The sequence below is a fragment of the Tateyamaria sp. LSS28 genome (genome assembly GCF_059611725.1).
In genome coordinates, this window is the sequence record NZ_JCAPFI010000007.1 from 1 (window position 1) to 230686 (window position 230686).

Sequence of the window (230686 nt, forward strand, 5' to 3'; positions counted from 1 at the left end):
GAAGGATTGGCGGCGTGTCGCAACGCGATACGACAGGTGCCCAAAGGTCTTCCTGTCAGCTATCGCCCTCGCAGCACTCGTGATTTACTGGCTATGAGTCCTGACCCTAGTGTCAAATCACTTGGCCATTCCCCAAAGAAATGGCTCACTGCCAAACCCAATGATCCAACAAGGCCAGCGCCAAACGCCGTACCGGCCGCCTTCAACGCACTTTGCGTAAATAGCCCATGAACTGTTTTCGCGCGGGCATCACGCAAATCCGCTTCCAACCGTGCAATCTTGGCGTTCAGCGCTTCGACATCCGCCGCCAATTTCGCTTCCTTGGCGTCCGCCCGCTCGGCGCTTTTCACCGTGGTCGCAATGCGACGAAACAACGACGGCACACCCTCCAGATGCGCCAGCGCATCCGGCAAACAGTTCGCAAGCGCCTCTTTTAGATATTGTGCAATCGCGCGCTCAAGTATGTCCGCAGCACCTTCTGCGGCCAAGGCTGTCATGTCGGGCGACTCGAGCAGGCGTCGAACATGGTCCAAGAGTTTTTTCTGTTTTAGTTCGGGTACACTGTCAGGGTGGCGAAAATACTCAGCCCGCCTTGCTTCGATTTCCCGGATCGCCGCCGCCACCTTGGCCACCGCGTCCTCTCCTTCCCAAACCTCATTCGGGATCAGTGCCACCTCAATCGCTAAGTCCCATTCACGAAACGTGCCGTCCCACATCCCGCGATACCAATTCGCCCAGAACAACCAATCCGGATGAACGTACAAGCTCTGCATAAAGATACCGTGTGCAAGGAAGATCGGTTCGGGGGTATTGGAGGCGCTCCACACGGGAACGTTCATTAGGTGATCGGGTTGAAAACCACTATCAATACTAGTGGCAATAGCCGTAGCATTGACCGCCGGATCAACGGCTAAATCGGCGGATAGGGTAGACTGAAGTAAAGAGTTTTGAGCATTCAGCACGGCGTGAGCAGCCGCGTCAGCAGCGAGGTGTAGCCCATCATCGACAGCGTCGGCCGCCGATATTGCGGCGTTTGCGCTAGCTTTGGCAGCAGCTTGCGCAGAGGAGATGGGTGTAAGGGTCGCTGCGGCGGAAGAGTCGGCCGCGAATGCTGCCGCGTTGGCTGCGCTAAACAGATTCTCGCGCATGTCGTTGGTATGGTTAAAACCGCATATTGCCGATGTGAGGTTTGCGCGAAATACGCACAATATAAGCCCTTGCTGCGCGTTGCGGTCATCTGAGCCGACATTCGCCATGACGCGCAAAGCGGCGCGGCTTGCCATTGCGCACCGCTTCTGTGGGCCTTGCATTTCAAACCACGTTTTAACGCTGCCTATGTCAGAAAAATCAACATCCACCATTGTCACTCTGCAACACCATTGACCAACCCCCAAAACCCTTACATATCCCAACCATGACACCGCTCTCACATATCCGCAATTTCTCCATCGTCGCGCATATCGACCACGGGAAATCGACCCTCGCCGACCGGCTCATCCAGTCCACCAACACTGTGGCCGACCGGGACATGAAGGAACAGCTGCTCGACAGCATGGATATCGAACGCGAGCGGGGCATCACGATCAAGGCCAACACCGTCCGCATCGACTACACCGCCAAGGATGGCGAGCAGTATGTGCTGAACCTCATCGACACCCCCGGCCACGTCGATTTCGCCTACGAAGTTTCCCGCTCCATGCGTGCGGTCGAAGGCTCGCTTCTGGTCGTGGACAGCACCCAGGGGGTCGAGGCGCAGACGCTTGCCAATGTCTACCAGGCCATTGATGCGGACCACGAAATTGTCCCTGTTTTCAACAAGATCGACCTGCCCGCGTCCGATGTCGACCGCGTCGCCGAACAGGTCGAGGATGTGATTGGCATCGACGCGTCTGGTGCCATCGCCGTGTCCGCCAAAACGGGCGAGGGGATCATGGAAACGCTCGAGGCCATCGTCACCGAACTGCCCGCCCCCAAGGGCAACCCGGATGCCGACCTCAAGGCCATGCTGGTCGACAGCTGGTACGACAGCTACCTCGGCGTCATCGTCCTGATCCGCGTCATCGACGGGCGGCTCAAGAAGGGCGAAAAGATCAAGTTTCTGTCCAACAAAACCGTCCACCACGTGGACCGCGTCGGCGTCTTCCGCCCGCAGATGGAGATGGTGGACAGCCTCGGCCCCGGTGAAATCGGCTTCCTCACGGCAAGCATCAAACAAGTGCGCGACACCCGCGTGGGCGACACGATCACGCATGAGCGCAAAGAGGTCGAACCGCTCCCCGGTTTCAAACCCGCCCAGCCGGTGGTCTTCTGCGGCCTCTTCCCCGTGGACTCGGCTGAATTCGAAGACCTGCGCGACGCCATCGACAAACTCGCCCTCAACGACGCCTCATTCAGCTTTGAGATGGAAACCTCCGCCGCCCTCGGCTTCGGCTTCCGCTGTGGTTTCCTCGGGCTCCTGCACCTCGAAGTGATCCGCGACCGGATCGAACGCGAATACGGCATCGAACTGATCACCACCGCGCCGTCCGTCATCTACCACGTCCACATGCGCGACGGCACGATGATGGAACTGCACAACCCCGCCGACATGCCCGACCTGTCGATCGTCGACCACATGGAGGAACCCCGGATCAAGGCAACGATCCTTGTACCCGACGACTACCTCGGCGACGTGCTGAAGCTGTGCCAGGACCGGCGCGGGATACAAGAAGACCTCACCTACGCCGGCTCCCGCGCCATGGTCGTCTATGACCTGCCGCTGAACGAGGTGGTATTCGACTTCTACGACCGACTGAAATCGGTGACCAAGGGCTACGCGTCCTTCGACTACCAACTGACGGGCTACCGCGAGGACAACCTGGTCAAGATGTCGATCCTGGTGAACGACGAACCGGTCGATGCGCTGTCGATCATGGTGCACCGCGACCGGGCCGAGATGCGCGGGCGGGCCATGGTGGAAAAGCTCAAGGACCTGATCCCGCGGCACATGTTCAAGATCCCGATCCAGGCGGCCATCGGCGGCAAGGTCATCGCGCGCGAAACGCTATCCGCGATGCGCAAGGACGTGACGGCGAAATGCTATGGCGGAGACGCGACGCGGAAGCGGAAGTTGCTGGACAAGCAGAAGGCCGGGAAGAAGAAGATGCGTCAGTTCGGGAAGGTGGATATACCGCAGGAAGCTTTCATCAGTGCGTTGAAGATGGATGGGTGAAGTAAAACGCACACTACTGGAACTCTCGAAATCCAGGCATTGAAATAACCTGAGGCTGCAGAAGTCAAAATTGTTTCGGATACTTTGAAGTCAAGGTCGACCTTTTTGCAACATATTGTTCTTTCGGTAGTTTCAGATTGAATTGTTATGTAGAATCAGCTCTGGTTTTCAAAACTGCCTAGAAAGCTTAAAATGATCTACAATAGACAAACGCCACGGGACGTCTTCACCCCGCGTGCACGTAAAGTGAACGGCGAAATGTACATCCACCGAATGGAACTAGAGCGTCAAGTACGCAATGCGTTGTCTGGGCACCGTCACTTCATTATTCATGGCGAGAGCGGAAACGGTAAAACTTGGTTGTACAAGAAGGTTTTTGAAGATACGAAGACATCGTACACAGTAGTCAACTTGGCTTTAGCCGCGCAGTACAAGAGCGTGGACAAAGCACTCCATGACAAACTTGCAATACTTCAACCTGAGCGCCAATCGGCGAAAGAAGTCGAGCGCGACTTGGGGTTCAAGCCAGGTGGAGTTGGTGCATCCGGAAAGAACAAGACGGTTTACGAAAATACTACTGCTAATCCATTTCTAGGGATCATTAAGTTCCTGCGTGGGCACCCTAAAAAAAATGCAATAGTAGTCTTTGATAACTTTGAGAGAATTTCCAACAAGCCTGAGTTAGTTGAGGAATTAGCCAATTATTTAATTTTGCTTGATGACGAAGACTATGGTGCGCACGATGTGCGGATTTGCATCGTTGGTGTCCCCGGTAATCTAAAAGAGTACTTCTCGAGACTTCCGTTCGCTGAAACAATAGCAACAAGGCTCACAGAGGTGAGAGAAGTCGAGCGAATGAAATATGACGAAGCCGTAGAATTGCTATCAAGAGGATTTGGAAAACTTAGGTTAAGACACAAAGCTGATGAGGCTGTGAGTGAGCATTTGGACAGGCTTTTATTTGTATGCGACCGTACAGCCGTAGAATTGCAAGACCTTGGCTTCAGAGTATCTGAAAAAGCTATCATCAATGAAGGAGTAATCGAAGGATTAGATATTGAGGATGTGATTTCAGATTGGATTACAGGAAAGCATTCTAAGACCTGTTCTGTCATTGAGGGGTTAATGAGTCCGGCTGGAATAAATTATGGCAGGAGGAATCAAATACTCTATTGCCTCGGTTTAATTGACACTGAGGAGTTCGATACCGACGAGCTGAAACGAAAGATACGGCAGAGGTTCCCAAAATATTGCTCTTGGGTTGATACTAGCTTCGCCGAGAAGTTCTCACCATTTTGCGAGGGCTTCGATCCGGTGATTCGGACAGGTATGCAAGGTAATACTTTTCGCATATCAAAAGCGGTGTACCGAATGGCTATAAGGAGCCTGCTGAAAAACGACGACAATGGTGGGGTATACAAAGTGAACAAAAAACTCTAGCGAATGCACATGTCAAAAGCATTGCTAACTTTTGTCCTTCTGCCGCGTGAAATCACGTCCAAGCCAACAAAATCGACCATCCACCCGAAACCGCGCATCCCAATGCACACTCGAATAGGCCCAATCCTCGGGCCGTTCGACAAACCCATGCTTCACCGGGTTCAACCAACAATACCGCACATGCGCGAGGTAATCGGCCTCATCCCGAATGCTGGGCTCCGCCCGTTCGACCCTCAAACCCTCCCCCGGACGGTTTGTCGCTGCGCGAACCGGGTCTCACTCCCAAAACCGCCTCTGCCAAACCCCTGCATCCTCCTTCGCGATCTTGCTTGCCGAACGCCGTAGGGTGGGGTTCCACCCCACCGCATGTCCCAACCGTTTGGCCTCGGTGGGTTGAAAACCCACCCTACCGTTGTCGCGAACGGTTCGCGTAAACCGCGCCTTGATCGCGCCCCATCGCGTTGAATAGTCCCGGTCTCCGACGGGCAACGTCCAAACGCAATGCAAATGGTCTGGCAACACCACCCACGCATCAATATGAAACGGACGTTCGGCCTTGGTGCTTCGCACGGCGTCGCGCAATGCATCAATCTCATCTACCAAAACCGTCCGACCACGCTGCGCCAAGGCGACGGTGAAGAAGATGGACGCTCCGGTGATCTTGGGTCGGCGGTAATTTGGCATGGGTAATCATGCGCGGGTCATGGTTAACGGTGTTTGAACTCCAACGGCGCCGGTGTGTCGAAACCCCGCCCTACGACACCCATCCTGACCCAATCTAATCCCTTACCACCCCTACACATTCCCGCCTTATCCCCAGCTTCTCCACAAGAAATCCACAAGCGATATCAACAGCTTATCCCCAAGAAATTTCGCCAAACCGTCATTTTTCCTTTGCACGACTCACCCATCTTGCCCCAACCTATCCCTACCGGCGCAGAGTTCTTCGAACAAAGCGGTGGACGCAAAGGCCCCGGAGGCAACGGGATGATCAGGACGGACCGCAAGGTCTAGCTTGGACATCAACGGGCAGCCGGATGCAGGTCGGATCGTGTGGTCCCCAAAGGGGCGTGGCGAAAGGGCGGTGTCAGCAGGGTTGATGCGAGAGGCGGTTTGACTTCGGTCAGGCAGTCTTGGCGAACGGCGGTAACGCCACGAGCAAGCTGGGCCAACATGTCGCCCTCTGGGGGGATGATGAGGTTCAACGAGGCGTCAGGGTGTGCCCTCGGGCACTGCACGGATTTCGGTTCGCGCACCTGGCGCCTTTTCGTTGTCTGAACAGTGTCCCACTCACTATCTCCACATTCGGGAAGGGCGTTCTTTGCCCTGTCGCCGCCACCATAAGCGTTCTCCGCGTACTGAACGTTGTGTTCCGTTCAAATCGCCCCGTCGTTTTGACCGACATCAATGCGCCTTCTGGCAAACCCGGGCACATTCTGCGCAGACAAGTAACGGAGGCCCCTTATGCAGCGGTTCATGCTGTTCTTTTTCCTGCACATTTTCATCGGCGCAACGATGGCCGGTTCCGGTGTTATCGCGGCGTTGTCGCTGGGTTATGGCACAGTCGGACCCATCTTGATTGCGGCCGCCGTTGGCTTCGTCGCGGCCTTCCCGGTCACATGGGTGGTACAGCGGCGGATTACAGGCATGGGCTGAGCCGGTTTAGAACGTAACGCCAGCCACCGACCCGACATTCGCATACGGAGTGCTTTCGCCCGTGCGGACAACCGCCACGGCGCTGGCACTCCGGTCCTTTTCATGCGTTCCAAAAAACAGGAAAGCGTCCGCATCACTGCGATGGTGCCACTGCGACTGCTGGGCACCAGACCGTCAATTGTAGCCGAAGGACTCGTCTTCCATCCATTTAGGTGTTCCGATTCCGGCGCGCATCAAAAGACATGCTGTGCCCTTGCGCTGGAAATAGAGCGCTTCCAATGCGTACCAGCCTGCTTCCGGTACAACAGCTTCAACCTGTTCGCTGGGGTCGCACCCATGTACGCCGTCAAAATAAACAACTTCCGCGCCGCCGATCTTCATCTGTAGTCCGTCATTGCTCATGAAGTCGATTTTGTACGTACCCGGCTCATCAAAGCGTACGTATCCCTCGATCACGGCAACAACCTTGTGCGCCTTGCCCGAGGTCAAGGTTTCGTCACCTTCAGCCGTGTCGCGATAGTCTAAACCAGCCAATGGTTTGCCGGGCTTTGCTTTGGAATAAGCGCGTTCGGCTTCGCTGAGTGTGCGCACGCTGTCAAAGTAATATTTCACCGCAAGCCCCTGGTTCAGACCAGATGGTTGCGGATCGGCTGGTGTCAGTTTGAGGGGGGCTGCAAGGGTGGCTGTCGCCAACACGATTGTTGTGGCGGCCAGAGCGGCCGTCTTGAACATCTTCATTTGATACTCCCGTTGGTCCCGACCGCTTTTGGCGCGGCCTTGAATCAGCACGACCTTAAAAGGCCTTGTCCGTGGCTGACAACAGGAGCGAGCGGAATCGTGATCAAATCGCCCTGGGACTACACGGCCCGGTAGAAAAGGTATCGATCCGGGGCAATTGTGTCTGGTCCGCAGACCTGTTCAAGGCCAACAAGCGGTTGTTGAGACAGGATCAGACCGCCAGGTTGCATGAGTGCTGCGATCAGGGGGCTCAGGCGCATCCCCTCTTCAACATCCTTTTCCTTGATGCCGTAGCCAAAATCGTAATGCGCGAGCGCCATCTTACGCCCTTTGCTGGCCAATCGGGTGAGCATGGCTTCTGCCTCGCCTTCCAGAAAATCCTCGGTCGGCGGAACGCAGCTTGGGTGGCATTTGAGCATCCGGTCGATCACCCAGATGCGGCGATCGGGCAGTTCCTGGCGCAAGTGGTCGTAGGTGCGGCCGTTGCCCAACCCCATTTCCAATACGTCGCCTTCCAGATTGGCGATCTTCCGTGCGGCCCAGTTGATACCATCGATCTGCGCGCTCAACCGCCGCCGCATCGATTCCAGTCTGCTCATGTCGTTGTCTCCATCGTCCACGGCGTTGCGCCGCCTGACAGCATTTCGTTTACAAAGCTCTCGGTGAAAGCCCAGATCGCAGGGGTGTGAACAAGGTGATGGGTCAAAAGGCCGAAAGGTTCCCGTGCGTCTTCAGTGCCTTGCCGCCGCGCGGTCAAATGCGCGACCGTCGTCGCCACCAGTGTTTTAGGCGCGATGAGGTCGCGCGTGCCCTTCCACCATATTGGGTCGATATGGGTATTGATCTGGATCAGCCCCGGCGCTGCATTGATGCTTTTGCGTGGTCCGAATGTGGATATGGCCTCGAACCCTTGATCATGCAGTTTGGGCAGCAGGGCGGGCTGAACCCGGTTCCACGGTGGCACGAACATGTGTCGCAACTGCGTGCCAAACAGGTCGCGCATGCGGGCCAGTCCAAGTGCGCTGTCGTCGGCCATGTCTGGCCGATCGGTCAGGAACTCGTTCTTCTTTTCATCAGGCCCGCTATGATCCTGATGCGCCCATCCATGAACGACTGGGATCAATTGCTTTCCATCCACGCATCCCGCCAGTTCAGCGGTCGCATGGGCCGGTATGATCGCCAAATGGACAGGTAATTCAGTGGCTTGGGTCAGCGCTGTCAGTTGATCCAACTCGGTTGTCGGGGCAATGGCATCATCGTCCCGCCACCAGAATGGGACGGGTAATCCGTCGCGACGGCATGCGGCCAGTTCCGTGCGCAGAGGTGTCCAGTCAATGTGCATGTGATGCCTCTGCCAATAGGCTACGCACGATGTCTACGCTTGCGCTGGCGCCGTCCATCCCGGTTGTTCGAGGGTTGCGTCGGTCCTGTTGCGCCAACGTGTTGATGGCATCTGCCAAGGTCGGTCCGGACAGGTCGGCCTGTCGCAACATGGACACCGCAGGCAAGGTGGTTAGAGCATCTGCGCGCAGCCCTTGTTCAACTTCACTGCCATCGTCAAACGGGACAAAGACAGCCGGAACGCCAGTCTGCAGGATATCGAGGGCTGTGTTGTACCCACACATCGACACCGACGCAGTCGCGCCTACAAGCAACTCGCGAAAGTCGGGGCGTGGACCTTCGACCGTCACGTTGGCTGGGGCGCGGTTTGCCCAATGCGCGCGGCGGGCATCATCGCCACCAACGAGGAAACGCCACAGGCGTGTGGTATCCAGTGTCGCGGCGTCGCATCCGGCTCCAAAAACCGTGTCGCCAACGGCACCACCGCCCGCGCTGACAAGGATTTCGTTGTGACGAGGCGGGTCTATGTCAGGTGCCTGGGGCGCAACAAAACCGGTGTAGCGCAGTTTGGTCCGCAGCATGTCCGATACGGGCCAGCTTGTGTCCAGTGGCACAACTTCGGGGTCAGAGTGAACCAGAACGGCGTCATAGAAGTGGTTCACAAGCTGGTCGGCAAAAGCGACTTTGGCTGGCTTGGACGGTGGCGCGAGGATGTCGCGAACGGATGACAGGATCAGGGGGCGCGACGGCAAGCCATCTGCAGTTTCAAGCAAAGCTTGGAACTCAGCCTTCAGTATGCGGCGGCCAAACGGGAACAGTTCGGTGATCAACACGTCGGGCTTCTGTTGCGCGACGTGATCAACAAGTGTCATCTGCCGGGCGACCAGATACGCCTCGCTGGCGATCTCACCTGTGTCGGTCAGAAGCGTCGAGAAATCAGTGCCGTTCGACTGCAACGGCGGCAATTGCACAAGGGTCAGGCCCGCGCTTTCGAAATGCGGAACGGGTTTACCTCCGCTGATAACCGTCACCGCATCACCCGCCGCGACAAAGGCGCGGCCAAGAGTCAGCGCACGCGCCAGATGCCCGGTTCCCAGCAAATGCGTGACAACAATCGTGACCTGCATCAGCGCGCCTCCAACCGTGGGACGTCGGGCATCAGGGTCAGTTTGCCCTTGTCGACTTGGAGAATAAACAAGCGGTTGCGCTTGATCCGAAACGGGGCGGGGCCGTCAAAATTCCAACCGGTTGCCATCGCCATCAACACACGCATCGTGCCGATATGGCAGACGGCCACGGTGTCCCGGGGCAGTGTGTTCAGCCATGGCTGCAAACGTGCCCGCAGACTGTCCGGGCTTTCGCCGCCCGGCGGGCAATAGTGCCATCCCCAATCTTCGATATGGCGAAATCCGCTGGTCGCATCGGCGGACAGCTCTGCGCCATAGCGCCCTTCCCAGTCGCCCCAGTTCATTTCGATCAAACAAGGTTCGACACGTGGCGCACGCCCTGCCACCAAAGCGGCGGTTTCCGTGGCGCGGGCCAGTGGGCTCGACACCAGATCGGCATCTTTGAAATCATCGGGCAGTCGGAACCCGGCCAGGTCGCGGCGTGCCGTTTCATCAAGGGGAATGTCGCTGCGCCCCTGCAAGCGGCCCTCACGGTTCCATGCGGTGTGTCCGTGACGCAATAAGGCAAGAGTGATCATATCATGCCCTCGATTGCTGTGCGCAGTGTTCCAGCGGCAGCGGGCAGCAGATGGTGTTGGGCAATTTGAGCGCGGGCCTGAGCGCCCAAGTCTTCGACCAGGGCGCGATTGGTCAGCATATCAGTCAAACGTGCGGCCATGGCATGCGGCCCGTCGGCCACGGCAGGCTGCGTCCCGGCGACAACGTCGTGCACCCCGGGGCGGTCCTGAGCCACAACGGGCAGACCAGCTGCCTGCGCCTCAAGATAGGCGTAGCCAAATGCCTCGTTCACACCCGGCCAGAACAACAGGCATGCTCTTTCATAACAGCCCTGCAGTTCATCCGAGGGCAATGCACCCAGCATGCGGACCCGCGCGCCGAACGGGGCCATCAAGGTCGTGACCTCTGCCTCTGCCGGGCCGCTGCCTGCGATATCCAATTGCCACTCCAGTGCGGGGTTGAGCAGCGCCAGCGTGTCAGCGATCAGCTTGTAGGACCCCAGCTTGTCCCCGGCCCGCATCATCCCGACACTTAGCATGGCACCGGAATAGTCCGACTGTCTGGGCAACTCCGCGCGATCAAGGAACGGACGCAGATGGGTCAGAACCTGACCAGCGGGCGCATCGCGGCGCAGCGTTTCGGCATCACGGGCTGTCACGTAGAAGATGGTGCGCGCCTGGTCACTGGCCGCCTCTGCGGCTTCGGCAAAGCGGGCCCATGGCCCGGACAGACGTTTGCGCGCGCGCGTGCTTTCGACCTGTACATAGGGAATGTTCAGGGCGCGGGCGACCGGTGGCCCGATCAAGTCCGGGGCCTTGTAGTAGTTGTGATAGGTCAGCCAGCATTGCCATGTTCCGGCCGCGGGCGCAGACAGAAGGCGCGCAACTTCTTTCTTTGCCTGCCCGATCAGTTCGTTCTGCAAAGCCGCGTCACCCGCGCGGTCATAAATGCGCAAGTCAGATGCGACAGTCATTGCCAATCCGGCATGGTCCAGTGCCTTTTTCAGCGCGCGGGCCATGGTCCGGTCACCGGATGGCACCGGATGATCCGGTGCCTTGAGCGGAGCGTAGAAAGCGACGGTCACGCAGCGTCCATGATGGCGCGCAACCGCCGTGCCAGATGCGCAATACCCGGTTGCATGGTGAAATCCGTATGCAGGCGGGTATGGGCGGCATCAGCCATAGTCGCGCCCAGTGCGGGGTTGCGTGCGACACGCATCATTGCGTCGGCCAGTGCCGGCGGATCGTCGTCACTCAGGATACCGTGCACACCATTGTCGATGAACTCGGGTATGGCCGAGACGGCCGTGCTCAGTATTGGCAGTTTCTGACTGGCGGCTTCCATCAGGACGTTGGGCAGACCATCGCGGTCACCGTCGGCGGCGACCCGGCTGGGCAATACAAACAAATCAGCGGCTTGCATTGCTGCAATGACCTCTGGTTGGTCGCATGCACCGCGCCAGGTGATGCGGTCAGAAAGGCCGGATTGCATGGCTTGGTCCTGCAATGCCTGTTTCAGGGCACCACCTCCGATATGGGTCCAATGCCAATCAACGTCTACTGGCAACAGCGCGACCGCGTCCAGCAGGCGGGTAAACCCTTTTTTCTCGACCAGGCGGCCCACAGACAGCATATGAAACGGATCGGAAAGCTGGCGCACCGCTCGGTCGGGAGCGGGCGGAAAACGTGACAGGTCCAGACCATGATAGACAAGATCAATCGGCGTATCTGTGGACAGGCCGTTCAAGTGCTCGGCTCCGAATGCAGTGCAGGTGGCCCCAAAAGCGGCACCCGCCGTTGCAGTATTCAGCTTGTCCCGCAGTTCCCATTCCGGTGAGGTCCAGATGTCCTTGGCATGGGCTGAAAAAGACCATGGCACACCCCTGAGCATCGCAGTGTAACGTGCGACTGAAGATGGTGTGTGCAGAAAATGGGCATAGAGGGCTGAAGTGCCAGCGGGTAATTCTCGCGCCATAACGCAAGCTTGTCCAAATCGACGTATGCGGTTTCTGGTTCTGTCGCGTGAAAAATCGCGCAGAAACTGACGCAAAGCTGGCCAAAACGTACGACGTCCCATGACTGAAAACAGACCGCGCAATACGCGGACGGGTTCATCGCCCAGGTATTCCGGCAGATAGTGAACCTCGGCTTTGAGCCGATCGTGCAACGGGTGGGTTTTCGTGTCCGTCGGATGGCGCAGTGACCAAATGGCGAAATCAATCCCGGCCTCCTCCAACGCCACCAGTTCCTGCGCGATAAAGGTCTCGGACAGGCGCGGCCAGCCTTTGACGGCTATGGCCAAGCGGGGCGATCTGGATGTCATTCTGCGGCGTCGGTCAACGAATGCTGCATAAGGGCCTGCGCGCGTGCATTGACCACGTCCAAACCATCCAGAAGGCCATCGGCCCCCGCCTCGGACGGGCGTTTCTGGTGAGGCAGGGCGCGGATGGCCGCAACCATCGCATCTGTGGTCAACCCTTCGCGGAAACGATCCAGGTTGCGGACCAGCCCCAATTCCTCGGCCCGATGGGCGCGGATCCACTGTTCAAGGCGTGGTTTCGTACGGGGTACGATGACGGCGCGTTGATCAAAGGACAGAAGTTCGCAGAATGTGTTGTAGCCGCCCATGCTAATCACGCCTTCGGCCCCTGCAAAGAGCGGTTCGATCTTGCTGTCGAACCCGGTTGAGGTGACGCGACCGCCAAGCGCTTCGACGCGCGTTTCGAACCGTTCGCGCACCTCGCCGGACAAGAATGGGCCATAGACCAGAACCGCGTGGGGATGCAGATCGGGGTCCTGTTCATATGCCGACAGGACAAGATCAACCATGGCCGCCCCATCGCCACCACCACCGGGTGTGATAAGGATATATGGCGTATCTGGCACCTCAGCGGCATCCACGATGCTGCGCCGCAAGTAGCCGGTCCAGACCGTCCTATTGCGGACATCGGGCGACAAAGGCAGACCTTGGGTCGGGTCATAGACCGAGCGCACGCCGTAGACCCATACTTCATCATAGAAAGACTCAGTGGCCTCGACTGCGCCCTTGCGGGCCCATTCGGCGGCCAGCACGTCGGGCTCGTCCAGTACGTCACGCAGACCCAAAACGATGCGGGTCTTGCTGCCTTCACGCAGACGCTTGAGGGTGTCGAGCAGTTCACCCCGAAAGCCGGTCGGCTCTTTGTCGACGATCAGCAGGTCAGGTTCGTATTGGTCAATGGTTGAATCGATCAATGCAGATCGCAGCGCCGTCGTCGCCTCGATATCCATGCCTTCGGTCTGGCTGATATAGTTGCCATCGGCCAGTTTCTTCACACCGGGCAGGCGGACGTGATCCACGGCAGGAGGGAATGTGAAACGTCCGGCAACAGGGCTGCCAGTGAGAATGATGGCGCTTTCGGCAACACCGGACTCGGTCAGCGCCGATGCAAGCGCGCGGCTGCGCCGCAGATGGCCCAAGCCAAACGTATCGTGACTGTACAGCACAACGCGACCCGGGCGGGCACCAACCGCAGTTGGCGAAACAGGAGTGGAATGGGTCATCGTCGTCTTCTTTTCCCCGTCTCCTCACGGACGTCACCATCCTTGACGCTCAGAGAATCCCTCTGGCGCGTATAGCACAGAGTTTGCGTTCCCCAAGATAGCAACAGCCGATCTGGATAACACCTCTGCCCGCGCTATCGCAAAAATGGAACGCTTTGTAAAATCAGCGCTTACCGGACAGATCGCGGAAGTTCACGTCCTGGTAGACGCAATTGTCATTGCACCTGCGGTCGCGTAGCGTCGTTGAAATCAGAAAGTTCTGCGACATCGCATATGACACACTCCCTTTTCCGCCTCTTGCTGCCCATCCTGATCGGCATGGCGCTCCTGTTTCCAGCTTTTTCGCATGCCCAAGGTTTGGGCAGTCTGTTGCCCGGCGCTGGCACTGCCGAAACGGCCCCGGGTGACATCACAGATATAATGGAAAGCGCCGCGCAGAATGGCGTCAACGTTATTGTCATCGACAGCGATGGCCGCGTGATCACCCAGACCGGAACCCCATCCACAGACAGCGATGCGCCCGGCAGCGGCACCACGCTTATGGCGATCCAAGACGACGCGGTTGCCTTCCGAACGGCTTTGGTGGACCGGCTTTTGAACCTGCCAGTGGCGTTCAACGAGGTCGCATACATCCTGCGCGCAACCAGCCCGGATGGCACGATTTTTGCCTATGTGCAGGCCCTTCTGATCAGCATGGCGCTGTTCGCCGTGGGCATGGTGTTCGAGGCGCAAGTGTTCGGGAAACGCATCGCGAAACGCTTTGTGGTGAACCGCATCCATGACGCGCCGGATGGCTATGTCGAAAAAATGCCATTCCTCGTCTTCCGTTTCTTCATGGGGGTGGTTGGCACGCTCGTCTCCATGGCTGTGGCCTATCTGCTTGGCGCCATCATCTTTGGCCCCCTGGAAGATCCGGCCATGCAGTTCACGGTGACCTTGATCAATATCGGGTACTTTCTTGCCCGTGTTGTGGCCGGGCTGTGGCGGATGATCCTGTCGCCATACCTGCCGCAATATCGCATCCCGCTGTTCAGCGACGGCGATGCGCGCAAACTGCATCTTTGGCTGTCCGGGGTCGCGGCCTTCGGCTTCTTTGCAATCCTCTTCGGAGTCTGGATCGAGGAGTTGGGGCTGAACAACGAGGTCTACGTTTTCCTCTTCTCTCTGCTCAGCCTGTTGGTGATGTTCCTGAACATTATGTTGGTGATTGCCAACGGTCGCGCGATCACCGGGGCGATCCTGAACGGCAAGGCACCGTCGGATTCGACATGGGTTCTGCGCACGCTCGCGCGGGCATGGGCGCCGCTGGCGGTGTTCTATTTCCTGTTTGCGTGGGGGGAACAGACCTATCACCTGGTCATTGGCGACCCGCTGGGCGTGCCGTTGCTTGCGGCGGCCTGGGGCATCCTGACGACAATCATCGTGGTCTACGGGGTCATCAATTTCTTTATCGAACGCAGCTTTGCCCGCGCACGCCTTGTCAGAGAGCACAACGTGACAGCAGAGACCGATCTGGACCCAGATCCGGCGCCCCCACCCGTTGTGACGGGTCCTCGGATCAGCACATTCGAAGATCTGGCGCAGAGGATTGCAGGTATCCTCGCTTTTGTCGCCGGCATCTATGCCTTCGTCACGATCTGGAGCCCCGAAGCGCCCATGATGGGCGACAGCTGGACCGATCGGCTGCTCGACATCATCGTGATCCTGTTCATTGGTTACATTGCTTACAACGCATTCCGCATCTGGATCGACAACAAGATCCGGGAAGAACAGGGCGATGTGCAAGAGGTCGAACTGGGGGACGAGGGCGGCGGCTCGTCCGCCTCGCGTTTGGCCACGCTCCTGCCGCTGTTCCGCAACTTCGTGCTGATCGTCATTGTCCTGACCGGTCTGCTGATCATGCTGATGGAGATGGGGGTGAATGTCGGCCCGCTCTTTGCCGGTGCCGGTATCGTGGGTGTGGCCGTTGGCTTTGGCTCGCAATCGCTGGTGCGCGACATTTTCTCTGGTGCGTTTTTCCTGTTCGATGATGCCTTCCGCAAGGGCGAATACATCGACGTGGGTGGGGTCAAGGGGACGGTGGAAAGCATCAGCGTCCGCAGCTTCCAACTGCGCCACCACCTGGGCGCACTGCACACCATCCCCTTCGGCGAAATTCAGGTGCTGACGAACTATTCCCGTGACTGGGTGATTATGAAGCTGCCTTTGCGCGTGACCTATGACACCGATGTGGAAAAGGTGCGCAAACTGATCAAGAACCTAGGGATCGCGCTACTGGATGATCCGGTCATCGGAGACAACTTCATCCAACCCCTGAAGTCTCAGGGTGTGATCGAGATGCAGGACAGCGCCATGATCATCCGCGTCAAGTTCATGACCAAACCGGGGGATCAGTGGCTTGTGCGCAAAAAGGTCTATGAAGACATCCGCGCGCTGTTTGAACGCGAGGGTATCAAATTCGCCCACCGCGAGGTGACGGTGCGCCTTGCGGAGGGGCAGAAGGCGGATGAGCTTGGCGAAGAAGACCGCAAGGCGATTACCGCTGCTGCGCAGGCGTCTCTGGAAGAAGAGTTGCTTGAGGATGCGGCTGACTTTGCCGACGACCGGTAATGTGTGACCGTGCTGCGATGCTGCGCACCGTGGTGCGGATCGCTCCAATTGGGCGTTCAAAGACCTGCGCAAACACCAGACCGGCGGCGACGGACCCAAAGAATAACAGCGCATCGCGCGACACTGTCTCGGCTGGGAATGCGGCGTCGATCAGGTGCAGCACGGGATAATGCACCACATAGATCGAAAAGCTTGCCCCGGCCCACCAGCGCAGATGCGGGTGCGCGCCCTGGTAGTCCTGTGCCAGACGCGCCATTCCAATGACGTGGAGTGCAGTCATCAAGCCGATCATGCCATTCCAGACGAACTCGTCCGAGAAGACCAGAATGTAGCGATAGTGCGCGGGTGCAAATGCCTCTGCCGTGGCTTGTGCCAGCATATCCGGGACGTTGAAGGCCTGACACAAGACATATGCCAAGGGGCCGCCCCACGCGAGACTGCGCGCGACACCCTCTGTCATCTGTGCCGCACGACCGGACTTCACGTAGTGCCAGACGACAACACCCATCAACCACGCGGGCATCAGCAGCAGGATGCGCGGGCCAAAGACAACGCCAAGCGCGGCCAGCAACACAAGCCGCCGCGCGCCTGTGCAAAACACCGCGACACCAAACAGCACGTAATACGCCGCCTCATAGCTCAGCGACCACAACGGGCCGTTCGTGCCCAGCCGGACCCGCTCGAACAGGCCCCATTCGTTCGACATAGTGAGACCGCGCACCAGCATCTCCCACAGGGGCAGGTGCTGGTAAAAGCTGTTGGGGTAGGCCGACACGTCTATGGGCCGGCCCATCCGGTCCAGCACAAAAGTCAAAAGGATGGCTGGCAGCAGCACGGACAGCAGCCGTGTCATTCGGTTGAACGCATAGGTGCCAAACGTCTTGTCCCGTTCGGCAGCAAAGGCAATCACCAGGCCAGAAATGACAAAGAAGACGATGACGGCATCACTGCCGACATTCAACTCGCGGACAAACTCGTAGTCCCCGCGCGTGAACCGCGCATAGGCCACATGGGAAAACACCACGATCAGGGTGGCGGCCACTCGCAGCGCATCTAACCAAAGGGACAGACCACGTGTCACTGCGCAGTCTCGCGGTTCTGGGGCGATGCAGGATCGTCGGTCGTGCCCTTGGTCAGTGTCTGCCATGCCTCGGCAAATGGGTGCAGCAAGGCGGCGCGCAGGGTCGGGTGTGGTTGTTCGATGGGAACGCCGTTTTCGTCCGACAGGCCAAAGCTCAGGATCTCATGCTCCTTGGGTACATAAAGCGAACCAAACATCAGATCCCAGAAGGCGAACACCTCGCCATAGTTCTTGTTGTAATGCTTTGGGTCGTTGGAATGGTGCACTTGGTGCTGTGCCGGTGAGATCAGGATATGCTCCATCACGCGCCCATAGCTCAGCCAGACATGGCTATGGCGCAAGTTGGCCCCGAAGGCGTTGAACAGGAAGTAGCCCGCATTCACGCTGCCAATGGTCAGCACGTCGATCTTGCCCATCAGCAGGAACAGCATCAGCGCCTGAACAGCCCCGATGACCAGGGCGTAAATCATCAAACGGATTACCACGAACACGGGGTGATTGCGGTTCGCGGTCAGGGGCGTCAGCACCTCGGCCGAATGGTGCAGGGCGTGGAATGGCCACAGCAGCGCATTTTCATGGTGCAGGCGGTGCGCCCAGTATTTGCAGAAATCCAGCGTGAGGATCATGATCAGCGTAGCGAGCGCCAGCTTGCCCCAGTCCCCCTCGCCCACGGCGGGGGCCAGGTCGCCACCAGTGGCGTCCAACATCATGGTCAACAGACCCGATGTGACAAGCGGTGTGAGGGTCACAGCGGCAAAGAAACCTGAGACCGTCAGCAGCTTGTTGAACAGGAAGATCTGGATATCAACAAGGTTCGATTTGTGCGTATAGACCGCGCGGGGCAGCAGGAAGGCTGTGAAAGATGTGGGCCGCCCGCGGACCCGCCAGATCACATAGACCAGCGCGACGGTCAGGCAGAGATAGAGCAATGCCAGACGCGAATTCCAGTCAAACAGGAACCCGGTAAACCCGTCCAGAAGTTCATAAAAAGCGTCCATTTCGCCCTCTCACGCCTTGTGTTGGGCACAGCGATAGGGGGCAAATTTGTTGAGAGTATGGCGACTTTAGGCGGAATTTTATTCGATTGTTTCGGGTAGCGAGGGCACTACTCCAAGAGGTGATGTGCGACCTTCCCCTCGTCCCAAGTGATGCCAAGGCCGGGCCCACGGGCCGTCACGCAGCCATCCTCGATCGCATAGGGTTCGGTCATCACCCCGCCCGCCACATCCAGCCATTCCAGCAGATGTGCATTGGGCGTAGCGGCCAATGCATGGGCCGACGCTTCGACAAACAGATGGCTTGAGACGGGAACGCCCGCGGCCTCGGCCATGGCAGCGGCGCGGAACCAGCCGCTCAGCCCCCCGATCTTGATCATGTCGGGCATTGCATAGTCCGTGGCCGCAATCATGCGTGCCGCATCCGCCGGCTGCCACCAGTTCTCTCCCGATTGAATGGCCGTGGACACAGCAGCACGGACGGATCGGTAGCCCGCCAGATCTTCGGCTGGCACGGGCTCCTCCACCCATGTCAGGTCCAACCCGGCCTCTTCAAGGGCGCGGATGCGGGCAATCGCTTCAGGCGCAGCGAAGGCCTGATTGTAGTCTAGCATCAACAGCCGTTCCGGCCCGATCATGTCGCGCACAACGCGCAACGCGGCCACATCCTCCGTCACTGTCGGAAAACCCAGCTTGACCTTGATGGCCGTGAACCCACGCGCCAGAGACGCCTCGATCAACCCTTCGTCCCGACCGGGTACAAACAGGCCCTGACTGTCGTAACACGGCAAGGGGCGCGGAGCGGCACCGAACAACGCGCATACAGGCTGGTCTACCGCCTTGCCCTGTGCATCCCACAACGCAAGGTCCAGACCGGCAAGCGCCATACCGACCATTCCCTGCTGCCCAAGAAGACGAAACTGTGCGGCGGTCTGCCGGGCGACATCCGCCGGCTGTGCCGACGACCCCGCCAGCGTCTCCGACAGGTCCGTCAGAAAAGTCACCAACGGCTTCAGCATCAGTGGGGTGTAGCCAAAAATGTAGGCGCTTCCGCTGACACCCTCATCCGTCTCTACATCGACCAGTACCAGGGGTGCCGCTGGGATCGACGCCTGCGCCGTCGTGATCGGCACGGCCAGCGGTGCCATCACCGCCCGCGCCTTGATCCGTTCAATCCGCATCAGCTGGTGTAGGGGTCCAGACTGTCGCGCAGCCCGTCGCCAAGGAAGTTGAAGGCCAGAACGACAATGATGATGGGCAGCATGGGGATTGCCGTCCACGGGTAGATCTCAATGCTCGCCAGGTTCTGCGCATCGTTCAACATCACGCCCCACGACACGGCAGGGGCCCGTAGACCAAGACCGAGGAAAGACAAAGCCGTTTCCCCCAGGATCATTGCCGGGATCGACAAGGTGGCGGATGCAATCAGGTGCGACATGAAGTTGGGCAACAAATGCCGCCGGATGACGCGCGAGGGTTTCGCCCCCATCATCTCTGCCGCCCGTACATATTCCTCCTCTCTCAGCGAGAGGAACTTACTTCGGACTGCCCTTGCCAACCCCGGCCAGTCGAGCAGGCCGAGGATGATACTGATTATGAAAAAGACGGATACCGGCCCCCAATTTGACGGCACGGCGGCGGACAAGGCCAGCCACAAGGGCAACTCCGGCAAGGACCGCAAAATCTCGATGGCGCGGTTCACAACCCAGTCGATCCAACCGCCGAAATAACCCGCGATGGCCCCGAACCCGATGCCCAGGATAAAGGACACGGTGATGCCAATCAGGCCCACGGTCAGCGACAGCTGCGCGCCATAGGAAATCCGGGAAAACACGTCACGTCCCAGCCGGTCCGAGCCAAAGATAAACACCGTCGCCCCCTCGGGTGCGCAGAACAGGTGGCGATCGGCAGGGATCAGGAAGAACAGCTTGTACTCGGTCCGCTCGCAAAAGAATTGCAACGGCATCGGGCGCGAGGTGTCCGTCTCGTACACCCACTGGAAGTTCTCAAGGTCGGCAGAACCGATGGTGGGATAGACAAAAGGCCCAACAAACTGCCCCTCATGCCAGAACTTGATGGCCTGCGGCGGGTGATACAGGTGATCCGCGCTGCGCTCGTTAGGCGTATAGGGCGAGATGAACCCGGCAAAGGGGATTGCCATGTAAGCCAGCAGCAGGAAGATGCCTGAAATCAGGCCCAGCCGGTGCTTGCGGAACTTGCGCCAGACCAGCACCCAGTTCGGGGCGTCCATGTCTGACCGTTCGGGCGCGGACAGGTCCACGTTCGGATCGTATGGGGCATCATCAATGAAACGGCCGTCGGGCAGGGTGCTCATGGTTTTATCCTTCCCGTGCGCCGTAGCGGATGCGTGGATCAAGCAGCACCAGCAGCAGGTCTGAAATCATCGTGCCGATGAGGGTGAGTAGCGCCACGAACATCAACACAAAAGCGGCCAGAAACTGGTCTTGCGACTTCAGCGCGGTCAGCAAGGCGGGGCCGATGGTCTGCAGTCCCAGCACCACGGACACCAGAACCGATCCCGACACCATGGCGGGCAGCAGGTTGCCAATGTCGGCCACAAACGGGTTGAAGGCCATGCGCAGCGGATACTTGGTTAGCAACTTGGCCGGGGCCAAACCCTTTGCCATCCCCGTTTCGACATAGGGTTTCGACAGCTCGTCCAGCATGTTGGCCCGCAGGCGTTGCATCATCGCAGCAGCACCTGATGTCCCAATGACAAAGGTCGGCACGATCAGATGCACAAGCACGCTTTGCACCTTGGCAAGCGACATCGGCTCGCCCTCAAACTCTGGCGCCATCAGGCCGCCGATGGGCAGGCCCAGATACTTGTGCCCGTAATAGAACAGGATCAGCGCCAGCAGGAAGTTTGGCGTGGCAAGGCCCAGATACCCAACAAAGGCGGTGGTGTAATCCACCCACGTGGCCGACCGGGCAGCAGCCAGCACGCCAAGGGGCAGGGCAACAAGATAGACAAACAAGACGGCGGCGAGGTTCACCAGAACGGTCAGCCAAAGCGCATCCCCGACAATGTCAGCCACGGGTGCATCGAATTCGAATGACCAGCCAAAATCGCCCTGTAACAGCCCCGAAAATCCCTGCGGGCCCGGCGCCACGCCCGCCCAGATCAGATATTGCTCCCACAAGGGACGGTCGAGCGCGTATTCGGTGCGCAGAAATTCGGCCTTGGCGACGCCTTCGGCCTGACCGGTGGCGCGCAGTTCTGCAATCTGGTTCGACAGGTAGTCGCCGGGGGGCAGGTTGATGATGATGAAGATCAGGATGGAAACGACGATCAACGTCAGCACCATCGTCAGCAGCCGGTAGGCCGCGTAACGGATGAACATCATTCGCTCACCTGCGCGATCTGCTCGGCATCAGAGAAAAAGAATTCATCAATCCGGTGCACGCCGAAATGCGCGCCCGGGTCCCAGGCCCATTTGCCTTGTTCAGGCACGTTCCGCAGGCGGTCAGAGACGATAACCGGTTGTGGGGCCTCGCTCAGGATACCGATGCCGAACTGGTTGTCAGCGTGGATTTTCAGCATCTCGCGCCAAATCGATCGGTGTTCCTCGGGGTCATCGGTGTTTTGCCACGCCTTGCTGAGCGCCATCAGGCGCTTGGCTGGCTCAAGGTCCACCGGCTCACCCGCCGCGCCATGGGTCTGGTAATATTGACCCCATTTAGGCCAGGCAAAGAATACCTGATCTGTTGGCGCAAGGTAGGAGGGCGGCGTGTTTGGCTGTGGCAACCCGTTGTCCCAGCCAAACCAGACCGACGCCATGGTCACACCGGAAAAGACGCGGTTGCGCAGGATGTCACGGTCCAGTGGGCGCATGATCAGCTTGATGCCAATGTCGCGCCATGTGTCAGTGATGATGGCCAGCGCGTTCTCGACCTCCTGCCGCTCTCCGGCGGTTTCGATCACGAACTCCATCGGGCGGCCGTCCGGCAGCAAGCGAATGCCTGCCGGAGTGCGCTGGTTCAGGCCCATCTGGTCCAGCATCACGTTGGCCGTGTCCGGGTCGTAGATGGCCCATTGGGTCAGCAGCGCCGGATCAAAAAGCGGGCTTTTGGCCAGCGCCGTCATGCCCCCTTCCTTGCCCAGCCCGAAATAGAGCGCGCGGTTGATCATCCGCCGGTCGATGCCCAGCGACAGGGCGCGTCGGAACCGCGCATCGCGCATAACCTCGCGCCATACTGGATCGGCAAAGTTCAGGTTGGGATAGATGGCAATCTGGCTCGCTGCACCATTGGACCACAGGTAAGTGCGATAGGGCGCGCCATCTGCCTCGCCCTTCTTCAAGATCGACACATCGCGGAAATCCAGCCCGCGGGCCTGTAAATCAGCCTCGCCCGCATTGGTCTTGGCCGCCACAAGGCCCGAGCCCACGATGTCCATCTCGACAACGTCGATATAGGGCAACTGTACGCCGCGCGCGTCGATGCGGTGGAAATAGGGGTTGCGCACAAACAGGTGCCGCATCGCCGCCCCGGTCGAGGCAGGCTTCCAAGGCTGCAAGGTCGGCAATTCGTGATTGTCGAACTTGTACATGTTGTCGAGCTTGTTGTGCAGCGGAGCCCAGCTGCGCACGCGCTTTTTGTCGATCATCTCCTCCATCGCTTCCTTGGTGTTGAAAGCGACGTGGAATTGCTTGAGGTAATGCGCGGGCCTGTAGATGAACGGCGGGCTGGCCTGCGCCAGCATCTGCAGGAAGTTCGGGTTCGCCTCGGGAAACTCGACCACCACCGTTGTTTCATCGGGGAAGGTCATCGTGGCGATATCTTCGCCCATGCGCATGATTTCGGGCGGACCGTTCGGGCTCAGTTCCGCGTTCTGGGCCACGTGTTTCCACCAGTACTCGAAATCAGCGGAGGTAAAAGGCGCGCCATCCGACCAGCGATGACCGGGCCGCAGATGCAGGGTGAAAATACGCCCCTCTTCCACCTCGACATCGCGCAGGATATCGGGCTTCAGCTGGTAATCGTGGTCATAGCCCACCAGCCGGGCATAGCCATAGACCACCATCTGACGCACGTCCTTGGTGCGGGTGACCATGGTGCGCAACGTGCCGCCCTGCGTCCCGAATTTCCGACCCTTGGCCTCAAGATCGACAACAAGGGGCACGTCCGGAATGCGGTTTACCGCCGGGTCCATCTGCCCCTTCTTCACCTCCGGCGCCCAGAACGTGCTCTCTTGCACGACGGGCTGGGCCAGGGCGGGCAGGGCCATCAGCCCAGCAAAAACGACACCGAGCAAGCGGCGCATTCGAAAAACTCTAGACATGGCAGCGCACCTTGTGTCCGGGTTCGATCTGGATGAGGTCGGGGGCCGCAAGCCCTTCGAAGCGGAACATGTCCGGCCAGCTTGCAGGCGATCCGGCGCCACGCGACACCTCGGCCAAGTCAATGGGACGTTGCACATCCGGCTCGGGCTGCGCGGCGATCAAGGCCTTGGTGTAGGGATGCCGCGGGTTGTAAAACAGCGTCTCCGGCGGGGCCTGCTCGACAACCACTCCCTGACGCATCACCGCCACCTCATCGGCAATTCGGGCCACAACGGCCAGATCGTGGCTGATGAACAGATAGCTCAAGCCCATTCCGTCCCGTATGCGCTCCAGCAATATCAAAATCTGCTCTTGCACCGACACATCAAGGGCCGAGGTCGGCTCGTCACAGACGAGCAGCACAGGATCAAGGGTCAGCGCCCGAGCAATCGACAACCGTTGGCGCTGTCCGCCTGAAAAGGCATGCGGGTAGCGCATGAGCATATCGGGGTTCAGTCCCACCCAGCGCAGCATCTCTGCAGCCTTGTCGCGGCGGGCCATCCTGTTGCCGATGCGATGGATCTCCATCGGTTCGGTCAGGGCCTCCTGCACGCGCATGCGCGGGGACAGAGATGAATAGGGATCTTGAAACACCATCTGTGCCTGCCGCTGAAAGGCCACCTTGTCGGAACGGCTCAGCGCGTTGATGCAGATGGGATCAGCATCCAGCTCGGGACGAAACAGCACTTCCGACCCTTCATCCGGCACCTCGGCGCCAAGCGCGATGCGGGCACAGGTCGTCTTGCCCGACCCACTTTCGCCAACGACAGCCAATGTCTTGCCTCGGGGCAGCTTCAGGTTCACGTCGATGCAGGCATGAACCTTCTTTTTCTCGCGCCAGCCCCCCGCACGCACCGTGTATGTCTTGCAGACATTGTTCAGCTCAAGGATCAGATCCTCTGCTGGCAAAGGCTCTGCCGGTTTGGGGTCCTTTGGGATCATTGGGGCTGCGGCAAACAGCTTTTGGGTATACCCATGGCCCGGGTCACCCAGAACAACCGGGGCCGGACCGCTTTCCATCACGTGGCCCTTGTTCATGACGACCACGCTGTCGGCCATGTTGGCGACGACGCCCAGATCATGGGTCACAAGGATCATCGCCATACCCGTGTCGCGCTGCAAATCCTTCATCAGACCCAGAACCTGCGCCTGCGTGGTCACGTCCAGGGCGGTGGTTGGTTCATCGGCGATCAGCACGTCCGGCTTGGCCACCATCGCCATGGCAATCATGGCGCGTTGCCGCATCCCGCCTGACATCTCGAACGGATAGGCCCGGAAGGCGCGCTCGGGGTCCACGAACCCGACGCGTTCGAATGTTGCCAACACATCCTGCTTGGCCTCTGCCGCCGACATGTTGCGGTGCAGGGTCAGAACCTCGGACACTTGGTCGCCGATGCGGTGCAGGGGCGACAGGGATCGCATGGGTTCCTGAAAGATCATCGAAATGCGGTCGCCGCGAATGCCCCGGATCTGGCGGGGCGGCAGGGTCAGCAGATCAGTACGCGCCTCACCCTCTCCGAACATCACCGAGCCCTGACGCAATTGCGCCGTTTTGGGCAGTATGCGGAGGACAGATCGACAGGTCAGAGTCTTGCCGGACCCACTCTCGCCAACCAGCGCCAGCGTTTCCCCGCATGCGACCGAAAAATTGACCCCCGCCACGACCGGAGGGGCCGAGCCAAAACCGATCGACAGATTTTTCACTTCCAGAAGCGGGGCCATTCATGGTCCTTTTTTCGCGCGCAGGTCTTGAAATCAGTGAACCCGATTCCATCCAACACGTCCATACACGGGAAAGTCGCGCAAATGTGCTACCGCTTGATCACTTTTTGCCCCATCTAGAGCGAAAGCAAAGGAAATGATCATGCAACAAAGCCGCCTTGACCTTTTTGTCGACCGTATGGTGTCCCAACGGGCCTGTCTGGATCACGCAGCGAAAGTCATCGCGGACATGGAGGGGCCGGTGTTCGAACTTGGTTTGGGCAATGGGCGCACCTACCATCACATGCGGCACATTATGCCGGACCGTGACATCTATGTATTCGAACGGGCGGTGGCCTCGCACCCTGACAGCACGCCGCCCGAAGACATGGTTCTGCTGGGCGACGTCTTTGAAACCTTGCCGCAGGCGCATGCCCGCTTTGGTGCGGCAGCGGTTTTGATCCACGCTGATCTGGGCGGCCACAATGCGCAAAAGAACGACCTCTTTGCACAGAAAGTCTCACCTGCCATCGCCCCGTTGCTGGCGGTTGGCGGTTTGATGGTGTCGTCCGACCGTATGTATTTTGACAATCTGGTCGAACAGCCGCTGCCGGATGGCGCGGTTCAGGGCCGCTGTTTCATCTACCGACGCGAGAGCTAGGGAACCGGCAACCTGGTCGATAGCGGCCCTTCGGGGAAAGTTTATCTGGCAAGATGAAGAGGCGGATCAGCGCCAAGTGACGTTGCGGCGTGTTTTGAATCGCTTGCCCTTTTTCTGTGCACGCCTAGGCTGAAACATGCGCAAGGTGGAGGATCCATGCGCGTGTTTCAGAACCAGCGGAGGACCCATGAGCGACAAGATTGCCTATTCCAGAGAAGGCGACATCGCCATCCTGACGGTCCAAAACCCGCCCGTGAACGCGCTCAGCCATGCCGTGCGCCAAGGCCTTTGGGACCGGATGGAGCAGGCCGAGGCAGATGATGGTGCGCGCGCCGTTCTTATCGTGGGCGAGGGACGTGCCTTCTTTGCCGGTGCCGACATCACCGAATTTGGCAAACCCCCGCTTGAGCCGCACCTGCCTGACCTGATCAACCGGATCGAAGCATCGCCGCTTCTCGTTGTGGCCTCCATGCATGGCGTCAGTCTGGGTGGCGGGCTCGAGGTGGCGCTGGGATGCCACTACCGCATCGCCGTCCCCTCGGCCAAGGTGGGTTTGCCCGAAGTGCATTTGGGTCTGATCCCCGGCGCGGGCGGGACACAGCGTTTGCCGCGCCTGACCGGTGTCGAGGCGGCACTGGACGTGATGACCACTGGTCGGCATATCGGAGCTGGCAAGGCCCATGAATTGGGCATCATCGATGTGATCGAAGATGGTGATCCGAAGGCCAACGGTATCGCTTATGCCCAGCAGCTGCTGGATGGAGGTGCCAACCGCCGTCCGGTGTCTGAAATGGACCCGCCCGCCGCAATCGATTGGGACAGGGCGTTCGAAACCATTCTTGCCAAGGGTCGGGGCCAAATTTCGCCAGCCTGGTGCGTGCGTGCCGTGCAGGCCGCAGTCGAAAAACCCTTTGCCGAAGGGCTGAAGGCCGAGCGCCAGATTTTCTATGATCTCATGCAAACGGATCAGCGGCAGGGCATGATCCACTCGTTCTTTTCAGAGCGTGCGGTGGGCAACTTGCCCGAGTTGAAAGCGGTCAAACCGAGGGCAATCCAGCACATTGGTGTGATCGGTGGCGGCACGATGGGGGCCGGCATTGCCACCGCAGCTCTCTTGTCCGGGTTGGAAGTGACGCTGCTGGAAATGAGCGCGGAGGCAGGCCAAGCCGCCCGCGACCGCATCGAACGCAACCTGTCCGGGGCCGTGAAGCGGGGCAAGATCACCCCCAACCAGCACGACCAGATCCTGACCCACACGCTTTTGGTTGTGACCAACTACGACAAGCTGCAGGATGTCGATCTGGTGATCGAGGCCGTGTTCGAGGACATGGAGGTCAAGAAAAAGGTCTTTGCCGAGCTGGACCGCGTTTGCAAACCCGGCGCCATCCTTGCCTCCAACACGTCCTACCTGAATATCGACGAAATCGCCGCCACCACTTCGCGTCCCGCGGACGTGCTGGGCCTGCACTTCTTCTCGCCGGCGCATGTGATGAAGCTGCTTGAGGTTGTTGTGGGCGACGCCACCGCGCCCGATGTCACCGCCACAGGCTTTGCGCTGGGCAAGATGCTGGGCAAGATCAGCGTCCGCGCGGGTGTCTGCGACGGGTTCATCGGCAACCGTATCCTTGCCACCTACCGCACCGCTGCCGACCAGATGATCCTGGACGGTGCCTCGCCCTACGAGATCGACACGGCCCTCGAGGACTTTGGCTTTGCCATGGGCCCCTTCGCTGTCGCTGACCTTGCGGGCCTCGACATCGGCTGGGCCGTGCGTAAACGCAAACGGGCTGAGGGACACGCCCCCAAGCGCGATGCCACCTATGCTGACACGCTCTGTGAGCAGGGCCATTTCGGTCAGAAGACGGGCAAGGGCTATTACGATTACGCCGCTGGCCCCAAGGCGCGTGTGCCCAACCCCGACGTGCTGCCGATGATCGAAGCTGACCGCGCACGGCTGGGCATCACGCCCCGGAACTTCACGCATGAGGAAATCGTGCGCCGCTACATGGCCGCCATGGTCAACGAAAGCGCCAAGGTCGTGGGCGAAGGCATCGCCCGCCGTCCCCTCGACGTCGATATGACATTGCTCTTTGGCTACGGCTTCCCGCGCTACCGGGGCGGGCCGCTTAAATGGGCGGACATCATGGGGCTCGGACCCCTGCTGAACGACATCAAATCCTATGCCACAGAAGATCCTGACTTCTGGGCACCGGCGCCGCTGCTGGAACAGCTGGTGGCCGAAAACAAAACCTTCGATGACCTGAACAAAAAGGGCTGAGATATGGACCTGAGCTATTCCTCCGAAGAACTGGCTTTCCAGGAAGAGATACGCATATTCCTGCAGAACGATCTTCCAAAAGACATCGCCGAAAAGGTCCGGCTTGATGGGGACCTGACCAAGGATGACATGGAACGCTGGCACGCGATCCTGAACGCGCGCGGCTGGCTGGCCCAGAACTGGCCCCGGGAATTTGGCGGTGCGGAATGGTCGGCGGTGCAACGGCACATCTATGACACCGAGGCCGCCGCTGCCCACGCCCCCCGCATCGTCCCCTTTGGCTTTTCGATGCTTGGCCCCGTCCTGCAGAAATTCGGGTCCAAGGAACAGCAAGACCACTGGCTGCCGCGCATGCTCGACGGCACCGACTGGTGGTGTCAGGGCTATTCCGAACCGGGTGCCGGGTCCGACCTCGCATCGCTGAAAACCAAGGCGGTGCGCGACGGCGACCACTACATCGTCAACGGCCAGAAAACGTGGACGACGCTGGGCCAGTTCGCCAACATGATCTTCTGCCTTGTCCGTACAGACTCGGATGCCAAACAGCAGGAAGGCATAAGCTTCCTGCTGATCGACATGGACACGCCCGGTGTCGAGGTGCGTCCCATCATTCTGCTGGACGGCTGTCACGAGGTGAACGAGGTCTGGTTCACGGACGTAAAAGTGCCCGCCGAAAACCTCGTAGGCGAGGAAAACAAGGGCTGGACCTACGCCAAGTACCTGCTCACGCACGAACGCACCGGCCTTGGTGGCGTCGGGTCAAGCGAGGCGGGGCTGAAGGCGGTGAAACGCATCGCCAAAGCGGCCAATCACAACGGTAAATCGCTTCTTGAAAACCCCCACTTCGCGGCTCGTGTCGCACAGGTAGAGATTGACCTGCGCGCTATGGCCACCACCAACCTGCGCATCATCTCGAAAGCCGCGGCCGGAGAGGCACCGGGGCTTGAGGCGTCGATGCTCAAGGTCAAAGGGTCGATCCTGCGCCAGGAGATCAACGACCTTGCGCGCCGCGCTGTCGGCCCCTACGCCATGCCGTTTGCGTCCGAAGCGGTCGAAGGCGCCAATAACCGGATCCCCGACCCGTTCGATACAGGCCCCGTCGCAGGCCAGTACTTCAACAATCGCAAGCTTTCGATCTTCGGCGGATCCAACGAAATTCAACGCGGCATCATCGCCAAAGTAACTATGAGCGGAGGCGCGTAATGGACTTCAACCTGACCGAAGAACGGCAGATGCTGCAGGACACTCTGCGGCGCTACCTGCGTGAACAGTACGGCACCGCACGTCGCAACGATATCCTCGCCTCTGAAACCGGGTTCTCCCCGGATATCTGGGCGGAACTTGCGGAACTCGGTGTGCTTTGCGCACTCTTCACCGAAGACCAGGGCGGCTTTGGCGGCGCAGGCTTCGACATCGCCGTGGTGTTCGAGGAACTGGGCCGCGCAGGCGTGGTCGAGCCTGTTCTGGACTCCGCCCTGATCGGAGGGCGGTTACTCGCCGCTGCAGGCAAGACGGATATGGTCGAACAGGTTATCGGCGGCGCGATCCATCTCGCCGTCGCGCATGGCGAACCCGACAGCCGCTATGATCTGGACCACGTCAACACGACGGCTACAGACAACAAACTGACGGGCCGCAAGGCCGTGGTGATGAATGCCGAGGCGGCAGATCACCTGATTATCTCAGCCAAGGATGGCGACACAATCGCGCTCTACCTCGTGGACAAGGGCGCACAGGGCCTCGACATCCAAGGATACCCGCTTCTTGCCGGAGGCCGCGCCGCCGAAGTCACCCTCGACAACACGCCCGGTGCGCCGCTTGGCCTGACGCTCACCGACTTGGAGGCCGCCAACCGCCTCGCAATCATCGCGCAATGCGCCGAAGCGCTCGGCGCCATGGAAACCGCCACCGCGCTCACCAAGGACTACCTGATGACGCGCAAGCAATTCGGGCGACCCATCGGCACGTTCCAGGCGCTGGCCCACCGCATGTCCGACCTGTTGATCGAGATGGAACAGGCACGCTCTGCCGTCATCAACGCCGCAGGCTACGCCGACGATAAGGACGCCGACCTGCATCTGTCGGCTTCCAAAAACCTGATCGGGCGCATTGGCCGTCTGGTGGCCGAGGAAGCGATCCAGATGCATGGCGGTATTGCCATGACGCAGGAATACGAGCTTGCCCACATCGCCAAGCGGATCGTGATGGCGGACCACCGCTTCGGCGACACGGACTACCATTTGGAGCGGTTCATTGCCCTCTCTGCCGCCTGACGGACCAGGCATCATCCGCGACGAGACGGGTGCGCAAACGCTGCTCGGCTACGTCGTGGACATCCGCGAGGCGGACGGCGTATCACGCTGCTGGCTCGACATCGGCGCGCAGCATGGCAACCGCCATGGCGGTCTGCACGGGGGCATTATGTCTGCCATGCTCGACAATGCGATGGGTTTTGCAGCAGCCCGCACAGGTGACGACAACGGCGACACCAAAGTGGCGACACTGACGATGACAACCAACTACCTCGCTCCTGCCCGGAAGGGGGTGGTGGTCGCGACGGGCGAAGTGTCGGGCGGTGGGCGCAGCACGATCTTTACCGAAGGCCGGTTGGAGGATGAAAGCGGCACTGTCCTTGCGACATCCACGGGCGTCTACAAACGGGTGCGGGGTGGATAGCGTCTATAGTCTTCTCGCTCATCAGGTTGCAACACGGCCTGATGCACTGGCTGTAGAGGATTCAACCGGCGCTCACCTGACCTACGCTCAGCTGAGCGCTGCCGCTGACGAGATTGCCGAGGTTCTCAAGACCAATGGCATCGCCTCCGGCGACCGCGTGATGATCGTCTCCGAAAACTGCGCTGCCAAGGTCGCCGCTCTCTTCGCCACTTGGCGCTTGGGCGCGACCGCCGTCCCGATCAACGCCCGCCAAACCCCGGCTGAACTGGCCCGTGTGGACGCCCATGCAGAACCAAAGGCAGTGTTCTTCACCACACAGGTATCCGCGGATGCAATCAACCACGACAAAAATGCACAAAACTCCGAAGCACATATAGAACCCGGCACAGTATCCGGGGTGTGGGGGCGGTTGTCGCTACACTGTCCCCGCGGGGACAGTTTTCCAGGGGACAAGGATGTCGCCGTCCTCCTCTATACCACCGGAACGACAGGCGATCCCAAGGGCGTCATGCTCACCCATTCCAACGTCCGCTTCGGTGGCAGGACCAGCGCCGAGCTGCGAGGTATGACGCATGACGATCTGATCTACGGCGTGCTGCCCACCACCCATGTCTTCGGCCTTTGCTCGGTTGTCGTCGCCGCCATCCATGCCGGTGCCCCGGTGCGGTTGGTGCCCCGTTTTGTTGTGGCCGACGTGTTCGACGCTTTGCGCGATGGCATCACTCTTTTCTCGGCCGTGCCGCAGATGCACGCCCTTCTGATGGCCCACGCCAAGTCACTTGGGGAAACGGCACTCGGGTCAGACACGCTCCGTTATGTCTCTTCGGGCGCGGCGCCGCTTGATCCCACGTGGAAGCGTGAGGCCGAGGCGTTCTATGGCGTGGCGATCCAGAATGGTTACGGCATGACGGAAAGCACTGCTGGGACGGCAGCCACCCGCAACATGATTGGCGACCCCGATACCTCCGTTGGTCCCGCTTTGCCGGGCATCGAAATCGCGATTGACGATACCGTGCCGGGCGGCGAAGTACTGACCCGCGGACCCCACGTGATGAAGGGCTACTTCCGCAATCCCGATGAGACGGCCAAGGTCTTGGATGACGATGGATGGTTGCGAACAGGAGACCTTGGGCAGATCGATGCAGAGGGCAAGTTGCACATTCTGGGCCGGGCCAAGGAGTTGATCATCCACGGCGGGTTCAATGTCTTTCCGCCCGAGGTCGAGGCGGCGTTGAACGATCATCCTGACGTCGTGCAAGCTGCTGTTGTCGGACGGATAAAAAGCGGCGACGAAGAAGTGCTGGCCTTTGTGCAGGTGCCGGTTGGCAGCGACCTTTCCGAAGAGGATCTGCGGACCTTCGTCAAGGATAGGCTGGCGGGATACAAACGACCGGCACGCTATATACTGGCGGCCGAGCTACCGGCCGCTCCAACGGGCAAGATTCTCAAGCACAAGCTGATCGAGGCCTTTGCGAACCAGCTGATCTGACGCGCCGAAAAGCGGCTACGTCCAGACTCCTTCCGCAGCCGCGCGGATGCTGCGGATGTTCTCTCCGTAGGGACCCGGATTGTCGACGGAACCACCCCGGAACACGGCAGAGCCTGCGACAAGCACGTCCGCCCCTGCCTTTGCCACCAGCGGAGCCGTGGTCGGATCGACACCGCCGTCGATTTCGATGTGCACGGGGCGATCGCCGATCATCGCACGTAAGGCTTGGATCTTGGCCGTCATGTCGATGAACTTTTGCCCACCAAATCCGGGGTTCACGGTCATTACGCAGATCAGGTCGACCATGCCGATCAACTCTTCGACCGTTGCGGCGGGGGTGCCGGGGTTGAGGGCGACACCGGCCTTCATGCCCGCCCCGCGGATGGCCTGCAGCGTCCGGTGGATGTGGGGGCCAGCTTCCACATGAGCGGTCAGAACATCGGCGCCTGCATCTGCAAAGGCCTGTATGTAGGGATCAACGGGCGCGATCATCAGGTGAACGTCCATCACACCCTTGATATGCGGGCGGATCGCCGCGCAGGTTGCGGGGCCGAAGGTGATGTTGGGCACAAAATGTCCGTCCATCACATCGACATGGATCCAATCTGCGCCCTGCGCTTCGACGGCTGCGCATTCCGCGCCGAAATTGGCGAAATCGGCGGCGAGGATAGAGGGGGCGATCTTGATCGAGCGGTCGAAGGTCATGCCAGGCTCCTTGCATGTTTGGGTGCGATATATCGGTCCGGCGGCCCGGTGGGAAGGGGCCCTTCGGGGAGGATTTTTTTGAAACAAGGAAGGTGGACCGGGTGGGGGTACGCCGCCTTGGGTGATTTGCGATTTGGGGGTGTATTTCCGTGTTAATTAGAAACTGAGGGGCGTACATCATAATTAGTTTGACAATCGAATTAAATGGCACGAATGTACGTTTAAGGGAGGACTTCGATGTATCTCGGACTTGATCTGGGCACGTCGGGCGTGAAGGCATTGTTGGTGGATGGCGATGGCCACGCCGTTGGCAGTGCTGATGCGACCTATGACGTGTCAAACCCGCATGCGGGGTGGAGCGAACAGGACCCGGCCGATTGGGTTGCGGGTATTGGCGCTGTTCTGGCGTCGTTGCGGCAAGAGCATCCGTCAGCGTATGGCGCCATCAGGGCGCTGTCCTTTTCCGGTCATATGCATGGCGCGGTCATGGTTGATGGCGCAGGCGCCGTGTTGCGCCCATGCATTCTGTGGAATGACACGCGCAGCCACGTCGAGGCGGCAGCCATGGATGCCGACCCGATAGCGCGCGCTATCAGTGGAAACATCGTATTCCCTGGCTTCACTGCACCCAAGCTGGCCTGGGTGGCGAAGAATGAACCCGACATATTTGCCCGGGTGGCGCGGGTCATGTTGCCCAAGGACTACCTGCTGTGGTGGCTGACGGGCCGCTATGCGACCGAGATGTCGGATGCGGCGGGTACGGCGTGGCTGGATGTGGGAGCGCGGGAGTGGTCGGATGGCCTGCTGGCGCTTGGGGGCATGTCGCGCGAGCAGATGCCGGACTTGCTGGAAGGCACGGATGTTGTCGGTGAGGTGCAGGCCGCGCGGGCTGATCTGGGTCTGCCTGCAGGATGCAAGGTTGTTGCGGGCGGAGCGGATAATGCGGTGGCCGCCTGTGGTGTTGGTGCATTAGGTGAGGGCGATGGCTTTGTGTCGCTGGGCACCTCGGGTGTCGTGTTGGCTGGTCGGGGCAGTTACGCGCCGGATGCGGGCAGTGCCGTGCATACATTCTGTCATGCGGTGCCGGAGCGTTGGTATCAGATGGGCGTGGTTCTGGCTGCAACTGACAGTCTGAACTGGCTGAGCCGTATCACCGGGCAGGGGGCAGGTGAGTTGTCATCCGCTTTGGGCAATACGCTCGCTTCACCAAGTGACGTGAAATTTTATCCCTACTTGTCCGGGGAACGCACACCGCACAATGACGCGCAGGTGCGCGGTGGGTTTACCGGCCTCGACATCGCCTCCGGCCCCGAGGACTTGACCCACGCTGTGATGAGCGGGGTCAGTTTTGCCCTGCGCGACAGCTTTGAGGCGCTGAAGGCAACGGGGGCGCAACTGCCCTCGGCCCTTGCCATCGGGGGCGGCAGCCGGTCCGACTATTGGACACGGATGCTGGCGACGACCCTGAACATTCCGCTGGAGCGGCCCGACGAGGGCGCGTTTGGTGCGGCCTTGGGGGCAGCGCGGATTGCCATGTGCGGTGATACCGGTGCCGATCCGGCCAGCGTGATGACCAAGCCGCCCGTCGCTGATGTGATACACCCACAGGCCGACCTGGTCGCTGCCTATGACGATGCTTACTCTGCCTTTTCAGGCGCTTACCCCAAACTGAAAGCCATGCCATGACCACTGGATTCTTTGACGCCGTCCCGCCCACCACATTCGAAGGCCCGGACAGCACCAACCCGATGGCCTTCCGCCACTACAACCCGGACGAAATGGTCATGGGCAAGCGGATGGAAGATCACCTGCGCTTTGCTGTTGCGTACTGGCATTCTTTTGCTTGGGAAGGCGGTGACCCCTTTGGCGGTCAGACCTTCATCCGTCCGTGGCATCCGCAGGACGATATGGGCCGCGCCAAGATGAAGGCCGATGTTGCGTTCGAGATGTTCGCGCGTCTCGGCGTACCCTATTTCTGCTGGCATGACGCGGATGTGCGGCCAGAAGGTGCGACCTTTGCCGAAAGCCTGGACCGGCTGAACGAGATCACGGATTACTTTGGCCCCAAGATGGAAGAGACGGGCGTGGGCCTGCTCTGGGGCACGGCCAACATGTTCAGTCACCGGCGTTGGATGTCAGGCGCATCGACCAACCCCGATCCGGATGTGTTTGCTTATGCTGCCGCCACGGTGAAATCCTGCATGGATGCGACGCTGAAGCTGGGTGGGCAGAACTACGTGCTGTGGGGCGGTCGTGAAGGCTACGAGACCCTGCTGAACACCGATATGGGGCAGGAACTGGACCATATGGGCCGCTTTCTGTCGATGGTCGTCGAATACAAGCACAAGATTGGGTTCAAGGGCCAGATCCTGGTCGAGCCGAAGCCGCAAGAGCCGTCGAAGCACCAGTATGATTTCGATGCGGCCACCTGCATCGGGTTCCTGCGCAAGTATGGACTTGAGGATGAGGTGAAGCTGAACCTTGAACAGGGGCATGCCATCCTGGCTGGTCATTCGTTCGAGCATGAGATTGCAGTTGCGGCGTCCGACGGGATGCTGGGGTCCATCGACATGAACCGCAACGACTACCAATCGGGCTGGGACACCGATCAGTTCCCCAACAATGTGCCCGAGGTGGCGCTGTGCTACTACCACATTCTGAAAGCCGGTGGTCTGGGCAAGGGCGGCACGAATTTCGACGCCAAGCTGCGTCGTCAGAGCCTCGATGCCGAGGATTTGATTGCTGCCCATGTCGGTGCCATGGACATTTGTGCCCGGGGTCTGAAATCTGCGGCTGCGATGATCGAGGACGGTGGTTTGGACGATGCGTTGAAGGCGCGTTATGCGGGGTGGGAGACAGCGGAGGCGCAAGCGATGCTTGGCAGCGATCTGGCGTCGATTTCCGACCGGGTGATTGCCGACGGGATCGAACCGCAGCCCCATTCGGGCCGGCAGGAGATATTGGAGAACTATGTCTCGCGTTTCGTATAAGGCGTTTGTTTTTGGCGTGATGGCGGCCCCGGTGTGGGCCGCCGATTTGCCGTTTGACGAGCCAGTGTTTCCGGAGGTTGACAGCGCGCAGGTCGAGTTGGGCCGTTTGCTGTTCTACGATCCGATCCTGTCTGGGTCGAAAACGGTCAGCTGCGCCACCTGCCACCATCCGAAATTTGCCACCGGCGATGGCGTTTCGCTTGGCCTTGGTGACGGGGCCAAGGGGCTTGGTCCTGACCGTGTGGCCGATCATGAGAACATGCCGGAGCAACGCATTCCGCGGAATGCGCCGCCCTTGTTCAATCTTGGGGCAGCCGAATTCACGGTGTTTTTCCATGATGGGCGGTTGGAGGAGGATCCACGTCGGCCCTCGGGTATCCGGACGCCGTTGGGGTCGGAGATGGAGATGGGCTTTGCCTCGGCCCTGTCCGCGCAATCCATGTTCCCGGTGCTGTCCGCGGATGAGATGGCGGGGCACTATAGTGAAAACGAGATCAGCCAGGCCGTGCGCCAGGGTCTGATCACGGGGCCAGGCGGAGCGTGGGATCTGCTGTCGCAGCGTGTCGAGAGCATCCCGGAATACCGTGCGCATTTTGATGATGTGATCGGTGACGCTCCGATCCACTTCACCGATATCTCGGACGCGGTGGCCGCGTTTCTCGATTTTGAATGGCGCGGAGTGGCGAGCCCGTTCGACTTGTACTTGCGCAACGGCACCGAAATGGAGCCTGCTGCCATGCGTGGCATGAACCTGTTCTACGGCAAGGCGCAGTGTTCAACATGTCATTCCGGCCGCTTTCAGACGGATCATGATTTCCACGCCATCGCCATGCCGCAGATCGGGCCCGGCAAGGCCGCCCGGTTTGAAAGCCACGCGCAGGATACAGGCCGGATGCGGGTGACGGGGGATGCCGAGGACGCGTATGCCTTCCGCACCCCACCTTTGCGCAATGTTGCGCAGACAGCTCCGTACGGACACAGCGGCGCCTATGCGACGCTCGAAGGTGTGGTGCGTCACCATCTTGACCCGGTGAGCAGCTTGCGCAGCTACGACATTACCCAATCGATCATGCCGGGATTTGACGCAGACGACATGCGCGTGTTGTCCGACCCGGCCGAGGTGGAGCGGATCGCAGCAGCCAATGATCTGGCGCCCATCGCGCTCAAGGATGACGAGGTGGATGACATCCTCGCCTTCCTGAACGCACTCACCGATCCGCAAAGCATCCGTGGTGCGCTTGGCGTGCCTGCGTCGGTGCCAAGTGGCCTACCGGTGGATCAGTAGCCGCGGTCCTGACTTCTTCTGACTGCAAATACCACTGGGTGAGGCCGCAGGCCGAGGGGCAGAACCCCTTAATTCACTGGGTGATCAAGATCGGCGCGTTGACCTGCACATCCCGCCAATCGTTCCAGCCCTGATGCGGCCATCGCACCCGTAGTCGCACCGCTTCAGCATCACCCAACCCGAAGTGCTGTGGCCCGGCCACACCGCCTGCATGGCCGCCACCAACGGTGATCTCGCGTGCTTGAACGGCGGTGCCATCATCGACCTCGATCCACGCGCCGACGGCTTGGGTGTTTGTTCCTTCCTGGATCACAGACACCGAGAGCCAGTTGCCAGTTGCTTCTGTCGTGTTCTGCCACACCTCTAGCGGTGCACGTCGGTTGACGACGGCAAGGTCCAGCAATCCGTCCCCGTTGAAGTCGACGAGGGCCGCGCCGCGCCCCCGGTGCATGGAGGCGACGCCGGCCGCATCTCCGGCTTCGACAAAGCTGCCATCCGCCTGACCGATCAGCAGGTTATTGGGGTCTTCCATCGCGCTGCCCGGCATCTGTTGCACATTGCCCTTGGCGATGAAGGCATCATCAAGACCGTCGTTGTTCACGTCCCCAAAAGCGATATGCCAGCCGGTCGACGGACGCCCATCACCACCCACATATGGGCGGTGCGCGGCGCTGCCCATGTCAAAGGGCACATCTTCGAAGCCAGGTCCGTCGCCGACCTGTTTCATCAACCGCTGATCGCCCATCGAGGAGAGGTACACCTCGTCCCGCCCATCGCGGTCCAGATCGCGCGCAGCTATGCCCATGCCCCACAGCATGTGGCGCACCCAACCGTCTTCGTCAGTGTAGAGCCGGGGTGTTTCCTCCATCGCCCAAAGCTGTTCTTCGCCGTCGCGAATGTAGTAGTGGCGGTCGTTCGACATGCGCAGGTCGGCGCGGCCGGTGCGGGACCAATCGGTGAAGAGGATGGACAGCGCACAAAACCCCGGGCTGAGGTCGGTCACTGCATAGGTTGCCCCGCCCGGACGCCACAGGTGGTTTACGTCGCAGGCTTCGAACGGCCCGTCGGGATCGCTGCGGTCCACATAGTGACCAAAGGCGAGTGTTGGGGCGGTTTGGCCTGCCTCCCATGTGGCGGAGAAGGCCGTGCTCCAATGATCATCGAAGCGAAAGGGCATGGGTTCAAAGCTGCAATTGCCGCGCCCACGCAAGATGGTATCGGGCCCCACGCGCAGCATCACCAGATCAAGATGACCGTCATTGTCGATGTCCAAAGGATAGGCTCCGGTCGTACCGGTCAGGTTGAGCGCCGGGTCCTCTATCGCTTCGAAGGAAATAGCGTCGTCGGACGTGTTTTTGAGCAACAAGGGCGGATTTGAGCCACCCGCTGCCACCAGATCGGGCCGCGTATCACCATTGCAGTCCAGAACGGCCAGTCCGCCACCGACAAAATGCTCCCATCCTCCATCGTAGACATGGTTTGGAACATCGATCGGGGCAAAGCGCACGTCGGCAGCAAGTGGCTGGACGGCGCAGAGAAAAAGGGCGGTGAGTGCCCCGCGCTGTGCGGTAGTGCGCCCTAGTCCGGTATCATGTTTGGTGAGACATCCAAGCCCGTTAGGCATCTTCCAACGCCCCCACCGCTGTATCCTGTACAAACTCAAGCGCGTAGGCTGCTGCCCCCTGCGCCCACATCAGATTGCCCCATTTATGGACAACAACCTCGGGCGCGGGTTTGTCGATTTCCACGATGCTCTTGCGCATTTCCTCGATCACCGTGTCTGCATACAGGTGGTCGAACTGCATTTGCTCGCCTGCAAGGATCACCAGTTCGGGATCAAAGATGTTCACCAGATTGGCAAGGCCCATCGCAAACATCTTGCCCGCCCGCTCCACAACTGTGCGTGCGGTTGCGTCACCGTCTTTGGCCGCTTTCAGCACGGTACTGACGGCTTGGCTGGTTGGCGTCGTCAGGCTCATTCCGCCAACGCTGGAGGCCTCGCGCACGAGCGCGTAGTCCGCCACATAAGCTTCTAGACAACCGCGCTGCCCACACCGGCAGAGCGCGCCGTCCAGATGCACCTTGGTATGTCCGAATTCGGCCCCGCAGCCGCGCGTGCCGCGATAGAGTTGGCCGCCCAGCACCATGCCCATGCCCACACCGCTTTCGATAGTGATCACGATGAAATCCGAGTGCGACTTGCCCAGTCCGAAGGTCAGTTCGGCCATGGCGACGAGGTTCGCGTCGTTGTCGAGGTAGACGGCCACCCCAAGCGTGTCGCGCAGCACTTCACCGAACGGGACGTTGCGTTGATCGAGCGACGGTGACCAGTAGACCAGCCCGTGATCCGCATCCACAACGCCCGCCAGCCCGACGCCTACGCCCGAGATATCGCTGAGATCATGGCCCGCCTTTTCAGCCAGCGCCCTTAGCCCATCGCGGATATGTGTGGCCAGGTCGATTGGCGTCAGACGTCCCGTCGGGATGGGGCATTCGTGGTCCGCGACATGGGTGCCGTCAAACCGCATCAGAACCAGTGAAATGGACCTGTCCGACACCTTGAGACCGGCAATCAGATGGGCGTCGCCGGCGATCTTCAGATCGACCCGGGGCCGTCCGCGTGCCGATTCGTCACTACGTGATTCGCGAGGCACTTCCTCGATCAATCTGCCGCGCAAAAGGTCGGCTGTGACGGACGTGACAGTGGCTCGGCTGATGCCGGTATGTTCCGCAAGATCGATACGCGGTACGGGTCCGCGTTGCGCAATCTCACGCAAAAGCAGCCGTCTGCTTTCGATCTTCTGATGACCGAATACCATGATTTTATTCTCTTTTTTCCTCCCGCCGCGAAGCAACGCCTGCGACCCTTGGTAACGATGATGCCGGTTTTTTTGAAAGCTGTCCAATTTAATTTGCTTTTCGAATTTAAGTTGCTAACAATGGGTCACCCGCCGCAAAATCGTAACGGACGGGCATGTCTTTGGGAGGACACTTATGAAACGACGCACGCTACTCGGCGCCTTGGCGGCTGCCACAATGCTTACTTCACCAGTTCTGGCTGATGGTCATGCAGTGACCGTAGGCGTGAGCTGGTCGAACTTCCAGGAAGAGCGCTGGAAAACTGACGAGGCCGCGATCAAGGCCGCGCTGGATGCCGCTGGTGCAAACTATATTTCCGCTGATGCGCAATCGTCGTCGGCCAAGCAGTTGGCAGATATCGAAAGCCTGATTGCACAGGGCGCAAACGCGCTGATCATTCTGGCGCAGGACGCATCTTCCATTGGCCCAGCCGTGCAAGCCGCTGCCGACGAAGATATCCCGGTCGTTGCCTATGACCGTCTGATCGAAGACGCCCGCGCCTTCTATCTGACCTTTGACAACGTCGAAGTTGGCCGCATGCAGGCCCGTGCCGTTCTGGCCGCGCAGCCCAAGGGCAACTACGTCATGATCAAGGGCTCGCCCACCGACCCGAACGCGGACTTCCTGCGTGGCGGTCAGCAAGAGGTGCTGCAGGCGGCCATCGACGCCGGTGACATCACCATCGTTGGCGAAGCCTACACCGATGGCTGGGTGCCTGCGAACGCGCAGCGCAACATGGAACAGATCCTGACCGCAGCTGACAACAAGGTTGACGCGGTTGTCGCGTCCAACGACGGCACCGCGGGTGGTGTTGTGGCGGCCCTGACCGCGCAAGGCATGGAAGGTATTCCAGTGTCCGGCCAGGACGGTGACCATGCCGCTCTGAACCGTGTCGCAACCGGCACGCAGACAGTGTCCGTGTGGAAAGACGCACGTGCGCTTGGAAAGGCAGCAGGCGAGATCGCCGTGTCCCTGGCCAAGGGTGAAGATGTTGCAGGCGCAGCTGACTGGACATCGCCCGGTGGCACCACAATGACCTCGATCTTCCTTGAGCCCGTTCCGGTGACAGCCGACAACCTGGACGTTGTTCTGGACGCAGGTTGGATCGAAAAAGACGCGCTGTGCGCGGGCTCCTCGCTGGCCGCCTGCGAATAAGAGCGCACCAAGTTACGTCCCGGCGCCTGTTGCGCGCCGGGGCGGCACATGACCACACTCACCACACATTTCGGCACATCGTGACGGCAGGCTTGCCTGTCGCCGGGGACATTGTGCCACCGCAACCGGGTAACAAAGGGCAGGGCGCATGGAAGACCAGGCCAAATCAATGATGGACAAGCTGGGCCTTGATGCCCGGCTTTTGGGGATGATCGGGGCGCTTGTCGTCATCTGGCTCGTGTTCGGTTTCTTTACCGACTGGCGCTTTCTGTCCCCGCGCAACTTTTTCAACGTGAGCGTTCAAACAGCATCCGTTGCCGTGATGGCAACGGGCATGGTGTTCGTGATCGTCACACGCAACATCGACCTGTCCGTAGGCTCGCTTTTGGGCTTTATCGGTATGACTGTGGCGGCGCTGCAGGTCCAGTGGCTGCCATCCATGCTGGGTCTGGGTCATCCTATGATCTGGGTCATCGCTGTGATTGCCGCAGTCTTGATGGGCGCGTTCTTGGGCGCGATACAAGGGTGGGTCATCGGCTATTTGACCGTGCCTGCCTTCATCGTGACGCTGGGCGGCTTCCTCGTCTATCGCGGTGCGATGTGGTGGGTCACCAAGGGCCAAACCCAAGCGCCGCTTGATCCTGTCTTCCGCCTACTGGGTGGCGGCGCCGAGGGCACGCTGGGTGAAACGCTGAGCTGGGTGTTCGGCACCATCGCCGCGCTTGTTGCCGTTGGCATCATGCTGCTGAGCCGGCGTCGCAAGGCGACCCACGGCTTTACCGTCAAACCGGTCTGGGCCGAAGGGATCCTGATGGCCATGGCCGCCGGTCTGATCATTGCCTTTGTCTGGATCATGAACAGCTATCCGATCCCGCGGGGCGCCATGCGCCGCATGACCGAAGCGCGCGGTATCGAGTATACTGACGGCATGGTCTGGAACCATGGTATCGCTATTCCGGTTGTGATCCTGCTGGCCGTCACGATCGTGATGACCATCATCGCCACGCGCACCCGCTTTGGCCGCTATGTCTATGCCACCGGTGGTAATCCGGAAGCGGCATCGCTGTCGGGCATCGATACGCGCCTTCTGACGGTCAAGGTCTTTGCCCTGATGGGGGCCCTGACCGGCATCGCGTCGATCATCGCATCGGCCCGTCTGAACGCCGTAGACGTGGGTCTGGGCACACTGGACGAGCTGCGCGTGATTGCCGCTGCTGTCATCGGGGGCACTGCCCTGTCGGGTGGCGCGGGTACGATCTACGGTGCTGTCATTGGTGCGCTGATCATGCAGTCGCTGCAATCGGGCATGGCCTCGGTCGGCGTGGACGCTCCGCTGCAGAACATCGTCGTGGGCTTTGTGCTCGTGCTCGCGGTGTGGATCGACATCGTTTATCGCCGCCGTGCGGGCGTCTGAGGGAGGACTTTGATATGACAACACCTCTTGTCGAAATGAAGGACATCTCGATCAGCTTTGGCGGGATCAAGGCGGTAGACCACGTGTCGGTCGACCTGAAGCCGGGCGAAGTTGTGGGCCTCCTGGGTCACAACGGTGCAGGCAAATCGACGCTGATCAAGATATTGTCGGGCGCCTATGCCATGGACACGGGTGAAATCCGTATCAACGGCGAAAAGGCGACCATCAACAACCCGCGTGACGCGCGGACCTACAATATCGAGACGATCTACCAGACGCTTGCGCTGGCCGATAACCTTGATGCCGCGTCGAACCTGTTTCTGGGACGCGAATTGGTGTCGTCAATGGGCTTTGTCGATGATGACGCGATGGAGGCCGAGACCCGCAAGATCATGGCGCGGCTGAACCCGAACTTCAAAAAGTTCAAGGATCCGGTCAGTGCCTTGTCGGGTGGTCAGCGTCAGTCGGTGGCGATTGCCCGTGCGGTGTATTTCAATGCGCGCATTCTGATCATGGATGAACCCACCGCCGCCCTTGGTCCACACGAGACGCAGATGGTGTCGGAACTGATCCAGCAGTTGAAGGCTGAAGGCATCGGCATCTTCCTGATCAGTCACGACATCCATGATGTGATGGAGCTGTGTGACCGCGCGTCCGTGATGAAAAACGGAAAGCTGGTTGGGACTGTTGACGTTGCCGACGTGACGGACGATGACCTGCTCGGAATGATCATCTTGGGTAAGAAGCCGGGCGAATCGTAATGCAGGATGCGGGTGGGCAGGATCGGGCTATTGGCCTTGTTGCTGATGTTGGCGGGACGAATACGCGAATGGCCTTTGTTGGTCGCGATGGAGTCATAGCGGACACGGTGGTCAAGTGCCCCAACGCGAATTTCGGCAGCTTTCTTGATCTTGCGACCAACTATTTGGATGGGCGTTCAGTGCCATCTCATGTCGTTATCGCGGTGGCGGGTCCTGTGGCAGGCGATCGCGCTCGTCTGACGAACCGGAATTGGGATTTCGATGCGGGTGCCCTTGCTGCCGCTTTCGGTGCTGACGAGGTGGTTTTGATCAACGACCTTGAGGCGTTGGGACAGGCGGTGCCCACCGTTGCACCCGATGCGGTTGAGCCATTGCACGACGGCGCTGCTCTTGGCGGCGCCGGGCAGGCGCTGGTGGTTGGCCTTGGTACGGGGTTCAACGTGTCGGCCGTCAACATGGAGAGCGGCACCGTTTTCACGTCTGAGCAGGGCCATGCCAGTCTGCCGTCGAGCGTGATGTCGATCCTGCAGGCGCATATGCCCGACACGTCGCGCTTTGACAGTGTCGAGAATCTGTTTTCCGGTGTGGGGCTGTTGCGTCTGGCCCATGTCATTGGTGTGGATGTCGATAGTGCCGAGCAATTGGCCAAGTCCGATGATCCCCGTGCCCGCGAAGCGCTTGAGGTTTGTACCGAGGCCTTTGGCCTGATGGTGCGTGAATTGGCCTATTCCTATTTCCCGCGGGCGGGGCTGTACTTCAACGGGTCGTTGGCGAAGTTCCTGATGGCGCCGGAACGGCGGGAGCGCGTGCTAGCCCCATTGCGTGCTGACAGCAGCTTTGACGGGCAGTTCGCCCGTATTCCGGCGTTTCTGTTCGTGTCGGACACCGTCGCTTTGGGCGGCTGCGCCGCGCGGTTGTTGGCGCGCGTCAGCTAAAGCTTAGATCGACGCGTCCAAAGCTGCCGAAATCGGCTTCTATGTTGGTGCCCGGCGGGCATTCGATTGGACGGATGAAGCTGCCTGACAAGATCACCTGGCCTGCCTTGATCGTGTTGCTGTAGAGCGCCATGCGCCGCGCGAGCCAAACCACGCTTTCCACCGGATCGTTCAGGACACCCGCACCAAGCCCCGTTTCCTCGACCGTGTTGCCCATTTTCACGATGGCGCCGACCCAGCGTAGGTTTTCCGGTGCGTTGCGTTGGGTACCAACGACAATGCCCGCATTTGCCGCGTTATCGGCGATGGTATCGAAAACCTTGCGCGGCTGGCCCGTGTCCGGGTCCGCACGCAGGATGCGAGTGTCGAGGATTTCAAGGGCTGGCACCACGTAGTCTGTCGCGGCCAGCACGTCGTCGCGGGTCACGCCTGCGCCGCCGATATCTGATTTCATGACAAAGGCGATCTCGGCCTCGACCCGCGGTTGGATGAAGTGGCCCGCGGGGATCGTGGCGCTGTCGAACTGCATAGACCGGGTCAGCACACCGCTGTCCGGGATGTCGATGTTCAGTGCCATCTGCATGGCACGGCTGGTCAGGCCGATCTTCCAGCCGACCACCGGGTCACCTGCGGCGACCTTGGCGGCGACGACCTGAGCCTGAATGGCATAGGCGTCGTCCATCGTGATGTCGGGATACGCAACGGACAGAAGGCCAATTTGTTGACCGGTTTGCTCGGCCTCGATCAGTGCCGCCGCCGCTGCCTTGTGGTCTTCAAATTTCATCGGCCACCTCGCTGCGCAGCGTGCCAATGCCCTCGGCGGTCACTTCGACCACGTCGCCGGGTTTCAGGAATTTCGGGGGATCGAACCGTGCACCTGCGCCGGTGGGCGTGCCGGTCACGATGATGTCGCCGGGCACCAGCGTGGTGAAGGTCGAGATGTAGGCGATCTGGCGGCGGATCGGGAAGAGCATGCGGCTGGTGCGGTCGTCTTGCCGGAGCTCGCCGTTCACGTGGGTTGTCAGGCGGACGTCGTCCAGTTGAGCGGCGGCCGTGAAGGGGACAAGCCATGGGCCCATGGCACCGGAGGCGTCCCAGTTCTTGCCCTGCGTGACGTTGAACTTGGCATGGCGAACCCAGTCGCGAATGGTGCCCTCGTTGCAGAGGGTCAGGGCCGCGATGTGGTCGTAAGCATCCGCCTCGGCAATCCGCCGCCCGCCCTTGCCTATGACGATGGCGATCTCGCCTTCGTAGTCCAGTTTCTCGCTTTCTGGGGGGCGGATAACCGGTTGGTTGTGACCCGTGAAGCTGCGCGGGAAGCGGGGGAAGAGCGACATGTTCGGCGGTGCCTCTTGCCCGTCTTTGTACTCGGCATTGCGGTCAGGGAAATTTACGCCGACGCAGATGATCTTTTCCGGGTCGGGGATGGGGATGTCATAGGTGACGTTATGATGTGTGGCGGTGCGGCCTTGGGCGGCTTTCGCAAGCGCGTGCAGGCCGTCATTTTCGATCACGTTGCGCAGAGTGGCCCACTGCGGGAAATTGGGGGACAGGGGGATCATCCCGTCATCTGCCACCGCGCCGTAATACTGGTTTCCAGCGGTGGTGTAGGTAGCGAACCTCATAGGCTCCTCGCAATCCCGGTGATCGTGTCGAAGGCGGTGTCGAAATCCCGTTCCTCGCAATCGAACTGCCCGGCTTGAAAGCGGATGACCTTTTGCCCATCGACCAGCGTTTGCGTCAGGTAGATGCGGCCGTCATCGTTGATGGCGTCCACAAGGCGCTGCGTGTCGTCGTCAGCTGAGCCTGCGAGTTTGAAGGTCCAGAGCGACAGAATAGGTTCGGTCACGATTTCGAAATCATCTTCGGCCCGCAGGCGTTCGCACAGGGCCTGGCTCCATTTGACGTGGTTACGGATGCGGGTGCGCAGACCATCCATCCCGTAGTGCCGCATGAGGAACCAGAGTTTCAGTGCGCGGAAGCGGCGGCCCAGCGGAATTGACCATTCGGAATAGTCGATGATGTCCTCGGCCCCATGGGTTTTCAGGTATTCGGGGCGGATGGCGAGGGTTTGGCGCAGCTGATCCGGGTCGCGCAGGAAATGCGCGGCGCAATCGAACTGTGCACCGAGCCATTTGTGCGGGTTGAATACGATGCTGTCGAAGCGGTTCGCTCCGGTCCAGAGCGCGCGGAATTCAGGGCAGATCATGGCCGTACCGGCCCATGCCGCGTCGAGATGGGTGTAGATGCCGTGTTCTTCGGCCACAGCGGCGACCGCTTCAAGGTCGTCGCTGGCGCCCATGCCGGTGGCGCCGGTCGCAGCGATGATCCCGGCCGGGATGCGGCCTGCTTGTTTGTCCTCGGCAATGGCGGCTTCCAGATCCAGCGGGTCCATGTGACGCAGATCGCCTGTGGTGCGGATCTTGACCAGATTGTCCTGTCCGATGCCCGCGACCCAGATGGCGCGGTCGATGGAGGTGTGTACCTGATCTGAACAGTAGATACGCAGCTGCGGTTGTCCGTGCAGCCCTTCGATATTGCCGCGGAATTCCAGCGCGCGTTCGCGCATGGTCAAGACGGCGGCGAGCGTGGCTGACGAGGCGCTGTCCTGAATGACACCCTGATACCCTTCGGGCAGGCCAAGGCCCTGGCGCAGCCAGTCCATCATCCGCGTCTCCATCTCGGTCGCGGCGGGCGAGGTTTGCCAGAGCATGCATTGCGGCGCGATAATGGATGTCAGAAATTCGGCCAGAACCGACGCGGGCGCGGCGTTCGAGTTGAAGTAAGCGAAGAAGCGCGGGTGTTGCCAATGGGTGATGCCCGGCATCACGATGCGTTCGAAGTCTTCCAGGATCGCCGCCAGATCAGTTCCATCTTCTGGCGGTGCGTCTGCAAGTTGCGCGGCGATGTCTCCCGGCTTGGTTTGTGCGCGTACCGGGCGATCGCGGAGGGTGTTGTGGTAGTTTACTCCCCAATCGGCAGCATCCTTGGCGTGTTTGGCGAAATCGTCCCAGCTCATGGTCTCGTCCTTTCGGGCGGGGCGCACGGGCACGTGCGCCTTACGGGTGTAAGGCGGAGGTGTCCTCCGCCAATATCAGGGTGCCACGATGGGCTGTGCTTTGAGAAGGGGGGCGGACGTGTCCACGCCATCGAACAGGCTGCCTTCCTCGAACCAGCTGCGCGGGGCGGGGGCGCCCCAAAGGGTTTGGCGTTGTGGGTCCTTGAGGTCCCATTTGATCGGTTCGTGGTCGGGATCGACGGTTTGGTAATCCGAGCAGTAGATCTCAATCCGGTGGCCATCGGGGTCGCGGATGTAAAGGAAGAAGGCGTTCGAGATGCCGTGCCGCCCGGGGCCGCGCTCGATGTTCTCGCGGTAGCCCGTCGTACTCATCAGATCGAGCAGGTCAATGATGTTGAGCGGGGTAGGGACCCAGAAAGCCGAATGGTGCAGGCGCGGCCCTGTGCCGTTGGTGAAGGCGATGTCATGCACGCCGCCCTTTCGGTGCATCCATGCGGCCCAGGTTTTACCTGTCTCTGCGTCTTCGGTGTATTCTGTCGTGCGGAACCCCATCTGTGTGTAGAAGGCCACGGCCCCATCCACATCGGATGAGAACAGGTTGAAATGGTCGATGCGCAGCGGTTTGACGCCCCGATAGAGCGCGTATTTCTGTGCGATGGTCGGCAGGCGGTCCATCTGAACATAGAATTCGAGAGGCACACCCCAAGGATCGGTGGTTTGCAGGACGCGGCCCATGAAGGGGCGGTCGATCCATGCAGTGGGTTGACCTTGGGTGCGGAACCACGCCTCAGCCTTGTCGAGATCGGGGTGGTCGTAGAGCTTGAAGCCGAGCCTTGCGACATTCGCGTTGCCCGATTGGGTCAGGATGATGCAGTGGTGACCACGCTCCTCCATCGCGCGTAGGTAGATCGACTGATCGTCTTCATGTGTGATCTGCAGGCCGAGTGTATCCACGTAGAAGGCGCGCGAGGCTGCAAGGTCCGCCACCCGGTATTCCACGTGGCTGAGCCGCACGATGTTGAACGGCGGGTAAAGCTCGGGCGGAGGGATCGGCATCGGCTGTTCCTAAATGGGGCGGCTGCGCCGCGCGCGATTCATTTTTGGGGAATGAGGGACGCTGTCCCTCAAACTCCCTGAGGTATTTCCGGCCAGAAGAAGGGTCATGTGCCGAGCCGGGGGATTTTCGGGTCACCGGTGGCGATGCCGATGTGTTTCTGTTCCATGTAGAATTCGAACGACCAATCGCCGCCGTCGCGTCCGATGCCGCTGGCTTTCATACCGCCAAACGGCGTGGGCAGGTGCCGGACATTGGCGGAGTTGACCCAGATCATACCGGCTTCGAGCCTATCGGTGAACCGCATGGCGCGGGTGACGTCCGCGGTCCAGACATAGCCGGTCAGGCCGTAGGCCGTATCGTTGGCGATGTGCAGGGCCTCCTCCTCTGTTTGGAATCGGATGGAGGTGAGGACCGGGCCGAAGATTTCCTCTTGGGCGATTTTCATGTCGTTTGTCGCGTTGGTGAAGAGGGTTGGGGCCACGAATTGGCCTGTGTCTCCAACGCGTGTGCCGCCTGCTGCGATTGTGGCCCCTTCGGCTTTGGCCGTGTCGAAGCTGGCCATGACCTTGGCCCTGTGCCCTGCGTGGATGAGAGGACCAACCTCGGTTGCGGGGTCCAGTGGGTGGCCCACGTTGATTGCTTTCGCGCGGGCCGCGAGTTTTGCCTCGAAGTCATCGGCGATCGTGTCCTGCACCAGCAGGCGTGAGGAGGACGTACAGCGTTCGCCGTTGAGCGAGTAGATCATGAAGATGGCGGCATCGAGCGCATTGTCGAGGTCGGCGTCATCAAAGACCACCACGGGATTTTTGCCGCCCAGTTCGAAGTGTACACGTTTCAGGGTGGGCGCACCCTGGGCCATGATGGCGGACCCGGTTTTCGACTCGCCCACGAAGGCGATGGCCTTGATGTCTGGGTGTTCGGTCAAGACGCGCCCTGCGTCCTCGCCCATCCCGTTGACCAGGTTCCAGACGCCCGGGGGCAAGCCTGCTTCTTCGGCGATCTCGATCAGGATGCGAGCGGTCCAGGGGCTGAGTTCGGCGGGTTTGTGAACGACCGTGCAGCCAGCAGCGAGTGCTGGGGCGATCTTCCAAGTGGACAACATGAAGGGCGTGTTCCACGGGGTGATGACGCCCACAGGACCAATTGGCACGCGGGTTGTGATGTTCATCAGGGTGGGCGAGGGAAGCGCCTGCCCGTCGCGGGCCGCTGGTGCACGGTCGGCGAAGAAGCGGAAATTGGCGGAGCCGCGCAGGGCGGCTTTGGACATGAAGCGCAGGGCCTGGCCTGTGTCCCAGCATTCGCACAGTGCGATTTCTTCGGCGCGGGCTTCGATCCCGTCGGCGATGGCGTGCAGGATGCGCTTGCGGTCAGTGGCAGGCATGTCGCGCCATGCGGGGAAAGCGGCTTTGGCCGCTTGGGCGGCTGCGTCGATGTCTTGCGCATCACTGCGGGCAACACGGGCGATCATGCTGTCATCCACGGGTGATGTCGTGTCGAACCATGCTCCGGATGCGGCGGGAACGGCCTGTCCGTTGATATGGTTCAGGATGCCCGTTTCCCCGATCCGGGTCAGGTGTGGGGCCAGATTTGCGATGTTGTCGTGCAGCGCTGACATGCTTTCTTTCTTCTTACTGGTTCACATAGTGAACCGATGGATGCAAAAATATATTGCAAGGGGATGGCAGGTGCGTCAAGCTTCATCCTATGTCGACCATCGCCAAGGCCTTGGGTCTGTTGGACCTGTTCAGTGATGCCCGGCCCCGTTTGGGGTTGTCCGACGTGCAGCGCCTGACCGGGCGGGACAAGGCGACGGTGCATCGTCACCTTGTAGCGCTTGAGCAGGCGGGGTTTCTTGAGCAGGACACAAGCACGCGGGCCTACCGCCTTGGGGCTGCTTTGACCCGGCTGGCGGGGATGCGCGTGCGCACCGTGCCCGAGGTCGAGATGCTGCGCAGCGTCATTGACGATCTCAGCCGCGATGCAGGTGAGTTGGTGCATGTCAGTCGTTTGCAGGGCTTTGACCTAGTCCATGTGCACCACGCCGAGGAACACAATCATCCAGTGCGGGTCAGTTTCGATGCCTATGGCCTGCCACCCCTGTTTGCGACCGCGTCAGGCAAGGCGTATCTGGCCTTTGCCCCGGGCGGGCTGTTGGACCTTGCCCTGGCTGACCCACGCACGCAGTTGCCGGGCGCGCCGGCGCCGAACCGGATGGAGGTCGAGGGGGAATTGAAGCAGATCGCGCAGCGTGGATATGCCCGCAATCGCGATGCCTTGCGCCTTGGCGTGTCGTCGGTTGCCATCCCGTTGTTTGACGCTGCCAGCAGGGCTTTTGCCACCTGTTCCATTGCCTATCCCACGGGTCGCGGCGGCAAGGCGACCGAGGCGCATTTGGCGCGTCTGCTCATGGCGCGCGGGGAAGAGATCAGTCAGGCCCTGGGCGGCTCCGTGCCACCCCATATCGTCCAGCTTTGGACTCCGGCACAGGAAAGGGCCGCGTCATGAAGGACAGCAACTTTCTGAAGGAACACAACGCGCGCCAGTTCTGGCATCCCATGGCGCACCCCGCCGACAGCATGGCGAACCCACCCACGATCCTGACGGGGGGCGATGGGGTGTTCATCACCGACGTGGACGGTCACCGCAGCATTGATGCCGTTGGCGGCCTCTGGAACGTCAATCTGGGCTATTCCTGCCAACCGGTGAAGGACGCGATTGCAGGGCAACTAGATGCGCTGCCCTACTATTCGACGTTCCGAGGTACGTCGAACGACAAGGCGATTGAGCTGGCGTATTTGCTGGCCGATTTCTTTGGCCCCGATGGCATGACGCGCAGCTTTTTCACCAGTGGCGGGTCGGACAGTATCGAGATCGCGCTGAAGCTGGCCCGCCAGTACCACCGCATCCGGGGCGAGGGTGCGCGGACCAAGTTCATCAGCCTCGACAAAGGGTATCACGGCACGCATTTTGGTGGGGCATCGGTCAATGGGAATGCAAAGTTCCGCAATTCCTATGAGCCGCTCATGGCAGGGTGCTACCACATCCCCGGACCTTACCTGTATCGCAATCCGTTTGGCACGGACGATCCCGCGGAACTCGCGCACCTGAGTGCGGGGATGTTGGAGCGTGAGATCGCCTTTCAGGGTGCCAACACCATTGCTGCCTTCATCATGGAGCCGGTGCAGGGCGCGGGCGGTGTGATCCCGCCGCACCCCAGTTTCATGCCCATGGTGCGCGACATCTGCGAGAAGCACGGCGTGCTGCTGATCGCGGATGAAGTGATCACTGCCTTTGGGCGCACAGGGGATGAGACAGGATCGCGCCATTGGGGCGTGCAGCCGGACCTGATGTGCACGGCCAAGGCCATCACAAATGGCTACTTTCCCTTCGGGGCCGTGATGATCGCTGATCATGTCGCGGCTGTGTTTGAAGATGATGAAAGCGGGGTCGGGTCCGTCGATTCCGGCTATACCTATTCGGGGCACCCGGTTGGCGCAGCGGCAGCTGTTGCAGCGGTGGAAGAGACAATGCGCATTCGACCGTGGGAGAATGCGCGGGCCTGTGGGCCGGAGCTAAAGGCCGGATTGGACGCTTTGGCCGAACGGTATGATCACATCGGGGATGTGCGGGGCGAAGGTTTGATGTGCGCCATCGAGCTGGTGAGCGACCGAGGGAAGAAGACCCCGATTGGCAAGGCGCTGCCCTTGGTGTTTCAGAAGGCGGCCTATGAGGATGGCGTAATGATCCGGGTGTCAGGCAACAACGCCATCTTCTCACCGCCCTTGGTCATCGATGCGGGGCACGTACAGAAAATACTGTCTGCCACCGAAACCGGCCTGAAGGCCATGGCCGAGGTGGCGTGAAGTCAAGGTCAGCATCCCCAGCGCCGCGCAGCGCAACGGCGGTGCGGCCCATCCGGTCAGACACCACGGGGCGCGCTTTTGCCAGTGCCTGCCCGCCAGACAGCAAGATCAATGTCACCGACATCACCGATTTCCGGCGCGGGCGGGGGGATCTGATCTTTTCCCTGTTCATGGCGGGTTTGGCCCTGTTCTTTCTTGTCTTCTTCTTCACTCAAACGGGGTGGGAGGACCGCAAACTGCCGCAGAACATGGCGCGCTATTGGATGGACCAGTTTGGGGTAACCGCACCCGAAGGGCGCACTGCCCGTCTGGGCCGCATCCTCAAGCAAAGCTGGGTGGCGCCGTTGATCTGTCTGGGGGTTTTGGTGCCTGCTGCCTTGTGGAACCTGCGCGGGGCATGGCGGGCGCAGGCGTGGCGACAGCGGTTCAAGCAGCCAACCGGCGTGGCCTATGAGCTGGGACAGTGGTTGCGCGCGCTGGAATATGTCGTGTGGTTCGTGGCATATACGCTGCTTGTGCCAGTGCTTGGTTATCTGGTGTCGACATTGTTGTTGGGGACGCTCTTGCCATGGCGTCTGGACTATCGCGGCTGGCGGTGGATGGGCATTTGCCTGGCGGTGAGTTTCGCCATCGTTCTGGTCTTTCGCACCGGGCTACAGATCAAGACTCCAGTGAATATCTGGCTTTATGACCAACTGCCGCAGCGCATGGAAACCTTCATGCAGGTGTGGTTCTGATGGAGGCGTTTTGGACCGGCCTCGACAACCTCGCCAGCGTGCCTGTTCTGGTGGCGATCCTGATTGGATCGGTGGGTGGGTTGGCGATTGGGGCCGTGCCGGGGATCGGTCCAGCCATCGCCATTGCGATCCTGCTGCCCGCGACCGTTTTTCTGGATGATCTGGTGTCGCTGGTCCTTCTCTTGGGCGTTTACGGATCAAGCATGTATGGCGGCGCGATCCCGGCCATCCTGATCAACACCCCCGGCACGCCGGTGAATGCGCTGACCACCTATGATGGCTATGCCATGACGCGGCGGGGCGAGGCGGCGCGGGGCCTGTCGCTGGCCTATTCTGCGTCCTTTTTCGGCGGGTGCTTTTCCATCCTGCTCGGGCTTGGGGCGCTGATGCTGTTCGGCCCATACCTGCGCGATCTGGGCGCGCTGTTCGGACAGCGGGATATTTTCATGGCTGCAGCCCTCGGTGCAGTTCTGCTGATCGCGGCGCATCGCAAGACGATGGGGATTGCGGCCCTGCTCTTTGGCTTGGGCTTTCTGATTGCACTGATCGGGCGTCAATCGCTGAAGCAGATTGACCGCTACACATTCGGGATCGAGTACCTCTATCCCGGCTTCAACCTGATCGTTGTCATCGTGGGTATTTTTGCCATTTCGCAGGCGCTGTTCCTGCTGACAGGCAAGGATGCTGACCCACCCGAGGCGCGGCTCAAAGACGGCCTGCTGCGCGGGTTCGGAGAGCTGAAGAAACACCCGACTGTTGCTACCATCAGCGCGGGCTACGGCACGATCATGGGGATCATCCCGGGGGTGGGTGAGTTCGTGGCGCAGTTCTTCAGCTATTCCACGGCGCGGGCCATGTCGAAGGAGCCGAGCAAGTTCGGGCGTGGCGCGCCTGACGGTTTGATTGCGTCCGAGGCCAGCAACAACGCAGTGCCAGCTGCCGCTATGGTGCCCCTTCTAGCGCTGGGCGTGCCGGGTGAAGCGTTGACGGCCATGATGATGGTCGTGTTCTTTGATGCGGGCATCAAACCCGGGCCAGACATCTTTGAGAACAACCCGGACTTCCTGTTCTCTCTTTTCATCGCGCTTTTGATTATCAACGTACTGGTCATCATCACGCTGCTGATGTCCACGAAATGGATCGCGCGCATCATTTATGTCCCCAACCGTCTCTTGGGCGCGTTCATCCTGATCCTGGCCTTTGTTGGCGTCTTTTCGATCCGCAACTCGTTTGCGGATTGCATGTTCGCCGCTGGCTTCGGTTACCTGGGCTTTATCCTGCGCCGTCTCGACTGGCCACTTGTACCCATCGTTCTGGGCCTCGTCCTCGGTTCGATCATGATCGAGAAGCTGACAGCGGGGGCAGGTCAGATCAAAACCGTCTTCGATCTGGTGAACCGGCCCGTCTCCGGAACACTTTTTGTTGTCATCCTGATCGTGATTGGTGTCACGATCGCCCAAAGCCTCCGTACGAAGAGGTTTGAACACTAACCACAAAAGCAAAAAACAAACTCAGGGAGAGTAACATGAAAAAGCTTTTGACCTCAGCGGCCCTTGCCTTGGCCGCCCTGACCGGCCCCGCGTTGGCCGAGTATCCCACCGGTCCGGTGCAGTTCATTGTGCCGTGGCCTCCTGGCGATTTCGAGGACATTCTGACGCGCATGATCGCCGCCGATATGGCCGAAGCGACGGGGCAACCGGCTTCGGTCGTGAACCGTCCCGGCGGCGGGGATGGCCCATTCCCCGGCGCTTTGGAGGTGTTGAACGCGCCCAATGACGGGTCGGTCATCGGCTCCTTTGTCATCGGTGTGCCGATAGTCGGCCCCAAGATCGACATCGGCATCGAAGAGGACAGCTTTGTTCCCGTCGGCATCTTCCTGACGTACCCGTTCGTGCTGGCTGCTTCGGGCGATGCGCCCTATTCCAACATGGCCGAACTGGCCGCCCATGCGCAAGACAATGACGTCGTTCTGGGTCACTTTGGTGCGGGCCTGACGCCCACGGCGGTGTCCATGGCGGCAGCGGCCAAGATGGGGTTCGAGTTCGCGGATGACAGCGCCTTTGACCTGCTGGACTGCAACACGCTGTCCTCGGGCGACGCGGATGTGATCAACACGACGCTGGCGCTGATCGAACCGTGCCTTCGCGACATCAACGTGCTGGGCAATATCGGCGCGCAGCCAATCGCCAAGCTGGACGGTGTGGAAACCATCGCCGCCCAATCCGGTGTGAACGATGTGGAGCTTTGGAACGGCCTGTTTGTGACCAAGGGCACGCCGCAAGAGGTGATCGACACCATTGCCGAAGTGGCCGCAAAAACCATGGCATCGAACGAAGCGCAGGCGTTGATGGCCGAGACCGGGGCCGCTGTCTACTGGCAAGGCCAGGAGGAGGCACAGGCGCGCATCGAGGCGGACCGTGCCAAGTCGGCCGAGATCAACGAGATTCTCGGGCGCTGAAACAGCCGGGGGCGGTTCGCGCCGTCCCCGCCTTTGGAAAGAAAGTACATGCCCCGCCTGAAGCTCGGTATCCTGCAAGTGAACCACGACCGGTCGGTCGAGGTTGGTGATGCCTTTCCTGATGACGCGCACCGCTTCCGCGATTTGTTCGATGCACAGGAGCAGCGGTTCACGTATCGCGTCTACATGACCATCGGGGGTGAGGTGCCGCAGGATGTGTACGAACAGGATGCGTATCTGATCACCGGTTCGCCGCTCAGTGTCCTTGATGACCTGGCCTTTCTGCAGCCGCTCTACGATTTCATCCGGTCTTGCGATGCCGCAAAGAAGCCCTTGCTGGGCGCGTGTTTCGGACATCAGGCGATTGCCATGGCGATGGGTGGGACGGTGGCCCGCCAGAATTGGAACATCGGGATCGATCAAATCGAGGTCTCGGAAACCTTGCCATGGATGCAGCCCGTCGTACCGTCCATCGGTCTCTACCAGTTTCACCATGACGCGGTGACGGCCTTGCCTGATGGGTGCGCGCCCTGGGCCACATCGCCCAAATGCGCATTGGCCGGCTTTACCAAGGGCGACCACATTTTCACCACCCAAGCGCATCCGGAGTTTTCCGGCCCGTTCATGCGCTGTGTGCTGAACTACACCAAACCGCACCTGAGCGTGGATGAAGTGGCCGAGGCCGAAACCACACTGACCCGCACCAATGACGGCCCGTTGTTTGCCGAATGGGCCACCCGCTTTTTCGGAGGCTCGCCATGAAAAACCTCGCTGATCACGACAGTTTCGTGGACGGCGTGCCGCACGAGACGTTTGCGCAGATGCGGGCCGAGGCCCCCGTGCACTGGACGGAAGAGTTCGGCGGGCAAAAGGGGTTTTGGTCTCTCACCCGCTATGCTGACATCATGGCGGCCCAAAAGGACCCAAACACGTTTTCCAGCGCCCAAGGCATCCGGATCGAAGATCAGAGCCACGAGGAATACCTCGCCCGCCGCACATTTCAGGAAACCGACCCACCCGAGCACACTGTGACCCGGCGTGCCGTGAACCCAGCCTTTGCCAAGCCGGTCGTCGCCCAGTTTGAGCCATTGATCCGCGAGTTGGCGCAGAACATCGTGGCGGAGGCTTTGGAACATTCAGAGTTCGACGCGGTCGACAAGATTGCCAAACGCCTGCCCATGTTGATGCTGGGCCGCATCCTCGGTGTGCCGGATGCTGATCTGGATTGGCTCGTGGAACGGGGCGACGCATTGATCGGGAATACCGATCCCGACTTTACCAATACGGTCATCGATAAGGTGGATACCGATGCTTACCGCATGATGCCCTTCCGCTCACCTGCCGGGGTGGAATTGTACGATTATGCCGATGATATCCTGAACGGTACACGTGACGTGAATGACAAGGGCATCCTCGCCCGTGTGCTGCGCAGCGAAGATGGCGCAATCACCGGGCAGGACTTCAAGAACTTCTTTTGTCTGCTGGTCGCGGCGGGCAATGACACGACCCGTTATTCGATCGCAATGGCGCTGCATCTGCTGACACAGCAAAAGGACCTGCTTGGAGCATTGCAGAGCGGGCAGGTGTGGGAGACCTGCGCAGATGAGTTCATTCGCCTCGCCTCGCCCACATTGCATTTCCGCCGAACGGCGACGCGGGATGTCGAGATGCACGGTCGGACCATTCGTGAAGGTGACAAGGTGTTGATGTGGTTCGTGTCGGGCAGCCGCGACGAGGCGATGTTCGACAATCCCCATGTTGCGCAACTGGATCGCAGTCCGAACCGCCACGTCGCCTTCGGGCAGGGCGGGCCGCATGTCTGTCTGGGCATGTGGCTTGCCAAGTTGGAACTGAAATGCGTGCTGCAGGAACTTGCGGGCCGGATCTACGCGCTAGACGCTGTGGGGCTGCCCACCTGGACACGCTCGAATTTTATCTGCGGGGTCAAATCGTTGACTGTCCGCTCAACGCTGAAGTGACGACCATGACGAACCGCACCCGCACCCTTTTCTGTGATCTGCTCAACCTGCCACGGGGCAAGTTCGTGCCACCGGACGTGGCTGCGGGGGGCAAGATCGGTTTTGCCCGTGGTGTCTTTGGTACGACCTTTGACCGCGACCTGATCCCGGTCCCGGGGGCAGGAGTGTTCGACGGCATTCCGGACATGGAACTGGTGCTGGATGGTGACCGCCGCCCTGACTGGCAGCAGGACAGCGAAATCGCGCTGGGCACATTGCACGTGGATGGCGCGCCCTTTGGCCTTTGCGCTCGTGGGCGGTTGCAAGCCGCAGTCGCGGCGTGGGAGATGAAGGGGCTGACCCCGATGGTTGGCTTGGAGATGGAAGCCTACGTTTTTCAGCAGGACGCGGACGGGGTGTGGACACCCTACGACACACCCGGTGCGTTCGTGTACGGCACAGGTCCACAGAATGATCCGGCGGGATTGATGGACGCACTGTGGTCCACGGCAGATGCGGCGGGCTTGCCCATCGAGTCGATGAATGGCGAATATGACAGCGGCCAGTTCGAACTGACGATGAAGTTCGAGACGGCCGTGGCGGCCTGTGACAATGCGTTTTTGTTCCGCACGATGGCACGAGAGGTCGCTGCAGAGATGGGGCTGTTGCTGACCTTCCTGCCCAAGCCCATTCCAGACCGGGGCGGGTCCGGTCTGCATGTGAATTTCAGCTTCGCGGATGCTCAGGGGGCCAACGTTATTGCGCCGGAGGGTGCGCTATCTGATATCGCCAAGGGATGCATGGCGGGCCTGATCCACCATCACGAGGGGTTGGCCGGTCTGCTGGCCACGACGGTGAACAGCTACGACCGGCTCGGGCCCGCATCCATGGCGGGGTACTGGGCCAACTGGGCGGATGACCACCGGCTTGTGACAACGCGGTCTTGTGTGACCTCGCCGCGCTCCGCCCGGTTGGAGCATCGCATGGCGGACTGCGCGACGAACCCGTATCTTGCGGTCGCATCCGTTCTTCAAGCATCGCTTCTGGGTGTGAGTGGTGGCTATGCGTTGGACCCAGCCGAGGATCTCGACGGCTTGGACAACATCCGGGCGACCCGCCATGTACCATCGGCGCTGGACAAGGCGTTGGATGCGCTGGATGCGGACAAGCCCCTGCGCATGGCGGTGGGGGAAGCGATCTGCGATGCGTTGATCTTTCTCAAGCAGGATGAATGGAAGCGGCTCAAGGACAAGTCCGTGGATCAGGTGCGCGACTACTACCTGCCCTTTGTCTAGGGCGCACCAGCAGGTGCGCCTTACAGGTGGATCATCGTAAGGCGGAGGTGTCCTCCGCCGCGCGGACGCAGCAAGCTGCGCCTTACGCACCAGAACCTGTAAGGCGGACGTGTCGTCCGCCCCGACCTCAAAGCGGGGGCAGCCCGACGATGTTGCGCCCAGCCTCGGTCTTGAGCGAGAAGTCCTGACCACACCACGCATTGCCTTCAGGCCCCATCAAGACGGCAATGGCTTGCCCAACCCAATCGGGGGGGATGTGGTCGTCCCACGGCAATTGGCTAACCGGGTTGATACCGGACGCGGCGATCTCGCGTTGCATGTCTGTTGCGACCGTGCCTGGAGACAGGCCCATAACGCGCACGCCTGACCCGCGCACCTCTTTATCCGCCACGCGCGTCATAGACAGGACGGCGGCCTTGGTCGCACAGTAGTGGCTCCACCCCTCAAGCGCGCTTGTCGCCGCCCCGGATGAGATATTGATGACTGTGCCTGCCCCCCGAGCGACCATGCCCGGCAACACCGCCCGCAGGCCGTGATAGACGCCTTTGACGTTCACATCGACGACCCGCCCCCAAGCGGTGGGATCACTGTCCGCCAGCAGCGCTATCGGATCGATCAGACCGGCATTGTTGACCAGCACATCCACATCACCCGCCTGATCCACTACGGCCTGCACTTGGGCAAAGTCGCTCACATCACAGGGCACCGCAATGCCGCTGGTTTCCTTTGCCAACTCCAGCAGCGCATCACCGGTTCGTGCTGCGAGCACAACATGGGCGCCAAGGCGGGCGAGGACCCGGGCGCTGGCCGCCCCGATCCCCTTGCTGGCACCCGTGATGACAACGGTTTTGCCTTTGACATGCTGCATGGCTCAACGACCCCATGTGCAGGGAATGTTATTTTCAGTCGCACCTTCGCATTGTACCAGATCAAAATGCAGATCGACATCGACGCTCAGGCCCGTTGGGCTGTCGAGGAAAGCAATGAAATCCATCCCGTGATCAAGGCGTAGGATTTCACCTGTGGCCTCGAACCCGATAACACGTACCTCATCGTAGTTTGGGATGAAGTCGGGATAGACCCGGTCCCGCACCATGGTGAAATCCAGCGTCACCGGCGCGGTCTGGCCACGCATCGTCAGGTCACCTGTCAGCTTTCCGCTTGTGGGCGTCAGCATCAGAATGTCTGTGGATGTGAACGTGATCTGCGCGTTGTTGTCCGCATCCAGATAATCCGCGTGGCGCAGATGTGCGTCGCGCGCCTCGTGGTTGCTGTCGATGCTGGCGGCGTCGATGGTGAAGGTGATCTGCGAATTGGCCGGGTTCTCTTCGTCAATCAGAAAGGTGCCGTCGTAGCTGTTGAAGCGGCCCACCGTACGGCTCAACCCCATGTGATTGATTTTCCAGCCAATATGGGCATGACCAAGGTCAAGGGTCCACTCCGTCGGCGCGGCGCCGGCGGGCATGGTGCCAAGCAAAAAGGCGGCAAGTGGTAGTGTGCGGAACATGTCATATCTCCTTTTGGGATCAGATGACTCTCACCTATCTATTGCGGAAGGTGCAAAAAATAGGCTTGAGCGCATCGTATTCATGCGTAAATTACACGAATGGACATCGCCGCCCTCCGCACTGTGCAACTTGTCGCCCACCATCAAAGCTTTGCCGCCGTGGCGCGTGTGCTCGATGTTGATCCCAGCTCAGTCAGCCGGACAGTGGCAGGGATTGAGGGGCAGTTGGGATTGCGGCTGTTTCAACGCTCAACCCGGCAACTCACGCTGACCGAGGCCGGTTCGGTGTACCTGGCGCGGATCGGCCCCTTGCTGGACGATATGGACCTTGCGCGAGACGCGGCGGCCGAGGTCAGCACGCAGCCGTCTGGCCGCGTGCGGCTCACGGCGTCGGTCGCGTTCGGGCAAGAGGTGATAATCCCTCACCTTGCCGATCTGCGTGCAGCACTGCCCGAGATCGAGCTTGAACTCATCCTGAACGACCAGACGATCGACCTGGTTGCGGGCCAGATCGACATCGCCATCCGCCTTGCCCCTGCACCCAAGGGCGATCTGATCAGCACCCGGCTCAGGTCCACGCGCTATCGCGTTGTGGCATCCCCTGACTATCTGGATCAACACGGCAGCCCCCAGAATCCGGAGGCACTGACAGACCATGCGTGCCTGCGCATGACCTTGCCGGACTACCGGACCGAATGGCGGTTTCGAAAAAACCAGACCGAGACGATCGTCGGGGTCACAGGCCCGATCCTGATCTCAAACGCCCTGGCCCTGCGCACAGCCGCGCGGAACGGGTTGGGTCCTGCGCTGTTGGCAAACTGGATGACCGAAACCGATCTGGCGCAGGGCACACTGGTCGATCTGTTTCCGGACCACGACGTAACGGCGACCACCTTCGATACGGGGGCGTGGCTGCTGTACCCAAGCCGTACCTATCTGCCGACCAAGGTCCGAGCCGTCATTGATTTCCTGCGCGCCCGGCTGCGCTAGAACCCGATGCCGGTGTTGCGCTTGATTTCACGCAAGACAACGTTGGTCTGTGCACTGGCAACCGCGGATAGGCGGAACAGGAACGTCTCAAGAAAGGCGTTGTAAGCGTCCAGATCGCGGCACAGCACGCGCATCTGGTAGTCGGATTGGCCTGTGGTGGCATAGCATTCCACAACTTCACGCCGTGTCGACACCGCCTGGATAAAGGCGTTCAACTCGTCCTCGGAATGGCGGGCCAGTTGCACATGTACGATGGCCTGAAAGGTCAGGCCCGCCGCTGTAGCGTTCACGACCGCGCCGTAGCGGTCGATGATACCTGCCTCCTCCAGCGCTTTCACCCGCCGCCAGCACGCGGACGGCGACATGCCTGCCGCATCCGCCAGATCAACGTTGGAGATGCGGCTGTCCGCTTGAAGATGCTTCAAAAGGATGTGGTCGCGGTGATCCATCTTCATGTGGGTAATTTATCCATCTCTTGAGCTATTTCTGGCATGATTTTTCACATATTAGGCCGTTCGCAGAGAAACTGAAATCCTTTCCCACCCCGGAACCGCGATACTATTGGAAAGGAGGCCGCACATGTCGGACCCGCGCCACCGCTTTGACACCTACGCTCTCCACGACCGCTATGACCGAACGGAAGGACGCGTGTTCCTGACCGGAACGCAAGCGCTGGTGCGCATCATGCTGGATCAGGCGCGACGAGATCGGGCGGCCGGGCGCAACACGGCTGGTTTTATCTCGGGCTATCGCGGGTCGCCGCTTGGTGGGTTCGATCTGGAGCTGTGGCGGGCACAGCAGCGGACCGATGCTGCAGGCATCACGTTCATGCCCGCCGTCAACGAAGACCTTGGGGCCACAGCCGTCCTTGGGGCGCAACAGGCCGTGCTGGACCCCGATTGCAAACATGATGGCATCTTTTCCATGTGGTACGGCAAGGGGCCGGGCGTGGACCGGTCCGGCGACGCGTTGAAGCACGGCAATGCCTATGGATCGTCGCCTTTGGGAGGGGTGTTGGTCGTCGCCGGGGATGATCATGGGTGTGTGTCGTCCTCCATGCCGCACCAGTCCGATGTCGCCTTCATGACGTGGTTCATGCCCACGCTGAACCCGGCCTCGGTGGCCGAATACCTGACCTTTGGCGCGTGGGGCTTCGCGCTCAGCCGGTTTTCGGGGGCATGGGTGGGGTTCAAGGCGATCTCTGAAACCGTCGAAAGCGGCGCGTCGGTCATCCTGCCGCCCGGTCCGGTCTTTGCCCAACCGGATTACGTCGCCCCACCCGGTGGTTTGCATATCCGCCCATCGGATTTGCCCAGTCCCGAGATCGAGGTGCGCATCGGGCACAAGCTGGACGCGGTACAGGCCTTTGCGCAGGCCAACCCGATTGATTGGCGCATCTATGATGTGCCTGACGCGCATTTCGGCTTTGTGACGACCGGCAAGGCGCATTTGGACTTGATGGAGGCGCTGCGCCTTCTTGGCCTCGATGAAGCCACGTGCCGCGCCCACGGTATCGACATCTACAAGGTCGGCATGGTCTGGCCGCTGGCCTTGCGCGACGCGCGCGCCTTTGTGCGGGGCAAGCGCGAGGTCATGGTGATCGAGGAAAAGCGCGGGATCATCGAAAGCCAGTTCAAAGAGGCGTTTTACGATCTGCCGCGTAACATACCAGAGCGCATGGTGGGCAAGCACGACGAAACCGGTGCCCCACTGGTCCCTTGGACCGGAGAGCTGAGCCCCAAGCTGCTCGCTCCCCTGATCGCCAAACGATTGCACGCCTTCGTTCCCGATCTGGACCTTCCTGCACGGGCCAAAGCGCTGCAAACACCGCCAAAGCTGCTGAATGTCGAAGGCGCCACGCGCACCCCGTATTTTTGCTCGGGTTGTCCGCACAATACTTCGACCAAGGTGCCTGAAGGGTCCAAGGCGGCGTCAGGCATAGGTTGCCATGTCATGGCCTCGTGGATGGACCGGGACACAGGTGGTTATGCGCAGATGGGCGGCGAGGGTGTGCCCTGGGTCGCGGCCTCGAAATTCAACGGCGGTAAGCATATCTTCCAGAACCTTGGCGAAGGCACATGGTACCACTCCGGGTCTCTGGCGATCCGACAAGCCGTCGCCGCAGGGACGAACATCACCTACAAAGTGCTCTACAATGGTGCGGTCGCGATGACGGGCGGGCAGCCTGTTGACGGCCCGGTCAGTGCCGCCGGCATTGCGTGGTCCAGTCGGGCAGAAGGTGTAGACCGGATCGCTCTGGTGTCCGACGACATTGCCAAGTTTTCACGGCCCGACTTTCCCCCGGGCACCAGCTTCCATGCCCGACAGGCGCTGGACGCTGTACAGCGTGAGCTGCGCGAGGTGCCGGGTGTGACGGTTCTGATCTACGAACAGACCTGCGCCACAGAAAAGCGCCGCCGCCGCAAGCGGGCGGAATTGCCGCCCGTCTCGGCCTTTGCCGTGATCAACCCCGAGGTGTGCGAAGGCTGCGGCGATTGTTCAGTCGAAAGCAATTGCCTGAGCGTGGAGCCTTTGGAAACGCCCTTGGGGCGCAAGCGGCGCATCAACCAATCGACCTGCAACGCCGATATGTCCTGCCTCAACGGCTTCTGTCCCAGCTTTGTCACGGTCGAGGGTGCGACGCGGAAAACTCCGATGGCGGTGGAGTTTGATATAGAAGCCGCGCTTGGCGGCCTCCCCGAACCAACCCTCCCGCATCTGGACACACCCTTCGACCTGCTGGTCACCGGCGTGGGCGGAACGGGCGTCGTGACCGTCGGCGCACTCATCACCATGGCGGCACATCTTGAGGGGAGCGGAGCCTCAGTCCTCGACTTCACCGGCTTTGCCCAGAAATTCGGGACGGTTCTCAGCTACATTCGGTTGGGGCAGACACCGGACGACCTGCATCAGGTGCGGATCGAAGAGGCTGCGGCGGATGCGGTTATCGCCTGTGACATTGTGGTGTCGTCAGCGCCCAAGGCGTCGGCCCATTATCATCCCGGCACCCGCATGGTGCTGAACCGGGCAGAGATGCCCACCGGTGATCTGGTCCTGCACCGCGACGCAAGCCTGCGCGTCGATGATCGCGAGGCGGCCATCGCTGGTGTGATCGGCGTGAATAACTTGACCACGTGTGATGCGAATGCGCTAGCGGAACGCATGCTGGGGGATAGCGTGTTTGCAAATGTCATGCTGCTGGGGATGGCATGGCAAAAGGGTCTCGTTCCTGTCAGTCAGATGGCCTTGAAGCAGGCCATTCACCTCAATGGCGTGGCAGTCGATAAGAACGCCCGCGCCTTCGAGATGGGGCGCATCTGGGCGTATGATCCGGCGGCCTTTGCTGCTCGCAGCCGTTCACAGGCACCCCAAACCGTGGACGAGATTATTGCGCACCGCGCCACGTTGCTGATTGCTTATCAGGATGAAGCCTACGCGCAGCGCTACCGCGATATACTGAACCGCGCCACCGCGGGTTTTGACGACGAATGCCAGCGCCTCGCGGCCAAGTCGCTCTACAAGCTGATGGCCTACAAGGACGAGTACGAGGTTGCTCGGTTGCACACCGAAACGGGGTTCGCAGAAAAGCTGGCCGAGCAATTCGACGGCGACTTCAAGGTCCACCACCATCTGGCACCACCGGTACTGTCATGGAAAACCGACGCGCGCGGCCGCCCATTGAAGCGTCGCTTTGGGCCATGGATGACCCGCGCAATGACAGCGTTGGCCAAGGGCAAATGCCTGCGTGGGACTGCGTTCGATCCGTTTGGCCACACGGCGGAACGGCGCGAAGAGCGGGCACTGATCGACTGGTATGTTTCGGGCCTTGACCGTCTCTGCCATAGCATCACAGACCACGAAGCGGCCCGCGCATTCTTTGGCGCACCGTTGGAGTTTCGTGGCTTCGGCCCCGTCAAGGCCGAAGCTGTCGCGCGGCTAAAACCGGAGGCGGATGCAGCCCTGGCGAAAGCTAGTAGTCGCTGACCAGAAGGTGGGTTGGGGCGACATCCTCTTCGATGTCGGAAAACCGCTCGATGGGCTCGGCAAAGATGTTGTCGGTCAGATCGTCGTTCACGGTCGACACTTCGTGGATCAGGCAATCGCCACCCTCGCCCCAAAAGGCGTGCCATGTGGTGGGTGTCAGGGTCACGGACGCGCCTACGGGCAGCTTCAAATGTCCCCCAGCAGGCAAGGTCACCGGAACGCCATCGGTCAGCACCTGAACGTCCGCCTTGCGATCCATCTGCCCCTCGGCATCGCAGGTGAACAGTTCCAGCACCAGCGTGGCCCCACCACGGTTGATGATATCCTCGGTCTTCAGCACATGGCGGTGCATCGGTGACAGCTGATCCTGACGCGAGATCATCAGCTTCTCGGCATAGAGCATCGCACCCTGCTGCCCCATTTCGGTCAGATCGCCATTGCGCATGGTAAACAGGAACAAACCCATCTCATCAAAGCGACCCTGTCCGTAATCCGTAATGTCCCAGCCGAGGCCCCGGTCGCGGATATGGGCGGCCTTGTCGCTGCGCATCTCGTCCGGTGTCCAGCCGCCAAAGGGCGGCACGGTCCAGCCGTGCTTGATAAAGAACGCGGCCCCTTCGGCCAGGATGTCATTCACGCGGGATCGTTTCATGGGATCAGTCCAGTTCAGTTTGCCAGGGCGGGTTCGCTCCGGCGCGAGAGACGGTGATGGCGGCGGCACGGGCGGCCAGGGTCAGCATATCCGTCAGCGTGCCCTCGTCCAGCACTGCAACATCCGAAGGCGACAACGCGCCAGAGCGGCGCAGGGCCGCAAGGCAACCCGCATTGAACGTGTCGCCAGCGCCGACGGTATCGACGACCGCCGCCTTTTCTGCAGCGACCCGCACCCGTGTGCCATTTGAAAGATGCGCCGTCGCCCCGTCGCCCCCTTCGGTCAGCAGAAGCATCTTCGGCCCCATGTCCAGTACGGCCCGCGTCTTGGCGTCCAGATTGCCGTTGGGCACCAGCCAGCCGATGTCATCATCCGACAGCTTCACGATGTCCGCGCGCTCGATCAGCTTGGTCAAACGGGCGCGATACCCGTCGTGATCAGAGACAAAGCCGGGGCGGATGTTCGGGTCTGCCATCACCAGCCGATCAGCGGGTTGGGACAGGGCCAAATCCAGCAGGCTGTCCGCCACCGGCGGGTTGCAGAGAGAGATGCCGCCGAAGAACATTGCCTCTGTCCCCGCGGGGACAGCAGCAATATCAACAGGTCGGATGTTCCGCGTAGCGGTTTCGTCGTCATAGAACGTGTAGGTGGCATTGCCCTGATCCAGATGCACAAAGGCCAGCGTCGTGTTGCGGTCGCTGCGCACGGCATGGTCCGTTGAGACATGGCTGGCGGTTAGGCGATCCGCGATCATTGCACCAAACGGGTCCGAGGACAGGCCGGTGACCAGCCCGACGGGTTCGCCCAAGCGGCCCAAGGCCACGGCGGTGTTCAGAACCGCGCCTCCGACATGCGGCACGTAAGCGCCGTGGGCATTCGGGATCATGTCGATCAGGGCTTCGCCCGCGCAAAGTATCATTGGTCTATCTCGTTCAATGTGAGGTCGGCAGGTGCTGAGCGAGTCAGCACGGTGGTGATATTCGGCACATCGTTGGTGTCAATCCATGCCTGTGCATCAGGCTTGCCATGTTCGGCCCAACGGGCTTTCAGCCGGTCGATCAACAGATCCATCGGGGGGTGCAACGCAATCGAGAATGTCCAGAGATCGTGCAGCTTGGTCCAGGGCGGTGCGTCAAGCAGCAGGTAGTTTCCCTCGACCAGCACCGTGCTGCATCTCGCCTCGACCCGTCCCGCGCCTGCTACGGCGATTTCGCGGGTGCGGTCAAAGACAGGAAACACAATCGGGTCGGGCGATTGCAGGGCGGTGATCAGCCGGCAAAAGCCATCTGCATCGAACGTGTGTGGTGCGCCCTTGCGGTTGCGCGTCCCGTCACGTTCCAGCAGGCAGTCGTCAAGGTGAAACCCATCCATGGGCACCACGGCAGCGTGCTCGCCTCGCTGTGACAGCCGCGCGGCAAGGGTTTCTGCCAGCGTGCTCTTTCCGCTCGCAGGCGGACCCGCCACGGCCACAAGACGCCTGTGTGGCGCAGCGGGCCGATCAAGGATCTGCGCACAGATCTGGTCGAAGGTCATCTACGCTGCTATCTCCGGGACCGCCGCGCCGGTCATGTAAGCGACAGCGTCGGACATCGAATGATCCTTGGGGTCGATTACACATAGGCGCTTGCCCAACCGGTGTACATGGATGCGGTCGGCCACTTCGAAGACGTGCGGCATGTTGTGGCTGATCAAGATAATTGGGATGCCCCGCGACCGCACATCAAGGATCAACTCAAGCACCTTGCGGCTTTCCTTGACCCCGAGGGCTGCCGTCGGCTCGTCAAGGATCACCACCTTGGACCCAAAAGCTGCTGCGCGCGCCACGGCGACCCCCTGACGCTGACCACCAGACAGGCTTTCGACCGCCTGATTGATGTTCTGGATCGTCGCAAGCCCCAGCTCGCTCAGCTTTTCGCGGGCAAACTTCTCCATCGCCTGCTTGTCGAGACGGCGAAATACCTTGCCCATGATCCCGGGTTTGCGCAACTCGCGCCCCATGAACATGTTATCCGCAATGGACAGGGCAGGGGACATGGCAAGCTGCTGGTAGACGGTTTCGATGCCTTCCTCGCGCGCCTCGATGGGCGAGCGGAACTTGACCTCGCGCCCCTCCAGCCACACCTGCCCTTCGTCCGGGACAACCGCGCCCGACACGGCCTTGATCATCGAAGATTTGCCCGCCCCGTTGTCGCCGATCACGGCAAGGATTTCGCCAGGCATGAGGTCAAAGTCGGCATGGTCAAGCGCTGTGACCTTGCCATAGCGTTTGACGAGGTTGCGGGCTTTGAGAATGGGTTCGGTCATGCCGCCACCTTCCGTATCCATTGATCTACTGCGACGGCTGCGATGATCAGCATGCCGATCAGCATGAATGTCCATTGCGGGTCCGCCCCGGCCATCCGTAGGCCCAGTTCGAACACGCCCACGATGAGGGCACCAAAGAGTGCACCTGCAATCGATCCACGGCCGCCAAAGAGAGAGATGCCGCCGATCACCACGGCGGTGATGGATTGAATGTTGCCAATCACTCCGGTCGTTGCGGAAGGGGAGATCGAACCGAACCGCCCAATCATCACCCAGCCCGCAAGCGCGCAGATGAACCCGGCGGCCATGTAGACGGACATGTAGGTCTTGTGCACGTCGACGCCGGACAGTTCTGCCGCCTCGGGGTCATCCCCGACAGCATAGACATGTCGACCCCACGCGGTAGATCGCAAGGCATAGGCCAGCACGATGAACAGGGCGATCATGCCCAGAACGCCAAGGGTGAATGTCGCACCGCCAAACTGGATCTTGGTCCCGAGGAATTGGAGAAAGGAAGCCTCCGCCTCGATGTCTTGCGACCGGATGGTTTCGTTGGCGGAATAGAGATAATTCGCGGCCAGCACGATCTGCCACATGCCTAGTGTCACGATGAAGGGTGGCAGCTTCATACGGCTGACAAGCCATCCACTGATGGCGCCCAAAGTCGTGCCAACCGCCAAGCCGATGGCAACAGAGACAGCGGGTGGAACACCATAGCTGAAGGTCGCCTTACCCATAACAACGGTGCACAAAACGGCGATGGCTCCAACGCTTAGGTCAATACCAGCCGTCAAGATGATCAGGGTCTGTGCGGCGGCCAGCACGCCTACGATCTGTACCTGTTGCAGGATCAGCGTCAGCGCGAAGGGCGAGAAAAAGCGCTGCCCCAGCAGGATGCCAAAGAGCGCGATGGAAAAGATCAGCACGATCAACGGCACCAGTGATGGCGTCTGGTGCAGCGTATGCTGCACGCGCCCGACAAGGCCTCGACGATGATCCTCGAACTCTGCGACGGTTGCATCGGCTGAAGTGGCTGCGGCTTCGTAGTTGTCCGATTGGGTCATGGGTGGTCCCGATGTCAGGCAATGAAATGGGGCAGGCGACGTGCCCGCCCCAAGTATAGCTTAGTTCTTGTTGGTATTGGGAGGCCGGTGAGGCACCGGCGCTCCGCAATTTGATCTGCTTTCGCTGATCAGCCCCAGCACAGGTCCTTGCCTTCGGAGACCGAGATGCTCTCGACCCCGTCGGCAGGCTTGTCTGTCACCAACGCCACGCCCGTGTCAAAGAACGCCTTGCCATCGGTAGCTTCGGGCTTGGTCCCGTCAGCGGCCCAGGCAGCAATCGCCTCAATCCCCAAGGATGCCATCAGAAGCGGGTATTGCTGCGATGTCGCGCCAATCACGCCATCGGCCACGTTCTGTACGCCGGGGCAGCCACCGTCGACGGACACGATCAGCACATCGTTTTCACGGCCAATGGCTTTCAGCGCCTCATAGGCACCGGCAGCGGCGGGTTCGTTGATGGTGTAGACCACGTTGATAAACGGGTCCTTGGCCAAAAGGTTCTCCATCGCGCGGCGGCCACCTTCCTCGTTCCCAGCGGTGACGTCATTGCCGACGATGCGGGCATCGGTTTCGTCGCCCCACTTGTTGGGATCACCGACGTCGATGCCGAACCCGGTCAGGAAGCCCTGATCGCGCAGCACGCCAACGGTCGGCTGGCTGATCGCGAGGTCGAGCATGCCGATCTTGGCGTCTGCTGCTGCATCCCCAAGGGTCGCGGCAGCCCATGCGCCAATCAGCTCACCAGCCAGAAAATTGTCGGTGGCGAATGTCATGTCAGCCGCATCAATGGGCTCCAGCGGGGTGTCGAGCGCGATGACCAGCAGGCCCGCATCCCGCGCTTGCTGTACCACAGGTACAATGCTGGCGGTGTCAGAGGCAGTCAGAAGGATACCCTTCGCGCCATTTGCGATGCAGGTTTCGATCGCTTGCACCTGGGTTTCGTGGTCACCATCCACCTTGCCCGCGAATGAGCTGAGGTTCACGCCAAGCTCTTCCGCCTTGGCGGTCGCCCCTTCGCGCATCTTGACGAAGAACGGGTTGGTGTCGGTTTTGGTAATCAGGCAGGCAGACACGGCGTGGCCGTCTGCAAATGCTGCGCCCGCCATGGTGGTCATGGCACAGGCTGTGCCAAGCAAGAGTTTCTTCATGGTGTCCTCCCAGTCGTTGTCGGATCGGGAAAATGCCCGACCCAAACTGACCCAAGGGAAACGCGATTCTGTGATCCTGTCAATTAATAATTCAACTTGATTTATTAATTGACGCGCGCAAAGATTGATGAAGGGAGGATACGGTCAGATGACACTGGACCACGTGCGCACCCTGTCCGGAGGCATCAACCAGACCGGCGTGCGCGCTTACAATGAACGGCTGATCCTATCGATCCTGCAGCGCAATAGCGGACTGCCGGGCAGGGATCTTGCGCGACGGACCGGTCTATCGCCACAGACCGCATCCGTGATCCTGCGCAAGCTGGAACAGGACGGTCTGCTGCTGAAAGGCGATCCGGTCAAAGGCAAGGTGGGCAAGCCGTCAGTGCCGTACTTGCTGAACGCGGACGGCGTGTTTTCTATTGGACTCAAGATCGGGCGACGGACCGCCGATCTGCTTGTGCTGGATGCGCTTGGACAGGTGCGCCATCAGCTACGCGACACCTATGACTATCCGCTGCCTAGCGCTGTCTTTGCGTTTCTGCGTGACGGGTTTGCGCGGTTGATGGAGGAAATGGACGATAATACACGCACGCGCTTGTGTGGCGTTGGCATAGCCGCCCCATTTGAGCTGTGGAGCTGGCACGAATTGCTGGATGCTCCGGCCGACGAGTTCGCCGCTTGGAAAGACGCTGATTTCGTCGCCGAGGTGGGGCGCATCACTGATCTGCCGGTGCGCATGGTCAATGACGCCACCGCTGCCTGCCGCGCCGAGCATGTGTTCGGCATAGGGCGGGAGTATCGGGATTACATCTACTTCTTCCTGGGGGCTTTTGTCGGCGGAGGCGTGGTGCTGGATCATGCCGTGTTCGAGGGCAATCAGAAGAACGCAGGTGCCTTCGGAACGATGCCGGTGGCGGACTTGCGGGGCAGGCCCGCGCATTTGATTGACCTGGCGTCGATCCGAACGCTCGAGCTGCGTCTGATCGAGGCCAGGCAAGACCCCCGGCAACTGTGGGAACAACCGCAGGACTGGTCCCATCTGGAAGCCTTTGTTCAGCCGTGGTTGGAGCAGGCGGCCGACGCCTTGGCACTGGCCGGTGTGGCGTCATGTGCCGTGATCGATGTCGAGGCTGTTGTGATCGATGGTGCCATGCCCAACGGTATACGCGAACGGTTGGTCGACATGACCCGCGCAGCACTTGCGACCAAGGACATGCGCGGGTTGATCCCGCCGGTGACAGTCGCCGGTCAGATCGGTGGAAATGCGCGGGGGATTGGGGCGGCTGCCGGACCGATCATCGGGCAATTGCTGCTGGATCGGTCCGCGGCCTTGTTCGATCAGGGGTAGGGCGCCGAGGCGCCCAAATCCTTAGCGATAGTAAAGCGATTGGCCGTTTGAAAACAGCTGCACCTTCTCTGGCGCAGCCGTCACCTTGACGGATTTGCCGCGCAGATCCTTGTGGATGCCGGGCATCTTGGCCAGTACGGCCTGTTCTCCCTCGGGGGCTTCGAAATACAGGATCGTGACTTCGCCCAAAGCTTCGGTGAAATCGACCTTGCCTTCAAACACGGCGTCACCATCGGTTTCGACCATATCTTCGGGACGGACCCCTACATTGACCTGCATCCCCTTGTCGCCATCCTGCGTGGGTACGGCAGAAGTGATGACGGATCCGTTGCCCATCTTCACCTTGGTCTGTGCGCCGGTCTCGACAATCTCGCCCGGTAGCAGGTTCATCGAAGGCGAGCCGATGAACTGTGCCACGAACTCGTTCTCGGGGCGTTCATAGAGATCAAGGGGCGAACCCACCTGCGCGATGCCCTTGTTGGCCAGAACCACGATGCGGCTGGCAAGGGTCATGGCTTCGACCTGATCATGCGTCACGTAGATCATGGTGGAGTCGGGCATCGACTCTTTCAACTGCGCAATCTCGATCCGTGTGGCGACGCGCAGGGCGGCGTCGAGGTTCGAAAGCGGTTCGTCGAACAGGTACACCTTGGGATCGCGCACGATGGAGCGGCCAATGGCAACCCGCTGACGCTGACCACCGGACAGGGCCTTGGGCAGCCGATCCAGATAGGGCTCAAGCTGCAGGATACGCGCAGCGCGGTTCACCGCCTCATCAATCTCTGACTGCGATTTCTTTGCCAGCTTCAGGGCAAAAGTCATGTTATCCCGCACGGTCATGTGCGGATAAAGCGCGTAGGACTGAAACACCATGGCAATGCCGCGCTGGGCGGGTGGCACGTCATTCACGACGGTCCCGTCAATCTCAAGCGTGCCGCCGGTGATCTTTTCCAGCCCCGCGATCATGCGCAGCAGCGTGGACTTGCCGCATCCGGACGGGCCGACAAAGACAATCAGCTCGCCTTTTTCGATGTCGAGGTTGATGTTGTTGAGCACGTTAACCGTGCCGCCATATGTCTTTTCGACATCTGTCAGTTTCAAGTCGGCCATGGTTGGTCCCTCCCTTCGGGCGCCCGGTCAGGACCGGGCCCCGTTCTCCTCGTTTACGTCTTCAAGGCCAGCGCCACCTGCCACGCGCCCAGATGGACATGCCCATCGGGGCTGGGGGCGGTGCTGCCCAGTTCTGACCCGATGGTGACCCAGGCCCCATCGGGCAGGTCCAGCGTGGCCGGTTCGTCGCTCAGATTGACGGCGCAAAAGATCACCTGGTCATCATGCGTGCGGGCGAAATGCACGACGTCGCCGGTCGCCTTGACCTCGTCATGCGCACCTTTCGACAACGCCTTGTGGGCGTGGCGCAAGGCGATGGCCTTGCGATAATGATGCAGCAGGGCGGCTGGGTCGTGTTCCTGTGTTGATACTGCGTTGTGCAGATGATCACGGCTGACAGGCAGCCACGGCTCACCGGTGGTGAACCCGCCATGGCTGTTCGATGGCTCCCACACCATGGGCGTCCGGCACCCGTCGCGACCCTTGAACTCGGGCCAGAACTCGATGCCATAAGGGTCCTGCAGGTCTTCAAAGGCCACGTCGGCCTCAGGCAGACCCAACTCTTCGCCTTGGTACAAACAGACCGAGCCGCGCAGGCACAGGATCAGCGTTGCATAGGCGCGCATCGCGGCGGGGGACAGGTCCCACCGGCTGGCATGGCGGATGACGTCGTGGTTGGAAAACGCCCAGCAAGCCCAGCCATCCGTGGCCACATCGTCCACTTTGTTCAGTACCTCGACAACACGCGCGGCGGTCAGCGGATCCTTGGCGAGAAATTCAAAGGCATAGCACATCTGTACGCGCTCATCGCCCTCAGTGTACTGGCCCATGATCTCAAGCCCGCGCTGTGCGTCGCCGACTTCGCCCACGGCAGCCGCGCCGGGGTATTCGTCCAGCAATGACCGGAACCGCGCCAGGAACTCCAGGTTCTCGACCTGGTTCTTGGAATAGAGGTGTTCCTGGTGGTTATACGGGTTCACCGACGGGGCAATGGTTGCGTTGCGCTGTTCGGGTGGCAGGGCCGGATTGTCGCGCAAGTCCTTGTCCGCGTAGTAGAAGTTGATCGTGTCCAGACGGAAACCATCCACGCCACGATCCAGCCAGAAGCGGGTCACGTCCAGCAGCGCATCCTGCACTTGCACGTTGTGGAAGTTCAGGTCGGGCTGCGTCGACAGGAAATTGTGCAGATAATACTGCTCTCGCCGCGGTTCCCACGTCCAGGCGGGACCACCAAAGATCGACAACCAGTTGTTGGGTGGCGTGCCATCGGGCTTGGGATCGGACCAGACATACCAATCGGATTTGTCATTGCTGCGGTCCACATGGCTCTTTGCGAACCATGGATGCTGGTCCGAAGTGTGCGACAGAACAAGGTCGATCATCACGCGCAGGCCCAAGGCATGCGCCGTCTCGACCAGCGCGTCGAAATCGGCCAGCGTGCCGAACATCGGGTCGACGCCACGATAGTCGCTGACGTCATAGCCAAAGTCCTTCATCGGCGAGGTGAAGAAGGGCGAAATCCAAATCGCATCAACCCCAAGCGACGCAACATAGGGCAGGCGGCTGGTGATCCCGTTCAGATCACCGATGCCATCGCCATTGCTGTCCTGGAAGCTACGCGGATAGATCTGATAGATCACCGCCCCGCGCCACCAGTCCTTGTCCGCCACAAGAGTCCGAGCCATGTCGAATTCCGCTTTCTTGTTCATACACTAGATCCTATTTAACCGACCCGGCCAGCAGACCGCGCACCAGGTACTTCTGCATTGCAAAGAACACGCACAGCGGCACCGCAATCGACACGAACGCCGCCGTCGCAAGGATTTCCCAGTTGCCACCCCGTGTGCCCAGCAAGTTGACGATCTGGTCGGTCATCACTGTCGTCTGCCCCGTGGCGTCAATCAGGAACACCTTGGCCACCAGCAGGTCGTTCCAGGTCCACAGGAACTGGAAGATCGCAAAGGACGCCAAGGCGGGGAACGACAGTGGGAGGATGATCTTGGTAAAGATCTGGAAATCCGTCGCGCCGTCCACCTTGGCGTTTTCGATGATGTCTCGCGGCAGGCCAACCATGTAATTTCGCAAGAGGTATATCGCCAGCGGAAGGCCAAAGCCGGTATGGGCCAGCCAGACGCCCAGATACCCTTTGCCGATGCCGATCCCCACGTGCAGTTTCAGCAGCGGGATCAGCGCCAATTGTAGCGGCACCACCAGCAGGCCCACGACACAGGCAATCAGGATCGCCCGACCGGGGAAGTCCATCCACGCCAGCGCATAGGCGGCAAAAGCGGCCACAACGATGGGAATGATGGTGGCCGGAATGGTCACGGTCAGCGTGTTGAAAAACGCCTTGGCCATGTTGTCGTTGCTGTCACCACTGGTCATGATGTTCACATAGTTCTCGGTCGTGAACTCGGGCGGTGAGACGGCCGTGACAAAGGCACGCTGCCCCCGGCCACTGATCTGCTCGTCATTGCCGGACCAGACATAGTTGCCTTCCGCGTCGACCGAGAATGTCTCGCCGTCACCCAGGTCAGCCACGTCTCCCGCCTGATAGGCATCGACAGCGCGGGACGATGTGCCCCAGCTTTGAATTTCACCCGGCGCGCCGTTGTCGCCAAAGAAGTTGCCCTCGACCACGAACAGGTCTCCGCGCTGTACACGGTTTTCATCGGGGTCAGCGGCGCGATACCGCTCGGTCTGTTCTGACGGAAACAGGGATGCCCACCAGCCCGATCCGACGATCTGATCCGCCGTGCGGAACGAGGACACCAGCAAACCGAAGGTTGGGAACACCCACAAAGCGACGAGCAGCACGACCGAGATGTTGACCACCCAGCCCAGAGACGATTTGGAACCAGCTATATTGTCCATTATTTCATCTCCTTACGGGCGTTGTAGACGTTCCAGACCAGGATCGGGGACACCATGATCATGATTATGATCGCGGATGCCGACCCCACGCCCCAATCGTTGGCGCGGAACAGTTTGTCGAACATGTAATTGGCCAGAACCTGCGTCTCCCACTGGCCGTTGGTCATCGCGAACACGATGTCGAACACCTTGAGGACGGTGATGGTGATCGTTGTCCAGACCACCACGATGGTGCCCATGATCTGCGGCACCTTGATCTTGAAGAAAATCTGGAACGGGTTGGCTCCGTCCACGATGGCCGCTTCAACCGTTTCTTCGGGGATGCCGCGCAGGGCGGCAGACAGGATCACCATGGCAAAGCCGGTCTGGATCCAGATCAGCACGACCATCAGCAGGAAGCTGTTCCAGAAGGGTATGGTCAGCCATGTCTGCGGCTGGCCGTAGGGATAGTCGAAGGTGAAAATACCCACCAGCGAGGTCAGCGACAGGTACACGAGGTAAAGCGCCGCAACACCCACGAACAGGCGCAGGGGCACGTATCCGGCCCCGCCGCCCCGCTGTTTGCTTTCAGCAATAGGGCGCACGAAAATCCAGCCGACATAGGCGACAATCGCAGCAAAGGCCAAAAGCATGATGGCAGGCAGCACCTGCAGGAACAGGAACGACCCGATGCCGCCGTCAAATTGCAGCCAGACCGAATTCAGCACACCGATCTGGTTCTGATCTGCAGGCCGTGCCTCGTAGACCAGCTTGAAGATCACGCCCGCGCCCACAAAGGAAATCGCCATCGGCATGAAGATCAGCGATTTGGCGGCCGATCCCCATTTGATGCGGTCAGTAAGCTGTGCGGCCAGCAGGCCAAACGCCGTCGACGCGGCAGGCACAACGATCAACCACAGCAGGTTGTTGCGTAGTGCTTCCCAAAACTTTGGCTCGCCCATCATCTGGTTGTAGTTGGCAAGGCCGACAAAGGCGCCGCCTTGGTCCCGGTCGGTCAGGGACAGGCGCAGCGTTTCGAACACAGGGTAGGCCAGGTAAAGACCCAGCGCGAACATGGCCGGGAACAGGAACAGCCAGGGACGCACGATATTGGCCCGGTTGATGTTTTGCCCTGCGGACTGTGCACCTTTGCCGACAATCAGATATAGGACCCCAAACGCGATGACGGCCGCGACAACTGTAGTTGTCAAACCGCTCAAAAAGTCACTCGTAACCTCTTGCCTTAATAAGTCCGCAGCTTGGTTGGTTAACTGGCCCGACGCTGAGTTGATACCCAGCAACTCCAGCAGATGTGCTAGACAAAACAGTACAAAGGCAATCACACCAACAAGTCCTGCGGCCCAAATGCTGGTACGCATCCGGTTTGCTTGTGCCTCATGGGCATCTAGGTCCCGTGCGGGAAACACGACCTTGTCGAGGATCTGGTTCGATCCCCAGAAATACAAAAGACATCCGCCGACGCCGGCGAGAATGGTCACAAGTCCCAACAGTGCAGGGTTCATCTGGCTTCCTCCCTAGGGGCGAGGCCCGGTTTTTAGGGGTCTCTCGCGACCGGCGCAGGCCGGTTCGTGGGACCAGCCCGCACGCAGCGGACTGGTCTGTCTCTTGTGAGGTCGACGCTTACTTCAAAGCGTCCCAGCTGGACTGGATTTCGCCTGCCACGGTGGCGGCGTCCTTGCCACCTGCGTAGTCAACCATTCCGGTCCAGAACGTCCCGGCACCAACGCCACCAGGCATCAGGTCCGACCCGTCAAAGCGGAAGGTCGTGGCACCCAGCAGAACTTCACCCAGCGCACGCAGCGTGTCGTCCTTGTAGGCGTCCAGGTTCACACCGTTATGGGGTGTGAGGAAGCCGGTTTGCGCCATCATGAGCTCGTGGCTGATCGGCTCCTGGAAGAACTCCATCAACGCGTTTGCGCCATCCGACGGATTGGTGATCGCCATCAGCGTACCGCCACCCAGAACCGGGTCGCCCAGATCCTTTTCAGCATAGGAGGGGAAGTAGAAGAAGTTGGTGTCGACACCAAACTCCACATCCTCGGGGAAGAAGGCGGGTACGAACGACGCCTGGCGGTGCATGTAGCACTGTGGCGGCGAGGTGAAGAGGCCCTTGGGCGAGTCGCGGAAATCGGTCGATGCAACGGCACCAGACCCACCGGCGACCTTGGCATCATCACGTGCAAACCAGCCGAACTCCTCGATCGCAGCAACGACACGTTCGTCGTCAAACGGGATCTCGTTGCTGGTCCACTGGTCATAGACGTCTGGCGACACGGTGCGCAGCATCATGTCCTCGACCCAGTCGGTCGCAGGCCAGCCTGTCGCTGCACCTGATCCCAGACCGATGCACCACGGCGTGTCCCCGTCGGCGACGATCTGATCCGTCAGCGCCTTCAGGTCTTCCATGGTTTCCGGCACGTCATAGCCAGCATCCTCGAAGTTCTCGGGGTTGTACCAGACCAGCGATTTGACGTTCACGTTGTAGAAGAAGCCAAACACCTGATCGTTGCCATCGGCATCCGCATAGGTGCCCAGATCAACCCAGGACTGACCGGCGGCATAGTTTTCCTTGACCCAGTCACCCATGCCTTCAGGCAGGGGATGCAGCTGGCCTTTGCCCGCCATCACGGAAGCCAGACCTGGCTGAGGGAACACGGCAATGTTCGGGGCCGAACCGGCCTCGGCATCGATCACGATCTGCTGCTCGAAGCTGTCGGATCCGGTGTAGATCACATCGGCGCCGGTGGCCGCTTCGAAATAGGCCAGAGCGTTGTTCAGATAGCCATCCTCGGGTGTCAGCCAGGGGCCGAACACGGTGATGGTCTGACCGCTCAGGTCAGGGGCCCCTTCGGCCCATGTGTCATAGCTGTCCCAGCTGAACGGGCCTTCGCCCGGTGCAAAGGCCAGATGGCCGTCGGCCTGTGCCGATGCAGCCGTGATAGCCAACGCCGCGGCGCTGGCCAGAAGTTTATTTGTCATTCTGGTCGTCCTCCCATTCGTGTTCAAATCCAACATGCTGATTGACCAGTTCATGCCCGCTTTCATATTTGTCAAAGCGCTTTGGATGCCGTGAACGTTGCCGAATTTTCGCGTCCTGTCAAACGCTGAGCTGTCTCCGGTACAAATTAGCCTAACACGTTATGCGAGAGTGATGAGATGTTTTGACGTTAGCGCAACCAGCCGTTAGCGTCGCTATAACTAAAGCGCTTTGGAACGAATCCGCCTGTGAATCTTAAGGAACTGTCATCTTTGTTGGGTCTTAGTCAGACCACGGTCAGCAGGGCCCTGAACGGTTATCCCGAGGTGTCCGAGAAAACCCGCGCCCGCGTGGTTCAGGCGGCCGAGGCGCACGCCTACAGCCCCAATACACGGGCCCAGGGCCTCGCCACCGGTCATTCCAAGTGCATCGGCCACGTGATTTCGGTGAGTGATTCGGCGGAAATGGTGAACCCGATCTTCGGGGACTTCATGGCCGGGGCAGGTGAGACCTATTCGGCGCACGGCTATGACATGATGGTCACGCGCGTCGGCGCGCAGGACGAGGCGGACACTTATCGCAGCCTCAAGGCTCGTGGCGCAGTGGATGGCATCGTGGTGCACGCCCCGCGCCGCAACGATGCGCGGCTGGCACTGCTCGACAAGATCGGGCTGCCCTACGTCGTCCACGGCCGCTCAACCGGTATCAAGACGCCATACTCGTGGCTCGATGTGAACAACACCCGCGCCTTTTCCGAGGCGACGTCCTATCTCGCGGGCCTTGGCCACAGTCGCATCGCTCTGATCAACGGGCAGGAAACGATGGACTTCGCCATCCGCCGCCGCTCGGGCTACGAATCCTCTCTGCGCTTCGCTGGCCTCTCCATCGACCCCGCATTGATGAGCACGGGCGAGATGACCGAAGCCTACGGCTATACGCAAGCCAACGCGATGCTTGAGCTCGACCAGCCGCCGACCGCCTTCCTTGCGGCCTCGATCATCTGTGCCGCCGGCATCCGCCGCGCGCTGGACGAACGCGGCCTGCGGGTGGGGCAGGACGTGTCCATCGCCACTTTCGACGACTGCCTGAGCTATTTTGGCAATGGCGGCGACCAGCCCGTATTCACCGCTTGGCAATCCTCCGTGCGGGCGGCTGGAGCGACGCTGGCCCAAATGCTCATTGACCGCATTCGTGCCCCGCACGCCCCGCATATCACCAAGCTCTGGGAGGCCGAGTTCGTCTCGGGCGCCTCGACCGGCCCGGCACCGGGCACATCCAAGGACTGATCATGTTCACGCACAAACGTACCGATTTCCCCGAGGTCTTCCTCTTCGGGGCCGCAACCTCTGCTTACCAGATCGAAGGGCACGCCTATGGTGGCGCGGGCCGCGCCATGTGGGATGATTTCGCCGCCACGCCCGGCAATGTTGTCCGGGCCGAAGACGGCGCGCGCGCCTGCGACCATTACCACCGGTATGAAAGCGATCTCGACCTGCTGCGCGATGGTGGCTTCGACGCCTACCGCTTTTCGACAAGCTGGGCGCGGGTCATGCCGGACGGGCGCAATGTGAACCCTGAAGGCTTGGATTTCTACGACCGGCTTGTCGACGCGATGCTGGAACGGAACCTGAAACCCTGCGCCACGCTCTACCATTGGGAATTGCCCTCGGCGCTCGCCGATCTGGGCGGCTGGCGCAACCGCGACATCGCGGGCTGGTTCGGCGATTTCACCGAAGCGGTCATGGCCCGCATCGGCGACCGCACTTATTCCGTGGCGACAATCAACGAATTCTGGTGCGTGTCCTTCCTGTCTCATTTCCTCGGCCACCACGCGCCGGGCCTGCGCGACATCCGGGCCACGGCGCGTGCAATGCACCACGTGCTTCTGGCCCACGGCACATCGATCGAACGGATGCGCGGCATGGGCATCGGCAACCTCGGCGCTGTGTTCAACATGGAATGGGCTACACCCGCCGATGACAGCCTCGAAGCGGCAGAGGCCGCGGCCCTCTACGATGATTACTATAACCACTTCTTCGTTTCCGGCGCGTTCAAGGGCACCTATCCCGACCGCTTGACCGCAGCGTTTGGCCCCCATTTTCCTGACGGCTGGCAAGACGACATGACCACCATCAAGGCCCCGCTGGACTGGGCCGGGATCAACTACTACACGCGGTCGATCCTTGCCCTGAATGATGGTCCTTGGCCGCATCATCACAGCGTTGAAGGCCCACTGGAAAAGACGCAAATGGGGTGGGAGGTCTACCCGCAGGGCCTGCGTGATTTCCTCGTGCGGACAGCGTCTGAATACACCGGCGATCTACCCCTCTTTGTGACCGAAAATGGCATGGCGAATGCCGATGTGATCGTCGACGGGGTGGTGCAGGACGACGCCCGCATCGCCTACTTCCAAAGCCACCTGCAAGCGGTCCGCGACGCCATCGCCAAGGGCGTGCCGGTGCAGGGCTACATGGCGTGGTCGCTCATGGACAATTACGAATGGGCGCTGGGTTATGAAAAGCGGTTCGGCATGGTCCACGTGGATTTCGACAGCCTCGAACGCACGCCCAAAGCGTCATGGCATGCGTTCAAGGACATGCTGACCGCTAGCTGAGGAACGTATCCACCACCTGCTGTTGCAGCTTCTTTCCATCGGGGTCGAGGTCGGTCTTCAGTGCACAGAACGCCTCGCCCCATTTTGACGTCCGGGTGCGGATGGGCGGGGCATCGGATGCCACGCACTCCATGACAACAGCCGCCACTTCATCGGCGGTCTGGTAGATGTCACTGCCCGCCTGCCGGGTCTGCGACCCGCCCACATATTTCTGCAGAATGGGCAGATATTCATCGTCCAGCATCCCGCCGGTCTCTTCCACCTGCTTCATCACGTTGGCAGCAAACTCCGACGCGATCCCACCCGGTTCAACCACCGTGAAGTTGATCCCGAAATGGGGCGAGATGTACGACGCCATCGCCTCCATATACCCTTCGACCGCGAACTTGGCGGCGCAGTAAATCTCGTTGAACGGCTGACCAACCAGCCCACCGACTGAGGATATGGTGATCACATGCCCGGCGCGACGCTCGCGGAAATGGGCGATCAGTGCCTTGGTGCAGCGCACGGCACCCATGAAATTGACGTCCATGACCCAGTTGATGTCATCTTCGCTGGCCTGCTCGGTCGACCGCACAAACCCGGCGCCGGCATTGTTGATCAGCACATCAACATGCCCTTGCGCACCCAGCACGTCTTCAACGCAGGTAGCGATCGACGCGCTGTCCTGCACGTCCAACTGCGTGACATTCAGGGTGACACCTGCCGCCTCGGCCGCCTCATCCAGCGCGGTCCGCTTGTCCAGATTGCGCATGGTGGCATAGACCGTGTGGCCCGCCTGCGCGGCCTGCACGGCCAGGGAAATGCCCAGACCCGAGGAGCATCCGGTGATCAGAATGACTTTGGACATGGGTCAGCTCCTTTTTGATGATTGCGATACAACCAGCAATGGGCCCGCCCCAAAGGATAGTCAAATCCACCGTGCGGCAAAGCCCCGCCTACATCCACTGACGCGGATCAACCGCTTGCCCGGTGCGCGCGCTTTCCTGGGCTGCGATCCCCATCGCCACGGCGGCCCAGCCGTCGCGCAGCGTGACCTCTGGCGCACCCTGACCACGCACCAGCGCGGCAAAGCGTTGATGTTGATAAAAGGTCGATCCGTTGTGATCGCCCGCCTCCAACAGTGTTGGATCGACGGGAATGTCATGGGTCACAGGCCCTTGCGGTTGGCGCGGTGATGTCACCAGCTTGGCAATCGGGGCAGGGCCCAGATGCGCGGGCCAGAACCGGCCCGGTCCGGGCACAAACGCCTCGATTTTACCGATCGGCCCAACGGCAGACAGCTCTTCCTGATAGGCGGACCCTTCGGCGAACATGCACAATTCCAGCATCGCGCGGGTGCCATTGTCGAATTCGACCAGCGCATAGCCGCTGTCGACGATGTCTGGCACCTCGCCTCCATAATCCTCGTCCAGATGATTTACGGCTTGGCTGGCCGAGGCCATGACACGCACCGGCTCCGCGCCCATCGCCAGACGCATCAGGTCAAAGAAATGGCAGCATTTTTCGACAAAAGTTCCACCCGTGTAGCGGTTGAAGCGGTTCCAGTCGCCGACCTTTTCCAGAAACGGAAAGCGGTGTTCGCGCACCGACAACTGCCTGATGCCCCCGGTCGCCTCCGCAGCCTTTTCAAGAAACTGCGCGATGACGGGCATATAGCGGTACTCCATCGCCACCCAGATCGGCGCAGGGTAGCTGTCGCGGAACGCGGCCAGCTTTGCGGCATCGGCGGGGTCCGTGAACAAGGGCTTTTCGACCAGCAGGGGCAGGGGGCGCGTGGCCGCGATCTCTTCCATCTGTGCCACGTGGCAGAAGTTCGGGCTGACGATCAGCAGGCAATCCAAGTCTTCAACGGCCAGCAACTCCTGAACAGAACCCACCACCTGTGCCTCGGGCACGATGGCTGACGCCTGTGCAGCCATGCCCGCATCCGGTTCATAGAACGCGGCGACACTTGCCTCGGGCAACAGCGCAATATTGCGCATGTGTTCCTGCCCCATCATCCCGCATCCGATAATGCCATAGCGTACCTGGTCCAACCTGCGTTCCTTCACTTCATGCGTTGCACATAAACGGCCCGCGCGGGGTCGTACCATGTGCGGGAAAATTCAATGGGTGCCGCTGCGTCTGCCCAGCTCAGGCGCTCGACATACCCGACCGTGTCGCCGGGACGCGGGCCATAGGCATCGGGCGCCCAGTCCGGCACCGCGCCCAGCGACACCCGGTCCTCGGCCCGCTGGATCCACAGACCCAGCTCTTTGCGGTACGTGGCATAAAGGGATTCGGACATCGTGGCTTCCGACACGATTCCCGCATCCGCATCCAGCCAAATCTCTTCGACAGCGATGATTGTGTCATTCAGGGACCGCAGCCGCCGGATGCGCGTGCCCCGGACCGCACTTCCGAAATCTGGTAGGTCAGCGGGCTTGCCCATCAGATCAACAGACAGAACCTGCGCCCGCGGCAGCCCACCACCTTCAAGCAGTTCCAGCCGGAACATGGCATAGACGGTGCCCGTGTCGCCCCCCGCCCGGATATAGTTGCCGGAGCCTTGAACGCTCTGCACCAACCCCTTTTCGCCCATGTCCCGCAGGGCTTTGCGCAACGTGCCGACGCTCACACCCAGCTCGGCGGCCATGTCGCGTTCGGGCGGCAAACGCTCGCCATCGATCAACCGGCCAGAAATGATATCCCGGGTCAGAAGCTCGGCGATCTGCACGTAGATGGGCAGCGACTGAGGGGATTGTTTTTGCGTGGTCACGTGGGGTTACAGGTTGCAGTGCATAAAATTGATACACCATTGATCTACATCAATGACAGTGTTACGCAAGTGCCAAGTTGAAGCCATTGAAAGACTGTAGATGACGATCGTCCCCATCACATCCCCAGACCTTGATGCGGCCGAAGTGTCGTGGTTCTCGGCTCTTTGCTCGGACGACTATCAGTTTCTTGGCGTGCCTGACGGCAATTTGCGGTCCAGCTGGGCGCACTGTTCCGACATCGTGAAAGAGGCCGAGGCGCAAGGCTTCCGCAACATCCTCTGCCCCTCCTCCTACCAGGTGGGGCAGGACACGCTGTCCTTCGTTGCCGGCTGCGCGCCAATCACATCCAAGATCAACCTGCTTGCCGCCGTCCGCTGCGGCGAGGTGCAGCCGATCATGCTGGCCCGCACCATCGCCACACTTGACCACATGCTTGAGGGGCGGCTCACGGTGAACATCATTTCGTCCGATTTTCCGGGCGAAAAGGCCGATAGCGAATACCGCTACCAACGCTCGCGCGAGGTGGTCGAAATCCTGAAACAGGCGTGGACGCGGGACGAAATCACGTACAAGGGCGAGGTGTACAACTTCGAAGGTCTCACCACAGACCCCGTGCGCCCCTATCAGACAGGCGGCCCGCTGCTGTACTTTGGCGGTTACAGCCCATCAGCACTCGATCTGTGCGGCCAGCATTGTGACGTCTACCTGATGTGGCCCGAGCCAAAGGAAAACCTCGCGCAGCGCATGCGCGACGTGAACGCCGTGGCCGAGAAATACAACCGTACGCTCGACTACGGCCTGCGGGTGCACATGATCGTGCGGGACACGGAAGCCGAGGCGCGCGAATACGCAGACTACATCGTGTCAAAACTTGATGACGAATACGGCCAGCTGATCCGTGACCGGGCTTTGGACAGCACGTCGCTTGGCGTGGCGCATCAGGCCAAGGCGCGCGAACTGGCGGACAAGTTCGGCTATGTCGAACCCAACCTCTGGACCGGTGTTGGCCGGGCGCGTTCGGGCTGTGGCGCGGCGCTTGTCGGCTCGACCGATCAGGTGATGTCGAAAATCGAAGAATATCAAAAGATGGGCATCCGCGCCTTCATCTTCTCGGGCTACCCGCACCTGGACGAAGCAAAGCATTTTGGCGCGCGTGTCATGCCGCACTTGAAAACCTGCTCATTGCCCCATGCTTATGGCCGGGTGCCATCGACCGCACCCGCAACACCCCTTGCCGCAGGAGAGCGCCGCTAATGGACCGCGTCCAACTATCCGATACCCTGAATTTCTCGCGCATCGTCTATGGCATGTGGCGCTTGGCTGACGACAGCGACACGTCGGTGGGCCACGTCCAGGCCAAGATCCACGCCTGCCTCGACCAGGGGATCACCACCTTTGACCAGGCCGACATCTACGGCGGCTACGTGGCCGAGGCTGTGCTGGGCGAAGCGCTCAAGGCCGATACCGGCCTGCGGTCCAAGATGGAGATCGTGACCAAATGCGATATCGTCGCGCCCGTGGGCCGCTATGCTGACGCGCCGGTCAAATACTACGACACCAGCCGCGCCCACATCATGCAAAGCATCGAAAACTCGCTGCGGGACATGAACGTCGATCACATCGACCTGTTGCTGATCCACCGCCCTGACCCGTTCATGGATCACCATGAAACAGGTGCCGCGTTGGACGAAGCGGTCGCGAGCGGCAAGGTCGGCGCCGTGGGCGTGTCCAACTTCCGCCCCTGGGACTGGAAACTGCTGCAATCGGGTATGAAATCGCAACTGGTCACCAACCAGATCGAAATTTCCCTCAGTGAAATCAACCCGTTCACCAACGGGGACCTGTCGTTCCACCAGCGGCACGGCCAGCCTGTGATGGCGTGGTCACCACTTGGTGGCGGCGGCCTGATGACGGGCAATGACAAACTGCACGCCGTCATGGATGAGATTGCTGGCGCACAAGGCGTAGATCGCGCTGCCGTCGCGACCGCGTTTTTGCTGGCACACCCCGCAAACATCATTCCGGTGATGGGTACGAATAATATCGACCGGATCAGCAAGATCGGCAATGCTGCACAGGTGTCACTGGACCGGCCCACATGGTTCCGCTTGTATGAAGCGGCCCTGGGACATGAGGTGGCTTGATGACAATGCAAAGCCCGGACCAATCGACAGTGTTTTCCCCCGATGCCAATTCCAGCCGCCAGCTCCGCGACGCCTTCGGCAAGTTCGCCACTGGCGTAACCCTGATCACAGCGCCCAGCGTCGACGGCCCCATCGCCATCGTGGCCAACAGCTTTTCGTCCGTCTCTCTGGATCCGGCGCTTGTCTTGTGGTCGGTGGACCGCGATGCCCGCCGCTTCCGCTATTTCGAAGCGGCCGACCACTACGCAATCCACGTTCTGGCCGCAGAACAGCACGACATCTGCAAACGTGCAGCGCGTGACGGGCATATGCTGAACGACCATACGCATCACTTGAACGCCGATGGTGTTCCTTTGATTGATCATTGCCTTGCGCGGTTCGAATGTCGCAGGGTGGCAGCACATGACGCAGGCGACCACGTGATTATCGTGGGCCAGGTCCAGCGCACAGAGATGCGCGATGGACAGCCGCTCACATTCTTCGGGGGCAACTTCGGCTCCGTCACGTCCTGACGTGAAAAACGACCCGCCCGCGGGGTGAAAGCGGAAAATGGGCCACGGTGGATTAACCGCCGGGCGACCGACAAAGGGAGGGCCCTTCATGGGTCTATTACTGACGGTGCTCGCGCCGATCAGCTGGTTGAATGGCCTGCTGCTCAAGATCGGGCGAGCCATAGGCATCGTGGCCATTGCGGCCATGGTGATTGCGATCCTGATTCAGGTCGTGGCCCGCTATCTCTTCAACAATGCATTGCCCTGGCCGGACGAGGCGGCACGCTTCTGCATGCTCTGGATGACCGGTCTGATGGCACCCACGGCCTTCCGGCGCGGGGGCTTCGTGGCGCTCGACATGATCTCGGGCGTATTGCCACGACCCGTCGCAACACTCCTTGGTCTGGTCCTGCTCCTGATCTCCATCGCGATCCTGCTGGTCGCCTTGCCCATCGGCTATTCCGAGGTGACAGGCTTTGGCGGCAAGTTTGCCACCGCATCGCTCTACCTGCCCACATTCGATGGCTGGTTCCGCGTTCCACGCAGCTGGATGATGCTGTCTTTGCTCATCGGTGTGGTTCTTCTGCTCATGGTCAATGTCGAATTGATCCTGCGCAAACTGGTCGAGCTGATGGGCGGCGGCGATCAATTGCCCGATCTCGATCTGGGCGACATGGCCGCGGGGAGCGAATGATATGCTGATCTGGTTCCTTCCGCTTTTCCTGCTGTTCCTGATGATCGGCCTGCCGGTCTTCTTCGGCTTGCTCGCCGCCCCTGGCATCCTGCTGTACCTGAACGGGCAAGAGCGTGACATCACGCTGCTCTACCGCAACGTCTACAACGGCATGGACAGCTTCCCGCTCATGGCAATCCCGTTCTTCATGCTGGCGGGTGAATTGATGAACAAGGGCGGGATCACGATCCGTCTCGTCCAGTTTTCCCAAGCGCTCATGGGCCACCTGCGCGGTGGCCTCGCCCAAGTGAACGTGCTGTCGTCCATCCTCTTCGCGGGCCTCTCCGGCTCTGCCGTGGCCGACACCTCGGCACTCGGTTCCATGCTGGTCCCGGCGATGGAGAAAGAGGGTTATACCCGCCGCTACGCTGCCGCCATCACCGCCGCCTCATCCGTCATCGGCCCGATCATCCCGCCCTCGGGCATCATGATCATCTACGCTTACGTTATGGGCGAAAGCGTTGCGGCCCTGTTCCTCGCGGGCATCGTGCCGGGCATCCTCGTGGGCGTCGGCCTCATGGTGATGATCCGCCTCACCGCTGACCGCTACGACCTGCCTGCGGCGCACAAAGTCAAATTCGACGGCGTTGCGCTCAGCCCCATGGAACGTTGGGTGTCCTGGGCGCTGGTGCGTCTGAACATCGGCCTGCTGCTCTGGGCCTTCCTGCCCCTGGGCGAGACATCCCCGCTGATCCTCTGGGGCACTTTCGCAGGTGCGGTCGTTGTGGCCCACGCGCTGATGCTTGCGCTCCGCACTCAGGTCAGCAGCGAATTCCGCACCATCTGCAAACGCGCGATCGTGCCCTTGCAAACGCCGGTCCTGATCCTCGGCGGCATCCTCGGCGGCGTCTTCACCCCGACCGAGGCGGCAGCGGTCGCCGTGGCCTACGCCGTCTTCGTCGCCTTCTTCGTCCTGCGCACCATGCGCCTGTCGGACCTGCCCGACATCCTCAGCCGCGCGGGGCTGACCAGCGCCGTGGTCTTGTTGCTGGTGGGGGCAGCACTTGCGTTCAAAACGGTGGTCTCGCTCAGCTACGCGCCGCAGATCCTCGCGGATTTCATTCTGACGCTTTCGGAAAACCCTCTGGTCCTGCTGTTCCTGATCAACCTCCTGCTGTTCATCGTCGGCATGTTCCTTGATGCAGGGCCCGCGATCATCATCCTTGGGCCCATCCTCGGCCCGATCTTTGTCGATCTCGGCGTCGATCCGATCCACTTCGCCATCATCATGTCGGTGAACCTGACGGTGGGGCTGGCAACGCCACCCATGGGGCTGGTGCTTTTCGTTGCGGCGGCGGTCAGTCGGGAAAAGGTGGAAACCATCGCCAAGGCGATCCTGCCCTTCCTCGCCATCGAGATCGCAGTGATCTTCCTGATCACCTACGTGCCCGCAATATCCATGACCATTCCCCGCCTGACGGGGTTTGCAAACTAATCCAGAGCTTAACGGGAGGACCTAACATAATGCTCAAAACGACCCTCAAAACCCTCACGGCTGCCGCGCTTGTCGCAGGCTCGGCCATGATGGCGACAGCGCAGGATTACACGATCCGCGCCACCGCCAACTCGAACACCAATGACGAAGATTATGACGGCCTCGTCGTCTTCAAGAACTATGTCGAGGCAGCCTCCAACGGCGCCATCGCCGTGGAACTCTTCATCGGCACCCAGCTCTGCTCGAACGGTGCGGAATGCCTGCAAGGCGTGGCCGACGGCTCGATCGATGTCTACATCTCCACCTCTGGCGGTGCTTCGGGCATCTTTCCTTACGTCCAGGTGCTCGACCTGCCATACCTGATGGCTGACGACCGCATCGCGGAACACGTGCTGTCGGGTGACTTCACCCGCACCATGCGTGACATGGCGCTTGAGGATTCCGGTGGCGCGATCCGCCTGATGACGATCGGGAACACCGGCGGCTGGCGCAACTTTGCCAACACGCAACGCCGTGTGGCCGAACCGGGCGATATGGAAGGTCTGAAAATCCGCACCGTGGTCGCCGACCTACCTCAGGAACTGGTCAAAGCACTGGGTGCGTCCCCAACCCCGATCCCGTGGCCCGAGCTTTTCACCTCGTTCCAGACCGGCGTTGTCGAAGGGTCCAAGAACGGCATCACCGACATCATGGGTATGAAATTCCCCGATGCAGGCCTGCAATACGTCACGCTTGACGGCCACGCCTACATGGGTGCCCTGTGGTGGATGTCGAACGAAAACTTCCTCGCGATGCCCGAAGACATGCGCCGTGTCGTGGTCGATGGCTTCTACGCCCTGCAGCAGGCGACATTCGCCTCGCCCAAGCGCAAATCGATCCAGGCTTACGAAGAGTTTGTCGCCGGTGGCGGTGATCTCTACGTGCCAACACCTGCGCAAAAGGCAGCGTTCGCCGAAGCGTCCACACCGGTCTACGACTGGTTCAAAGACAACGTGGCCCGCGGCCCGGAAATCTTTGACGCTCTGACCGCAGCCGTTGCGGCCGCCGAAGAAGACGTGAACGCGTCGCGCGCCGCCGACCTGAACTAAAGCGGACCAATATCCGCGTTAAGCCAAGGCCGTCCCATACCGGGGCGGCCTTTCCTCGTTGGTACATCTGAACGACAAGGAAACGGATGGGCTAAGGGCGCGGTTGCGGCAAGTGATCGACATAGCCAGCCGCCACAAGTGCGTCGAAGGCCTGTGTGACAGGCTCAGGAACATCCACGTGCCGTTGAAAACCCAACGTGGCGTAGGTACGCATCCGGTCCAGATCCCCAACCATTTCGCAAATCAATGCGCGTTGATCGTGATGGGGAAGGGGCTGATCCTCAAATGCGGTGTCGGGCGCTGTGACCAAGGATTTCACCCCCGGCCACTGGTGTTCCGCCGTCGCCAGACACCGCAATTGCGTCTGCGGTTTGGTCACAAAGATCACCTGCTTTGCATCAGGGACAAGATCCGCGCAGAAACGCACATTCTCACCGATATTCGTGGCGCGCGGTTCCAGTGTGATCGCCTCTGTCGGCACGCCCAACTGATGGGCGTGATCACAGAATGCCTCTGCCTCGCTTGCCGGGAAAAGGTCGCTTGTCCAATTCCCTGATGCGCCGGTGAATATGATCCGGGGCGCAAAACCGTCCTTGAACAGTTCCGCGCAACGCGCGGCCACCCGGATGTCATAGGACCCCAATCCAATAATGACATCCGCCGCGCTTGGTGTGCTGTTGACATGATGAAAGTGCCAGAGTGTGCGGGCGGCCTCTGGAATGTCATTCGCGGTCATCTGGCCCTCTTTGTCTGCACGGTCGACCCTCGCTGCAAGAGAATGGACATGCAAGGCGGATCGGTCCCTCAGACTTGTCCGGATGCAATACGCCAAGCCCCCCTTGCGCTTCGGTGCTGTCGCGGCAAAGCTGCCGCTACCTGTCCCGAACAAAGGTCACTCCCATGTCCCAAGCTGACAAAGCCAACGCCTTCACTGCACTGCACATCCCCGGCAGACCCGTTGTCATCTACAACATCTGGGACGCGGGCACGGCCAAAGCCGTGACCAAGGCGGGCGCCAAGGCCCTTGCCACCGGCAGCTGGTCCGTGGCCGAGGCGCAGGGTTACCCTGACGGCGAAAACATCCCGCTCGACGATCTGCTCGCCATCGCCACCCGCATTGTGAACAGCACGGACCTGCCGGTCAGCATCGATTTCGAAGGGGGCTATGCCACCGACCCCGAACCGCTGGCCGCCAACATCACGGCCCTGATCGGCACGGGCGCCATCGGGCTCAACTTCGAGGATCAGGTGGTCGGCAGCTCAGATCTCTATCCCATCGACACACAAGCTGCCCGGATCAAGGCGATCCGCGCTACGGCTGACGCAGCGGGCGTGCCACTCTTCATCAACGCGCGCACCGATGTGTTCCTGAAATCCAAGCCCGACACCCACGCCACCCATCTGGCCGAGGCAAAGGAACGCGGCGCAGCCTATGCCGAGGCCGGGGCCAGCGGCTTCTTCATCCCCGGCCTGACCGACCATGGCATGATCAGTGGCATCTGCGATGCGTCATCCCTGCCAGTCAACGTGATGATGCGCGGTGCCCTGAGTTCGATTGCCGAAGTCGCCGCCCTCGGCGTTGCGCGGGCCAGCTATGGCCCGGGTCCTTTCGCCCAATCCATGACGCAGGTGGCCGAAGGTTACAGCGCAGCCGCCGCCAGCTAACGGTAGGGCGGGGTTCACCCCGCCTTTCCTAACAAAAGGTAAAGGGCCGCGTTCAAACGTTAACGCCGCCCAAATCTTAACCGGTTGTTAACGCGCAGTGGCAATGCAAAATGTGCAGTTTCGGACTGCTAATGCGCAGTTTCAGAATATGAGGCTGAAACAGGCTGGTATGACCCGCACCAAACTGTGCACTTTTTCCCGCAAAATGCGCGTTTTACCCGAATTTAACCATCGTACGCAGCGTTAACGCCACCGTACGGTGACAAGGCTTCCCAAGGCGAAAATCTGCTGCCACACTCACCGGAACGGATACATCCACACCTTGTAGTCAGCGACCAGAATATGCGCCCGATCAATCTGATCCTTGGTCATTTTCTTGACCACCTCTTCCAGCGAAATCGCCGCGTCGGGATCGCCGCCAATCGCGGACAGGGTGTACCACATATAGGCGCGCACAAGGTCCGGCGCAGGCATCCCGCGCCCAACCTCGTAGTACCATCCGACACCGGATTGCGCGCCCGGATGCCCCTTCATCGAGGACCGCAAATACCACTCGAACGCCCGTTCATCATCGCGCTCGACCCCAAGACCCAAGGCGTACATGACACCAATCAGTTCCTCGGCATCCGCATTGCCCGACCGGGCCGCGGGCCACAGAGAGTCATAGGCCGCCTTGTAGTCTCCGGCCTCCATCAGATCACGCGCTTCCTCAATCTCGGCCAGTGCCGGAAAGGCCATAAAAACAAGGGCTATCGCAAGTTTGCGCATATGCTTCTCCTTTGTGGCGCACCCGCCTTTGCCGACGGTGTACCACGTGCTTTGACTGCGGATGATTTCATCGCTGTGGACCCGGCGCAAGCCAAACTCGGCCAGCTTCTGTTCTATGATCGCATCCTGTCCGGCAACCGCAATATCGCCTGTTCCACCTGTCACCATCCCGACCTTGGCACCGGTGACGGTCTGAGCCTCGGCATCGGCGAAGGGGGCGAAGGATTGGGCCCACAGCGCACCGCAGGCACAGGTGATGATCGCATCCGCAAACGCATCCCCCGCAACGCGCCCGGCCTCTGGAACCTCGGGGCCAGGGATCTGTACACCATCTTCCACGACGGACGCCTCAGCGTCGCCGACACCTATGAGAACGGCTTTAACTCTCCGGCAGAGGAATGGCTGCCCGAGGGTCTGGATAACCTGTTGGCAGCACAGGCAATTTTCCCGCTGGTCGCTCAGTTTGAAATGGCTGGAAACCCCAAGGAAAACGAGGTTGCAGGGGCCATCCATAAGCGTATGGATTACGCGTGGCCCATCCTTGCCGACCGTGTGCGCCACATCCCTGCATATGCCGGAGGGTTCACGGGCGCTTACGACCATATCAAGACTGCCAAGGACATCACTATTTCAGATATCGCGAATGCGCTCAGTGCCTTCATGATCTGGGAATGGACCAGCACAGACAGCCGCTTCGACGCCTATCTGTCGGGCGATGAAAATGCCCTGAATACTCAACAAAAGCAGGGGCTTGAACTGTTCTATGGCAAGGCAGATTGCAGCAGTTGCCACAGTGGCCCACTGATGACCGATCAGGCATTCCACGCCCTCGGCGTGCCGCCCTTTGGCCCGGGTCGAACCCGCCGCTTTGATCCCATGGTGCGGGATGTCGGGCGTATGGGTGAAAGCGACGCGCTCGAAGATGCCTATGCCTTCAAAACACCGATGCTCCGAAACGTGGCCCTGACCGCCCCCTATGGGCACAACGGTGCATATCCGACCCTCGAAGGGATCGTGCGGCATCATATGAACCCCTTGCAATCATTGTATAATTGGACGCCAGAGATAGCAGCTCTGCCGTCCGTTCCGTGGCTTGAGGCGATCGATTTCATGGTTTGGCAAGACAGCCGCGAAATGGCGCGTCAACGCGCGGCGGTGCAGATTGAAAATAACCTTCTCACGGACAGCGAAGTCGATCAGATCGTCGTGTTCCTACATGCCCTGACAGGTGAAACCGCAAATGACGGCAAACTGGGCGTGCCAAAGGCAGTGCCAAGCGGCCTGCCGGTTGATCCGAGAATAACGCCCTAGCGGCCCTTCCAGACCGGATCGCGTTTCTCGGCAAATGCGCGGGCACCTTCCAGTTGATCTTCGGAACGATATAGCGTCTCGACCGTGGGCAACTGGCTGTTGGTAATGCGGTTCATTGCGTCCTGAAACTTGGAGTCCTCGGCGTCCCGTACCACTTCCTTGATCGCGGCGTAGACCAACGGTGGACCCGATGCGATCAACCGGGCCAAGTCCCACGCGCGGTCCATAAGCCCTTGCACGGAAACGATTTCATTGACCAAGCCCCAGCGGTGCCCTTCCTCCGCATCGAACCAGCGCCCGGTCAGCAAAAGCTCCATCGCGATGTGGTAGGGGATGCGCTTGGGCAGCTTGATGCTGGCGGCATCGGCAACGGTGCCGGACCGGATTTCCGGCAAGGCAAATGTCGCATGCTCGGCCGCCAGGATCATGTCTGCGCTCAATGCCAGTTCCAGCCCGCCACCACAGGCAATGCCGTTCACGGCGGCAATGATCGGTTTGTTGAGGCCGCGCAATTCCTGCAATCCGCCGAAGCCCCCGACGCCATAATCGCCATCAACAGCATCCCCGTCCGCGGCGGCCTTGAGGTCCCAGCCGGGGCAAAAGAACTTCTCGCCCGCGCCCGTGATGATGGCCACGCGCAGCTCGGGATCGTCGCGGAACGCCATAAAGGTTTCACCCATGATCCGGCTTGTGGCGAGGTCGATGGCATTGGCTTTTGGCCGGTCCAACGTGACTTCCAGGATCGCGCCTTCGCGCCTTGTTTTTATGGGGCTCATCGATCAGGCCTTTCGTATCAGCGCATCAACGGCAACAGCGCGGGTGGGGGTGCAGATCAGCGGGTTCACTTCAACCTCGCTGACGGTGTCGGCATGTGCAAGCACGTAGGATTGGATGGCCAGTACTGCCTCGCGGATGGCCGAAGGATCAGCAGCTGGTTTACCGCGATACCCGCGAAGCAGCACAGAGCAGCGCAAGCGCGACAGGGCCGTGTCGATATCTGTCGCAGTAACGGGCAAAAGCAGTGATTGCGTGTCTTGCATCAGTTCGGTCAACACTCCGCCCGCACCAAGGGTCAGAACAAACCCGTGGGCCGGATCACGAACAACACCAACCAGCAATTCTGCGACGCCATCCGTCACCATTTCCTCGATGAGAATTGTCCGTGTCCCGATGCTGTCGGCGACCGCACCAATGTCCGATGCAGCTACATTCAGATGGACAGCATTCGCTTCCGTCTTGTGCGCGAGCCCAACCCCTTTCACAGCCAAAGGCCCTTCAAGGGCGGTCGCTTCTTGCTCAGCGTCCTTGGCTGAAACAAGACGGTTCTGCGGCACGTTCAACCCATGCAGTGCAAGCTCCGCTTTCGCCTCAGCCTCAGTCAGACGCATTGTGGCCTCCGACGTGCCGGGCACACATATCGGGGTCGGGTGGGGGGCATGAATGTGGTGCGCAGCCTCAATGGCGGCAAGAGCTTCGCGCAGGCCGAGGAAGGGGACGACGCCACCTTCGGCCAATTGCTGCGCGGTCTGCTCAGGCATCAATTCCGGCAAGGTGGCCACGACGCCAAAGGGGGCTTTGGTGTTCGCACGTACTTTCAGGGCAGCATCAGTTGCGCAGGCCCAATCAGAGCTGTCGGTGAACGGGTAGTCCACGATCGACAGGGTCATGTTGACCCCGTCACCGGTCATGGCCGACCATGCACATGCCATCGTGTCGGAATCGCGCCAGATATAGGTGTGGTAATCCAATGGGTTCGCAACCGCGACCATGGGACCGAGAGAGGCACGCAGATCGGTTTTCTGTGCGTCTGTCAGGGCAGGGAACGTCAGGCCCGTGTCCAGCGCCATATCCGCTATCAAGCTGGCCTCACCACCCGAACAGCTAATGGATGCAATCCTGTTCCCTGACATCGGGCCATACAGATGCAGCAGTTTCAGGGTTTCCAGAAAGTCGGGCAATGCATTGACGCGGGCAATGCCCAAACGGTCCAGAAATGCCTGAGCCCCTGTATCCGACCCAGCCAGGGATGCGGTGTGTGAAACGGTCGCCAGCCGCGCTTGGTCTGACGCTCCAACTTTCAGAGCGACCAATGGAATTCCACGATCATATGCCTTTGCGGTCAAGGCTTCCCACTGGCGCAGATCACCGAAGCCTTCGATATGCAGGCCGATGGCGGTGACACGTCCATCATCAAGCAAGGACAGCGCGATTTCAGCCTGGCTGGTTTGCGCCATATTCCCCGAGGTGACCGCATAAGCGATCGGCAATGCCCGCTGCTGCATCGTCAGGTTGATCGCGATGTTCGAACTTTGGGTAAGGATGGCGACACCCCTATCCACGGGCGTGCATCCATGCTGATCCGGCCAAAGAAGCGCCTGGTCCAACGCGTTGATGAACCCGTAACAGTTCGGTCCCAGGATGGGCATATCGCCGGCCGCTTGGATCAACTGCGCCTGCAAGTCAGCGGAGCTTTCATCTTCGGCGGTGGCTTCCGCAAAGCCAGAGGCGAAACAGACAGCACCACCTGCGCCGAGGCGCGACAGGGTGGACACAACGTCAACAGTCGCAGCACGATTCACACCGATGAACGTGGCATCGGGGGGCGCTGGCAAATCCTCGACCGATGGGAATGCGCCGTGGTTTGCAAGCACCGGCTTTTTTGGGTGTACTGGCCAGATTGCGCCATCAAAACCGAAACGCTTGGCCTGTTCGATAACGGAAGTGCACCACGGGCCGCCGCCGATGACGGCGATTGATTTGGGGCGCAACAGTCGCGAAAGCTTGCTCTTCCCTGTTTCCAAAAAATCCCGGGGAGCGCGAGGGGCTGGCCCCTCGCTCCGGTCGGATGGGCCTTGCCCATACGAAACCATTTCAGGCACCCAGGGGCCGCAAAAGATCGCGGCTGATGATGTGGCGTTGGATTTCGCTGGTGCCATCCCAGATGCGCTCGACCCGCGCGTCGCGCCAGAATCGCTCAATCGGGAAGTCATCCATCAGACCCATGCCACCATAGATCTGCAACGTGGTGTCAGTGACCCGCGCCAGCGCTTCGGAGGCATAAAGCTTGGCTGACGCGATCTCGCGGTTCGACGGCAGCCCCTGATCCAGCCGCCATGCGGCCGCGAGGGTCAACCAGTCGGCGGCATCAATCTCGGTGATCATGTCCGCGATTTGAAAGCTGATGCCCTGGAACTTGCCAATGGGTTGGCCGAATTGTTTGCGCTCCGCCGCATAGCTCAGGGCATAGTCAAAGCACCGGCGTGCGCGGCCCACGCTGAAGGCTGCAACCGTCAGGCGCGTCGCATAAAGCCATTCATTCATCACGGCAAAACCGCTATCAACCTCACCCAGAACCTGCGCATCGGGCAGGCGGCACTCATCGAAATACAAGATGCAATTCTTGTACCCCTTGTGGCTGACTGAATTGTAGCCGTCGCGCACTTCGAACCCCGGCGTGCCGCGATCCACAAGGAATGTGGTGATACGCTTCTTGGGACCCTTGGGTGTGTCGTCGACGCCAGTTGCAATAAAGGCGATGAAGAAGTCGGCGTGTTCCGCGCCCGAGATGAAGTGCTTGGACCCGTTGATCACCCAGTCTCCGCCGTCACGGACAGCGGTGCATTTCATGCCGCGCACATCTGAACCAGCATCAGGCTCGGTCATGGCCAGCGCATCCATCCGCTCGCCCCGCACGGCAGGCAGCAGGTAGCGTTCACGCTGGTCTTCGTTACAGGCCATCAGGATGTTTTGCGGACGACCAAAGAAATGGGTCAGCGCCATCGATCCGCGCCCCAACTCGCGCTCGACGAGCGTAAAGTCCATATGGCTGAGGCCCGCACCGCCAACCTCTTCTGGGAAGTTGCAGGCATAGAACCCCATATCGATGACCTTGCGCTTGATCTCCTCCCCCAACTCGTGGGGAACCTGCCCGGTCCGTTCGACCTCGGCCTCGTGAGGGTAAATCTCTTTCTCGACGAAACTGCGGACGGTCGAGACGATCATGTCCTGCTCTTCGGTCAAACCAAACTGCATCGGTGCGTTCCCTGTTGTGGCTGCAGGATCAGAGCGCGGCTTGCCGACATATAACGTGCAGTGCTAGGTATCTATCATGCAGGAATGGTCGAAAATCCATGACGCGATGCAGCATGTGGACATCGTCCTGTTTGATCGGTTTTCGAACCACTGCCTCGCGAATTTCGTTGAACCGCTGCGGGCTGCGAACGGGTTCTTGCGGCGCACCGCTTATCAATGGCGGTTTTTCGCGTTGGATGGCGCTCCGGTCTCCAGCTCAAGCGGGTTGCAGATTGCGCCACATGATGCTCTCGCAAACGCCGAGGGCACCGCGCTGATGCTTATGCCGTCTTACGGCATTCGCGACTTGGATCAGGATCGTATCATGGGTGCTGTCCGCAGTGCAGCACGGCGATACGCCGTTCTGGGCGGCCTCGATACAGGAAGCTGGCTATTGGCGCGTGCCGGCTTTTTGGATGGCCACCGCGCAACCATTCATTGGGACATGCTCGATGCCTTTTCCGAGGCGTTCCCGGATGTTGAGACCGTGCGGCAACGCTATGTCATCGATGCTGATCGCATCACGTGTTCGGGTGCCATGGCGGCCTTTGATCTGGCAAACGGCCTGATTGCGTCCGCACATGGGCCGCTGGTTGCGATGGAGGTTGCCCAACTGTTCATGTCGCGCGAAACGGTGCCAGCGCTGCCAGTCCGCGCGTCAGGGCGGATGGTCGGCCGGGCGGTGGCGTTGATGCAGGACAATATTGAGAACCCGATCCCCATTCCCGAGATCGCGCGTCGCGTCGGATGCACCCAGAAAACGCTGGAGCATCGTATGAAGACTGCGATGGCGGCGACGCCAGCGGCCGTGTACCGGCGTCTGCGCCTCAACGCCGTTTTGCGCCTTGTGCAGGAGACCGATTTGCCCGTGTCAGAGATCGCGGGCCGATGCGGGTATGAGAACGCCAGCGCCATGACACGTGCCTTCAGGGCAGCCTTTGGTCACAGCCCGCAAGCCATGCGCCAAGACAACCCTTAGCCGGGCGTTGGGTCTGACGCCGTTTCGGTGCTTTCAACATCCTTTGCTTTTCCGGGGAAGATGCGGCGCAGGGCGACATAGAACACTGGGGTGAAAAACAGGCCAAGGAAGGTCACGCCTGACATCCCGAAAAAGACAGCGGTGCCCAAGGCTTGCCGCATCTCGGACCCAGGTCCGGTGGCGATCATCAAAGGCACCACGCCCAGGATGAAGGCAAAGGCCGTCATCAGGATCGGGCGCAGGCGCAGACGGCACGCATCCACGGCGGCGTCAATCGCGGACATCCCCTTTTCCTCTTGCGCTTGTTTTGCGAATTCCACGATTAGGATGGCGTTCTTGGCCGACAGGCCCACCAATACGATAAGTCCCACCTGCGTCAGAATGTTGTTGTCCATGCCGCGCAGCATCACACCCGACAAGGCAGACAGGACTGCAAGTGGCACCACAAGAATGATGGCAAGTGGCAAGACCCAGCTTTCATAGAGAGCGGCAAGAAAGAGGAAAGCAAACAGAACCGAGAAGGCAAAGATGTAGGTTGCCGTGTCACCCTGATTGCGTTCCTGCAGCGCCAATTCGGTCCATTCGTAATCCACGCCGGGCGGCAGCAGTTGTTCAGCCAATTCCTCCATAGCAATCAGGGCGTCACCCGTGGACACACCCGGGATGGCGTTGCCCTGGATCGGCACAGACACGAGTTGGTTATAGCGCTGCACCAGTGCAGGGCCTGCCGTGTCGACCACGGATACAAGGGTTCCCAATGGAACAAGTGCACCAGTTGCCGTCCGGACACGCAGGGATCGAATGTCTTCTTCGTCCAGTCGGAACTGCTGGTCGGCCTGCGCGCGCACCTGGAACAGGCGGCCAAAGGCGTTGAAGTCGTTCACATAGGCTGAACCAAGGTTGATCGACAATGTCTCAAAGATCTCTCCAATCGGAACGTTCAGCATTTGCGCGCGCACCCGGTCAATCTCGAGGTACACCTGAGGCGAACTGGCTGAGAATGTCGTGAAGACGCCCGTCACCTTGTCCGATTGTTGTGCGGCACCCATGATGGCGTAGGCACTGTTCAACACGCGGCGCATGTCCGCACTGTCAGTGTCCTGCAGCTGCATCTTGAAGCCACCACCGGTGCCGACACCCCGTACCGAAGGGGGCGCGATGGCAATGATGAATGCCTCTCGGATCACCTGCATGCGGCCAAAGAGCTGCCCGACAATTGCATTGGCATCCAACCCGCTTTCCAGACGGTCCTCGAACGGGGCGAAGGTCGTGAAGATCACGCCCTGATTGCTGGCGTTGGTGAACGTCGCGCCCGAGAACCCGGCGAACGCAACGGCATTCGTGACGCCAGGCGTTTCAAGCGCAATCTCGGTGGCTTGTTTCATAACCGCGTCGGTCCGGTCCAGCGATGCCCCCTCGGGCAATTGCACCACGACGATGGCATAGCCTTGGTCCGCATCAGGGATGAAGCCCGTCGGCACCTGTTCATTGATCCACCATGCCGTGCCCAAAAGACCTGCGAAGGCGACAATTGCGACCGCGATCATGCCCCACGTACCAACAAGCACCCGCACAACGGCGGCATAGCCGCGCGTGACGACATCAAGACCGCCGTTAAAGGCGTTGGCAAAGTAAGCACCAAGCTGCGACAGCGGGTTGCGTGACAGTGAGTTGCTATTCGGTTTCAGAAAAATTGCGGCAAGGGCGGGGGACAGACTGAGCGAGTTGATGCTTGAGATCACGGTTGCCACCGAGATGGTGACGGCAAACTGCCTGTAGAACTGTCCGGTGATACCGGGCACCAGAGCGGCAGGGACAAAGACCGCGATCAGAACAAGTGTTGTGCCGATGATGGCACTTTGCACCTCGTCCATGGATCTGGCCGACGCCTGGCGCGGTGTCATGCCGTTGCGGATGTTTCGTTCGACGTTTTCGACAACAACGATGGCGTCATCCACCACAATACCGATGGCAAGGATCAACCCGAACAGCGTCAGCAGGTTCAGCGTGTAGCCAAGCGCCAGCATCACCGCGAATGTCCCGATCAGAGACACCGGTATCGCAAGCAGCGGAATGAGGGCGGTGCGCCAGCTTTGCAGGAAGACGATGATAACGATGACGACCAACAACACAGCTTCAAACAGCGTTTTGTAGACGGCGTCGATGGAGGCGCTGATGAATTCGGTTGGGTTGTAGACGACCTGATATTCCAACCCGTTCGGGAAGTCCTGGGCCAGTTCGTCCATCGTCGCCCGCACTTCGTCTGCGGTGGCCAACGCGTTCGAACCGGGTCGCTGGAAGATACCAAGCGCTACAGCAGGTTTGTTGTTGAGATAGGAGTTGGTGACGTAGGACCGCGCACCGATCTCAACCCGAGCGACATCGCGAACACGGACAACCCGACCAGCATCAGATGCCTTTACGATGACGCGTCCAAATTCCCTTGGATCTTCCAGTCGGCCCTGGGTTGTGACGGACACCTGAAAAGCACTGTCTGCCGTGTTCGGAGGGGCACCAAGTGAGCCGCCAGACACCTGAACATTCTGTTCCCGTAGGGCGTCAACGACGTCACTTGCCGTCAGGCTGAGCGAGGCCAATTTGTCCGGGTCCAGCCAAACCCGCGCCGAAAACTCGCGTTCGCCAAAGATGATCAGATCGCCCACGCCGTCCAAGCGCACCAGCCTGTCGCGCACCCGTGCCCGGGCATAGTTCGACACGTAGAGCTGATCAAATGTTGCGTCTGGCGACAGCATGTGTACGACCATCATCAGGTCAGGCGAGGATTTGGTGGTCGTCACACCCAGTGCGCGCACCTCTTGTGGCAGGCGCGGCTCGGCAATGGCGACCCGGTTTTGCACCAGCACCTGCGCCGTATCCAGATCGGTGCCCAGTTCGAAAGTGACGGTCAGGCTCATCGCGCCGTCGGCTGTCGCGTATGAGGACATGTACAACATGCCCTCGATCCCGTTGATTTCCTGCTCAAGCGGGGTTGCAACGGTGTTTGCAATGGTCGTCGCATCCGCCCCCGGATAAGAAGCACGCACCACGATCGAGGGCGGCGCGATTTCGGGGTATTGTTCAATCGGCAACTGATAGTACGAGATCAGGCCGACAATCGTCATGATCACGGATACAACGACGGCAAAGATTGGGCGGCTGACGAAGAAGCGGCCCATATCAGTTCTCCGCGATGAGTGGCAGTTCGACCATATCCGGGTTCACTGTCATGCCCGGGCGGGCGGTCACCAGACCGTCAATCACGATTGTTTCGGTTCCATCCATACCTTCGCGCACGACGCGGTATCCATCTATTCCGGGTCCGGGACGGATTGGCAAAGGCGTGACCACACCATCGGCGTCGACGGTCATCACAAGCCGCCGGTTTTGATCGGCAACAATTGCCCGGTCGGGGATCAGAATACCTTCATATGGAAGCGATCCCGGCACATTGACCCGACCAAACAGCCCAGGCGTTAGTAACTCATCCGGGTTTTCCAGAACGGCGCGGACGCGCATTGTGCCGGTTTCGGCATCGATCCTGTTTTCCGAGAAATCAAGGTAGCCGGTTTGCGGCGGGATTTTGTTATCCGACAGCGTCACCTTGACCTCCAACGCACCACCCCCTTCTTGCAGGGCGGTTCCCCGCGCGCGCGCATCCCGCGCATAGGCAAGGAAATACCGTTCATCGATGTCGAAGACGAAGTAGATGGGATCGTTCGACACAATGGACGTCAGCACGGTTTGATCCGCAGAAACCAGGTTGCCGGGATCAATCAGTGATCGATCAATCCGTCCGGACATCGGTGCGCGTATCTCTGAAAACTCCAGATCCAGCTCGGCCAATTCCAATGCCGCACGGGCCTGTTCCAAGGCCCCTTGCGCGGCCAGATACGCCTCGCGCCGTTCATCCAGAACACTTTGCGGGATGGTGCCGTTTCCGATCAGCGCTTGCGCCCGCTCCAGCTGTTCAGTTGCAAACTCATATGTCGCATCGGCGACATCAATCTGCGCCTGCGCCTGTCTGAGGGCGGTGCGGAACTGCCGTTGGTCGATTGTGAACAGAAGCTGGCCCGCCTCGACCAGACTGCCCTCCTTGAAATGAACCTCCTCGAGGTAACCTGAGACACGCGATCGCAAGGACACTTCGGACCTTGCCTCGAACCGGCCCACAAACTCGTCATCTTCGACGATTGTTTTGACGACCGGCTTGGCCGCCGTCACGGTTGGTGGACCTTGCTGCGCCGTGGCGGCGGCCCCGAAAACCAAAAGCAAAACAAAGGAGAGTGACGCCAAAGTCTTCATAAGAACTGTCCCGGTATTGTGGTTTGATCTGCGCGCCGACATGTCACGTAGGTTGTCATAGGTATGGATCAACCTGGTCTCGTAGAACTAGTAAGCCAAGGTGGTTGTCTTTGAGTCCACAAATTCACACAGTTCGTGTGCGCGTGATCTGCGTGATGACGCCAAATTCACCACTTGCCACAACTTAACCTAGCATTGCGCGTCACTTTGGCGGATGCTGATGGCATTCATTCTTTCAATTATTGAGCCAGCTATGTCATTTCTTCCGTATTCCGTCAAAAAGGCAGTCTTTTCGATTGTCGAAGCCATTCCGTTCTTGGCCAAACGCGTCAACCGGTGGGCCATCAATCGCGTTGTCAATCGCGCCCGCCCGCGCCCGCATCCGCTAAGCACGGAGCGCGACTATGTCTGGTGGGGTGGGTTGACCGATCGCCGTTGGAGTGGCCGACACCTGCCACCGCGTCCCCGTGCCAATGCCGCCGATCCCGAGGATCTCGCCACGCTGTTTCGTCGCAAGGACGGCAAACAACGCATGTGCCCCAAATCGACATGTTTGTTTCCGGCCTTTGCGCAATATCTGACCGACGGTTTTATCCGCACGGAATCCGAAGACTTGGTGCCTGTAGGCGAAGACCCCACTCACCGCTTGAAACGCAACACGTCAAACCACGAAATTGACCTTTGTCCCCTTTACGGCCGCACCCGCGCGCAGACTCTGGCGCTGCGTCTTCGGTCTGACGAACAAGGCCGCAAGGGGCGGCTCGCTTCGCAGATGATCAACGGAGAGGAATACGCACCGTTCCTTTACAAGGACGGCAAGGTCGATCCGCAGTTCGATGTCCTTGACCCACCGCTCGGGCAAAGCACGCTTGATGATACGCGCCGGCCCACGATCTTTGCCTTCGGTGGTGACCGTGCAAACTCGGTCCCTCAGGTTGCCATGTTGAACACGTTGTTCCTGCGGGAACACAACCGCCTCGCGGCAGAGATTGAGGCCGATCATCCAGATTGGGATGACGACCGGGTGTTTGAGACCGCGCGCAACGCGGTCATCGTCATGTTCATCAAGATCGTGGTTGAGGATTACATCAACCACATATCTCCGTTGCCTTTCAGCTTGCGCGCCGATCCGTCCGTTGCGTGGAACGCGCCATGGAACAAACCGAACTGGATCACCACCGAATTCAGCCTGCTCTATCGTTGGCACGCACTGATCCCCGATGCGCTGAAATGGGGGGGCGAAAAGCGCCCGGTACACACCACATTCATGAACAATGCGCTGCTGATCGATCACGGCCTGCTCGCTGCATTTTCAGGGATCAGCGACACCCAAGCGGCCGAGTTGGGACCGTGCAACACGGCAGAACCGCTCCTGCATATTGAGGTGGCCTCAATCAAACAGGACCGCGACTGTGCATTGGCCAGCTTTTCGGATTATTGCGACTACATGAGTCAGCGCAGGCCCGCGAATTTCGAAGCGATCTCGTCTGATCCCGAGGTCGCAGGCCTGCTCCGCCAGTTCTACGACGGTCCGCGCGACGTGGATTTCCACGTCGGACTGTTCTGTGAAGATCGGGTGCCCAACAGCCCGCTGCCCAGCCTTGTGCTCAAGTTCGTGGCGCTTGATGCGTTCAGTCAGGCCCTGACCAACCCGCTCTTGTCGCGGCATGTGTTCAAGCGCTCGACCTTCTCCGGACCGGGGTGGCGTGCGATCAACCGGACGGAAACGCTGCGGGATGTGGTTGATCGCAATGTGACCGGCGGGGCGGGGGACACGTTTATCGGGATGACCCGACCGGCTTGGACACCTGAGTAGTCAGGCGAAAGGGCAGATCAGCGGCAAGCGGCGCTTGTGCCAGTTGCGCCATGTGCCAAGCCAGAACAAGGTTGCTGGACAGGACCGGCATGTCGCGCGCGGCTTCGATGTCCGGAATGGCGTTCAGCGTACGCAAGTTGGTGCAAGATAAAAACAGGGCATCCAGTTCTGTTTCCCGGCCAAGGTCTTGGGCCGAGTCGATGACGGACTGCACTGTGATGCGGACCACACGTTCTTCCAGGGGTTCATTGAAGCTGGCAAAGGCCACGACGTCGATTCCTGCTTCCCCCAGGACGGTACGCAAACGGTCCGACACGCTCTCGATATAGGGGCTCAACAGGCCAAGCCGAGTGACGCCAAGATGCTGGCAGGCGGCGATCAGTGCCGTGACCGGGTCCGTGACGTGGGGAGTGTCCACGCCTGCTTGCACCAGATCAGCGATGTTTCCTGCGCCAATTTCGGCGGTACCCGAGGTGCAGGCATAGGCGACGCAGGCCATCTCAGCACCCCGCGGCAACAGCGCTGCGGCACCAGTCAGGTTGCCTGCCATCTCGCGCAACGTGTCGGGTGTCACCGATGTGCCGGAAGGGACGCGACTGATCATGTATTCAACATCCGGGGGCATCAGGACGCGCATGTCCTGTTCGATCGTTTCATCCGCCTGCAGGACGATCAGTCCAAGCTGCGTGGGGCGGGCGTTGCCGATGTCATAAGAGACACTCATTTCAGCACCCGAATGGCAGGGTCTTGGGGGGAAGACAGCCACTCTGCCCCGGTCTCGCGGACCACGATGTTTTCTTCATGGACCATGATGCGCCCATCGCCCAAGGATACCGATGGCTCCAACGTCAGCACCATGCCTGGGGTTAGTGGAGTGTGGTCCGCCACAATGATGGACGGCCACTCGGTCAGCTGCATGCCCAACCCGTGACCAAGGCGCCCCGCTTCCATCGCCTCACCCCCTGGATTGGCGATGGTGTCCATGGCGTGGAAAATGTCGGAAATCGCCGCGCCGGGGCGGGTCGCGTCAAACCCGGCTTGGGTGGCGTCGATCAATCGTGCATGGGCATCCTGCACCTCGGTACTCGGTGCATCGATGCTGAAGTTGCGATCGAAATCGCAGAAGTACCCATCATGCACGAGGCCGGTGTCGAGCATCAGCACATCCCCCTGTTCCAATGGCGCGTCCGTCGCCGGGGAGATCACATCGCCATACCCGCCCTGATCCGATGTACCCGCCAGATAGGGCACCCAGTCGGCCCCTTCTTCAAGGCAAAGCGCTTGAAACCGTCGAAACACTTCCGACAAGGCTGTTCCTGTTCGGGCGATCTCGGGCACGCGATCAAAGGCTCGGTCGGCGATGTTTGCAGCGGTTCGTATCTTTGAAATCTCGGCCTCGGATTTGGTCAATCGCAAACGCCGCGTGATCTGCATATCGCTCACCAGCCTGCGCGATCCCAGCTTTTGCTCCAGGCTGCGCAGATCGCCCAAAGGCATGCGGACATAGCTTTCCATCGCATCGGCAATGCCGATTGAGCCGCCGGGCGGAGTGTGCTCGGACAATGTGTCGACCAGCAATGCGATACCGTCATCGTCATAGTCCGGTGCCTGCCACGTCCGAATATCGGTGATCCATGTCTGGCCCATCAGGTGTGCGCCGATGGATGGAATAACAGCAATCGGGTTGCCTTCCGCTGGAACGACAACGAACCAAGGGCGCGTTGGGCTTTCCCAAAAACGGGTGAGAAAACCGGTGTAGTACCTGATCTCCGGCTCAGTTGTGAGCAGCAGCGCAGACAGGCCAGCACCTTCCATCATCGACTGGGCCTTGCGGGTGCGCTCCGCAAATTCAGCCGTGTGGAAACCGCGCGCGTGCGGTGTCATTCCGACGCCTCTTCGCTCAGGATCAGCAGCACGCGTGACGCGTCCGTCAGACCCAATGCGTCACGATATGGCGCGCTCGCCAGCAAGGCGGACAGACCCGCCGCCCCGGAGGGCGTGGATGCCAAGCCAACTTCGGCCGAGACCGTGCTGCCGTGCGCGCCTTCCTCCTCGGAAATCAGCACGTAGTCATTGGCGTCTCGCGCCAACCCTTTGAGTGCGATCAGCGATGGTTCTTTGCAATCAAGCCGCCCCATGTCCGAACTTGGCCCTTCGGTCACTTGCGGGGCGCCCGCCTGAACCGACGCGAAAAGGGCGGGGGCCACCTCGGGTTCAACCACGATGATCCGGGGCGCCTGTCCCCATGCGTCGCGCGCATAGGCGGCACAAGCCGCGGCCAGTCCACCAACGCCCGCCTGCAGGAAGATGTGGGTGGGCGCATCCATAGCAGCTACGATTTCCTGCATCAGTACAGTATACCCTTCCATCAAACGGTGTGGGATGTCGAAGTAACCGTGCCAGGAGCTGTCAGAAAGAAGCGTCCAGCCATTGGCCTCCGCTGCACGGGCCGCTTCGGCCATGCTGTCTTCGTAGACGGAGCCATGACGCCGTACATCCGCACCAAAGCTACGCAGCCGGTCGGCAAACGCCTCCGGCACGGTGTCCGCCAGGTAAATAACTGCGTTTGCACCGAAGGCTTGTGCACCCGCAGCGACAGACAGGCCGTGATTGCCAGCACTGGCTGTCACATAAGTTCGTCCAGACGCTGCGCCGGTTTCGGCGTCACAGGCAATGACATAAGCCGCACCAAGTGCCTTGAAGCTGCCCAGACCCATGCGCCCGCGTTCGTCTTTGATCTGCACCTCAGCCACTTTCGTACTGTCAGCCAAGACAGGCGAGTACACCAATGGTGTTGGCGCCGCCGCCGGGCACCGGCGCAGCAGGCGCGCCGGATTGTCTGCGCCTACGCTGGGATCTGGAACGTCAGTTAGCGCGGCAATGGCTGCGTCGGCGCGGGTGTCTGTACGGGCAAGATGTTTCATGCCCAAACGCTATCAGGTGCTACAGCCCACGCTAGATAGAATCGCGACATCGCGCGGTGCTGATGCGGCGAGTGCAGTGATATTGTGGAAAGTGGCTGGGATGGTAGGACTCGAACCTACAACCTACTGTACCAAAAACAGTTGATCTACCAATTGATCTACATCCCAACGTGCCGCGCTAATTAGAGCGGCAAAGCGATGTGCGCAAGCCCCTTTACATCAAAAATCCGACTATTCCTTGGGGGCCGCATCTGTCAGCAAATCGGGGGCGTCGGGGTCATTGCGTTCGGCATCCACCAGCTTGTCCAGTCCCGGCTCTGACATGTCGGTAACATCGGCGGCTTCGACCTCCGGGGCTGTCGGCAAAGCGGGTGCCTGTTCGCTTGGTCCGGGCTGGTCCAATTCTGCGTCGAGTGCCGCACCGCCCAGCAACTGAATGCGATAGGTGGTGTCGGGCACTTCGATTCCGGCCCCTTCGATTCGTGCCTTGACCAGACGCAGGGCCTCCCCCTTGGCTCGGACCAGCGATGTCGCCTCTTGATCGATCCAGCCCGTGACTGTCATGAAAATCGCGCCATCCCCGATCCGTTCGATCCACGACATCGGTGCCGGTTCGGAAAGGATAAAGGGCAGCTCCGCCACGGTTTCTTCTGCCATGCGCCGCACCTCGGCCAGATCGGCGTCGGAACTCACGCCAATCTCAAAGCTAAAACGGCGTTCGGTGTTGGTGGAGTAGTTCACGATGCGGCTTTTGAAGACGGTCGCATTGGGGATGCGAATGTGGTTGCCGTCAAAGCTCAGCAGAATGGTCGCCCGACTGGTCAGGCGAATGACCTTGCCCGTGTCGCCTTCGATCTCGACGACATCATTGGGGCGAAAGGGTTGGCGGATCGACAACATGATCGATGCGATAAAGTTTTCGACGGTGTCACGCACGGCAAAACCGATGGCCAGACCCACGATCCCCGCCGCGCCCAGTATCGTGCCCAGCAGGGCCGTCGCCCCAAGGATATCCAGCGCGATGACCACACCTGCGATAAAGAACAGGATGCGTACTACCTGGCGATAGATGTTGGCGATAAAGGCATTTGGCGCGATCCGGTCCCATGGATAACGTGCGCGAGCCAGCAACATCCCAAGGGTCAGAACCAGAACAAAGGCCAAAAGGGCAACCGCAATCAGCGGCAGCATTGCAACGGCCTGTGTCATGCGGGCCTGAAAGCGTTCGACCGCCGGGTTCAGCCGGGCGACCACATCCGTCGTTTCGGTCACTTCGTTCTCGATGGCAACGACGCCTTCGACACGACCAACAAGCTCATTCAGCCGGTCGGCGGTTGCAGTGTCCACGGTCGTGCCCCGCAGTGTCACGATGCCCGACGTGACGGACACGGTCACCCCGTCGAACCCGTCAAGCTCGTTCAGAATATCGCGGATACGCACCGCAATTGCCGCGTCCTGCGTGGCACTGTCCGTGATTGCAATTGTGCCTTGGGGCTGGCTCGCGTTCTGTGCCGAAAGTGGTGCAGCGCACAGGCACAGGATGATCAATAGCGCACGGATCACGTCTGCACCTCGACCAGAATGGCTCCGGCCCGCCGACCTGCTTCGACCGCATCATGTGCCGCTGCTGTGTCTGCCAGCGCAAAGGTTTGGGCAATCGGGCAGGTCAGCGCGCCTGTAAGCAGCGCATCATGCAGATGCTCGATCGCCACGGCGCGTTGATCTGGCGGCAGAAGATAGATCAACAGGATGTCGACCGTCGCAGCCTTGAACAGCAACGGACCAAAGGGCAGCGTGGGCGCCATGTCCTGCGCCGAGCCATAGGCCGCGATGGTGCCATTGGGGGCAATCACCTCCGCATCGGTCCCCACATTGCGGCCAAATTCCACTTCGATGATGCGCGATATAGGCGCGCCGTCATTGGCCGCCAGAATGTGCTGTGCAAGGTCAGGGTCGGAGTAGTTCAGAACAACGTCTGCACCTGCGTCCTCCGCGGCGGTCAATCCGTCCCCCCGGGCTGTTGCGATCACCTTGGCACCACCCCATTTCGCCAGTTGCACGGCCAGCAGGCCGACAGTGCCTGCACCGCCTTGGATAAGAAGCGTTTGGCCTGCAACAGCGCCACCTCCGAAAACAGCATGTGCTGCGGTCAGGCCAGGAATGCCTAACACGGCCCCTGTGTCCATGGTGATCGGGTCTGGCAGCGGTACCGCTTGGTCTGCGGGCAGACAGATATGTGTTGCGGCCGTGCCGAAGGGGCGCTGCCACTGGCCGTTCCAGATCCAGACACGTTGCCCGATCCGTGTCTCTGGCACATCATCGCCAACGGCCACGATCCGTCCCGCGCCATCGCTATGTGGGATGATCTGGTCAAACGGAGGCTTTATCACACCGGGCCGTGTGCCAGAGCGTGCTTTGACATCTGACGGGTTCACGCCGGAAAAGGTCAACTCGACCAGCACCTCGCCCGGTGCGGGGTCCGGCGTTGGCATCTCTGCCAAGGTCAGAACATCCGAGGCCGGGCCGAAACGGGTGTATTGAATGGCTTTCATTGGAATGTTCTTCTTGGATACGCGTTGTGCAATGCTTTGAATGCTAAACAAGATAAGGGCAAGAGCAAGGAGAGTTGCTGATGACGCGACGGGTATTGATACCACCGGGGCTCGAGGCCGCCTGTGACGCGGCGGGCATGTCGCCGGGGGTGATATCGCACAATCATGTGTTCATGACGGGCGTCACCGGGGCAGCGGCGGACGGAACGATGCCAGTGTCGGAGGAGGCGCAATTCAACGCCTGTTTTACCAAGATCGGCGAGGTGCTGGCCCAAGCCAACCTTACCCTGAACGCCGTTGTGGAAATGACCAGTTACCACGTGGGGCTCCGCGCCCATTTCGATGCGTTTGATGCCGTGCGCCGCGCGCATCTTTCACAACCTTACCCTGCTTGGACAGCGGTTGAAGTGGCAGGGTTGCGCCGCGAAGGGGCGGTCGTGGAAGTCCGTGTTGTGGCGGAGCTGGGTTAGTCGCGCAGTTCGTCTATCGCAACACCCCAAAGCCGTGCTTTGGGTGCCCAACCGCGATAGCCGCCGGAACTCAGGCGACACCACTCGGGTCCGCATTTGCCCAATCGGGCGACAACGCCCGCTTCCAATGCGGCGGTGACGGGCGCATTGGCGTCAGGTTTGGTGCGCAGGGTCAGCATGTCCTGTTCGACAATAACCGTGCGTGTGCCGGAAAGCAGCGAATAGTGCACCCAGCCGCCCAGTCCTTCCCGGTCTTCGACCCGGCGCCAGTGGCCATGTTCGGCCGTGATGCGCAGCGGCATGTCGCGGCGCTTGAACACCCAGTCGATTCTGTGGGTCAGGGAGGGGCCGCGGCGCACGTTACCCTCTGCCGCTTTCATCGACACAAAGCGCGGCAAGGGCAGGTTGGTCACGGGACCTGTGTCTCGTGCAACAGCGGGCAGGGTCAGGCCCAGCACCAAAAGCATCGATAGCACAAACCGCCAAACCGCAATCATCGGGAACTTTCCGCTCGTCACTCGCCTTTTGATGTGGCCGAGGTTCTTGTGCCTCGTGCTCACATCCGCCACCATGCCAAAGATAGGACGCAAGGCCAAGCACCGGGGAGGGCGCAATGCCAAAGGAACGTCTGAGTGTTGTCGTTACGCGACGGTTGCCCGCCGAGGTGGAAACCCGGTTGAGCGAACTGTTCGACGTCACCTTGCGCGACAGCGATGCGCCCATGACCCGCACCGAGTTGGTCGAGGCGATGAAGGCGGCTGATGTTCTGGTTCCCACGATTACCGACACGGTGGATGGGGCCATGATCGGGCAATCTGGCGAACGTTTGAAACTGATCGCGAACTATGGCGCAGGTGTTGATAATATTGATGTCTCGACGGCCCGGCAGCGCGGTATCCTGGTGTCAAACACGCCCGGTGTACTGACCGATGACACCGCCGACATGACCATGGGTCTGATCCTTGCCGTGACCCGCCGCCTGCCCGAAGGGCTGGCTGCGATGCAATCAGGCACATGGGACGGATGGGCGCCCACCGCATTCCTTGGCGGCCGGGTGGCCGGGCGCAGGCTCGGCATCCTTGGCATGGGCCGTATCGGACAGGCGGTTGCCCGCCGAGCGGCGGCTTTCGGGATGCAGGTGCACTACCACAACCGCCGCCGCCTGCGGCCCGAGATCGAAGAAGAGTTGCAAGCCACGTGGTGGGAAAGCCTGGACCAGATGGTGGCGCGCATGGACGTGATCAGCGTCAACTGCCCGCACACGCCCTCTACCTTTCATCTGATGAACGCGCGCCGTTTGAAACTGATGAAACCGGATGCCGTGATCGTGAACACGTCGCGTGGCGAGGTGATTGATGAAAACGCCCTGACACGCATGTTGCGGGCGGGCGAGATCGCGGGGGCGGGCCTCGATGTCTATGAAAACGGGACCGAGGTGAACCCGCGCCTGCGCGAACTGAACAACGTTGTATTGTTGCCCCATATGGGTTCGGCCACCCGCGAAAGCCGGATCGAAATGGGCGAAAAGGTCATTATCAATATCAAGACCTTTGACGATGGTCACCGCCCACCTGATCAGGTCGTGCCGTCCATGCTTTGATGCCCCGGGCGGCTCAGCTGCCCGGTTTTTTGACCGCCGAATTGACGAGCCTGCCGCGCCAAAGGAGGATCCCATGCGCTTTTCCCTGACCGTTGCCTTTACCCTGATCGCAGGGGCCGCGTTGGCCCAGCAAACCGCGGACGCCGTCCAGCCCGAAGGCGGGACTGAAGGCGCAGCGGTTGCGACCACAGAAGCCATTGCCGCAGCACAAGCATCCAAGGATGCAGGCCAGCCCGTCACGGCGCAAAGCTACATGGTCGCTGCTGCCAACCCGTTGGCCGTGCAGGCCGGCACCGAAGTGCTTGCGAAGGGCGGCACCGCAGCGGACGCACTTGTGGCTGTGCAGGTCGTTCTGGGATTGGTTGAGCCGCAATCGTCGGGCCTGGGAGGAGGCGCGTTCCTGGTCTGGTATGATGCTGAAACACAGGAATTGACGACACTTGATGGGCGCGAAACGGCGCCGTTGGCAGCAACGCCGCAGCTATTCCAGACAGAGGATGGGGAGCCCATGGGCTTCTTCGATGCGGTCGTTGGAGGGCGGTCCGTTGGCACGCCGGGAACACCCGCGCTCTTGGAAGAGGTGCATCAACGTTGGGGCAGCCAACCTTGGCCCAGCCTTTTCGACTCAGCGATTGGGCTGGCCGATGACGGGTTCGAAGTATCACCACGTCTTGCGGGTTTGATCGAACAGGATGCAGAACGCCTGGGTCGCTTCCCCGTGACTGCTGACTATTTCCTGCCTGATGGCACGCCGCTGAGCGCGGGCACAGTGCTGCAGAACCCGGAATATGCCGAAACCTTGCGGGTCTTGGCGGCCGAAGGTGCGGACGGCTTTTACACCGGCAAAATCGCGCAGGACATCATGGCGACGGTGCAGTTTGCAGCGGGCAATCCCGGCGTTCTGTCCGAGCTTGATCTGGCGGTCTACCAGGTCAAGGAACGTGCACCGGTCTGTGTTACCTACCGGGCACATGATGTCTGCGGGATGGGTCCGCCATCGTCGGGGGCGCTGACCGTGGGTCAGATCCTGGGGATGCTGAACAGCTACGATCTTGCCGAACTCGGGGCTGATAACCCGGAAAGCTGGCGGTTGATCGGTGACGCATCGCGTCTCGCGTTTGCGGATCGGGGGCGGTACATGGCCGACAGCGACTTCGTTCCAATGCCCACCGCCGGTCTGGTCGATCCTGCCTACCTTGCCGACCGCGCCGGGCAACTGAACGGAGAGACTGCCCTGGCCGATGTTGCCCCGGGCAATCCGGCCTTTGATCACAGCAGTCTTTGGGCCGATGACCAAAGCCTAGAACTGCCTTCGACGTCACACATCTCGATTGTTGATGCGTATGGCAATGTGGCTTCGATGACGACGACCATTGAAAACGCATTTGGCTCACGGCTGATGGTGCATGGGTTCCTTCTGAACAACGAGCTGACCGACTTCAGCTTCAGCACCCATGTGGACGGCGTGCCGATTGCGAATGCGCTTGCACCGGGCAAACGTCCCCGCTCGTCCATGTCGCCGACCATCGTGATGAAGGATGGCGCGCCGGTTCTGGCCATCGGTTCGCCCGGTGGCAGCCGCATCATTGGCTACACAGCCAAGTCGATCATCGCGTGGATGGACTGGGGGATGGACGTGCAGCAGGCCGTCGGCCTGCCCCACGCCGTGAACCGGTTTGGGACCTACGATTTCGAAGAAAGCACATCGGCGGCAGACCTCGCCCCGGCACTGGAAGCGCTTGGCTTTGAAGTGAATGTGCGTGGGTTGAATTCCGGTCTGCATGCGATTGAGATCGGGGAGACGCTGCAAGGCGGGGCCGATCCGCGCCGTGAAGGCATTGCGCTGGGCGACTGACGCCCGGCGACAAGGGGAGAATACACATGCCGCAGGCCATTGATCTGCCACGCAACGAAGAGGGGATTGCCACGGCGCTTGGCATCCTCAAGCAGAAGTTTGGCGACCGCTTCCATACCGGTCAGGCCATGCGGGATCAGCACGCGCACACGACGACGTGGATCCGAGCGCAGGCGCCAGATGCGGTGGTGTTCCCCACCTCGACAAAGGAAGTGTCGGACATCATAAAGGTCTGCGCGACACATCAGGTGCCGGTGATCCCCTTTGGCACCGGCACGTCGCTCGAGGGACACGTGAATGCGCCGGCGGGTGGCGTATCCGTGGATCTGACCCAGATGGACCAGATACTCGCCGTGAATGCCGAAGACCTTGATTGCGTCGTGCAACCGGGTGTGACGCGAGAGCAGTTGAACACCTATCTGCGGGACAGGGGGCTCTTCTTTCCCATCGATCCCGGTGCGAATGCATCGCTGGGTGGGATGGCCTCGACCCGCGCTTCGGGCACCAACGCGGTGCGCTATGGCACGATGAAGGACAATGTGCTGGCGCTTGAGGCTGTGATGGCCGATGGGCGGGTCATCCGCACGGCGCAGCGGGCCAAGAAAACATCAGCAGGCTATGACATGACACGCTTGCTGATCGGGTCCGAGGGCACGCTGGGTCTGATCACCGAGATCACGCTGAAACTGCAGGGTATCCCGGAGGCTATCTCTGCGGCGCGCATGTCCTTTCCCTCCATCGATGCCGCCTGCCAGGCCGTGATGACGACGATCCAGTATGGCATTCCCGTTGCGCGGATCGAGCTGATGGACGCGTTGAACGTGAAGGCGGCGAATGATTATGCAGGTCTAACCCTGCCAGAGACACCGTTGCTTTTGCTGGAATTCCACGGCTCGGACAGTGGTGTGATCGAACAGGCAGAGATGTTTGGTTCTATCGCCGAGGATGCGGGAGGCACCGACTTTGCAACGACCGCGACGGCAGAAGAACGCAACAAGCTGTGGAAAGCGCGGCACGACCTGTATTGGGCAACCTTGCAATTGCGCCCCGGCGCACAAGGGATCTCGACCGATGTTTGCGTGCCCATCTCGCGACTGGCTGAGGCCGTGACAGGCGCGCAGGCCAAGGCGGAGGAGCTTGGGCTTCTGGCCCCAATCGTCGGGCATGTGGGTGATGGCAATTTTCATAGCCTCGTGCTGATCGATATGGAAAACGCCGAGGAGGTGCGTCGCGCCGAGGAGTTCACGGCCTTCCTCGCGGACGAGGCAATCCGGATGGACGGCACCTGCACCGGTGAGCATGGCATCGGTCAGGGCAAGATGCCCTATCTGGTCAAGGAACTGGGGCCCACGGTCGAATATATGGCCGCGATCAAGACGGCGCTGGATCCACAAAACATCATGAACCCGGGTAAGATCTTTGGCCCGCGTCGCTAAGGCAATCGCGACGTTTCTGTGCGTGGTGATGGCAGGTGTCGCGCTGGCGCAAGACACGGTACGCTACCGTGTCGATGTGACGTTCAATTGGACGGCAGCGGATGACCTGGACGCGCATTGGAGCAGGTTGATCGCCTTTGCGCATTCATCACGATACAGCCTTTTCCAGGACGGAGAAACAGCCTCGAGCGGTTTGGCCCTTGTCGCCACAAACGGGCGCGTCAGCGTGCTTGAAGCGGAACTGGCCGAGGGGCGCAGGCGTGGCCGCGTCGGCGAGCATGTGGTGTTGCCGGGGGTCGCCAGTCCAGGGGCGTTTTCCTTTGAGCTGATGGTGAATGAGACGTTGAGCCGTGTGTCCTTTGCGACGATGCTTGCGCCCAGTCCGGATTGGTTTTCTGGTGCCAGCGGCGTGCAATTGCGCGCCGAAGACATATGGCGGGATCAGGTGACCGTTGTGCTGTGGCCGTGGGACGCAGGTGCAGACAGTGGACCGGATTACACCGGCCCAAATGTCGAAACGCAGCCGCGCCAGTCTGTCCGCCTGCTGACCCATCCCGATTTTCTGACCGCAGATGGCCTTGCCCCCATCGGGCAGGCCTCCTTTACCCGTTTGCCTTGATCCTGCGGACGCCTGCGGCGACGCTGTCTGTTTATTGGGGGCCAGCCCCCAAACCCCCGGGATTTTTTGAAACAGGGAAGAAGGGACGTGTCGCGGGCGTCGTTTTTCTGCAGCGTTCGGTCGGCTTGTTGGCGCGGCGCGCGTGTTGTTTTCCTAGAACAACGGGGACGGATTGCGAAGGAATCGGGACATGAAAACTCAGGTCAAAGCATTGGTTGTCGGCGGCGGCGCTGTCGGAACCTCGATTGCCTACCATCTGGCGCGTGCGGGCTGGGACGACGTGATGCTGCTTGAACGGGACGAGTTGACCTCTGGCTCGACATGGCATGCTGCTGGCTTGCTGCCCTATTTCAACATGTCCTATGCCACGACCCACATCCACGACTACTCGATCAAGCTCTACAAGACACTTGAGGAAGAGACGGGGCTGAACGCGGGCTTCGCCGTTGTGGGCAACCTCCGCATGGCGCAGACCCAAGAGCGCATGGATGAATACATGCTCTATGCCTCAACGGCCGAGACCTGCGGGGTGCCTTACGAGTTCATGACGCCTGATGAGATCAAGGCGAAGTGGCCCCTGATCCGGACTGAGGATTTGAAGGGCGCGCTGTATCACCAAACGGACGGCTATATTAACCCCGCCGATGTCACGATGGCGATGGCCAAGGGTGCGCGCCAGCGCGGCGTGATGATCGAGCGGAAGTGGCAGGCCGATGCCTTTCACTGGAACGGTGAGGCTTGGGAGATCACGGCCACCAAGATGGTGGAGAAGGGCGGCAATCTTGTACCCTCTGACGAGCAGGTGGTGATCACGGCTGAGCATGTTGTGACTGCCAGCGGCAACCATGCGCAGCGCACGGCCCAAATGCTGGGCATCAAGATGCCCGCCATCCCTGTTGAACACCAGTTCATCGTGATGGAGCAGGACCCCGAGCTTGTGAAGTACCGGGCCGAGGGCAATGCCGAGCACCCGGTCATTCGCGATGCCGACGCGCAGTCCTACGTCCGCGAGGAGCGTGGCGGTTGGATCCTTGGGGTGTATGAAAAGAATGCGCCTGCGCGATTCGAACATGGGGTGCCGGACAGCTTCCGGGCGGACCTGTTCCAGCTGGATCTGGAGCGGATCGAAGACCAGTACATGGCGATGATCCATCGCGTGCCGTCTTGCGAAGAAAGCGGTCTCAAGGACGATTTTAATGGCCCGATCTGCTACACGCCGGATGGCAACCCGCTGGTCGGTCCTGCGCCCGGGTTGGACAACATGTGGCTGGCCGAAGGGTTCTCATTTGGTATCACCGCCGCTGGCGGCACCGGCTACTACCTTGCCCAGATGATGGTCGAGGGGGAGGCCGAGATCGACATGGCCTCGCTTGATCCCAAGCGTTACGGCGACTGGATGACGACCGAGTATGCGGCTCGCAAGAACGAGGAATGCTACGAGCACGTCTATATCCTGCACCACCCGGACGAAGAGCGTGAAGCGTGCCGTCCGTTGCGGACAGGTCCGGCCTATGACCGGCAAAAGGAGGCAGGCGCACAGTTTGGCTGCGTGAACGGGTTCGAGCGTCCCAACTATTACGGCCCTCTGGATGCGCCGGACAGTTTTGATCACGATGCCAGATCCTTCCGCCGGGGCGGTTGGTGGCAATACGCCCATGACGAGGCTAAGGCGATCCGTGAGGGCGTTGGTCTGGTCGACGCGACAGCGTTTACCAAGCACCGGATCAGTGGGCCGGGTGCCACGGCATTCCTGGATTGGTTCACCACCAACAAGCTGCCCAAGGTCGGGCGCATCAACCTGACCTATGCCTTGACCGCTGCGGGCACGACACGCACGGAATACACCATCGTGCGGCTGGCCCAGGATGACTATTACCTCGTGTCGGCGGGCGCATGGCACGCCTATGATCAGGATTACCTCTACAAGGCGATCATGGAGAAAGAGGCTGAGTTCGGGCGCATCAACGAAGAGGATGTAACGACCAAGTGGGGTGTATTCGCCATTGCCGGGCCGAAATCGCGTGATGTGCTGAACGAACTGGTCAAGGATGCGGACCCGTCGACTGTCCTGTCGAACAAACGTTTCCCTTGGCTGTCCTATCGCGACATCGAACTGGGTATGTGTCCTGTGCGGGCCATCCGCGTCGCTTACACGGGCGAGTTGGGCTGGGAATTGCACCATCCAATCGAAATGCAGAACTACCTGTGGGATCAGCTTGTGAAGGCTGGTGAAAAGCACGGAATGAAGCTCGTGGGCGCGCGTGCGCAGAACTGGTTGCGGCAGGAAAAATCCTATCGCGCGTTCGGGACCGAACTGGGCCGCGATGCGACCCCGGTGGAAGCTGATCTGCCCCGCTTCGTTGACCTGTCCAAGGATTTCCATGGCAAGGCGGCGATGGAAAAGATTGGCGTCCGTTCGACTTGCGTCACCGTATTGATCGACGGGCCTGATGATGCAGACCCTTGGGGACGTGAAGCCCTCTATCACGGGGATACACGTGTCGGACGTTTGACCTCTGGCGGGTATTCGGTCGCTTTCGGCAAATCGATTGGCATGGGATATGTCCAGCCCGATCTGGCTGTACCGGGCACACAGCTGCAGGTCAGGATGTTCGACAAGCTTTGGCAGGCAGAAATTGTCAGCGACAGCCCCTACGATCCAAAGAACGAGGTGATCCGCAAGGATGGGTGAACCCGCCGATTGAAGGGGGATCACTCGCCTGTTGGTTGACTCGGCTGGCGCGTCGCTTAATTGTCCGCTTCAATATTGGAAAAAGGCGTTGCACCACGATGAATCTAATAAAGATTTTTGTATTTGGCATCGGCGCAGCGCTTGCATCAGCGGTGTCACTCAGCGCTCAGGACGTTTTGCGCCCTGCCAAGATCGCCACCGTTCAGGAAACAGAAGCAACGATCCAGCGTACGTATCCTGCGATTGTGTTGCCCTCCGAAGAGGTTGAGCTGTCGTTTCGCGTCAGTGGGCGGGTCATTGAACTCCCCATTCGTGGTGCACAGGATGTAGCGCTGGGTGCGTTGATTGCCCAGATCGACCCGCGCGACTTCGAACGCCAGATTGCCCAGCTTGAAAGCTCACGTGATCAGTCGGCAGCCCAACTCCGCGCATTGCGGTCGGGCGCGCGTGCGGAAGAGATTGTCGCGCTGGAAGCCGCAGTTGAATCGGCTCAGGCCCAAGTTGATCAGGCCCGTGATCAGGCCGAACGGACACGCGAGTTGGCGGAACGCGGCGTTGTTGCCGCTGCCCGTCTTGAACAGGATGAGGCGTCCTTGCGTGTTGCCGAAGCCAACCTGCGGGCGCAGCAAGAACAGTTGATCATCGGGCAATCCGGTGGTCGAGCGGAAGACATCGAAGCGGCTGAGGCGGCCTTGCGTGGGCTTGAAGCGCAATTGCAGGTGGCAAACGACAATCTTGATGACGCAACGCTGACGGCGCCCTTCGCGGGCATCATCTCGCGTCGTGACATCGACAACTTCACGAATGTGCAGGCAGGCCAAAGCATTGCGCTGCTGCAAAACATCGACACCGTGCACCTTGCCTTTGATGTGCCGGGGCCGGATGTGGTCGCGTTGTCCGCAAACGGACAGGACCAGATCCAATCCCAGGTTCAGTTTGACGCGTTGCCGGGGCAAACCTTTGACGCAGAGGTGGTGGAATTCTCTGTTCAGGCCGACGCCGCCACCCAAACCTATCGGGGGCGGGTCAGTGTCGCGCAACCAAACGGGTCCATCATTCTGCCTGGCATGGTTGGCCGCGCCTTGGCAACGGCCCCGGGGTCGGCGCCGGAATTGCGTATTCCGCTGACATCAGTGGGCGCAGACCCCGATGGTTCGCCGTTTGTATGGCTGCTGGATGATGACAACGCCGTGTCCAAGCAATCCGTCACGTTGGGCGAGGCCAGCGGCGCTGAGGTTGCCGTGACCGATGGGGTCAGCGCGGGGGACCGCGTGATTGCTGCTGGGGTCAGTCAGATCGTTGACGGGATGACCATACGCCCGATCACTCGGGTTGGAGATTAAGCTATGGATCTGGCCCGGTTTGCCATCGAAAAGCGTCTGATCTCGGCGATCTCGACGCTCCTTATTCTTATATCGGGGTACTTTGCGTACACCGTGCTCCCGCGGTTCGAAGACCCTGAATTCATCATCCGTCAGGCCCAGATCATCACGCCCTATCCCGGTGCCAGCGCCGAAGAGGTGGCAGAGGAAGTGACCGAGGTTGTTGAAAACGCCTTGCAGCAATTACAAGGCGTGGATGAAGTGCGGTCGGTGTCCTCGCCAGGTCTCAGCATCGTGAATGTTGAATTCACCATTCCTTCGGTGCCGGACTACCCTGTGCTCTATGAACGGTTCGCACAGATGCGCGCCAAGGTCGACGATGCGCAGGGGGACCTGCCCCCCAACGCGCTTGAAAGCCTGATCTTTGATGATTTTGGTGACGTTTATGCCCTGTATTTCGCTGTTGTAGGGGATGGGTTCTCCATCAGCGAGTTGCATGAATATGCCAAGGACCTGCAACGCGAACTGGTGACGGTCGATGGCGTGTCCAAGGTGGTTCTGAACGGCGTCCAGGACGAGGTCATCTATGTCGAATACTCGTCGGCCCGCTTGATTGAGCTTGGCTTGGCACCGGATCAGATTGCGGAAATCCTCGAAGGCCAGAACCTCGTCCGTCCCGCCGGGTCAATCAAGGCGGGGCAAACCCGCCTGATGGTCCGCCCGGAAAGTGCGGTGTCCTCGACCGAGGCCATCGGCAACTTGATGATCACCAATCCGCAGACCGGCGCGTCCTTCCGCCTGTCCGATATTGCAACGATCAGCCGCGGGGTCGAGGATCCGGCGACCATGTTGCTGTACCGCGATGGGAAACAAGCCATCGGGATCGGGATATCAAACACGTTGGGCGGCAACGTCGTGAACATGGGTGTGGCGGTCAAGGAACGGATGGACGCCCTGATTGATCAGCGCCCCATTGGTATCGATGTGCTGGCGATTTCGGATCAGTCCGTCACGGTCAAAGAGTCGGTCGACGATTTCGTCATGAACGTCGTGTTGGCGCTCGCCATCGTCGTGGGCACGCTTCTGATCTTCATGGGGCTGCGGTCGGGCATTCTGATGGGCGGCATCCTGATGGTGACTGTGGCCGGGACGCTGTTCGGAATGTACCTCTATGATCTGGACATGCAGCGCATTTCCCTTGGCGCGTTGATTATTGCGTTGGGGATGCTGGTCGACAACGCCATCGTCGTGGTCGAAGGCACGCTGGTTCGGGTCCAAAGGGGCGAGAGCGCGGCGTCCGCCTCCATCGCGGTTGTGAACCAGACGAAATGGCCGCTGCTGGGGGGGACACTTGTTGGCATCCTGGCCTTTTCACCCATCGGTTTTTCGCCGGACAACACCGGCGAATATGCCGGCAGCCTGTTCTGGACCATCGCCATTTCACTGCTGTTTTCCTGGCTGGTCGCCATTTGGCTGACACCGTATTTCTGCACCCTTCTGCTCAAACCCGGCACGGCCGTGGAAGAGCGGGAAAATGTGTTTCTTGGGATGTACCGCAGCATTCTCAAACGTGCGATTGCGGTCCGGTATCTGACCATCGGCCTGGTCGTGGTGCTGTTCGCATCTGCGATTGCGATGTTCAGCATGGTGCCGCCCGGCTTCTTTCCGACCTCCACCCGCGCGCAATTCGCGATTGACTACTTCCTGCCGCAAGGCGCCGACATCTCGGCAACCGAGGCGGACATACTGGAAATCAGCGAGCACGTGCGCACGCTGCCCGGGGTCACCGGAACAAACACGGCCATCGGTCGGGGCCACACTCGGTTCATGCTGATCTACGAGGCCGAGACGCAGAACTCGGCCTATGGGCAGATTCTGGTCGACGTCGAGAGCTTTGACCAGATCGAGGACCTGCGTACTGAATTGCAGGCGTGGATCGAAGAAAACTATCCCGTGGCCAATACCAAAGTGTGGAAATTCGTGCTGGGCCCCGGTGGCGGGTCCAAGGTCGAGGCGCGGTTCTTCGGTCCCGATCCCGTGGTCTTGCGCGAACTGGCCGCCAAAGCGAAGGCGATCATGTCCGATGCAGGGGCCATTGCGGTCAAGGACGACTGGCGTGAACAGGTGCAGGTCCTCCGGCCTGTCATCGACACCGAAAACGCGCGCCGTCTGGGCCTGACCCAAAGCGATATCTCGGGTGCCCTTGCCACCCACCTGACCGGATCCACCTTGGGCGTTTATCGCGAGCGGGACGAGCTGTTGAACATTGTCATGCGCCCGACAGCCGTAGAACGTGACGACCTGACAGAGCTGCGCGATGTGCAGGTCTTCAGTCAGGTGGCCGGTGGGTACATCCCGATCAATCAGGTCGTGGACCGATTTGACGTTGTGTTCGAGGCAGGTAACCTGCGTCGCATCGACCGTAAGTTGGCCATCACGGCGCAATCCGACAACGCGGTGGGTGTCCTGTCAGGCGACCTGTTCAACGATGTCCGGGACCAGATCGAGGATATCGCTCTGCCGCCCGGCTACGCGCTCGAGTGGAAGGGTGAATACGGCAACTCTCAAGAGGCGAATGCCGGACTGGCAGCGACCATGCCCTTGGGGTTTGGCGCGATGATCCTTGTTGTGATCTTCCTGTTCAACGCGGTTCGGCAGCCATTGATCATCTGGTTGACGGTGCCGCTGGCCCTGATCGGGGTGATCTGGGGGCTGGCGGCCACGCAAACCCCGCTCGAGTTCATGGCGATCCTTGGTGTCCTGTCCTTGACCGGCCTGCTGATCAAGGCGGCCATCGTGCTGATTGATGAAATTGATAGCCAGATTGCCGATGACAAACCACGCATGGATGCGATCGTGGATTCTGCGGTCAGCAGGGTGCGACCCGTGTTGTTGGGGGTGCTGACGACCGTGCTGGGCGTTGTGCCACTGGTGTGGGACCCGTTCTTTGCCTCGCTGGCAATCGTGATCATCTGCGGGCTCAGCTTTGCTGCGGTTCTCACGTTGATCGTTGTGCCCGCGCTCTATGCCATCTTCTTCCGGGTGAGCGGCGACGAGGTCGCCTAGCGGATCGTGCGCCGCTCAAGCCAGCTTTGCCAGTCGGCGGCTGAGCCGTTGAAGGCATTGATATCAACGGAACCGGGCGTGTTTGGCAGCGTCCCGGTTGCCGTGTATTGCCAGAACCGCCACGACTGGCCGGGATAGGCCTCTGCCGGGGTCTTGGCCGTGGTGCGCAGCCAGAATTCGTAGCCCCGCAAACGGTTCAGCTCCGCATCCTCGTAGAAGCCCGGCGTCGTGTAGATGACGGGTTTCTGACCATAATGTGCTTCGACAATGTTCAGCCAACGCTGCATTTCGTTACGCACCGTGGCCGCATCCGGGCGGCGCTGGCAGGTGGGTGAAAACGGGTTCCATTCCATGTCCAGCACGGGCGGCAAGCTGCCGCGCGTCCGTGGGGCTGTACGGATAAAGAACTGCGCCTGCACCTCGGGTGTCGTGCAGAAATAGTAGAAGTGGTAGGCTCCGCGCCTGATCCCGGCTTGGCCCGCGCCACGCCAGTGATCCTTGAACATCGGATCGGCCAAATCCCCGCCTTCGGTCGCCTTCAGGAAGGCAAACTCGATCCCCACGGCCTTGGCCCGGACCCAATCCACGCTGGTCTGGAAACGGGCCGCATCCATGCCGCGCACCGGAAAGGTGCTGGGTTGGCGACCGGCAAAGCGCACCGGGTCGGTGTCCCCGATTATCATCGGGCCGGTAAAGGGGGCAGGGCCGGGGGCGCAGGCAGATAAAATGACGAATGCGGCAATCAAAAATCGTGTCAACATGAGGCCGAGCCTAGCGGCTTAGAAGCGGGCTGGCGACAAGGATTTGATGGTGTCCGCGTCTATGTGCGGAGGACGGCCTAACACCAGATCAGCCAGAAGCTGGCTGGCCGCTGGGGCCGTCTGAAACCCGTAACCACCCTGACCCGCGCACCAAACGAATTCAGGCACTTGCGCATCGCGGCCCAGCACCAATGTGCGGTCGGGGGCAAAGCTGCGCAGACCCGCCCATGACGTCTCAACCCGGGTGACGGGTTCGGTCACGTGCTGGCTATAGCGGTCCAGCCCTTCGGCCAGCACCATGTCGTCGGCCCATGCGTCCTGCGGTGCGACAAGGTCCTCATCCGCCGGAGAGACCAAAAGTTTCCCGGCATCCGGCTTGGCATACCACGTCTCGCCCACACCAAAGAAGATGGGCCAATCGCTCACGTCGTGGCCACCCGGCGCAGGCAGGCGTGCCATGGAACGACGGAGGGGCATGATGCCAATGGGCGCGACCCCCGCCATCGCGGCAATCTGGTCGGCCCAGGCACCCGCAGCGTTCACGAGTACATCAGCGGTGAACACCCCGTCACCGCAATGCACGGTCCAGGTTTGGTCGTGCTTGATCTCGGTCACCGCCTGACCCGTCAGAACCCGCCCGCCATTTGCGCGCACGGTCTTTGCGAAATCCTGAATCATCCGGTCCGTGTCGATATCAAACGCATCGGCATGATAAGCGGCGCGGGTGATCGCGTGGTTCAGGATCGGAATGTATGTCCGCGCCTCGTCCACCGAAATCTCGGGGCATTTCAGGGTCTGCGCATCTTCATCGAATTGATCATCTTCGCCTGCGCGCCCAAGCAATAGAAAGCCGCGCGGGCTGAGGTACGGTTGCTGATAGGCGGCGCTGGCCTTGTTCAGTGCCACCACCGAAGGCGACCCATAGTTCTCTTCGAACAGCGCGGCAGACCGGCCCGAGGCGTGGTAACCAAGGGCGCTTTCGCCCTCGATCAACGTGACCTGCGCCCCATCTGATAGACGCGCCGCCGCAGACACCCCGGCGATACCACCGCCGATGACGATGATGTCTGTCACGCTTCCTCGATCCGGTCCGTGGCCGGGGGCGGCGTGACGCTGAAGCCGGTGATCTGGTCATAAAGATCGGCAGTCATGTCAAAGTCGAGCGCGGCAAGCGACGGTGCCAGCTGCTCTGCCGATCGGGCCGAAATGATGGGCCGGGGCCGCGCCGGATGCGCCATGGCCCACGCCACGGCAAGTGTTGCAGGGCTGGTGCCATGGTCGGCTGCCAGCGCGGACAGATTGGCCGCTGCCTCGCGCATCCAATCCACGTTGTAGCGCGCGGCATAACGGTCATCCTCGGTCAATCGCCCGGTGCCACCATCCACGTACTTTCCGGTCAACAGCCCGCCACCAAGCGGTGAATAGGGTGCGATTTCAATGCCCTGATCGACGGCCATCGGGAAAATCTCGACCTCGGACTGGCGTTTGACGAGGCTGTGCATGGGTTGGATGATGTCGATCCGCACTTCGAACTGTGCGGCAACCGCCTGCGCCTTCATCACCTGCCATGCGGCAAAGTTGGAGACACCGATATGGCGGATCTTGCCCTGCGCCTTCAGCGTGGCCAGCGCGTCAAAGGTTTCCTGCAGTGGCGTGTCATCGTCAAAGCGGTGCAGGTACAGAATATCGACCATATCCATCTGCAACCGCTGCTGAGACGTGGCAAAGCCGGTCAGGATGTTGTCGCGCCCGGACCCACCCTCGTATGCCGCCTTGGTCGCGATGATCAAGTCATCGCGGTCGGCCTTGACCATCTCACCCAACAGCGTTTCGGATGCGCCGCCCGTATAAACAAAGGCGGTGTCGAAATGGGTGATGCCCGCGGCGCGGGCGGCGTCGAACATCGCCCGGCTTTCGCTGGCGTCGGCCTTGCCGCCGAACTGCATGGTGCCGAAGGTCAGCGGTGAAAGCGGGGTGCCGTTGAGAGAGGTAATCATGCGCCAAATCGTGCCATGCAGAACACAGTGGGCGCAACGGCTAACGCGTGTTTTGGTGCGAAGAATGCAGATGCGCCGTGCTGGTCTGTATGGACAGAGTGCACCGGGCTTACATCCCCGAAGCGCCTTGGGTGTATCTCGGCAAACTGTGGTCGGGTGCGTGAAGACGGCGCAAATGCACGCCACTGCCGCAACCTGGCAGCAGCTTGCGGTGGACTGGCCCCCGCTGTGCGATAGGTTCGGAAGGGAACGACATGCAGGGGGCGGATATGGCGGACGGGTTTGAACAGATGGTGGATGAGGCGCTCAGCTTCTTTGCCAAGCTGGAGAAGAACAACACCAAGGACTGGTTCGAGCCGCACAAGGCCCACTACAAGGAGGCCATCGCTGGCCCTGCCGGGTTCTTTTCGGACCTGATGGCCGAGGATATCGCCCGCATCACCGGCAAGCCGCACAGCCCAAAGGTCTTCCGCATCTACCGCGATGTGCGCTTTTCCAAGGACAAGACACCACTCAACACGCATCTGCACATCATGTGGTCCCCTGCGGATAAGGACCCGCTGGCCCCCTCGTGGTTCTGGGGGCTGTCGAAGGACTATTTCATCCTTGGTATGGGGGTGATGGGCCTGCAGGGCGAGCATCTGACCCGCTACCGCGCCTTCGTCGACAGTTGGGGGGACAGCTTGCAGGAGGCGCTGGATGCGGCCGCCGACACCGGTGCTGAGATCAGTGACTGGGGACCAGAGCCGCTGAAGCGCGTACCGAAACCCTATAACCAGGACCATCCGCATGGGGATCTGCTGAAGCGCAAGGCGCTTGCCATGTCGGGGCCGATGCCCGCCAATTGGCGCGACACTGGCCTGATCAAGGCAACCGTATCGCGGATCAACACCTTGATGCCTGTCTGGAAGGTCTTCGATTCGCACCTGTAAATGACGCACATCAATGACAACGCGTACGTGCGGGTTTCTACGTCTTCACCGAATAGCACTAGGAGAAGACTTTTGGCACAATCTGTTGAGATCATTGATCGCAAGCCCTCTAACGCTCAGGCCTTTGACCAGACCCAATGCCCCCACGCCGACAAGATGACGCGTGCCGAATACGAGGCGGAAAAGGCTGCCTTGCAGGTCGAGTTGCTGAAGGTTCAGTTGTGGGTGCAGGAGACGGGCCAGAAGTTTGTGCTGCTGTTCGAAGGACGTGATGCAGCAGGCAAGGGGGGCACCATCAAGCGGTTCATGGAGCATCTGAACCCCCGTGCCGCACGTGTCGTGGCTCTGAACAAACCCTCGGACCAGGAGCGCGGGCAGTGGTTTTTCCAACGCTACATCAAGCATCTGCCAACCAGCGGTGAGATCGTGCTCTATGACCGATCCTGGTACAACCGGGCCGGTGTTGAGCGGGTGATGTCGTTCTGTGCCGCCAACGAATACCTCGAATTCATGCGCCAAACGCCCGAGTTCGAGCGGATGCTGTCGCGGTCGGGTATTCAGCTGTTCAAATACTGGTTCTCCGTCACCCGGGACGAACAGCGCCGCCGTTTCGAGGCGCGTGAGACGGACCCGCTTAAACAGTGGAAGCTCTCGCCCATCGACCGGGCCAGCCTTGATAAATGGGACGATTACACCGAAGCAAAAGAGGCGATGTTTTTCTACACGGACACAGCAGATGCACCTTGGACGGTCGTCAAATCCAACGACAAGAAACGCGCACGCATCAATTGCATGAAGCACTTTCTGTCGACATTGGACTATCCCGACAAGGACCTGACAGTGGCCACCGTACCCGACCCGCTGATCGTGCAGCAGGCAGATGCTGCTGTGAACGGGTCCGAACATATCCTGGCGGCATCGCTGCACCCGCATTCCCGCAAAAGCTGACGACCCGGAGGATCAGATGTCGAACACGCCCCACGAGCTTATGCAGGATTTTCCCGAACATGCAGATCGCATTTCGGACCTGCGGCAGACCGATGCACATTTCGCCCGCTTGCTCGATGAATACCACGACGTCAATCGCGCCGTGCACCGCGCCGAGACGGATGTTGAACCCGTATCAGACGCGCATATGCAAGACATACGCAAGCAGCGCATGGCGCTGAAGGACCAGCTCTATGCCACGCTGACGGCCGCCTGAACGGGGTCGTTCACGCGATAAATCGCATTTGAACTAAACTCGGCTCAAAACGCATTGCGGTGGCAACCCCGTGTTTAGGGATGTCGCCGCACAAATCCCGCACGCGATGATTTCAGAACGGGATTGCGATGCGGCGGATTTGGGGCCTTTTGGCGTGTGTTGGATTGGTGGGGCAAGGGGCATTTGCCTGGGCGGAGGCGTTGCCGATGGTCAGTCGAGCCAGTCTGATGACCAAGGCGGCACCGCTGATCAGTACAGAGCCGATGATCCGTCATTCCGGGCCGAGCTTGTTTGCAGGGCGTTCCATCACTGGCCTTTTTGCGCCGCCCGATCCCAAGGAACTCGACAACTTGCGGAACTATCCCGTCGAAGGGCGGGTGGCGCGGTTGCGCAACCTGATCGCACAGGCAGAGGCAGGCAAAAAGGGGTATGACGCGGTACAGCACGGGGCAAAGGTCAAACCCGCAGCGGCCCCAACCCGGCTGACGATCCAGCAAATCTATGACTGGATCGACGCCACACCGGGCCAGCCCCACGCCATTGGCCGCTACCAGTTCATTCCACCCACCTTGCGGCGGCTCGTGCGGCAGGCGGGGATCAATCCCAAGACGCAGTTCACACCGCAAGTGCAGAACCGTCTTGCTGACATACTGCTGGCTGACGCTGGCCTTGCACCCTTCCTCGCGGGTGAGATGAAGCGGCAGACCTTCATGAACAACCTGGCCAAGATCTGGGCGGGTCTGCCCAATGACACCGGCAAATCCCACTATCACGGATATGCGGGCAACAAGGCGACAATGACATGGGCGCATTTCGACGCGCAGATGGTCCGGATTTTCACGCAATAGAACGGCCCCGGCGCATTTGGTACGCGGGGCGGAGGACACCTCCGCCTTACAGTGTAGCGCGTAAAGCCGACGCGCCCGTAAGGCGCACGTGTCGTGCGCCCCACCCAATAAAAAACCCCCGGCGCGGGGCCGGGGGCAAATCCTGTTCGGCGGGGGGAACCCCCGCCTTACAATGGCTTACTGCGGGATATCGCCTTCGATGCCTTCGACATAGAAGTTCATGCCAGCCAGCGTGCCATCATCGGCGGTCTCACCATCTGCCAGGAAGGGTGAACCGTCCTGCTTGTTCAGCGGGCCGGTGAACGCATGGTACGATCCATCCGCCAAAGCGGCCTTCATCGCCAGTGCCTCTTCCTTGACCTCGGCGGGAACAGCGTCCGAAATCTCGCCGATGCCAACCATGCCAGCGCCGATGCCGTCCCATGTGTCTTTCGACTCCCAAGTGCCGTCCATCACAGCGCGGGTGCGCGCGATGTAGTAGGGGGCCCAGTCATCAATGATCGACGACACGCGCGGGAAGGGCGCGTATTGGCCCATGTCCGACGCTTGGCCAAAGGTGACAACGCCACCCGCTTCCTGAGCAGCCGCTTGCGGTGCTGTCGAGTCGGTGTGCTGCAGTACCACGTCCGCACCCTGATCGATCAGGGTCTTGGCGGCGTCGGCTTCTTTTGCGGGGTCAAACCACGTGTAGACCCAGATGATCTTGAACTCGACATCCGGGTTCACCTTCTTGGCGTGGATATAGGCCGAGTTGATGCCACGGATCACTTCGGGGATCGGGAAAGACCCGATATAGCCGATGGTGTTGGTCTTGGTCATCTTGCCCGCGATGTGGCCCTGAATGGCACGGCCTTCGTAGAAGCGGGCCGAGTAGGTGGATACGTTCGGGTGCAGGCGCTTGTAGCCGGTCGCGTGCTCGAACTTCACATCCGGGAACTTGGCCGCGACGTTGTTTGTCGGGTCCATGTAGCCAAAGGACGTGGTAAAGATCAGGTCAGCCCCATCCAGTGCCATCTGAGTCATCACGCGCTCGCTGTCCGGGCCTTCGGCCACGTTCTCTACGAACACGGTCTCAACCGCATCGCCGAACTCTTCCTCGACCGCAAGACGACCCTGATCGTGCTCGTATGTCCAGCCGCCGTCGCCCACGGGCCCGACATAGACAAAGCCAACCTTCGTTTTCTCATGGCCATCGGCATAGGCGCCGCCCGCCAGACCAAGCGCCAGCGCGGCACTTGCCATCAAAGTGGTGAATTTCATTCAGGTAGTCTCCCCATTTAGGTGCGCCCCTTATCCCGAGGCGTGGAATGTGCGCCCCAGTGAGCCGGGGGCGCGTGATTTATCTGCGCTCAGAATCACCAGAACGATGATCGTCACGACGTAGGGGGACATTGCCAAATACTCGACCGGAATGGCAACGCCCGCGCCCTGCAGGTTCAACTGGAGCTGGGTAATTCCGCCAAAAAGATAAGCACCCAGCAACACGCGCCAGGGCTTCCAGCTGGCAAACACAACCAGGGCGAGGGCAATCCACCCCACACCGGCTGTCATCCCCTCGGTCCACTGTGGCACGCGGATCAGCGAAATGTAGGCGCCACCGAGCCCGGCACAGGCCCCGCCAAACAGGATCGCCAACGTCCGGATGCGCTTGACCTTGTACCCCAGCGCATGGGCGGCATCGTGGTTCTCGCCCACGGCGCGTAGGACCAGCCCCATGCGGGTGAATTTCAGCATCGCCCACGTGGCGGCAACGATGCCAAGGCCCAGATAGACCATCAGGTCATGGCCAAAGAGGATCGGCCCGATGACCGGAATGTCAGCCAGCGGCCCCAGCGGCGTTGCCTCGGCACGGGGCGGTTTGATCCCCACATAGCTCTGCCCCATGAGCGACGACAACCCAAGGCCAAAAAGGGTGAGGGCAAGACCCGATGCCACTTGGTTCGCCAGCGCCACCTGCGTGAGAAAGGCAAAAAGCAATGACAGCACCGCCCCCCCGACAGCAGCAGCGATGAAGCCCACGGTGGGTGAGCCGGTGTTCACGGCAATGATAAAGCCACAGACGGCGCCCGTGATCATCATCCCCTCGACCCCAAGGTTCAAAACACCTGCGCGTTCAACGACAAGCTCGCCGATGGCCGCCAGCAGAATGGGCGTCGCCGCCGCGATCATGGCAGCGATCAGGAGAATGGGGTTGATGGCAGAGAGGTCCATTTCAGTTCAAACCATTAAAAACAGGATTGTAAAACTTGCCACCAGCAATCCCAGCAACAATAAAACCAACACTCGGCACATCCGTCGCGCAGCTGTACCCGATGTCGAAATGCCCGCGACCACAATCAAAGACACCAGCGGCAGCAAAACACTCCAGTTCATCGCGGGCCAAAGTGCAGCAGCCGGAGACATCGTCGCCCAAAGTATCGCAGGCGGCAGAAACACACCTGATGCAACAGCGATTGTGTTTTCAATTGCTTTTCCCATCACGCCACCTCCGCCGTACCAAACCGCACGCGATAGTTCGTCAGCACATCCAGCGCCAACAGGAAGAACAACAGCATCCCCTGAAACACCTGGATCGCCGCCGCAGGCAGACCCAGCTGCGACTGGGCAATGTCGCCGCCAATATATGTCAACGCCATCAGCAGTCCCGCGGCCACAATCCCCAGCGGGTTCAAACGACCCAGAAAGGCCACGATGATCGCCGTAAACCCGTAACCCACATTGAAATCAATGCTGATCTGACCCGATGGCCCCGCCACTTCGAACATCCCCGCAAGCCCCGCCAAAAGGCCGGACATGCCAAGACAGAACAGCACCAACCGTCCCGGATTAACCCCGCCAAACTTGGCCGCCCGAGGCGCCTCACCCGTCACCCGAATGGCAAATCCCAACCGGTGCCGTGTCAGCAAAACATGGGCAAAGATGACGGCAATCAACGCGGCAACCACACCCCAATGCATGCCAGTGCCCGCAATGATCTCGGCGTTGTGCGCAGACGGATACTGTTGCAGGTTCCGCGAACCGGGAAAGCCAAAGCCCTCCGGATTTTTCAGCAATCCCAACGACATCGATGCCAACAACTGCTCGGCCACATAGACCAGCATCAGCGATACCAAAATCTCATTGGTGCCAAACTTCACCTTCAAAACAGCAGGGATCATCGCCCAGGCCCATCCGCCCAAGGCCCCCGCCAACACCATGAAAGGAAAGATCAAAACACTCTCTGTCGGAAAAAAGGCCAACGCGGCACCGGCACCGCAAATGGCCCCGACGATGTATTGCCCCTCGGCCCCGATGTTCCAGATGCCTGCTCGAAACCCCAAGGCCAGCCCAATGGCAATCAGCACCAGCGGCGCACCCTTGATCAGCAGTTGCGGCCGGTAAAAGAACGCAAACTCGCCAAAGATCGGCTCCCAGAAAATCGTCGCAATGGCCTGCAACGGATCTTTGCCCAAAACAGCAAACAAGATCCCACCAAAGATCATGGTCAGCACCACCGCGAGCACCGGCGTGGCATAAGCCATAACAGCAGATGGCTGCGGACGCGCCTCGATCCGGATCATCCCCGCAGTCCTCTAATTCCCTGTTTCAAAAAAATCCCCCCCGGAGGGCTGGTCTCAAACATGTGCAACCTCCATCCCGTGGGCGCCGCCCAGCATCAAGCCAATCTGCTCGACATCCAGCCCCACAGTCGGACGCGGATCACTCAGCCGTCCTTCGTTCAGGGCCGCAAACCGGTCCGAGATTTCCATCAACTCATCCAGATCCTGCGAAATCGCGACCACAGCCGATCCATCAGCGGCCAAATCCAGCAACGCCTGCCGGATCGCAGCTGCAGCGGCGGCATCCACGCCCCAGGTCGGCTGGTTCACCACCAGGACCTCTGGGCGCTGCAATACCTCGCGGCCAATCACAAACTTCTGCAGGTTCCCACCCGACAGCGACCGCGCCGCATTCTCCGGCCCCGGCGTGCGCACGTCAAAACCCGCAATGATCCGTTCGGCGAAATCGCGGGTCTTGGTCCAGTTCAGCATCCCGCGCCGCACCAACCCTTCGCGCGCGGCCCCGGTCAGCATCGCGTTCTCGGTCAGTGACATGTTGGGCGCCGCGGCATGACCCAGCCGTTCTTCAGGGGCGGCCAGCACGCCCAGACCGCGCCGCGCCTCCGGCCCGTTCTTCGCCAGATCGCTGCCCTTGAACTGCACCATGCCGACGCCGCAGGGCAGTTCACCGGACAGAACCGCAAGCAATTCGTCCTGCCCGTTGCCCGCAACCCCACCAATGCCCAGCACCTCGCCCGCGCGCACATCAAAAGAAATGCCCCGCAAGGACATGCCAAAGGCAGACGGCGATGCAACCGAAAGGCCTGTCACCGACAACAGCACCTCACCGGCGTCATGGGCGGCGGCCTTGGGCGTGGCAAGCGTGCTGCCCACCATCATCTCGGCCATCGCGCGGGCCGACGTGTCGCGCGGCACGCAGTCGCCCACCACCTTGCCGCCGCGCAGGATCGTGGCGGCATCGCACAGGGCGCGGATTTCCTCCAGCTTGTGCGAAATATACAGGATCGCCGTGCCCTCTGCGCTCAGCTTGCGCAGGGTTTCAAACAGGATCTCGACCTCCTGCGGTGTCAGGACAGAGGTTGGTTCGTCCATGATCAACAGCTTGGGGTCCTGCAGGAGGCACCGAATGATCTCGACCCGCTGCCGTTCACCTGCCGACAGATCACCAACCACCTTGTCGGGCGACAATGGCAACCCATAAGTCTCGGACACCTCGCGAATACGGGCGGCGAGCGTCCGCATCGGCGGCGGTGTCTCCATGCCAAGCGCGATGTTCTCGGCCACGGTCAGCGCGTCAAACAGCGAAAAGTGCTGGAACACCATTCCCACGCCCGCTGCCCGCGCCGCCCGCGGATCTGCGGGGGCAAAATCACTGCCATTCATCTGCATCCGACCCGCATCGGGTTTGACCAGCCCATAGATCATCTTGACCAGCGTTGACTTGCCCGCCCCGTTTTCCCCCAGCAATGCGTGGATTTCCCCGGGGGCGATGGACAGCGACACGTCATCATTTGCCACCACGCCGGGATAGGCCTTGGTCAAGCCGGTCAGGGACAGAAGTGGGGTCACGCACGCGTCTCCAGTCGTTGCGGTATGGTCTGCGTGGACTGTGCTAGCCGATAGGCAACCCCGACCGCAATCAAATGTGGGTCCTTTCCCAAAGATGGATCACCAATGGGGCAGGTGATGCGCGCAATTTCATCTGTCCCGTGGCCCAATGCGGCAAGCCGTTTGCGAAACCGCGCCCACTTGGTGGCCGACCCGATCAATCCGCAAGAGGCAAAGCCGCGCGTCAGCACCGCGTGGCACAGGCCCAGATCAATATCATGCGCATAGGTCAGGATCAGGTGATGCGCGCCGCGGGGCGCGTGGGCGGCAAGGGCAGGTAGGTTGGTGGCAGGCACGGTCGTGACGCACTCGGGCACGGCATCTGGAAACCGCTCGGCCCCTGTATCCGCCCAGGTCAGGCTGTATCCGGGCATATGCTGCAGGATATCAACCAGCGCACGACCCACATGGCCCGCGCCCCAGATCCAGATATCCTGATCCGGCGCGCGCACCGGTTCGATCATCCATCCGTCCTTCAGTTGCGCAGGGGGCAACTGTCCTTGGTTCCGCGCCGCCTTCAACATGCGTTTGACCGACAGCGGCATTGGATCAGACCCGCGTGCGACCACATCCTCGGGCAGGGCACGCGCACGGTCCAAATCATAGACCTCGCTCAGCACCTCGACCGCCCCACCGCAGCATTGACCGAGATCAGGCCCCAAGGCATGGCGACTGCGCGTATCCTTGGCCAGCATGCGGGCGGCAGCGGCCAGCTCAAACTCAAGAGCCCCACCGCCAATCGTGCCGGATTGTCCGGTCTCCCACACCAGCATCGCCGCGCCCACTTCGCGCGGGGCAGACCCCTGCACGGACGCAATCACCACCCGCACAACCCGGCCATGCGCCTTGCAGGCTTCGATCAACCCAGCCCGATCAAACATCGCCACGCGCGGTGTGCACCGCCTTCAAAACAGTCTCAGGCGTGGCCGGCGCCTGCAAGTCAGGATAATCAGACCCGCAAGCCGCCGCCGCATCGCTCAACGCCAAAAAGGCGGATATGCCCAGCATCAGGGGCGGCTCCCCCACGGCCTTGGACTTGTAGATCGTGTCAGCCCGGTTCTCGCCCTCCCACAGGGCCACGTTGAACACATCGGGCCGGTCCGAACAGGCGGGGATTTTGTAGGTCGACGGCGCATGGGTCCGCAGACGGCCCTGATCGTCCCAGACAAGTTCCTCGGTTGTCAGCCAGCCTGCGCCTTGCACATAGCCCCCCTCAACCTGCCCGATATCCAGCGCAGGGTTCAGCGACGCACCCGCATCATGCAGGATATCAGTACGCAGAATGCGGTTTTCCCCGGTCAGCGTGTCGATTACGACTTCAGTCACCGCCGCCCCATAGGCAAAGTAGAAAAACGGGCGGCCCTGACCCTTGATCCGATCCCATTTGATCTCCGGCGTCTTGTAGTACCCGGTGGAGGACAGGCTGATACGCGCCTCGTAGGTCAGGGCCGCCACCTCGGCAAAGCTGTAGTCGCCCGATCCGGCGCGCACCCGGCCGTCCTCAAAGACCACCTCATCCGGGCGACACTGATGCAGCTGCGCGAGATGCTCGCACATCCGATCCCGAATGGTGTCGCAAGCGGCCTTGACCGCCATCCCGTTCAGATCACTGCCAGAGGAGGCGGCGGTGGCCGACGTATTCGGCACCTTTGCCGTGTCCGTCGCGGTGATCTTGACCATGTCCAAGGGCACGCCAAAACGACTCGCGGCCACTTGGGCCACCTTCTGAAACAGGCCCTGACCCATCTCGGTCCCGCCATGGTTCAGGTGAATGGACCCGTCGGCATAGACATGGACCAAGGCGCCTGCCTGGTTCAGATGGGTGAGGGTAAAGCTGATGCCGAACTTCACAGGCGTCAGCGCAATACCCTTCTTCAACACCGGATTGGCCGCGTTCCAGTCCGCCACAGCCGCCCGGCGGGCCTCATAATCCGACGTCTCCCGCAACTGGGCCACCAGCGCATCGCCAATGAAATCGTCAACCTCCTGACCATAGGGCGTCGTCTGTTTCTTCTGACCGGAAATACCACCGCCGGAGGCGTAAAAGTTCACAACCCGCACCGCCAACGGATCAATATCTAGATGGCCCGCCACATGATCGACAATCCGCTCCATCCCCAACATGCCCTGCGGCCCGCCAAACCCGCGAAAGGCCGTGGCGCTCTGCGTGTTGGTGCGCAAACGATGGCTCTCGATCCGCACGTGGGGCAGGAAATAGGTATTGTCGGCATGCAGCATGGCCCGGTCGGCCACCGGCAGGGACAGGTCCATGGCCCAGCCACAGCGCACGTACTGGCGCACATCCAGGGCCGTGATGCGGCCCGCATCATCAAATCCAACATCGTAATCAATGCGGAAATCATGGCGCTTGCCGGTGATCATCATGTCGTCGTCGCGGTCATAGCGCATCTTGCAGGGGCTGCCGGTCGCGCGGGCAGCCACGGCGCAGGCCACGGCCAAGGCGTTGCCCTGGCTCTCCTTACCGCCAAAGCCGCCTCCCATACGACGGGTCTCGACCCGGACGGCATGCATGGGGCGGCCAATGGCATCGGCCACCTTGTGCTGAATCTCGGTTGGGTGCTGGGTGGACGAGATGACATGCATGTCCCCGTCCTCACCCGGCAGAGCAAGTGCTGCCTGCCCTTCGAGGTAAAAGTGCTCCTGTCCGCCAATCTCGAACGACCCCGTAAGGCGGTGCTGTGCCCCGCCCAACTCGACCGCTGCATCGCCTCTTGCATAGATGCGCGGGCCATCCTCGAACCGGGTGCCAGCCTTCAGCGCGTCGTCGATGGACAGAACAGGCGCTTCTTCGGTGATCTCAACGTTGCCCAGACGCGCCGCGTGACGGGCGGCCAGATGCGAGCGGGCAACCACCAGAAACATTGGCTGGCCGAGGTAGTGTACCGTCCCATCCGACAGCAGCGGCTCATCATGGGCCGAGGGCGAGACGTCGTTGGCAAAAGGCAGGTCTTCGGCCACAAGCACAGCAACCACATCCGGCGCGGACCGCACGGCATCAAGGTCCATCGCGGCAATCCGGCCATACGCGACGTCGCTCACGCCAAAGGCCAGATGCAGCGTACCCACAGGCGTCGGCGTGTCGTCCACATAGCGGGCCGCCCCGGTCACATGCAGATAGGCGGCGTCATGGGGCAGGGGTGTTGCGACTGTCATATGTTCGCCTCCGGCAAAACGCTCATGACGTCACCTCCAGCACATTGGTGGCCTGCCCTTGATCCTCCAGCCACGCGCGCAGCAGCATGTTCTGCGCCGTCTGCATCCGGTAATCGGCAGAGGCGCGCATGTCGCTGAGCGGTTGGAAATCGCGGCTCATGGCCTGCATGGCGCGGGCCACGATTGCATCGGTCCAGGGCTGGCCGCGCAGCGCCGTTTCGGCATGCGCGGCCCGCTTGGGTGTGCCTGCCATGCCGCCAAAAGCAAGGCGCACCTCGGTCACGACGTCATTGACAGCTTCGATCCAGAAACAGCCGCATACAGCCGAAATGTCCTGATCAAACCGTTTAGATAGCTTGTAGCAGCGCAAGGCGTCGTCTTGCCGTGGAATCGTGATCGCCTCGACAAACTCGTTCTCGGCCCGGTCCTGCTTGCCATAGTCGATGAAGAAATCCTCGATCGGCAGCGTCCGCACCCCGTCCACCGACCGCAAGTGCAGAGTTGCACCCAAGGCGATCAGCGCGGGCGAGCCATCTCCGATGGGCGAGCCATTGGCGACATTGCCGCCGATGGTCGCTGCATTGCGCACCTGCACGGACCCATAGCGGCGGATCAACTCGGCAAAACCCGGGTGATGGGGGGCCATGGCGTCGTGCAAATCGGTCAAGGTCGTGGCCGCCCCGATGCGTATGCCATCCTCAGTGACAGTCACGCCCGTCAAGTCCGGAATGCGGTTGAGGAAGGCAACTGGTCCAAGATCCCTGAACTGCTTGGTGACCCACAGACTCACATCCGTGGCGCCCGCAATCAGCGTGCCGCCGGGGTTCTGATCCAACCACGTGGCGAGGGTTTCGAGCGTGGTTGGGGGCATCGCCATTGTCTCTCGGACCAATGGCGTTCCAATTGCGATCCCCGCCTTCGGCTCCCCCGAGGTATTTTTGGCCAGAAGAAGGGGAATGTCCTTTACATGGTCAGGAACGGGCGCTGTTTCAGCCGCCTCTGCTGCGCGGATGATCGGTGCGTAACCCGTACAACGGCACAGGTTGCCAGCAAGGGCGGTGTCGTGATCCGTGTCGCCGTTCAGGTGTGCCGTGGCCATCGTTGTGATGAAGCCGGGTGTGCAGAATCCGCATTGCGACCCGTGGTGGTCGATCATCGCCTGTTGCACAGGGTGCAAGGTGCCATCGGGTGCGCTGATCCCTTCGACCGTGCGCACCGCCTTGCCTTCAAGCTGTGGCATGAACAGGATGCAGGCGTTCAGGGCCCGCGCCCCGTCCACATCCGTGACCATCACCGAACAGGCCCCGCAGTCGCCTTCGTTGCAGCCTTCCTTGGTGCCTGTCAGTCCGGGATGTCCCCGTAGCCAGTCCAGCAGCGTTGTCGTGGGGGTCGTGTCGGCCGTGATCTCGCTTCCGTTCAGAAGAAAGGTCGTACGCATATTGTTTTGTGCCTGCCGCGTTACCAACGCCCTTTTTGGGCCTTTTGGTCGATGCGGCGTAGACCAAAGGGCGGGCTGTCGGACGTCAGGTTAGGCGAGGCAGGCAGGGATTGGCAAGCTGTGCGGCCCTGTCAGGCCACCATCTTGGCGGCAAGTGCCTCCAGATTGGCCAGCCCCGCTTCCCAGCCCGCCTTGAATTCACCATCGGCATCCGGCCCGGCAAAAGACGATACGGCCACCGCCACATCCAGTTTCGAACCCGCACCGTCAGGGGTGATGCGGTAGGTGACCAGCGTGGTCGCAATGGCGCCTTCGCCCATGTTCACCGTCTCGGTAAAGGCCGCGTCATGTGGTCCGTCGATCCGGTACCAGCGCGTGTCGACTGTGAACTCTGGCGCGTCCGCAGGTCCGCTGTGATGCGTCTCAAGCCCACCAACCCTGAAATCCGACGTTTGGAGCGTCATCACCATCCCTTCGCCTGGCGCATTCCATGCCCCTCGCATCTCGGCATCCGTCAGAACGTGCCACAAGCGATCCGGGGTGAGGGGAAATGTGCGCGTCAGTTCAAAATGTCCGGTGTCGGTGGTCATGTCCGGGTCCTTTCCAGGTGGTCGGCGAGGCGGGCAAGCCGATCCATGCGGCCCTCCCACATCGATTTATGCGCCTCGAACCAGTCCGCCCCGGCGCGCAGGGCCTCGGGTTGCATCTCGACCGTGCGGACGCGCCCCTTTTTCGTGCTTGTGACCAATCCGCTGTCTTCCAGCACCTTGAGGTGTCGCAGGAAGGTCGGCAGCGCCATGGCGTGCCCGTCATGCAATGCGCTGACCGCGGCAGGGCCGTGTATCAGCTGTTCCACCACCGCCCGGCGGGTCGGGTCGGCAAGGGCGCTGAAGAAGCTGTCGAGTTGGTTAGTCATACAGCTAAGTATTGTCGCAAGGCGATTCGTGTCAAGATACTTAGCTGTTCAGCTATCTATTGACCTGTGGATAACATCTTGTGGGGCTTTCCCAGCGGCGCGCCACGACATATCGTAGGCCCATGACTGACGCCCGCCGATTCATCCACCTCCGCACCCATTCCGAATACTCCCTGCTTGAAGGGGCCATGCGCCTGAAAAAGCTGCCCGGACTGGTGCGTGACGCAGGTATGCCCGCCATCGCACTGACCGACACGAACAACATGTTCGCGGCGCTCGAATTCTCGGTGGGCATGGCTGGGGCAGGGGTCCAACCGATCATCGGCTGCCAGGTTGATCTGCAATACATGACGCCGCGCCCCGGCGAACGCCCGCGTGACCCTGCACCGCTGGTGCTGCTGGCCCAGACCGAGGCTGGCTATGAACACCTGATGAAGCTGAACTCGTGTCTCTATCTGCGCGACGGCTCAGAGCTGCCTCATGTCACGGCCGATGAATTGGCACGCCACTCGGATGATGTGATTTGTTTGACCGGGGGGCCGGATGGTCCCGTCGGGATGCTGCTCCAAACCGGACAGACGCCCGCCGCACAGGCGCTGATGGACCGGCTCAAAGAGATCTTTGGCGACCGGCTTTATGTCGAGTTGCAGCGCCACCCGGGCGAGGGCGGACAGCCCGAAGCTGAACGCCTGACCGAACGGCCACTCATTGAAATGGCCTATGCCATGGACCTACCGCTGGTCGCCACCAATGACGTCTATTTCCCCAAACCGGACATGTACGAAAGCCACGACGCGCTGATCTGCATTGCCGAAGGCGCCTATGTCGACCAGCAGGAACCACGCCGCCGCCTGACGGCCCAACACTATTTCAAAAGCCAGGCTGAAATGGTGACGCTGTTTGCGGACCTGCCCGAGGCCATTGAAAACACGGTTGAAATTGCACAGCGCTGCGCCTTCATGGCCTATCGCCGTGATCCGATCCTGCCAAAGTTTGCGGATGACGAAGTGGAGGAGTTGCGCCGTCAAGCCAACGAGGGCCTGCAGGACCGGCTCAAGGTCATCCCGCATGCCACCAGCGAGGAAGAATACCAGAAACGCCTCGATTTCGAACTCGACATCATCGAAGGCATGGGCTTCCCCGGCTACTTCCTGATCGTGGCGGACTTCATCAAGTGGGCCAAGGATCAGAACATCCCGGTTGGCCCCGGCCGTGGGTCCGGTGCGGGCAGCCTTGTGGCCTACGCGCTCACGGTCACCGACCTCGACCCCTTGCGCTACGCCCTGCTGTTCGAACGGTTCCTGAACCCCGAACGGGTCTCCATGCCCGACTTCGACATCGACTTTTGCATGGACCGGCGCGAGGAAGTGATCCGCTACGTGCAAGAGAAATACGGCCGCGACAAGGTCGGCCAGATCATCACCTTCGGTGCACTTCTGTCCAAGGCTGCCGTGCGCGACATCGGCCGCGTGCTGCAAATGCCCTATGGCCAGGTGGACCGGCTGTCGAAACTGATCCCGGTCGAAGGGGTCAAACCGGTCAGCATTGAAAAGGCTCTCGCAGATGAACCCCGGCTGCGCGAAGAAGCGCGGAACGAAGAGGTGGTTGCCCGCCTTCTTGAATACGGCCAGCAGGTTGAGGGGCTGCTCAGAAACGCCTCCACCCACGCCGCTGGCGTTGTGATTGGTGACCGCCCGCTCGACGCCCTGGTGCCGCTGTACCAAGATCCGCGCTCGGACATGCCCGCCACCCAGTTCAACATGAAATGGGTGGAACAGGCGGGTCTCGTCAAATTCGACTTTCTGGGCCTGAAGACCCTGACGGTGATCCAGAACGCGGTGGAACAAATCCTTGGCTCGGGCCGCAAGCTGCACGTCGCCGCAGATGGGACCGAACTCTATACGCCTGCGGATGGAATGGAAAATGACATCGGCGGCATCCCCCTCGATGACGAACCGTCCTACAAGCTCTACGCCGCAGGCAAGACGGTGGCCGTGTTCCAGGTGGAAAGCTCGGGCATGATCGACGCGCTCAAGCGGATGAAGCCTGACTGCATCGAAGACATCATCGCCCTCGTCGCGCTCTATCGCCCCGGCCCAATGGAGAACATCCCGAAGTTCTGCGAGGTCAAAAACGGGCTCAGCGAACGCGACACGCTGCACCCCTCCATCGACCACATCCTCGACGAGACCCAGGGCATCATCGTCTACCAGGAACAGGTGATGCAGATCGCGCAGGAAATGGCGGGCTACAGCCTCGGCGGCGCCGACCTGCTGCGCCGCGCGATGGGTAAGAAGATCCAGGAAGCGATGGACGCCGAACGCCCGAAATTCCTGGCGGGCTCGAAAGAAAACGGCGTGGACAAGGACAAGGCGATGGAGGTCTGGAACCTCCTCGACAAGTTCGCCAACTACGGCTTCAACAAATCCCATGCGGCAGCGTATGCCGTGGTCAGCTACCAGACGGCGTGGCTCAAGGCCAACCACCCGGTCGAGTTCATGGCCGGGGTGATGAACTGCGATATCCACCTGACGGACAAGCTGGCGGTCTATTTCGAAGAGGTGCGCAAAGGGCTCGACCTGCCGTGGGTGCCTCCTTGCGTGAACCGCTCCGATGCGACGTTCAAAGTGGTCGATGGCGCACTGGTCTACGCACTGGGTGCTCTGAAAAATGTGGGTGTTGAGGCCATGCGGCTGGTGCAGGAGGCGAGAGAAGACAAACCCTTCGTCAACCTCTTCGACTTCGCCCGCCGCGTGGATCTGAAACGGGTCGGCAAGCGCCCCCTCGAAATGCTGGCGCGGGCCGGGGCCTTTGACCAACTTGACCCCAACCGCCGCCGTGTCTTCGATGCGCTTGATGCACTCAGTGCCTATTCCGCAGCCATCCATGACCAGAAGAACTCGAACCAGGTCTCGCTCTTCGGAGAAGCAGGCGATGACCTGCCCGAACCCCGGCTGATGCCGGTGGACGACTGGCTGCCCTCGGAACGGCTGGGTGAAGAACACAAAGCAGTCGGCTTCTACCTCTCCGGCCACCCGCTGGACGACTACATGGGGCCACTCAAACGCAAGGGCATCCTCACACTGGACGAAGTGACGGCCAAGGCCGAAGGCCAGCCGCTGGTCGCCAAGCTGGCCGGCGTTGTATCGGGCCTGCAAATCCGCAAATCCGCCCGCGGCAACCGCTTTGCCTTCTGCCAGATGTCCGACACAACGGGTGCGTTCGAGGTCACGCTGTTCTCCGAAAGTCTGGAGAAAGCACAGGATCACCTCGAAACAGGGGCAAAGGTCATCGTCACGGTCGAGGCGACCATGGAATCCGATCAGCTCAAACTGCTGGGCCGCTCGGTTGCCGCGATTGACACCGTCGTGGCGGATGTGGGCGGCATGGGGCTGCGCATCTTTGTCGAAGCGCCAAATGCTCTCGTGTCGGTCGCAACCGTGCTCGAAGGCGCGGTGACAGCGGCCAAGGGGGCAGGGCGCGGGCCCATCACCGTGTGCCTCATGGACGACAGCCTGCCGGGTGAGGTCGAGATGGACCTGGGCACGGAATTCCCGGTCACGCCGCAGATCAAGGGAGCGATCAAGTCCCTTTCAGGCGTGCTCGACGTGCAGGAGATGTAAGCGGCGCTCCGCCCGCCTGACTGGACCTGACGCCCTCTTGCCGCTAATGACATCGCCGGGACGTTCAAAATCTGTGGGAGGAGCCGCGCGTGATGCGATCTGCGATGGCATGTGTGATGCTGCTTGCGCTTGCCGCCTGTGGCGATCCCTTGCGCGGAATCGAACGCGTGTCCGAAGGGGCGACGCTGCCCGCAGAACCCGGCAACAACGCACTCCCATCCGAGGAAGAACTGGCGCGCGAGGGCAGCATTCTGGGCGATTTTCTGGACGGTACGGAAACGGATGTGGCCGAAGGTGCAGCACAATCTGCACGTCCACTGCCAACCGCCGACGTTTCCGAAACCGGACCAGTCGCCGCTGCACAGGCACAGACTGCGCCGCAGGAACAGGCCACGCAAACGCCCCGGACGTCCGGCGGTCTTTTGGGTTGGCTTCGCGGTGCGGCGCAGAACGACACGAAAGCCCAGGCAGACGTCGTGCCAGTGGCTGCTGCTCCACAAGACCCGGAAACGATCCTTGCCAAGGCCGAAGACGCCCCGGCTGCGCAGAGCCCGGACCTGGTAGAGCCGCAAAAGCGCCGTGGCCTCTTTGGTCGGCCACGCGCCTCTGCACCCGGCAGCGCGGACATCATCGATGTCGCCCCTGGCATGACCGTCCCTTTCGGCCAGATTGCCCGTGCCTGCGCCGCCAATCCCAAAAAAACTGCGACGCTGGTGGACAAGGCGGCGGGCAAGGGGCGTGGCTACGCCCTCTATGACACAGTCCCTGACAGCACCGATCCCCGGACGTTCTACGTGACCGGCTTTTCAGACAACTGCCCCCGCCAGTTCACGGCAGCGTTGGCCCTGTTCGGCGAGCCCGCGTTTCACGAACAGTTGCGCTACGGTCTGCCGGCCGACGAATACCCCTATTCCACGACGGACAAAGCGTACGAGACGCTGAAACGTCGCATCTGCAATGTGGGCCGCACCAAACCATGCGGCACGCGCATCGACCGGCTGTCGCGCAACACAACCTTCATCAGCGCCTACGAAAACTTCACCGACAACGCGCGCTGGGCGGACATGCTGCTGCATGACGGTGCTGTTCTGGCAACGGCGCTCAAGACACCCTGAACACGGCGCTGCTGGCCACTCGACCCTTCGGGGAGGATTTTTTGAAACAGGGAAGTGCTGGACGGTCCTGCACTATAACGACGGAGGCAAGAGGTCATCTGGTCGGAGTCCAGCCCTTGATCACAATGGACCAAGGGCCTTCCCCGTTTACACCGGTTCGCATCCCTGCTCCCGGTGCTCCGTGAGCAAAGTGCATTAACCTTAATATCGGGTGAACGGGTCCGGCTTCCCCATTTCAAAAAATCCTCCCCCAAGGGTCGCTTTCGGCCGGGCCGACCGGGTCAATAATGCGGCGGCCGTTCGTCGCCAAGGATCACACCGCCACCGCCATCCGCTTCGCGCTGCGCTTCCCGCTCCATTAGCATCTGCACGCGACGGGTCAGCAGGGCAATCTCCGTCTCCTGCCGCGCCGTGACTTCCGACAACTCATCCACCGTGCGCTGCAAATGCGCGATCTGTTCTTCCAGCTTTTCCATCTCTCCCTCCTGCCATCTCAGGCTCCGCTTGCCCAGCCCCCATGCCTGCGGTATCCCCGCGCCCGAACGCCAGATGGAGCACCACCATGGCCAAGCCCAAGAAAACTCCCCGCCCCAAGGCCCAGACGCCCAAGGGGTTTCGCGATTATTTCGGCACCGATGTCTCTGACCGGGCCGAGATGCTGCAGGCGATTGCCGGGGTGTATCATCGGTATGGCTTTGACGCGCTCGAATCCAGTGCCGTGGAAACGGTCGAGGCGTTGGGCAAGTTCCTGCCCGACGTGGACCGCCCGAATGAAGGCGTGTTTGCCTGGCAGGAAGAAGACGGCGACTGGCTGGCCCTGCGCTACGACATGACGGCCCCGCTGGCTCGCGTCTATGCCCAGCACCGCAACGACCTGCCGAACCCCTATCGCCGCTACACGATGGGCCCGGTCTGGCGCAATGAAAAGCCGGGGCCTGGGCGGTTTCGCCAGTTTTATCAATGCGATGCGGATACGGTGGGTACGGCTTCCATGGCCGCGGATGCCGAGATTTGCGCGATGCTCTCCGACACGCTCGAAGCCGTGGGCATCAAACGCGGCGACTACGTGATCCGCATCAACAACCGCAAGGTTCTGAACGGGGTGATGGAAGTCGCAGGCCTCGCGGGTGATGACAAGGAAGCCGAATGTGGCATCGTCCTGCGCGCCATTGATAAGCTTGACAGGCTTGGCCCCGACGGCGTGCGCGCGCTGCTGGGCGAAGGTCGCAAGGACGACAGCGGGGACTTCACCAAAGGTGCCGGGCTGGGTGACAGCGAAGCCGACATCGTCATGGGCTTTATGGACGCCAAGCGTGACACCGGTACGGAAACCGTTGCCCGTCTGCGTGAACTGGTCCAAGGCTCTGACATCGGTGCCCAAGGCGTCGCTGAACTCGAAGATATCGCCGCCCTCCTGGACGCTGCAGGCTATGGCCCTGATCGCATCATCATCGACCCCTCCATCGTTCGAGGCTTGGGTTACTACACCGGCCCCGTCTACGAGGCGGAACTCACCTTTGACGTCCAGAACGAAAAGGGCCAGACGGTCCAGTTCGGCTCCGTCGCAGGCGGGGGCCGCTACGACGATCTGGTCAAACGCTTCACTGGGCAGGAAGTCCCAGCCACCGGCGTCTCCATCGGTGTCGACCGGCTGCTCGCCGCCCTGCGCGCCACCAACCGCATCGGCACCACGGAACAAGGGCCCGTCGTCGTCACCGTGATGGACCGCGCCCGCATGGCCGACTACCAGCAAATGGTTGCCGAGTTGCGCAACGCAGGCATCCGGGCCGAGGTCTATCTGGGCAACCCGAAAAACTTCGGCAACCAGCTCAAATACGCGGACAAGCGCAACTCCCCCATCGCCATCATCGAAGGCGGGGACGAGAAAGAGCGCGGCGTGGTCCAGATCAAGGACCTCTATCTGGGCGCCAAGATTGCCGAGACGGCCACGCACGAAGAATGGGCCGGAAACCCCAGCCAGTTCGAAGTGCCGCGCGACCAGATGCTCGCCAAGGTGCAGGAGATCCTGAACCAATGACGCAAGCACGCCAGCGGGCCCATGCCCTGCGCGACAGCTTTGTCGCGGCGGGGGCACAGGCCGTGGAACCGCCCATCTTGCAATCCGCCGACCTGCTGCTCGACCTCTATGGCGAGGATATCCGCGCGCGCGCCTATGTGACCTCTGACGCCTTGCGTGGGGAACAGATGCTGCGCCCGGATTTCACTGTGCCGGTGGTCCAGATGCACATGTCAAACGGCGCCGAACCCGCACGCTACACCTATGCGGGCGAGGTGTTTCGCAGGCAGGAGGAAGACCCGGACCGGGCCAATGAATTCCTGCAAGTGGGCTACGAGGTCTTTGACCGCACCGATCCGGCAGCCGCAGATGCCGAGGTGTTCGCCCTGATCGCCGACGCCATCAGCACCTTGTCCTTGCGGGCGGCCACGGGCGACATCGGCGTGCTCATGGCGGCCGTGGATGGGCTGGACACATCCGAGCGGCGCAAGGCGGCCTTGCGCCGTCACATCTGGCGTCCGCGCCGGTTCCGCGCGCTGCTCGACCGGTTTTCGGGACGCAGTGATGTGCCAGAAACGCGCGCGGCCCTGCTGGCCGGAGAGGCGCAGACAGACGCACCGCTGACTGGTCTGCGCAGCCAGGCCGAAATCGATGCGCGCATCGCGGCCCTGCACGCGGATGCGGCAGAGCCACCCCTGTCCGGCGCGCAGATGGACAGCCTCGACGCGCTCCTGAACGTGCGCGAAACGCTGCCCTTCGCTCTGGCGCAGATGCACACGCTGTGCGTCGACTTGCCTGCCATCCGCCCCGCCGTCAAACGCGTCGACGCACGGGCCGAGGCGCTCAGCGCGCGGGGTGTGGACGTGGACAACTTGGAATTCGAGGCCAGCTTCGGGCGCACCTCCATGGAATATTACGACGGCTTCGTGTTCGGCTTCTACGCCGAACAGCGCCCTGATCTGCCGCCCATCGCCTCGGGCGGGCGCTATGACGCGCTGACCCGCCGCCTTGGCTCAGGTCAGGAAATCCCGGCAGTGGGGGCCGTCATCCGTCCGGGTCTGCTGGTCGAATTGGAGGCAACGCCATGATCAAGCTTGGTGTCCCTTCCAAGGGGCGGCTGATGGAAAAAACGTTCCAGTGGTTTGAAAAGCGTGGCATCACGCTCAGCCGAACGGGATCGGATCGCGAATATGCAGGGGCCGTTGACGGGATCGACGGTGTGTCGCTTGTGCTGCTGTCAGCCGGTGAAACGCCGCGTGAGCTTGCAGCAGGGCGCATCCACCTTGGCGTGACGGGCACCGACCTGATCCACGAAAAGCTGCCGCTGTGGGAACAGCAGGTCGAACCGATGGCCGAAATGGGTTTTGGCCACGCCGACCTTGTGTTGGCCGTGCCGCAGGGCTGGATCGACGTTGATCTGACCGACGACCTTGATGCGGCTGCCGCGGCCTTCCGAGGGACGCATGGCTTCCGCCTGCGCATCGCGACGAAGTATCACCGGCTGGTGCGGGATTTCCTGCGCGAGGCGGGCGTGGCCGACTACGCCCTCGTGGACAGCCAGGGCGCGACCGAAGGCACAGTGGCGAATGAAACGGCAGAGGCGATTGCCGACATCACCTCATCCGGCGAAACGCTGCGCGCCAACCACCTCAAGATCCTCAGCGACGGTCTGATCCTCGCCAGCCAGGCCACCCTTTGGCGATCGCGCGTGGCCGAGGTCACGGATGCAGACCGCGCGGTGCTGGCGACGCTGCTGGACAGGTTGGGGGCCGACTAGACACCAATTCTTTCCAAACAGTGAATGCGCCCGCGCAAACGTTAACAGGTGGAGAGTGTTAACGGTGTCTGAACGGGTGCGCTGACGGCAAAATGCGCAATTTGCGCGCCAAAATGTGCAGTTTGCCCGAAATGCGTCAAAAACCGTGGTTTTGGGGCGGGGCAAAGATCGCGGTTTATGCGGCAAAACGCGCAGTTTCGGAAAATCCGGCCCAAAAACCGCACCGCACGGTCGGTTAACCTCTGGGCCTAAAGCACCCCGATCTCGGCTAGCGCGCGGTTCAGTTCGACCGGCAGCGGCTCCTCCCGCTCGCGGCCTTTCGGCAGGTCCGGCGGGGCATCTTCGGGCTTCAGATAACGCCACCCCTGGAAGGGGCGTTTCAACGCTGATTGCACCCGCACCAGCTCCGGATCCGACACGATGGCGCAGCGGCGGATGCCGTCGCTGCCAATCACTTCGTCCAGCCTGATGATGCGCTGACGACAGGTCAAAACGCCTTTGACCACCCAAAAGATCGACCCACCGTTCAGGATTTCAGCCTGCCGCTTGGGCCACATGCGGGTCACGTGCCGCGGGTAGCCATCGGCGGTCTGCGCGCGCTTGGTCTGTTGCCACGCCGCCAGACTTTCATAGCATTCGCTGCCCACAGAAAGTTTGATCAGGTTGATGTACTTATCCACAGAGTCGTCCCCAAGCCACACTCTATATTGTAGCGTGTATCCACGCTTCTGCAATCTGTTGGGGTGTGCTACGTTGGTGATCTTCTGCCGACCGATAGATTCGACTGCCACCATGGGGATGCTCTGATGACACGTTTCGCTGCGCCGATCGCTGAACAGATCTGGGACATGAAGTATCGCTTCAAGGACGCCGATGGCACGCCCATCGACACCACGGTCGAAGACAGTTGGCGGCGCATCGCTCGTGATCTCGCCAAGGTCGAAAAAGACCCCGAAGCATGGGAGCAGACGTTCTATAACGCCCTGGAAGATTTCAAGTTTTTGCCCGCCGGTCGTATCACCGCCGGAGCAGGGACGGCGCGTTCGGTCACCCTGTTCAACTGTTTTGTCATGGGCACCATACCCGACAGCATGGCTGGCATCTTTGACATGCTGAAAGAGGCGGCCCTGACCATGCAGCAGGGTGGCGGCATTGGCTACGATTTCTCGACCATCCGGCCCAAGGGGGCAGGAGTCAAAGGCGTGGCGGCAGATGCCTCCGGACCCCTTAGTTTTATGGACGTTTGGGACGCGATGTGCCGCACCATCATGTCCGCAGGCAGCCGCCGCGGCGCCATGATGGCGACCATGCGCTGCGACCACCCTGACATCGAGGATTTCATCACAGCCAAGTCCGACGCCGCCCGCCTGCGCATGTTCAACGTGTCCGTTCTGGTGACGGACGCGTTTATGGAAGCGGTCAAGACAGACGGATCCTGGGACCTGATTTTTGATGGCACCGTCTACAAGACCTTGGAAGCGCGCGACCTCTGGAACGGCATCATGAAGTCGACCTATGATTATGCCGAACCCGGCGTGATCTTCATCGACCGCATAAACGCCGCCAACAACCTGAACTATTGCGAGACCATCGCGGCGACGAACCCTTGTGGGGAACAACCTCTGCCACCCTACGGCGCTTGTCTTCTGGGGTCGATCAACCTTGCCCGTTTGGTTAGCCAACCCTTTGAAGAGGTTGCTGAATTGGATGAGGCAGCGCTGTCCGACCTTGTCGGCACTGCGGTGCGGATGATGGACAATGTGGTCGATGCCTCCCGCTTTCCACTCGAAGCCCAGGCGCGCGAGGCGCAAGCCAAACGCCGCATCGGGCTTGGCGTTACCGGGCTTGCCGACGCACTGTTGATGCTGGGCCTGCGCTATGGATCCGACGAGGCGGCGCGTCAGACCGAGCAATGGTTGAAAGCCATCGCCCGCGCCGCGTATCTGGCGTCGGTGCACTTGGCGAAGGAAAAGGGCGCCTTCCCGCTGTTCGATGCCGAAGGCTACCTTGCAAGCGGCACCATGCAAATGATGGACGCTGACGTTCGTGACGCCATTGCCGAACATGGCATCCGCAACGCACTTCTGACTTCAATTGCGCCTACGGGCACCATCTCGCTGTATGCCGGGAACGTGTCGTCGGGGATCGAACCGGTCTTTGCTTACGCCTACACGCGCAAGGTCCTGCAAAAGGACGGTTCGCGGACCGAAGAAGAAGTCGTTGATTACGCTGTACAAATGTGGCGCGATAAATTTGGCGATGCCGAGCTGCCCGACTACTTCGTCAACGCACAGACTTTAGCGCCCGCCGATCACGTCAAGATGCAGGCGGCAGCGCAGAAGTGGGTCGACTCGTCAATTTCCAAGACAATCAACTGCCCCGAGGACATCAGCTTTGACGATTTCAAAGATGTCTACATGCAGGCGTGGGATACAGGGTGCAAAGGGTGCACGACATATCGCCCCAACGCCGTGACTGGCTCGGTGCTGACGGTGGCCGAGGAGAAACCGGCCGAGGCATCGGTGCTTGCCAACAACGATGCCGAACCACTGCAGCCTCATGGTGATGTGATCTACATGGCCGAGCCTTTGGACCGACCCAACGCGCTTGAGGGCAACACGTACAAGGTCAAGTGGCCCAACAGCGAACATGCGCTCTACATCACCATCAACGATCTGGTGATTGGCGGGCATCGTCGCCCGTTCGAGGTATTCATCAACTCCAAGAACATGGAGCATTTCGCGTGGACCGTTGCCCTGACCCGCATGATCTCGGCGGTGTTCCGGCGGGGCGGGGATGTGTCGTTTGTGGTTGAAGAACTGAAGGCAGTCTTTGACCCACGTGGCGGCGCGTGGATGCAAGGGAAGTACATCCCATCGATTCTGGCCGCCATTGGTGGCGTGATCGAACAGCACATGATCCAGATCGGTTTCATTGAGGGCGAGGGCATGGGCCTCAAATCGGATCCACGGGCTGAGGTGGTTGGCCTTGATGCACCGCGTGGCAAAGCGTGCTCAAGTTGCGGCAGCTATGAGATGCGCATGATCGAAGGCTGTATGACGTGTGCGTCCTGCGGCTTTTCGAAATGCGGATAGCCTGGTTTGTTCCGGTTGGGCATGTTCCCACGGTTTTGCCATTTTGACCCTGGCGACCGCCAGTCTGGTCGCACAAATCAGCCCTTGACCATTGTCGCTTGGACCCGAGAGTTGGACACTCAACGAATGACGCATTGGTACAAGGCCGATGCCTCTTAGGGTGCCTGTCTCATCGTCTCGGGCAGCCACATCGCGATTTCTGGGAACCAGATCAGGACAAAGCACATCAGGACCATGATCATGAACATCGGGAATGCGGCGCGCGTGATGTAGCCCATTTCGTGTTCAGTCATCCCTTGCAAGACAAAGAGATTAAAACCGATGGGGGGTGTGATCTGCGCCATCTCGACCACCACGACGACAAAGATACCGAACCAGATCAGGTCAATGCCAGCCTCGCGCACCATGGGTTCGACCACGGCCATGGTCAGCACCACCGACGAGATGCCGTCGAGGAACATGCCCAGCACGATGTAAAATACCATCAGGATCATCAGCAGCTCAAAACGTGACAGCTCCATCGTGGCGATCCCGTCGGCGAGTGCGCGGGGCAATCCGGTGAACCCCATGGCGAGTTTCAGGAAGGCCGCCCCGGCAAGGATCAGGGCAATCATTGCAGACGTTCGGGTGGCACCCATCAGGCTTTCGGTGAATGTGTTCCAGTTCAGTGACCCTTGGCTCGCTGCCAGAACTAGCGCTCCGATCACGCCGATGGCTGCTGCTTCGGTTGCGGTGGCGTAACCTGCATACATTGACCCGATGACAACAAAGATCAGGCACAGAACAGGGATCAGGAAGCGGGAATTGCGCAGCTTGTCCCTGAACGACATACCGGTTTCCTGTTTCGGGTTCCAAGCGCCGGATGTGTAGGAGTAGATTGCCACATAGCCCATGAACATCAGGGCTAGGCACAGGCCCGGAAACACGCCTGCAAAGAACAGCTGTGTGATCGATTCATTCACGGTAACGCCATAGACGATCAAGGCTAGCGAGGGGGGTATCATCAGCCCGAGTGTGGCCGCGCCTGCAAGCGTGCCGATCACGATACGCTCCGGGTAGTCGCGCGCGCGCAGTTCGGGGATCGACATTTTGCCAACTGTGGTCAGCGTTGCCGCAGACGATCCGGAGACAGCGGCAAAGACCGTACAGCCCACGATATTGGTGTGCACCAGCCCACCCGGCAACCGCGCCAGCCACGGCGACAGGCCGCGAAACATGTCTTCGGATAGACGTGTTCGGAACAGGATTTCGCCCATCCAGATAAAGAGTGGTAGTGCTGTCAGCGTCCAACTCGACGACGAAGCCCAGATCGTAGTGATCATCGTGTCTCCGACAGGGCGGGTGGTGAACAGTTCCATCCCCACCCATGCGACGCCCATCAGGGCAAGCCCGACCCAGACGCCGCTGCCCAACAACAGGAACAGGACAAACAGAAACAGCGTGATGGCATAGATTTCTTGCATGATCCTACTCCGCGAAGCTTTGATCGACGAGGTTGCGCTTGATCCGGTGATCGCCTCGGAACAGCACGTGGATCAGGTGATCTGTCAGGGAAAGCGCCAGAATGGCACCGCCGATCACCATGACGGATTGTGGGATCCACATTGGCGTCGCATCCTGTGCCTGACTGACTTCCTTGAACTTCCAAGACCAGTAGGTGAACCAATAGGCATAGTAGGTGAAATACCACATGACCGCCGCGGCAATCCCGAAGCACCAGATTTCAAGGAAGCGTCTAAAACGGGTGGGAACCGCATTCAGCACCAACGACACCCGAATATGGGCCCCGCGGTTAAGCGCGTTGGCAAAGGCAAAGAAGCTGGCGGCGGCCATGGCGTAGCCAGCATAATTCGCGGCACCAGGGAATATCTCTCCGGTCCAGCGGGCCACCATCTGCGCTACGATCAACAGCAATATCGCGATCAGGCAGAGGGCGGCGAGCACGCCCGCGGCAAGATAAATGAAATCAAGGACGCGGCGCAGACCGCGCAGAAGTCCGGTCATGTGTCTGTCCCCCGCGAAAAAGAAAAGCGGGTCGATCTTTCACAAACCGACCCGCCTGTTGTCGCTTAGTTGGCGTTGTAGGTGTCGACGATGGACTTGCCTGTCTCGCCAGCGGCTTCGAGCCATTCAGCCGTCATTGTAGCGCCGATGTCCTTGAGCTCTGACATAAGCGCATCGCCAGCTGGGCCAACACTCATACCGCCCTCGGCCAAGCCCGCCAAGGTGAAGCCCGTGTATTCCTTGGCGCGCCACGTGCCTGCATATTCAGCCATGCCTGCACAGGCGTTGATGACGTTCTTGTTCGCCTCATCCACGCCGGACCAGACGTCGGAGTTGATCAGCATGTAGTTGCGTGGCAACCAGGCATCCACAGCATAGAAGTGGCTTAGGCTTTCCCAGACTTTCCGGTCGTAGCCAGTCGCGCCCGAGGACACCATGGATTCCGCCACGCCGGTCGCAAAGGCCTGACTAATCTCGGCGGCTTCGATCTGCACTGGCAACATGCCCGTCAGTTCAGCAAGACGTGCGGTGGCGTTGTTGTAGGAGCGGAACTTGATCCCCTCCATGTCTGCAACGGCGTTCACCTCCTTGTTGAAGTAGAGGCCCTGTGGCGGCCACGGCACCGAATAGAGTAGTGTCAGGTTCTGCTCCGCCAGCAATTCTTCGAGATGTGGTTTGGCCGCGCCGTAGAGCTTGTCGTGCTCATCGAAAGACGAGACGAGAAATGGAACGGAGTCCCAGCCGAAGATCGCACTTTCGTTCTGGTGGCCGGACAGCAGGCGCTCACCAATCGGCACCTGTCCCGTCTGGACGGCGCGCTTTATGTCTGCACCCGCAAACAGTGAGCCTGAGGGGTGTGTTGTAATCTCGATCGCGCCGCCTGTGCCGGTCGTCACACATTCCGCAAACTCAGCGCCTGTGACCGAGTGAAAGTTGGACCCTGAGTACGCCATCGGCAGGTCCCATTTTTCTTGTGCAGCAGCGGGCAGCGCAAGCATCGTCGTCGCAGCCAGCGTGGCGCATGTTTTGGTGAATTTTGTCATTGTAGTCTCCCTGGTGGTCATTTCTTTTTGGCGCGGCCTTAGGAAAAACGCATTGGGTTAAATGCACTTATGTCAGTATTTACGGGCTGTTCCGCGACAAGACCTGCGGTGATCCTTCCCGTTTTCGGCCCACCGGTCAATCCAATATGATGGTGTCCGAACGCTGTGAATACGCCTGTCTCGCCCACCTGCCCAATTAGTGGGAGGCTGTCGGATGGGGCAGGGCGATGGCCAAGCCATTCGACCTCTTCGCTGTAGGTCAGGTTGGGAAAGCTGGCTTTGGCGTGCCTGCGCAAAAAGTCCAGAGGCGGCTTTGAAGGCCCGGCAGACAGCCCGCCGAATTCGACGATGCCCGCGCATCTCAAGCCCGCGGCCATCGGGGTGGCGACGAATTTTCCGCTGGCGACCATTACAGGATGCGAGGGTCCGCCCGCGGCATCCTTGAAGATAATATGATAGCCGCGTTCTGCTTCGATCGGGATCGACAGGCCCAGTTTCTGCATCAGGGGTTTGGACCAAACACCGGTCGCAAGGATGGCTTGATCGCAAGCATGCGGCCCCTGATCTGTCTGCACTGCCGAGATCTTGCCGTCGGTGAGGTCGAAATCTTTGATTTCGGCCTGCAAGATCCTGCCGCCAAGTCTTTCGAACTCGACCGCCAACGCTTTGACGTAGCGACCCGGGTCGCGGACATATCCGTGGTCCTGCATCGTTGCCAGCAGTCCTATGTCGGGCGACAGGTTGGGTTCATATGCGCGTGCGGTATCACCTTCCCGGATGATCGGTTCAAACCCCGCATCTCGGCGCAGGCCCCAAGTATAGGCGTCGGCTTCGAATGCGGCGCGGTTTGCGTAGGCAAAAGAATAGTCGCTGTCGCTTACCCAGCTTGCTGCATCGGTTTCAGCCGCAAGTGCTTTGTGCTGGTCGACACTGTCCGCGACGATTGTGGTCAGCCCATCCGCAATGCGGCGTGTGTCACTGTCATTGGCGTTAGATAGATACTTTAGCAACCAAGGCAGTAGTTTCGGAAAGTAACCCCAGCGCATGAACAGGGGAAAGTCCGGGTTCACAAGCATCCGGGGTGCTTTATGTGTCAGCCCGGGAGCGGTCACGGGCGCAATCGAACAGGCGGCAAGGACGCCGGCATTTCCGTGCGAGGTCCCTTCGCCCGGGGGTAGCCGGTCAATTATCGTGACCTCAGCATCGCTGATGCGGCGCAGCCAGATCCCAGTTGAGACGCCGACAATCCCGGCCCCGGCTATGATCACGCGCTTTGGCATTGTCTTGCTGCTCGACCTCTGAAAACAGTTATAGAATTGTATACAGATCAATGCACAGCCTTGTGCGCAATGCAAGGGTTGCGCTAGGCTGCCTCTGACACATCGGGATACCAAGAGATGAACCATGCCACGTCCGAGATGAACGACACGGTTAGCGCGATTTATGTGAAATTGCGTGAAATGGCGGCATCTTTTGCCTTCAAACCGGGTGAAAGGATTAATGAATCATCGTTATCGCGAGATTTGGGCGCCAGCCGCACGCCGTTGCGCGAAGCGTTGAATCGTTTGGTTGCAGAAGGGTTTGTTGAGTTTCGCGCGGGGCGCGGTTTCTTTTGCCGAACGCTGTCTGACAAGCGGATCATTCATTTGTATCAGGCACGGATGGCGATTGAGTGCGAGGCGGTACGTCAAGCAGCAATGCACGCCAAACCCGTTGAACTAGAGGCGATCGATGCATCGCTGGACCTCTCGGCTGATGAATATTCAAACTGCACAAACCCAATCCGGTTGATGGAGCTGGATGAAGCATTTCATCTGCAACTGGCGGGTCTGTCGGGCAACCCCGAGCTGTTGCGAATGCTCGAAACGATCTATGACAAGATCCGCTTTGTTCGCACGGCTGATTTGCGACGTCTGCAAGCTGCCGGACGCACGACAACGGAACGGCATCGTGCGGTTCTGGACATCGTCCGCACCGGGGATGGTGCTGCGGCCTCTGCTGCCATGCGCGATCATATCGAACACCGCGCAAAACATGCGTCCGAGGCCGTGCGCCTTGCCTTTGCTGATCTTTACGCCCCTCAGGAAGAACTGACATGACGACATATGGTGGCAAAACAGTCTTTGGGGCGACGGTGGGCATCTTGATGCTGAACACCCGGTTTCCCCGCATTCCCGGAGATATTGGCAACGCAGCCACGTGGCCGTTCCCCGTCCAGTTCAAGGTTGTCTCTGCAGCCACACCCGACAACGTGGTACGCGGCGATGCGACACCGCTGCTGGACGCGTTTATCGGGGCGGGCCGCGAGTTGGTCGATCTTGGATGTGACGGGATCGCGACGAATTGCGGGTTCCTTGTTCCTTTTCAACACGACATATCGCGCGCACTCGGCGTGCCGGTCGCATCCTCATCGCTGTTGCAAGCGCCCCTCATTCGACAGTCGTTGCCTGCCGATCAGTCGCTGGGTATTCTCACCATCTCGTCCGAGACACTGACTCCCGTGCATCTGGAGGCAGCTGGTATTGCGCCAGATACACCAGTTGCAGGTACTGGGGCTGGGTCACACTTCACCACGCGCATCCTTGATGATGCAGCAGAGATCGACTTTGACAAGGCGCGGGCGGATAACATTACGGCAGCGATGCAACTGGTGGCGGATCACCCAAAGGTCGGTGCCATCCTGCTCGAGTGCACCAATATGGTGCCCTATGCCGCCGACATCCGGCGTGCCACGGGGCGCCCGGTCTTTTCGATCTACACCTATCTGACTTGGTTTCAGGCGGGTCTGCTGCCGCGACGCTTTCCCGCAGATATGGACGACATCCGTCTCAGTGAGGCCGTTCCAAAGTGAGCGACCACCGTATCACTGAGATGCGCGTTCATTGCGTTTCCATTCCGGCCAGAGCGGTGCATTCGCACGGGTCGGGCGATGTGGGCGGGATCAATGTGGTTCTCTGCGAGCTTGTGACTGATACTGGCCTGACCGGCTGGGGTGAGGCATCGCCATGGCCGGTCTTCACTGGAACGGTCGAGGGTAATGCCGCTGCGCTGCACGTGAATCTTCGCCCTCATGTCATCGGGCGTGACCCCGTGTTGGTCGAACCGATCATGGATGATGCTGAGCGCGCCCTCGTTGGCCATGGCGAGGCCAAGGCGGCGCTGGAATGTGCGCTGTTGGATGTCACCGGGCAAGTTGCGGGCTTGCCCGTGGCCGAGTTGGTGGGCGGGCGGCACCGCGACAGTATTCCGCTCAGCTTTTCGGTTGCGAACCCCGATTTCGGCGCCGATCAGGAGGATGTTGCCCACATCTGGGACAGCGGTGTGCGGATCTTCAAGCTGAAGACCGGTTTTGCCGATCACGCCTTTGATCTGATGCGCCTTGAAAAGCTGCGTGCGCGCTATGGCGACGATATCCGCTTGCGTGTCGATTACAATCAGGGCCTGCCGGCCTATGACGCGATCCGGCACATTCGCGACCTCGAAACGTTTCGCCCCGATTTCGTAGAACAACCCGTCAAACGACACGAGCGCGAAGTGTTGGCCGAGATTACCCGCGCCGTCGATGTGCCGATCATGGCTGATGAAAGTGCATTTGATGTGCGCGATGCAACGCGTGGTGCGGCGTCCCGAATGGCTGATATCTTTTCGCTCAAGACGGCCAAATCCGGGGGCATTCGGCGATGTATCGAAATCGCAGCGATTGCACGGGCGGCCGGGATCGAGGTCTATGGCGGTTGCATGTTCGAGACCACCATTGCCCACATGGCAGGGGCGCATCTGATGGCGGCGATCCCGGACCTGACCTTGGGCTGTGAATTTTACATGTCCACATTCTATGCCGAGGCGGATCTGGCCGAAACGCCGTTCCCGGTGCGCAACGGGCATGTCCACGTGCCTACAACTCCGGGCCTTGGTACCGCACCTGATCCGGATACGCTCGCCCGCTATCGTACACAGCTGCTGACATAGGAAAGTCACTGATGCCAACCATACCAGCCCCGAAACGTATGAATGGTGCACAGGCGCTTTTGCGGATGCTTGAATTGCATGACGTTACCCACGTCTTTGGTCTGCCGGGGGAAACGACAATCGGGTGGTACAAGGAATGGCGCGCACATTCGGATATTGAATTTGTTCTGACACGCGATGAACGCACCGCCTCTTACGCGGCCGAGTCATATGCCAAGATCACCGGCAAACCCTGCGTGCTCGAGGCACCCAGCCCGGGCGTGACACACTGCACCCCCGGCATCACCGAAGCGTTCCTCAGCTCGGTCCCAATCATCTTTTTTAGCTCCGACATTCCGATCAATCAGGACAAGAGACATGGGCTGACGGGTGTGGATCAAACGGCGCTGTATGACAGCATCTGCAAGGAATCTTTTGTCGTCACCAAGGTCAGCGAAATCCCTTTCCTTGTTCGGCGTGCCTTTCGCGTTGCAACCTCGGGCAGACCGGCGCCCGTCCACATTCGCGTGCCGATCAACATTTTTGGCGAAGAGGCAGAGGTTACTGATCTCTATGCCGAAGGTGAATACAGCACCTATCCTGCGCATCGTCCGGTCGCCAACCATGGCAAGATCCGGGCGGCGATCGACGTGCTCCTGGCTGCCGAAAAACCAGCGATTGTCTGCGGGCAGGGCGCGCTGATCTCCAAAGCATCAGAGGTTATTGTTGAACTGGCTGAACTGCTGCAAATACCGGTCGGGACGACCACGCCGGGCAAGGGCACGATCCGAGAGGATCATCCGCTGGCTTTGCGGGTCATCGGTGGGCGCGGTGGGATGGAGTATTCCAATCAATATGTCCACGACGCCGATACGATCTTTTTCATCGGGTCGAACACGGACAGTGCTGCTACGGATCACTGGAAGCTGTATGGCGATCCGTGCACCAAAACCTTCCTGCACCTTGATATCGCAGAAGCGCATATCGGCAACAACTTCCCGGTCGAAGTTGGCATGGTCGGCGATGCGCGGGCAAGCCTTGAATATATGGTCGAGATCATCAAGGCGGAGCACCCAAATCTTGACCGTCCCCGCGTTGACGTGACCGCGACGAAAAAGACGGCGCTCGACAAGGTGTTCAACTCGAATATTCCGATGCCGGAGGGGACGATATCGCCCGTCAAGTTATCGCAGACATTGGATAGGCTTATGCCCGACAACGCAGTCGTCACCTCCGAACCGGGGGTCAGCGCGATCTACCCTTCGGCGCTGTTGACGTTTCGCAGGGCGGGGCGGCGCTATATCACCAACTATTCCATGGGGGCGCTTGGCTATTCCGTTCCAGCGGCTCTGGGGGCGTCCTATGCCTGTGACGGCCCGGTGATTTCGTTCACCGGGGATGGATCGCTTGGTTTTGTGATGGGGGACATGGAAACGATCAAACGATCCGGAAAGAATGTGACCATCGTCCTGAATCGAAATGATAGCTTCGGTTGGATCCGGGGAGAAGCCGTGTTGCTGGATGATGTGGATGCGCCGTGGTCGACGGATTTCGGCACAGTGGATTACCTGAAAATCGCCGAAGGGTTTGGGTTCGCCACGTCGCGGATCACGTCAGAGGCGGATATCGAATCCACACTGGCAACCGCCATCGCGCATGACGGCGCCAGTTTCATTGAAATCATGGTGCCCACCCAAGACAAGATCGTGCCCTTCGTCCCAAACTGGGTGCGTGCTGCCCGGGCCAAAAACCTCCCGCATTTTTATTAAATGCTTGGGAAGCAATGGGTTACGAGTCTTCGGCTTACGTTTTGGCATAGTCCTCCATCGGTGGACAGGTGCAGGACAGGTTTCTGTCTCCCCAGACATTGTCGACCCGGTTGACCGGTGGCCAATACTTGTCGACGCGGAAGGATCCGGTTGGGAAGCAACCGCTTTCACGACTGTAAGGGCGATCCCAATCCCGCACCAAGTCTTCCATCGTATGCGGCGCGTTCTTGAGGGGGTTGTTCTCGGGGTCCATTGTCCCCTCTTCGATCGCACGGATCTCATCGCGGATGCCCAGCATGGCATCGCAAAAACGATCCAGCTCTGCCTTGTTCTCGGACTCGGTCGGTTCGATCATCAAGGTGCCCGCCACCGGCCACGACATCGTGGGCGCATGGAACCCGCAATCTGCCAGCCGCTTTGCAATGTCGTCCACCGTGATGTGCGCGCTGTCGGCAAAGGGGCGCGTGTCGATGATACATTCATGCGCCACGCGACCGGTTGGCCCTTTGTACAGAACGTCGAATGCCCCTTCGAGCCGTTTCGCGATGTAGTTGGCGTTCAGGATGGCAACGCGCGTGGCCTGCGTCAGCCCATCGCCGCCCATCATCAGGCAATAGGCCCACGAGATAGGCAGCAGAGAGGGTGACCCAAAGGCCGCAGCGCTGACCGCACCCTCGCCACCATTAGGGTCGCCCGGAAGGTGTTTGGTCAGGTGCGCTTTGACACCGATGGGTCCCATGCCGGGGCCACCGCCACCATGCGGGATGCAGAATGTCTTGTGCAGGTTGAGATGGCTGACATCGCCGCCCAGGTCGCCGGGGCGGCTCAGACCCACCATGGCATTCATGTTGGCCCCGTCGATATAGACCTGTCCGCCCGCATCATGCGTGATCTGGCACACCTCGATTACCGTCTCTTCGAACACGCCGTGGGTCGACGGATACGTGATCATGCAACCGGCAAGGTTGTCCCTGTGTTCCGCCACCTTGGCCCGGAAATCATCCAGATCAATGTCGCCATTGTCCGCTGACTTCACCGGCACCACCTTCCACCCGACCATCTGGGCGGACGCAGGGTTGGTGCCATGTGCGCTCATCGGAATAAGGCAGATGTCACGGTGCCCTTCGCCGTTGGCCCGGTGCCAGCTTGCGATGGTCAGAAGGCCCGCATACTCCCCCTGCGCGCCCGAATTGGGCTGCATGGAAATCGCATCGTAACCTGTGACGTCGCACAGCTTGGCCGACAGATCGTCGATCATCTCGATGTATCCGGCGGCCTGATCTTTGGGGCAGTAGGGGTGTAGCAATGAAAACTCGCGCCAGCTGACCGGCATCATTTCGGCGGCTGAGTTGAGCTTCATGGTGCAAGATCCCAGCGGGATCATCGCACGGTCCAGCGCCAGATCGCGGTCTGCTAACCTCCGCATGTAGCGCATCATCTCCGTCTCTGCCCGGTTCATGTGAAAGATCGGGTGTGTCATAAACTCGGATGTGCGGATCAGCTTCTCCGGCATGTTGTAATGCGGCGTGTAATCCTTGTCCTGCCGTTCGATCCCGAACGCGCGCCAGACCTTTTCAATAGTGGCTGGCCGCGTGCGTTCGTCCAGCGTGATGCCGATTGCAGTCGTCCCCACGGCGCGCAGGTTGATGCCTTCGTCAACGGCGGACTTGATCACAGCCGATTGCAATGGCCCCACATCGACGGTGATCGTGTCAAAGAAGGTTGCCGGGCGCACATCGAAGCCCGCCTGTTTCAATCCTTCCGCCAATCGGGCGGTCTTGCGATGGATGCGTTGGGCAATGGCTTTCAGGCCGTCGGGTCCGTGGAAAACGCCGTAGAACCCGGCCATCACAGCCAGCAACGCCTGCGCTGTGCAGACATTCGACGTCGCCTTTTCTCGGCGAATGTGCTGCTCGCGCGTTTGCAGGGACAGCCGGTAGGCCCGATTGCCAAAGCTGTCGACTGACACGCCGACAATGCGGCCCGGCATGTTGCGGGCATAGTTGGCCTTGGTTGCCATATAGGCCGCGTGCGGACCACCATACCCGACAGGCACACCAAAGCGCTGGGTCGTGCCCACGGCAATATCCGCGCCCATCGCCCCCGGCTCCTTGAGCAACGTCAGCGACAGCGGATCGGCCGAGATGATGCCGATGGCCTTGTTCTCGTGCAGCTTGGCGATTTGATCGGTGAAATCCCGGATGTGGCCATGGGTGCCGGGATACTGAAAGATCGCGCCAAACACGGCGCTGGCATCCAGATCGTTCGGGTTGCCAACGACGATGTCGATGCCCAACGGCTGTGCCCGCGTCTTCATCACGGCGATGTTCTGTGGATGGCAGTTTTCATCCACGAAAAAGCCGGCAACCTTCGACTTGCTGACCCGCTGTGCCATGGTCATCGCCTCGGCACAGGCCGTGGCCTCGTCCAACAGCGACGCGTTGGCAATCTCAAGCCCGGTCAGGTCCGACACCATCGTCTGGAAATTCAACAGCGCCTCAAGCCGCCCCTGGCTGATTTCCGGCTGATACGGGGTATAGGCCGTATACCACGCCGGGTTCTCAAGGATGTTGCGCTGGATAGCCGGAGGCGTGACCGTCCCATGGTATCCCTGCCCGATCAGCGAGGTCAGAACCTTGTTCTTCGAGGCCGTTACCCGCATGTGATGCAGTAGTTCGCGCTCCGACTTGGCCTTGCCGAAATCCAGCGGCTCCTTTTGCCGGATATTCGCCGGAATCGTGTCGTCAATCAGCGCGTCGAGGTCTTTCGCCCCCACCACTTCCAGCATCTCTTCCATTTCGGCGGGGGATGGCCCGATATGGCGGCGGTTCGCAAAATCATAGGGCAGATAGTCGGTGGGTTTGAAAGTCATCAGGCAGGTTCCTCAGCCGATCAGTGCGTTATAGGCAGCTTCATCCATCAGCGCGTCCAGCTGCGACGGATCCGAAGCCTTGATCTTGAAGAACCAGCCCTCACCCAACGGATCACTGTTGGCGAGGCTCGGATCATCTGCCAATGCCGTGTTCACTTCGGTGATCTCTCCATCGACCGGGGCCATGATGTCGGACGCCGCCTTCACGCTTTCGATGACCACAATTTCGTCGTCCTTGCTCACGGTCGCGCCAACCTCGGGCAATTCGACAAAGACCAGATCGCCCAACTGCGTTGTCGCGTGCTCGGTAATACCCACGACATACGCATCCCCATCGGCGCGCAGCCATTCGTGTTCTTCGGTGAATTTCATAGGGTTTCCTCTCTACTATCGTTTGAAATTGGCTGACGTGAACGGCATTTTTGCGACCGTGAGTGGTTGGCGTTTTCCACGCAATTCGCCGAAAATCGTGGTGCCCAACGCGGCGTATTCAGTGGTGACATAACCCATAGCAACGGGTCCCCCGACCGTGGGGCCAAACCCACCCGAGGTGATGGTACCAATTGAATCCGTTGCATCCTCGGTTACAAACAGCACCACGCCCTCGCGCATGGGCGCGCGACCGGCAGGCAGCAACCCCACGCGCTTGCACGCAGCGCCGCTATCCATCTCGGCCAGGATTTTCTCCGCGCCCGGGAAGCCACCTTCCCGGTCTCCGCCCGCGCGCCGCACCTTCTGGATCGCCCATGTCAGACCGCCCTCAACAGGCGTTGTTGCGGCGTCAATGTCGTGCCCATATAGGCACAGCCCCGCCTCCAACCGCAGGGAATCGCGCGCGCCCAGGCCGATGGCTTCAACGTCAGAATGGTCCAGCAAGGCCTTTGCAATGTCTTCCGCGACATCCATGGGTGCCGAAATCTCGTACCCGTCTTCGCCCGTGTAGCCGGACCGGGAAACCCAGACCTCAACCCCGTTCAGATCCAGCGTAGCCACATCCATAAAGCGCATCTCTGCTGCACGCGGATCGAGCGCGGCCAGCACACCTTCAGCGGCAGGCCCCTGCAAAGCCAGCAAGGCACGGTCGGTGATCTCAGTCACCGTCACATCCGGTTCAAGCGCGGCTTTCATATGCGCAATATCGGCGTCCTTGCAGGCAGCATTCACCACAACGAACACATGATCCCCGCGGTTCGCCAGCATCAGATCGTCTTCGATGCCGCCATCCGCATTCGTGAAAAAGCCATAACGTTGGCGGTTCTTGCCCAAGCCCAACACATCGACTGGAATCAGCGATTCCAGACCACGTGCAGCCGCGTCATAAGTCGTCCCGCGCACAATGATCTGCCCCATATGGCTGACGTCAAAAAGACCGGCCTTCGCCCGCGCATGGAGGTGCTCTTTCATGACCCCCAGTTCGTATTGCACCGGCATGTCATACCCCGCAAAGGGTACCATCTTGGCCCCAAGGGCAACGTGCAACGCGTGAAGCGGGGTCTGCTTTAGATCGGACATGCCTCATCACCTTTTTCAAGCCGACAAGATTTGCGTCAAATCATGCGGCACCAAGTCATGCGCAAGACATCTCTTGCGCGTCGGTGCCTCCTCTGTCCCGGGTGCCTGAGATCATTATCCCTTCGGCGGATGCCAATGGCATCACTCTCCAGAGTAGTTTGGCCTGACATTGGTCCTTTGGCCTGAGAGTTTCCGAGGCAGTTGCTCCTTCGGCACCAGTAAGCTGGTTCTCCCAACATCAAGCTGTGAGAGTTTCGTATCGGAAACTTGCCCGAAGTGGCAAGCAGAAAGTTGATACCAGCTGATGGTCGGCGCTTGTATCGGCCAAACGACCTTTTGCTGTTTTGTGCCACCCCACCTTTTGCTCGCTTGCGGGTCCTTGAGGTCGCATGTGACTGATGTGCATGATCGCCAAAACGCAATGGAGAGTGGCGATGATGATCAGGGATGGCACAGTTGAAGATATTGAGCAGATGAGCACATTTCTTCGCGAGCTGACGGCCGCTGGCAAACGTTTGAGTCCTGACGATGAGGAATTCGTACGGCAATACTACATTGAAAGCGTCGATAAGATTCGTTGCTCCGTGGCCGAGGACGATGGGATCATACTTGGATTCCAGTCACTCAAAACTGCCCGTGCGGGCAACCAATGGGGTGTAGAACCGGGGTGGGGCATTGTTGGCACGCACATACGACCCTCCGCAGCACGGCGTGGCGTTGGTCGCGCATTATTCAATGTCACATGTAGGGCTGCGCAAGATGCAGGGTTGGCTCATATCGACGCAAGCATTGGCGCGAATAATCCGGAAGGGTTGGCATACTACGAAGCGATGGGCTTTCGAACATACAGGACGCCAAGAAACCTGATCTGCAAGCGCTTCGACATATTGCAGTGATCGCTCGTTGCCAGACATAAGTTTCTTCTAGGCTAGGCAACATGAGGTTGAATGGCTTCAACCTGTTCGCAGTGAGGGTTGGCAGGCGGTCTGAATGGGCGGGCCGCAAAACTGATTGTGGCCCGTTTCTAAATTACGAGCATTGCGTCAGGTTATGGGTCGGCGCGCCCGTCAAAAGGTCTGATCGTATTCCCCAACGGTATCCTCAGTCCGGATTACCGCATCGATGTCTGCGAAAATCGCGCGCAACTCGTCTTCGCTTTCCGGGCTTTCACAGACCACCACCAAGTTCGGCGTGTTGGACGAAGCGCGCACCAAACCCCAACCGCCGTTATCCAGAATGACCCGAGCGCCGTTTACCGTCACCACCTCCTTGATTGCGCGACCTGCGATGGGTTCATTCGCAACGGCCTTGGCTGTCAGCTTGGCGACAATACGGTCCAGTGTGCTGTATTTTTCAGTGTCCGAGCAGTAGGGGGACATTGTCGGGGTTGAGTGTGTTTTCGGCAGCGCCTTGCGCAGGTCCGACATCTTCATGTCAGGGTTGCGATCCATCAGTTTGCAGATTTCAACCGCGACCCGCATCCCGCAATCGTAGCCGCGTCCTATTGGCTCAGCGAGAAAATAGTGGCCTGATTTTTCAAACCCTGCGAGGGCGCCGATTTCCTTGACTCGCCGCTTCATGTGGCTGTGTCCGGTTTTCCAATAGTCTGCCGTGACACCGTTCGCTTGCAGTTCGGGGTCTGAGGCGAAGAGGCCGGTGGATTTCACATCGGCCACAAAGGTGGCGTTCGGATAGAGTTTTGACAGGTCGCGCGCCATGATGACCCCCACCTTGTCGGCAAAGATCTCTTCCCCTTCATCATCCACTACCCCGCAGCGGTCACCGTCCCCGTCAAATCCAAGCGCAAGGTCTGCGCCGGAAGCTTTTACGCTGTCCGCCATATCGTGCAGCATTTCCATGGCTTCGGGGTTCGGATTGTAGTTTGGAAAGGTGTAGTCGAGCGTTGTGTGACTTTCGACCACTTCGACACCGATGCGGCGGAAGAGTTCTGGGGCAAAGGCAGCGGCGGTGCCGTTGCCAGTGGCGCATACGACCTTGAGTGGGCGTGTCATTCTGAAGTCGCCGACAAGGTCCTGAAGGTACGCTTCCTGCACGTCGTCAACGAATTCATAGCCGCCGCCAGGGCGTGCTTCACCACTACCATTCAATACGATATCGCGCAGTTCCGACATCTCGTCCGGGCCGTGAGTGAGGGGGCGATCAAAGCCCATCTTGACGCCGGTCCAGCCATTGGGATTATGAGAGGCAGTGACCATGGCAACCGCCGGCACATCAAGGTGGAACTGGCTAAAATAGGCCATGGGGGACAGTGCGGGGCCGATGTCCTTGACCTGTATCCCTGCCTGCATCAGCCCGACGATCAGGGCGTTCTTGATGCTGAGAGAGTAATCACGATAGTCGTTGCCTACGGCAATCACAGGATCGATGCCGCGCCGTCGCATTTGTGTCCCAAGGCCAAGACCAAGTGCTGTTACCCCGGGAAGGTTGATCTCGTCCGGGTATTTCCAGCGCGCATCATACTCGCGGAAGCCCGTCGGCTTAATCATGGGGTCGCGCAGGAATTCCCACGTGTTCGGGGTCACGGTGGCGGCAGGTTTGGTCATGGAAAACTCTTTGACTAAAATGTCATTGGGCGCGCTTTGGCGAGCGCATCGAACTGCATAAGAGTCTCGATCAGGGCGGGCATTTGATCGAGATAAATCATATTTGGCCCGTCTGACGGAGCGGTGTCGGGATCGGGGTGCGTTTCGATAAAGACGGCCCCGACCCCGATGGCCACTGCTGCCCGTGCCATGACAGGTGCAAATTCACGCTGCCCGCCACTTGATCCACCTTTGCCCCCCGGTTGCTGCACCGAATGGGTGGCATCCATCACCACCGGATAGCCGGTTTGCGCCATCTGCGGCAGCGACCGCATGTCGGCCACCAGAGTGTTGTAGCCGAAGGATGTGCCCCGCTCTGTTAGCAGGATACGGGTGTTGCCGGTGCTTTCGACCTTGGTGATGATATTGGGCATTTCCCACGGGGCTAGGAACTGGCCCTTCTTTATGTTCACCACGGCACCCGTGTCACCAGCGGCCAAAAGCATGTCCGTCTGACGGCAGAGGAAGGCGGGGATTTGTAGGATGTCAGCGACTTCAGCCACCGGGGCGCATTGAGCCTCTGTATGCACATCCGTAAGTACTGGGACACCGATGGACTCTTTGACCGCTTGCAGCGCTTTTAACCCAGCGTCCAGCCCAAGGCCGCGCCCACCCTTTAGCGATGTGCGGTTGGCTTTGTCATAGCTTGCTTTGAAGACATATTGCGCGCCAGCGGCCTCGCAGACTTCCTTCATACGCCCGGCAACCTCTTGGCCGAGGCCGATGCTCTCCAAGGCGCAAGGGCCTGCGATCACCGTCAAGGGACGGTCATTGCCGATCGTGAGATCGGCGACTTCAACATGTTTCATAATGGGTCCAGACCCTAGCTTGTCACCTGTTCTCTCAGGATCGACGCGGTGAGCGAAATCATCAGATAGATGCCTGCAAAGACGAGGAATGCCAAGATCGTGTTTTCGAATGCGCGGGGATAGGTCGGTTCCTCGGGCGCGATGGGTTCCACAGCAACTGTAAGATAGCGCACCTGACGGGTTGCTTCGACCCGCGCCTGTTCCATCTGTTGCAGAGCCGATTGCAGCATCAAGTCGCGTGAGGCAAGGTCGGCCTGGGCGATCTGGATGCGTGCGGCAAGCTCCGCCAGTGAGTTTTCGCCTTGGCTCACGTCGGTCATCTTGTTGTTGAGAGCCGCAAGTTGGTCCTTGAGGATTTCAAGCGTGCCGCGCGCGCCGTCCACACGACTCTGGTTGGGCCGCGCGTTGTTCAGCAAGCTGGCCAGCTCGATCTCTTTTTCGATGATTTGTGTTTCGAGTTGGCCGATCTGCGTGCGCAGGGAAGCGATCACGCCCTCCGGGTCGAGGGTGGAGCCCTCGATCTGCAATCGGACAAGGTTTTCTTGCGCTGTGCGGCGCTCCGACTCTGCTCGTTCAAACCCTTGGCGGGCGTCGCGCATCTGGTCATCGCGCTTTTGTGCGGACAGGTTGTTTACGCGCTGTTCTGCGTAGTCGATCAACTGGCTTGAGAACTCGGCCGATACCAGTGGATCAGCGGCGGCCACTTCCATCCGGATCATGCCCTCTGTCGGGTCGTAGCCGATTTTGACGTTTTTCTTATAGGTTTTGTAGGCTTCTTCATTGGTGGGATTGTCACTCAGCCGCTGGATTGGGTCGATCCAGTTCTGTGTGAAATGCGTCTTGAAGCCGACATCGCGGTCGAGCCGCAGCATCGCATCCTTGGACTGCAAAAAGCCTTGCACCGCGATGCTGTCGGCGTTGGTGGCGAATTGTGTAGGCAGAAGGCCGCCAAGGGGTCCGGCGCCACCCGATCCTTCGTTCTGAATAATCAGGAACTCGGACTTGGTCGCGTACATCGGCGTGGCGATGGTGTAAAAATAGTAGCCGGCAAGGAAGGTGGGCAGGATCACGAAAAAGGCCAGCCGGACCAGCAAAAGGCCCATCTTCTTGCGGCGACGCCGTGCAATGTCGCGCTGGATATTCTGGATTTCCTGAGATCTTCGATCTGCCGGGCTAAGTTCGGTTGACGGCAGTTGCTGCTGTCTCACAGGCACGGTTTGTGGCAGTTGCGCGCGCCCAGCCCCTGCAGCACTTGCCGGCAGATTTGCGAAGGCATCGGGTGCGCCGCCTTCATGTTGTTCGGCCCCCGCCTGCGGCACAACAAGCTCCAGCATATTCGCGCGTTGGAACGGATCAATTCCCTTGGCGCGCAGCAGGCGAACGGCATCAAAGTCGGATGTGGGTGCCAGCCCGTGCTTCTGCGCCACCCGTCGCGCCATGCGCAGTTGCCGACCGGTCAGCCCCTCCTGGCGTATCGCATCAATGGTATTTTCACTTTGCACCTGCTGGTTCGAGGCGACTTCTCCGCTTTGGGCGGAAGGTTTTTGAGTTTGCTCACGCGGCTTGGCCTCAGGCGCTGGCTTTTCGGGAGGGGTATCGCGCTCGGACGCAGGCGCCGCACTGCCAAGCGCGGGCGCTGTGCGCTTGATCCGGAACTTCCTAGCTTTGGGTTTCGTAGTCATAAAGCCGTTTTGCCTCTTCCAGCGTGTCAAACATGTGCAGTTTGCCGTCCAGCAAAACTGCGGCTGAGCGCGCAAATTTCTCAAGCGTTTGCGCCTGATGCGACACGATGATGATTGTTGTGGTACGCAGCCGTTCCTGCAGTACCTCGCCTGCTTTGCGATTAAATTCAACGTCTGTTGACGAGGGCATGCCCTCGTCGATCAGGTAGATGTCAAAGTCGAGAGCCAACATAAGCGCGAATGAAAACCGCGCCCGCATGCCCGATGAATACGTACCCAAGGGCTGGTCGAAATACTCACCCAGGTTACAGAGCCAGCGACAGAAGCTTTCCACATAGTCGGGATCAAGCCCATAGAGCCGTGCAATGTAACGTGAGTTTTCGAGTGCAGAGATCTTGGGCAGCACCCCGCCCATGAACCCAAGAGGAAAGGAGATGTTGCAGCTGCGGCGGATTTCGCCCTCATCTGGCTTCTCGAGCCCTGCCATCATGTTGATCAGGGTCGTCTTGCCGGTGCCATTGGGGGCCAGCACGCCAAACGAATGGCCCAATTCCACCCGGAAGGATACACGATCAAGGATCACCTTGCGCTGTGTGCCCGTCCAGAAGGACTTGGATACATTTTCGAATTCCAGCATCCCCGTTGCTCCGCGGTGTCTGCTTTGTCCCCGCGCATTAACGTGGGAGACCAGGGCCCTCCTTACCAGAGGCGTCTTAACGGTCTAATCACCGACTTAGGCGATATTATGTCCAAAGTCCTGTTAAATGTATAGGTTTCACGGGGTATTGTCGCGACGGAATGGACAGTTTGGGGGAATGTACACGGGTCTTTGATATGCCCGTGTGCTGTTTGTTCGTACTCTGAGTATGCTTCAGCTCAGAATTTGCCAAGCCATGCCGGCGATGACAGACCCCGCCAGTGCGAAACTCAGGTAAGCAGCAAAGACGCGTGGTTTGACGAGCGCCCAAACGGCTATTGCGGCGGGGATGCAACTGACGCCACCGGCCAGCATGAATGACATAGCTGCTCCTGCAGCCATACCCTGGTCCATCAGTTCTGCCACCAGCGGCGCTGCAGCATAGCCGTTCAGATAGGCGGGCATACCCACAAGCGCACCAAGGATCACCGTGCCGATGCCACCATCGCCTAGAACCGAGGCAATCAGATCGGCGGGCATATAGTGCACCATGACTGCCTCGATCACGTAGGCGAGCGTCAGCCATTTGAGCAGGAAAATCGCATTGTCCAAAGCCGTGCTACGGAAGATGTCGAGGCGGTTGCGTTCGGTCCAGAACCGCCAGACCGGCTGTGCGGAGAAGGGTTGTTTCACGCCACAGCACCCGCCCACCGACGGCTTCTCACGTAGCGGATTTGTAAAGACCGGTGTGCCCGACAGCATCAGCGTTCCAAACCCGCCGAACATACCAAGCGCGACCGCCGCAATTGTCTTTGCCAAGGCGAATTCGAAGCTGATTGCGCCAGTGGTGATTGCGAACATGGCCGGGTCCATCAGCGGAGAGGCCAGCCAGAAAGCCATAACCGCGCCAAGCGGTGCACCTACTGCAAGCAGTGCAGCGATAAACGGGATGACTTCGCATGAACAAAAGGGTGACAAGCCGCCCAGCAGTGCTGCCATGACGATCATGCGTGCGGGGTTCCCCTCAAACGCCTTTGCCAGCAGGTTTTCCGCGCCCGTGGCTTTTAGATAGGCAACTGCGCAGACTGCAAAGGCGATGAACGGGGCTGTGTGTAGCAACGCATTCGCGGCAAAGGTGATCGTCGGCCAAAGCTGCGCTATGTCCAGAACAGCCAGAACCACAAGAACCGCGATCGATGCAATCCATGCGCCATCAAGGAACTTGCGCCGTTGAGCAGGTACCGGTGTAGTGGTGTCAGCCATGATCATGATCCGAGTTGGGGCTGTCTGCGCAGCATTCTGTAAGGAGGAAGTTCGACAGGTCTTGCACCTCGTCAAAGGCGACGGCGGCGCAGATGATCGAACGGCCTTGTCGGGCTTGTGTCACAAGACCCGCACTGGCAAGGATTTTGACGTGATGGGTCAAGGTTGAGCCTGTGACGCCCGTGCGGTCACCTAATGCCCCGATGCTCAGCCCTTCGGGCCCGGCCCGTACCAGCGTTCGCAGAACCGACAGGCGTTGTTCTGATCCAAGTGCGGCAAAGGCTGCGGCGGCGCGTGTCAGATCAAGCGAGTGATGAGATTCTATTTTCATACTTCTAGAATTATAGAAATGTTAGAGTCACGCAAGGTTTATTTCGAAGAGTATCGAATTGATTGCCTAACCCATTGTTGTCGCATAGGTGTTTTTTATGGGATTGCCTGAAGACATTCGTGCTTGCACGCTTTGTGCGGATCGATTTGCTGCGACCGAAACAGGGCACAGCCCGCGTCCCGTCGTTTGGTTCAAGCCCGGCGCACGGATCCTCGTGGCGGGTCAGGCGCCCGGCGCGCGTGTACACGAAAGCGGACGGCCCTTCACCGACCCTTCCGGAGACCGGCTGCGCGATTGGCTTGGTATGGACGAGGCCACATTTTACGACCGAAACAAATTGGCCATTGTACCGATGGCATTTTGCTTTCCCGGTTACGACGCAAAGGGATCGGACGGACCGCCGCCCAAGATCTGTGCCAAAACGTGGCGAAGTGATGTCATGGATCATATGGGCGAGGTTCCATTGGTTCTTTTGATTGGCGGATATGCCCAATCCTGGCATCTGGGGACGAAGATGTCGGTGCGTGAAACCGTGGCTGCTTGGCGCGACTTCGCGCCTCGAGCCTTTCCCTTGCCTCATCCGTCTTGGCGCAATACCGCGTGGTTGAAGAAAAACCCGTGGTTCGAGGCAGACGTGCTGCCTGTGCTGCGGGCGCGTGTAAAAGAGGTGTTGGCGTGACAGAAACGGTTCTCGATCAGGCGCATGCCGCCATGTTGGCTGCGCCCGAGGATGATGCAAAGCGGTTGCGGTTCTTTGAGCGCTTGGGGGATGCGGAGCTGTTCCTTCTGCTCGAAGCAGAGGCGCAAGGGGAGCAGATCACGCCGCAAGTCTTCGACCCCGGTTCTGGTCCGCTTGTTCTTGTCTTTGATCGCGAGGACCGGTTGGCCCTGTTTGTTGGTGCTGAGGCACCATATGCCGCGCTGTCCGGTCGGATAATCGCAGGTTTGCTTGCGGAACAGAGGTTGGGGTTGGGGTTGAACCTTGACGTGGCCCAGTCGTCTTTTCTGCTGGATGCGGATGGAGTGCAATGGCTTGCGCGGACACTCGGCAATGGTCCGGACGAAGTTGAGGCGCGGCTTGCTGAAGTATCTGCTCCCACAGGCTTGCCGGAAGTACTGATCTCCGCTGTGGATACGAAATTGGCCACGGCAACGGGATTGGCACAGATTGCATATCTTGTCGGTACGACGGATGCGGATGGTGCGCGCAGTCATATGCTCGCTTTTGTCGGCGCGGCGCCAGGCGCCGAGCGCGCCTTGGCCAGAGCTGCGTCCGAGGCGTTGATCTTTTCCGGGATTGACGCCGGGGCGATGGATGTTGGGTTCTTTGAGGCCAATGATCCTGTGACACAGCGTCTGTCACGTGTCGGTTTGCGCTTTGACCTACCGCAACCAGCACCCGTGCGGTCCCCTGAGCCTGCCGCTCCGGGCATGGACCCGGACCGCCCGCCGCGCCTGCGTTAAGAGCATCCGGTATTCACGGAATCCGACGCCATCTCACATCAGCGCGAGGCGGGCTGAAATGCTGGACCACGGACCCCTAATGACTGATTATCCACCGCAGTGACGCGCGGGGGGCTCAGTTTGACAGAGGATGATCACAAATGATGAATCGATTCACGTTGGCCGTTGCGGCGGCTGCAAGTGCCTTGACTTTCACAACGGCCGCGTTCGCCGGCGACCAGTATATTGATGAGACGGGATTTGCCGTCTCTGGTTATGATGTGGTGGCTTATTTTGACCTTGAGATGAAGCCAGTCGGTCAAACCCAAACACCAGGTGTTCCCGGCAATGCCGACATCACCGCGGAATACAATGGTGCGACCTTTGCGTTCTCAACCGAGGAAAACCGCGACAAGTTTGCTGCTGATCCCGCGCGATATGCCCCTCAATATGACGGTCACTGTGCCTACGGCGTTGCCAAGGGGGGGAAAGTGCCCGCCAACCCCAACCTGTGGCGCATCGTCGATGACAAGCTGTATCTGAACATCACAGACGTTGTTGTGGGCTTCTGGGAAGAAGACATTCCAGGCAATATCACCGTTTCGGAAAGCAACTGGGTCAGCCTCGAGGGTGATGCAGCATCGGAAAGCACCATTCCGAAATTCACAAGCGAAGCTCCAAACACCTGATATGACGGATCGCCCGACAGAACATTCCCGAACTGATCGGGCAAAGGCCCCGGCGCGGATGACGCGCCGGGGCTTTGGTCTTGCCGCCGGAGTGGCTATCGTTGGCGGCGCGGTTTTTGCATCCCGCTGGTACAACATCTCGGCCGAGGCCGGGGTAGAAGGAACGCTGAGCACCCCGGACGCTCATGCTTCGGCGGTGAACGGTGCGATCCTGTTGATCGACATTCGCCGTCCTGACGAATGGGAGCGGACTGGTGTGGGTGAGGGGGCTGTTCCGTTGGATATGCGCCGGAAGGACTTTACCGACGCGCTTCTGATTCATACGGATGGGCGTAGGGATGTGCCTGTTGCTTTGATCTGCGCCCGCGGCGTGCGTTCCCGTCGTTTGACCGAGCGTCTGACAACAGCCGGATTTACAACGATCATCGATGTGCCGGAGGGAATGCTGGGATCGGGTGCAGGGCCTGGTTGGTTGAAGCGCGGCTTACCGACCGTGACATGGCAGCCCGAGTAGACTTTTTCCGAACGGTTGTTTTCGGACGCGCTGTGCTGCTCAACAATTGTATCGCCCTCTCTACGCAAGGGCGTTTTCGCAAATCTAACAGACGGCTGCCGTTTCTGCTTCGAAACGATCTACCGGCTGGTCCCGGACCCGTATTCCTTCGCGCAACAAGACATCGCTTGGCGGTGTCCATTGCTTTGCCTCAACACCGCTCGACTGCGCGCGTTGTCTTTCTCGCGTAGACTGCTACTCGGCTGCGATTTCCGACGCTTCAATCCGCGCGCGCATTTCGGCGCGTGCGGTACGGGCGTTGCCGACGATGGCAGGCTCACGAAGCGTCAGAGGATTGTCGAGCCGTAGGCTCGGTGGCCGGATATGGGCCAAAGGATATGCGCTAAGGCCAGACAGCGGGACAGAAAAGGCCAGGCTCGCAGCAATCGGGATAAGCCACCACGATACCAGTCCCGTACCTAACCCGAGGAACAGAAGGGCACCAATCAGGGTTTCAATCCAATGGAACTTGATCAACGTTGTCATCGGATACGCCTGCGCAGTGCGGCTTTGTGGTGCCCAGCCGCCACGGCCCATCACCCCTCCGATCACGGCTTTGGTTTGCTGGATCATCATGATTGGCGCATAGGCAACAGACAGCGCGAGTTCTGTCACCACCGCACCTGCAAATACGCTACGACCACCAAAGAGCCGAACCGCCTTGCCGTTGGCGGCGATAATCAGGGCAGAGGTGATCTTGGGCGTCAGCAGCATAGCGTACATGACCACCAAGAAGATGGCGCTGTCGATATGTGTCATGGCCGGTGGCCAGTTGGGAAAAAGAGGGTTCGCCTCGTTGAAGTACGAGATCACGTTGGTCTCTGCATCGCGGCCCAGAAGCGCCCAGAACACGAGAAGAACGAACCACGCGGGCGACATCAAGTAGGCAGCTGCCCCCTGAAACAGATGGAAGCGGCTGACCGGGTGCAGGCCACGTGTGGTCAGCAGGCGCAAGTGTTGCAGGTTGCCTCGGCACCAGCGCCGGTCACGGATCACGTAGTCGATCAGTGTTCCGGGGGTTTCTTCGAAACTGCCCGAGATACGGGGCAGGAAACGCACGCGCCAGCCAGAACGCCGCAGGAGCGATGCCTCGACAAAATCATGAGACAGGATCATGTTGGTACGTCCTGTCATACTCTGCAGATGTGGCAGTCCGGCGGAGGAAGCGAAGGCGCGTGTGCGGATGATTGCGTTGTGACCCCAATAGTTACCCTCGGTCCGGGACCAATGCGCAAGCCCTTCGGCCAACAACCAACCATACGCAACGTTGGAAAACTGCTGCATTCTTGCAAACAGGGTGTTGGCGCCGATCAGCTGTGGAAAGCTTTGGATCAGACCGGCCTTTGGGTCTGCAGCCAGCTCGCTGGCCAGTCGATCAATGGCGCGGCCGGTCATCAGGCTGTCGGCATCCAGAACCAGCATGGCTTCATAAGAAGCGCCCCATCCCGTGATCCAGTCGACGAGGTTGCCAACCTTTTTATCCGTATTCTGTGCGCGGCGGCGATAATGGACTGGAAACGGCGCGCTGCTCCGCAAAGCTTCGAAAGCTTGCCATTCCTGCCACGCGATGAGGTCGTCGGTCGTGTCACTCAGGATGAAGAGACTGTACCGATGACCGCCCTTTTGGCGGGCCAAGTCAGTCAGCATTGCGGCTGCGTTACCGAATACGTCCCACGGTGTTTCATTATAAACGGGCACCAGAAGGGCCACGTCCAACGGGTCCGAAGGTTCGGGTTTGCGGTTTGGATCAAGTCTACCAGCCAACCCGACACCGACGGTTGAGACGGCGATGGTGACCCAGACAAACGTGAGGCCGATGAGAGCCAAAAGCACATACTCGAAGCCCGTCATGCCAGACATCTTGAACAGGCCGTAGAGCCCCCAAAGCACTAGGCCTGTGATTGTCAGAGCCGGGATGAACACCGCCATGCGCCAAATCGGGTCCTGTTTGCCTGTGCCTGCATCCGAGTTCGCAGGCGCGCATGCAAAATCCTGCGCCGGCATATCGAGCGGCGCGCGGGGAGGCATTGCTGTGTGTATCATATGGTCCATCGATAGAGCCACACTTCGCTGAGAGCTTGCCCGTCCAGCCGCAATTGCGCACGGAATTCGGCCCACTGTGCGTCGCCTGCCATGAAGGTGAATGCAAGGCGCGGCCCGCCGGTTTCGGGATTGCGTTGGATAATACCTTCGGTCACATCACCCGCGCTGGAGCGGACAAGTCGATCCACTTTTGACAGGTCCTTGGGAACATGGGGCGCGTCTTCGAAGTCAATTGTGAAGATGCGCCCGCCTTCGGGCCGTCCGCCCGCAGCAGTATTCAAAACGCGCAACGGCATGGCAGCTTTCGGCGCCGGGTCCGCGCCCCAATCCAAGCGGTAGGTCATGCGGCGGGATGTGCCAGCCTCAATGTCGGCTGAGGGCCGCCAATACGCAACAATGTTGTCGTAGATTTCCTTGTCCGTCGGTATTTCGATCAGCGCCACACTTCCGCGTCCCCAACCCTCACCCGGTGTAACCCAAAGACCAGGGCGGCGATGATACAAAGCCTCCAGGTCATTAAAGTCACTGAATTTACGCGCCCTTTGCATCAGGCCGAAACCCCGTGGATTGTTGTCGCCAAAAGCACTGATTTGCAGGGTGCGCGGGTTGGCCAAAGGACGCCAGATCACCTCACCGCCACCATTGTGGATCATGAGCCCGTCATTGTCGTGCACTGCCGGCCGAAAATCATCGAAGCGTTGGGTGTTCATGTCATCGAACATGAACATCGATGTCAGAGGTGCGATGCCCACATGTGTGAGAGTGGCGCGGGCAAAGATTTCCGCTTCAACCTCCATCACAAGCGGTTGGCCGGGCATGATCTCGAACCGGTAAGCCCCGGTGCAGGACGGGCTGTCCAGCAACGCATGAACGACGATTTGCGCCGCTCCAGTTGCGGGGCGCTCCAGCCAGAAATGCGTGAAGTCGGGGAATTCCTCGCCCATCGGATCGCCGGTCTTGAGGGCAAGGCCCCGGGCCGACAGGCCGTAAATATCCCCGGTGCCGATGCCACGAAAATAGCTGGCACCTTGAAAAACGGCGTATTCCTCATGGATGCCGGGCTGGCGCAGCTCTGCCCGCAAACGCAGACCAGAATAGCCTAAGGTGTCGTCAATCGGCACGTCAGGGAATTTGTCGGTCGTGTCGAAGACGCCCATGTCGAACTTGATCGGACGGGCCTGATCGCCTTCGACCACATATGTGCGGATGGCTTGTGGAAAGTAGAGTCCCGGCGGAAACACGTCGACCCGTTGTGGTGCATCGCTGCCTTCCCACAGGCCATTGCGGCTGTCGAACCAAATCTTACGATACTGATCGTAGGTAAGGTTCTGCCACGCTTCAGGGATCATCGGGCGTGGTTCATAGGCGCGGCTGGCCTTGTCCCGGGCCATGTCGATGACGTTTGACGGGTTGAAGGACACGGCATCGCCCAATGGCAAACCGGGTTCATCCTGCGCCCAAGACGCATTGGGGGCTGCGGCAAGCGCTGCAAGGGAAGCGAGGAATTCGCGGCGCAGCATCAGCGGCTCGCCTTTGGTTTCCAGGGAACGGATTTGAACCAGCCTGCCAAATAGGCCGTCAGGACCAGCATGCCGCACCCGAATGCATTGACTGCCAGCACGGTGCCTGTGTCGCGGCCCAGAACGTCCATCGCAAAACCGTTGAACCGCGCAACGAAGATAGACACGACGAAAACCGCGAGGGATTGCTGACCCACCTTCAGGATGACCGTCAGGACCTTGTCCCAGGCACGAGCCAGCGCGCTGGTCGTCGAGACCCGCAGGCGGTGGCCCTTGTCGCCTGCCAGAACCCATGCAAGGTAAGCGAGCGCCAGGAATTGCACGTAACGCAGCAGGCCAAAGTCGGATTTGGAGATCCACTGGCGGTTGTCGGCACGCCAGTCACGGGCCCAGTCAAAGCCCAGTTCGCGAATGCCGATGTTCGAGAAAGGGATGTTTGCCAGTACGATAAAGGCGGCGATACCGATCAGCACCTTGTTGACGGGCGGTTTAGGTAGCCAGCCGCGCATGAACGCAAAGCCGGTAAAGAAAACAAGCTGCCAGCCAAACGGGTTAAGGAACCAACGCCGCTGCCAATCGTCATTTCCGACCCATGGTTCTGCAGTGAAATTCAGATACGGCAGGCCCATCGCCTCCATGAATTTGCGTTGGCCAAGTATCCACAGGATGCCGCAGAATGCCGCGACAAGCCCCAGATGCACTCGCGCCAGAAAGATCACGATGGGCATCATGGCAAGGATCACCATGTACATCGGCAAGATGTCAAAAAGGTTTGGTACCCACTGCAACGTCATGAAACGGAACAGCATGTCCGGGTTCTGCCAATGCTCGCCTTCGACAAACAGCATCCACAAGTTCAATTGGCCCCAGTAGTTGCGGGTTGTGATTTCAAGGTCCGTGACAAAGGCCAACAGGGCTGTGGTGGCAAAGAACAGGCCGACATGCGCCCAGTAAACCTGCCAGATACGGTAGCCAACCCGAGCTGTCCCAAGGGCAAAGCCAGCCCTCTGGAACGTGGAGCCAAAGGCAATGGCGGATGCCATGCCTGAGCAGAAGACGAAGATTTCGGTCGCGTCCGAAAAACCCCAACGTGCAGGGATCCAGGAGGTCAGGAAGTTGCCCGGCGTATGTGCAAACAGGATAATGAACATCGCCAACCCGCGGAAGAAATCCAGACGGATATCACGCACTCGCACCGGATTGGCTGGCACGGCGGCAGCGGAAGGCGCTGCAGTGGTGGTCGGGTCGGCGAAAGTCATGGCAGCTGTCTACTTTACCTCACAAATGGGTGCTATCCCCGCACATTATTGAGCGGGAATGCGCCGCGCGTCCTGGATCGAGGCGAGCCGGGTTGCGGCAAACCGGTCGACTGCGCCTGCCCGACGTGCAGTGCGATCTTCGAGCAAGGCTTCGGTCGCGTCATACATGCCTGACCGCAGGCCGGCATCGATCGTCATCCGTTCGAACACGTCGCGCTGGGCGTGGCTGCCACCGATGGTCTGCATCGACGGGCGCGCTGCTGCGAGGTCTTGGAATGCAGCGTCGTAGCGCCCTTCGGCAAAGGCATTTAGGCCCGATAGGGCCGCCTTGCCCGGATCAGCCACACGTGCCGGCATCTCACCCTGACGTGCTGCATCGACGGCAAAGCGTGCGGTCATTGCAGCCTGAGCGTCCTCACGCCCAGCGGCACCAAGGGCCAGCTGGTAGTGCAGGTCGGCAAAGACGAGGCATCCATCATCCGTGCGGTGTTGTGCGAAATCCGCCAGCTCGGTCCAGCGATCCCCCACTTTGGTGCCTTCAAGCTCAAGCCGCATCAAAAGGGATGTGGCATTGGCGATGTCACGGTAGTCGTCTGTCTTGTCCGCGCGGATCTGTTGATCATAGAGCGCTAGTACAATGTCGTTTTCGCCACGGTCGAGGTGCAACAGTGCTTTGTGCCACCACACATGGTAGCGGAAGTTGTTACAGTGGTCCCATGCTGGGACATTGTTTTCGATGAGGGAAATGCCCGCGTCAGGACGGGCGGTCATGTCGTAAACGTGGGCTACGGCGTGCAGACCCCAAGCGTCGTCCGTTGCCAGTTCTAGCCCCTTGAGGCCGGCGGCTTCTGCCGCGTGATAGTCACCGGTTTCTTCGAGAGTGAAGGCATGACAGCCGTGCAAGTACCCTTCGAGCGGGTGATCCTTGTGGGCATCCAGCACGTTCTCGATTGAGGTGCGCATGCCGACACCGTCGCCCAGAATGAAACGGATGGCGTGGCTTACCTTGGCCGACAGGGTGTCGGTGGGATGATCAGCCAGAACACGCTCCATTGCAGCTATCGCGCCCGAAGGGCGACCATCCAGCCATTCGCCCAGAGCACGAACCCACAGCCGTTCGCGTGCGGAGCCTCCGGCAACAGCCAATGCAGCCACCGCATCCTTGCCGGCCTGATGGGCAACATCCCACAACTCCTTTCGCCCCATCATCAGGGAAAAGAGACCTTTTGCGGCGTATCCCATTGCAAATTGGGGTGCGCCAGACAGGACCGCTCCCAGATGTGTTGGGGTCGCGGTGCCATGCGCAAGGAAGGCGCGGATCAAGCCGTTCCACTCTTCAACGAGAGCGGGGTCTTCAAGGCTGACGGGCGCCTGACAAATATCGTGCATCATGGGTGCGTGACCTTTTACCGAATGCGTTCTTGATTGGGTGTAAAACATCTAGGCAGGAATGGTATGCTATGAGCATAGGAAACACGTAACCGTGAAGCAGCATGTGCGGTTCCGTGAGCAAAATGTCAGCACATCTGCGAAAATCAGGCAAAAACCGGCCAAAGCGCTTGGGCTAGTCGGTATTTTGTTGCGAATTTCGGGGCTTTAATGTTGCAAGTACGGCCTCTGTGTCCTGCCCGAACCGCGGCGGGGGGCGTCTGTAAGTCACGGGCGTGGCCGAAAACTTGAGCGGATTCGCCAAAAGACGTACGTGTCCGTCTTTCACATCACTGCTGTCGACCTGCACCACCGTACCGCGCGCCTCGGCCTGATCGGAGTTCAACGCTTCGGCGACATTGTGGATCGGTCCACCGGGGACTTTGACAGCGTGCATTTTTGCCAACAGGTCATCTTTTGTCATCCCCGCCAGGATCGGGGTGAGCGACGCGGTCAACGTTACCCGGTTTTCGATACGGCTAAGGTTTGTTGTGTAGCGCGGATCGCTGCCCAGTTCGGGTGCGCCTATGGCATCGCAGAAACGCGCAAACTGGGCGTCGTTTCCAACGGCTACCAGTACATGTCCGTCTGATGTCGCAAACGCATCGTACGGAACGATGTTCGGGTGCGCATTGCCGCGCCGTTCCGGCACTTGACCCGACACGAGGTAGTTGCATCCTTCATTGATCAGCCACGCCATCTGCGCGTCCACAAGGCTGAGGTCTATGTGCTGCCCTTCGCCGGTTTGATCCCGGTGCCGCAGTGCGGCCAGAATACCGATGGTGGCATACATGCCGCACATGACGTCGGCGATGCCGACACCGACCTTGGTTGGTGTGCCTTCTGGATCGCCGGTCAGTGACATGATCCCGCCGTAGCCCTGTGCCATCAGGTCGTAGCCGGGTTTGTCGCGGTTTGGGCCGGTTTGCCCGAACCCGGAGATCGAACAATAGACAAGTCCCGGATGGGTGCCCAGGAGGGTGTCGTGATCAAGGCCGTATTTTGCCAACCCCCCGGGCTTGTAATTCTCGATCACCACATCGGCACGCGCGGCGAGCTGGCGAACAACATCCTGACCCTCTTCGGTTGAAAGATCGACGGCCACCGATTGCTTGTTGCGGTTGGCCGACATGAAATAAGCTGACAGATCAGTAGGTTGCCCATCATGGCCGCAGGCATAGTTGGGACCCCATCCTCGTGTATCGTCACCGCCAGTCTTTGGGTTCTCGATCTTGATCACTGTGGCACCAAGGTCGCCCAACATTTGCGTCGCAGTTGGCCCGGCAAGAATACGCGACAGGTCCAGAACGAACAGGCCATCCAGCGCGCCCGGTGTATCAGATGCGGCCATCATATGCTCCCCGATCAATCACAGCGGCAATCACGGTGAAGGTATCGGCGGATTGCGCGGCGGCAAGTGCGTCTTTCAACTCGGTCCGTGACGTGACCGTATGGCCTGCGCCGCCAAAGGCGCGCCCCATCGCAGCGAAATCATGTTTGGCAAAGTCGACGCCTGCATTGGTGAGTTGTCGTTGCCGCTGTTTCAGTTCGATCAGAGCCAGAGAAGCATCGACGAAGACGACAAAGATGGTCTTGAGACCCAGTTCGGCCGCTGTCGATAGTTCCCCGGCAACCATGAGGAATCCGGCGTCGCCCGAAAAGCTGACAACTGTGCGCGCCGGATCAGCCACGTGCGCACCCATCGCAAGGGGAATTGCACAGCCCATGGTGCAGAGCGCAGAAGATTGCATGAGCCCGCGTGCCTCGTAGCATTCCCACATCTGGCTGAGCAGAATGCGATGTGCTCCGCTGTCTGCCGTAGCAAGCGCATCGCGGGGCAATTCTTCACGACACGCATCAATCACTGCTGCCGGTCCCCAATCTTCGTCACGCGGGAAGGCGTCGAACAACTTGGCTTTGGCAGCCGGGATTTCTCCATCTGTCCATGTGGCGCGTGGTGATACGCCCTCAGCCATCGCCGTCAGCGTAGCGGCGCAATCGCCGATCACGTTGGTTGTGGCTTGGTGCATGTAGTGATGGTTTGGTTCAGCTGTAATGTCCATCATGGTCTGGATGCCGGGGAAATAGAAATCACGCCAACCGGTGCGCATTTCGATCGGGTCATAGCCCAGGCCGATGATCAGATCGGCGCGCTGGACGAGTGGCAGCAGAATCTTGTCTGCCTTGGGCGACAGTCCCGCACCCCCCAAAGCCAGTGGGTGATCTTCGGGTAGCAGCCCTTTGGCTTTGTACGTGGTGATGACGGGTACGTTGTAGGTTTCAACAAACTGGCGCAGCGTGTCTGACATGCCTTGGCGCCGCGTGTCGAAACCTTGGTTCAACGCATCGACGCCAGCAATCAGAATGGGGCGTTCTGCGTTGGCCAGGGCGGCCCGCATGTCGGCAAGTGTTTGTGCCGCCGGTACAACCGGTTCGGCACACGACCTGCGTATCGGAAGCTCCGGACGTACAGGGGTGACTGCAACAGTGATTGGCACATCGATGTGAACGGGGCCGGGTCGACCCTCCAGCGCGATGCCCACGGCCTTGTCTGCAATGACGTGCGTTGCACCAGTGTTGAGAGTGAAGGTTGCCTTCGTGATCGGACGGAACACTTGCGTCTGATCCAGCACCTGGTGCGTGTAGGTCTGCGCCTCATCCGCATCAACACAACCAGCGAGCACAATCAGCGGCACGCGGTCTTGATGCGCATTGGCCACCGCATTCACGCCATTCAATGCGCCAGGACCGACCGTAGCGACTAGAATGCCCGGTGCGCCGGTGCGGTGCCATGCCCCTTCGGCCATGAAAGCCGCAGCGTTCTCGTGTTTGCACAAGATGAAGCGAATGCCGGCCCGCTCCAGAGCGTCCACGATGGTCAGGACCTCGCCGCCCGGCATACCAAAGGCGAAACGGCACCCCGCATCAAAAAGCCGCGCTGCCAGAACATCTGCGGCGCGCGGTGGTGTCGGGGGCGGGGGCAAGTCTTGCATCGCTGGTCTTTCACGTTTTTACACCGCGTCTTCCTGTCATGGTCGTTGCTGACGCACAACTCACACCTGCGCTGGGTTTGTTTCATCAGGGACTTGACCTTCCAGTCACTGGAAGCCCTATGTGCAATGCATGGCTGATCAAACATTGACCTTTCAGTTGCAGGGACTGCGCTGCGCATCTTGCGTGGGACGGGCCGAAACGGCCTTGGCGGCATTGCCGGGTGCGCATGACGTAAGGGTGAACCTTGCAGATCACAGCGCACGTGTCGCGGGGGTCGATATGGCCAACGCGGTGCAGGCATTGGATGACGCCGGCTATCCGCCTGCCGTCCAGCAGATCGTCTTGAACATCCCGTCCATGTCGTGCGCATCCTGCGTTGGGCGGATCGAGGCGGCGGCGCGTGCCGCGCCGGGTGTCATCAAGGCCGAGGCACGTTTGCCAACCCGTACCCTTGTTGTTGACATGCTCGGGTCTGACACAGACCTGCGAACCGCTTTGAAGGATGCAGGCTATCCAGCGGAGGCGTCCAACGCCAGTGCGCAAGAGGGAGACGAAACCCAGCGCATTTTCCGCCGCTTCCTGCTTGCCGCCGCGCTGACGTTGCCCGTGTTTGTTATCGAGATGGGCGGTCACATGTATCCGCCTTTGCATCACTGGGTGGCCCGCACGATCGGCACCGCCAACAGTCATCTGTTTCAACTTGTCCTGACTGCCGTCGTATTGGCAGGGCCCGGGGCGGGGTTCTTCCGTCGTGGTATTCCAAACCTTTTCAAGGCACGCCCGGACATGGATGCCTTGGTGGCACTCGGGGCAGGGGCGGCGTTCGCATTTTCAGCTTTTTCCGTCCTTGCCCCCGGCATCTTGCCACCTGCAGGCGTCTATTTCGAAGCTGCCGCAGTGATTGTCACATTGATCCTCATGGGGCGCTGGCTTGAGGCGCGCGCGAAGGGGCGCACCGGTGACGCCGTCCGGCGTTTGCTGGGTTTGCGCCCGGACACAGCCGAGCGGCTGACAGACGACGGTGTGACAGAGACTGTGCCGCTGACAGCTGTACATACCGGCGATGTGCTGCGTGTGCGTTCCGGTGGGCGGATCCCGGTGGATGGTGTCGTGGTCGATGGGTACAGCCACGTTGATGAAAGCATGTTGACGGGTGAACCTGTGCCGGTCCTCAGGCAAGAGGGCGACGTGGTCACCGGCGGGACGCTGACAACCACAGGAACCATCGCGCTGCGCGCCACGCATGTGGGCGAGGATACGGTGCTGGCTCGCATTACGGCTCTGACGCAGGAAGCACAGGCCGCGCGTTTGCCGGTTGAGGCACTGGTCAATCGGATCACGGCGCGGTTCGTGCCCGCGGTCCTTGCAGTGGCATTGGGGACATTTGTGATCTGGTGGGCTCTTGCCGGATTGGCCCCTGCCGTGGTTTCGGCCGTTTCGGTGCTGATCATTGCGTGTCCCTGCGCAATGGGCTTGGCAACGCCCATGTCCGTGATGGTGGGCACGGGGCGGGCGGCAGAGTTGGGCGTCCTGTTCCACAAGGGCGATGCGTTGCAGCGGGTGCAGGATGCGCAGGTCGTAGCCTTTGACAAGACAGGGACTTTGACCATGGGCACGCCGCGACTCCATGAAATCGCCTTGGCTAGTGCTGTGGATGAGGCGTTTGTTATGCGGATGGCTGCGGGTGTCGAAAGTCTGTCCGAACATCCAATCGCCCGCGCGATAGTTGATCATGTTGCGAAAGTTCCGACGCGTATCACCGACTTCCAGGCGACTCTGGGGGCAGGAGCATCCGCATCTGTCGAAGGGCACAACGTGGTTGTTGGCAATCTGGATATGCTGTTGCAGGCCAACGTAACGACGGATGCACCGTTGAGCGAGACCGCTGCAGGCTGGGCTGCGACGGGTGCAACCGTTGTGCATGTGTCCATTGATGAGCGGCACATGGCGTCATTGGCCATCCGCGATACGATAAGGAGCGGTGCGGCAGACGCCATTGCCGCTTTGAAAGCGCAGGGCAGGTCGGTGGCCATGATATCTGGTGACGCGGTTGCCGCAGCAAAACACACTGCCGCAGCATTGCAGATCGATACTGTCATCGCCGGTGTGAAACCGGATCAAAAGGTTGATGCGATCCGCCAACTGCGCGCCAACAAAGGCGCCGTTGCCTTTGTCGGAGATGGCATCAACGATGCCCCGGCTCTTGCCGCTGCCGACGTTGGGCTGGCCGTAAATGGGGCCACTGACGCCGCCATCGAAGCGGCGGATGTTGTGCTCATGTCGCCGCAACCAGCGGCCGTCCTGCGTGCCATGCGAATCAGCCGTGCCACGCTACGCAACATCTGGCAGAATCTGGGTTGGGCTTTCGTCTACAACACAGCCCTGATCCCGGTGGCCGCAGGCATTCTTGTGCCCTTTGGTGGTCCGCAACTTTCGCCTGCTTTGGCAGCCCTGGCCATGGCGCTGTCGTCCGTTTTTGTCGTTACGAATGCATTGCGCTTGCGCACGGAGGGAGCCGCATGAATATCTCGGACGCTGCAGAGATCACGTCACTGCCACCCAAAACAATTCGTTATTACGAAGAGATAGGGTTGATCACGCCGGGGCGCAGCGCGAACGGCTACCGCAGCTTTACAGACATGCACATCCATCAACTGACGTTTTTGGCGCGTGCCCGCGCGCTTGGTTTTTCGGTCGAGGATTGCCGCTCTCTTCTTGCGTTGTGGGAGGATCGTGATCGAGCCAGCGCTGATGTGCGCAATATTGCTGAGACACACCTCGGTGCCATTGAGGCCAAAATCGCTGACCTGTCAGCCATGCGCGATACGCTGCGTCACCTCGTCAACACCTGTGCAGGTGACAATCGACCCGATTGCCCGATTTTGAACAGCTTGTCTTCTTCTAACTAAAAATACGATGGGGGAGGATGCAGGCCGGGGGCAAGCCTCCTTGAACATGGCGCCGCCGTCAGCCGACCGCAGGATCAGCGGCGGCGATCCCGGCGCGACGACATCGGTTGGAAGGCCACGCCCACATGTGCTTCGCAGTAGGGTTTGCCTTGTTGCACCGGTAGGCCACAAAACCAGAAGTTATCCGTCGCTGGATCGCCCACGGGCCACTTGCAGGTCCGTTCGGTCAGTTCCATGAGGCTGATCTTCTTGGCTTTCTTTTCGACCTCGTTGACCTTTGCCAGAGCTTCCGGGCTGATCTCGTTGGCCGAGGGCTGCGGGGGCAGGGGCTGGCCTGCCGGAATGATCTGCTTGCGAGCGGGCAGGGTTGTCTTTGTCTCGGACACAGGTTTGACGGCCGGTTCCGTCTTGGGCTGCACCTTAGGCTCGGCCTTGGCCTTGGGTGCCGGTTTCGGTTTGGCTTCAGCCTTTGCCGTGCTGGCACTGCCACCGCCACCAGCGCGGTTCGACAGGCCGAGGCGATGCACCTTGCCGATCACCGCATTGCGGGTGACGCCACCAAGCTCCTTGGCAATCTGGCTGGCCGATTGGCCTTCGCCCCACATTTTTTTCAGCAGTTCAACGCGTTCGTCGGTCCAGGACATCAGCAGGCTTTCCGATTTAAAAAGCGGCCTCACGTGGGGCCGCCTTGTGTCTCATTTCAGTGTCAGCGCCCTATAGTAGTCACACAGCCCAAAGTTACAAGACGTGACCTTAGGCTTTGGGTGGGGCACGCAACCCTTCCCGCCAGGCCAGAAGCAGTGCGCCCGCGATGATAACACCAGCGCCAAGGATCGTGATTGCATCGGGGATCACGCGATAGAAGATGATGTCGTATCCCGCGGCGAAGATCAGGGTGGCATAGCTGAACGGCGCGACAAAGCTGGCATCGGCCCTTGCCATGGCGTTTACAAAGCATGCTTGTGCTGCAGCCATGGCACATCCGACCCCAGCCATGAGTATCCACTGGCTCAGGGAGAGGGATTGCCAAACAAAAGATACGGCCACCCCGGCAATGCAAAGTCCAAGCGCGTTGTTGACCAGTAGAATCGAAAACGGCCCCTCGCGAGCGGTCAGTTTCTTGATAAAGCTCAACTCAAGTCCCAGCGCCATGGCAGCCCCGAGGGCCAGGAGTGCGGCGGGCTGAAAGCTCTCCGGCGTCGGACGCAACAGGATCATTGCCCCGACAAAGGCAATCAGGGCGGCCAGCCAACGCCACTTACCCACCCGCTCGCCCAGCAATGGGATGGCCAAAATCATACCGAAGACCGGGTTTAGAAACGAAATTGCGGTGGCATCTGCCAAGGGAATGTACGCAACGGACGCGAACATCAGGGTAACACCTGCCCAACCACTTGCTGTGCGGGCCAAATGGAAGCCGAGATGGGGGCGCTGCAATTCTGGCCGTAGGATCATCGCGGCCGTGCCGAGGACCAAAAAAGCAAAAAGAAACCTGCCAAAGCTGATCTGGAACGGATGCAACGGCGCGCCAAACTGACCTGTCCCCAGTGCCTTTGCGAACAAGGTCGAGGCTGCGATGAAGGCGCAAGCTACGACTATCAGCAGCGCGGCAAAAACGGGGTTCTCGGCCTTCGGCTTGTACATATCGCGTCCCTGCGCCCACGCCACCCCAAGTGCAAGCGCATTTTTGCTGGCAAATACGCTGCAACTGGCCTAGACGGACTCCATGATCAATTTCGCACACCTCCGACGAGCCTTGCGACGCAGCTGACTGCTGCGCCTGATCTTGATGTGCCGTGATGGCACGCTTTCCTCAAATCTGTTGACCCTGCCTCATGCCTCATGCACCAACGTGCTTTGATGTATTGGCCTTCCAAAAAGGATGATCCGCATGATCACGTCCGTTCTGCCGACCTACAACCGTGCTCCTTTGACGTTCGTCAAAGGCGAAGGCACTTGGCTGATTGAGGCAGATGGCCGACGTTTTCTTGATCTTGGGGCTGGCATTGCCGTGAATGCATTGGGTCACGCTCATCCCGCTCTGACGCAGGCCTTGACCGAGCAGGCTGGCACGCTGTGGCACACGTCCAACCTGTATCACATCCCACAACAGCAGGCGCTGGCAGACAAGTTGGTGGACGCAACCTTTGCCGACACCGTTTTCTTCACCAATTCGGGAACCGAGGCGTGCGAACTGGCCGTCAAGATGGCGCGCAAATACTGGTATGACAAAGGGCATCCCGAAAAGGTGGACATCATCACATTCTCGGGCAGCTTTCATGGCCGATCCTCTGCAGGCATCGCGGCTGCCGGGTCTGAGAAGATGACAAAAGGTTTTGGTCCTCTGTTGCCTGGTTTCACGCATCTGGCCTTTGGTGATCACGATGCCATTGCGCCAGCCATCACCGAAGCGACCGCCGCCATCATGGTCGAACCCGTGCAGGGCGAGGGCGGCATCATCCCCATACCGGATCAATGTCTTAAAGGGCTGCGCGACCTGTGTGACGAAAAGGATATCCTTTTGATCCTCGACGAGGTGCAGTGCGGTGTTGGGCGTACCGGTAAACTCTTTGCCCATGAATGGGCCGGGATTGAGCCTGACATCATGATGGTGGCCAAGGGCATCGGTGGTGGTTTCCCGCTTGGGGCCGTACTTGCCACGGAAGACGCGGCCAGCGGAATGACAGCTGGCACACATGGATCGACCTACGGTGGAAACCCACTGGGTTGCGCCGTGGGGTGCGCGGTTTTGGATATCGTCGCGGATCCGAAGTTTTTGGACGATGTGAATCGCAAGGCGGGTCTTCTGCGCCAAAAGCTCGAAGGCTTGGTCGCTGCGCATCCCGATGTGTTCGAGCTGGTGCGTGGATCAGGGCTCATGCTCGGCATCAAGTGCAAGGTTCCGTGCGGGGATGTCGTTGCTGCCGGCTATGACGAAGAGGTCATTACGGTGCCCGCAGCAGACAACACCATTCGTCTTCTGCCGCCCTTGACCATATCGGATGAGGAACTCGCCACTGCTGTCGAACGCCTTGATGCAGCAGCGCTAAAGGTCGCGGCCTGATCTTTCCTTAATTGAATAAACCACGTGGGTTGGGTGCCTTTGGCTCTCAGCCCCTTCGATCCAAGAGACATCGACATGACCCATTTCCTGGACATCCACACCACCAGCCAAGCAGATCTTCGGCACATCATCGACAATGCCCAAGCCATGAAAACGGCGCGTGCCGGGCGCCCCAAAGGCACCCATGACGACGATCAGCCATTGGCGGGCCATATGGTGGCCCTGATTTTTGAAAAACCCTCGACCCGGACGCGCGTGTCCTTTGACGTCGGCGTGCGCCAGATGGGTGGGCAGACCATGGTGCTGTCCGGCAGTGACATGCAGCTTGGCCACGGAGAGACCATTGCCGACACTGCGCGCGTGCTGAGCCGCTATGTGGACTTGATCATGATCCGTACCTTTGAAGAGGCGACGCTGCTTGAAATGGCGGAGTATGCCAGCGTTCCCGTGATCAATGGGCTGACCAATCGCACCCATCCTTGCCAGATCATGGCCGATGTCATGACCTTCGAAGAACATCGCGGTCCAATCAAGGGCAAGAAGGTTGTGTGGTCTGGCGATGGCAACAACGTCTTTGCCAGCTTTGCCCACGCGGCCAAGCAATTCGAGTTTGATCTGACGTTTACCGGACCAGATCCCTTGGATCCGGAACGCGCGTTGGATGGCCTTTATACGATCGAGCGCGATCCTCATGCGGCGGTAAAAGATGCCGATCTCGTCGTAACTGATACATGGGTCAGCATGCACGATCCACAATCCGCACGCGAGCGGCGTCACAACCAGCTGCGTGGTTACCAGGTCAACGCGGACCTTATGGCACAGGCCAAACCAGATAGTCTTTTCATGCACTGCTTGCCGGCCCACCGTGATGACGAGGCCACGTCCGAAGTGATGGACGGCCCGCATTCGGTCATTTTTGACGAGGCTGAGAACCGTCTGCATGCCCAAAAGGCGATCATGCGCTGGTGTCTTGGGGTCTGATCTGATGGCGGGCGCACGCATAGCAGTCGCGGGCGCAGGCAGTATTGGCTGCTATGTGGGCGGTTTGCTGGCCGCAGCAGGGCATGACGTTTGTTTTCTGGCACGGCCACGTATCGCGCAAGCCTGTGCGCAGCGTGGCCTGCGTATGACGGACTATGCTGGGAATGATGTGCACCTGCCAAAGCCGCAGATGGTCGAAACGCCCGAAACTGCATTCGTCGGTGCGGATGTGATCCTTGTTTGCACAAAGTCAGGCGATACAGCCGCCATGGCGCGAGACATCGCAGCACATGCGCCGTCGGCACAGATTGTCAGTTTGCAGAATGGGATCGACAATGCCTCTACCATACGCGCCGAAGTGCCGGGCGCCGATGTCCGGGCTGCGATGGTCCCATTCAATGTCGTGCCGGAAAGCGCTGCGCACTACCACCGCGCGACTTCTGGCGACATTCTGATCGAAGCCGGGCCATTGCCCGATTTTGATACGCCAACCCTTGCGTGGCAGCAGGTCGACAACATCGAAGCGGTGCAATGGGGCAAGTTGTTGATCAATCTGGGCAATGCCGTCAACGCGCTGTCCGACTTGCCGCTGTTGACACAGCTGCAGGACCGGGCGTGGCGGCGTCTCATGGCGGATCAAATGGCCGAAGCACTGCGCATATTGTCTGCTGCAGGGATCAAGCCTGCCAAGACAACTGCTGCTCCACCCGGCTTGATCCCGCATATCCTGCGTCTGCCCACACCTCTATTTCGTCGGATCGCAGCCCAGATGCTGACCATCGACGCACAGGCCCGGTCATCCATGTGGGATGATTTGAAACAGGGGCGTCGCACCGAAATCGATGCTTTGCAGGGTGCCATCATTGCGCTTGCTGAACGATATGGCCGGCAAGCGCCGTTGAATGCACGCATGCGCGCACTGATCCGTGAGGCGGAAGCTGCTGGAAAGGGCCCGCCCGGGTTAACCCCAGCCGATATTCGGCCGTAGCTACGGCAGGGCTCAGCGTCTTGGCTTTGCCCTAAGCGTGGGGTCTGCTTGCGTTGGGTCCTCGGGCCAGGGGTGTTTCGGATATTGCCCGCGCATGTCCTTGCGTACATCGGCATAGGAATTGGCCCAGAAGCCGGGCAGGTCCGACGTAACCTGTACGGGGCGTTGGGCAGGGGACAGCAGGGTGACTTGTAGTGGCACGGTGCCCACCACCGGGTGTCGGGTGACGCCAAACATTTCCTGCAGACGCACAGAGATGCCCGGCACGTCTTCATCATAGTCGATGGGAATGCGCCGACCAAGGGGTGTTTCAAAATGCCCCGGCACCGCGCGATCAAGTTTTTCCAGCATGTCCCAGCCCAGATGCGCCTGCAACGCGGGCAAGATGTCGAAGGCTTTCCAGTCCGACGTTGTGCGGATCCCCGCCAGGTGAGGGAGCAACCATGTGTCGAGGGAGCCGAGTAGTGTACCTTCGCTCAGATCGGGAAATTCGTTCCCCATCAGACGCGCGCGCGCCATCAGCCGTTTTGCCCCTTTGGACGGTCGCAGACCCATCTGCCGAATACCGTCGATCATCGCCATCGCCACCGCCTCATCTGGCGCTGCGTGCCATGGTTGGTCTTCGAGGATCAGCGCACCAAACTGACGGTGCGTGCGGGCTTGAACTGCCCCATCCCGTTTGGACCACAAGCAGATGTCTTTCCATTGGATTTGGTCGGCAAAAAGGTCTTCCAACTCTGACATCGTCAAAGCTGTTGCTTGCCTGATCCGCGCTTCGCGTGGGTTACCGTCGAGGTCCGTCGCTACGATAAGCCGCTGCCCTGCAAGGGCATCGCCTTCGGGCATGACGGCGCCTTTGCCGCCGGACAGGACATAGCGTGGTGCGTCACCAGAACGCCGCAGCCCGATGCGGTCGGGATACGCAAGACTGGCCATTCCCGCCGCTGTAAGCAGTGCGGCATTCTGCTGCTTCGCGGCCAGTTTCCTTGTCTCATCCTTGATCCGGGCTATTGCCCCGCGATGGACACTGTTACCAAAGTCACCGGGGTTCCTAAGCGCGCGCAGCCTGAGCTCCAGATCAACACCTCTTCCCCGTAGGGGATCACGATCGCTCAGCAAAGCGGCCAGCGGTGCAGCCTGTTTGCCAGCCGTCACCAGCATATGGGCCAGCCTTGGGTGCAACGGTTGCCGGGCAAGCTCCCTCCCATGATCGGTGATCCGGTTTTGAGCGTCGAGGGCACCAAGCATTTGCAACACCGCGCGCGCTTCGGCCAGACGTCCTTCGTGGGGTGGCGTGACAAACCGCAGGTCATTCTCACCTCCGCCCCAGATGGCAAGTTCAAGCGCAAAGCTGGCCAGATCGCCTGCGCTGATTTCAGGGGGTGGGAACGCGGCAAGCGCGCCGTCCTCGCCCTTTGTCCAAAGTTTGTATGCGACGCCGGGGGCGACGCGGCCCGCACGGCCCGCACGTTGCGTGGCTTCAGCGCGGGTCACCTTTTCTGTGATCAGGCGCGACATGCCCGATGACGGATCGAATTGCGCGCGACGGGCACGGCCACCATCAACGACGATGCGGATGTCCGGAATGGTAAGCGAGGTTTCTGCAATTGCTGTGGCCAGCACGATCTTCCGTTGATCAGACGGGGAAATGGCGGCGCGCTGTGCTTTGAAGTCCATGGCACCAAAAAGCGGCTGCACATTGGGCAGATCGGACAGGAACGCTGCGGTACGCCTGATTTCTCCTTCTCCCGGCAGAAAAGCAAGCAGGCCGCCTGGCTCGTTTGAATAGGCCGTGCGGATCAGGTCCGCCATCGCGCTTTCGAAGCGGGTCGTTTTCGCAAGCGGGCGGTCCAGCCAATGCGCCGCGACATCGTAGTTCTTGCCCTCGGATGTCAGGATCGGAGCCTGCATCACGTCGGCCACCGGTGCAGCATCCAGCGTGGCAGACATGGCCAGCAGGATCAGGTCGTCCCGTAAGGCCTCGGCCACCTCCAAACACAGGGCAAGACCCAGATCGGCGTTCAAGGACCGTTCATGGAATTCATCAAAGATCACCGCGCCCACGCCCGGCAGGTCCGGGGCGTCTTGCAGCATCCTTGTCAGGATTCCTTCGGTCACGACTTCGATGCGGGTAGATGAACCAACAGTGCTGTCCCCGCGGATGCGATACCCGACAGTTTGCCCTGTTCGTTCGCCAAGTGTTGTTGCCATTCGGTCTGCGGCCGTGCGCGCGGCCAGTCGACGGGGTTCCAGCATGAGAATGCGCCCGTCGGTCAACCCGGCATCAAGTATGGCCAACGGCACCCGCGTGGTTTTGCCCGCACCCGGCGGCGCCTGAAGGACAGCGCGCCCGTACTGGCGCAATGCGTCCATCAGATCAGGCAGAATGTCATCGATAGGCAAGCGGGTCATACGTCGCCTTATGGCGCAACCGTCATGGGTCGCCAACTCTGGACATTTTTAACATGCCCACGCAGAAACGCGCGTATGGATACAAAGGATCTTGCTGAACGGATTGCAGCCGGCGAGCGGCGGGCGCTGGCACGCGGTATCACACTGGTTGAAAGCGGGCGGGCCGATCATCGGGTGCAGGCGGCCGAGGTATTGGCTGCATTGCCACGAGATCGGCAGTCGCTGCGGATTGGATTGTCCGGCACACCGGGCGTCGGCAAATCAACCTTTATCGAGGCGTTCGGAATGACGCTTGTACAGGCTGGGTTGCGCGTCGCGGTTCTTGCCGTTGATCCGTCCTCTGCCCGGTCCGGCGGTTCGATCCTGGGCGACAAGACACGTATGGATCGGTTGAGCCGCGAACCGGCTGCTTTCATTCGCCCGTCGCCGAGCCAGACTCATCTGGGCGGCGTGGCCCGACGGACGCGCGAGGCGGTCGCCTTGTGCGAAGGCGCCGGGTTCGACGTGGTGCTGATTGAAACGGTTGGTGTCGGGCAGTCCGAAACGGTTGTGGCGCAGATGTCCGATCTGTTTCTGTTGCTGCTGGCTCCGGCGGGCGGGGATGAGCTGCAGGGGGTCAAGCGCGGGATCATGGAGATGGCCGACATGATCCTGATCAACAAGGCGGATGGTGATCTGAAACCCGCCGCGACGCGCACCTGTGCCGACTATACCGGCGCTTTGCGTTTGTTGCGCAAGCGTCCCCAGGACCCGGACGGATTTCCCAAGGCGATGATGGTGTCGGCGATGACCGGAGAAGGTCTGGACGCCGCGTGGACCGACATGCAGGCGCTGATGGACTGGCGAAAGCAAGCGGGTTTCTTTGCTGCAACCCGTGCTGCGCAAGCGCGTTACTGGTTCGAAGACGATGTGCGCGCAGGCCTGCTCGCACGGTTGGACAGACCAACGGCGCGGGCCGCGCTTGGCAAACTGGCGGCCGAGGTTGAGGCGGGAACGCGCAGTCCTTCGGCGGCCGCACAGATGTTCCTGACAGAACATCTGGATGGCTGACCCCAAACGCGTCTTCGATGGCGATCTGCTGCGCGCCGACCTCTTCAATCCGTCGGGGCGGCGCCTGTTCGTCAGTTTCCGTCAACGCATAGCAGTTGATGGGGCATTCAGCCGCCCTAACCCGGTACGTAGTTTCATCGCGCAAGACCACGCGCATCTGCACATTCAGTCGCGGTTCAACGACTGGTTTGTCAATGACGAGACCGAAGCGCTTGAACACTGTTTGGCAGACGCCCTGCGCGGGTATGGTCGACGGGTGGCGATGGGGTTTTCAATGGGGGGTTACGCAGCGTTGCGGCTGTCGCGTTGTCTTGATCTGCGCCACGTGATGCTTGTGTCACCGCAGGTGTCGATCCACCCGGATGTGGTGCCGTTCGACAAGCGTTTTCGTGGGTCGTCCGGCGGCTTCCACTTTGCGCAAGGGGACTTGGGCATACATGGGCGGCGTCAATTGGCCGGGACAGTGATCGTGGATCCGTTCCGCGCGCTGGACATGCGCAATGCCCACATGATTCAAACCCTGTTCCCACGGATCGGGCTGGCGCGGACGGCGTGTTCTGGTCATCCGGCCAGTCGTGTGTTGCGCGAAGCGGGGCAGTTTCCGGCCTTGCAGCGCATGTTGTTTGACCCACCCGTCTCATCTGGCGCAGTGACTGTGCTGCACCGGAACGCCCGCCGTCATTCTGCCATTTACTGGAAAAAACTCGCTGAGCTTGCTACGCTGCGCAAGCGTGCTGACCTTGCAAGGGTTGCTATGTCGCGCGCGACTGCTCTTGGCAGGTCTAGGGGTTGACGAATCTTGGTTGAGCGCATACCAGCCGCTGACCAAGTTTCAGGCGCTGCCATTGCGGCGCCCTTTTGATATTTGCGAGGGCGCGTCCCTTGCCGGACGAAAGAGGACAAGCCGATGTCGCGCGTATGCGAACTGACCGGAAAAGGCCCGATGACTGGCAACAATGTCAGCCACGCCAACAACAAAACACGTCGGCGCTTCTTGCCGAACCTGAATGACGTAACCCTTCAGTCCGAGACACTGGGCCGTGGTGTAAAATTGCGCATCTCGGCTGCGGCACTTCGGTCGGTTGATCACCGCGGTGGTCTGGACGCGTACCTTGCCAAAGCCAAGGACGTTGAACTGTCGGACCGTGCCCTGAAAGTCAAAAAAGAGATCGCGAAGGCGCAAGCCGCCGCCGCCTGATTTCAAAGCTTTTCAGCTTGTGACCCCGCTTTCGCAAGAAGGCGGGGTTTTCTTGTTTTGTGACGCCTGCTTGGGGTCGCGGACGCTTGTGAGCGGTGATTGTGCCGCAGTTGTGATGTGAACCGAGTCTCTCTAAGTGTGCGACATGTACCGCGCGTTTGTGTCCATAGTCCTGAGCCTCGTGCTGTTGGCGACAAGCTACAATGCCGCGGTGGCACGTGGTGCGCCGCAAGCTGTCGATCAAATGGTGATCTGCTCAGGGACTACGGTGGCCGTCGTCTTTATCGATACGGATGGACAGCCAACGACAGCTCCGCATCTGTGCCCCGACTGCGCGTTACACCTGTTTGCGGCTGTAGCGCCTTTCGAAGCCATTCCAAAGTGGCTGGACAACGCGACGATGCTTCGAGCCACGCCGCTGGTTGAGCAGCAGTCCGTTACGTGCCAACTGCGAGCGTCTGCGCGGGCCCCTCCTGTCGATCTGATCCGGACTTTCCAATCAGAGACCACTTAATTTCAGGAGGACACCATGTCCCTTCGTACTACTCTTGCCGCAGGTATCGCGGCCACACTTCTTTCTGTGCCTGCATTTGCTGACGGCATCATGGTCATGGACCCGTATGCCCGCGCGGCAAGCCCAGCTGCAAAGTCGGGCGCTGCCTTCATGATGATCCGCAATGATACAGGGCAAGACGACACTCTGATCTCGGCCAGCACAGACGCCGCAGCACGGGTTGAATTGCACACGCATATCGAGGTGAGCGACGGCGTGATGCAGATGACGGAAATCGAGGGCGGCATTCCACTGCCCGCCGGCGGCACACACCACATGATGCGGGGCGGTGACCATGTCATGCTCATGGGGCTGACCGGCCCGCTGGAGCAGGACGCGACCATCGAAGTTACCTTGACGTTCGAAAAAGCGGGCGAGGTTGCCGTGACCATACCCGTCGACAATGCGCGCAAGCCCGAAGCCGGTGCGCACGGCAGCCACTCGCACTGAAGGCTTGCGGATCAAGATCCGCCTTACATCTGCCCCGCCTGTTTGAAACCCGGATGGGACATCGCTGGAAACGTCGTAAGGCGGATCTTGATCCGCCTTACCCGGCCAGAACCTCGGCCACCCAGTTCGGCACTGTTTCTGATGCTTTGCCTGCGCGAACGTCGTCGAACAGACCTACATTCTCGCCCGGTTCCAGGTTCATCTCGATCGTTTCTGCGCCGACATGTCGGGCCATCTGCACAAACCCGGCCGCTGGATACACGTTGCCCGATGTGCCGATAGCGACAAACACGTCGGCGTTTGCCAACGCAACTTCGATCCGTTCCATGTGATAGGGTATTTCGCCAAACCAAACGATATCCGGTCGGGCCGTTGGTCCTGTGCAGTTGGGGCAATCCTGTTCGACTGACATCGCAAGCGGTGCGGGCCAGCGATGCTCACATGTGGCGCACAGGGCAGAATTCAATGCACCGTGCATGTGGATCACGTCCACGCTGCCACCTTTTTCGTGCAGATCGTCGACGTTCTGCGTCACCAAAGTGACGGAACCCGCATGCTCGGCTTGCAGCCGCGCCAGGGCCATGTGTGCCGCATTCGGGTTGGCGTCCGCTGCTTGAGCACGGCGCGCGTTGTAGAAATCAACAACAAGCTGCGGATTGCGCGCAAAGCCCTCGGGAGTGGCAACATCCTCGATCCGGTGCTGTGCCCATAGCCCACCTTCATCCCGAAACGTCCCAAGACCGCTTTCGGCTGAAATCCCGGCGCCAGTCAGGATCACGATGGAAGGGGCAGACATTGTATATCTCCTTGGTGTTTTGCGCTGATGTGGACCGATCCAAGCAAGAAGTGCAAGCGATCAACCATCAAGCAAACGCAACTCACCCGCGAGCCATGGCAACTGTATCAGGGCGGGGTCCATCATGTGCGTTTTGATCAGACGCCGCATTGTGTTGGCCACATCGGTCGGTACTTCGCCCGCCCAATCCGCGCTCGCATACAGCGATATCGTGCGTGAGAAGGGCTTGAATGGCAGCGGGAACGCATCAACCTGATCATGAAATCGCCCGGCTCGCATGTAGCCCAGCGGCGTCGTAACCGACCACCCGATGCGTCGTGCCACCATTGCCATCAAGGCCAAGTGGCTGCCGATCTCGAAGCGGTCCGCGAAATCCAGCTTTTGACGCGCCAGGTGCGCTTCAATCTGGCGCGAAATCAATTGTTGGCGCTCGTAACGCAGAAATGGCAGGTCGGGCAGGATGGACATGGGATCGCCATCGCGGACCACACCGCGTGGGGCAACCAGAATGAATGGATCTCGGGCCAAGGGATATTCAAGAACGCCATCGCGCATCGTGCCATCACTGGCCGAAATGGCAATGTGAAGGCTCTTGTCGGCAATGGCTTGCAGGATTTCGTGGCTGGGGGCCGTGGCAAGCGTGAATTTGCAGCGCGTCAGGCTGTCAGCCAGGATCGTCACCAACCGCGGGGTCAGGTCGTTCTCGAAGTCATCGATGACCCCAATGGACAGGGCCGACAAATGGGCCAGGTCCATTACCGTCAATTCGGATTGCGCAAGGCGCAGTTGCGACAACGCTGCTTCCGCCCTTGCCAGAAAGCTGGTGCCAGCAGGCGTCAACCGCATGGGACGTTTGCCGTGATCGACCAGATCAGTGGCCAATGCCGTTTCAAGGTTCCGTAATTGCTGGCTGACGGCTGGTTGGCTAAGACCGGTCACTGTCGCGGCTTGGGCAACGGAACCGGTTGCGGCGAGTGCCTCGAACACTTCAAGGCCACGCAGGGTGACGCCCTTGCTTAACATGGAATACCCTTACACAGTTTTGCATTCTTTGAATGTTTAGGCGTAGAGCGGTCAAGAAAAATCAGCTTTGATGTCGCGTTGCTTTTGGTTTTTCGAAAGAAATGCCCCGCCTTGCGTCAGGCGAGCAGAGTAAGGCACAAAAGGGTATGAAGATTGCGACAGCCTCTTACCCGCTTGATGTATTGCCCGATTGGGCGGCCTATGAGGACAAGTTGACGGCGTGGGTGTCTGAAGCGGCTGAGGCCGGCGCGGATTTGCTGGTTTTCCCCGAGTATGGCGCGATGGAGTTGGCCACGCTTGCGGGGCAGGATATCGCTGGCGATCTGGAGGCTTCGCTTTTTGCCGTGGCGGATCGCTTGCCCGACGCGGATGCGTTGCATACTCACCTTGCTGCTCAGTTCGGTGTGCATATCCTTGCCGCCTCTGGCCCTGCGCGACACGATGAAATTGCCCGCCCTGTGAACCGCGCCCGCCTGTTTGCCCCCGGCGGGGCGGTTGGCGTGCAAGACAAACAGATCATGACCCGTTTCGAGGCGGAGACATGGAACGTCGTTCCGGGCGATCCCTTGCAATTGTTTGATACGGTGCTGGGGCGGATTGGCATCCTGATATGCTACGACAGCGAGTTCCCACTTCTGGGGCGGGTCCTTGCCGATGCCGATATCATTTTGGTGCCATCCGTGACTGAAGCCTTGTCGGGCTATTCCCGCGTTCGGATCGGTGCGCAGGCGCGCGCGTTGGAAAATCAATGCGTTACCGTGATGTCGTCCGTTGTTGGGGAAGCGTCCTGGTCCGAGGCCGTCGACATCTCGACAGGGGCGGGTGGCATTTTCGGGCCACCGGATCAGGGGTTTCCCGAGACCGGAGTGATTGCAACGGGCACGCTAAACGAGCCGGGATGGGTGTATGGCGAGATTGATTTGGCCCGCGTCGCAAGTGTGCGGGCAAACGGCACGGTCTTGAACCGCAGGGACTGGGATGCACAAAGCGGTCGCGCCGATCCTGTCAAAGTCGTGACACTCGCCTGATTAGCCCTTGAATTATGGGGCGCAGAGGCGCATTTAGTGGCGCGTCCGCACATTGGCGGGCAATGCAATGAAGGAGAGACCATGGCCAAGGAAGATACGCTCGAATTTCCCGGTGTCGTGAAGGAACTCCTGCCCAATGCGACGTTTCGGGTCGAGCTTGAGAATGGCCATGAGATCATCGCACACACGGCAGGAAAAATGCGCAAGAACCGCATCCGCGTTCTGGCTGGCGACAAGGTACAGGTCGAGATGACCCCCTATGATCTGACCAAGGGTCGGATCAACTACCGCTTTAAATAAACCACTTTCGTGGCGTTTGTTCTGGGATCCGGAAGTCCGAGGCGGCTTGAGCTGCTCGGGCAACTTGGTGTCGTACCCGATGATGTACGCCCGCCCGACATCGACGAAACGCCCCGAAACGGGGAATTGCCGCGCCCCTATTGCGCGCGTATTGCCCGCGAGAAGGTGACCGCAGTGGTTGCCGCTTCCGATGATGTCGTCCTGTGTGCAGACACGACCGTTGCGCTGGGGCGTCGCATTCTGGGCAAACCTGAAGATGCAGCCGAAGCGCGCGCATTCCTGAACCAGATGTCGGGTCGTCGTCACCGGGTTATCACCGCAGTCGCGGTAAAAAAGGGTGACAGGGTCTGGGAACGCGATGTTGTCAGTACGGTGCGCATGAAAGCTCTGTCTGCAGATGAAATCACCAGCTATCTGGCGATGAACGATTGGCAGGGCAAGGCAGGGGGCTATGGCATACAAGGTCCAGCCGGTGCTTTGATCCCTTGGATCTCAGGGTCGTTTTCAGCCATTGTCGGTTTACCTCTTTCTGAGACCGCAGGGCTTTTGCAAGCCGCAGGCATGAAGGTTTGGGCATGAAGGGTCACCAGATATGTTTGGATCATCTGAACGGTCGCGAGGCGGCCGCCCTTGTCGTGGACGGGCACCTGGATGATCTGCTGATTGACTCTGATGCTCCGCGCCCGGGCACCGTTTACCGCGCGGTCACAGACAGACCTGTCAAAGGGCAGGGTGGGCTTTTCCTGAAAACCCCAGATGGCGCGGCGTATTTGCGCGGTGTCAAAGGGATCGGGCAAGGCGAGACGCTTTTGGTGCAGGTCACCGGCTATGCCGAGCCGGGCAAGGCCATCCCCGTCAGTCACAAGCTTCTGTTCAAAAGCCGCTATGCCATCGTCACCCCAGATGCTCCTGGTCTCAACCTGTCCCGCAGCATTCGGGATGATGACATTCGAGATGAGCTGATGGCGCTTGCGCATGATGGAATGGACGGAAGCCAGATGGGTCTGATCCTGAGGTCCGCGGCTGCTGGCGCAGATGCCGAAGCAGTGTCGGATGACATTGGCGCAATGCGCGATCTGGCAGAAACGATTATGGGTGATCAGGGTGCCGGTCCCGAGGTTCTGACCGAAGGTGATGGCCCCCATGTCTTGGCGTGGCGGGACTGGACCGATCCGGCAGCAGTTGTGACGGAACCGGGATGCTTCGAAGAATATGGTATCCTGGATGCGCTAGACAGTGCGAAGGCGGCGCGCGTGGGTTTGGGCGCAGATGCCAGCATGTTTGTTGAAGCGACACGGGCGCTGGTCGCCGTGGATGTGAACACCGGTGCAGACGGCTCGTTTGCCGCGGGTCTGAAGGCGAACCTCGCCTGCGCGCGCATGCTGCCGTCGGCCTTGCGGGTGCGCGGTTTGGGAGGCCAGATTATCATCGATCTGGCACCTATGCCGAAAAAGGAACGCAAGACTTTTGAAGCAGTGCTGCGTGCCGCCTTGCGCAAGGATGATGTGGATACGGTGATGGCCGGATGGACACCGCTCGGTCACTTCGAATTGCAACGCAAACGCGCGCGGTTGCCGCTGGCCGAGGTGCTGTCTTGACGTGCCCGATCTGCAGTGAAGACACGGCGCCGGAGTATCGCCCTTTTTGCTCGCGACGTTGCGCAGACATCGACTTGGCTCGATGGATGAACGGCGCCTATTCTGTTCCTTCCCAGCGTGAAGAAGAGGGCGATGTCGTGGATGACGAGGGTCCATTGCCACATTAGGCATTTGGTGTGATTTTGCTATGGACAGTGCCTGACGATACGCTTATCACGCGCCCACCCGAAGCGTCAGGCTTCACCCGTGCCCGGGTAGCTCAGGGGTAGAGCAGTGGATTGAAAATCCTCGTGTCGGTGGTTCGATTCCGCCCCCGGGCACCATATAACAAACTGACATGACTGCATTTTTTGCGTGTAACTGATCCATGTTTTGGTCAGGTTTGACGCTTTTGGCCCGCCTCCGGTTCACTACTTCCAGCGTGGCCAAGGTCTTCCGCTTCTTGTTGGCAAGGTTCTCAGACCGCGAATATGCGACCGGAGCCGTGGACGGCACTACTGGCCGGTTCGCACGCATTGAGGAAAGCAAGGCGTGTGCCCACACCAAACCCGACTCACTAAATTGCGCCCAAACTGTGGTCGTATTCTGAAAACATCCGAACTGATCACCTGAATTGCGAAACATTTGCAGGCAAGAACCGTATTTTGTCTCGGCACGGTCTCCAGTGCCTCATTTTCGCCATATTCATGACACCTACGCCACACATTCCGGCCCTAGCTTCGCCTTATCCGCCATGCGCGAATTAACAAGAACGCCCGATCTGCCCGGGCTGGTAATTAGAGCTCCGGCCGGTATCGGGGCAAGGAAGCTGTCGATGAAATACACGTTGATCCCAGGTCAGCCTCACACCGCAAGTGAGGAAGAAACGATGTCAATGATCCGTTCGGTCCTGACGGATGAGGCGGATACCTCCAAGTCTCAGCCTCGCAATATCGATGTGACGGACATGGACGCGCCTGGTTCTCAAGACGTTGCGGCCCGCGCCTTTATCGAACGTACGCCTCCGCCAGCGCCACGCCGTCGCGCAACAGACCTGCCGGAACTTGAAAAAGATACGTATGCGCAGAAACGCACCGGCCTCTTCCGTCCATTGACAAGCATGATCTCGCGTGTCCGCCGGTTTGAACCCAAAACGCGCCATCTGGCGCTGGCCAGTGCCGCATTGCTGTTTGTCGTGCGCCCACATTGGTTTGTAATCGCTGCGGTCATTGCTGTTGTGCTTCTCGTCGCGACCTTCCTGACGTTGGGTGCAGATCGGATCTGGACGTCCGTTCTGGGCTGGTTGGACCGGATCGAGATGAAAGACCATGGCCGCGCCGAAGATCTGCGCGCCAAACTCGACACGTTTGCCTATCGGTGGGACAGCGTGTTGGACGTTTTCCCCGATGGCATGGTCGACAGCCTCTACATGCCGGATTTCCAATCGCTGCAGCAGGCCGAAGCCGAACATCAACAGGTTGTGGCGGAACGCCTGAGCAGGATGGCGCAGGAAACCTGATCAGCATCCACACCTGTAGACGTGCAAGGCGGGCGCAATCCCGCCTTGAATTCGGTCTTGACTGCCGTTACATGCGATCCATCCGCAGCAAAGGACATGATCCATGGCCACAACCAACCCACTTCAATTCATCCAGCAGGTGCGCTCGGAAGTCGCGAAAGTGGTGTGGCCGACGCGGCGCGAGGTATTCCTGACCACTGTCATGGTCTTTATCCTTGCCGCGCTGACAGCCGTGTTTTTCGCCCTGGTCGATATCTTGATCCGTGGTGGGCTCGAGATGGTGTTGACGACCTTCGGGTAACGCCCAGCAGGCGCGAGCCTCTTGCACTTTGATATGGTGCAGAGTATTTCCCGATCCTGATCTGAAACAGGCGCGCGGCGATTCGAGCCCCGCGCCACTTTTTATTCAGGGCGGTGGCACGGGCTGCTGCACAAGGCGTAACAAATCGGGCGAGGGGCCAGAAACAACATGGCGAAACGGTGGTATTCGGTCAGCGTTCTTTCGAATTTCGAAAAGAAGATTGCCGAGCAAATCCGAACCTCGGTCGAGGAAAACGGTCTTGAGGATCAGATCGACGAAGTGCTGGTCCCGACCGAAGAGGTGATCGAAGTCCGTCGCGGCAAGAAAGTGACAACCGAACGCCGCTTCATGCCCGGTTATGTGCTGGTGCACATGGAAATGTCCGACCAGGGCTATCACCTGATCAACTCGATCAACCGCGTCACTGGTTTCCTTGGCCCACAGGGCCGTCCGATGCCGATGCGCGATGCCGAAGTGAACCAGATCCTGAACCGCGTTCAGGAAGGTGAGGAAGCACCGAAGCTGATGATCAGCTTCGAGGTGGGCGAAAAGGTCAAGGTCAACGATGGCCCGTTCGAGGATTTCGACGGCATGGTCGAAGAGGTCGACGAGGACAACCAGCGCCTGAAAGTGACTGTATCGATCTTTGGCCGCGAAACGCCGGTCGAACTGGAATACACGCAAGTCACCAAACAGATCTGATCGAATTTCCATTGCGAGCGAAGGGGCGTACGCATGTGCGCCCTTTTTGATTCTATGCATCGGGAATTCAGGAACCGGAAATTATCCACAGAATAATCCACAAGCCCTGTTGACGAATAAAGCGGATTATCGCCTACTGGTTGACACAGGCACACGATGTAGATGTGCGACGGAAAGCCGAGCAGCGTATCTGGGGGATATTCTATGGCATTGAAGTATTTGCGGGACAGCCTTCCGTGGCTGGTCCCATCTGCCGCAATTGTATTTGCCGCATCCGGGTTTCTTGAGCTTGGGGGCGAAGAAGACGCCGCACCTGCAAGCGAACAGACATTTTCAAACGCAGCAGCACCACAAGGTGTAACGGCTCAACAAACACCGACCGAGACCGTCGAAGAAGAGGTCGTCGCGCGTCAGGCTGGACCCGAAACCACACTGACAACGGTGGGCACATCAAACACCCGGGCTCAGCCGCTGGCCGCGGCCGCGCTGCCGCAACCCGCACCTGCACCTGCACCTGCATCGCAACGTACCGCGGCCTTGGCGACAACGTCAGCAGCCCCGTTCTTCGACACAAACACCTTTGGCGCAGCGGCGCAGCAGCAATGCCTCGAAGATCTGCGCACCATGGCTGGTCAAGCACGCGTCTATTTCCCAAGCGGTGGTCTGAATGCGGATCAGGATGGCATCGAACAAGGTCGCCTGCTCGGTCTGATCGCGCAAACCTGCCCAGATGTGCAGATCCGGGTGGAAGGGCATTCAGACCCCTCTGGGGATCCCGCGGCCAACCTGCGTCTGAGCCAGGCGCGCGCAGAGGAGGTCATCAAGCGCATTGGGGCGTCTGGCATCAATACGGCCATGTTCTTTGCCGAAGGTCTTGGTGATCGCCAGCCTTCCGGCATCGACGGGCCAGAGCCTGCGTCGTACTATGATCGCCGGGTTGAGTTCTCGATTGTCGAAGAAGTGACCCGCGTGGCCGTCGGGGCACCGGCGGCGGCACCCAAGCCCTGGGCCAATACCACTTGTGTCACGGCGCTCCAACAGGCTGTCGATACCACTATGCTGTTCTATGCGCCGCGCTCGGTGTCTCTGGGGTCCAGCGACGTCGATACCGCGATGACACTTGCCACTCTGGCGATGGAGTGCCCGCACGCGCGGCTTCGCGTGATTGGCCATCACGCGGGCGACCTGCAATCGGGTGAGAATGTGTCGACGGGTCTGCTGCGCGCCAAGGCGCTGATGGCGATGCTTGTCGGTCGCGGCGTGAAAGCCGAAGAGATCATCATCGCCGCCCCCTCACGCCCCTTGAACGATGCGGGCCTGCCGGGCAGCCGCGTGCGCTTTGACGTGATCCTCGAAGAGGGCTGATAACCCGTCCCCGCAGGGACAAAGCTTCAAAACAGGCTTGTAATTTGGACAGGAGCGCTGTAACCGGCGCTCTTGTTGCATTTGCAGCATCCCATGTGGGAGGTGCGACGGTCGCGACCGCCAAACCAGACCACATCAACATAGGCCAAGGGGCGCGTCCCGCGGCTGTTTGAAAAGGAGATTGGCACATGGCCAAGAAACTTGCCGGCACCATGAAATTGCAGGTGCCCGCCGGTCAGGCAAACCCATCCCCGCCGGTTGGTCCGGCCTTGGGTCAGCGCGGCATCAACATCATGGAATTCTGCAAGGCGTTCAACGCCAAGACCGCAGATCTGGAGCCCGGTGCGCCGTGCCCTACCGTGATCACCTACTACCAGGACAAATCCTTCGCCATGGATATCAAGACGCCCCCGGCGTCCTACTATCTGAAGAAGGCGGCCAAGGTGAAATCCGGCGCGAACAACCCGTCGCGTGAAACCGTGGGCACCGTGACAGCGGCCCAGGTCAAGGAAATCGCCGAAGCGAAAATGAAAGATCTGAACGCCAACGACATCGAAGGCGCAATGCAGATCATCCTGGGCTCCGCCCGCTCCATGGGCATCGAGGTGAAGTAAGATGGCAAAGCTTGGAAAACGCACAAACGCGGCCCGCGAAGCCTTCGCTGGCAAAGAGAACCTGACCGTCGAAGACGCGGTGGCCCTGGTTAAAGGAAATGCCAACGCCAAGTTCGACGAGACGATCGAAATCTCGATGAACCTGGGCGTCGATCCCCGTCACGCGGACCAGATGGTGCGCGGCGTAATTGGCCTGCCCAACGGAACAGGCAAAGACGTGCGCGTCGCTGTTTTTGCTCGTGGCCCCAAGGCCGAAGAAGCGCAAGCAGCCGGTGCGGACATCGTCGGCGCAGAGGACCTGATGGAAACCGTTCAAGGCGGCACCATCGACTTTGACCGCTGCATCGCAACCCCTGACATGATGCCCATCGTCGGTCGTCTGGGTAAAGTGCTGGGCCCCCGTAACCTGATGCCGAACCCCAAGGTTGGCACCGTGACCATGGACGTCGCAGACGCCGTGAAAGCGGCCAAAGGTGGCGAAGTTCAGTTCAAGGCCGAGAAGGCTGGCGTCGTGCACGCAGGTGTTGGCAAAGCGTCCTTTGACGAAGCCAAGCTGGTCGAAAACATCCGCGCTTTCGTGGGTGCCGTTGCCAAGGCCAAGCCTGCTGGCGCGAAAGGCACCTACATGAAAAAGGTGTCGCTGAGCTCGACCATGGGTCCAGGCGTGAGCGTCGATGTCGAGAACGCTGTCACCGAGTAATCGGACGACAGAAAGCATTTGAGAGGCGCGTATCCGAAAGGATGCGCGCCTTTTTTTGTGGTGTGGAGCTGATCGGGCATATCGAGCACCACGACCTCCATCAAATCTGTGGACGTTCTTGCATGATGGCCCGTGCAACAGGACTATTCTGATCTCATCTTTTGAAAGTCATTCGAAAATCCCGCAGCCAATGAGGGAAGAAGTTGTCCTTTTATCATGCAAAGTATGCCATGTCTGCGAAGCGTGGTTTTGAAGCGTCCGCAAAGAGCCCAGAATTATAAGGTCATCGCTCCCAGTTGAAGCATCTGCATTCGGCAACTCCCCAGCCCAAAGCGGACATTGGTTCAGAAATGCAAGACAGCACACATAGCAATTAACTCCGGCCTTGGAGCAGGAGGCAAGATGATGCAAAAGGTTCGGGCGTTTTGATTCTAAGAGCGCAAGGGCAGCGAGAAAACATGGTAGAAAGTACAAATATCAACGCGGAAATCAATCTTCTTATTGGCAAGTTGACGGAACGATTGAGCGTTGTCTTGTCGGACCCTTTGCGCGAGCAAACTAGAAAATCTCGGAAGAACCTTTTGGTTCTTTGCGCAATTTTGACCGCTGTTGCATACGGCAACGTTATTCCAAAAGAGATTGCAGCCTTGGGAGTGAAATTGGACGCTCCCAGTCAGACCAACTTGTTGATTTCTGGCGGAGCAATAGTATCGTTCATCTTGCTTTCGTTCTTGATATGTGCTGCGAGTGATTTTCAGAGAGCAATGGTCGATTTTCGCGCATACCAAGGTGACTACAAAACACTTAAATCGCAGGCCGCGGACTGGTACAAGGAGCAACTTGCCTCCCGGAAACGTAGCTGGGACTTGACCATTAGGGCTCGATTGGCCTGGGAGTTTTTAGCTCCCATCGGTGTTTATCTGGTAACTATGTACTGTTTGGTAGCCGCGACGCTCGGGCTTTAGAGCCACAATATCAGCCCAAAGCGGTCATTGGTACCTGTCGACCCATTCAAGGTTAATACTCAATTCGCGCAACATAGACGTGGTCAAACACGGAGCCAGTCCACCTAAATGCTGTTTACCACTCCCTTATGTATTTATCGCAATGGTACTCTGCGCCTTCGTAGATGAACGCCTGTGCCTTAACCCATTTTTCGTCACCTTGGAGTTTTTCGCCTTGCTCATTGAGCAACAGGAAATGATATTCGAAGATCGCCTCTCCATTCTCGTTCAGTTTTTTCTTGCCTGCTATGAATTGACGAAAGGAGCCGTTTCTGGCCTTGAAGCCCGCACTCAGGTAGAACTTCCCGGTTTCAGGAAAAATCATATCTTCCGGGACGAAGCGAAAATGATCAGGATACCATTTGTTCCTGTTTGGGAGTTGCACCGGTACCTCCAATGTACAGATGTTCCTTATCGGAGTGCTTTTCATTGGGAACCCTGGCGGGGACGGCGACACTTCCCAAAACCGGACCGGAAGTGCTTCCCCTTCTAGCGGCCACCAAAACTCTTGGAAATCGACGGACAAGTCAAATATGGGGTACTTGCCCTGATATCTTGACAGCGCAAAGCCTCCACTCGTCATATTCAGACAAGGGACAGAGTCCCCTCCGCTTAACCACGCGAGTTGTTCGTCTGCCATTTCGTCCGCGCGTTTTTGCGACAAAGACGATAGAAAAAAGCCTATTGTCACAATCCCAAGCACGGCCTCCCCAGCAGCAAGCAGTCGTACCGGGACTGTTAGGGGTTGGATGTCACCATAGCCAAGCGTGGTGATAGTCACGGCACTGAAATACAGGGCGTCGACTACGGACAGGCATTCAGTATCAAAACCCTGTAGCAGCCAGAAGACGGCTGCAAATCCTGGAATGAACAAAACATAAGCCCAACCATAGAATGACGGGTTTCGATTGGCGACCAGCCGCCACAGAAAGAGGTACGGTTTCACTACCTAAGTCTCTTGAACATGCCTATCCTACTCGCAGCGAATTTTGCGATTATCAACGCTTTAGTTGCAAGCATCCAATTCGCACTTTGCAAAGTCGGCTTTCTGCGCTTTACGCTAATTGTCCAAGCTAAATGCTGCGCTTTCGCTAAAGGCAGCTTTAGTCCGCAAAGTGGTCATCAGGATCGTTATGCGCTTCTTTGGTCAACCGTGAAGGCAGTCTATCCATATGAAGCCACGTCCCTATGCCAGCCAAAGATTCTGCGTATACTCTCTGCAGACCACCCCATAGTGGTCCAAAAAGGGGATACGGATGACGCACTCACTGGAACACCCATTCGGCACGCAGGCGGCAGAGTTCGGTTTGGACAAGCTTGAGACCGGAACACTTGTCGAAGCACTGGACAGTGCGGCAGAAACCTATGCCGCAAAACCGGCACTCACCACCATCCTGCCCACCGGGGCAGAGACCACCGCTACCTACGCTCAGATCAAGGACCATGCGGAGGCGTTTGCTGTCTATCTGCGGGAAGAGTTGGGTTTGTCGAGCGGGGACACCGTGGCGATCATGTCGCCCAACTGTATTGGTTTCTGTGTTGCATCACTTGGCGTCGTGAAGGCGGGGTGCGTGGGCACCAATGTGAACCCGCTCTACACACCGCACGAGCTTGAACATCAGCTGACCCACAGCAAGGCCAAGGCCATCGTCATCATCGATCTCTTTGGCAACAAGCTGGACGAGGTGGTGGCGCGCACGAGCGTGGAGCATGTCATCACTCTGTCCGTTGTCGATTTCTTTCCGACGCTCAAGAAAACCCTGCTGAAATTCGTGCTGAAGCGGGTGCGCAAGGTGGTCCCGGCCATGACCACCTCGGCAGTGTCTTTGACCAAGGCGCTGGCCAAAGGCAGGGCGCGGATGTCTTCCGCAGATGTGTCGGCCTACACCCGAGATGTCACCCCAGCCTCACCCGCCCTTTATCAATACACCAGCGGTACGACGGGCCGGAGCAAAGGCGCGGTCCTGTCCCATCAGGCGATCCTGTCCAACGCCGAACAGGGGCGGCTGATGACAACCGGTATTTTGCAGGAGGGAAATGAGGTCGCGCTGGTTGCTCTACCCCTCTATCACATCACTGCGTTCAGCTTGATATTTGTCTCAGGCATGACAGTGGGTGCGCATGGCATTCTGGCCCCCAGCCCGCGCCCACCCTCGAACCTCAAGGCGGCGTTCGAGAAGTACCGGATCACCTGGTTCACCGGGATCAACACACTGTTTGCGGCGCTGATGGCGGAACCCTGGTTTGACCGGTCCCTGTTCTCCGCCATCCGGTTCTGCGGCTCTGGCGGCGCGGCGCAGCAGACCGGGGTTGCGCAGAAGTGGCAGGAGATGACCGGGGTCGAGATCCTGCAAGGTTATGGCATGACCGAAGTGTCGGGCATCCTGACCTTCAACCCGCCGGGATCAAACCGGCTTGGGATGGTGGGGGTGCCGGCCCCCGGCGCGCAGATCCGGATTGTGGATGACGCGGGCAACGATGTCCCCGCCGGGACACCGGGCGAAGTGATCGCGCGGAGCCCGGGCATGATGGACGGATACCTCGACAATCCGCAAGCCACGGCCGAGACGATCCAGGACGGGTGGTATTACTCGGGTGATATCGGGGTTTTGGATGACGACGGATACCTGGAGATCGTGGACCGCAAGAAGGACATGATCCTTGTGTCGGGCTTCAACGTGTCCCCGAACGAGATCGAGGACGCCATCTCGACCGTGCCGGGGGTGGTGCAAGTCGGGGTTATCGGGATCGAGGACGACAAGACGGCCGAAGCCCCTGCTGCCTTCGTGGTACGGTCAGATGAGACGTTGAGCGAAGAGGATATTCTGGAGGCCTGCCGGGCGCGGTTGACCAACTACAAGGTGCCCAAGGTGGTGCGCTTTGTGGATGACGTGCCGGTGACGCTGTCGGGCAAGGTGCTGCGGCGGCAGTTGCGCGAGGATTATGCGGGCTGACATGAGCGCAACAGGGATGTGTCCCCGCGGGGACACGCTGTTCGGTGCGGCCACGATGTTTTCATCGATCTGTGAAAGACGCGCGAGGTCAGAGGGTTAGGCCTGCGCCCGGTGCGTTTTGGGGATTTTAACGAGTTGGAACGTAGCCTGCCCCTCGAAAGGGGGCGGTTTTCTGGATCAACAAAAGGGCCCACCCCTGGGACGTCAAACTCTTGCCATGCTGGACCTTTATACATCCGCGAAACCAGCGGGGGCACATGAGAAAAGCACGGCACATCTTGGGACCGTTGATCGCGGTCTTGGCAACCGGCGGGCCGTCCCAGACGTGGGCCGAAGAGACGTTCAGCCATGCCGAGATCGCAGCGCAGCATTGTCCGGCAGAATGGTCGGCGCTTGCAACATTGCAGCCAGACGCGTGGGCGGCGTTCGGAACGGTTGAAGATGACCCCGATGTCGATTCTGCCCACATTGCAGCGTTCAACAAGTACACGGCGGCGGCTATAGCGCTTGCCGACTACTTTGGGTCCTTCATCGGGCTGCCGAATGCCGTTGCGCAAGACCCGGCTTCTTTTGACGTGACACGCGCAAGATTTGCTTTGACGCAGTGCCTGATGCCAACGGTGTACGACCGTGGGGTGGTCATGGCGTTTTCGCGGCTCAAGGAACCTGGAATGCCGGATGATGTGTTAGAGAAGGCGTTGTTCGAGGGTTTTGATTTGTACAAGTGTATGCGCGTGCCGGAGGCGAGCATGCAGGTTTTCACACTTGATCCGATGAGCGCGTCATTTGCTGGAGACTATGAAGCGATCATGTTGGCAGTGATGGAGCCGTGTACCTAGCACTGGCAGTGTGCCAGCCGGTGGATGGTGAGACAGAGATTGTTGCCCGGTGGGACTGGTCTCGGGGTGCGTGTCATTGCAGCGCTATTCGCTTTCTTCAAAGTGAAGTGGTGGTGTTGGCAGTCCGAAGCGAACTTCGATCACAACCCTCTGTGCTCAGCGGCGCAGACTTTGCCGAGGTACGTTTAGAGTTATAGAAAGTGTGTGTGTTTGGTTATTTTCGCTCGACAAACAATCGATGAGCCGCTCTATTTCTGGCATAAAATGAATGTATTTTCTTGAACGTAAAAATAGTAAAGAATCCCAAATGAAAAGAATCGAAGATTTACTGTCTCTGCCGCCGCATCTCGTCAACGGTATCAAGCATGTTTTTGGCCCTAGGCGCCCATTCGGCCCTTCTAGTGCCCATGGTTTTAGGGAACATCCAAAAGTCAGCGAACTGGTTTTTACAACCGAAAATCAGGTTTGGAAGGAATACTTGAATCACCCCCGCATCATCGTCGGGCGTAAGGGGTCAGGTAAGAGCTCGATTTTGCGTCAGACAGAACAATCTGACGCCTATGGAATAGTCCATCGTGTCTCTACATCAGATCTTCTGCTGCAATGCATTGACACGCTTTTTGATGGCCCGTCCGACTATCACTTGGTCCCAGCAGAACAGTCTGGGAAAGTTTGGGGTCAGATGTTAAATACAGCGCTAATGGCCCAAGTCCTTAAGGAAGACACGGTTTACCGTTTCACCCGGATTGAGCGTTACTTCGAGGTAAGTGGACTCACCAATGATGCGAAAGGTCGAAACATCTATGGTATGTTGCGCAATGTTTCCGCAGGAAATGGCGACATCTTTGCAACTTTACTTAACACGGTAATCACCGGTATCCTACACTTTCGAGGGGAAAGCGGACTCGAATACCAGTCAGCCTTGTCGGAGTTGGATGAGTACCTTTCCGAGCGAAACTTGAAAACTGTGATAATTCTCGATTCAGTTGAACAGTATCCGCTTCAAGATCATCAGTTTTCAACAGCACTTACGGGCTTGCTTCGGTGCGCCGGGGCTTATGGGGGCCAATTCCGTGACCTCAGAATTGGTATTCCTGCTGAATTGTACCATGACCTGGAGGACGAATCTTCAAACATAATGAAGGACTTCGAAAACGCTATCGTCCTGCACTGGCTGCCGATGGAACTGCTGCGTCTAATTGCGTGGCGATACCTTGTGAGCTTGACTGCATATGATCCAAACCGACTAGAACAGTTCTGCAGTTTAGATCTATCTGATCGTGCGGACGTCCACCGTGTCCTAGATGACTTTTTACCGCGTGAAATCCACAACAGGCGAGGAGACATCGAGTCCAGCAGTGCATACATATTGCGTCATACACAGTTGCTTCCGAGGCAAATCATCAAGATATTCAACGAGGCGTTTTCAACTCAGCGCCCCAATATGCCTCGTGCATATGACACCATCGTAAGCGCAGTTGCCAATTCGGTGCAGATTTGGGAGCCAAAGTTTTGCAAAGAGATCTACGGCGCGTTTCGTTCTAAATATCCATACGTCAGTGACCTTTGTGCCGTCTGCCTGCCTACGCTACCTCGTTTCTTCGACGAAAAGCAGTTCGAAAAAGTTTATAGGGAGCGAGGCAAGCGTGTGATTCAGGAACACTCGCATGTCGGCGATGTAAGCTTTCGAGACTTCCGTCAGGCACTATTCGAGATTGGTGCTGTCGGACGTGTCCGCGATCGTACCGCTGTGTATGCAGATGCAGAATTCGAGTATGCACTGAACGGTCGGCTGTACGCTTCAACGCTAGATGAACTCTGCCTCCACCCCGCGTTCTCAGGTACGTACGAAACTGATGCCAACCGTACCTCAAATCTTTTTGTGTATCCGCACATGTCTCTCTATGACGGCGACGAGATGAGGCGCCTGCGTATTTGAATAGTGCACAAAAAGCGTTTGTTGTTTGAACTATTGCGAATACTACTACTCTTTATTCTACAATTATTTTGCTGTCTCATACAGTAACCGTCCAAGCATGTTGCTGCATTCCTCAATGCCGGGTTTGGAGCCGTCATCAGTCGAGACATTGCAAAGCTTGCTTCCTTTGCGCTGAGCCTGCTTCCACCCAGCCACACCCTGCCCAAACCGCCCCAAACACCCTTACCCCCTTGGCATTCCGGCCCAAACCGACTAACCAACCTGCGAGGGCTTCCGTGTGATTCGGCAAGCCCTCATTTCGTCCGAGACGGTGGGTGACTGGGATTTGCCAGTCATAATTCCTGCCCGAGGCGGGAACAGGCCACGTTAAGCTCAGATGCTCTGTCGAGCCTCGGGCGGCTTTGGACCCGTGTATTTCGAGGACCAAACCGCCGGAGTGATCCGGTGCAAACTGAGCCGGGGACCATCAAGGCCCCCAAATTTGGAGAAAGCTGTGGATAGAGCCCAGAAAGAGAAAGTGGTCGAGGAACTCGGCCAGATCTTTGAAAGCTCTGGCGTCGTCGTGGTTGCCCACTACGCCGGTCTGACAGTTGCCGAAATGCAGGACCTGCGCGCACGTGCCCGTGACGCGGAGGCTTCTGTTCGGGTTGCAAAAAACAGGCTCGCCAAGATCGCCCTGGATGGGAAGCCATGCGAAAGCATCGGTGATTACCTGACGGGCATGACCGTTCTGACCTTTTCCGAAGACCCCGTGGCCGCAGCCAAGGTGTCCGAGGACTTTGCCAAGGAAAACGACAAGTTCGTGATCCTGGGCGGGGCCATGGGTGAGAACGCGTTGGACCGGGCCGGTGTGACGGCTGTGTCGAAGATGCCTTCGCGCGAGGAGCTTATCAGCACCATCGCGGGCATGCTTGGCGCACCTGCATCGAACATCGCCGGGGCTATTGGCGCACCTGCAAGCAACATCGCCTCCGTTCTCTCGACCATCGAGGAAAAGGCGGCCTAAGGCATTGTCTGATTGGCGTGCGGACATCGCGCACGTTGGAACACACTGTAAACGGAAAGAGCTGATAAAATGGCTGATCTGAAGAAACTGGCAGAAGAGATCGTTGGTCTGACCCTGCTGGAAGCACAAGAACTGAAAACCATCCTCAAGGACGAGTACGGCATCGAGCCCGCCGCTGGCGGCGCTGTGATGATGGCTGGTCCTGCTGACGGCGCTGGCGCTGCAGCTGAGGAAGAAAAGTCGGAATTCGACGTCGTCCTGAAAAACGCTGGCGCCTCCAAGATCAACGTGATCAAGGAAGTCCGCGGCATCACAGGCCTGGGCCTGAAAGAAGCCAAGGACCTGGTCGAAGCCGGTGGCAAGATCAAAGAAGGCTGCGGCAAAGACGAAGCCGAAGAGATCAAAGGCAAGCTGGAAGCAGCTGGCGCCGAGGTCGAACTGGCCTAAGTCCCGCTGGGACGGGGGCGCCTTTGTGCATCAAGGGCGACAGGGGTTCTTGCCGAATTCCACGCCCCCACTTGAAAACGATGGGCTGGATGCGCATATCGCGCGTCCGGCCCGACCCGTCTTGGTAAGGGCTTTCCTGAAAAGTCTTTTCCAAGATGCGGTTTGAAAGGTCGGGAGGCCGCCGGTGGGACGGTGGCCATGAATTGACCTGAAACCCATCGTCTCACGGGTGCAGCGTGCCGGGGCCCGACGGCATTGCAGTGTCCAGAGAAACGCTGAAAGGTGACACCAGTATGGCGCAAACGTTCCTTGGCCAGAAACGTCTTCGTAAATATTATGGCAAAATCCGTGAAGTTTTGGATATGCCCAACCTCATCGAGGTTCAAAAGTCCTCCTACGACCTGTTCCTGAACTCCGGTGATGAGCCCACGCCCATGGACGGCGAAGGCATCATGGGTGTGTTCCAGTCGGTCTTCCCCATCAAGGACTTTAACGAAACCTCCGTCCTGGAATACGTCAAGTACGAGCTGGAAAAGCCCAAATATGACGTTGAAGAATGTCAGCAGCGCGACATGACCTACTCGGCCCCGCTGAAGGTCACCCTGCGTCTGATCGTGTTTGATATCGATGAAGACACCGGCGCGAAGTCCGTCAAGGACATCAAGGAACAGGACGTGTTCATGGGCGATATGCCTTTGATGACACCGAACGGGACGTTCATCGTGAACGGCACCGAGCGTGTGATCGTGTCCCAGATGCACCGGTCGCCCGGTGTGTTCTTTGACCATGACAAGGGCAAGACACACTCGTCTGGTAAACTGCTGTTCGCCTGCCGCATCATTCCCTATCGCGGCAGCTGGCTGGACTTCGAGTTCGACGCCAAGGACATCGTGTTTGCCCGGATCGACCGTCGCCGCAAACTGCCGGTGACCACGCTCCTGTACGCTCTTGGTCTCGACCAAGAAGCGATCATGGACGCCTACTACAACACCGTCAGCTACAAGCTTAAGAAGAACAAAGGCTGGGTCACGCCGTTCTTCCCCGAGCGTGTGCGCGGCACCCGTCCGACATACGATCTGGTTGATGCGAAAACCGGTGAAGTGATTGCCGAATCGGGCAAGAAAATCACGCCACGCGCCGTCAAGAAGCTGATCGACGAGGGCAATGTCACCGAGTTGCTGGTGCCTTACGAGCACATCGTCGGCAAATTCGTCGCCAAGGACATCATCAACGAAGAAAACGGCGCGATCTATGTCGAAGCCGGTGATGAGCTGACCCTTGAATATGACAAGGATGGCGATCTGATCGGCGGTACGGTCAAGGAACTGGTGGATGCGGGCATCACCGACATTCCGGTTCTGGACATCGATAACGTCAATGTCGGTCCGTACATGCGCAACACCATGGCGCAGGACAAGAACATGAACCGCGAAACCGCGCTCATGGACATTTACCGCGTCATGCGCCCGGGCGAGCCGCCCACCGTTGATGCGGCAAGCGCCCTGTTCGACACGCTGTTCTTCGATAGCGAACGCTATGACCTGTCCGCTGTTGGCCGGGTTAAGATGAACATGCGTCTGGCCTTGGATGCCGAAGACACGCAGCGCACGTTGCGCCGCGAAGACATCGTGGCCTGCATCAAGGCACTTGTGGAACTGCGCGATGGCAAGGGCGATATCGACGATATCGACCACCTCGGCAACCGTCGTGTGCGTTCTGTTGGTGAGCTGATGGAGAACCAGTACCGCGTGGGTCTGCTGCGTATGGAGCGTGCGATCAAGGAACGGATGTCTTCCGTCGAGATCGATACCGTCATGCCGCAAGACCTGATCAACGCGAAACCGGCTGCTGCCGCTGTGCGCGAGTTCTTTGGTTCGTCTCAGCTGTCGCAGTTCATGGACCAAACCAACCCGCTGTCCGAAGTGACGCACAAACGTCGCCTGTCGGCGCTTGGGCCAGGTGGTTTGACCCGTGAGCGTGCGGGCTTTGAGGTGCGCGACGTGCACCCGACCCACTATGGTCGGATGTGCCCGATTGAAACGCCGGAAGGGCCGAACATTGGTCTGATCAACAGCCTCGCCACCTTTGCCCGCGTGAACAAGTATGGCTTCATCGAAACGCCTTACCGCGTGGTGAGCGACGGTCAGGTGACGGACGAAGTGCACTACATGTCCGCCACCGAAGAGATGCGGCACACCGTTGCACAGGCCAACGCTTCACTGGATGCCGAAGGTCGATTCAACAACGAGATGGTGAACACCCGTCAATCCGGGGACTACACGCTGGCGCCCGTGGATCAGGTGGACCTGATCGACGTGTCGCCAAAGCAGTTGGTCTCGGTCGCGGCCTCGCTGATCCCGTTCCTTGAGAACGACGACGCCAACCGCGCCCTGATGGGGTCGAACATGCAACGTCAGGCGGTTCCGCTTCTGCAAGCCGAGGCGCCGCTGGTCGGCACCGGTATCGAAGAAGTTGTGGCGCGCGATTCTGGTGCAGCCATCATGGCGAAACGTGCTGGTATCATCGACCAAGTGGATGCCACCCGGATCGTGATCCGTGCCACGCACGACCTTGAGCTGGGCGACGCGGGCGTGGACATCTACCGCATGCGCAAGTTCCAGCGCTCGAACCAGAACACCTGCATCAACCAGCGCCCGCTGGTGAAGGTGGGTGATACGGTTCAGAAGGGCGAAGTGATTGCCGATGGTCCGTCCACCGATATGGGTGAACTGGCGCTGGGCAAGAACGTGGTTGTCGCATTCATGCCTTGGAACGGCTATAACTACGAAGACTCGATCCTGATCTCGGAACGTGTGTCGCGCGATGACGTCTTTACCTCGATCCACATCGAGGAATTCGAAGTCGCCGCCCGTGACACGAAGCTGGGGCCGGAAGAGATCACCCGCGATATCCCGAATGTCGGTGAGGAAGCCCTGCGCAACCTCGACGAAGCGGGCATCGTGTATATCGGTGCGGACGTTGAGCCGGGCGATATCCTGGTGGGCAAGATCACACCGAAGGGCGAAAGCCCGATGACGCCGGAAGAGAAGCTTCTGCGCGCCATCTTTGGTGAGAAAGCCTCGGACGTGCGCGACACGTCGCTGCGTGTGAAGCCGGGTGATTTCGGCACGGTCGTTGAGGTGCGCGTCTTTAACCGCCACGGTGTGGAGAAAGACGAACGTGCCTTGCAGATCGAGCGTGAGGAAGTTGAACGCCTTGCCCGTGACCGCGACGACGAGCTGACCATTCTGGACCGCAACATCTATGCCCGTCTGGGCGATATGCTGTTGGGCAAAGAGATCGCCAAGGGGCCGAAAGGCGTCAAGGCAGGCTCGAACGTCGATGCGGACCTGCTGGAAGCCTTCCCGCGGTCTGTATGGTGGCAGATTGCCCTGAAGGACGAGCAATCGGCGCAAGTGGTCGAGGCCCTGAACGAGCAATACGAGGCGCAGAAGCGTGCCCTGGATGCCCGTTTTGAAGACAAGGTCGAGAAGGTGCGCCGTGGTGACGATCTGCCCCCGGGCGTGATGAAGATGGTCAAAGTGTTCGTGGCGGTGAAGCGCAAGCTGCAACCGGGCGACAAGATGGCTGGTCGTCACGGCAACAAGGGTGTGATTTCGAAAGTGGTGCCGATGGAGGACATGCCGTTCCTCGCGGATGGTACGCCGGTTGATTTCTGTCTGAACCCGCTGGGTGTGCCGTCGCGTATGAACGTCGGTCAGATCCTTGAGACACACATGGGCTGGGCCGCACGCGGTCTGGGTGTGAACGTGGACGAGGCGCTGCAAGAGTACCGTCGTTCGGGTGATCTGACGCCGGTGCGTGAAGCGATGCAACTCGCCTATGGTGGTGATGTTTACGAAGAGGGCATCTCGGGCATGGACGAAGAGCGGATGGTCGAAGCGGCTGGTAATGTCACACGCGGTGTTCCGATCGCCACGCCCGTCTTTGACGGTGCGAAAGAGGCGGACGTGAACGACGCGCTGGAGCGTGCCGGCTTCTCGACCTCCGGTCAGTCGGTGCTGTTTGATGGTCGTACAGGTGAGCAGTTTGCCCGCCCTGTGACCGTCGGCATCAAGTACCTGCTGAAGCTGCACCACCTTGTGGACGACAAGATCCACGCCCGTTCGACCGGTCCGTACTCCCTCGTCACGCAGCAGCCGCTGGGTGGTAAGGCGCAGTTCGGTGGTCAGCGCTTTGGTGAGATGGAGGTCTGGGCTCTGGAAGCTTATGGTGCCGCCTACACCCTGCAAGAGATGCTGACGGTGAAATCGGATGACGTGGCAGGCCGGACCAAGGTCTATGAGAGCATCGTCAAGGGCGAGGACAACTTCGAAGCCGGCGTGCCGGAATCGTTCAACGTTCTGGTCAAAGAGGTCCGCGGTCTGGGCCTCAACATGGAACTCCTGGATGCGGAGGAAGATGAATAGCGGCGCAATCGTAAGGCGGGGTTAACCCCGCCCTACAGCCCCAATCTTCCCTCCGCTCCCCTTTCAAGGATTTGAAAATGAACCAGGAACTGACAAACAACCCGTTCAACCCGCTGACGCCGCCCAAGGTCTTTGACGAGATCAAGGTGAGCCTGGCGTCGCCCGAACGCATCCTCTCGTGGTCGTTTGGCGAGATCAAAAAGCCCGAGACCATCAACTACCGCACGTTCAAGCCCGAGCGTGATGGCCTGTTCTGTGCGCGTATCTTTGGCCCGATCAAGGATTACGAATGCCTGTGCGGCAAGTACAAGCGCATGAAGTACCGCGGCGTTGTCTGCGAGAAATGCGGCGTGGAAGTCACGCTGCAAAAGGTCCGCCGCGAGCGGATGGGCCACATCGAACTGGCGGCTCCCGTCGCGCACATCTGGTTTTTGAAATCGCTGCCCTCCCGCATCGGTCTGATGCTGGACATGACGCTGCGCGATCTGGAGCGTGTGCTGTACTTTGAAAACTACGTGGTGACCGAGCCGGGTCTGACCGATCTGTCCTACGGCCAGATGTTGTCGGAAGAAGAGTTCATGGACGCGCAGGACGCGTTCGGCATGGACGCCTTCACCGCCAATATCGGTGCCGAAGCGATCCGCGAGATGCTGTCCCAGATCGACCTTGAGCAAGAGGCAGAGACCCTGCGCGCCGATCTGAAAGAGGCGACAGGTGAGCTGAAGCCCAAGAAGATCATCAAGCGTCTGAAAGTGGTCGAGAGCTTCCTGGAGTCCGGCAACCGCCCGGAGTGGATGGTTCTGACCGTGATCCCCGTGATCCCGCCGGAACTGCGCCCTCTGGTGCCGCTGGATGGGGGCCGTTTTGCGACGTCCGACCTGAACGATCTGTATCGCCGGGTCATCAACCGGAACAATCGTCTGAAGCGTCTGATCGAACTGCGCGCGCCTGACATCATCGTCCGCAACGAAAAGCGGATGCTGCAGGAATCTGTCGATGCGCTGTTTGACAACGGCCGTCGCGGCCGCGTGATCACGGGTGCCAACAAGCGCCCGCTGAAATCGCTGTCGGACATGCTGAAAGGCAAGCAGGGTCGTTTCCGTCAGAACCTTTTGGGTAAGCGGGTCGACTTCTCGGGCCGTTCGGTCATCGTGACCGGGCCGGAACTGAAGCTGCATCAATGTGGTCTTCCGAAGAAGATGGCGCTCGAGCTGTTCAAGCCGTTCATCTATTCGCGGCTTGAGGCGAAGGGGCTGTCGTCCACCGTTAAGCAAGCCAAGAAACTGGTCGAGAAAGAGCGTCCCGAAGTTTGGGATATCCTTGACGAGGTGATCCGCGAACACCCTGTCATGCTGAACCGTGCGCCCACGCTGCACCGTCTTGGCATTCAGGCGTTCGAGCCCGTGCTGATCGAAGGCAAAGCCATCCAACTGCACCCGCTCGTTTGTTCGGCCTTTAACGCCGACTTCGACGGTGACCAGATGGCTGTGCACGTCCCGCTGAGCCTTGAGGCGCAGCTTGAAGCACGCGTGCTGATGATGTCGACGAACAACGTTCTGTCGCCTGCAAACGGCGCGCCGATCATCGTTCCTTCGCAGGATATGATCCTGGGTCTCTACTATGTGACCCTGGAACGCGAAGGCATGAAGGGCGAAGGCATGGTCTTTGGTTCGATCGAGGAAGTGCAACACGCCCTCGACGCTGGTGTTGTGCACCTGCACTCAAAGATCACCGCTCGTGTTCCGCAAATCAACCCCGAAGGGCTTGAGGTGATGGAACGGTTCGAAACGACCCCGGGTCGTGTCCTTTTGGGTGCTCTTCTGCCGCTCAACAACAAGGCACCGTTTGCACTGGTGAACCGTCTTCTGCGGAAGAAGGAAGTGCAGCAGGTGATCGACACCGTCTACCGCTATTGTGGTCAGAAAGAATCGGTCATCTTCTGTGACCAGATCATGACCATGGGCTTCCGTCACGCGTTCAAGGCGGGCATTTCGTTCGGCAAGGACGACATGCTGATCCCCGACACCAAGTGGACCATCGTGGATGAAACCCGCGATCAGGTGAAGGACTTTGAACAGCAGTACATGGACGGCCTGATCACCCAGGGCGAAAAGTACAACAAGGTGGTCGATGCCTGGTCGAAGTGTAACGATAAGGTCACCGACGCGATGATGGGCTCGATCTCGGCGGATCGTCGGGATGAGAGTGGCGCTGAAATGGAGCCGAACTCGGTCTACATGATGGCGCACTCCGGTGCCCGTGGCTCGGTCACGCAGATGAAGCAGCTGGGCGGGATGCGCGGCCTGATGGCCCGTCCGAACGGTGACATCATCGAAACGCCCGTGATCTCGAACTTCAAGGAAGGTCTGACCGTTCTTGAATACTTCAACTCGACCCACGGTGCGCGGAAAGGTCTGTCGGACACCGCTCTGAAGACGGCGAACTCGGGTTACTTGACCCGCCGTCTGGTGGACGTCGCACAGGACTGCATCGTGCGCGATCTGGACTGTGGCACCGAAAACGCCATCACTGCCGAAGCGGCCGTGAATGACGGTGAGGTGGTTGCATCGCTGGCCGAGCGTGTGCTGGGCCGTGTTGCCGCCGATGACGTGCTCAAGCCCGGCACCGACGAGGTGATCCTGGCAGCCGGCACGTTGATCGACGAGCGTATGTCGGACGCCATCGAAGAGATGGGCGTGCAGTCGATGCGCATCCGGTCACCGCTGACCTGTGAGGCCGAAGAAGGCGTGTGTACGATGTGCTATGGTCGTGACCTGGCGCGCGGCACCATGGTCAACACCGGTGAAGCGGTCGGCATCATTGCCGCCCAGTCCATCGGTGAACCGGGCACGCAGCTGACGATGCGGACCTTCCACATCGGCGGCGTTGCGCAAGGTGGCCAGCAGTCGTTCCTGGAAGCAAGTCAGGAAGGCAAGATCGTCTTTGAGAACGCGCAGACGCTGACCAACGCAGCAGGTCAGGTTCTGGTCATGGGCCGGAACATGAAACTGATCATCCAGGACGAGAACGGCGACGAGCGCGCCAATCACAAACTGGGCTACGGTACGGCATTGTTCGTCACCGATGGTCAGGATGTAAAGCGTGGCGAAAAGCTGTTTGAGTGGGATCCATACACTCTGCCGATCATCGCGGAGAAAGCCGGTACTGCGAAATATGTCGACCTGGTTTCGGGCCTTGCGGTTCGCGACGAGACTGACGAAGCAACCGGCATGACCCAGAAGATCGTGATCGACTGGCGGACCGCACCGAAAGGCAACGAGCTGAAGCCGGAAATCATCCTTGTGGGTGAAGACGGTGAGCCCGTGCGCAACGATGCGGGCAACCCGATCACTTACGCGATGTCCGTGGACGCGGTTCTGTCGGTGGAAGACGGTCAGGAGGTCGCCGCTGGTGACGTCGTGGCACGTATTCCGCGTGAAGGCGCCAAGACCAAGGACATCACCGGTGGTCTGCCACGTGTGGCTGAACTGTTCGAAGCCCGTCGTCCCAAGGATCACGCGATCATCGCCGAAATCGATGGTTACGTGCGCTTTGGCAAGGACTACAAGAACAAGCGCCGCATTGCGATTGAGCCCGCCGACGAGACCATGGACAAGGTCGAGTACATGGTGCCCAAGGGCAAGCACATCCCGGTAGCTGAGGGCGACTTCATCCAGAAGGGTGACTACATCATGGATGGCAATCCCGCCCCCCATGACATCCTTGCCATCATGGGTGTCGAGGCCTTGGCCGACTACATGATCAACGAGGTGCAGGAGGTCTATCGTCTGCAGGGCGTGAAGATCAACGACAAGCACATCGAGGTCATCGTCCGGCAAATGCTCCAGAAATGGGAGATCGAGGACTCGGGCGACACCACGCTGCTGAAAGGTGAGCACGTGGACAAGCAGGAGTTCGATGCTGCGAATGAGAAGGCGCTGTCGAAAGGCGGACGGCCAGCTCAGGGTGGTCCGATCCTGTTGGGTATCACCAAGGCGTCACTGCAGACCCGGTCGTTCATCTCGGCTGCGTCCTTCCAGGAAACAACCCGTGTGCTGACCGAAGCGTCGGTGCAGGGCAAGAAAGACAAGCTGGTTGGTCTGAAAGAGAACGTGATCGTGGGCCGTCTGATCCCTGCCGGGACCGGTGGTGCAACACAGTCCGTGCGCAAGATCGCATCGGACCGCGACAACGTCGTCATCGAAGCCCGTCGGGAAGAGGCCGAAGCAGCTGCTGCCCTGGCAGCACCGGCTGCCGAAGATGTGGTGGGTGGCGATGTGTTCGACACGGTTATCGACCATTCGGAAGACAGCCGCGACTGATCAGGTTTGCAGTTTGAAAATCAAACCCCCGCCAGAGATGGCGGGGGTTTTCTTGTTTTTGCGCGCTGTGGAAGAGTGCGAGCCGCCCGTTCGCCCGCAATTGGGTCATCGCTGGTCCCGAGGCACGTTTCTTTGGTTGCCGATGGTGAGAAGAGGCCCGTTGAAGGGCGTTCAGATCAAGGATGCCAGCTTGAGCCTTTGGATTTTCCCGGATGGTCCTTTCGGCAGCTCCTTCAGAAAGTGGATGCTTTCCGGGGATTTGAATGCGCCAAGCCGTTGGTGGCACAGGGCGATCAAGGCAGCCTCTGAGAGCTGTGACCCGGGTTTTACGCTGACGGCAGCTTCGACCCGTTCACCATAGCTTTTGCAAGGGCGAGCGAAGGCAGCCGCTTCGATGATGTCCGGCTCGGAATAGAGAACCTCGTCAATCTCGCGGGGGGCGATGTTCTCACCCCCCTTGATGATCAGCTCTTTCAAGCGACCGGTCACAAAAACATAGCCGTCTTCGTCTATGTGCCCGAGATCCCCGGTGCGGAGCCATTCTCCGGCAAAAGTTTTGGCTGTGGCCTCCGGGTTGTGCAGGTATTCGGCCATCACGTTCGGGCCGCGAATGGCGATTTCACCCTCTTGCAGGGGCGGTGCATCCTCAAGATCGGCGGTCAGGATGCGCACCTTGTTGCCAAAGGCGATGCCGGGGGATCCGATTTTCCGTGTGCCGGGGGGGAGTGGGTTTGAAAGAATTTGCGCTGCAGTTTCGGTCAGTCCCATTGTCTCGATGATCGGAACCTTGAAGCGCTCCTCAAAGGCGGATTGAGTCTCGACCGCCAGGGCGGAGGAGGCAGAGCGCCCAAATCTCAGCCGGGTGGAAACATCTGTGTTCGGGTTGGTTTCGCTGTGCAGAAGATGGCTGATGATTGTCGGCACGACCGAGAACCAGGTTACCTTGGCACAGTCGGCCTGTTCCCAGAACTGGCTGGCTGAAAACTTGGCGGTCATCGCCAGCGATCCGCCAGAGACGAGTGACCCCATCAAGGTGACGCAAAGCCCGTTGATGTGGTAGATTGGCAAAACGCAAAAGCCGCGATCCTTTGCCGATAGGTCATGTGCGATGGCAGTCGTCCATCCGCCCGCGAGCAGGCTGGCGTGTGCATGCACGACACCTTTTGGCTGACCGGTTGTGCCGGACGTGTACATCAGCAATGCATGCTGCGCGGCATCGAAAGTTGCCAACGACGCCCGCTGCGCCAGCATGTCTGGTTCAAGGATTGTCAGTCGGGTTGGTGCAACCCGAGCAATCACGTCCCTCTGACTGTCGTGGACAAAGGCGTAGCGCGCACCGCTGTGATCGAGGGCATAAGCGATTGCATCAGGGCCCGCCGCCAGATTGATCATGGTTGCCCGAAACCCACCATAAAGAGCGGCATAGAGCCCCACGACACCGGCACGACCGTTGGGATGAACGATGGCTACGCTTTCGCCGGGGGCGACACCTTGCCCTGCCAGTCCTTCGGCCGCTGCTCGGGCCTCATCGCGCAGGGTTCGCCAATTAAGCGCATCCCCCGTTTCGGGGAACACAATCGCGACGCCACCCGTGTCTGCCCTGGCATCAAGCCAGTCCTTCACGGTGCCTTTGGGCGGCGTGTTCCGGTCAAGGATCATTGTCCGGCTTCGTTCCAGTAGTCGCCAAAAATCTCATCGAGTGCGGGTTCATTGGCCGGGATTTCCCGCACGATCTTGGTGGTTTGCATGAAGTGGCGCCAGTGCAGGTTGGTATCAATCGAATTGCCACCCCAAGACCCGCACCCCATCGACAGCGAAAAGGGCATGCCATTGGTGAACGATCCGCCCGTGGCAAATGTATGGGCCTGATTGACGATCACCCGGCTGGTGGGGATTGCCTGTGCGAGGATCAATGGCCGGTCTTCCATTTGCGTATGCAGCCCGACGGAATGACCCGCGCCCTGGTGCAACTCAATCTCGCGGGTGATGCGCACCGCATCCTCGAAATCCTTTGCACGATAGACTGTCAGAACCCGGCTGAGTTTCTCGCCCGACAGCGGATGATCGGGCCCGATGCCTGATGTTTCGACGGCCAGATAGGATGTGTCGGCCGGCACCTCATCTGTCAGCCCGAGTGCGGCGATCATCTTGTCTGCGTCCTGCGCGATGGCCTTTGGGTTCAAGTGGCCTTTGACCCACAGCTTGGACGTGACCTTGGTTTCGTCCCGGATCAGTGCGCCGCCCGTACGGGCCATTTCGGTGGCAAAGTCGTCATAGATCGCGCCCACTACAACGACAGCGTTCTCGGATGAGCATGAGGTGGCGTTGTCGAACGTCTTGGACGCTTTAATTTTCTCGGCTGTCGCTGCCAGATCTGCTGTTTCGTCAACGATCACCGCCACGTTGCCTGCCCCAACGGCGAGTGCGGGTGTGCCCGACGTGTAGGCGCGTTTGACATTGTTCTGGCTGCCGGTGACGACGATCAGATCGGTGATCTCAAGCAGGCGCTGCGTCGTTTCCTTGGAGCCGCGTCCGGGGATCATCTGGACAAGATCCTTGTCGATGCCCAGCTTGTCGAATTCGGCGTGGATGTAGCCCAATAGTGTTTCGCAGGTCGGCACGCCTTTGGGGGAAGGCGAAACGACGATGGCGTTGCCGCATTTCAACGCGTTGATGATGTTGTTTGCAGGGGTCGCGCCCGGATTGGTCGAGGGCACCACCGCTCCGATGACACCAATGGGCCGGGCCACCTCGGTGATGCCAGTGGCCGGGTCGTCGGCGATGACGCCATATGTTTGGACTTCTTTGATGTCACGCATCAGGCCAAGGGTCTTGCGATGGTTCTTGGTGATCTTGTCGGGCACGTTTCCCAGGCCGGTGGTCTCAACCGCGAGCTCAGCCAAATGGCGGTTGCGGGCGGGCTCCATGATCGCCCAGGCGGCGGCCTGCGCGGCCCGGTCGTATGCTTGTTGCGATCCATTGCGTTCAAAGGCGCTTTGGGCCGCCCGCGCGCGGGCTACGATGGCTTCCACGTCTGCAATGGGATCAATGGTGTTCATGGGTGTGTCCTGATTAGGGTGCAGCGCCCGCCAATCGGGCGCTGCACCTGTGATTTAGAGACCGGCCAGCAGTTCTTCGAGTGTTTCCTGGCGTGCAGCCCACATTTTGAGCACTTCGTCGCGCGTCATGATGTTCATGGGTGAGCCGCCTGCAGCCATCCGGCTTTGAACCCGACCGTTTTCGAACATAGTGGGCACGGTTGCGGCCAGCTTGTCGATGATCGGCTGTGGCGTACCCTTGGGCACCATCACACCGCGGAAGTTGACCGACGCGTTGTCGATGTCAAAACCCTGTTCCATCATTGTGGGGACATCCGGCAGGAACTCTTCGTTCCGCTCCAGATCGAAGACACCGAGGATTTTTACGTTGCCCGCTTCACGCGCGCGGAATGCGTCAGACAGGTTGTTCACTCCGCCCAGAACCTCGCCTGCGATGACGGCACGCATCGCACCTGCGCCCCCTTTGTTGTTGGGGATGTAGGCGAGTTTCACGCCCGCTGCCTTTTCGAGCTGGAGCGCGGCAATGTGGTGACCTACGAACAGACCGGCACCAGAGAACGTCAAGCCGCCCGGGTTTTCCTTGGCATAGTTGACGACGTCTTCCATCGAGTTGAATGTGCTGTCCGCACCAACAACAAAGACCGCAGGGTCTGCACCCCAGTTCGCAATAGGTTCAAAGCTTTCGGCGGAGTAGGACACGCCGCCTTCGATTGACTGCGCGATGAAGTGCGGGATATTGTAAGCACCCAGCGTGTAGCCGTCAGCCTCCGCCTCGGAGGCGAACCAGTTCCAGCCAACGCGGCCGCCCGCGCCGGGACGGTTGACGATGGCGATGGGCATGCCAAGCGCATCCTCATTCCCGGCGGTCATTGTCACGATGCGCGCCTGGAAATCCGTCGCACCACCGGCACCGTAGCTGACCATCATCAGGATGGGCCGTTCTGGATAGGCTTCATGGCCATCGGCATGCGCCGACCCCGCCATTGCGGCGAGTGCAAGCGCCGCCCCTGTGATCCATTTTTTCATTTTATTCCTCCCTTGGGGTTAAATCTGCCGCTTTTGCGGTTCAGAAGAATATCTCTCGCGGTGTGAAGACATTCAGCAATGCCGCGAAGAGACCGTACATGACCGCCATAAAACCGGCGGTGATCAAGATCCGTTTGATCCAGCTTTTGATGTCTGAATGCGGGGCCGGATCGTAGAGCGATACGAGGACAAAGAAGGCAATGGCGGTTGCCGTGTAGAACCCCAACCCCTTCGCCGCCCAGAAGACATAGATGATTGCAACAATCAGCCCCGGCAGCATCTTACGCATCGCCTGGGCGCTGATCCCGTTGCCGACTTTGGTCCGCCCAAGGACAGCCTTGACGAACGTCCAGATGGCGAGAACTGCAAATACCGATGAGATCAGTCGTGGGAAGACAAATGCGTCTGCTGGTTCCTGCGTGAAACTGATGTAAGCGACGCTGATGCCAACCCCGGCGATAAGACCTGAGGCGATGATGTGCTGGCTGCGGGGCAGATCGCTCATGACATGGCCTCTTCCTTGGCGACGGCGTCGTCCTTGGTGGTGTAGCGACGCGAGGCCACCTCCATCCAGATCGAGTAGCTGATGGAGGCCAGCACGATCAGGATCAGCAACCAGTTGAGCCAGCCCGTGAAGAAATAGGTGCCCGTTCCAACCGTCGCGTTGGCGATCATGGAGCCTTGTATGAAATTCGCTTCGGCAATGGGTCCCAGGATCAGACCAAGGACAAGCGGTGCTGCCGAGAAGCCGAACCGTTCAAGAAAGTACATCGCCATCCCCAGCGTCGCCATCACATAGACATCGCCCATGGAGTTCTGAACCGAGTAGCTTCCGAAAACGGCCAGGCCCAGCACAATTGCGGCCATCACCGCATGCGGTACCCGTGCAACGCTGGCCGCCAGCCCAGCGATGTAAAGCCCGAAGACACACATGAGGATTTGCCCGATCAGCATGGAGTCGATGAATGTCCAGGCGACTTGCGGGTAGTTCATGAAGAGATCAGGACCGGGGAAAATCCCGTGGATCAAAAGCCCGCCAAGCAGCACCGCCGCTGTGGGTGAGCCCGGAATTGAAAGCGTGAGCAGTGGTACAAGAGAGGGTCCGACCATTGCGTTATTGGCACTTTCCGCCGCGATGATGCCTTCGCTATGGCCGGTTCCGAATTTCTGGCTTTCCTTGCTGAATTTCTTGGATTGGTCATAGGCCACCAACCCTGCGATCTGGCCACCGACCCCGGGGATCAGCCCAATGATGGAGCCTGTCAAAGTTCCTATTGTCAGCGCTGTCTTGCGTTTGATCACTTCGACGACGGCGAGCCGGATCGGATGCCGCTTGACGCTGATCACCTCAGCATCATCGCTTGAGCGTCCCTTGGTGAACATGGTGATCACCTGCGGGATGGCGAAGAGGCCAATAAGCGCGGGGATTACGTTGATCCCCCCGCTGACCGACGGATGGAATATGAAGCGCTGCGCCCCCATGATGTCGTCAAAACCAATTGTCGCGAGCCAAAGGCCGATGCACCCGGACAGCAAACCCTTTACGACCGAGCTGGAGTCGAGGGTTCCAATCACGGTCACGCCGAGGATTGCCAGCCAGAACAGATGGGATGGACCGAATGCCAGTGCCCATTGCGCAAGGACGGGGGTGAGGAAAATCAAAAGGAAGACACCGAACAATCCGCCCACTGCTGACGCGAGGAAGGAAAGCTGCAGCGCCTTGGCACCTTCGCCCTTGGTCGCCATGGTGTGCCCGTCCAGCGTTGTGGCGATATTGGCTGGCGCGCCGGGGATTTTTAACAAGATTGCACTCACCGCGCCGCCAGCCACGGTTGATGTATAGGCGGCCCCCAGCAGGATCAGCCCCTGTTGCGGTTCCAGTTGAAAGGTGAAGGGGATCAACAGCGCAACGGCCATTGTCGGCGAAAGCCCGGGTGTGGCCCCAAGGATCAGGCCGCCAATCGTTCCGAGTAACAACAGCCCGAAATTAATCGGGGTGAAGACATCGCCCATGTAGAACAGAAAGTCCATCAGGCCCAACTCCTCC

General features: G+C 59.8%; 197 protein-coding genes, 2 tRNA genes, 1 pseudogene and 1 riboswitch. Of the genes and pseudogenes, 98 read left to right on the forward strand and 102 right to left on the reverse strand.

Annotation, left to right across the window (positions count from 1 at the left end; translation table 11 throughout):
- Positions 1-97: pseudogene (locus AC53L6_RS19835) on the forward strand (IS5/IS1182 family transposase); the annotation flags it as partial.
- Here the strand turns inward: AC53L6_RS19835 and AC53L6_RS19840 are convergent.
- Positions 60-1361, reverse strand: coding sequence for a hypothetical protein (locus AC53L6_RS19840; RefSeq protein ID WP_496909093.1), 1302 nt, complete (start codon positions 1359-1361; stop codon positions 60-62). The pseudogene AC53L6_RS19835 and the gene AC53L6_RS19840 sit on opposite strands and share 38 nt — an antisense overlap.
- A 53-nt stretch (positions 1362-1414) precedes the next feature.
- On the opposite strand from AC53L6_RS19840, the gene lepA reads away from it, so the two are divergent.
- Complete coding sequence (gene lepA / locus AC53L6_RS19845; RefSeq protein WP_496909094.1) at positions 1415-3211, forward strand: translation elongation factor 4; 1797 nt, start codon at positions 1415-1417, stop codon at positions 3209-3211.
- Positions 3212-3403: 192 nt separating this feature from the next.
- Positions 3404-4651 (forward strand): AAA family ATPase, encoded by a 1248-nt coding sequence (locus AC53L6_RS19850; RefSeq protein ID WP_496909095.1) that lies wholly within the window; start codon positions 3404-3406, stop codon positions 4649-4651.
- 276 nt (positions 4652-4927) lie between these two features.
- On the opposite strand, the gene AC53L6_RS19855 is transcribed toward AC53L6_RS19850, so the two are convergent.
- Positions 4928-5335, reverse strand: coding sequence for an REP-associated tyrosine transposase (locus tag AC53L6_RS19855; protein WP_496909096.1), 408 nt, complete (start codon positions 5333-5335; stop codon positions 4928-4930).
- A gap of 780 nt (positions 5336-6115) precedes the next feature.
- On the opposite strand from AC53L6_RS19855, the gene AC53L6_RS19860 reads away from it, so the two are divergent.
- Positions 6116-6307, forward strand: a complete 192-nt coding sequence (locus AC53L6_RS19860) for a CTP synthetase (RefSeq protein WP_299205702.1) — start codon at positions 6116-6118, stop codon at positions 6305-6307.
- A gap of 6 nt (positions 6308-6313) precedes the next feature.
- On the opposite strand, the gene AC53L6_RS19865 is transcribed toward AC53L6_RS19860, so the two are convergent.
- The 9 genes from AC53L6_RS19865 to AC53L6_RS19905 all read right to left on the reverse strand — a co-directional run bounded on the left by AC53L6_RS19865 (position 6314) and on the right by AC53L6_RS19905 (position 13613).
- Positions 6314-6427 (reverse strand): RbsD/FucU domain-containing protein, encoded by a 114-nt coding sequence (locus tag AC53L6_RS19865; RefSeq protein ID WP_496909241.1) that lies wholly within the window; start codon positions 6425-6427, stop codon positions 6314-6316.
- Positions 6428-6481: 54 nt separating this feature from the next.
- Positions 6482-7045, reverse strand: coding sequence for a PA14 domain-containing protein (locus AC53L6_RS19870; protein WP_299704219.1), 564 nt, complete (start codon positions 7043-7045; stop codon positions 6482-6484).
- A 119-nt stretch (positions 7046-7164) separates the two neighbouring features.
- Positions 7165-7644, reverse strand: coding sequence for a class I SAM-dependent methyltransferase (locus AC53L6_RS19875; protein WP_496909097.1), 480 nt, complete (start codon positions 7642-7644; stop codon positions 7165-7167).
- Positions 7641-8387 (reverse strand): polysaccharide deacetylase family protein, encoded by a 747-nt coding sequence (locus AC53L6_RS19880; protein WP_496909098.1) that lies wholly within the window; start codon positions 8385-8387, stop codon positions 7641-7643. The genes AC53L6_RS19875 and AC53L6_RS19880 overlap by 4 nt, the downstream gene beginning before the upstream one ends.
- Positions 8377-9513, reverse strand: a complete 1137-nt coding sequence (locus AC53L6_RS19885) for a glycosyltransferase family protein (RefSeq protein ID WP_496909099.1) — start codon at positions 9511-9513, stop codon at positions 8377-8379. Before AC53L6_RS19885 ends, AC53L6_RS19880 begins: the two co-directional genes overlap by 11 nt.
- Positions 9513-10091 carry a histidine phosphatase family protein gene (locus AC53L6_RS19890; protein ID WP_496909100.1) on the reverse strand — a complete coding sequence of 193 codons (579 nt, stop codon included), beginning with the start codon at positions 10089-10091 and terminating at the stop codon, positions 9513-9515. The genes AC53L6_RS19885 and AC53L6_RS19890 overlap by 1 nt, the downstream gene beginning before the upstream one ends.
- Positions 10088-11155, reverse strand: coding sequence for a glycosyltransferase family 4 protein (locus AC53L6_RS19895; RefSeq protein WP_496909101.1), 1068 nt, complete (start codon positions 11153-11155; stop codon positions 10088-10090). The genes AC53L6_RS19890 and AC53L6_RS19895 overlap by 4 nt, the downstream gene beginning before the upstream one ends.
- Positions 11152-12393: a glycosyltransferase family 4 protein gene (locus AC53L6_RS19900; RefSeq protein WP_496909102.1), complete on the reverse strand. Its 1242-nt coding sequence runs from the start codon at positions 12391-12393 to the stop codon at positions 11152-11154. Before AC53L6_RS19900 ends, AC53L6_RS19895 begins: the two co-directional genes overlap by 4 nt.
- Positions 12390-13613, reverse strand: a complete 1224-nt coding sequence (locus AC53L6_RS19905; RefSeq protein WP_472726866.1) for a glycosyltransferase family protein — start codon at positions 13611-13613, stop codon at positions 12390-12392. Before AC53L6_RS19905 ends, AC53L6_RS19900 begins: the two co-directional genes overlap by 4 nt.
- Positions 13614-13886: 273 nt before the next feature.
- Here AC53L6_RS19905 and AC53L6_RS19910 point away from each other — a divergent pair, with 273 nt between their 5' ends.
- Entirely contained in the window at positions 13887-16223 is a 2337-nt protein-coding gene (locus AC53L6_RS19910; protein WP_496909103.1) for a mechanosensitive ion channel family protein, read from the forward strand.
- Here the strand turns inward: AC53L6_RS19910 and AC53L6_RS19915 are convergent.
- The 7 genes from AC53L6_RS19915 to AC53L6_RS19945 all read right to left on the reverse strand — a co-directional run bounded on the left by AC53L6_RS19915 (position 16150) and on the right by AC53L6_RS19945 (position 25366).
- The gene (locus AC53L6_RS19915; protein WP_496909104.1) at positions 16150-17370 is read right to left on the reverse strand and encodes an acyltransferase family protein; all 1221 of its coding nucleotides are present in this window, start codon (positions 17368-17370) and stop codon (positions 16150-16152) included. The genes AC53L6_RS19910 and AC53L6_RS19915 overlap by 74 nt on opposite strands.
- Complete coding sequence (locus AC53L6_RS19920; protein ID WP_496909105.1) at positions 17301-18302, reverse strand: sterol desaturase family protein; 1002 nt, start codon at positions 18300-18302, stop codon at positions 17301-17303. Before AC53L6_RS19920 ends, AC53L6_RS19915 begins: the two co-directional genes overlap by 70 nt.
- Positions 18303-18409: 107 nt before the next feature.
- Positions 18410-19480, reverse strand: coding sequence for an enolase C-terminal domain-like protein (locus AC53L6_RS19925; protein ID WP_496909106.1), 1071 nt, complete (start codon positions 19478-19480; stop codon positions 18410-18412).
- On the reverse strand, positions 19480-20634 hold the full coding sequence (locus tag AC53L6_RS19930; RefSeq protein ID WP_299205673.1) for an ABC transporter permease: 1155 nt from the start codon (positions 20632-20634) through the stop codon (positions 19480-19482). Before AC53L6_RS19930 ends, AC53L6_RS19925 begins: the two co-directional genes overlap by 1 nt.
- Before the next feature lie 4 nt (positions 20635-20638).
- Entirely contained in the window at positions 20639-21667 is a 1029-nt protein-coding gene (locus tag AC53L6_RS19935) for an ABC transporter permease (protein WP_299205651.1), read from the reverse strand.
- Positions 21664-23586, reverse strand: coding sequence for an ABC transporter substrate-binding protein (locus AC53L6_RS19940; RefSeq protein ID WP_496909242.1), 1923 nt, complete (start codon positions 23584-23586; stop codon positions 21664-21666). The genes AC53L6_RS19935 and AC53L6_RS19940 overlap by 4 nt, the downstream gene beginning before the upstream one ends.
- A 10-nt stretch (positions 23587-23596) precedes the next feature.
- Complete coding sequence (locus AC53L6_RS19945) at positions 23597-25366, reverse strand: ABC transporter ATP-binding protein (protein ID WP_496909107.1); 1770 nt, start codon at positions 25364-25366, stop codon at positions 23597-23599.
- A 136-nt stretch (positions 25367-25502) separates the two neighbouring features.
- Between AC53L6_RS19945 and AC53L6_RS19950 the strand changes: the two genes are divergently transcribed.
- From AC53L6_RS19950 to AC53L6_RS19975, 6 genes are all read left to right on the forward strand, one after another.
- Entirely contained in the window at positions 25503-26006 is a 504-nt protein-coding gene (locus AC53L6_RS19950) for a class I SAM-dependent methyltransferase (protein WP_496909108.1), read from the forward strand.
- A 187-nt stretch (positions 26007-26193) separates the two neighbouring features.
- On the forward strand, positions 26194-28284 hold the full coding sequence (locus AC53L6_RS19955) for a 3-hydroxyacyl-CoA dehydrogenase NAD-binding domain-containing protein (protein WP_496909109.1): 2091 nt from the start codon (positions 26194-26196) through the stop codon (positions 28282-28284).
- A gap of 3 nt (positions 28285-28287) precedes the next feature.
- Entirely contained in the window at positions 28288-29487 is a 1200-nt protein-coding gene (locus AC53L6_RS19960) for an acyl-CoA dehydrogenase family protein (RefSeq protein WP_496909110.1), read from the forward strand.
- Positions 29487-30557, forward strand: coding sequence for an acyl-CoA dehydrogenase family protein (locus tag AC53L6_RS19965; protein WP_496909111.1), 1071 nt, complete (start codon positions 29487-29489; stop codon positions 30555-30557). Before AC53L6_RS19960 ends, AC53L6_RS19965 begins: the two co-directional genes overlap by 1 nt.
- Positions 30538-30960 carry a PaaI family thioesterase gene (locus AC53L6_RS19970; protein ID WP_299602219.1) on the forward strand — a complete coding sequence of 141 codons (423 nt, stop codon included), beginning with the start codon at positions 30538-30540 and terminating at the stop codon, positions 30958-30960. Before AC53L6_RS19965 ends, AC53L6_RS19970 begins: the two co-directional genes overlap by 20 nt.
- On the forward strand, positions 30953-32449 hold the full coding sequence (locus AC53L6_RS19975; protein ID WP_496909112.1) for a class I adenylate-forming enzyme family protein: 1497 nt from the start codon (positions 30953-30955) through the stop codon (positions 32447-32449). Before AC53L6_RS19970 ends, AC53L6_RS19975 begins: the two co-directional genes overlap by 8 nt.
- Before the next feature lie 15 nt (positions 32450-32464).
- On the opposite strand, the gene rpe is transcribed toward AC53L6_RS19975, so the two are convergent.
- Entirely contained in the window at positions 32465-33154 is a 690-nt protein-coding gene (gene rpe, locus AC53L6_RS19980; protein WP_496909113.1) for a ribulose-phosphate 3-epimerase, read from the reverse strand.
- Between the two features lie 237 nt (positions 33155-33391).
- Here rpe and xylB point away from each other — a divergent pair, with 237 nt between their 5' ends.
- From xylB to AC53L6_RS19995, 3 genes are read left to right on the forward strand one after another with little or no spacing between them, the layout of a single operon-like run.
- The gene (gene xylB / locus AC53L6_RS19985) at positions 33392-34840 is read left to right on the forward strand and encodes a xylulokinase (RefSeq protein ID WP_496909114.1); all 1449 of its coding nucleotides are present in this window, start codon (positions 33392-33394) and stop codon (positions 34838-34840) included.
- Complete coding sequence (xylA, locus tag AC53L6_RS19990) at positions 34837-36144, forward strand: xylose isomerase (RefSeq protein ID WP_496909115.1); 1308 nt, start codon at positions 34837-34839, stop codon at positions 36142-36144. The genes xylB and xylA overlap by 4 nt, the downstream gene beginning before the upstream one ends.
- A gap of 19 nt (positions 36145-36163) precedes the next feature.
- The gene (locus AC53L6_RS19995) at positions 36164-37429 is read left to right on the forward strand and encodes a cytochrome-c peroxidase (protein ID WP_496909243.1); all 1266 of its coding nucleotides are present in this window, start codon (positions 36164-36166) and stop codon (positions 37427-37429) included.
- A gap of 73 nt (positions 37430-37502) precedes the next feature.
- Here the strand turns inward: AC53L6_RS19995 and AC53L6_RS20000 are convergent, their stop codons facing one another.
- Together AC53L6_RS20000 and AC53L6_RS20005 are read right to left on the reverse strand one after the other, a co-directional pair.
- Positions 37503-39053: a CRTAC1 family protein gene (locus AC53L6_RS20000; RefSeq protein ID WP_496909116.1), complete on the reverse strand. Its 1551-nt coding sequence runs from the start codon at positions 39051-39053 to the stop codon at positions 37503-37505.
- Positions 39046-40248: an ROK family transcriptional regulator gene (locus AC53L6_RS20005; RefSeq protein ID WP_496909117.1), complete on the reverse strand. Its 1203-nt coding sequence runs from the start codon at positions 40246-40248 to the stop codon at positions 39046-39048. Before AC53L6_RS20005 ends, AC53L6_RS20000 begins: the two co-directional genes overlap by 8 nt.
- Positions 40249-40465: 217 nt before the next feature.
- On the opposite strand from AC53L6_RS20005, the gene xylF reads away from it, so the two are divergent.
- The 4 genes from xylF (at position 40466) to AC53L6_RS20025 (ending at position 44553) form a co-directional block, all read left to right on the forward strand.
- Positions 40466-41443, forward strand: coding sequence for a D-xylose ABC transporter substrate-binding protein (gene xylF / locus AC53L6_RS20010; protein WP_299205924.1), 978 nt, complete (start codon positions 40466-40468; stop codon positions 41441-41443).
- 148 nt (positions 41444-41591) lie between these two features.
- A complete protein-coding gene (locus AC53L6_RS20015; protein ID WP_299602237.1) occupies positions 41592-42857 on the forward strand; it encodes a sugar ABC transporter permease in 1266 nt (421 codons plus the stop codon).
- A 14-nt stretch (positions 42858-42871) separates the two neighbouring features.
- Positions 42872-43618, forward strand: a complete 747-nt coding sequence (locus tag AC53L6_RS20020) for an ATP-binding cassette domain-containing protein (RefSeq protein WP_299205497.1) — start codon at positions 42872-42874, stop codon at positions 43616-43618.
- Entirely contained in the window at positions 43618-44553 is a 936-nt protein-coding gene (locus tag AC53L6_RS20025) for a glucokinase (protein ID WP_496909118.1), read from the forward strand. Before AC53L6_RS20020 ends, AC53L6_RS20025 begins: the two co-directional genes overlap by 1 nt.
- Here the strand turns inward: AC53L6_RS20025 and AC53L6_RS20030 are convergent.
- The 5 genes from AC53L6_RS20030 to hpaE form a co-directional block, all read right to left on the reverse strand.
- A complete protein-coding gene (locus AC53L6_RS20030) occupies positions 44546-45337 on the reverse strand; it encodes an FAA hydrolase family protein (RefSeq protein WP_496909119.1) in 792 nt (263 codons plus the stop codon). The genes AC53L6_RS20025 and AC53L6_RS20030 overlap by 8 nt on opposite strands.
- Positions 45327-46178 carry a fumarylacetoacetate hydrolase family protein gene (locus tag AC53L6_RS20035; protein WP_496909120.1) on the reverse strand — a complete coding sequence of 284 codons (852 nt, stop codon included), beginning with the start codon at positions 46176-46178 and terminating at the stop codon, positions 45327-45329. The genes AC53L6_RS20030 and AC53L6_RS20035 overlap by 11 nt, the downstream gene beginning before the upstream one ends.
- On the reverse strand, positions 46175-47572 hold the full coding sequence (locus AC53L6_RS20040; protein WP_496909121.1) for a pyridoxal phosphate-dependent decarboxylase family protein: 1398 nt from the start codon (positions 47570-47572) through the stop codon (positions 46175-46177). The genes AC53L6_RS20035 and AC53L6_RS20040 overlap by 4 nt, the downstream gene beginning before the upstream one ends.
- A 75-nt stretch (positions 47573-47647) precedes the next feature.
- Positions 47648-48628, reverse strand: a complete 981-nt coding sequence (gene hpaD / locus AC53L6_RS20045) for a 3,4-dihydroxyphenylacetate 2,3-dioxygenase (RefSeq protein ID WP_496909122.1) — start codon at positions 48626-48628, stop codon at positions 47648-47650.
- A gap of 104 nt (positions 48629-48732) precedes the next feature.
- Complete coding sequence (hpaE, locus tag AC53L6_RS20050; protein ID WP_496909123.1) at positions 48733-50244, reverse strand: 5-carboxymethyl-2-hydroxymuconate semialdehyde dehydrogenase; 1512 nt, start codon at positions 50242-50244, stop codon at positions 48733-48735.
- 89 nt (positions 50245-50333) lie between these two features.
- Between hpaE and AC53L6_RS20055 the strand changes: the two genes are divergently transcribed.
- Genes AC53L6_RS20055 through AC53L6_RS20090 form a run of 8 tightly spaced genes read left to right on the forward strand, consistent with a single transcriptional unit; the run spans position 50334 to position 58940 of the window.
- Positions 50334-51134: an IclR family transcriptional regulator gene (locus AC53L6_RS20055; RefSeq protein WP_299704130.1), complete on the forward strand. Its 801-nt coding sequence runs from the start codon at positions 50334-50336 to the stop codon at positions 51132-51134.
- The gene (locus tag AC53L6_RS20060; RefSeq protein ID WP_496909124.1) at positions 51131-52492 is read left to right on the forward strand and encodes an aminotransferase class III-fold pyridoxal phosphate-dependent enzyme; all 1362 of its coding nucleotides are present in this window, start codon (positions 51131-51133) and stop codon (positions 52490-52492) included. Before AC53L6_RS20055 ends, AC53L6_RS20060 begins: the two co-directional genes overlap by 4 nt.
- The gene (locus AC53L6_RS20065; protein ID WP_496909125.1) at positions 52489-53229 is read left to right on the forward strand and encodes a tripartite tricarboxylate transporter TctB family protein; all 741 of its coding nucleotides are present in this window, start codon (positions 52489-52491) and stop codon (positions 53227-53229) included. Before AC53L6_RS20060 ends, AC53L6_RS20065 begins: the two co-directional genes overlap by 4 nt.
- Positions 53229-54719, forward strand: coding sequence for a tripartite tricarboxylate transporter permease (locus tag AC53L6_RS20070; RefSeq protein WP_496909126.1), 1491 nt, complete (start codon positions 53229-53231; stop codon positions 54717-54719). Before AC53L6_RS20065 ends, AC53L6_RS20070 begins: the two co-directional genes overlap by 1 nt.
- 35 nt (positions 54720-54754) lie before the next feature.
- Complete coding sequence (locus AC53L6_RS20075) at positions 54755-55687, forward strand: tripartite tricarboxylate transporter substrate-binding protein (protein WP_496909127.1); 933 nt, start codon at positions 54755-54757, stop codon at positions 55685-55687.
- A 48-nt stretch (positions 55688-55735) separates the two neighbouring features.
- A complete protein-coding gene (locus AC53L6_RS20080) occupies positions 55736-56449 on the forward strand; it encodes a type 1 glutamine amidotransferase (protein WP_496909128.1) in 714 nt (237 codons plus the stop codon).
- Positions 56446-57666, forward strand: a complete 1221-nt coding sequence (locus AC53L6_RS20085; protein ID WP_496909129.1) for a cytochrome P450 — start codon at positions 56446-56448, stop codon at positions 57664-57666. Before AC53L6_RS20080 ends, AC53L6_RS20085 begins: the two co-directional genes overlap by 4 nt.
- Before the next feature lie 5 nt (positions 57667-57671).
- A complete protein-coding gene (locus AC53L6_RS20090) occupies positions 57672-58940 on the forward strand; it encodes a type I glutamate--ammonia ligase (RefSeq protein WP_496909130.1) in 1269 nt (422 codons plus the stop codon).
- A gap of 127 nt (positions 58941-59067) precedes the next feature.
- Here AC53L6_RS20090 and AC53L6_RS20095 read toward each other — a convergent pair whose 3' ends face one another.
- Complete coding sequence (locus AC53L6_RS20095) at positions 59068-59808, reverse strand: SDR family oxidoreductase (RefSeq protein ID WP_496909131.1); 741 nt, start codon at positions 59806-59808, stop codon at positions 59068-59070.
- 3 nt (positions 59809-59811) lie between these two features.
- Positions 59812-60447: a YceI family protein gene (locus AC53L6_RS20100; protein WP_496909132.1), complete on the reverse strand. Its 636-nt coding sequence runs from the start codon at positions 60445-60447 to the stop codon at positions 59812-59814.
- A gap of 99 nt (positions 60448-60546) precedes the next feature.
- Here AC53L6_RS20100 and AC53L6_RS20105 point away from each other — a divergent pair, with 99 nt between their 5' ends.
- Positions 60547-61437, forward strand: a complete 891-nt coding sequence (locus AC53L6_RS20105) for a LysR family transcriptional regulator (protein ID WP_496909133.1) — start codon at positions 60547-60549, stop codon at positions 61435-61437.
- On the opposite strand, the gene AC53L6_RS20110 is transcribed toward AC53L6_RS20105, so the two are convergent.
- A complete protein-coding gene (locus tag AC53L6_RS20110) occupies positions 61434-61892 on the reverse strand; it encodes an Lrp/AsnC family transcriptional regulator (RefSeq protein ID WP_496909134.1) in 459 nt (152 codons plus the stop codon). The genes AC53L6_RS20105 and AC53L6_RS20110 overlap by 4 nt on opposite strands.
- 124 nt (positions 61893-62016) lie before the next feature.
- Between AC53L6_RS20110 and AC53L6_RS20115 the strand changes: the two genes are divergently transcribed.
- Positions 62017-65421: an indolepyruvate ferredoxin oxidoreductase family protein gene (locus AC53L6_RS20115; protein ID WP_496909135.1), complete on the forward strand. Its 3405-nt coding sequence runs from the start codon at positions 62017-62019 to the stop codon at positions 65419-65421.
- On the opposite strand, the gene AC53L6_RS20120 is transcribed toward AC53L6_RS20115, so the two are convergent.
- The 6 genes from AC53L6_RS20120 to AC53L6_RS20145 form a co-directional block, all read right to left on the reverse strand.
- A complete protein-coding gene (locus AC53L6_RS20120) occupies positions 65408-66073 on the reverse strand; it encodes a D-lyxose/D-mannose family sugar isomerase (protein ID WP_496909136.1) in 666 nt (221 codons plus the stop codon). The two genes, AC53L6_RS20115 and AC53L6_RS20120, sit on opposite strands and share 14 nt — an antisense overlap.
- A gap of 4 nt (positions 66074-66077) precedes the next feature.
- Positions 66078-66992, reverse strand: coding sequence for a carbohydrate kinase family protein (locus AC53L6_RS20125; protein WP_496909137.1), 915 nt, complete (start codon positions 66990-66992; stop codon positions 66078-66080).
- Positions 66989-67606 carry a nucleoside/nucleotide kinase family protein gene (locus AC53L6_RS20130; protein ID WP_496909138.1) on the reverse strand — a complete coding sequence of 206 codons (618 nt, stop codon included), beginning with the start codon at positions 67604-67606 and terminating at the stop codon, positions 66989-66991. The genes AC53L6_RS20125 and AC53L6_RS20130 overlap by 4 nt, the downstream gene beginning before the upstream one ends.
- Positions 67607-68377 (reverse strand): ATP-binding cassette domain-containing protein, encoded by a 771-nt coding sequence (locus AC53L6_RS20135; RefSeq protein WP_299205431.1) that lies wholly within the window; start codon positions 68375-68377, stop codon positions 67607-67609. It lies immediately after the preceding gene.
- The gene (locus AC53L6_RS20140; RefSeq protein WP_299205428.1) at positions 68374-69441 is read right to left on the reverse strand and encodes an ABC transporter permease; all 1068 of its coding nucleotides are present in this window, start codon (positions 69439-69441) and stop codon (positions 68374-68376) included. Before AC53L6_RS20140 ends, AC53L6_RS20135 begins: the two co-directional genes overlap by 4 nt.
- A 128-nt stretch (positions 69442-69569) precedes the next feature.
- Positions 69570-70589, reverse strand: coding sequence for a sugar ABC transporter substrate-binding protein (locus AC53L6_RS20145; protein WP_496909139.1), 1020 nt, complete (start codon positions 70587-70589; stop codon positions 69570-69572).
- Between the two features lie 148 nt (positions 70590-70737).
- Between AC53L6_RS20145 and AC53L6_RS20150 the strand changes: the two genes are divergently transcribed.
- Positions 70738-71940 carry an ROK family transcriptional regulator gene (locus AC53L6_RS20150; protein ID WP_496909140.1) on the forward strand — a complete coding sequence of 401 codons (1203 nt, stop codon included), beginning with the start codon at positions 70738-70740 and terminating at the stop codon, positions 71938-71940.
- A 21-nt stretch (positions 71941-71961) separates the two neighbouring features.
- On the opposite strand, the gene AC53L6_RS20155 is transcribed toward AC53L6_RS20150, so the two are convergent.
- The 5 genes from AC53L6_RS20155 to AC53L6_RS20175 all read right to left on the reverse strand — a co-directional run bounded on the left by AC53L6_RS20155 (position 71962) and on the right by AC53L6_RS20175 (position 78903).
- On the reverse strand, positions 71962-73050 hold the full coding sequence (locus AC53L6_RS20155; RefSeq protein ID WP_299602299.1) for an ABC transporter ATP-binding protein: 1089 nt from the start codon (positions 73048-73050) through the stop codon (positions 71962-71964).
- A gap of 53 nt (positions 73051-73103) precedes the next feature.
- Positions 73104-74759, reverse strand: coding sequence for an alpha-amylase family glycosyl hydrolase (locus AC53L6_RS20160; RefSeq protein WP_496909141.1), 1656 nt, complete (start codon positions 74757-74759; stop codon positions 73104-73106).
- A 10-nt stretch (positions 74760-74769) separates the two neighbouring features.
- Positions 74770-75924: a carbohydrate ABC transporter permease gene (locus AC53L6_RS20165; RefSeq protein ID WP_299550227.1), complete on the reverse strand. Its 1155-nt coding sequence runs from the start codon at positions 75922-75924 to the stop codon at positions 74770-74772.
- On the reverse strand, positions 75924-76979 hold the full coding sequence (locus tag AC53L6_RS20170; RefSeq protein WP_496909244.1) for a carbohydrate ABC transporter permease: 1056 nt from the start codon (positions 76977-76979) through the stop codon (positions 75924-75926). The genes AC53L6_RS20165 and AC53L6_RS20170 overlap by 1 nt, the downstream gene beginning before the upstream one ends.
- A 565-nt stretch (positions 76980-77544) precedes the next feature.
- The gene (locus AC53L6_RS20175) at positions 77545-78903 is read right to left on the reverse strand and encodes an ABC transporter substrate-binding protein (protein WP_496909142.1); all 1359 of its coding nucleotides are present in this window, start codon (positions 78901-78903) and stop codon (positions 77545-77547) included.
- Positions 78904-79149: 246 nt separating this feature from the next.
- On the opposite strand from AC53L6_RS20175, the gene AC53L6_RS20180 reads away from it, so the two are divergent.
- The gene (locus tag AC53L6_RS20180; protein WP_299205403.1) at positions 79150-80187 is read left to right on the forward strand and encodes a LacI family DNA-binding transcriptional regulator; all 1038 of its coding nucleotides are present in this window, start codon (positions 79150-79152) and stop codon (positions 80185-80187) included.
- A 2-nt stretch (positions 80188-80189) separates the two neighbouring features.
- Entirely contained in the window at positions 80190-81515 is a 1326-nt protein-coding gene (locus AC53L6_RS20185; RefSeq protein WP_496909143.1) for a GH1 family beta-glucosidase, read from the forward strand.
- Here AC53L6_RS20185 and AC53L6_RS20190 read toward each other — a convergent pair.
- From AC53L6_RS20190 to AC53L6_RS20200, 3 genes are all read right to left on the reverse strand, one after another.
- Positions 81508-82365 (reverse strand): SDR family oxidoreductase, encoded by an 858-nt coding sequence (locus AC53L6_RS20190; protein ID WP_496909144.1) that lies wholly within the window; start codon positions 82363-82365, stop codon positions 81508-81510. The genes AC53L6_RS20185 and AC53L6_RS20190 overlap by 8 nt on opposite strands.
- 88 nt (positions 82366-82453) lie before the next feature.
- Positions 82454-83554 carry a Gfo/Idh/MocA family protein gene (locus AC53L6_RS20195; protein WP_299602307.1) on the reverse strand — a complete coding sequence of 367 codons (1101 nt, stop codon included), beginning with the start codon at positions 83552-83554 and terminating at the stop codon, positions 82454-82456.
- A gap of 11 nt (positions 83555-83565) precedes the next feature.
- Positions 83566-84276 (reverse strand): GntR family transcriptional regulator, encoded by a 711-nt coding sequence (locus tag AC53L6_RS20200; RefSeq protein ID WP_299602309.1) that lies wholly within the window; start codon positions 84274-84276, stop codon positions 83566-83568.
- A gap of 100 nt (positions 84277-84376) precedes the next feature.
- On the opposite strand from AC53L6_RS20200, the gene AC53L6_RS20205 reads away from it, so the two are divergent.
- From AC53L6_RS20205 to AC53L6_RS20230, 6 genes are all read left to right on the forward strand, one after another.
- Positions 84377-85531, forward strand: coding sequence for an LLM class flavin-dependent oxidoreductase (locus AC53L6_RS20205; RefSeq protein ID WP_299205387.1), 1155 nt, complete (start codon positions 84377-84379; stop codon positions 85529-85531).
- Positions 85531-86421 (forward strand): aldo/keto reductase, encoded by an 891-nt coding sequence (locus AC53L6_RS20210; protein ID WP_299602314.1) that lies wholly within the window; start codon positions 85531-85533, stop codon positions 86419-86421. Before AC53L6_RS20205 ends, AC53L6_RS20210 begins: the two co-directional genes overlap by 1 nt.
- The gene (locus tag AC53L6_RS20215; protein ID WP_299205382.1) at positions 86421-86933 is read left to right on the forward strand and encodes a flavin reductase family protein; all 513 of its coding nucleotides are present in this window, start codon (positions 86421-86423) and stop codon (positions 86931-86933) included. Before AC53L6_RS20210 ends, AC53L6_RS20215 begins: the two co-directional genes overlap by 1 nt.
- Positions 86934-87021: 88 nt before the next feature.
- Entirely contained in the window at positions 87022-87606 is a 585-nt protein-coding gene (locus AC53L6_RS20220; RefSeq protein ID WP_496909145.1) for a TRAP transporter small permease, read from the forward strand.
- A 1-nt stretch (position 87607) separates the two neighbouring features.
- Positions 87608-89080: a TRAP transporter large permease gene (locus AC53L6_RS20225; RefSeq protein WP_299205376.1), complete on the forward strand. Its 1473-nt coding sequence runs from the start codon at positions 87608-87610 to the stop codon at positions 89078-89080.
- Positions 89081-89109: 29 nt separating this feature from the next.
- On the forward strand, positions 89110-90168 hold the full coding sequence (locus AC53L6_RS20230; RefSeq protein ID WP_299205373.1) for a TRAP transporter substrate-binding protein: 1059 nt from the start codon (positions 89110-89112) through the stop codon (positions 90166-90168).
- A 91-nt stretch (positions 90169-90259) separates the two neighbouring features.
- On the opposite strand, the gene AC53L6_RS20235 is transcribed toward AC53L6_RS20230, so the two are convergent.
- Entirely contained in the window at positions 90260-90904 is a 645-nt protein-coding gene (locus AC53L6_RS20235; protein WP_496909146.1) for a YdcF family protein, read from the reverse strand.
- Between the two features lie 164 nt (positions 90905-91068).
- Here AC53L6_RS20235 and AC53L6_RS20240 point away from each other — a divergent pair, with 164 nt between their 5' ends.
- Positions 91069-91833 carry an isocitrate lyase/PEP mutase family protein gene (locus AC53L6_RS20240; RefSeq protein ID WP_496909147.1) on the forward strand — a complete coding sequence of 255 codons (765 nt, stop codon included), beginning with the start codon at positions 91069-91071 and terminating at the stop codon, positions 91831-91833.
- 297 nt (positions 91834-92130) lie between these two features.
- Here AC53L6_RS20240 and AC53L6_RS20245 read toward each other — a convergent pair whose 3' ends face one another.
- A complete protein-coding gene (locus AC53L6_RS20245; protein WP_496909148.1) occupies positions 92131-92601 on the reverse strand; it encodes a tetratricopeptide repeat protein in 471 nt (156 codons plus the stop codon).
- Between AC53L6_RS20245 and AC53L6_RS20250 the strand changes: the two genes are divergently transcribed.
- Positions 92602-93912 carry a cytochrome-c peroxidase gene (locus tag AC53L6_RS20250; protein WP_496909149.1) on the forward strand — a complete coding sequence of 437 codons (1311 nt, stop codon included), beginning with the start codon at positions 92602-92604 and terminating at the stop codon, positions 93910-93912.
- Here AC53L6_RS20250 and AC53L6_RS20255 read toward each other — a convergent pair.
- From AC53L6_RS20255 to AC53L6_RS20265, 3 genes are all read right to left on the reverse strand, one after another.
- Positions 93909-94688, reverse strand: a complete 780-nt coding sequence (locus AC53L6_RS20255) for a carnitinyl-CoA dehydratase (protein WP_496909150.1) — start codon at positions 94686-94688, stop codon at positions 93909-93911. The genes AC53L6_RS20250 and AC53L6_RS20255 overlap by 4 nt on opposite strands.
- Before the next feature lie 3 nt (positions 94689-94691).
- Positions 94692-96683 carry an acetate--CoA ligase family protein gene (locus AC53L6_RS20260; RefSeq protein ID WP_496909245.1) on the reverse strand — a complete coding sequence of 664 codons (1992 nt, stop codon included), beginning with the start codon at positions 96681-96683 and terminating at the stop codon, positions 94692-94694.
- 100 nt (positions 96684-96783) lie between these two features.
- Positions 96784-97944: an acyl-CoA dehydrogenase family protein gene (locus AC53L6_RS20265; RefSeq protein WP_496909151.1), complete on the reverse strand. Its 1161-nt coding sequence runs from the start codon at positions 97942-97944 to the stop codon at positions 96784-96786.
- Between the two features lie 76 nt (positions 97945-98020).
- On the opposite strand from AC53L6_RS20265, the gene AC53L6_RS20270 reads away from it, so the two are divergent.
- Complete coding sequence (locus tag AC53L6_RS20270; RefSeq protein ID WP_496909152.1) at positions 98021-98962, forward strand: GlxA family transcriptional regulator; 942 nt, start codon at positions 98021-98023, stop codon at positions 98960-98962.
- Here the strand turns inward: AC53L6_RS20270 and AC53L6_RS20275 are convergent.
- Together AC53L6_RS20275 and AC53L6_RS20280 are read right to left on the reverse strand one after the other, a co-directional pair.
- Positions 98959-102138 (reverse strand): efflux RND transporter permease subunit, encoded by a 3180-nt coding sequence (locus AC53L6_RS20275; protein WP_496909153.1) that lies wholly within the window; start codon positions 102136-102138, stop codon positions 98959-98961. The genes AC53L6_RS20270 and AC53L6_RS20275 overlap by 4 nt on opposite strands.
- 1 nt (position 102139) lies before the next feature.
- Positions 102140-103264 (reverse strand): efflux RND transporter periplasmic adaptor subunit, encoded by a 1125-nt coding sequence (locus tag AC53L6_RS20280; protein ID WP_299205347.1) that lies wholly within the window; start codon positions 103262-103264, stop codon positions 102140-102142.
- Positions 103265-103517: 253 nt separating this feature from the next.
- Between AC53L6_RS20280 and AC53L6_RS20285 the strand changes: the two genes are divergently transcribed.
- On the forward strand, positions 103518-105080 hold the full coding sequence (locus AC53L6_RS20285; protein ID WP_496909154.1) for a peroxidase family protein: 1563 nt from the start codon (positions 103518-103520) through the stop codon (positions 105078-105080).
- Here the strand turns inward: AC53L6_RS20285 and AC53L6_RS20290 are convergent.
- The 6 genes from AC53L6_RS20290 to AC53L6_RS20315 all read right to left on the reverse strand — a co-directional run bounded on the left by AC53L6_RS20290 (position 105043) and on the right by AC53L6_RS20315 (position 110556).
- Positions 105043-105804: a maleate cis-trans isomerase family protein gene (locus AC53L6_RS20290; RefSeq protein WP_496909155.1), complete on the reverse strand. Its 762-nt coding sequence runs from the start codon at positions 105802-105804 to the stop codon at positions 105043-105045. The two genes, AC53L6_RS20285 and AC53L6_RS20290, sit on opposite strands and share 38 nt — an antisense overlap.
- The gene (locus AC53L6_RS20295; RefSeq protein ID WP_496909156.1) at positions 105801-106964 is read right to left on the reverse strand and encodes a M24 family metallopeptidase; all 1164 of its coding nucleotides are present in this window, start codon (positions 106962-106964) and stop codon (positions 105801-105803) included. Before AC53L6_RS20295 ends, AC53L6_RS20290 begins: the two co-directional genes overlap by 4 nt.
- On the reverse strand, positions 106961-108004 hold the full coding sequence (locus tag AC53L6_RS20300) for a pyridoxal-phosphate dependent enzyme (protein ID WP_496909157.1): 1044 nt from the start codon (positions 108002-108004) through the stop codon (positions 106961-106963). The genes AC53L6_RS20295 and AC53L6_RS20300 overlap by 4 nt, the downstream gene beginning before the upstream one ends.
- A gap of 92 nt (positions 108005-108096) precedes the next feature.
- Positions 108097-108172: transfer RNA gene (locus AC53L6_RS20305), tRNA-Gln, on the reverse strand.
- Between the two features lie 63 nt (positions 108173-108235).
- A complete protein-coding gene (locus tag AC53L6_RS20310; protein WP_496909158.1) occupies positions 108236-109567 on the reverse strand; it encodes a mechanosensitive ion channel domain-containing protein in 1332 nt (443 codons plus the stop codon).
- Positions 109564-110556, reverse strand: coding sequence for an NADPH:quinone reductase (locus AC53L6_RS20315; RefSeq protein ID WP_496909159.1), 993 nt, complete (start codon positions 110554-110556; stop codon positions 109564-109566). Before AC53L6_RS20315 ends, AC53L6_RS20310 begins: the two co-directional genes overlap by 4 nt.
- A gap of 80 nt (positions 110557-110636) precedes the next feature.
- Here AC53L6_RS20315 and AC53L6_RS20320 point away from each other — a divergent pair, with 80 nt between their 5' ends.
- Positions 110637-111026: a Rid family hydrolase gene (locus AC53L6_RS20320; RefSeq protein WP_496909160.1), complete on the forward strand. Its 390-nt coding sequence runs from the start codon at positions 110637-110639 to the stop codon at positions 111024-111026.
- Here the strand turns inward: AC53L6_RS20320 and AC53L6_RS20325 are convergent.
- Entirely contained in the window at positions 111023-111493 is a 471-nt protein-coding gene (locus tag AC53L6_RS20325; protein ID WP_496909246.1) for an SH3 domain-containing protein, read from the reverse strand. The genes AC53L6_RS20320 and AC53L6_RS20325 overlap by 4 nt on opposite strands.
- Positions 111494-111639: 146 nt before the next feature.
- Here AC53L6_RS20325 and AC53L6_RS20330 point away from each other — a divergent pair, with 146 nt between their 5' ends.
- The 7 genes from AC53L6_RS20330 (at position 111640) to AC53L6_RS20360 (ending at position 123616) form a co-directional block, all read left to right on the forward strand.
- A complete protein-coding gene (locus AC53L6_RS20330) occupies positions 111640-112626 on the forward strand; it encodes a 2-hydroxyacid dehydrogenase (protein ID WP_496909161.1) in 987 nt (328 codons plus the stop codon).
- 73 nt (positions 112627-112699) lie between these two features.
- A complete protein-coding gene (ggt, locus tag AC53L6_RS20335; protein ID WP_496909162.1) occupies positions 112700-114481 on the forward strand; it encodes a gamma-glutamyltransferase in 1782 nt (593 codons plus the stop codon).
- A 26-nt stretch (positions 114482-114507) separates the two neighbouring features.
- Positions 114508-115917, forward strand: coding sequence for an FAD-binding oxidoreductase (locus tag AC53L6_RS20340; protein WP_299205321.1), 1410 nt, complete (start codon positions 114508-114510; stop codon positions 115915-115917).
- The gene (locus tag AC53L6_RS20345; protein ID WP_496909163.1) at positions 115901-116536 is read left to right on the forward strand and encodes a spondin domain-containing protein; all 636 of its coding nucleotides are present in this window, start codon (positions 115901-115903) and stop codon (positions 116534-116536) included. Before AC53L6_RS20340 ends, AC53L6_RS20345 begins: the two co-directional genes overlap by 17 nt.
- A gap of 190 nt (positions 116537-116726) precedes the next feature.
- Entirely contained in the window at positions 116727-119228 is a 2502-nt protein-coding gene (locus AC53L6_RS20350; RefSeq protein WP_496909164.1) for a GcvT family protein, read from the forward strand.
- A gap of 98 nt (positions 119229-119326) precedes the next feature.
- Complete coding sequence (locus AC53L6_RS20355) at positions 119327-120571, forward strand: efflux RND transporter periplasmic adaptor subunit (RefSeq protein ID WP_496909165.1); 1245 nt, start codon at positions 119327-119329, stop codon at positions 120569-120571.
- Between the two features lie 3 nt (positions 120572-120574).
- On the forward strand, positions 120575-123616 hold the full coding sequence (locus tag AC53L6_RS20360; RefSeq protein ID WP_496909166.1) for an efflux RND transporter permease subunit: 3042 nt from the start codon (positions 120575-120577) through the stop codon (positions 123614-123616).
- Here the strand turns inward: AC53L6_RS20360 and AC53L6_RS20365 are convergent.
- From AC53L6_RS20365 to AC53L6_RS20375, 3 genes are read right to left on the reverse strand one after another with little or no spacing between them, the layout of a single operon-like run.
- The gene (locus AC53L6_RS20365) at positions 123613-124377 is read right to left on the reverse strand and encodes a GH25 family lysozyme (RefSeq protein ID WP_496909167.1); all 765 of its coding nucleotides are present in this window, start codon (positions 124375-124377) and stop codon (positions 123613-123615) included. The two genes, AC53L6_RS20360 and AC53L6_RS20365, sit on opposite strands and share 4 nt — an antisense overlap.
- 18 nt (positions 124378-124395) lie before the next feature.
- Positions 124396-125451 (reverse strand): NAD(P)/FAD-dependent oxidoreductase, encoded by a 1056-nt coding sequence (locus AC53L6_RS20370; RefSeq protein WP_496909168.1) that lies wholly within the window; start codon positions 125449-125451, stop codon positions 124396-124398.
- Positions 125448-126374: an aldo/keto reductase gene (locus AC53L6_RS20375; RefSeq protein WP_496909169.1), complete on the reverse strand. Its 927-nt coding sequence runs from the start codon at positions 126372-126374 to the stop codon at positions 125448-125450. The genes AC53L6_RS20370 and AC53L6_RS20375 overlap by 4 nt, the downstream gene beginning before the upstream one ends.
- A gap of 269 nt (positions 126375-126643) precedes the next feature.
- On the opposite strand from AC53L6_RS20375, the gene AC53L6_RS20380 reads away from it, so the two are divergent.
- The 4 genes from AC53L6_RS20380 (at position 126644) to AC53L6_RS20395 (ending at position 129358) form a co-directional block, all read left to right on the forward strand.
- Complete coding sequence (locus AC53L6_RS20380; protein ID WP_299602369.1) at positions 126644-127306, forward strand: DUF2461 domain-containing protein; 663 nt, start codon at positions 126644-126646, stop codon at positions 127304-127306.
- Positions 127307-127396: 90 nt separating this feature from the next.
- The gene (gene ppk2 / locus AC53L6_RS20385; protein WP_496909247.1) at positions 127397-128254 is read left to right on the forward strand and encodes a polyphosphate kinase 2; all 858 of its coding nucleotides are present in this window, start codon (positions 127397-127399) and stop codon (positions 128252-128254) included.
- 16 nt (positions 128255-128270) lie between these two features.
- Positions 128271-128510 (forward strand): HP1242/YdcH family protein, encoded by a 240-nt coding sequence (locus tag AC53L6_RS20390; RefSeq protein WP_496909170.1) that lies wholly within the window; start codon positions 128271-128273, stop codon positions 128508-128510.
- 128 nt (positions 128511-128638) lie between these two features.
- Positions 128639-129358: a hypothetical protein gene (locus AC53L6_RS20395; protein ID WP_496909171.1), complete on the forward strand. Its 720-nt coding sequence runs from the start codon at positions 128639-128641 to the stop codon at positions 129356-129358.
- A gap of 177 nt (positions 129359-129535) precedes the next feature.
- Here AC53L6_RS20395 and AC53L6_RS20400 read toward each other — a convergent pair whose 3' ends face one another.
- The 10 genes from AC53L6_RS20400 to AC53L6_RS20445 all read right to left on the reverse strand — a co-directional run bounded on the left by AC53L6_RS20400 (position 129536) and on the right by AC53L6_RS20445 (position 140054).
- Positions 129536-130618, reverse strand: a complete 1083-nt coding sequence (locus tag AC53L6_RS20400; protein ID WP_299771366.1) for a BMP family ABC transporter substrate-binding protein — start codon at positions 130616-130618, stop codon at positions 129536-129538.
- A 30-nt stretch (positions 130619-130648) separates the two neighbouring features.
- Entirely contained in the window at positions 130649-131569 is a 921-nt protein-coding gene (locus AC53L6_RS20405) for an ABC transporter permease (protein ID WP_496909172.1), read from the reverse strand.
- A 6-nt stretch (positions 131570-131575) separates the two neighbouring features.
- Complete coding sequence (locus tag AC53L6_RS20410) at positions 131576-131836, reverse strand: hypothetical protein (RefSeq protein ID WP_496909173.1); 261 nt, start codon at positions 131834-131836, stop codon at positions 131576-131578.
- Positions 131836-132918 (reverse strand): ABC transporter permease, encoded by a 1083-nt coding sequence (locus AC53L6_RS20415; RefSeq protein WP_496909174.1) that lies wholly within the window; start codon positions 132916-132918, stop codon positions 131836-131838. The genes AC53L6_RS20410 and AC53L6_RS20415 overlap by 1 nt, the downstream gene beginning before the upstream one ends.
- A gap of 54 nt (positions 132919-132972) precedes the next feature.
- Positions 132973-134487, reverse strand: a complete 1515-nt coding sequence (locus AC53L6_RS20420; protein ID WP_496909175.1) for an ABC transporter ATP-binding protein — start codon at positions 134485-134487, stop codon at positions 132973-132975.
- Complete coding sequence (gene xdhC / locus AC53L6_RS20425; protein WP_496909176.1) at positions 134484-135407, reverse strand: xanthine dehydrogenase accessory protein XdhC; 924 nt, start codon at positions 135405-135407, stop codon at positions 134484-134486. The genes AC53L6_RS20420 and xdhC overlap by 4 nt, the downstream gene beginning before the upstream one ends.
- Positions 135400-137700: a xanthine dehydrogenase molybdopterin binding subunit gene (gene xdhB / locus AC53L6_RS20430; protein ID WP_496909177.1), complete on the reverse strand. Its 2301-nt coding sequence runs from the start codon at positions 137698-137700 to the stop codon at positions 135400-135402. Before xdhB ends, xdhC begins: the two co-directional genes overlap by 8 nt.
- A gap of 22 nt (positions 137701-137722) precedes the next feature.
- Positions 137723-139138, reverse strand: coding sequence for a xanthine dehydrogenase small subunit (gene xdhA / locus AC53L6_RS20435; RefSeq protein ID WP_496909178.1), 1416 nt, complete (start codon positions 139136-139138; stop codon positions 137723-137725).
- A gap of 131 nt (positions 139139-139269) precedes the next feature.
- On the reverse strand, positions 139270-139728 hold the full coding sequence (locus AC53L6_RS20440; protein WP_496909179.1) for an SRPBCC domain-containing protein: 459 nt from the start codon (positions 139726-139728) through the stop codon (positions 139270-139272).
- Positions 139725-140054, reverse strand: coding sequence for an ArsR/SmtB family transcription factor (locus AC53L6_RS20445; RefSeq protein WP_496909180.1), 330 nt, complete (start codon positions 140052-140054; stop codon positions 139725-139727). The genes AC53L6_RS20440 and AC53L6_RS20445 overlap by 4 nt, the downstream gene beginning before the upstream one ends.
- A 122-nt stretch (positions 140055-140176) precedes the next feature.
- Between AC53L6_RS20445 and dnaE the strand changes: the two genes are divergently transcribed.
- Positions 140177-143677, forward strand: a complete 3501-nt coding sequence (gene dnaE / locus AC53L6_RS20450; protein WP_496909181.1) for a DNA polymerase III subunit alpha — start codon at positions 140177-140179, stop codon at positions 143675-143677.
- An 89-nt stretch (positions 143678-143766) separates the two neighbouring features.
- Positions 143767-144792, forward strand: coding sequence for a hypothetical protein (locus tag AC53L6_RS20455; RefSeq protein ID WP_496909182.1), 1026 nt, complete (start codon positions 143767-143769; stop codon positions 144790-144792).
- 281 nt (positions 144793-145073) lie between these two features.
- Here AC53L6_RS20455 and AC53L6_RS20460 read toward each other — a convergent pair whose 3' ends face one another.
- A complete protein-coding gene (locus AC53L6_RS20460) occupies positions 145074-145268 on the reverse strand; it encodes a SlyX family protein (RefSeq protein ID WP_299602397.1) in 195 nt (64 codons plus the stop codon).
- A gap of 86 nt (positions 145269-145354) precedes the next feature.
- On the opposite strand from AC53L6_RS20460, the gene hisS reads away from it, so the two are divergent.
- From hisS to hisG, 3 genes are read left to right on the forward strand one after another with little or no spacing between them, the layout of a single operon-like run.
- Positions 145355-146830 (forward strand): histidine--tRNA ligase, encoded by a 1476-nt coding sequence (hisS, locus tag AC53L6_RS20465; protein ID WP_496909183.1) that lies wholly within the window; start codon positions 145355-145357, stop codon positions 146828-146830.
- On the forward strand, positions 146827-147897 hold the full coding sequence (locus AC53L6_RS20470; RefSeq protein ID WP_299703957.1) for an ATP phosphoribosyltransferase regulatory subunit: 1071 nt from the start codon (positions 146827-146829) through the stop codon (positions 147895-147897). The genes hisS and AC53L6_RS20470 overlap by 4 nt, the downstream gene beginning before the upstream one ends.
- Positions 147894-148586, forward strand: a complete 693-nt coding sequence (hisG, locus tag AC53L6_RS20475; RefSeq protein ID WP_299602405.1) for an ATP phosphoribosyltransferase — start codon at positions 147894-147896, stop codon at positions 148584-148586. The genes AC53L6_RS20470 and hisG overlap by 4 nt, the downstream gene beginning before the upstream one ends.
- A 248-nt stretch (positions 148587-148834) precedes the next feature.
- Here hisG and AC53L6_RS20480 read toward each other — a convergent pair whose 3' ends face one another.
- Positions 148835-149266, reverse strand: a complete 432-nt coding sequence (locus tag AC53L6_RS20480) for a DUF1489 family protein (RefSeq protein ID WP_299602407.1) — start codon at positions 149264-149266, stop codon at positions 148835-148837.
- 126 nt (positions 149267-149392) lie between these two features.
- Here AC53L6_RS20480 and AC53L6_RS20485 point away from each other — a divergent pair, with 126 nt between their 5' ends.
- Positions 149393-151681: an adenosylcobalamin-dependent ribonucleoside-diphosphate reductase gene (locus AC53L6_RS20485; RefSeq protein WP_496909184.1), complete on the forward strand. Its 2289-nt coding sequence runs from the start codon at positions 149393-149395 to the stop codon at positions 151679-151681.
- Between the two features lie 155 nt (positions 151682-151836).
- On the opposite strand, the gene AC53L6_RS20490 is transcribed toward AC53L6_RS20485, so the two are convergent.
- From AC53L6_RS20490 to AC53L6_RS20505, 4 genes are all read right to left on the reverse strand, one after another.
- Positions 151837-153144, reverse strand: coding sequence for a TRAP transporter large permease (locus AC53L6_RS20490; RefSeq protein ID WP_496909185.1), 1308 nt, complete (start codon positions 153142-153144; stop codon positions 151837-151839).
- 4 nt (positions 153145-153148) lie between these two features.
- Positions 153149-153685, reverse strand: a complete 537-nt coding sequence (locus AC53L6_RS20495; RefSeq protein WP_299205235.1) for a TRAP transporter small permease — start codon at positions 153683-153685, stop codon at positions 153149-153151.
- 65 nt (positions 153686-153750) lie between these two features.
- The gene (locus AC53L6_RS20500) at positions 153751-154728 is read right to left on the reverse strand and encodes a TRAP transporter substrate-binding protein (protein WP_496909186.1); all 978 of its coding nucleotides are present in this window, start codon (positions 154726-154728) and stop codon (positions 153751-153753) included.
- 38 nt (positions 154729-154766) lie between these two features.
- A complete protein-coding gene (locus tag AC53L6_RS20505) occupies positions 154767-156008 on the reverse strand; it encodes an NAD(P)/FAD-dependent oxidoreductase (RefSeq protein WP_496909187.1) in 1242 nt (413 codons plus the stop codon).
- 117 nt (positions 156009-156125) lie between these two features.
- On the opposite strand from AC53L6_RS20505, the gene AC53L6_RS20510 reads away from it, so the two are divergent.
- Genes AC53L6_RS20510 through AC53L6_RS20525 form a run of 4 tightly spaced genes read left to right on the forward strand, consistent with a single transcriptional unit; the run spans position 156126 to position 160445 of the window.
- Positions 156126-156827, forward strand: coding sequence for a GntR family transcriptional regulator (locus AC53L6_RS20510; RefSeq protein WP_496909188.1), 702 nt, complete (start codon positions 156126-156128; stop codon positions 156825-156827).
- Positions 156824-157579, forward strand: coding sequence for an aspartate/glutamate racemase family protein (locus tag AC53L6_RS20515; protein ID WP_496909189.1), 756 nt, complete (start codon positions 156824-156826; stop codon positions 157577-157579). Before AC53L6_RS20510 ends, AC53L6_RS20515 begins: the two co-directional genes overlap by 4 nt.
- Entirely contained in the window at positions 157576-158697 is a 1122-nt protein-coding gene (locus tag AC53L6_RS20520) for an enolase C-terminal domain-like protein (RefSeq protein WP_496909190.1), read from the forward strand. The genes AC53L6_RS20515 and AC53L6_RS20520 overlap by 4 nt, the downstream gene beginning before the upstream one ends.
- 11 nt (positions 158698-158708) lie before the next feature.
- Complete coding sequence (locus tag AC53L6_RS20525; RefSeq protein ID WP_496909191.1) at positions 158709-160445, forward strand: thiamine pyrophosphate-binding protein; 1737 nt, start codon at positions 158709-158711, stop codon at positions 160443-160445.
- Positions 160446-160479: 34 nt separating this feature from the next.
- Here the strand turns inward: AC53L6_RS20525 and gcvP are convergent, their stop codons facing one another.
- The 3 genes from gcvP to gcvT are packed head-to-tail and all read right to left on the reverse strand — an operon-like array spanning position 160480 to position 164829.
- A complete protein-coding gene (gene gcvP / locus AC53L6_RS20530; protein WP_496909192.1) occupies positions 160480-163317 on the reverse strand; it encodes an aminomethyl-transferring glycine dehydrogenase in 2838 nt (945 codons plus the stop codon).
- Between the two features lie 12 nt (positions 163318-163329).
- Positions 163330-163689, reverse strand: a complete 360-nt coding sequence (gene gcvH, locus AC53L6_RS20535; protein ID WP_496909193.1) for a glycine cleavage system protein GcvH — start codon at positions 163687-163689, stop codon at positions 163330-163332.
- A gap of 15 nt (positions 163690-163704) precedes the next feature.
- On the reverse strand, positions 163705-164829 hold the full coding sequence (gcvT, locus tag AC53L6_RS20540; protein ID WP_496909194.1) for a glycine cleavage system aminomethyltransferase GcvT: 1125 nt from the start codon (positions 164827-164829) through the stop codon (positions 163705-163707).
- 160 nt (positions 164830-164989) lie between these two features.
- A riboswitch (glycine riboswitch) is annotated at positions 164990-165074 on the reverse strand.
- Positions 165075-165233: 159 nt separating this feature from the next.
- Between gcvT and AC53L6_RS20545 the strand changes: the two genes are divergently transcribed.
- The gene (locus tag AC53L6_RS20545; RefSeq protein WP_496909195.1) at positions 165234-165725 is read left to right on the forward strand and encodes a GNAT family N-acetyltransferase; all 492 of its coding nucleotides are present in this window, start codon (positions 165234-165236) and stop codon (positions 165723-165725) included.
- Positions 165726-165896: 171 nt separating this feature from the next.
- Here AC53L6_RS20545 and AC53L6_RS20550 read toward each other — a convergent pair whose 3' ends face one another.
- From AC53L6_RS20550 to AC53L6_RS20575, 6 genes are all read right to left on the reverse strand, one after another.
- Positions 165897-167393: a phosphomannomutase/phosphoglucomutase gene (locus tag AC53L6_RS20550; protein WP_299703924.1), complete on the reverse strand. Its 1497-nt coding sequence runs from the start codon at positions 167391-167393 to the stop codon at positions 165897-165899.
- 14 nt (positions 167394-167407) lie between these two features.
- Positions 167408-168241 carry a 3-deoxy-8-phosphooctulonate synthase gene (gene kdsA, locus AC53L6_RS20555; RefSeq protein WP_496909196.1) on the reverse strand — a complete coding sequence of 278 codons (834 nt, stop codon included), beginning with the start codon at positions 168239-168241 and terminating at the stop codon, positions 167408-167410.
- Positions 168242-168255: 14 nt separating this feature from the next.
- Positions 168256-169923 (reverse strand): KpsE/RkpR family capsule polysaccharide export protein, encoded by a 1668-nt coding sequence (locus tag AC53L6_RS20560; protein WP_496909197.1) that lies wholly within the window; start codon positions 169921-169923, stop codon positions 168256-168258.
- The gene (locus AC53L6_RS20565) at positions 169901-170560 is read right to left on the reverse strand and encodes an ABC transporter ATP-binding protein (RefSeq protein ID WP_299205196.1); all 660 of its coding nucleotides are present in this window, start codon (positions 170558-170560) and stop codon (positions 169901-169903) included. The genes AC53L6_RS20560 and AC53L6_RS20565 overlap by 23 nt, the downstream gene beginning before the upstream one ends.
- 234 nt (positions 170561-170794) lie before the next feature.
- Positions 170795-171823, reverse strand: a complete 1029-nt coding sequence (locus tag AC53L6_RS20570) for a permease (RefSeq protein ID WP_496909198.1) — start codon at positions 171821-171823, stop codon at positions 170795-170797.
- Entirely contained in the window at positions 171816-172154 is a 339-nt protein-coding gene (locus tag AC53L6_RS20575) for an ArsR/SmtB family transcription factor (protein ID WP_299205190.1), read from the reverse strand. Before AC53L6_RS20575 ends, AC53L6_RS20570 begins: the two co-directional genes overlap by 8 nt.
- A gap of 97 nt (positions 172155-172251) precedes the next feature.
- Between AC53L6_RS20575 and AC53L6_RS20580 the strand changes: the two genes are divergently transcribed.
- From AC53L6_RS20580 to AC53L6_RS20595, 4 genes are all read left to right on the forward strand, one after another.
- Positions 172252-172833: a uracil-DNA glycosylase family protein gene (locus AC53L6_RS20580; RefSeq protein ID WP_496909199.1), complete on the forward strand. Its 582-nt coding sequence runs from the start codon at positions 172252-172254 to the stop codon at positions 172831-172833.
- Positions 172830-173618 (forward strand): SseB family protein, encoded by a 789-nt coding sequence (locus AC53L6_RS20585; protein WP_496909200.1) that lies wholly within the window; start codon positions 172830-172832, stop codon positions 173616-173618. The genes AC53L6_RS20580 and AC53L6_RS20585 overlap by 4 nt, the downstream gene beginning before the upstream one ends.
- Before the next feature lie 143 nt (positions 173619-173761).
- On the forward strand, positions 173762-174286 hold the full coding sequence (locus tag AC53L6_RS20590; RefSeq protein WP_299205906.1) for a YHS domain-containing (seleno)protein: 525 nt from the start codon (positions 173762-173764) through the stop codon (positions 174284-174286).
- A 1-nt stretch (position 174287) separates the two neighbouring features.
- Entirely contained in the window at positions 174288-174800 is a 513-nt protein-coding gene (locus AC53L6_RS20595) for a rhodanese-like domain-containing protein (protein ID WP_496909201.1), read from the forward strand.
- A 234-nt stretch (positions 174801-175034) separates the two neighbouring features.
- Here the strand turns inward: AC53L6_RS20595 and mdoH are convergent, their stop codons facing one another.
- From mdoH to AC53L6_RS20625, 6 genes are all read right to left on the reverse strand, one after another.
- Positions 175035-176867 carry a glucans biosynthesis glucosyltransferase MdoH gene (mdoH, locus tag AC53L6_RS20600; protein ID WP_299205180.1) on the reverse strand — a complete coding sequence of 611 codons (1833 nt, stop codon included), beginning with the start codon at positions 176865-176867 and terminating at the stop codon, positions 175035-175037.
- Positions 176868-176878: 11 nt separating this feature from the next.
- Positions 176879-178402 carry an OpgD/OpgG family glucan biosynthesis protein gene (locus tag AC53L6_RS20605; protein WP_496909202.1) on the reverse strand — a complete coding sequence of 508 codons (1524 nt, stop codon included), beginning with the start codon at positions 178400-178402 and terminating at the stop codon, positions 176879-176881.
- On the reverse strand, positions 178402-179661 hold the full coding sequence (locus tag AC53L6_RS20610) for an OpgC family protein (RefSeq protein ID WP_496909203.1): 1260 nt from the start codon (positions 179659-179661) through the stop codon (positions 178402-178404). Before AC53L6_RS20610 ends, AC53L6_RS20605 begins: the two co-directional genes overlap by 1 nt.
- A gap of 45 nt (positions 179662-179706) precedes the next feature.
- Entirely contained in the window at positions 179707-181053 is a 1347-nt protein-coding gene (locus AC53L6_RS20615) for a tetratricopeptide repeat protein (RefSeq protein WP_299205171.1), read from the reverse strand.
- Between the two features lie 172 nt (positions 181054-181225).
- Entirely contained in the window at positions 181226-182440 is a 1215-nt protein-coding gene (locus AC53L6_RS20620; RefSeq protein ID WP_496909204.1) for a CaiB/BaiF CoA transferase family protein, read from the reverse strand.
- The gene (locus tag AC53L6_RS20625; protein ID WP_496909205.1) at positions 182427-184082 is read right to left on the reverse strand and encodes a thiamine pyrophosphate-binding protein; all 1656 of its coding nucleotides are present in this window, start codon (positions 184080-184082) and stop codon (positions 182427-182429) included. Before AC53L6_RS20625 ends, AC53L6_RS20620 begins: the two co-directional genes overlap by 14 nt.
- A gap of 130 nt (positions 184083-184212) precedes the next feature.
- Between AC53L6_RS20625 and AC53L6_RS20630 the strand changes: the two genes are divergently transcribed.
- Entirely contained in the window at positions 184213-186606 is a 2394-nt protein-coding gene (locus AC53L6_RS20630; RefSeq protein WP_496909206.1) for a heavy metal translocating P-type ATPase, read from the forward strand.
- The gene (cueR, locus tag AC53L6_RS20635; protein WP_299205161.1) at positions 186603-186992 is read left to right on the forward strand and encodes a Cu(I)-responsive transcriptional regulator; all 390 of its coding nucleotides are present in this window, start codon (positions 186603-186605) and stop codon (positions 186990-186992) included. Before AC53L6_RS20630 ends, cueR begins: the two co-directional genes overlap by 4 nt.
- A gap of 74 nt (positions 186993-187066) precedes the next feature.
- Here cueR and AC53L6_RS20640 read toward each other — a convergent pair whose 3' ends face one another.
- Complete coding sequence (locus AC53L6_RS20640) at positions 187067-187636, reverse strand: GcrA family cell cycle regulator (protein WP_299205904.1); 570 nt, start codon at positions 187634-187636, stop codon at positions 187067-187069.
- A gap of 109 nt (positions 187637-187745) precedes the next feature.
- The gene (locus AC53L6_RS20645; protein WP_496909207.1) at positions 187746-188636 is read right to left on the reverse strand and encodes a DMT family transporter; all 891 of its coding nucleotides are present in this window, start codon (positions 188634-188636) and stop codon (positions 187746-187748) included.
- 247 nt (positions 188637-188883) lie between these two features.
- On the opposite strand from AC53L6_RS20645, the gene AC53L6_RS20650 reads away from it, so the two are divergent.
- The 3 genes from AC53L6_RS20650 to AC53L6_RS20660 all read left to right on the forward strand — a co-directional run bounded on the left by AC53L6_RS20650 (position 188884) and on the right by AC53L6_RS20660 (position 192025).
- Complete coding sequence (locus AC53L6_RS20650; RefSeq protein ID WP_496909208.1) at positions 188884-190056, forward strand: aspartate aminotransferase family protein; 1173 nt, start codon at positions 188884-188886, stop codon at positions 190054-190056.
- Positions 190057-190131: 75 nt separating this feature from the next.
- Positions 190132-191037: an ornithine carbamoyltransferase gene (gene argF / locus AC53L6_RS20655; RefSeq protein ID WP_496909209.1), complete on the forward strand. Its 906-nt coding sequence runs from the start codon at positions 190132-190134 to the stop codon at positions 191035-191037.
- Positions 191027-192025, forward strand: coding sequence for a 2-dehydropantoate 2-reductase (locus AC53L6_RS20660; RefSeq protein ID WP_496909210.1), 999 nt, complete (start codon positions 191027-191029; stop codon positions 192023-192025). The genes argF and AC53L6_RS20660 overlap by 11 nt, the downstream gene beginning before the upstream one ends.
- 12 nt (positions 192026-192037) lie before the next feature.
- On the opposite strand, the gene hrpB is transcribed toward AC53L6_RS20660, so the two are convergent.
- Positions 192038-194437 carry an ATP-dependent helicase HrpB gene (gene hrpB, locus AC53L6_RS20665; RefSeq protein WP_496909211.1) on the reverse strand — a complete coding sequence of 800 codons (2400 nt, stop codon included), beginning with the start codon at positions 194435-194437 and terminating at the stop codon, positions 192038-192040.
- Between the two features lie 75 nt (positions 194438-194512).
- Here hrpB and meaB point away from each other — a divergent pair, with 75 nt between their 5' ends.
- The 5 genes from meaB (at position 194513) to AC53L6_RS20690 (ending at position 197688) form a co-directional block, all read left to right on the forward strand.
- Complete coding sequence (gene meaB, locus AC53L6_RS20670) at positions 194513-195487, forward strand: methylmalonyl Co-A mutase-associated GTPase MeaB (protein ID WP_496909212.1); 975 nt, start codon at positions 194513-194515, stop codon at positions 195485-195487.
- Entirely contained in the window at positions 195480-196280 is an 801-nt protein-coding gene (locus AC53L6_RS20675; RefSeq protein ID WP_299602492.1) for an alpha/beta hydrolase, read from the forward strand. The genes meaB and AC53L6_RS20675 overlap by 8 nt, the downstream gene beginning before the upstream one ends.
- Positions 196281-196394: 114 nt before the next feature.
- On the forward strand, positions 196395-196685 hold the full coding sequence (rpmB, locus tag AC53L6_RS20680; RefSeq protein WP_299374978.1) for a 50S ribosomal protein L28: 291 nt from the start codon (positions 196395-196397) through the stop codon (positions 196683-196685).
- 145 nt (positions 196686-196830) lie between these two features.
- Positions 196831-197199: a hypothetical protein gene (locus tag AC53L6_RS20685; RefSeq protein WP_496909213.1), complete on the forward strand. Its 369-nt coding sequence runs from the start codon at positions 196831-196833 to the stop codon at positions 197197-197199.
- 15 nt (positions 197200-197214) lie between these two features.
- The gene (locus AC53L6_RS20690; RefSeq protein WP_299745353.1) at positions 197215-197688 is read left to right on the forward strand and encodes a copper chaperone PCu(A)C; all 474 of its coding nucleotides are present in this window, start codon (positions 197215-197217) and stop codon (positions 197686-197688) included.
- A gap of 97 nt (positions 197689-197785) precedes the next feature.
- On the opposite strand, the gene AC53L6_RS20695 is transcribed toward AC53L6_RS20690, so the two are convergent.
- Both AC53L6_RS20695 and AC53L6_RS20700 read right to left on the reverse strand, forming a co-directional pair.
- Positions 197786-198484: an NAD-dependent deacylase gene (locus tag AC53L6_RS20695; protein WP_496909214.1), complete on the reverse strand. Its 699-nt coding sequence runs from the start codon at positions 198482-198484 to the stop codon at positions 197786-197788.
- A 60-nt stretch (positions 198485-198544) separates the two neighbouring features.
- Positions 198545-199507, reverse strand: coding sequence for a LysR family transcriptional regulator (locus tag AC53L6_RS20700; protein ID WP_299703862.1), 963 nt, complete (start codon positions 199505-199507; stop codon positions 198545-198547).
- A 146-nt stretch (positions 199508-199653) separates the two neighbouring features.
- Between AC53L6_RS20700 and AC53L6_RS20705 the strand changes: the two genes are divergently transcribed.
- The 13 genes from AC53L6_RS20705 to AC53L6_RS20765 all read left to right on the forward strand — a co-directional run bounded on the left by AC53L6_RS20705 (position 199654) and on the right by AC53L6_RS20765 (position 208578).
- Complete coding sequence (locus AC53L6_RS20705; RefSeq protein ID WP_496909215.1) at positions 199654-200535, forward strand: carbon-nitrogen hydrolase family protein; 882 nt, start codon at positions 199654-199656, stop codon at positions 200533-200535.
- 81 nt (positions 200536-200616) lie between these two features.
- Entirely contained in the window at positions 200617-200835 is a 219-nt protein-coding gene (gene infA / locus AC53L6_RS20710) for a translation initiation factor IF-1 (RefSeq protein ID WP_005978431.1), read from the forward strand.
- Between the two features lie 9 nt (positions 200836-200844).
- Positions 200845-201414, forward strand: a complete 570-nt coding sequence (locus tag AC53L6_RS20715; RefSeq protein WP_299703854.1) for a Maf family protein — start codon at positions 200845-200847, stop codon at positions 201412-201414.
- Positions 201411-202433, forward strand: coding sequence for a ribonuclease E/G (locus AC53L6_RS20720; protein WP_496909216.1), 1023 nt, complete (start codon positions 201411-201413; stop codon positions 202431-202433). Before AC53L6_RS20715 ends, AC53L6_RS20720 begins: the two co-directional genes overlap by 4 nt.
- Positions 202430-202600, forward strand: a complete 171-nt coding sequence (locus AC53L6_RS20725) for a DNA gyrase inhibitor YacG (protein WP_299205120.1) — start codon at positions 202430-202432, stop codon at positions 202598-202600. The genes AC53L6_RS20720 and AC53L6_RS20725 overlap by 4 nt, the downstream gene beginning before the upstream one ends.
- Positions 202601-202681: 81 nt before the next feature.
- A tRNA-Phe gene (locus AC53L6_RS20730) sits at positions 202682-202756 on the forward strand.
- A gap of 491 nt (positions 202757-203247) precedes the next feature.
- Positions 203248-203931, forward strand: coding sequence for a hypothetical protein (locus AC53L6_RS20735; RefSeq protein WP_496909217.1), 684 nt, complete (start codon positions 203248-203250; stop codon positions 203929-203931).
- Positions 203932-204034: 103 nt separating this feature from the next.
- Positions 204035-204232, forward strand: coding sequence for a preprotein translocase subunit SecE (gene secE / locus AC53L6_RS20740; protein ID WP_299212244.1), 198 nt, complete (start codon positions 204035-204037; stop codon positions 204230-204232).
- 168 nt (positions 204233-204400) lie between these two features.
- Complete coding sequence (gene nusG, locus AC53L6_RS20745; RefSeq protein ID WP_039689781.1) at positions 204401-204934, forward strand: transcription termination/antitermination protein NusG; 534 nt, start codon at positions 204401-204403, stop codon at positions 204932-204934.
- Between the two features lie 204 nt (positions 204935-205138).
- Positions 205139-206299: an OmpA family protein gene (locus AC53L6_RS20750; protein ID WP_496909218.1), complete on the forward strand. Its 1161-nt coding sequence runs from the start codon at positions 205139-205141 to the stop codon at positions 206297-206299.
- Positions 206300-206487: 188 nt separating this feature from the next.
- Positions 206488-206913 (forward strand): 50S ribosomal protein L11, encoded by a 426-nt coding sequence (gene rplK / locus AC53L6_RS20755; RefSeq protein WP_299212236.1) that lies wholly within the window; start codon positions 206488-206490, stop codon positions 206911-206913.
- A 1-nt stretch (position 206914) separates the two neighbouring features.
- Positions 206915-207613 carry a 50S ribosomal protein L1 gene (gene rplA / locus AC53L6_RS20760; protein ID WP_496909219.1) on the forward strand — a complete coding sequence of 233 codons (699 nt, stop codon included), beginning with the start codon at positions 206915-206917 and terminating at the stop codon, positions 207611-207613.
- A gap of 458 nt (positions 207614-208071) precedes the next feature.
- The gene (locus AC53L6_RS20765) at positions 208072-208578 is read left to right on the forward strand and encodes a hypothetical protein (protein WP_496909220.1); all 507 of its coding nucleotides are present in this window, start codon (positions 208072-208074) and stop codon (positions 208576-208578) included.
- Positions 208579-208693: 115 nt separating this feature from the next.
- Here the strand turns inward: AC53L6_RS20765 and AC53L6_RS20770 are convergent, their stop codons facing one another.
- Entirely contained in the window at positions 208694-209563 is an 870-nt protein-coding gene (locus tag AC53L6_RS20770) for a potassium channel family protein (protein ID WP_496909221.1), read from the reverse strand.
- A 310-nt stretch (positions 209564-209873) separates the two neighbouring features.
- On the opposite strand from AC53L6_RS20770, the gene AC53L6_RS20775 reads away from it, so the two are divergent.
- The 7 genes from AC53L6_RS20775 (at position 209874) to rpoC (ending at position 224554) form a co-directional block, all read left to right on the forward strand.
- A complete protein-coding gene (locus tag AC53L6_RS20775) occupies positions 209874-211571 on the forward strand; it encodes an AMP-binding protein (RefSeq protein WP_496909222.1) in 1698 nt (565 codons plus the stop codon).
- A 257-nt stretch (positions 211572-211828) separates the two neighbouring features.
- Complete coding sequence (locus AC53L6_RS20780) at positions 211829-212410, forward strand: hypothetical protein (RefSeq protein WP_496909223.1); 582 nt, start codon at positions 211829-211831, stop codon at positions 212408-212410.
- A 268-nt stretch (positions 212411-212678) separates the two neighbouring features.
- Positions 212679-214349: a P-loop ATPase, Sll1717 family gene (locus tag AC53L6_RS20785; protein ID WP_496909224.1), complete on the forward strand. Its 1671-nt coding sequence runs from the start codon at positions 212679-212681 to the stop codon at positions 214347-214349.
- 493 nt (positions 214350-214842) lie between these two features.
- On the forward strand, positions 214843-215355 hold the full coding sequence (rplJ, locus tag AC53L6_RS20790; RefSeq protein WP_299211411.1) for a 50S ribosomal protein L10: 513 nt from the start codon (positions 214843-214845) through the stop codon (positions 215353-215355).
- Positions 215356-215424: 69 nt separating this feature from the next.
- Positions 215425-215802 (forward strand): 50S ribosomal protein L7/L12, encoded by a 378-nt coding sequence (rplL, locus tag AC53L6_RS20795; RefSeq protein ID WP_299211414.1) that lies wholly within the window; start codon positions 215425-215427, stop codon positions 215800-215802.
- A gap of 293 nt (positions 215803-216095) precedes the next feature.
- Positions 216096-220232 (forward strand): DNA-directed RNA polymerase subunit beta, encoded by a 4137-nt coding sequence (rpoB, locus tag AC53L6_RS20800; RefSeq protein WP_496909225.1) that lies wholly within the window; start codon positions 216096-216098, stop codon positions 220230-220232.
- 77 nt (positions 220233-220309) lie between these two features.
- Positions 220310-224554: a DNA-directed RNA polymerase subunit beta' gene (gene rpoC / locus AC53L6_RS20805; RefSeq protein WP_299211423.1), complete on the forward strand. Its 4245-nt coding sequence runs from the start codon at positions 220310-220312 to the stop codon at positions 224552-224554.
- Positions 224555-224725: 171 nt separating this feature from the next.
- On the opposite strand, the gene AC53L6_RS20810 is transcribed toward rpoC, so the two are convergent.
- The 5 genes from AC53L6_RS20810 to AC53L6_RS20830 are packed head-to-tail and all read right to left on the reverse strand — an operon-like array spanning position 224726 to position 230670.
- Positions 224726-226213 (reverse strand): AMP-binding protein, encoded by a 1488-nt coding sequence (locus AC53L6_RS20810; RefSeq protein ID WP_496909226.1) that lies wholly within the window; start codon positions 226211-226213, stop codon positions 224726-224728.
- Positions 226210-227613, reverse strand: coding sequence for an acylating sulfoacetaldehyde dehydrogenase (gene sauS / locus AC53L6_RS20815; protein WP_496909227.1), 1404 nt, complete (start codon positions 227611-227613; stop codon positions 226210-226212). The genes AC53L6_RS20810 and sauS overlap by 4 nt, the downstream gene beginning before the upstream one ends.
- 54 nt (positions 227614-227667) lie before the next feature.
- Positions 227668-228639, reverse strand: coding sequence for a tripartite tricarboxylate transporter substrate binding protein (locus AC53L6_RS20820; protein WP_496909228.1), 972 nt, complete (start codon positions 228637-228639; stop codon positions 227668-227670).
- Positions 228640-228679: 40 nt separating this feature from the next.
- Positions 228680-229144 carry a tripartite tricarboxylate transporter TctB family protein gene (locus AC53L6_RS20825; protein WP_496909229.1) on the reverse strand — a complete coding sequence of 155 codons (465 nt, stop codon included), beginning with the start codon at positions 229142-229144 and terminating at the stop codon, positions 228680-228682.
- Positions 229141-230670, reverse strand: a complete 1530-nt coding sequence (locus AC53L6_RS20830) for a tripartite tricarboxylate transporter permease (RefSeq protein WP_496909230.1) — start codon at positions 230668-230670, stop codon at positions 229141-229143. The genes AC53L6_RS20825 and AC53L6_RS20830 overlap by 4 nt, the downstream gene beginning before the upstream one ends.
- Between the last annotated feature and the right edge of the window lie 16 nt (positions 230671-230686).

Excerpts from the sequence above, each read along its gene's own strand:
- rpmB (WP_299374978.1), top strand. The coding sequence starts at position 196,395 with ATGTCGCGCGTATGCGAACTGACCGGAAAAGGCCCGATGACTGGCAAC.
- xylF (WP_299205924.1), top strand. The coding sequence starts at position 40,466 with ATGCTTACTTCACCAGTTCTGGCTGATGGTCATGCAGTGACCGTAGGC.
- AC53L6_RS20130 (WP_496909138.1), bottom strand. The coding sequence starts at position 67,606 with ATGACCTTCGACCAGATCTGTGCGCAGATCCTTGATCGGCCCGCTGCG.
- AC53L6_RS20690 (WP_299745353.1), top strand. The coding sequence starts at position 197,215 with ATGTCCCTTCGTACTACTCTTGCCGCAGGTATCGCGGCCACACTTCTT.
- AC53L6_RS20400 (WP_299771366.1), bottom strand. The coding sequence starts at position 130,618 with ATGAAATTCACCACTTTGATGGCAAGTGCCGCGCTGGCGCTTGGTCTG.
- AC53L6_RS20350 (WP_496909164.1), top strand. The coding sequence starts at position 116,727 with ATGAAAACTCAGGTCAAAGCATTGGTTGTCGGCGGCGGCGCTGTCGGA.
- AC53L6_RS20515 (WP_496909189.1), top strand. The coding sequence starts at position 156,824 with ATGACGACATATGGTGGCAAAACAGTCTTTGGGGCGACGGTGGGCATC.
- AC53L6_RS20035 (WP_496909120.1), bottom strand. The coding sequence starts at position 46,178 with ATGAGGTTCGCTACCTACACCACCGCTGGAAACCAGTATTACGGCGCG.
- argF (WP_496909209.1), top strand. The coding sequence starts at position 190,132 with ATGACCCATTTCCTGGACATCCACACCACCAGCCAAGCAGATCTTCGG.
- ggt (WP_496909162.1), top strand. The coding sequence starts at position 112,700 with ATGCGCTTTTCCCTGACCGTTGCCTTTACCCTGATCGCAGGGGCCGCG.
- AC53L6_RS20105 (WP_496909133.1), top strand. The coding sequence starts at position 60,547 with ATGGACATCGCCGCCCTCCGCACTGTGCAACTTGTCGCCCACCATCAA.
- AC53L6_RS20190 (WP_496909144.1), bottom strand. The coding sequence starts at position 82,365 with ATGTCCAAAGTCATTCTGATCACCGGATGCTCCTCGGGTCTGGGCATT.
- rpoB (WP_496909225.1), top strand. The coding sequence starts at position 216,096 with ATGGCGCAAACGTTCCTTGGCCAGAAACGTCTTCGTAAATATTATGGC.
- rplL (WP_299211414.1), top strand. The coding sequence starts at position 215,425 with ATGGCTGATCTGAAGAAACTGGCAGAAGAGATCGTTGGTCTGACCCTG.
- AC53L6_RS20205 (WP_299205387.1), top strand. The coding sequence starts at position 84,377 with ATGACGATCGTCCCCATCACATCCCCAGACCTTGATGCGGCCGAAGTG.
- AC53L6_RS20700 (WP_299703862.1), bottom strand. The coding sequence starts at position 199,507 with ATGTTAAGCAAGGGCGTCACCCTGCGTGGCCTTGAAGTGTTCGAGGCA.
- gcvT (WP_496909194.1), bottom strand. The coding sequence starts at position 164,829 with ATGTCCGATCTAAAGCAGACCCCGCTTCACGCGTTGCACGTTGCCCTT.
- AC53L6_RS20490 (WP_496909185.1), bottom strand. The coding sequence starts at position 153,144 with ATGCAAGAAATCTATGCCATCACGCTGTTTCTGTTTGTCCTGTTCCTG.
- AC53L6_RS20630 (WP_496909206.1), top strand. The coding sequence starts at position 184,213 with ATGGCTGATCAAACATTGACCTTTCAGTTGCAGGGACTGCGCTGCGCA.
- AC53L6_RS20060 (WP_496909124.1), top strand. The coding sequence starts at position 51,131 with ATGAAGGACAGCAACTTTCTGAAGGAACACAACGCGCGCCAGTTCTGG.
- xdhB (WP_496909177.1), bottom strand. The coding sequence starts at position 137,700 with ATGACAGTCGCAACACCCCTGCCCCATGACGCCGCCTATCTGCATGTG.
- rplA (WP_496909219.1), top strand. The coding sequence starts at position 206,915 with ATGGCAAAGCTTGGAAAACGCACAAACGCGGCCCGCGAAGCCTTCGCT.
- AC53L6_RS19935 (WP_299205651.1), bottom strand. The coding sequence starts at position 21,667 with ATGATGTTCATCCGTTACGCGGCCTACCGGCTGCTGACGATGGTGCTG.
- AC53L6_RS20625 (WP_496909205.1), bottom strand. The coding sequence starts at position 184,082 with ATGCAAGACTTGCCCCCGCCCCCGACACCACCGCGCGCCGCAGATGTT.
- AC53L6_RS20810 (WP_496909226.1), bottom strand. The coding sequence starts at position 226,213 with ATGATCCTTGACCGGAACACGCCGCCCAAAGGCACCGTGAAGGACTGG.
- xylB (WP_496909114.1), top strand. The coding sequence starts at position 33,392 with ATGTATCTCGGACTTGATCTGGGCACGTCGGGCGTGAAGGCATTGTTG.
- AC53L6_RS20390 (WP_496909170.1), top strand. The coding sequence starts at position 128,271 with ATGTCGAACACGCCCCACGAGCTTATGCAGGATTTTCCCGAACATGCA.
- AC53L6_RS19905 (WP_472726866.1), bottom strand. The coding sequence starts at position 13,613 with ATGACCCATTCCACTCCTGTTTCGCCAACTGCGGTTGGTGCCCGCCCG.
- AC53L6_RS19870 (WP_299704219.1), bottom strand. The coding sequence starts at position 7,045 with ATGAAGATGTTCAAGACGGCCGCTCTGGCCGCCACAACAATCGTGTTG.
- AC53L6_RS20160 (WP_496909141.1), bottom strand. The coding sequence starts at position 74,759 with ATGAACAAGAAAGCGGAATTCGACATGGCTCGGACTCTTGTGGCGGAC.
- AC53L6_RS20300 (WP_496909157.1), bottom strand. The coding sequence starts at position 108,004 with ATGAAACATCTTGCCCGTACAGACACCCGCGCCGACGCAGCCATTGCC.
- AC53L6_RS20270 (WP_496909152.1), top strand. The coding sequence starts at position 98,021 with ATGCAGGAATGGTCGAAAATCCATGACGCGATGCAGCATGTGGACATC.
- AC53L6_RS20820 (WP_496909228.1), bottom strand. The coding sequence starts at position 228,639 with ATGAAAAAATGGATCACAGGGGCGGCGCTTGCACTCGCCGCAATGGCG.
- AC53L6_RS19900 (WP_496909102.1), bottom strand. The coding sequence starts at position 12,393 with ATGACATCCAGATCGCCCCGCTTGGCCATAGCCGTCAAAGGCTGGCCG.
- AC53L6_RS20215 (WP_299205382.1), top strand. The coding sequence starts at position 86,421 with ATGACAATGCAAAGCCCGGACCAATCGACAGTGTTTTCCCCCGATGCC.
- AC53L6_RS20375 (WP_496909169.1), bottom strand. The coding sequence starts at position 126,374 with ATGATTACCTCTCTCAACGGCACCCCGCTTTCACCGCTGACCTTCGGC.
- AC53L6_RS20495 (WP_299205235.1), bottom strand. The coding sequence starts at position 153,685 with ATGACCGGACTTCTGCGCGGTCTGCGCCGCGTCCTTGATTTCATTTAT.
- AC53L6_RS20090 (WP_496909130.1), top strand. The coding sequence starts at position 57,672 with ATGACGAACCGCACCCGCACCCTTTTCTGTGATCTGCTCAACCTGCCA.
- AC53L6_RS19915 (WP_496909104.1), bottom strand. The coding sequence starts at position 17,370 with ATGGCAGACACTGACCAAGGGCACGACCGACGATCCTGCATCGCCCCA.
- AC53L6_RS20175 (WP_496909142.1), bottom strand. The coding sequence starts at position 78,903 with ATGACAAATAAACTTCTGGCCAGCGCCGCGGCGTTGGCTATCACGGCT.
- dnaE (WP_496909181.1), top strand. The coding sequence starts at position 140,177 with ATGACTGACGCCCGCCGATTCATCCACCTCCGCACCCATTCCGAATAC.
- AC53L6_RS20000 (WP_496909116.1), bottom strand. The coding sequence starts at position 39,053 with ATGCCTAACGGGCTTGGATGTCTCACCAAACATGATACCGGACTAGGG.
- AC53L6_RS20330 (WP_496909161.1), top strand. The coding sequence starts at position 111,640 with ATGCCAAAGGAACGTCTGAGTGTTGTCGTTACGCGACGGTTGCCCGCC.
- AC53L6_RS20545 (WP_496909195.1), top strand. The coding sequence starts at position 165,234 with ATGATCGCCAAAACGCAATGGAGAGTGGCGATGATGATCAGGGATGGC.
- AC53L6_RS19860 (WP_299205702.1), top strand. The coding sequence starts at position 6,116 with ATGCAGCGGTTCATGCTGTTCTTTTTCCTGCACATTTTCATCGGCGCA.
- AC53L6_RS19840 (WP_496909093.1), bottom strand. The coding sequence starts at position 1,361 with ATGGTGGATGTTGATTTTTCTGACATAGGCAGCGTTAAAACGTGGTTT.
- AC53L6_RS20460 (WP_299602397.1), bottom strand. The coding sequence starts at position 145,268 with ATGGAAAAGCTGGAAGAACAGATCGCGCATTTGCAGCGCACGGTGGAT.
- AC53L6_RS20030 (WP_496909119.1), bottom strand. The coding sequence starts at position 45,337 with ATGAAATTTGAAGACCACAAGGCAGCGGCGGCGGCACTGATCGAGGCC.
- AC53L6_RS20605 (WP_496909202.1), bottom strand. The coding sequence starts at position 178,402 with ATGCTGCGCCGCGAATTCCTCGCTTCCCTTGCAGCGCTTGCCGCAGCC.
- AC53L6_RS20125 (WP_496909137.1), bottom strand. The coding sequence starts at position 66,992 with ATGATACTTTGCGCGGGCGAAGCCCTGATCGACATGATCCCGAATGCC.
- AC53L6_RS20560 (WP_496909197.1), bottom strand. The coding sequence starts at position 169,923 with ATGACTACGAAACCCAAAGCTAGGAAGTTCCGGATCAAGCGCACAGCG.
- secE (WP_299212244.1), top strand. The coding sequence starts at position 204,035 with ATGGCCACAACCAACCCACTTCAATTCATCCAGCAGGTGCGCTCGGAA.
- AC53L6_RS20170 (WP_496909244.1), bottom strand. The coding sequence starts at position 76,979 with ATGTTCGCGCTGGGTCTTTACCTGGCCTACCCTGTGTTCGAAACGCTG.
- AC53L6_RS20150 (WP_496909140.1), top strand. The coding sequence starts at position 70,738 with ATGACACTGGACCACGTGCGCACCCTGTCCGGAGGCATCAACCAGACC.
- hpaE (WP_496909123.1), bottom strand. The coding sequence starts at position 50,244 with ATGTCAGCGCTGCACGACAACATCGCAAATCTGGCCCCACACCTGACC.
- AC53L6_RS20340 (WP_299205321.1), top strand. The coding sequence starts at position 114,508 with ATGCCGCAGGCCATTGATCTGCCACGCAACGAAGAGGGGATTGCCACG.
- AC53L6_RS20500 (WP_496909186.1), bottom strand. The coding sequence starts at position 154,728 with ATGACAAAATTCACCAAAACATGCGCCACGCTGGCTGCGACGACGATG.
- AC53L6_RS20565 (WP_299205196.1), bottom strand. The coding sequence starts at position 170,560 with ATGCTGGAATTCGAAAATGTATCCAAGTCCTTCTGGACGGGCACACAG.
- AC53L6_RS20780 (WP_496909223.1), top strand. The coding sequence starts at position 211,829 with ATGAGAAAAGCACGGCACATCTTGGGACCGTTGATCGCGGTCTTGGCA.
- xylA (WP_496909115.1), top strand. The coding sequence starts at position 34,837 with ATGACCACTGGATTCTTTGACGCCGTCCCGCCCACCACATTCGAAGGC.
- AC53L6_RS19965 (WP_496909111.1), top strand. The coding sequence starts at position 29,487 with ATGGACTTCAACCTGACCGAAGAACGGCAGATGCTGCAGGACACTCTG.
- AC53L6_RS20590 (WP_299205906.1), top strand. The coding sequence starts at position 173,762 with ATGAATCGATTCACGTTGGCCGTTGCGGCGGCTGCAAGTGCCTTGACT.
- hisG (WP_299602405.1), top strand. The coding sequence starts at position 147,894 with ATGATCAAGCTTGGTGTCCCTTCCAAGGGGCGGCTGATGGAAAAAACG.
- rpoC (WP_299211423.1), top strand. The coding sequence starts at position 220,310 with ATGAACCAGGAACTGACAAACAACCCGTTCAACCCGCTGACGCCGCCC.
- AC53L6_RS20115 (WP_496909135.1), top strand. The coding sequence starts at position 62,017 with ATGTCGGACCCGCGCCACCGCTTTGACACCTACGCTCTCCACGACCGC.
- AC53L6_RS20235 (WP_496909146.1), bottom strand. The coding sequence starts at position 90,904 with ATGACCGCGAATGACATTCCAGAGGCCGCCCGCACACTCTGGCACTTT.
- AC53L6_RS20505 (WP_496909187.1), bottom strand. The coding sequence starts at position 156,008 with ATGCCAAAGCGCGTGATCATAGCCGGGGCCGGGATTGTCGGCGTCTCA.
- AC53L6_RS20445 (WP_496909180.1), bottom strand. The coding sequence starts at position 140,054 with ATGACTAACCAACTCGACAGCTTCTTCAGCGCCCTTGCCGACCCGACC.
- AC53L6_RS20485 (WP_496909184.1), top strand. The coding sequence starts at position 149,393 with ATGACACGTTTCGCTGCGCCGATCGCTGAACAGATCTGGGACATGAAG.
- AC53L6_RS20705 (WP_496909215.1), top strand. The coding sequence starts at position 199,654 with ATGAAGATTGCGACAGCCTCTTACCCGCTTGATGTATTGCCCGATTGG.
- lepA (WP_496909094.1), top strand. The coding sequence starts at position 1,415 with ATGACACCGCTCTCACATATCCGCAATTTCTCCATCGTCGCGCATATC.
- AC53L6_RS20615 (WP_299205171.1), bottom strand. The coding sequence starts at position 181,053 with ATGATGCACGATATTTGTCAGGCGCCCGTCAGCCTTGAAGACCCCGCT.
- hrpB (WP_496909211.1), bottom strand. The coding sequence starts at position 194,437 with ATGACCCGCTTGCCTATCGATGACATTCTGCCTGATCTGATGGACGCA.
- xdhC (WP_496909176.1), bottom strand. The coding sequence starts at position 135,407 with ATGTTTGATCGGGCTGGGTTGATCGAAGCCTGCAAGGCGCATGGCCGG.
- AC53L6_RS20095 (WP_496909131.1), bottom strand. The coding sequence starts at position 59,808 with ATGCAGCATGTCAAAGGCAAAACCGTTGTCATCACGGGTGCCAGCAAG.
- AC53L6_RS20650 (WP_496909208.1), top strand. The coding sequence starts at position 188,884 with ATGATCACGTCCGTTCTGCCGACCTACAACCGTGCTCCTTTGACGTTC.
- AC53L6_RS20580 (WP_496909199.1), top strand. The coding sequence starts at position 172,252 with ATGGGATTGCCTGAAGACATTCGTGCTTGCACGCTTTGTGCGGATCGA.
- AC53L6_RS19960 (WP_496909110.1), top strand. The coding sequence starts at position 28,288 with ATGGACCTGAGCTATTCCTCCGAAGAACTGGCTTTCCAGGAAGAGATA.
- AC53L6_RS20075 (WP_496909127.1), top strand. The coding sequence starts at position 54,755 with ATGAAAAAGCTTTTGACCTCAGCGGCCCTTGCCTTGGCCGCCCTGACC.
- AC53L6_RS20120 (WP_496909136.1), bottom strand. The coding sequence starts at position 66,073 with ATGAAACGATCCCGCGTGAATGACATCCTGGCCGAAGGGGCCGCGTTC.
- AC53L6_RS19850 (WP_496909095.1), top strand. The coding sequence starts at position 3,404 with ATGATCTACAATAGACAAACGCCACGGGACGTCTTCACCCCGCGTGCA.
- AC53L6_RS20185 (WP_496909143.1), top strand. The coding sequence starts at position 80,190 with ATGTTCACGCACAAACGTACCGATTTCCCCGAGGTCTTCCTCTTCGGG.
- AC53L6_RS20040 (WP_496909121.1), bottom strand. The coding sequence starts at position 47,572 with ATGAGCTGGGACGATTTCGCCAAACACGCCAAGGATGCTGCCGATTGG.
- AC53L6_RS20785 (WP_496909224.1), top strand. The coding sequence starts at position 212,679 with ATGTATTTTCTTGAACGTAAAAATAGTAAAGAATCCCAAATGAAAAGA.
- AC53L6_RS20225 (WP_299205376.1), top strand. The coding sequence starts at position 87,608 with ATGCTGATCTGGTTCCTTCCGCTTTTCCTGCTGTTCCTGATGATCGGC.
- AC53L6_RS20015 (WP_299602237.1), top strand. The coding sequence starts at position 41,592 with ATGGAAGACCAGGCCAAATCAATGATGGACAAGCTGGGCCTTGATGCC.
- sauS (WP_496909227.1), bottom strand. The coding sequence starts at position 227,613 with ATGAACACCATTGATCCCATTGCAGACGTGGAAGCCATCGTAGCCCGC.
- AC53L6_RS20830 (WP_496909230.1), bottom strand. The coding sequence starts at position 230,670 with ATGGACTTTCTGTTCTACATGGGCGATGTCTTCACCCCGATTAATTTC.
- AC53L6_RS20135 (WP_299205431.1), bottom strand. The coding sequence starts at position 68,377 with ATGACCGAACCCATTCTCAAAGCCCGCAACCTCGTCAAACGCTATGGC.
- AC53L6_RS20575 (WP_299205190.1), bottom strand. The coding sequence starts at position 172,154 with ATGAAAATAGAATCTCATCACTCGCTTGATCTGACACGCGCCGCCGCA.
- AC53L6_RS20620 (WP_496909204.1), bottom strand. The coding sequence starts at position 182,440 with ATGGCCGCATCTGATACACCGGGCGCGCTGGATGGCCTGTTCGTTCTG.
- AC53L6_RS20695 (WP_496909214.1), bottom strand. The coding sequence starts at position 198,484 with ATGTCTGCCCCTTCCATCGTGATCCTGACTGGCGCCGGGATTTCAGCC.
- kdsA (WP_496909196.1), bottom strand. The coding sequence starts at position 168,241 with ATGAAACATGTTGAAGTCGCCGATCTCACGATCGGCAATGACCGTCCC.
- xdhA (WP_496909178.1), bottom strand. The coding sequence starts at position 139,138 with ATGCGTACGACCTTTCTTCTGAACGGAAGCGAGATCACGGCCGACACG.
- AC53L6_RS20080 (WP_496909128.1), top strand. The coding sequence starts at position 55,736 with ATGCCCCGCCTGAAGCTCGGTATCCTGCAAGTGAACCACGACCGGTCG.
- gcvP (WP_496909192.1), bottom strand. The coding sequence starts at position 163,317 with ATGACTTTCAAACCCACCGACTATCTGCCCTATGATTTTGCGAACCGC.
- AC53L6_RS20525 (WP_496909191.1), top strand. The coding sequence starts at position 158,709 with ATGCCAACCATACCAGCCCCGAAACGTATGAATGGTGCACAGGCGCTT.
- AC53L6_RS20290 (WP_496909155.1), bottom strand. The coding sequence starts at position 105,804 with ATGAGTGTCTCTTATGACATCGGCAACGCCCGCCCCACGCAGCTTGGA.
- AC53L6_RS20415 (WP_496909174.1), bottom strand. The coding sequence starts at position 132,918 with ATGATCCGGATCGAGGCGCGTCCGCAGCCATCTGCTGTTATGGCTTAT.
- AC53L6_RS20140 (WP_299205428.1), bottom strand. The coding sequence starts at position 69,441 with ATGACCCAATCGGACAACTACGAAGCCGCAGCCACTTCAGCCGATGCA.
- rplK (WP_299212236.1), top strand. The coding sequence starts at position 206,488 with ATGGCCAAGAAACTTGCCGGCACCATGAAATTGCAGGTGCCCGCCGGT.
- AC53L6_RS20750 (WP_496909218.1), top strand. The coding sequence starts at position 205,139 with ATGGCATTGAAGTATTTGCGGGACAGCCTTCCGTGGCTGGTCCCATCT.
- AC53L6_RS20070 (WP_496909126.1), top strand. The coding sequence starts at position 53,229 with ATGGAGGCGTTTTGGACCGGCCTCGACAACCTCGCCAGCGTGCCTGTT.
- AC53L6_RS20640 (WP_299205904.1), bottom strand. The coding sequence starts at position 187,636 with ATGTCCTGGACCGACGAACGCGTTGAACTGCTGAAAAAAATGTGGGGC.
- AC53L6_RS20250 (WP_496909149.1), top strand. The coding sequence starts at position 92,602 with ATGCTTCTCCTTTGTGGCGCACCCGCCTTTGCCGACGGTGTACCACGT.
- AC53L6_RS20470 (WP_299703957.1), top strand. The coding sequence starts at position 146,827 with ATGACGCAAGCACGCCAGCGGGCCCATGCCCTGCGCGACAGCTTTGTC.
- AC53L6_RS19920 (WP_496909105.1), bottom strand. The coding sequence starts at position 18,302 with ATGGACGCTTTTTATGAACTTCTGGACGGGTTTACCGGGTTCCTGTTT.
- gcvH (WP_496909193.1), bottom strand. The coding sequence starts at position 163,689 with ATGAAATTCACCGAAGAACACGAATGGCTGCGCGCCGATGGGGATGCG.
- AC53L6_RS19950 (WP_496909108.1), top strand. The coding sequence starts at position 25,503 with ATGATCATGCAACAAAGCCGCCTTGACCTTTTTGTCGACCGTATGGTG.
- AC53L6_RS20145 (WP_496909139.1), bottom strand. The coding sequence starts at position 70,589 with ATGAAGAAACTCTTGCTTGGCACAGCCTGTGCCATGACCACCATGGCG.
- AC53L6_RS20020 (WP_299205497.1), top strand. The coding sequence starts at position 42,872 with ATGACAACACCTCTTGTCGAAATGAAGGACATCTCGATCAGCTTTGGC.
- AC53L6_RS20295 (WP_496909156.1), bottom strand. The coding sequence starts at position 106,964 with ATGACACCGCACGCGCGCGGTTTCCACACGGCTGAATTTGCGGAGCGC.
- AC53L6_RS19925 (WP_496909106.1), bottom strand. The coding sequence starts at position 19,480 with ATGCGGATTGAACGGATCAAGGCGCGGGCGGTGATGGCACCGCTGGCC.
- AC53L6_RS20360 (WP_496909166.1), top strand. The coding sequence starts at position 120,575 with ATGGATCTGGCCCGGTTTGCCATCGAAAAGCGTCTGATCTCGGCGATC.
- AC53L6_RS20055 (WP_299704130.1), top strand. The coding sequence starts at position 50,334 with ATGTCGACCATCGCCAAGGCCTTGGGTCTGTTGGACCTGTTCAGTGAT.
- AC53L6_RS19875 (WP_496909097.1), bottom strand. The coding sequence starts at position 7,644 with ATGAGCAGACTGGAATCGATGCGGCGGCGGTTGAGCGCGCAGATCGAT.
- AC53L6_RS20570 (WP_496909198.1), bottom strand. The coding sequence starts at position 171,823 with ATGGCTGACACCACTACACCGGTACCTGCTCAACGGCGCAAGTTCCTT.
- AC53L6_RS20645 (WP_496909207.1), bottom strand. The coding sequence starts at position 188,636 with ATGTACAAGCCGAAGGCCGAGAACCCCGTTTTTGCCGCGCTGCTGATA.
- AC53L6_RS20280 (WP_299205347.1), bottom strand. The coding sequence starts at position 103,264 with ATGAAGACTTTGGCGTCACTCTCCTTTGTTTTGCTTTTGGTTTTCGGG.
- AC53L6_RS20100 (WP_496909132.1), bottom strand. The coding sequence starts at position 60,447 with ATGTTCCGCACACTACCACTTGCCGCCTTTTTGCTTGGCACCATGCCC.
- AC53L6_RS19910 (WP_496909103.1), top strand. The coding sequence starts at position 13,887 with ATGACACACTCCCTTTTCCGCCTCTTGCTGCCCATCCTGATCGGCATG.
- AC53L6_RS20275 (WP_496909153.1), bottom strand. The coding sequence starts at position 102,138 with ATGGGCCGCTTCTTCGTCAGCCGCCCAATCTTTGCCGTCGTTGTATCC.
- AC53L6_RS20675 (WP_299602492.1), top strand. The coding sequence starts at position 195,480 with ATGGCTGACCCCAAACGCGTCTTCGATGGCGATCTGCTGCGCGCCGAC.
- AC53L6_RS20510 (WP_496909188.1), top strand. The coding sequence starts at position 156,126 with ATGAACCATGCCACGTCCGAGATGAACGACACGGTTAGCGCGATTTAT.
- AC53L6_RS20085 (WP_496909129.1), top strand. The coding sequence starts at position 56,446 with ATGAAAAACCTCGCTGATCACGACAGTTTCGTGGACGGCGTGCCGCAC.
- AC53L6_RS20255 (WP_496909150.1), bottom strand. The coding sequence starts at position 94,688 with ATGAGCCCCATAAAAACAAGGCGCGAAGGCGCGATCCTGGAAGTCACG.
- AC53L6_RS20610 (WP_496909203.1), bottom strand. The coding sequence starts at position 179,661 with ATGACTTTCGCCGACCCGACCACCACTGCAGCGCCTTCCGCTGCCGCC.
- AC53L6_RS19930 (WP_299205673.1), bottom strand. The coding sequence starts at position 20,634 with ATGAGCACCCTGCCCGACGGCCGTTTCATTGATGATGCCCCATACGAT.
- AC53L6_RS20595 (WP_496909201.1), top strand. The coding sequence starts at position 174,288 with ATGACGGATCGCCCGACAGAACATTCCCGAACTGATCGGGCAAAGGCC.
- AC53L6_RS20720 (WP_496909216.1), top strand. The coding sequence starts at position 201,411 with ATGAAGGGTCACCAGATATGTTTGGATCATCTGAACGGTCGCGAGGCG.
- AC53L6_RS19885 (WP_496909099.1), bottom strand. The coding sequence starts at position 9,513 with ATGCAGGTCACGATTGTTGTCACGCATTTGCTGGGAACCGGGCATCTG.
- AC53L6_RS20735 (WP_496909217.1), top strand. The coding sequence starts at position 203,248 with ATGAAATACACGTTGATCCCAGGTCAGCCTCACACCGCAAGTGAGGAA.
- AC53L6_RS20285 (WP_496909154.1), top strand. The coding sequence starts at position 103,518 with ATGTCATTTCTTCCGTATTCCGTCAAAAAGGCAGTCTTTTCGATTGTC.
- AC53L6_RS20685 (WP_496909213.1), top strand. The coding sequence starts at position 196,831 with ATGTACCGCGCGTTTGTGTCCATAGTCCTGAGCCTCGTGCTGTTGGCG.
- AC53L6_RS20155 (WP_299602299.1), bottom strand. The coding sequence starts at position 73,050 with ATGGCCGACTTGAAACTGACAGATGTCGAAAAGACATATGGCGGCACG.
- AC53L6_RS19890 (WP_496909100.1), bottom strand. The coding sequence starts at position 10,091 with ATGATCACTCTTGCCTTATTGCGTCACGGACACACCGCATGGAACCGT.
- AC53L6_RS20315 (WP_496909159.1), bottom strand. The coding sequence starts at position 110,556 with ATGAAAGCCATTCAATACACCCGTTTCGGCCCGGCCTCGGATGTTCTG.
- AC53L6_RS19880 (WP_496909098.1), bottom strand. The coding sequence starts at position 8,387 with ATGCACATTGACTGGACACCTCTGCGCACGGAACTGGCCGCATGCCGT.
- AC53L6_RS20775 (WP_496909222.1), top strand. The coding sequence starts at position 209,874 with ATGACGCACTCACTGGAACACCCATTCGGCACGCAGGCGGCAGAGTTC.
- AC53L6_RS19855 (WP_496909096.1), bottom strand. The coding sequence starts at position 5,335 with ATGCCAAATTACCGCCGACCCAAGATCACCGGAGCGTCCATCTTCTTC.
- AC53L6_RS20005 (WP_496909117.1), bottom strand. The coding sequence starts at position 40,248 with ATGGTATTCGGTCATCAGAAGATCGAAAGCAGACGGCTGCTTTTGCGT.
- AC53L6_RS20550 (WP_299703924.1), bottom strand. The coding sequence starts at position 167,393 with ATGACCAAACCTGCCGCCACCGTGACCCCGAACACGTGGGAATTCCTG.
- AC53L6_RS20825 (WP_496909229.1), bottom strand. The coding sequence starts at position 229,144 with ATGAGCGATCTGCCCCGCAGCCAGCACATCATCGCCTCAGGTCTTATC.
- AC53L6_RS20265 (WP_496909151.1), bottom strand. The coding sequence starts at position 97,944 with ATGCAGTTTGGTTTGACCGAAGAGCAGGACATGATCGTCTCGACCGTC.
- AC53L6_RS20210 (WP_299602314.1), top strand. The coding sequence starts at position 85,531 with ATGGACCGCGTCCAACTATCCGATACCCTGAATTTCTCGCGCATCGTC.
- AC53L6_RS20410 (WP_496909173.1), bottom strand. The coding sequence starts at position 131,836 with ATGGGAAAAGCAATTGAAAACACAATCGCTGTTGCATCAGGTGTGTTT.
- infA (WP_005978431.1), top strand. The coding sequence starts at position 200,617 with ATGGCCAAGGAAGATACGCTCGAATTTCCCGGTGTCGTGAAGGAACTC.
- AC53L6_RS19940 (WP_496909242.1), bottom strand. The coding sequence starts at position 23,586 with ATGCGCCGCTTGCTCGGTGTCGTTTTTGCTGGGCTGATGGCCCTGCCC.
- AC53L6_RS20405 (WP_496909172.1), bottom strand. The coding sequence starts at position 131,569 with ATGGACCTCTCTGCCATCAACCCCATTCTCCTGATCGCTGCCATGATC.
- AC53L6_RS20110 (WP_496909134.1), bottom strand. The coding sequence starts at position 61,892 with ATGAAGATGGATCACCGCGACCACATCCTTTTGAAGCATCTTCAAGCG.
- AC53L6_RS20355 (WP_496909165.1), top strand. The coding sequence starts at position 119,327 with ATGAATCTAATAAAGATTTTTGTATTTGGCATCGGCGCAGCGCTTGCA.
- AC53L6_RS19995 (WP_496909243.1), top strand. The coding sequence starts at position 36,164 with ATGGCGGCCCCGGTGTGGGCCGCCGATTTGCCGTTTGACGAGCCAGTG.
- AC53L6_RS20245 (WP_496909148.1), bottom strand. The coding sequence starts at position 92,601 with ATGCGCAAACTTGCGATAGCCCTTGTTTTTATGGCCTTTCCGGCACTG.
- hisS (WP_496909183.1), top strand. The coding sequence starts at position 145,355 with ATGGCCAAGCCCAAGAAAACTCCCCGCCCCAAGGCCCAGACGCCCAAG.
- hpaD (WP_496909122.1), bottom strand. The coding sequence starts at position 48,628 with ATGCCGATCCCTCCGCCCGAGCTTTACCCGCCGTTCAACATCGTGCGG.
- AC53L6_RS20320 (WP_496909160.1), top strand. The coding sequence starts at position 110,637 with ATGACGCGACGGGTATTGATACCACCGGGGCTCGAGGCCGCCTGTGAC.
- mdoH (WP_299205180.1), bottom strand. The coding sequence starts at position 176,867 with ATGCCTCCCCGCGCGCCGCTCGATATGCCGGCGCAGGATTTTGCATGC.
- AC53L6_RS20440 (WP_496909179.1), bottom strand. The coding sequence starts at position 139,728 with ATGACCACCGACACCGGACATTTTGAACTGACGCGCACATTTCCCCTC.
- AC53L6_RS20230 (WP_299205373.1), top strand. The coding sequence starts at position 89,110 with ATGCTCAAAACGACCCTCAAAACCCTCACGGCTGCCGCGCTTGTCGCA.
- AC53L6_RS20380 (WP_299602369.1), top strand. The coding sequence starts at position 126,644 with ATGGCGGACGGGTTTGAACAGATGGTGGATGAGGCGCTCAGCTTCTTT.
- cueR (WP_299205161.1), top strand. The coding sequence starts at position 186,603 with ATGAATATCTCGGACGCTGCAGAGATCACGTCACTGCCACCCAAAACA.
- AC53L6_RS20240 (WP_496909147.1), top strand. The coding sequence starts at position 91,069 with ATGTCCCAAGCTGACAAAGCCAACGCCTTCACTGCACTGCACATCCCC.
- rpe (WP_496909113.1), bottom strand. The coding sequence starts at position 33,154 with ATGACCTTCGACCGCTCGATCAAGATCGCCCCCTCTATCCTCGCCGCC.
- AC53L6_RS19955 (WP_496909109.1), top strand. The coding sequence starts at position 26,194 with ATGAGCGACAAGATTGCCTATTCCAGAGAAGGCGACATCGCCATCCTG.
- AC53L6_RS20765 (WP_496909220.1), top strand. The coding sequence starts at position 208,072 with ATGGTAGAAAGTACAAATATCAACGCGGAAATCAATCTTCTTATTGGC.
- AC53L6_RS19945 (WP_496909107.1), bottom strand. The coding sequence starts at position 25,366 with ATGGCCCCGCTTCTGGAAGTGAAAAATCTGTCGATCGGTTTTGGCTCG.
- meaB (WP_496909212.1), top strand. The coding sequence starts at position 194,513 with ATGGATACAAAGGATCTTGCTGAACGGATTGCAGCCGGCGAGCGGCGG.
- AC53L6_RS20220 (WP_496909145.1), top strand. The coding sequence starts at position 87,022 with ATGGGTCTATTACTGACGGTGCTCGCGCCGATCAGCTGGTTGAATGGC.
- AC53L6_RS20325 (WP_496909246.1), bottom strand. The coding sequence starts at position 111,493 with ATGCTTTTGGTGCTGGGCCTGACCCTGCCCGCTGTTGCACGAGACACA.
- AC53L6_RS20365 (WP_496909167.1), bottom strand. The coding sequence starts at position 124,377 with ATGTTGACACGATTTTTGATTGCCGCATTCGTCATTTTATCTGCCTGC.
- AC53L6_RS20025 (WP_496909118.1), top strand. The coding sequence starts at position 43,618 with ATGCAGGATGCGGGTGGGCAGGATCGGGCTATTGGCCTTGTTGCTGAT.
- nusG (WP_039689781.1), top strand. The coding sequence starts at position 204,401 with ATGGCGAAACGGTGGTATTCGGTCAGCGTTCTTTCGAATTTCGAAAAG.
- AC53L6_RS20165 (WP_299550227.1), bottom strand. The coding sequence starts at position 75,924 with ATGGACAATATAGCTGGTTCCAAATCGTCTCTGGGCTGGGTGGTCAAC.
- AC53L6_RS20395 (WP_496909171.1), top strand. The coding sequence starts at position 128,639 with ATGCGGCGGATTTGGGGCCTTTTGGCGTGTGTTGGATTGGTGGGGCAA.